Annotated in this window: 205 protein-coding genes, 21 tRNA genes and 4 pseudogenes (2 of these 230 cut by a window edge); 121 read left to right on the top strand and 109 right to left on the bottom strand. The window is 71.3% G+C overall.

Annotated features, from left to right (window positions below):
• Together Aiant_RS08125 and Aiant_RS08120 are read left to right on the top strand one after the other, a co-directional pair.
• Positions 1-201: the 3' portion of a S9 family peptidase gene (locus tag Aiant_RS08125; RefSeq protein ID WP_189332627.1), read on the top strand. It extends 1,818 nt beyond the left edge of the window; only the last 201 of its 2,019 coding nucleotides appear in the window; its start codon lies beyond the left edge, outside the window; its stop codon occupies positions 199-201.
• Positions 202-234: 33 nt separating this feature from the next.
• Positions 235-456, top strand: coding sequence for a hypothetical protein (locus Aiant_RS08120; RefSeq protein ID WP_189332628.1), 222 nt, complete (start codon positions 235-237; stop codon positions 454-456).
• On the opposite strand, the gene Aiant_RS08115 is transcribed toward Aiant_RS08120, so the two are convergent.
• From Aiant_RS08115 to Aiant_RS08105, 3 genes are read right to left on the bottom strand one after another with little or no spacing between them, the layout of a single operon-like run.
• Positions 457-1,176 (bottom strand): GGDEF domain-containing protein, encoded by a 720-nt coding sequence (locus tag Aiant_RS08115; RefSeq protein ID WP_189332629.1) that lies wholly within the window; start codon positions 1,174-1,176, stop codon positions 457-459.
• Between the two features lie 56 nt (positions 1,177-1,232).
• Entirely contained in the window at positions 1,233-1,892 is a 660-nt protein-coding gene (locus Aiant_RS08110; RefSeq protein ID WP_212847001.1) for a hypothetical protein, read from the bottom strand.
• Complete coding sequence (locus tag Aiant_RS08105) at positions 1,889-3,061, bottom strand: serine/threonine-protein kinase (protein ID WP_212846999.1); 1,173 nt, start codon at positions 3,059-3,061, stop codon at positions 1,889-1,891. The genes Aiant_RS08110 and Aiant_RS08105 overlap by 4 nt, the downstream gene beginning before the upstream one ends.
• A gap of 289 nt (positions 3,062-3,350) precedes the next feature.
• On the opposite strand from Aiant_RS08105, the gene Aiant_RS08100 reads away from it, so the two are divergent.
• Positions 3,351-3,806 (top strand): LGFP repeat-containing protein, encoded by a 456-nt coding sequence (locus Aiant_RS08100; protein WP_189332631.1) that lies wholly within the window; start codon positions 3,351-3,353, stop codon positions 3,804-3,806.
• A gap of 29 nt (positions 3,807-3,835) precedes the next feature.
• Here the strand turns inward: Aiant_RS08100 and Aiant_RS08095 are convergent, their stop codons facing one another.
• The gene (locus Aiant_RS08095; protein ID WP_189332632.1) at positions 3,836-4,273 is read right to left on the bottom strand and encodes a nitroreductase family deazaflavin-dependent oxidoreductase; all 438 of its coding nucleotides are present in this window, start codon (positions 4,271-4,273) and stop codon (positions 3,836-3,838) included.
• A 137-nt stretch (positions 4,274-4,410) separates the two neighbouring features.
• Here Aiant_RS08095 and Aiant_RS08090 point away from each other — a divergent pair, with 137 nt between their 5' ends.
• From Aiant_RS08090 to Aiant_RS08080, 3 genes are all read left to right on the top strand, one after another.
• Positions 4,411-5,010, top strand: coding sequence for a TetR/AcrR family transcriptional regulator (locus Aiant_RS08090; RefSeq protein ID WP_189332633.1), 600 nt, complete (start codon positions 4,411-4,413; stop codon positions 5,008-5,010).
• Positions 5,011-5,107: 97 nt separating this feature from the next.
• Positions 5,108-5,770 (top strand): VC0807 family protein, encoded by a 663-nt coding sequence (locus Aiant_RS08085; RefSeq protein WP_189332634.1) that lies wholly within the window; start codon positions 5,108-5,110, stop codon positions 5,768-5,770.
• Entirely contained in the window at positions 5,767-6,975 is a 1,209-nt protein-coding gene (locus tag Aiant_RS08080; RefSeq protein ID WP_212846997.1) for an FAD-dependent monooxygenase, read from the top strand. Before Aiant_RS08085 ends, Aiant_RS08080 begins: the two co-directional genes overlap by 4 nt.
• On the opposite strand, the gene Aiant_RS08075 is transcribed toward Aiant_RS08080, so the two are convergent.
• The 4 genes from Aiant_RS08075 to Aiant_RS08060 form a co-directional block, all read right to left on the bottom strand.
• The gene (locus Aiant_RS08075; protein ID WP_189332635.1) at positions 6,957-8,819 is read right to left on the bottom strand and encodes an ABC transporter ATP-binding protein; all 1,863 of its coding nucleotides are present in this window, start codon (positions 8,817-8,819) and stop codon (positions 6,957-6,959) included. The two genes, Aiant_RS08080 and Aiant_RS08075, sit on opposite strands and share 19 nt — an antisense overlap.
• A 43-nt stretch (positions 8,820-8,862) precedes the next feature.
• Positions 8,863-9,711: an esterase/lipase family protein gene (locus Aiant_RS08070; protein WP_229830505.1), complete on the bottom strand. Its 849-nt coding sequence runs from the start codon at positions 9,709-9,711 to the stop codon at positions 8,863-8,865.
• Between the two features lie 82 nt (positions 9,712-9,793).
• Positions 9,794-11,137, bottom strand: coding sequence for a DHA2 family efflux MFS transporter permease subunit (locus Aiant_RS08065; protein ID WP_189332637.1), 1,344 nt, complete (start codon positions 11,135-11,137; stop codon positions 9,794-9,796).
• Positions 11,138-11,394: 257 nt separating this feature from the next.
• Complete coding sequence (locus tag Aiant_RS08060) at positions 11,395-11,910, bottom strand: PadR family transcriptional regulator (RefSeq protein ID WP_189332638.1); 516 nt, start codon at positions 11,908-11,910, stop codon at positions 11,395-11,397.
• A gap of 151 nt (positions 11,911-12,061) precedes the next feature.
• Here Aiant_RS08060 and Aiant_RS08055 point away from each other — a divergent pair, with 151 nt between their 5' ends.
• Together Aiant_RS08055 and Aiant_RS08045 are read left to right on the top strand one after the other, a co-directional pair.
• Positions 12,062-13,468: a sensor histidine kinase gene (locus tag Aiant_RS08055; RefSeq protein WP_189332639.1), complete on the top strand. Its 1,407-nt coding sequence runs from the start codon at positions 12,062-12,064 to the stop codon at positions 13,466-13,468.
• On the top strand, positions 13,456-14,115 hold the full coding sequence (locus Aiant_RS08045) for a response regulator transcription factor (protein WP_189332640.1): 660 nt from the start codon (positions 13,456-13,458) through the stop codon (positions 14,113-14,115). Before Aiant_RS08055 ends, Aiant_RS08045 begins: the two co-directional genes overlap by 13 nt.
• Positions 14,116-14,290: 175 nt before the next feature.
• Here Aiant_RS08045 and Aiant_RS08040 read toward each other — a convergent pair whose 3' ends face one another.
• The 5 genes and pseudogenes from Aiant_RS08040 to Aiant_RS08020 form a co-directional block, all read right to left on the bottom strand.
• Positions 14,291-18,019, bottom strand: a complete 3,729-nt coding sequence (locus Aiant_RS08040) for a chemotaxis protein CheB (RefSeq protein ID WP_189332641.1) — start codon at positions 18,017-18,019, stop codon at positions 14,291-14,293.
• Between the two features lie 220 nt (positions 18,020-18,239).
• On the bottom strand, positions 18,240-19,238 hold the full coding sequence (locus Aiant_RS08035) for a hypothetical protein (RefSeq protein ID WP_189332642.1): 999 nt from the start codon (positions 19,236-19,238) through the stop codon (positions 18,240-18,242).
• A 158-nt stretch (positions 19,239-19,396) separates the two neighbouring features.
• Positions 19,397-19,726: pseudogene (locus tag Aiant_RS45520) on the bottom strand (PadR family transcriptional regulator); the annotation flags it as partial.
• Between the two features lie 286 nt (positions 19,727-20,012).
• Positions 20,013-21,251 (bottom strand): HAMP domain-containing sensor histidine kinase, encoded by a 1,239-nt coding sequence (locus Aiant_RS08025; protein ID WP_189332644.1) that lies wholly within the window; start codon positions 21,249-21,251, stop codon positions 20,013-20,015.
• On the bottom strand, positions 21,248-21,928 hold the full coding sequence (locus tag Aiant_RS08020) for a response regulator transcription factor (protein WP_189332645.1): 681 nt from the start codon (positions 21,926-21,928) through the stop codon (positions 21,248-21,250). The genes Aiant_RS08025 and Aiant_RS08020 overlap by 4 nt, the downstream gene beginning before the upstream one ends.
• A 102-nt stretch (positions 21,929-22,030) precedes the next feature.
• On the opposite strand from Aiant_RS08020, the gene Aiant_RS08015 reads away from it, so the two are divergent.
• The 6 genes from Aiant_RS08015 to Aiant_RS07990 all read left to right on the top strand — a co-directional run bounded on the left by Aiant_RS08015 (position 22,031) and on the right by Aiant_RS07990 (position 28,523).
• A complete protein-coding gene (locus Aiant_RS08015) occupies positions 22,031-22,480 on the top strand; it encodes a hypothetical protein (protein WP_229830507.1) in 450 nt (149 codons plus the stop codon).
• A gap of 59 nt (positions 22,481-22,539) precedes the next feature.
• Entirely contained in the window at positions 22,540-23,910 is a 1,371-nt protein-coding gene (locus Aiant_RS08010; protein ID WP_189332646.1) for a pyridoxal phosphate-dependent decarboxylase family protein, read from the top strand.
• A gap of 13 nt (positions 23,911-23,923) precedes the next feature.
• Positions 23,924-24,571, top strand: coding sequence for a DUF6882 domain-containing protein (locus Aiant_RS08005; RefSeq protein ID WP_189332647.1), 648 nt, complete (start codon positions 23,924-23,926; stop codon positions 24,569-24,571).
• A gap of 30 nt (positions 24,572-24,601) precedes the next feature.
• Positions 24,602-25,114: a GNAT family N-acetyltransferase gene (locus Aiant_RS08000; protein ID WP_189332648.1), complete on the top strand. Its 513-nt coding sequence runs from the start codon at positions 24,602-24,604 to the stop codon at positions 25,112-25,114.
• A 149-nt stretch (positions 25,115-25,263) separates the two neighbouring features.
• Positions 25,264-26,805: an ABC transporter transmembrane domain-containing protein gene (locus Aiant_RS07995; RefSeq protein ID WP_229830556.1), complete on the top strand. Its 1,542-nt coding sequence runs from the start codon at positions 25,264-25,266 to the stop codon at positions 26,803-26,805.
• A complete protein-coding gene (locus tag Aiant_RS07990) occupies positions 26,802-28,523 on the top strand; it encodes an ABC transporter ATP-binding protein (RefSeq protein WP_189332650.1) in 1,722 nt (573 codons plus the stop codon). The genes Aiant_RS07995 and Aiant_RS07990 overlap by 4 nt, the downstream gene beginning before the upstream one ends.
• Here the strand turns inward: Aiant_RS07990 and Aiant_RS07985 are convergent.
• Complete coding sequence (locus Aiant_RS07985; protein WP_189332651.1) at positions 28,511-28,936, bottom strand: PRC-barrel domain-containing protein; 426 nt, start codon at positions 28,934-28,936, stop codon at positions 28,511-28,513. The genes Aiant_RS07990 and Aiant_RS07985 overlap by 13 nt on opposite strands.
• Before the next feature lie 95 nt (positions 28,937-29,031).
• On the opposite strand from Aiant_RS07985, the gene Aiant_RS07980 reads away from it, so the two are divergent.
• Positions 29,032-29,367, top strand: coding sequence for a hypothetical protein (locus tag Aiant_RS07980; RefSeq protein ID WP_189332652.1), 336 nt, complete (start codon positions 29,032-29,034; stop codon positions 29,365-29,367).
• Between the two features lie 227 nt (positions 29,368-29,594).
• Complete coding sequence (locus Aiant_RS07975; RefSeq protein WP_189332653.1) at positions 29,595-30,989, top strand: hypothetical protein; 1,395 nt, start codon at positions 29,595-29,597, stop codon at positions 30,987-30,989.
• Here Aiant_RS07975 and Aiant_RS07970 read toward each other — a convergent pair.
• A complete protein-coding gene (locus Aiant_RS07970; RefSeq protein ID WP_229830509.1) occupies positions 30,986-32,938 on the bottom strand; it encodes a phosphocholine-specific phospholipase C in 1,953 nt (650 codons plus the stop codon). The two genes, Aiant_RS07975 and Aiant_RS07970, sit on opposite strands and share 4 nt — an antisense overlap.
• A 126-nt stretch (positions 32,939-33,064) precedes the next feature.
• Between Aiant_RS07970 and Aiant_RS07965 the strand changes: the two genes are divergently transcribed.
• Positions 33,065-33,799, top strand: coding sequence for a TrmH family RNA methyltransferase (locus Aiant_RS07965; protein WP_189332655.1), 735 nt, complete (start codon positions 33,065-33,067; stop codon positions 33,797-33,799).
• 1,187 nt (positions 33,800-34,986) lie between these two features.
• Positions 34,987-38,820 carry an AfsR/SARP family transcriptional regulator gene (locus Aiant_RS45515; RefSeq protein ID WP_229830511.1) on the top strand — a complete coding sequence of 1,278 codons (3,834 nt, stop codon included), beginning with the start codon at positions 34,987-34,989 and terminating at the stop codon, positions 38,818-38,820.
• Here Aiant_RS45515 and Aiant_RS07955 read toward each other — a convergent pair.
• The 3 genes from Aiant_RS07955 to Aiant_RS07945 form a co-directional block, all read right to left on the bottom strand.
• The gene (locus tag Aiant_RS07955) at positions 38,817-39,629 is read right to left on the bottom strand and encodes an ABC transporter permease (RefSeq protein ID WP_189332656.1); all 813 of its coding nucleotides are present in this window, start codon (positions 39,627-39,629) and stop codon (positions 38,817-38,819) included. The two genes, Aiant_RS45515 and Aiant_RS07955, sit on opposite strands and share 4 nt — an antisense overlap.
• A complete protein-coding gene (locus Aiant_RS07950; RefSeq protein WP_189332657.1) occupies positions 39,626-40,609 on the bottom strand; it encodes an ATP-binding cassette domain-containing protein in 984 nt (327 codons plus the stop codon). Before Aiant_RS07950 ends, Aiant_RS07955 begins: the two co-directional genes overlap by 4 nt.
• A 101-nt stretch (positions 40,610-40,710) precedes the next feature.
• On the bottom strand, positions 40,711-42,012 hold the full coding sequence (locus Aiant_RS07945) for a cation:dicarboxylate symporter family transporter (protein WP_189332658.1): 1,302 nt from the start codon (positions 42,010-42,012) through the stop codon (positions 40,711-40,713).
• 78 nt (positions 42,013-42,090) lie between these two features.
• On the opposite strand from Aiant_RS07945, the gene Aiant_RS07940 reads away from it, so the two are divergent.
• The 3 genes from Aiant_RS07940 to Aiant_RS07930 all read left to right on the top strand — a co-directional run bounded on the left by Aiant_RS07940 (position 42,091) and on the right by Aiant_RS07930 (position 46,572).
• On the top strand, positions 42,091-43,623 hold the full coding sequence (locus Aiant_RS07940; RefSeq protein ID WP_189332659.1) for a sensor histidine kinase: 1,533 nt from the start codon (positions 42,091-42,093) through the stop codon (positions 43,621-43,623).
• Entirely contained in the window at positions 43,620-44,288 is a 669-nt protein-coding gene (locus tag Aiant_RS07935; RefSeq protein WP_189332660.1) for a response regulator, read from the top strand. Before Aiant_RS07940 ends, Aiant_RS07935 begins: the two co-directional genes overlap by 4 nt.
• A gap of 70 nt (positions 44,289-44,358) precedes the next feature.
• The gene (locus Aiant_RS07930) at positions 44,359-46,572 is read left to right on the top strand and encodes a putative bifunctional diguanylate cyclase/phosphodiesterase (RefSeq protein WP_189332661.1); all 2,214 of its coding nucleotides are present in this window, start codon (positions 44,359-44,361) and stop codon (positions 46,570-46,572) included.
• Positions 46,573-46,593: 21 nt separating this feature from the next.
• Here Aiant_RS07930 and Aiant_RS07925 read toward each other — a convergent pair whose 3' ends face one another.
• Positions 46,594-47,604, bottom strand: coding sequence for a LacI family DNA-binding transcriptional regulator (locus Aiant_RS07925; protein WP_212846995.1), 1,011 nt, complete (start codon positions 47,602-47,604; stop codon positions 46,594-46,596).
• Between the two features lie 223 nt (positions 47,605-47,827).
• On the opposite strand from Aiant_RS07925, the gene Aiant_RS07920 reads away from it, so the two are divergent.
• The 4 genes from Aiant_RS07920 to Aiant_RS07905 all read left to right on the top strand — a co-directional run bounded on the left by Aiant_RS07920 (position 47,828) and on the right by Aiant_RS07905 (position 51,150).
• Positions 47,828-48,931, top strand: coding sequence for a hypothetical protein (locus Aiant_RS07920; protein ID WP_189332662.1), 1,104 nt, complete (start codon positions 47,828-47,830; stop codon positions 48,929-48,931).
• Between the two features lie 97 nt (positions 48,932-49,028).
• A complete protein-coding gene (locus Aiant_RS07915; RefSeq protein ID WP_189332663.1) occupies positions 49,029-49,724 on the top strand; it encodes a FadR/GntR family transcriptional regulator in 696 nt (231 codons plus the stop codon).
• The gene (locus tag Aiant_RS07910; RefSeq protein WP_189332664.1) at positions 49,721-50,548 is read left to right on the top strand and encodes a sterol desaturase family protein; all 828 of its coding nucleotides are present in this window, start codon (positions 49,721-49,723) and stop codon (positions 50,546-50,548) included. The genes Aiant_RS07915 and Aiant_RS07910 overlap by 4 nt, the downstream gene beginning before the upstream one ends.
• Positions 50,545-51,150 carry a lysoplasmalogenase gene (locus Aiant_RS07905; protein ID WP_189332665.1) on the top strand — a complete coding sequence of 202 codons (606 nt, stop codon included), beginning with the start codon at positions 50,545-50,547 and terminating at the stop codon, positions 51,148-51,150. The genes Aiant_RS07910 and Aiant_RS07905 overlap by 4 nt, the downstream gene beginning before the upstream one ends.
• Before the next feature lie 16 nt (positions 51,151-51,166).
• On the opposite strand, the gene Aiant_RS07900 is transcribed toward Aiant_RS07905, so the two are convergent.
• A complete protein-coding gene (locus Aiant_RS07900; RefSeq protein ID WP_189332666.1) occupies positions 51,167-51,727 on the bottom strand; it encodes a TetR/AcrR family transcriptional regulator in 561 nt (186 codons plus the stop codon).
• Between the two features lie 74 nt (positions 51,728-51,801).
• Here Aiant_RS07900 and Aiant_RS07895 point away from each other — a divergent pair, with 74 nt between their 5' ends.
• Positions 51,802-53,241 (top strand): MFS transporter, encoded by a 1,440-nt coding sequence (locus tag Aiant_RS07895; RefSeq protein ID WP_189332667.1) that lies wholly within the window; start codon positions 51,802-51,804, stop codon positions 53,239-53,241.
• 49 nt (positions 53,242-53,290) lie between these two features.
• Here Aiant_RS07895 and Aiant_RS07890 read toward each other — a convergent pair whose 3' ends face one another.
• From Aiant_RS07890 to Aiant_RS07880, 3 genes are read right to left on the bottom strand one after another with little or no spacing between them, the layout of a single operon-like run.
• Entirely contained in the window at positions 53,291-53,473 is a 183-nt protein-coding gene (locus Aiant_RS07890; RefSeq protein WP_189332668.1) for a hypothetical protein, read from the bottom strand.
• 47 nt (positions 53,474-53,520) lie between these two features.
• Entirely contained in the window at positions 53,521-55,089 is a 1,569-nt protein-coding gene (locus tag Aiant_RS07885; protein WP_189332669.1) for a serine/threonine protein kinase, read from the bottom strand.
• Positions 55,089-56,153 (bottom strand): FHA domain-containing protein, encoded by a 1,065-nt coding sequence (locus Aiant_RS07880; RefSeq protein ID WP_189332670.1) that lies wholly within the window; start codon positions 56,151-56,153, stop codon positions 55,089-55,091. The genes Aiant_RS07885 and Aiant_RS07880 overlap by 1 nt, the downstream gene beginning before the upstream one ends.
• 459 nt (positions 56,154-56,612) lie before the next feature.
• Between Aiant_RS07880 and Aiant_RS07875 the strand changes: the two genes are divergently transcribed.
• The 22 genes from Aiant_RS07875 (at position 56,613) to Aiant_RS07770 (ending at position 59,554) form a co-directional block, all read left to right on the top strand.
• A tRNA-Trp gene (locus Aiant_RS07875) sits at positions 56,613-56,684 on the top strand.
• 114 nt (positions 56,685-56,798) lie between these two features.
• A tRNA-Ala gene (locus tag Aiant_RS07870) sits at positions 56,799-56,871 on the top strand.
• Positions 56,872-56,874: 3 nt separating this feature from the next.
• Positions 56,875-56,947: transfer RNA gene (locus Aiant_RS07865), tRNA-Arg, on the top strand.
• Positions 56,948-56,960: 13 nt separating this feature from the next.
• Positions 56,961-57,035, top strand: a tRNA-Glu gene (locus Aiant_RS07860).
• 11 nt (positions 57,036-57,046) lie between these two features.
• A tRNA-Thr gene (locus Aiant_RS07855) sits at positions 57,047-57,121 on the top strand.
• A gap of 3 nt (positions 57,122-57,124) precedes the next feature.
• Positions 57,125-57,197: transfer RNA gene (locus tag Aiant_RS07850), tRNA-Gly, on the top strand.
• 531 nt (positions 57,198-57,728) lie between these two features.
• Positions 57,729-57,802 (top strand) — tRNA-Leu (locus Aiant_RS07845).
• A 14-nt stretch (positions 57,803-57,816) separates the two neighbouring features.
• Positions 57,817-57,891, top strand: a tRNA-Ala gene (locus tag Aiant_RS07840).
• A 4-nt stretch (positions 57,892-57,895) separates the two neighbouring features.
• Positions 57,896-57,967 (top strand) — tRNA-Asp (locus tag Aiant_RS07835).
• Positions 57,968-57,971: 4 nt separating this feature from the next.
• Positions 57,972-58,062, top strand: a tRNA-Ser gene (locus tag Aiant_RS07830).
• 6 nt (positions 58,063-58,068) lie between these two features.
• Positions 58,069-58,142, top strand: a tRNA-Ile gene (locus Aiant_RS07825).
• A gap of 1 nt (position 58,143) precedes the next feature.
• Positions 58,144-58,218: transfer RNA gene (locus Aiant_RS07820), tRNA-Pro, on the top strand.
• Positions 58,219-58,233: 15 nt separating this feature from the next.
• Positions 58,234-58,307: transfer RNA gene (locus Aiant_RS07815), tRNA-Pro, on the top strand.
• Positions 58,308-58,327: 20 nt separating this feature from the next.
• Positions 58,328-58,416 (top strand) — tRNA-Ser (locus Aiant_RS07810).
• A gap of 3 nt (positions 58,417-58,419) precedes the next feature.
• Positions 58,420-58,492 (top strand) — tRNA-Lys (locus Aiant_RS07805).
• Between the two features lie 2 nt (positions 58,493-58,494).
• Positions 58,495-58,574, top strand: a tRNA-Met gene (locus Aiant_RS07800).
• Positions 58,575-58,646: transfer RNA gene (locus tag Aiant_RS07795), tRNA-Val, on the top strand. It abuts the tRNA gene before it with no gap.
• A 5-nt stretch (positions 58,647-58,651) separates the two neighbouring features.
• Positions 58,652-58,725, top strand: a tRNA-Glu gene (locus tag Aiant_RS07790).
• A gap of 10 nt (positions 58,726-58,735) precedes the next feature.
• Positions 58,736-58,820 (top strand) — tRNA-Ser (locus tag Aiant_RS07785).
• 13 nt (positions 58,821-58,833) lie between these two features.
• Positions 58,834-58,908, top strand: a tRNA-Val gene (locus Aiant_RS07780).
• Position 58,909: 1 nt separating this feature from the next.
• Positions 58,910-58,982 (top strand) — tRNA-Arg (locus tag Aiant_RS07775).
• A 149-nt stretch (positions 58,983-59,131) separates the two neighbouring features.
• A complete protein-coding gene (locus Aiant_RS07770; RefSeq protein ID WP_189332671.1) occupies positions 59,132-59,554 on the top strand; it encodes a hypothetical protein in 423 nt (140 codons plus the stop codon).
• 35 nt (positions 59,555-59,589) lie between these two features.
• Here Aiant_RS07770 and fusA read toward each other — a convergent pair whose 3' ends face one another.
• Positions 59,590-61,491: an elongation factor G gene (fusA, locus tag Aiant_RS07765; RefSeq protein ID WP_189332672.1), complete on the bottom strand. Its 1,902-nt coding sequence runs from the start codon at positions 61,489-61,491 to the stop codon at positions 59,590-59,592.
• A 247-nt stretch (positions 61,492-61,738) separates the two neighbouring features.
• Here fusA and Aiant_RS07760 point away from each other — a divergent pair, with 247 nt between their 5' ends.
• The 4 genes from Aiant_RS07760 to Aiant_RS07745 all read left to right on the top strand — a co-directional run bounded on the left by Aiant_RS07760 (position 61,739) and on the right by Aiant_RS07745 (position 66,947).
• The gene (locus Aiant_RS07760; protein WP_189332673.1) at positions 61,739-62,356 is read left to right on the top strand and encodes a CPBP family intramembrane glutamic endopeptidase; all 618 of its coding nucleotides are present in this window, start codon (positions 61,739-61,741) and stop codon (positions 62,354-62,356) included.
• A 126-nt stretch (positions 62,357-62,482) separates the two neighbouring features.
• Positions 62,483-64,054, top strand: a complete 1,572-nt coding sequence (locus Aiant_RS07755; protein WP_189332674.1) for a DHA2 family efflux MFS transporter permease subunit — start codon at positions 62,483-62,485, stop codon at positions 64,052-64,054.
• A gap of 1,534 nt (positions 64,055-65,588) precedes the next feature.
• Positions 65,589-66,194: a helix-turn-helix transcriptional regulator gene (locus tag Aiant_RS07750; protein ID WP_189332675.1), complete on the top strand. Its 606-nt coding sequence runs from the start codon at positions 65,589-65,591 to the stop codon at positions 66,192-66,194.
• Positions 66,195-66,386: 192 nt separating this feature from the next.
• Entirely contained in the window at positions 66,387-66,947 is a 561-nt protein-coding gene (locus Aiant_RS07745; RefSeq protein WP_189332676.1) for a VanZ family protein, read from the top strand.
• Here the strand turns inward: Aiant_RS07745 and Aiant_RS07740 are convergent.
• Entirely contained in the window at positions 66,883-68,004 is a 1,122-nt protein-coding gene (locus Aiant_RS07740; RefSeq protein ID WP_229830513.1) for a glycosyltransferase, read from the bottom strand. The genes Aiant_RS07745 and Aiant_RS07740 overlap by 65 nt on opposite strands.
• Positions 68,005-68,488: 484 nt before the next feature.
• On the opposite strand from Aiant_RS07740, the gene Aiant_RS07735 reads away from it, so the two are divergent.
• The 5 genes from Aiant_RS07735 to Aiant_RS07715 all read left to right on the top strand — a co-directional run bounded on the left by Aiant_RS07735 (position 68,489) and on the right by Aiant_RS07715 (position 75,378).
• Positions 68,489-70,384 (top strand): nucleoside-diphosphate sugar epimerase/dehydratase, encoded by a 1,896-nt coding sequence (locus Aiant_RS07735; protein WP_229830514.1) that lies wholly within the window; start codon positions 68,489-68,491, stop codon positions 70,382-70,384.
• A gap of 53 nt (positions 70,385-70,437) precedes the next feature.
• Positions 70,438-71,694 carry a nucleotide sugar dehydrogenase gene (locus tag Aiant_RS07730; protein ID WP_189332679.1) on the top strand — a complete coding sequence of 419 codons (1,257 nt, stop codon included), beginning with the start codon at positions 70,438-70,440 and terminating at the stop codon, positions 71,692-71,694.
• Positions 71,695-71,706: 12 nt separating this feature from the next.
• A complete protein-coding gene (locus Aiant_RS07725) occupies positions 71,707-72,366 on the top strand; it encodes a sugar transferase (RefSeq protein WP_189332680.1) in 660 nt (219 codons plus the stop codon).
• A 139-nt stretch (positions 72,367-72,505) separates the two neighbouring features.
• Positions 72,506-73,750: a hypothetical protein gene (locus tag Aiant_RS07720; RefSeq protein WP_189332681.1), complete on the top strand. Its 1,245-nt coding sequence runs from the start codon at positions 72,506-72,508 to the stop codon at positions 73,748-73,750.
• 110 nt (positions 73,751-73,860) lie between these two features.
• Positions 73,861-75,378 (top strand): methyl-accepting chemotaxis protein, encoded by a 1,518-nt coding sequence (locus Aiant_RS07715; protein WP_189332682.1) that lies wholly within the window; start codon positions 73,861-73,863, stop codon positions 75,376-75,378.
• A 56-nt stretch (positions 75,379-75,434) separates the two neighbouring features.
• Here Aiant_RS07715 and Aiant_RS46840 read toward each other — a convergent pair.
• Together Aiant_RS46840 and Aiant_RS07705 are read right to left on the bottom strand one after the other, a co-directional pair.
• Positions 75,435-75,764 (bottom strand): annotated as a pseudogene (locus tag Aiant_RS46840) (AAA family ATPase); the annotation flags it as partial.
• Positions 75,765-75,785: 21 nt separating this feature from the next.
• The gene (locus Aiant_RS07705; protein WP_229830516.1) at positions 75,786-77,573 is read right to left on the bottom strand and encodes a peroxidase family protein; all 1,788 of its coding nucleotides are present in this window, start codon (positions 77,571-77,573) and stop codon (positions 75,786-75,788) included.
• 84 nt (positions 77,574-77,657) lie between these two features.
• On the opposite strand from Aiant_RS07705, the gene Aiant_RS07700 reads away from it, so the two are divergent.
• Positions 77,658-78,014: a hypothetical protein gene (locus Aiant_RS07700; protein WP_189332684.1), complete on the top strand. Its 357-nt coding sequence runs from the start codon at positions 77,658-77,660 to the stop codon at positions 78,012-78,014.
• Here the strand turns inward: Aiant_RS07700 and Aiant_RS07695 are convergent, their stop codons facing one another.
• On the bottom strand, positions 78,015-78,998 hold the full coding sequence (locus Aiant_RS07695; RefSeq protein ID WP_189332685.1) for a magnesium transporter CorA family protein: 984 nt from the start codon (positions 78,996-78,998) through the stop codon (positions 78,015-78,017).
• Positions 78,999-79,001: 3 nt separating this feature from the next.
• On the bottom strand, positions 79,002-79,877 hold the full coding sequence (locus Aiant_RS07690; RefSeq protein WP_189332686.1) for a WD40 repeat domain-containing protein: 876 nt from the start codon (positions 79,875-79,877) through the stop codon (positions 79,002-79,004).
• Between the two features lie 126 nt (positions 79,878-80,003).
• Here Aiant_RS07690 and fdhA point away from each other — a divergent pair, with 126 nt between their 5' ends.
• A complete protein-coding gene (gene fdhA, locus Aiant_RS07685) occupies positions 80,004-81,239 on the top strand; it encodes a formaldehyde dehydrogenase, glutathione-independent (protein WP_189332687.1) in 1,236 nt (411 codons plus the stop codon).
• Between the two features lie 53 nt (positions 81,240-81,292).
• Here the strand turns inward: fdhA and Aiant_RS07680 are convergent, their stop codons facing one another.
• The 12 genes from Aiant_RS07680 to Aiant_RS07625 form a co-directional block, all read right to left on the bottom strand.
• Positions 81,293-82,096: an intradiol ring-cleavage dioxygenase gene (locus Aiant_RS07680; protein ID WP_189332688.1), complete on the bottom strand. Its 804-nt coding sequence runs from the start codon at positions 82,094-82,096 to the stop codon at positions 81,293-81,295.
• Positions 82,097-82,313: 217 nt separating this feature from the next.
• The gene (locus Aiant_RS07675) at positions 82,314-85,562 is read right to left on the bottom strand and encodes a hypothetical protein (protein ID WP_229830517.1); all 3,249 of its coding nucleotides are present in this window, start codon (positions 85,560-85,562) and stop codon (positions 82,314-82,316) included.
• Positions 85,563-85,604: 42 nt separating this feature from the next.
• Positions 85,605-86,618: a GNAT family N-acetyltransferase gene (locus Aiant_RS07670; RefSeq protein WP_189332690.1), complete on the bottom strand. Its 1,014-nt coding sequence runs from the start codon at positions 86,616-86,618 to the stop codon at positions 85,605-85,607.
• A 22-nt stretch (positions 86,619-86,640) separates the two neighbouring features.
• Positions 86,641-87,843 carry an FAD-dependent monooxygenase gene (locus Aiant_RS07665; RefSeq protein ID WP_189332691.1) on the bottom strand — a complete coding sequence of 401 codons (1,203 nt, stop codon included), beginning with the start codon at positions 87,841-87,843 and terminating at the stop codon, positions 86,641-86,643.
• 9 nt (positions 87,844-87,852) lie between these two features.
• Positions 87,853-88,875, bottom strand: coding sequence for a GNAT family N-acetyltransferase (locus tag Aiant_RS07660; protein WP_189332692.1), 1,023 nt, complete (start codon positions 88,873-88,875; stop codon positions 87,853-87,855).
• Between the two features lie 10 nt (positions 88,876-88,885).
• Positions 88,886-90,037 carry a hypothetical protein gene (locus tag Aiant_RS07655; RefSeq protein ID WP_189332693.1) on the bottom strand — a complete coding sequence of 384 codons (1,152 nt, stop codon included), beginning with the start codon at positions 90,035-90,037 and terminating at the stop codon, positions 88,886-88,888.
• Complete coding sequence (locus tag Aiant_RS07650) at positions 90,034-91,254, bottom strand: O-antigen ligase family protein (protein WP_189332694.1); 1,221 nt, start codon at positions 91,252-91,254, stop codon at positions 90,034-90,036. Before Aiant_RS07650 ends, Aiant_RS07655 begins: the two co-directional genes overlap by 4 nt.
• Positions 91,247-92,548: a lipopolysaccharide biosynthesis protein gene (locus Aiant_RS07645; RefSeq protein WP_229830518.1), complete on the bottom strand. Its 1,302-nt coding sequence runs from the start codon at positions 92,546-92,548 to the stop codon at positions 91,247-91,249. The genes Aiant_RS07650 and Aiant_RS07645 overlap by 8 nt, the downstream gene beginning before the upstream one ends.
• Positions 92,541-94,094, bottom strand: coding sequence for a tyrosine-protein kinase domain-containing protein (locus tag Aiant_RS07640; protein WP_189332695.1), 1,554 nt, complete (start codon positions 94,092-94,094; stop codon positions 92,541-92,543). The genes Aiant_RS07645 and Aiant_RS07640 overlap by 8 nt, the downstream gene beginning before the upstream one ends.
• 19 nt (positions 94,095-94,113) lie before the next feature.
• Positions 94,114-95,349, bottom strand: coding sequence for a glycosyltransferase family 4 protein (locus Aiant_RS07635; protein ID WP_189332696.1), 1,236 nt, complete (start codon positions 95,347-95,349; stop codon positions 94,114-94,116).
• Positions 95,350-95,355: 6 nt separating this feature from the next.
• Positions 95,356-96,489 carry an aminotransferase class I/II-fold pyridoxal phosphate-dependent enzyme gene (locus Aiant_RS07630; RefSeq protein ID WP_189332697.1) on the bottom strand — a complete coding sequence of 378 codons (1,134 nt, stop codon included), beginning with the start codon at positions 96,487-96,489 and terminating at the stop codon, positions 95,356-95,358.
• Positions 96,482-97,252 (bottom strand): polysaccharide deacetylase family protein, encoded by a 771-nt coding sequence (locus Aiant_RS07625; protein WP_189332698.1) that lies wholly within the window; start codon positions 97,250-97,252, stop codon positions 96,482-96,484. Before Aiant_RS07625 ends, Aiant_RS07630 begins: the two co-directional genes overlap by 8 nt.
• Before the next feature lie 192 nt (positions 97,253-97,444).
• Here Aiant_RS07625 and Aiant_RS07620 point away from each other — a divergent pair, with 192 nt between their 5' ends.
• Both Aiant_RS07620 and Aiant_RS45500 read left to right on the top strand, forming a co-directional pair.
• Entirely contained in the window at positions 97,445-98,476 is a 1,032-nt protein-coding gene (locus tag Aiant_RS07620; RefSeq protein ID WP_189332699.1) for a lipid II:glycine glycyltransferase FemX, read from the top strand.
• A gap of 174 nt (positions 98,477-98,650) precedes the next feature.
• Complete coding sequence (locus tag Aiant_RS45500; protein WP_189332700.1) at positions 98,651-101,359, top strand: S8 family serine peptidase; 2,709 nt, start codon at positions 98,651-98,653, stop codon at positions 101,357-101,359.
• Between the two features lie 41 nt (positions 101,360-101,400).
• Here Aiant_RS45500 and Aiant_RS07610 read toward each other — a convergent pair whose 3' ends face one another.
• Complete coding sequence (locus tag Aiant_RS07610) at positions 101,401-101,988, bottom strand: lipoprotein (protein WP_189332701.1); 588 nt, start codon at positions 101,986-101,988, stop codon at positions 101,401-101,403.
• 93 nt (positions 101,989-102,081) lie between these two features.
• Here Aiant_RS07610 and Aiant_RS07605 point away from each other — a divergent pair, with 93 nt between their 5' ends.
• On the top strand, positions 102,082-102,618 hold the full coding sequence (locus tag Aiant_RS07605; protein ID WP_189332702.1) for a hypothetical protein: 537 nt from the start codon (positions 102,082-102,084) through the stop codon (positions 102,616-102,618).
• On the opposite strand, the gene Aiant_RS07600 is transcribed toward Aiant_RS07605, so the two are convergent.
• From Aiant_RS07600 to Aiant_RS07580, 5 genes are all read right to left on the bottom strand, one after another.
• Entirely contained in the window at positions 102,608-103,081 is a 474-nt protein-coding gene (locus Aiant_RS07600) for a hypothetical protein (protein ID WP_189332703.1), read from the bottom strand. The two genes, Aiant_RS07605 and Aiant_RS07600, sit on opposite strands and share 11 nt — an antisense overlap.
• Positions 103,082-103,215: 134 nt before the next feature.
• Positions 103,216-103,881: an NADPH-dependent F420 reductase gene (locus tag Aiant_RS07595; RefSeq protein WP_229830520.1), complete on the bottom strand. Its 666-nt coding sequence runs from the start codon at positions 103,879-103,881 to the stop codon at positions 103,216-103,218.
• 208 nt (positions 103,882-104,089) lie between these two features.
• A complete protein-coding gene (locus Aiant_RS07590; RefSeq protein ID WP_189332705.1) occupies positions 104,090-104,779 on the bottom strand; it encodes a nucleotidyltransferase family protein in 690 nt (229 codons plus the stop codon).
• 9 nt (positions 104,780-104,788) lie between these two features.
• Positions 104,789-106,288: a glycerol kinase GlpK gene (gene glpK / locus Aiant_RS07585; RefSeq protein ID WP_189332706.1), complete on the bottom strand. Its 1,500-nt coding sequence runs from the start codon at positions 106,286-106,288 to the stop codon at positions 104,789-104,791.
• Between the two features lie 13 nt (positions 106,289-106,301).
• Positions 106,302-107,057 (bottom strand): IclR family transcriptional regulator, encoded by a 756-nt coding sequence (locus tag Aiant_RS07580; protein WP_189332707.1) that lies wholly within the window; start codon positions 107,055-107,057, stop codon positions 106,302-106,304.
• A 290-nt stretch (positions 107,058-107,347) separates the two neighbouring features.
• Here Aiant_RS07580 and Aiant_RS07575 point away from each other — a divergent pair, with 290 nt between their 5' ends.
• The 4 genes from Aiant_RS07575 to Aiant_RS07560 all read left to right on the top strand — a co-directional run bounded on the left by Aiant_RS07575 (position 107,348) and on the right by Aiant_RS07560 (position 112,424).
• Positions 107,348-108,184 (top strand): MIP/aquaporin family protein, encoded by an 837-nt coding sequence (locus tag Aiant_RS07575; protein WP_189332708.1) that lies wholly within the window; start codon positions 107,348-107,350, stop codon positions 108,182-108,184.
• Complete coding sequence (gene glpK / locus Aiant_RS07570) at positions 108,177-109,694, top strand: glycerol kinase GlpK (RefSeq protein ID WP_189332709.1); 1,518 nt, start codon at positions 108,177-108,179, stop codon at positions 109,692-109,694. The genes Aiant_RS07575 and glpK (Aiant_RS07570) overlap by 8 nt, the downstream gene beginning before the upstream one ends.
• Entirely contained in the window at positions 109,694-111,391 is a 1,698-nt protein-coding gene (locus Aiant_RS07565) for a glycerol-3-phosphate dehydrogenase/oxidase (protein ID WP_189332710.1), read from the top strand. Before glpK (Aiant_RS07570) ends, Aiant_RS07565 begins: the two co-directional genes overlap by 1 nt.
• A 169-nt stretch (positions 111,392-111,560) precedes the next feature.
• Positions 111,561-112,424, top strand: coding sequence for a class I SAM-dependent methyltransferase (locus tag Aiant_RS07560; RefSeq protein ID WP_189332711.1), 864 nt, complete (start codon positions 111,561-111,563; stop codon positions 112,422-112,424).
• Positions 112,425-112,624: 200 nt separating this feature from the next.
• Here Aiant_RS07560 and Aiant_RS07555 read toward each other — a convergent pair whose 3' ends face one another.
• The 4 genes from Aiant_RS07555 to Aiant_RS07540 all read right to left on the bottom strand — a co-directional run bounded on the left by Aiant_RS07555 (position 112,625) and on the right by Aiant_RS07540 (position 116,113).
• Entirely contained in the window at positions 112,625-112,990 is a 366-nt protein-coding gene (locus Aiant_RS07555) for a peptidase inhibitor family I36 protein (protein ID WP_189332712.1), read from the bottom strand.
• Between the two features lie 864 nt (positions 112,991-113,854).
• A complete protein-coding gene (locus tag Aiant_RS07550) occupies positions 113,855-114,148 on the bottom strand; it encodes an Imm32 family immunity protein (RefSeq protein ID WP_189332713.1) in 294 nt (97 codons plus the stop codon).
• A gap of 156 nt (positions 114,149-114,304) precedes the next feature.
• The gene (locus tag Aiant_RS07545) at positions 114,305-114,904 is read right to left on the bottom strand and encodes a dihydrofolate reductase family protein (protein ID WP_189332714.1); all 600 of its coding nucleotides are present in this window, start codon (positions 114,902-114,904) and stop codon (positions 114,305-114,307) included.
• Positions 114,905-115,297: 393 nt separating this feature from the next.
• Complete coding sequence (locus Aiant_RS07540) at positions 115,298-116,113, bottom strand: DUF2510 domain-containing protein (protein ID WP_189332715.1); 816 nt, start codon at positions 116,111-116,113, stop codon at positions 115,298-115,300.
• A gap of 453 nt (positions 116,114-116,566) precedes the next feature.
• Here Aiant_RS07540 and Aiant_RS07535 point away from each other — a divergent pair, with 453 nt between their 5' ends.
• Complete coding sequence (locus Aiant_RS07535) at positions 116,567-117,025, top strand: Ltp family lipoprotein (protein ID WP_212846994.1); 459 nt, start codon at positions 116,567-116,569, stop codon at positions 117,023-117,025.
• A 198-nt stretch (positions 117,026-117,223) separates the two neighbouring features.
• On the opposite strand, the gene Aiant_RS07530 is transcribed toward Aiant_RS07535, so the two are convergent.
• The 8 genes from Aiant_RS07530 to Aiant_RS07495 all read right to left on the bottom strand — a co-directional run bounded on the left by Aiant_RS07530 (position 117,224) and on the right by Aiant_RS07495 (position 124,793).
• Positions 117,224-117,445 (bottom strand): VanZ family protein, encoded by a 222-nt coding sequence (locus Aiant_RS07530; RefSeq protein WP_189332716.1) that lies wholly within the window; start codon positions 117,443-117,445, stop codon positions 117,224-117,226.
• A 106-nt stretch (positions 117,446-117,551) separates the two neighbouring features.
• Positions 117,552-118,151 (bottom strand): TetR/AcrR family transcriptional regulator, encoded by a 600-nt coding sequence (locus Aiant_RS07525; RefSeq protein WP_189332717.1) that lies wholly within the window; start codon positions 118,149-118,151, stop codon positions 117,552-117,554.
• Positions 118,152-118,247: 96 nt separating this feature from the next.
• Positions 118,248-120,110, bottom strand: coding sequence for a carbohydrate-binding module family 20 domain-containing protein (locus Aiant_RS07520; protein WP_189332718.1), 1,863 nt, complete (start codon positions 120,108-120,110; stop codon positions 118,248-118,250).
• Between the two features lie 249 nt (positions 120,111-120,359).
• Complete coding sequence (locus tag Aiant_RS07515) at positions 120,360-121,184, bottom strand: CDP-alcohol phosphatidyltransferase family protein (RefSeq protein ID WP_189332719.1); 825 nt, start codon at positions 121,182-121,184, stop codon at positions 120,360-120,362.
• Positions 121,185-121,290: 106 nt separating this feature from the next.
• Positions 121,291-121,644, bottom strand: coding sequence for a 4Fe-4S dicluster domain-containing protein (locus Aiant_RS07510; RefSeq protein ID WP_189332720.1), 354 nt, complete (start codon positions 121,642-121,644; stop codon positions 121,291-121,293).
• Positions 121,641-123,227: an FAD-dependent oxidoreductase gene (locus Aiant_RS07505; protein WP_189332721.1), complete on the bottom strand. Its 1,587-nt coding sequence runs from the start codon at positions 123,225-123,227 to the stop codon at positions 121,641-121,643. The genes Aiant_RS07510 and Aiant_RS07505 overlap by 4 nt, the downstream gene beginning before the upstream one ends.
• 140 nt (positions 123,228-123,367) lie before the next feature.
• Positions 123,368-123,916: a hypothetical protein gene (locus tag Aiant_RS07500; RefSeq protein WP_189332722.1), complete on the bottom strand. Its 549-nt coding sequence runs from the start codon at positions 123,914-123,916 to the stop codon at positions 123,368-123,370.
• 31 nt (positions 123,917-123,947) lie between these two features.
• Positions 123,948-124,793, bottom strand: coding sequence for a DUF6209 family protein (locus Aiant_RS07495; RefSeq protein WP_189332723.1), 846 nt, complete (start codon positions 124,791-124,793; stop codon positions 123,948-123,950).
• Positions 124,794-125,085: 292 nt separating this feature from the next.
• Here Aiant_RS07495 and Aiant_RS07490 point away from each other — a divergent pair, with 292 nt between their 5' ends.
• From Aiant_RS07490 to Aiant_RS07480, 3 genes are all read left to right on the top strand, one after another.
• Positions 125,086-125,436, top strand: coding sequence for a PadR family transcriptional regulator (locus Aiant_RS07490; RefSeq protein ID WP_189332724.1), 351 nt, complete (start codon positions 125,086-125,088; stop codon positions 125,434-125,436).
• 95 nt (positions 125,437-125,531) lie between these two features.
• Positions 125,532-126,080, top strand: a complete 549-nt coding sequence (locus Aiant_RS07485; protein WP_189332725.1) for a hypothetical protein — start codon at positions 125,532-125,534, stop codon at positions 126,078-126,080.
• 149 nt (positions 126,081-126,229) lie between these two features.
• A complete protein-coding gene (locus tag Aiant_RS07480) occupies positions 126,230-127,282 on the top strand; it encodes a glycoside hydrolase family 26 protein (RefSeq protein ID WP_189332726.1) in 1,053 nt (350 codons plus the stop codon).
• A gap of 82 nt (positions 127,283-127,364) precedes the next feature.
• On the opposite strand, the gene Aiant_RS07475 is transcribed toward Aiant_RS07480, so the two are convergent.
• Complete coding sequence (locus Aiant_RS07475) at positions 127,365-127,988, bottom strand: hypothetical protein (RefSeq protein ID WP_189332727.1); 624 nt, start codon at positions 127,986-127,988, stop codon at positions 127,365-127,367.
• A 205-nt stretch (positions 127,989-128,193) separates the two neighbouring features.
• Between Aiant_RS07475 and Aiant_RS07470 the strand changes: the two genes are divergently transcribed.
• The 4 genes from Aiant_RS07470 to Aiant_RS07455 all read left to right on the top strand — a co-directional run bounded on the left by Aiant_RS07470 (position 128,194) and on the right by Aiant_RS07455 (position 131,703).
• Complete coding sequence (locus Aiant_RS07470; protein ID WP_189332728.1) at positions 128,194-128,778, top strand: copper resistance CopC family protein; 585 nt, start codon at positions 128,194-128,196, stop codon at positions 128,776-128,778.
• A 61-nt stretch (positions 128,779-128,839) separates the two neighbouring features.
• Complete coding sequence (locus Aiant_RS07465) at positions 128,840-129,577, top strand: GntR family transcriptional regulator (protein WP_189332729.1); 738 nt, start codon at positions 128,840-128,842, stop codon at positions 129,575-129,577.
• Positions 129,578-129,799: 222 nt separating this feature from the next.
• Positions 129,800-130,411 (top strand): ArsR/SmtB family transcription factor, encoded by a 612-nt coding sequence (locus tag Aiant_RS07460; RefSeq protein WP_189332730.1) that lies wholly within the window; start codon positions 129,800-129,802, stop codon positions 130,409-130,411.
• The gene (locus Aiant_RS07455; RefSeq protein WP_189332731.1) at positions 130,408-131,703 is read left to right on the top strand and encodes an MFS transporter; all 1,296 of its coding nucleotides are present in this window, start codon (positions 130,408-130,410) and stop codon (positions 131,701-131,703) included. The genes Aiant_RS07460 and Aiant_RS07455 overlap by 4 nt, the downstream gene beginning before the upstream one ends.
• 89 nt (positions 131,704-131,792) lie before the next feature.
• On the opposite strand, the gene Aiant_RS07450 is transcribed toward Aiant_RS07455, so the two are convergent.
• Positions 131,793-132,425 (bottom strand): DUF4360 domain-containing protein, encoded by a 633-nt coding sequence (locus tag Aiant_RS07450; protein WP_189332732.1) that lies wholly within the window; start codon positions 132,423-132,425, stop codon positions 131,793-131,795.
• A 275-nt stretch (positions 132,426-132,700) separates the two neighbouring features.
• Between Aiant_RS07450 and Aiant_RS07445 the strand changes: the two genes are divergently transcribed.
• The 6 genes from Aiant_RS07445 to Aiant_RS07420 all read left to right on the top strand — a co-directional run bounded on the left by Aiant_RS07445 (position 132,701) and on the right by Aiant_RS07420 (position 140,476).
• Positions 132,701-133,045, top strand: a complete 345-nt coding sequence (locus Aiant_RS07445) for a nuclear transport factor 2 family protein (RefSeq protein WP_189332733.1) — start codon at positions 132,701-132,703, stop codon at positions 133,043-133,045.
• Positions 133,046-133,103: 58 nt separating this feature from the next.
• Positions 133,104-135,314 carry a family 43 glycosylhydrolase gene (locus Aiant_RS07440; RefSeq protein WP_189332734.1) on the top strand — a complete coding sequence of 737 codons (2,211 nt, stop codon included), beginning with the start codon at positions 133,104-133,106 and terminating at the stop codon, positions 135,312-135,314.
• Between the two features lie 65 nt (positions 135,315-135,379).
• Positions 135,380-137,047, top strand: a complete 1,668-nt coding sequence (locus tag Aiant_RS07435) for an ABC transporter substrate-binding protein (RefSeq protein ID WP_229830523.1) — start codon at positions 135,380-135,382, stop codon at positions 137,045-137,047.
• Positions 137,044-137,928 carry an ABC transporter permease gene (locus Aiant_RS07430; RefSeq protein WP_189332736.1) on the top strand — a complete coding sequence of 295 codons (885 nt, stop codon included), beginning with the start codon at positions 137,044-137,046 and terminating at the stop codon, positions 137,926-137,928. Before Aiant_RS07435 ends, Aiant_RS07430 begins: the two co-directional genes overlap by 4 nt.
• Entirely contained in the window at positions 137,925-138,914 is a 990-nt protein-coding gene (locus Aiant_RS07425; RefSeq protein WP_189332737.1) for an ABC transporter permease, read from the top strand. Before Aiant_RS07430 ends, Aiant_RS07425 begins: the two co-directional genes overlap by 4 nt.
• Positions 138,911-140,476: a dipeptide ABC transporter ATP-binding protein gene (locus Aiant_RS07420; RefSeq protein ID WP_189332738.1), complete on the top strand. Its 1,566-nt coding sequence runs from the start codon at positions 138,911-138,913 to the stop codon at positions 140,474-140,476. Before Aiant_RS07425 ends, Aiant_RS07420 begins: the two co-directional genes overlap by 4 nt.
• Before the next feature lie 69 nt (positions 140,477-140,545).
• Here Aiant_RS07420 and Aiant_RS07415 read toward each other — a convergent pair whose 3' ends face one another.
• The gene (locus Aiant_RS07415) at positions 140,546-141,502 is read right to left on the bottom strand and encodes a DUF1152 domain-containing protein (protein WP_189332739.1); all 957 of its coding nucleotides are present in this window, start codon (positions 141,500-141,502) and stop codon (positions 140,546-140,548) included.
• A gap of 108 nt (positions 141,503-141,610) precedes the next feature.
• On the opposite strand from Aiant_RS07415, the gene Aiant_RS07410 reads away from it, so the two are divergent.
• A complete protein-coding gene (locus tag Aiant_RS07410) occupies positions 141,611-142,393 on the top strand; it encodes an SCO4651 family lipoprotein (protein ID WP_189332740.1) in 783 nt (260 codons plus the stop codon).
• Positions 142,394-142,699: 306 nt separating this feature from the next.
• Positions 142,700-143,890, top strand: coding sequence for an elongation factor Tu (gene tuf, locus Aiant_RS07405; protein WP_189332741.1), 1,191 nt, complete (start codon positions 142,700-142,702; stop codon positions 143,888-143,890).
• Between the two features lie 6 nt (positions 143,891-143,896).
• Here tuf and Aiant_RS07400 read toward each other — a convergent pair whose 3' ends face one another.
• The 7 genes from Aiant_RS07400 to sbnA are packed head-to-tail and all read right to left on the bottom strand — an operon-like array spanning position 143,897 to position 152,470.
• Positions 143,897-145,483: an MFS transporter gene (locus Aiant_RS07400; RefSeq protein ID WP_189332742.1), complete on the bottom strand. Its 1,587-nt coding sequence runs from the start codon at positions 145,481-145,483 to the stop codon at positions 143,897-143,899.
• A gap of 52 nt (positions 145,484-145,535) precedes the next feature.
• Positions 145,536-146,381 (bottom strand): hypothetical protein, encoded by an 846-nt coding sequence (locus Aiant_RS07395; protein WP_212846993.1) that lies wholly within the window; start codon positions 146,379-146,381, stop codon positions 145,536-145,538.
• 10 nt (positions 146,382-146,391) lie between these two features.
• Positions 146,392-147,633, bottom strand: coding sequence for a benzoate/H(+) symporter BenE family transporter (locus Aiant_RS07390; protein WP_189332743.1), 1,242 nt, complete (start codon positions 147,631-147,633; stop codon positions 146,392-146,394).
• Between the two features lie 2 nt (positions 147,634-147,635).
• Positions 147,636-148,808 (bottom strand): trans-sulfuration enzyme family protein, encoded by a 1,173-nt coding sequence (locus tag Aiant_RS07385; RefSeq protein ID WP_189332744.1) that lies wholly within the window; start codon positions 148,806-148,808, stop codon positions 147,636-147,638.
• Positions 148,805-150,508 (bottom strand): FAD/NAD(P)-binding protein, encoded by a 1,704-nt coding sequence (locus tag Aiant_RS07380; RefSeq protein WP_189332745.1) that lies wholly within the window; start codon positions 150,506-150,508, stop codon positions 148,805-148,807. Before Aiant_RS07380 ends, Aiant_RS07385 begins: the two co-directional genes overlap by 4 nt.
• A complete protein-coding gene (gene sbnB / locus Aiant_RS07375) occupies positions 150,502-151,500 on the bottom strand; it encodes a 2,3-diaminopropionate biosynthesis protein SbnB (RefSeq protein ID WP_189332746.1) in 999 nt (332 codons plus the stop codon). Before sbnB ends, Aiant_RS07380 begins: the two co-directional genes overlap by 7 nt.
• Positions 151,487-152,470 (bottom strand): 2,3-diaminopropionate biosynthesis protein SbnA, encoded by a 984-nt coding sequence (sbnA, locus tag Aiant_RS07370; RefSeq protein WP_212846992.1) that lies wholly within the window; start codon positions 152,468-152,470, stop codon positions 151,487-151,489. The genes sbnB and sbnA overlap by 14 nt, the downstream gene beginning before the upstream one ends.
• 353 nt (positions 152,471-152,823) lie before the next feature.
• Between sbnA and Aiant_RS07365 the strand changes: the two genes are divergently transcribed.
• Both Aiant_RS07365 and Aiant_RS07360 read left to right on the top strand, forming a co-directional pair.
• On the top strand, positions 152,824-153,588 hold the full coding sequence (locus Aiant_RS07365; protein WP_189332747.1) for an alpha/beta fold hydrolase: 765 nt from the start codon (positions 152,824-152,826) through the stop codon (positions 153,586-153,588).
• Between the two features lie 129 nt (positions 153,589-153,717).
• Positions 153,718-154,023, top strand: a complete 306-nt coding sequence (locus Aiant_RS07360) for a hypothetical protein (protein WP_189332748.1) — start codon at positions 153,718-153,720, stop codon at positions 154,021-154,023.
• On the opposite strand, the gene Aiant_RS07355 is transcribed toward Aiant_RS07360, so the two are convergent.
• Positions 154,017-154,610 carry a TetR family transcriptional regulator gene (locus Aiant_RS07355; RefSeq protein WP_189332749.1) on the bottom strand — a complete coding sequence of 198 codons (594 nt, stop codon included), beginning with the start codon at positions 154,608-154,610 and terminating at the stop codon, positions 154,017-154,019. The two genes, Aiant_RS07360 and Aiant_RS07355, sit on opposite strands and share 7 nt — an antisense overlap.
• A 64-nt stretch (positions 154,611-154,674) precedes the next feature.
• On the opposite strand from Aiant_RS07355, the gene Aiant_RS07350 reads away from it, so the two are divergent.
• On the top strand, positions 154,675-155,481 hold the full coding sequence (locus Aiant_RS07350; protein ID WP_189332750.1) for an SDR family NAD(P)-dependent oxidoreductase: 807 nt from the start codon (positions 154,675-154,677) through the stop codon (positions 155,479-155,481).
• A gap of 39 nt (positions 155,482-155,520) precedes the next feature.
• Here the strand turns inward: Aiant_RS07350 and Aiant_RS07345 are convergent, their stop codons facing one another.
• The 4 genes from Aiant_RS07345 to Aiant_RS07330 are packed head-to-tail and all read right to left on the bottom strand — an operon-like array spanning position 155,521 to position 158,942.
• Positions 155,521-156,486: a VOC family protein gene (locus Aiant_RS07345; RefSeq protein ID WP_189332751.1), complete on the bottom strand. Its 966-nt coding sequence runs from the start codon at positions 156,484-156,486 to the stop codon at positions 155,521-155,523.
• Complete coding sequence (locus Aiant_RS07340; protein WP_189332752.1) at positions 156,479-157,546, bottom strand: 4-oxalomesaconate tautomerase; 1,068 nt, start codon at positions 157,544-157,546, stop codon at positions 156,479-156,481. The genes Aiant_RS07345 and Aiant_RS07340 overlap by 8 nt, the downstream gene beginning before the upstream one ends.
• Complete coding sequence (locus Aiant_RS07335; RefSeq protein WP_189332753.1) at positions 157,543-158,220, bottom strand: 4-carboxy-4-hydroxy-2-oxoadipate aldolase/oxaloacetate decarboxylase; 678 nt, start codon at positions 158,218-158,220, stop codon at positions 157,543-157,545. Before Aiant_RS07335 ends, Aiant_RS07340 begins: the two co-directional genes overlap by 4 nt.
• The gene (locus Aiant_RS07330) at positions 158,217-158,942 is read right to left on the bottom strand and encodes a PIG-L deacetylase family protein (RefSeq protein ID WP_189332754.1); all 726 of its coding nucleotides are present in this window, start codon (positions 158,940-158,942) and stop codon (positions 158,217-158,219) included. Before Aiant_RS07330 ends, Aiant_RS07335 begins: the two co-directional genes overlap by 4 nt.
• A 146-nt stretch (positions 158,943-159,088) precedes the next feature.
• On the opposite strand from Aiant_RS07330, the gene Aiant_RS07325 reads away from it, so the two are divergent.
• Entirely contained in the window at positions 159,089-159,841 is a 753-nt protein-coding gene (locus Aiant_RS07325; protein WP_189332755.1) for a DUF1932 domain-containing protein, read from the top strand.
• 84 nt (positions 159,842-159,925) lie between these two features.
• Positions 159,926-160,909, top strand: a complete 984-nt coding sequence (locus Aiant_RS07320) for an arabinan endo-1,5-alpha-L-arabinosidase (RefSeq protein WP_189332756.1) — start codon at positions 159,926-159,928, stop codon at positions 160,907-160,909.
• Positions 160,910-160,913: 4 nt separating this feature from the next.
• On the opposite strand, the gene Aiant_RS07315 is transcribed toward Aiant_RS07320, so the two are convergent.
• From Aiant_RS07315 to Aiant_RS07300, 4 genes are all read right to left on the bottom strand, one after another.
• Positions 160,914-161,348 carry a hypothetical protein gene (locus Aiant_RS07315; RefSeq protein ID WP_189332757.1) on the bottom strand — a complete coding sequence of 145 codons (435 nt, stop codon included), beginning with the start codon at positions 161,346-161,348 and terminating at the stop codon, positions 160,914-160,916.
• Positions 161,349-161,506: 158 nt separating this feature from the next.
• Positions 161,507-162,553 (bottom strand): amidoligase family protein, encoded by a 1,047-nt coding sequence (locus Aiant_RS07310; protein WP_229830525.1) that lies wholly within the window; start codon positions 162,551-162,553, stop codon positions 161,507-161,509.
• Positions 162,550-163,365, bottom strand: coding sequence for a hypothetical protein (locus tag Aiant_RS07305; RefSeq protein ID WP_189332758.1), 816 nt, complete (start codon positions 163,363-163,365; stop codon positions 162,550-162,552). The genes Aiant_RS07310 and Aiant_RS07305 overlap by 4 nt, the downstream gene beginning before the upstream one ends.
• The gene (locus tag Aiant_RS07300; protein ID WP_185045062.1) at positions 163,362-163,880 is read right to left on the bottom strand and encodes a SigE family RNA polymerase sigma factor; all 519 of its coding nucleotides are present in this window, start codon (positions 163,878-163,880) and stop codon (positions 163,362-163,364) included. The genes Aiant_RS07305 and Aiant_RS07300 overlap by 4 nt, the downstream gene beginning before the upstream one ends.
• A gap of 101 nt (positions 163,881-163,981) precedes the next feature.
• Between Aiant_RS07300 and Aiant_RS45495 the strand changes: the two genes are divergently transcribed.
• Genes Aiant_RS45495 through Aiant_RS07285 form a run of 3 tightly spaced genes read left to right on the top strand, consistent with a single transcriptional unit; the run spans position 163,982 to position 166,004 of the window.
• A complete protein-coding gene (locus Aiant_RS45495; RefSeq protein ID WP_229830528.1) occupies positions 163,982-164,497 on the top strand; it encodes a PadR family transcriptional regulator in 516 nt (171 codons plus the stop codon).
• Positions 164,494-165,312: an ATP-binding cassette domain-containing protein gene (locus Aiant_RS07290; protein WP_229830531.1), complete on the top strand. Its 819-nt coding sequence runs from the start codon at positions 164,494-164,496 to the stop codon at positions 165,310-165,312. Before Aiant_RS45495 ends, Aiant_RS07290 begins: the two co-directional genes overlap by 4 nt.
• On the top strand, positions 165,309-166,004 hold the full coding sequence (locus Aiant_RS07285) for a hypothetical protein (protein WP_189332759.1): 696 nt from the start codon (positions 165,309-165,311) through the stop codon (positions 166,002-166,004). Before Aiant_RS07290 ends, Aiant_RS07285 begins: the two co-directional genes overlap by 4 nt.
• 77 nt (positions 166,005-166,081) lie before the next feature.
• Here Aiant_RS07285 and Aiant_RS07280 read toward each other — a convergent pair whose 3' ends face one another.
• Both Aiant_RS07280 and Aiant_RS07275 read right to left on the bottom strand, forming a co-directional pair.
• Positions 166,082-166,480: a GerW family sporulation protein gene (locus Aiant_RS07280; protein WP_189332760.1), complete on the bottom strand. Its 399-nt coding sequence runs from the start codon at positions 166,478-166,480 to the stop codon at positions 166,082-166,084.
• Between the two features lie 548 nt (positions 166,481-167,028).
• Positions 167,029-168,045, bottom strand: a complete 1,017-nt coding sequence (locus tag Aiant_RS07275; RefSeq protein WP_229830534.1) for a LacI family DNA-binding transcriptional regulator — start codon at positions 168,043-168,045, stop codon at positions 167,029-167,031.
• A 159-nt stretch (positions 168,046-168,204) separates the two neighbouring features.
• Between Aiant_RS07275 and Aiant_RS07270 the strand changes: the two genes are divergently transcribed.
• From Aiant_RS07270 to Aiant_RS07255, 4 genes are read left to right on the top strand one after another with little or no spacing between them, the layout of a single operon-like run.
• The gene (locus Aiant_RS07270; protein WP_189332761.1) at positions 168,205-169,074 is read left to right on the top strand and encodes a carbohydrate ABC transporter permease; all 870 of its coding nucleotides are present in this window, start codon (positions 168,205-168,207) and stop codon (positions 169,072-169,074) included.
• The gene (locus tag Aiant_RS07265) at positions 169,074-169,982 is read left to right on the top strand and encodes a carbohydrate ABC transporter permease (RefSeq protein WP_189332762.1); all 909 of its coding nucleotides are present in this window, start codon (positions 169,074-169,076) and stop codon (positions 169,980-169,982) included. Before Aiant_RS07270 ends, Aiant_RS07265 begins: the two co-directional genes overlap by 1 nt.
• A gap of 16 nt (positions 169,983-169,998) precedes the next feature.
• On the top strand, positions 169,999-171,339 hold the full coding sequence (locus tag Aiant_RS07260) for an ABC transporter substrate-binding protein (RefSeq protein WP_189332763.1): 1,341 nt from the start codon (positions 169,999-170,001) through the stop codon (positions 171,337-171,339).
• Entirely contained in the window at positions 171,336-173,300 is a 1,965-nt protein-coding gene (locus tag Aiant_RS07255; protein WP_189332764.1) for a beta-galactosidase, read from the top strand. The genes Aiant_RS07260 and Aiant_RS07255 overlap by 4 nt, the downstream gene beginning before the upstream one ends.
• A 64-nt stretch (positions 173,301-173,364) precedes the next feature.
• Here Aiant_RS07255 and Aiant_RS07250 read toward each other — a convergent pair whose 3' ends face one another.
• Entirely contained in the window at positions 173,365-174,237 is an 873-nt protein-coding gene (locus Aiant_RS07250) for an AbfB domain-containing protein (RefSeq protein ID WP_189332765.1), read from the bottom strand.
• 202 nt (positions 174,238-174,439) lie between these two features.
• Between Aiant_RS07250 and Aiant_RS07245 the strand changes: the two genes are divergently transcribed.
• Positions 174,440-175,492: a hypothetical protein gene (locus tag Aiant_RS07245; protein WP_189332766.1), complete on the top strand. Its 1,053-nt coding sequence runs from the start codon at positions 174,440-174,442 to the stop codon at positions 175,490-175,492.
• 19 nt (positions 175,493-175,511) lie between these two features.
• A complete protein-coding gene (locus tag Aiant_RS07240) occupies positions 175,512-176,117 on the top strand; it encodes a class I SAM-dependent methyltransferase (protein ID WP_189332767.1) in 606 nt (201 codons plus the stop codon).
• Between the two features lie 28 nt (positions 176,118-176,145).
• On the opposite strand, the gene Aiant_RS07235 is transcribed toward Aiant_RS07240, so the two are convergent.
• Together Aiant_RS07235 and Aiant_RS07230 are read right to left on the bottom strand one after the other, a co-directional pair.
• A complete protein-coding gene (locus Aiant_RS07235; RefSeq protein WP_189332768.1) occupies positions 176,146-177,666 on the bottom strand; it encodes a GGDEF domain-containing protein in 1,521 nt (506 codons plus the stop codon).
• 27 nt (positions 177,667-177,693) lie between these two features.
• A complete protein-coding gene (locus Aiant_RS07230) occupies positions 177,694-178,284 on the bottom strand; it encodes a hypothetical protein (RefSeq protein ID WP_189332769.1) in 591 nt (196 codons plus the stop codon).
• A 157-nt stretch (positions 178,285-178,441) separates the two neighbouring features.
• On the opposite strand from Aiant_RS07230, the gene Aiant_RS07225 reads away from it, so the two are divergent.
• Positions 178,442-179,044, top strand: coding sequence for a TetR/AcrR family transcriptional regulator (locus tag Aiant_RS07225; protein ID WP_189332770.1), 603 nt, complete (start codon positions 178,442-178,444; stop codon positions 179,042-179,044).
• A 465-nt stretch (positions 179,045-179,509) separates the two neighbouring features.
• Here Aiant_RS07225 and Aiant_RS07220 read toward each other — a convergent pair whose 3' ends face one another.
• The gene (locus Aiant_RS07220) at positions 179,510-180,709 is read right to left on the bottom strand and encodes a YncE family protein (RefSeq protein ID WP_189332771.1); all 1,200 of its coding nucleotides are present in this window, start codon (positions 180,707-180,709) and stop codon (positions 179,510-179,512) included.
• 50 nt (positions 180,710-180,759) lie between these two features.
• Between Aiant_RS07220 and Aiant_RS07215 the strand changes: the two genes are divergently transcribed.
• The 3 genes from Aiant_RS07215 to Aiant_RS07205 are packed head-to-tail and all read left to right on the top strand — an operon-like array spanning position 180,760 to position 183,046.
• Positions 180,760-181,323 (top strand): RNA polymerase sigma factor, encoded by a 564-nt coding sequence (locus tag Aiant_RS07215; protein WP_189332772.1) that lies wholly within the window; start codon positions 180,760-180,762, stop codon positions 181,321-181,323.
• Positions 181,316-182,047, top strand: coding sequence for a hypothetical protein (locus tag Aiant_RS07210; protein ID WP_229830537.1), 732 nt, complete (start codon positions 181,316-181,318; stop codon positions 182,045-182,047). Before Aiant_RS07215 ends, Aiant_RS07210 begins: the two co-directional genes overlap by 8 nt.
• A 15-nt stretch (positions 182,048-182,062) precedes the next feature.
• Entirely contained in the window at positions 182,063-183,046 is a 984-nt protein-coding gene (locus Aiant_RS07205; RefSeq protein ID WP_189332773.1) for a glycoside hydrolase family 6 protein, read from the top strand.
• A 13-nt stretch (positions 183,047-183,059) separates the two neighbouring features.
• Here Aiant_RS07205 and Aiant_RS07200 read toward each other — a convergent pair whose 3' ends face one another.
• Positions 183,060-183,392, bottom strand: a complete 333-nt coding sequence (locus tag Aiant_RS07200) for a winged helix-turn-helix transcriptional regulator (RefSeq protein WP_189332774.1) — start codon at positions 183,390-183,392, stop codon at positions 183,060-183,062.
• Between the two features lie 90 nt (positions 183,393-183,482).
• On the opposite strand from Aiant_RS07200, the gene Aiant_RS07195 reads away from it, so the two are divergent.
• On the top strand, positions 183,483-184,127 hold the full coding sequence (locus Aiant_RS07195) for an NADPH-dependent F420 reductase (protein WP_189332775.1): 645 nt from the start codon (positions 183,483-183,485) through the stop codon (positions 184,125-184,127).
• A gap of 484 nt (positions 184,128-184,611) precedes the next feature.
• Here Aiant_RS07195 and glxA read toward each other — a convergent pair whose 3' ends face one another.
• The gene (gene glxA, locus Aiant_RS07190) at positions 184,612-186,555 is read right to left on the bottom strand and encodes a radical copper oxidase GlxA (protein WP_189332776.1); all 1,944 of its coding nucleotides are present in this window, start codon (positions 186,553-186,555) and stop codon (positions 184,612-184,614) included.
• Positions 186,552-188,231, bottom strand: a complete 1,680-nt coding sequence (locus Aiant_RS07185) for a glycosyltransferase family 2 protein (RefSeq protein ID WP_189332777.1) — start codon at positions 188,229-188,231, stop codon at positions 186,552-186,554. The genes glxA and Aiant_RS07185 overlap by 4 nt, the downstream gene beginning before the upstream one ends.
• A gap of 263 nt (positions 188,232-188,494) precedes the next feature.
• On the opposite strand from Aiant_RS07185, the gene Aiant_RS07180 reads away from it, so the two are divergent.
• Positions 188,495-188,770 carry a hypothetical protein gene (locus tag Aiant_RS07180; protein WP_189332778.1) on the top strand — a complete coding sequence of 92 codons (276 nt, stop codon included), beginning with the start codon at positions 188,495-188,497 and terminating at the stop codon, positions 188,768-188,770.
• A gap of 16 nt (positions 188,771-188,786) precedes the next feature.
• Here the strand turns inward: Aiant_RS07180 and Aiant_RS07175 are convergent, their stop codons facing one another.
• On the bottom strand, positions 188,787-189,260 hold the full coding sequence (locus tag Aiant_RS07175; RefSeq protein WP_189332779.1) for an isochorismatase family protein: 474 nt from the start codon (positions 189,258-189,260) through the stop codon (positions 188,787-188,789).
• 38 nt (positions 189,261-189,298) lie between these two features.
• Between Aiant_RS07175 and Aiant_RS07170 the strand changes: the two genes are divergently transcribed.
• Positions 189,299-189,751, top strand: coding sequence for an AMP-binding enzyme (locus Aiant_RS07170; protein ID WP_229830538.1), 453 nt, complete (start codon positions 189,299-189,301; stop codon positions 189,749-189,751).
• Here the strand turns inward: Aiant_RS07170 and Aiant_RS07165 are convergent, their stop codons facing one another.
• Positions 189,752-190,426 carry a TMEM175 family protein gene (locus Aiant_RS07165; protein WP_189332780.1) on the bottom strand — a complete coding sequence of 225 codons (675 nt, stop codon included), beginning with the start codon at positions 190,424-190,426 and terminating at the stop codon, positions 189,752-189,754.
• 116 nt (positions 190,427-190,542) lie between these two features.
• Between Aiant_RS07165 and Aiant_RS07160 the strand changes: the two genes are divergently transcribed.
• A complete protein-coding gene (locus tag Aiant_RS07160) occupies positions 190,543-191,064 on the top strand; it encodes an RNA polymerase sigma factor (protein ID WP_189332781.1) in 522 nt (173 codons plus the stop codon).
• Positions 191,061-191,672: a hypothetical protein gene (locus Aiant_RS07155; protein ID WP_189332782.1), complete on the top strand. Its 612-nt coding sequence runs from the start codon at positions 191,061-191,063 to the stop codon at positions 191,670-191,672. The genes Aiant_RS07160 and Aiant_RS07155 overlap by 4 nt, the downstream gene beginning before the upstream one ends.
• A 19-nt stretch (positions 191,673-191,691) precedes the next feature.
• On the opposite strand, the gene Aiant_RS07150 is transcribed toward Aiant_RS07155, so the two are convergent.
• Both Aiant_RS07150 and Aiant_RS07145 read right to left on the bottom strand, forming a co-directional pair.
• The gene (locus Aiant_RS07150) at positions 191,692-191,979 is read right to left on the bottom strand and encodes a DUF1905 domain-containing protein (protein WP_189332783.1); all 288 of its coding nucleotides are present in this window, start codon (positions 191,977-191,979) and stop codon (positions 191,692-191,694) included.
• A gap of 10 nt (positions 191,980-191,989) precedes the next feature.
• Positions 191,990-192,385, bottom strand: a complete 396-nt coding sequence (locus Aiant_RS07145; protein WP_189332784.1) for a winged helix-turn-helix transcriptional regulator — start codon at positions 192,383-192,385, stop codon at positions 191,990-191,992.
• A gap of 67 nt (positions 192,386-192,452) precedes the next feature.
• Between Aiant_RS07145 and Aiant_RS07140 the strand changes: the two genes are divergently transcribed.
• The 4 genes from Aiant_RS07140 (at position 192,453) to Aiant_RS07125 (ending at position 196,850) form a co-directional block, all read left to right on the top strand.
• A complete protein-coding gene (locus Aiant_RS07140) occupies positions 192,453-193,391 on the top strand; it encodes an NADP-dependent oxidoreductase (protein WP_189332785.1) in 939 nt (312 codons plus the stop codon).
• Between the two features lie 119 nt (positions 193,392-193,510).
• The gene (locus tag Aiant_RS07135; protein WP_189332786.1) at positions 193,511-194,395 is read left to right on the top strand and encodes a hypothetical protein; all 885 of its coding nucleotides are present in this window, start codon (positions 193,511-193,513) and stop codon (positions 194,393-194,395) included.
• Positions 194,392-194,796: a type II toxin-antitoxin system VapC family toxin gene (locus Aiant_RS07130; RefSeq protein ID WP_189332787.1), complete on the top strand. Its 405-nt coding sequence runs from the start codon at positions 194,392-194,394 to the stop codon at positions 194,794-194,796. Before Aiant_RS07135 ends, Aiant_RS07130 begins: the two co-directional genes overlap by 4 nt.
• An 80-nt stretch (positions 194,797-194,876) precedes the next feature.
• Positions 194,877-196,850, top strand: coding sequence for an acyl-CoA dehydrogenase family protein (locus Aiant_RS07125; RefSeq protein ID WP_189332788.1), 1,974 nt, complete (start codon positions 194,877-194,879; stop codon positions 196,848-196,850).
• A gap of 277 nt (positions 196,851-197,127) precedes the next feature.
• Here Aiant_RS07125 and Aiant_RS07120 read toward each other — a convergent pair whose 3' ends face one another.
• Positions 197,128-198,117 carry an IS481 family transposase gene (locus Aiant_RS07120; protein ID WP_212847155.1) on the bottom strand — a complete coding sequence of 330 codons (990 nt, stop codon included), beginning with the start codon at positions 198,115-198,117 and terminating at the stop codon, positions 197,128-197,130.
• 1,053 nt (positions 198,118-199,170) lie between these two features.
• Here Aiant_RS07120 and Aiant_RS07115 point away from each other — a divergent pair.
• Positions 199,171-199,821: a neocarzinostatin apoprotein domain-containing protein gene (locus Aiant_RS07115; protein WP_189336874.1), complete on the top strand. Its 651-nt coding sequence runs from the start codon at positions 199,171-199,173 to the stop codon at positions 199,819-199,821.
• 74 nt (positions 199,822-199,895) lie between these two features.
• Here Aiant_RS07115 and Aiant_RS07110 read toward each other — a convergent pair whose 3' ends face one another.
• The gene (locus Aiant_RS07110) at positions 199,896-200,807 is read right to left on the bottom strand and encodes a DUF4190 domain-containing protein (protein WP_189336875.1); all 912 of its coding nucleotides are present in this window, start codon (positions 200,805-200,807) and stop codon (positions 199,896-199,898) included.
• Positions 200,808-200,898: 91 nt separating this feature from the next.
• Here Aiant_RS07110 and Aiant_RS07105 point away from each other — a divergent pair, with 91 nt between their 5' ends.
• Complete coding sequence (locus tag Aiant_RS07105; protein ID WP_189336876.1) at positions 200,899-201,420, top strand: macro domain-containing protein; 522 nt, start codon at positions 200,899-200,901, stop codon at positions 201,418-201,420.
• A 23-nt stretch (positions 201,421-201,443) separates the two neighbouring features.
• Here Aiant_RS07105 and Aiant_RS07100 read toward each other — a convergent pair whose 3' ends face one another.
• The 6 genes and pseudogenes from Aiant_RS07100 to Aiant_RS46980 all read right to left on the bottom strand — a co-directional run.
• Positions 201,444-202,187, bottom strand: coding sequence for a maleate cis-trans isomerase family protein (locus tag Aiant_RS07100; RefSeq protein ID WP_189336877.1), 744 nt, complete (start codon positions 202,185-202,187; stop codon positions 201,444-201,446).
• On the bottom strand, positions 202,184-202,858 hold the full coding sequence (locus Aiant_RS07095) for a hypothetical protein (protein ID WP_189336878.1): 675 nt from the start codon (positions 202,856-202,858) through the stop codon (positions 202,184-202,186). The genes Aiant_RS07100 and Aiant_RS07095 overlap by 4 nt, the downstream gene beginning before the upstream one ends.
• Before the next feature lie 76 nt (positions 202,859-202,934).
• Positions 202,935-203,204: an aldehyde dehydrogenase family protein gene (locus Aiant_RS07090; RefSeq protein ID WP_189336879.1), complete on the bottom strand. Its 270-nt coding sequence runs from the start codon at positions 203,202-203,204 to the stop codon at positions 202,935-202,937.
• Positions 203,201-204,484 carry an FAD-dependent oxidoreductase gene (locus Aiant_RS07085; RefSeq protein ID WP_189336880.1) on the bottom strand — a complete coding sequence of 428 codons (1,284 nt, stop codon included), beginning with the start codon at positions 204,482-204,484 and terminating at the stop codon, positions 203,201-203,203. Before Aiant_RS07085 ends, Aiant_RS07090 begins: the two co-directional genes overlap by 4 nt.
• Entirely contained in the window at positions 204,481-205,353 is an 873-nt protein-coding gene (locus Aiant_RS07080; protein ID WP_189336881.1) for an isocitrate lyase/PEP mutase family protein, read from the bottom strand. Before Aiant_RS07080 ends, Aiant_RS07085 begins: the two co-directional genes overlap by 4 nt.
• 115 nt (positions 205,354-205,468) lie before the next feature.
• Positions 205,469-206,491, bottom strand: a pseudogene (locus Aiant_RS46980) (aldehyde dehydrogenase family protein); the annotation flags it as partial.
• Positions 206,492-206,580: 89 nt separating this feature from the next.
• Between Aiant_RS46980 and Aiant_RS07070 the strand changes: the two are divergent.
• From Aiant_RS07070 to Aiant_RS07050, 6 genes are all read left to right on the top strand, one after another.
• Positions 206,581-207,405 carry an IclR family transcriptional regulator gene (locus Aiant_RS07070; protein WP_189336882.1) on the top strand — a complete coding sequence of 275 codons (825 nt, stop codon included), beginning with the start codon at positions 206,581-206,583 and terminating at the stop codon, positions 207,403-207,405.
• Positions 207,406-207,489: 84 nt separating this feature from the next.
• Positions 207,490-207,735, top strand: a complete 246-nt coding sequence (locus Aiant_RS07065) for an acyl-CoA dehydrogenase family protein (RefSeq protein ID WP_280528262.1) — start codon at positions 207,490-207,492, stop codon at positions 207,733-207,735.
• Positions 207,732-207,956 carry an aldolase/citrate lyase family protein gene (locus Aiant_RS46440; RefSeq protein WP_268248875.1) on the top strand — a complete coding sequence of 75 codons (225 nt, stop codon included), beginning with the start codon at positions 207,732-207,734 and terminating at the stop codon, positions 207,954-207,956. The genes Aiant_RS07065 and Aiant_RS46440 overlap by 4 nt, the downstream gene beginning before the upstream one ends.
• Before the next feature lie 50 nt (positions 207,957-208,006).
• Complete coding sequence (locus tag Aiant_RS45480) at positions 208,007-208,177, top strand: hypothetical protein (RefSeq protein WP_229831491.1); 171 nt, start codon at positions 208,007-208,009, stop codon at positions 208,175-208,177.
• 53 nt (positions 208,178-208,230) lie between these two features.
• Positions 208,231-209,298, top strand: a complete 1,068-nt coding sequence (locus Aiant_RS07055) for a DUF6348 family protein (protein ID WP_189336883.1) — start codon at positions 208,231-208,233, stop codon at positions 209,296-209,298.
• Positions 209,299-209,323: 25 nt separating this feature from the next.
• Complete coding sequence (locus Aiant_RS07050) at positions 209,324-210,226, top strand: serine hydrolase domain-containing protein (protein WP_189336884.1); 903 nt, start codon at positions 209,324-209,326, stop codon at positions 210,224-210,226.
• Here the strand turns inward: Aiant_RS07050 and Aiant_RS07045 are convergent.
• A complete protein-coding gene (locus Aiant_RS07045) occupies positions 210,189-211,109 on the bottom strand; it encodes a GbsR/MarR family transcriptional regulator (protein ID WP_189336885.1) in 921 nt (306 codons plus the stop codon). The two genes, Aiant_RS07050 and Aiant_RS07045, sit on opposite strands and share 38 nt — an antisense overlap.
• Positions 211,110-211,218: 109 nt before the next feature.
• On the opposite strand from Aiant_RS07045, the gene Aiant_RS07040 reads away from it, so the two are divergent.
• Together Aiant_RS07040 and Aiant_RS07035 are read left to right on the top strand one after the other, a co-directional pair.
• Positions 211,219-211,476: a hypothetical protein gene (locus Aiant_RS07040; RefSeq protein WP_189336886.1), complete on the top strand. Its 258-nt coding sequence runs from the start codon at positions 211,219-211,221 to the stop codon at positions 211,474-211,476.
• A gap of 5 nt (positions 211,477-211,481) precedes the next feature.
• Positions 211,482-212,792, top strand: coding sequence for a serine hydrolase domain-containing protein (locus tag Aiant_RS07035; RefSeq protein WP_189336887.1), 1,311 nt, complete (start codon positions 211,482-211,484; stop codon positions 212,790-212,792).
• On the opposite strand, the gene Aiant_RS07030 is transcribed toward Aiant_RS07035, so the two are convergent.
• From Aiant_RS07030 to Aiant_RS07010, 5 genes are all read right to left on the bottom strand, one after another.
• Positions 212,793-214,736: an ABC transporter ATP-binding protein gene (locus tag Aiant_RS07030; protein ID WP_189336888.1), complete on the bottom strand. Its 1,944-nt coding sequence runs from the start codon at positions 214,734-214,736 to the stop codon at positions 212,793-212,795.
• Positions 214,733-216,514: an ABC transporter ATP-binding protein gene (locus Aiant_RS07025; protein ID WP_189336889.1), complete on the bottom strand. Its 1,782-nt coding sequence runs from the start codon at positions 216,512-216,514 to the stop codon at positions 214,733-214,735. The genes Aiant_RS07030 and Aiant_RS07025 overlap by 4 nt, the downstream gene beginning before the upstream one ends.
• 84 nt (positions 216,515-216,598) lie before the next feature.
• The gene (locus tag Aiant_RS07020) at positions 216,599-217,327 is read right to left on the bottom strand and encodes an ABC transporter ATP-binding protein (RefSeq protein WP_189336890.1); all 729 of its coding nucleotides are present in this window, start codon (positions 217,325-217,327) and stop codon (positions 216,599-216,601) included.
• Positions 217,303-218,145 carry an ABC transporter permease gene (locus Aiant_RS07015; RefSeq protein ID WP_189336891.1) on the bottom strand — a complete coding sequence of 281 codons (843 nt, stop codon included), beginning with the start codon at positions 218,143-218,145 and terminating at the stop codon, positions 217,303-217,305. Before Aiant_RS07015 ends, Aiant_RS07020 begins: the two co-directional genes overlap by 25 nt.
• Before the next feature lie 2 nt (positions 218,146-218,147).
• On the bottom strand, positions 218,148-219,194 hold the full coding sequence (locus Aiant_RS07010) for an ABC transporter substrate-binding protein (RefSeq protein ID WP_189336892.1): 1,047 nt from the start codon (positions 219,192-219,194) through the stop codon (positions 218,148-218,150).
• A gap of 253 nt (positions 219,195-219,447) precedes the next feature.
• Between Aiant_RS07010 and Aiant_RS45475 the strand changes: the two genes are divergently transcribed.
• A complete protein-coding gene (locus tag Aiant_RS45475) occupies positions 219,448-220,698 on the top strand; it encodes a lamin tail domain-containing protein (protein ID WP_229831492.1) in 1,251 nt (416 codons plus the stop codon).
• A gap of 605 nt (positions 220,699-221,303) precedes the next feature.
• Here the strand turns inward: Aiant_RS45475 and Aiant_RS45470 are convergent.
• Positions 221,304-221,909 (bottom strand): annotated as a pseudogene (locus Aiant_RS45470) (EamA/RhaT family transporter); the annotation flags it as partial.
• 248 nt (positions 221,910-222,157) lie between these two features.
• Between Aiant_RS45470 and Aiant_RS07000 the strand changes: the two are divergent.
• Positions 222,158-222,619 carry an Lrp/AsnC family transcriptional regulator gene (locus Aiant_RS07000; protein WP_229831495.1) on the top strand — a complete coding sequence of 154 codons (462 nt, stop codon included), beginning with the start codon at positions 222,158-222,160 and terminating at the stop codon, positions 222,617-222,619.
• Between the two features lie 7 nt (positions 222,620-222,626).
• Here the strand turns inward: Aiant_RS07000 and Aiant_RS06995 are convergent, their stop codons facing one another.
• From Aiant_RS06995 to Aiant_RS06985, 3 genes are all read right to left on the bottom strand, one after another.
• A complete protein-coding gene (locus Aiant_RS06995; protein WP_189336895.1) occupies positions 222,627-223,274 on the bottom strand; it encodes a thymidine kinase in 648 nt (215 codons plus the stop codon).
• Between the two features lie 180 nt (positions 223,275-223,454).
• Positions 223,455-224,873: an NAD(P)/FAD-dependent oxidoreductase gene (locus tag Aiant_RS06990; RefSeq protein ID WP_189336896.1), complete on the bottom strand. Its 1,419-nt coding sequence runs from the start codon at positions 224,871-224,873 to the stop codon at positions 223,455-223,457.
• 276 nt (positions 224,874-225,149) lie between these two features.
• Positions 225,150-225,514: the end of an SDR family NAD(P)-dependent oxidoreductase gene (locus Aiant_RS06985; protein WP_189336897.1), read on the bottom strand. 475 nt of this gene lie beyond the right edge of the window; 365 of the gene's 840 nt are visible here — the last part of the coding sequence; its start codon lies off the right edge, out of view — the gene reads right to left on this strand; the stop codon is at positions 225,150-225,152.

Raw genomic sequence — 225,514 nt, 5'->3', positions numbered from 1 at the left:
TCGCTGCGCCTCTGGTGGGACCTGCTGTCCCGGTCGAAGGCGGCGGACGGCACGAGCCCGCACCGCTTCCTCTTCTTCCCGGACGAGAACCACTGGATCCTCACCCCGGGCCACGCCAAGGTCTGGTACGAGACGGTCTTCGCCTTCCTCGCCCACCACGTCCACGGCGAGCCGTGGCAACGCCCGGACCTGCTCGGCTGACCCGATCCGGCCTACTCGCCGAGGCTTTCCCGCATGAAGGCGCTGCGCCTGCTGGAGAACGCCTTGGCCCGCCTTGCCCCGTGGTATCGCTTCCGGGCCCGTCGCGAGATGTCGGTCGTGCTCGGCCCCCGGCAGCGAGTCGAACTCGATCCCGCGACTCGGCAGTATGCCCCACTGGGGATCTTCCACGACCGGGTCACGCTGAGTGTGCCGTTCGCGATCGACATCGACCTCACCGAGATCGACCGGATCTGATCAGCGGAACGGGAGGGCCGGGCGGTCGGCCGGTTTCGGGGGAGTGGGCTCCGGGCCGAACAGGGCGGTGGCGGAGCGGGACTGTTTCGCCGTGCGCATCGCGGATTCGGCCCGCTCGAACAGCTCGGTCGGGGTCGAGGCGTGCGCCGGGTAGACCGCGGCCCCGACGGTGGCGCTGATCCTTACCTGGAAACCGTCCAGGTCGGCCGGGCCCTGCACCGCGCTCAGCAGGCGCCGGGCGGTCTCCAGGCAGGCCGGCGCCGACCCGATGGTGGGCAGCAGCACCGCGAACTCGTCGTCGCCGACCCGGGCCACCGTGTCGGTGTCGCGGACCGCGGCGGAGAGCCGGGCCGCCACCTCGGTCAGCAGCAGGTCGCCGATCCGCTGGCCGAGTGAGTAGTTCACGTCGGCCAGGTCGTCCACGTCGAACATCAGCAGGCCGGCCGACTCCTGCTCGGCGGCGGCGACCGGCAGGGCCCGTTCCACGGTGGCGGTCATCATCGCCCGGTTCGGCAGGCCGGTCAGGCCGTCGTGCGACGGCTGCTGACGCTGCTCTGCCGGGCCGCCGGACAGCGCCCGGGCGCAGACCGCCAGCAACGCCAGGTCGGCGGCGAGGACTCCGCCGATCACCCAGCGGCCGGTGACGCCGCAGGCGGCCAGGGCGGCGAGCGCCACCACACCGACGACGAGGCCGATCAGCGCGGCCCGTGCGGCACGCACCCGTCCACCGGTCATGTCGCTCTGATCGGCCGCCGATCACCGGCCCTGAGCAAGAACTAGCCGCAGTGCTCGAATCCGCTGGTCCACGCCAGGGCGCCGACCGAGCCGCCCCACTTCACGCAGGTCGCCTTGGCCACCGCGGTGACCGGCCCGGCGTAGTACTGGAACGAGCCGCTGTCGGTCTTCGCGCCCTTGCCCTGCACCTCCAGGTACGCCGAGGCCGCGCCCTTCTTGCTCAGTCCGGCGGTTCGCATCGTCACCACGCAGTTCGACCCGTCCGAGGCGCGGTAAAGCAGGAAGATCTTGCCTTTCACCACGCCCGCGGCGGACTTGAGGTTGTGCTGGTCGGTCACCGAGAAGTCGTTGCCGCAGACCTCGGTGGGGGTGTACTTGTTCGGCTCCTCGGTCTCGTCCGGCTCGGCCGAGGCCGGGTCCTGCGACGGGACCTGCGACGTCTCCGGCGACGACGGGCCGACCGGCGAGGAACCGCCCGGTTTCGGATTCTGGCCCTTGTCGCGTTTGCCGCCCTTGCGGGTCTGGGTCGGTGCCGGCTGCACGTCGTCGGTCTGTCCGGGCAGCGCCTGCTGGTCGGTGCCGATCGGTGCCTGGTTCGCCCCGGTGTTCGGGCCCGGCAGGTCCGCCTGGCTCTTGTCCGGCCGGGTCGCCAGCATGATCCCGACCCCGAGGACGATCAGCGCCACCGCGCCACCGATCATCGCCAAATTTCGCGACTTGCCCGACTTGCCCCCGCCGGAGCCCGCCCCGGTCCCGCCGACGCCGGCCCCCGCCCCGGAATAGCCGGGTGTGACCGCCGCGGAATAGCCAGGTGTGGCCGCCCCGGAATAGCCAGCAGCAGGAGCCCCGGAATAGTCGGGTGTGCCGGTCCCTGAATAGCCGCCCGCGGGTGCACCCGCCCCGGGCTGACCCCCGACAGACGCCGTCCCAGGCCGAAAGCCCCCACCAGCCCCCGGCCCCGGCTGAATCGGAAATGTCGGAAAAGTGGGTGCCGAAACCTGCCGCTGAACAGTCTGCGTCCCCCACCCGCCAGGACCGGCCCCGGGCCGCCCCGCCCCCGAGCCGCATCCGCCAGCGCCGCCCCGCTGGCAAACCGCTGCGCCGGATTCTTGGCCAGCGCCCGCAACACCACCTGCGCCACCGCCGGCGGCACGTCGGGCGGAAGCACCGGCGGCTGCCCGTGCACCAGCTGCGCCAGCACCGCCAGCGGGTTGTCACCGACATAGGGCGGCCGCCCGGTCAGACACGCGAACGCCACCGCCCCCAGCGCATAGACATCGGTAGCCGCCGTGACCGGCAACCCCTCCGCCTGCTCCGGTGCCATGTAGTGCGCCGACCCCATCACCACGTTCGTGCTGGTGATCCCGCTGATCCCGACCGACCGCGCGATCCCGAAGTCGACCAGCACGATCGCCCCGCCGGGCCGGACCAGCAGATTGCTCGGCTTCACGTCCCGGTGGATGATCCCGGACTGGTGCGCCGCGTGCAGCGCGTCCGCCATCCCCGCCATGATCGACATGGTCTCGGCCGGGCTCAGCCGCCCGGCCTGCTGGATCTTCTTCGACAGCGACGTCCCGTCGATGTACTCCATCACCAGGTAGTCGAACCGCTCCCCGTCGACCACCGCGTTCTCGCCGTAGTCGTAGACCTGCACGATCCCCGGGTGCCGCAGCTGCGCCATCATCCGCGCCTCGGACCGGAACCGGGTGATGAACGCGTCGTCGTTCATCAGCGCCGGAAGCAGCACCTTCACCGCGACCTCGCGATGCAGCAGCAGGTCCCCGCCGCGCCACACCTCGCCCATCCCACCGGCCGCGATGCGTTGCGTCAGCTGATAGCGGTCGTTGAGCACAATCCCCGGGGCAAGCACCGGGCCATGCTAGTCGGCAAAACCAAGCCGACGCTCACGGTGATCACCCAGCAGGATCCTCCTTCGGTACGCCCTGGCCCGCCCCCAACCGCACCCACCCCGTCCCGTGGCCACCCGCGAGGTCCGCCGGCCACCGGGCCGCCCGGCGACCGCCGGGCTGAATCCGGTGGTTACGGAACATGTGCCCCACCCCGCGATGAGCTGGATGATCACGGGGCGAAACGTGCACTTGTGCAAGTCGCAAATGGTACGAAGGTCAAGTAACCACCCTCGAACGGTCTGGACTGCCATGAAACTCGGAGCACTGACAGCCGTCACGCTGGGCCTTACCGCCGCGCTGTGCGTGACCGCGGGAGCCGCGCACGCCGACGAGAGCAAGTCCTCGGACAAGAGCGCGACCTACTGCCGGCTCCGGGTGCACGGCGGCATCCTGGCGAAGTTCGTGAGTTTCGGCGCGGACAAGGGCCGCCTCGGCTGCCCGCTCGGCATCGAGCAGGCAGCGGCCGGCGGCGGCCGGATGCAGCAGTTCGACGGCGGCTCGATCTACTGGTCCCAGGCGACCGGCGCGCACGCCGTCTCCGGGCACATCCTCGACCTCTGGCAGGGCAACCGTGGCGAGACCGGCTGCATCGGATACCCCATCGACGACGAGTCGGCCACCCCGGATCGCCGGGGCCGTTACCAGCACTTCCAGCACGGCACCATCTGGCACTGGAACGACGGCAAGGTCAGCGCCGTCTGCTGAACCGGCGAGGCCGGTGTGCCCGCCGGCGCTCAGTTGGGCACGATCTTGAAGACCGGGAAGCCGGGCGCCGCCGCCGCGATGTCGGCCTCCGGCGAGTCCGCCTTCAGCCCGTCGAAGAACGCTCCGGTCTCCCAGGCCCACTTGCGCAGATAGAGCCGGATCAACTCGGGCTTCTCCGCGTCCGCCATCTCGATCGGCGTGAAGGCCTGCCGCCGCCGCCCGAGCCGCAGCTCGCCGGCCCCGGCCGCCCGCAGGTTCCGCACCCACTGGGTGTGCCCGCGCGGCGCCAGCAGATAGCGCTGCCCCTCGTGGTCGAACACGTTGACGACCGTCGTCCGCACCTCGCCGCTCTTGCGCCCGCGGACCGCCAGCACCCGGCTGCCCATCAGGCTCACGCCGTGCGCCGTCAGCCACTTGGCGAAGTCGTTGAACAGGTTCGACGCCCGCTTCGGTGCCAGGTATCGCATGTCGCCCTCCCGACGTTTCCGAGAGCAGTGCTCTCTGTTGTTAACAGTGAACCCGGATCGATGCTCCCTGTCAAGAGCAGTGCTCTCGCAAGCGGAGGGGGTTGACGGGGATTACTCATGCGAGTAAAAATTTACTCATGCGAGTAAACGAGTCGGTGGCGGCCGGTGCCCGGCGGGCCCAGATCGTCACCGCCGCGATCGAGACCATCGCCGAGCTGGGTTATGGCAACGCCTCCTTCGCCCGGATCGCCAAGCGGGCCGGGATCAGCAGCACCCGCCTGATCTCGTATCACTTCGACGACAAGGCCGACCTGGTCCGTGCCGTCGTCACCGCCGTCTTCGCCGAGGCCGCCGACTTCATGGGCAAGCGGCTCCGGGCGGTCACCGGCGACCGTTCCGAGCTCCTGGCGACGTACATCGAGTCGAACCTGGAGTTCTTCGCCGAGCGGCCGGCCGCCATCCGGGCCTACCTGGAGATCGCGACGAGCGCGCGCACCGACGACGGCGCCCCGCTGGTGCGCCCGGAGGAGGTCGACGACCCGGAGTCCCGGTTGGCCGCGATGTTCCGGGAGGGCCAGGAGGCGGGTGAGTTCCGCCAGTTCGACCCGGTCGTCATGGCGGCCACCGTGCGCGCCGCGATCGACGCCGCCGCCACCCGCCCCGACCTGGACCCGCACGCCTACGCGGCCGAACTGACCGCCCTCTTCACCCGAGCCACCCGGAGGGATCCCGCGTGACCGCGCCGATCACCGGCGAAAAGCCCGTCACCTGACGGGATTCCTGCGTAACCGCGCCGATCACCGGCGAGAAACCGTCACCCGAAGGGATTCCCGCATGACCGCGCCCGCCGCCCCGGCGAAGAAGCCCGTGAAGACGCCGAGCCGCAGCACACTCCTGCTGCCCCTGCTGATCGACTTCGGACTGCCCCTGGCCGTCTACTACGGCCTGCGCGCCGCCGGCGTCGACCAGTGGTGGTCGCTGCTGTTCTCCGCCGCGGTCCCCGCCGTGGTGGTGATCGTCCGCCTGGTCCGCTCCCGCCGGGTCGACTTCCTGGCCCTCTTCGTGCTCTCCGCCGTCGCCCTCAGCGTCGGCGTCTCGGCGATGACCGGCGACCCGCGCACCATGCTGATCCGCGACGCCTGGGCCGGCCTGATCGGTGGCCTGATCGGCGTCTGGCTGCTCGCCTCGGTCTGGTTCGGCCGCCCCGCGCTGATGGTCCTGATCCGCGCGTTCGTGCTCGCCAAGGTCGGCCCGGACGGTCTGCGCGCCTGGGAGGCCAGGTGGGACACGGACCACGACTTCCGGCGCGCGCTGCGGCTGCTCACCTTCGTCTGGGGCTGCGCCACCCTGCTCAACGTGGTCGTCACGATCCTCGCGGCCTACCTGCTGCCGCTCGACCTGGCCCCCGCCGTCCTCAACGCCGCCTGGCCGGTGATCCTCGTCCCCACCCTGGTCTTCCACCTGTATTACACGAAGAGGAAGGATCTGCGCGCGTGAGCCACTACGACGTGATCATTGCCGGGGCCGGGCCGACCGGGCTGATGCTCGCCGGCGAGCTGGCCCTCGGCGGAGCCCGGGTGGCCGTGCTGGAGAAGCTGACCGCCCGCACCGGCCAGTCCAAGGCGCTCAACCTCCAGCCCCGCTCGGCCGAGGTGCTCGCCTCGCGGGGCCTGCTCGACGACATCCTGGCGAAAGCGCCCGTGCTGCTGCCCCACGGCCATTTCGCCGGCATCCCGCTCGACTATGCGGAACTGGACACGCCGTTCCCCTACCAGGTCGGCATCCCGCAGGCTCGCGTCGAGGAGCGGCTGGCCGAGTGGGCGACCTCCCTCGGTGCCGAGATCCGCTACGACACCGCGGTGACCGCGTTCCACCAGGACGCGGAGGCGGTGACGGTCGACGGGGCGACCGCGTCCTTCCTGGTCGGTTGCGACGGCGCGCGGAGTGTCGTACGCAAGCAGTCGGGTGTTGCCTTTGAAGGCCGGGACGCACGGGTGTGTGCGCTGGTGGCGGACGTGACACTGGCCGACGGCGGCCCGACGGACTGGGAGTTGCCGGCGCCGAGGGGCGACGGCCTGCTGAGCGTGCTGCCGCTCGGCGACGGCGTCTTCCGGATGCTGGCGGCCGGTCCGGAGCAGACCGCGGCCGGGCGCGACGACCCGATCCCGGACCGTGAGCTGGCCGGCGCGCTGGCCCGGGACGGGCTGACGCTGGGCGAGGTGCGGTGGGCCAGCCGGTTCACCGACGCCACCCGGCAGGCTGCGCGGTATCGGTCAGGCCGGGTGTTCCTGGCCGGCGACGCGGCGCACATCCACTCGCCGGCCGGCGGCCAGGGGCTGAACCTCGGCCTGCAGGACGCGTTCAACCTGGGCTGGAAGCTGGCCGAGGTGATCCGCGGCGAGTCCGGTGACGAACTGCTCGACACCTACCACGCCGAGCGGCATCCGGTCGCGGTCCGGGTCCTGCAGGCGAGCCGGGCGCAGGGCGTGCTGTTCCTGCAGGACGAGGACGTGATCGCGATGCGGGAGATCTTCGCCGAGCTGGTCGACGCCCACGCCCTGGCCGCGCGGGTGGCCGGCCTCGACCACGGCGACCGCGTGCCCGGCCTGGATTTCAGCCTGCTGCACGACGGCCGCCGCAAGGTGATCGACGGGGTGCGGATCCGCCCCGACGGCTTCCGGGATCAGACCGCGGCGAACTGAGTGCGGTACAGCTCCTCGTAACGGCCGCCGGCGTCGAGCAGCTCCGGGTGGGTGCCGCGCTCGACGACCCGGCCGTCCTCGATCACCAGGATCTGGTCGGCGGCCCGGACCGTGGAGAGCCGGTGCGCGATGACCACCGCGGTACGCCCGGCCAGCGCCTCACCCAGCGCGGCCTGGACGGCCTGCTCGGAGGTCGAGTCCAGGTGCGCGGTGGCCTCGTCGAGGACCACCACCCGCGGGCGGGCCAGCAGCAGCCGGGCGATGGTGAGGCGCTGGCGCTCGCCGCCGGACAGCCGGTACCCGCGCTCGCCGATGACCGTGTCCAGTCCGTCCGGGAGCGAGGCGATCAGGTCGGCGACGTGCGCCCGGCGCAGCACCTCCCAGATTTCCTCCTCGGTCGCCTCCGGGCGGGCCAGCAGCAGGTTCGCCCGCACCGAGTCGTGGAACAGGTGCCCGTCCTGGGTGACCATGCCGAGCGTGGACCGCAGCGACCCGGCGGTCAGGTCGCGCACGTCCACCCCGGCCAGCCGGACCGCTCCGGACCCGGCGTCGTAGAGCCGGGGGAGCAGGCTCGCCATCGTCGACTTCCCCGCCCCGGACGAGCCGACCAGGGCCACCATCTGTCCCGGCTCGGCCTTGAACGACACCCCGTGCAGCACCTCCGCGCCGCCCCGGGTGTCCAGCGTGGCCACCTCCTCCAGCGACGCCAGCGACACCTGATCGGCCGACGGATAGGCGAACGTCACCGCGTCGAACTCGACCGACACCGGCCCGTCCGGCACCGCCCGGGCGTCCGGCTTCTCCTCGATCAGCGGCTTCAGGTCGAGCACCTCGAAGACCCGCTCGAAGCTGACCAGTGCGCTCATCACCTCGACCCGGGCGCTGGCCAGCGAGGTGAGCGGGGCGTACAGCCGGGTGAGCAGGATGGCGAGGGCGACCACGTTGCCGGGGTCGAGGGTGCCGCGCAGCGCGTAGTACCCGCCGAGGCCGTAGACCAGGGCCACCGCCAGCCCGGAGACCGACACCAGCGCGGTCAGGAACACCCACTGGGCCATCGCGGTGCGCACCCCGATGTCGCGGACCCGGCGGGCCCGGGCGGCGAACTCGGCCGACTCCGCCTCCGGGCGGCCGTAGAGCTTGACCAGGGTGGCGCCGGGCGCCGAGAAGCGCTCGGTCATCTGGGTGTTCATCGCCGCGTTGTGCTCGGCGGCCTCCCGCTCCAGCTTGGCCAGGCGGCCGCCCATCCGCCGCGCCGGCAGCACGAAGATCGGCAGCAGGGCCAGCGCCAGCAGGGTGATCTGCCAGGAGATGCCGACCATCACGATCAGCGTGAGGATCAGCGTGACCAGGTTGCCGACCACGCCGGAGAGGGTGTCGCTGAACGCCCGCTGCGCGCCGATCACGTCGTTGTTGAGCCGGCTGACCAGCGCGCCGGTGCGGGTCCGGGTGAAGAACGCGATCGGCATCCGTTGCACGTGGTCGAAGACGGCGGTACGCAGGTCGAGGATCAGCCCCTCACCGATCCGCGCGGAGAACCAGCGCTGCACCAGGCCGAGCCCGGACTCGCCGAGCGCGACCACCGCGATCGCCACCGCCAGCTTCACCACCAGCTCGGTGTCCCGGCCCTCGACGATCGCGTCGACCACCCGGCCGGCCAGCACCGGGCTCGCCACCGCGAGGAACGCGGTGACCACGCTGATCAGCAGGAACCCGGTGAGCGCCCGGCGGTGTGGCCGGGCGAACCGGGCTATCCGCCGTAACGTCGCCAGCGAGAACGGACGTTTGTCGTCCTGCTGGTTCATCGCGTGATACATCGAATTCCAGGCGGCCATCTCCATGCTCATGCGGGCCACCGTGGCATTTCACCCTTGGTTGAAGTCAAGGCGTTTACCGCCGCAGGGGTGGCTCCGCGCGCAGCTGTGGGGTGGTCAGCATCGAGCGGGCGCTCTGCACCAGGGCGGCGGACGCGTTCGACGGGAACTGGAACGGGTCGACGGCGGGCATCAGCGGCCGGCCACAGGTCGCCCGGCTCACCCGGGACAGCCGGGCCGGGCCGGGGTGCCGGATCGCGTCGATGCCGAGCAGCCAGGCCGCGTTGTCGTACGCCATCCCGAAGTGCTCCACCGTCTCGGCCGGGCAGAGCTCCTGGACCGCGACGTTGCTGACGTTGCGCGCGGGCGGCAGCGCCGACCGGCGGTAGGACAGGATGATCTCGTCGTACCGGGTGTACAGCTGGGTGTAATCGATGCCGGGCCAGGTCTGCGGGCCACGGTTGAGCGCGGACAGGAAAGCCGATCCGGCCCGCTGCTGCCAGTACGCCGCCGAGCACACCGTCTGCGCCGCGCACTGCACGTCGAACTCCCGCGTCCCGTGGTTCGACGCGGCCAGCGAGACGTAGTCGTCGACCATCCGGCGGGTGTCCGGGTGGTACTTCAGCGCCCAGCGGCCGATCATCCCGCCCTGGCTGTGCCCGACCAGGTCGATCTTCGCCCCGGCGGCGCGGTGCAGGTGCCGGATGGCGTGGGTGACCCGCTCGGCGGCGACCTGGATGTCGCCGTTGCCGCTGTCCGGCAGATCGATCTCGCAGTGCGCGCGGCCCTCCCGGTCGAAGGCCCGGGCCCAGTTCCAGGAGAAGTTGGCCCGGGAGTTCGAGGTGGTGCCGTGGATCAGCAGGACCGGGGTGCGGCCGGCCCGGGCACTGGCGGAGGGATCACCGGTGCAGTGCAGATCCGACATCTCCGATCGGTGGGGTGCAGGCGCTGCCAGCAGGATGGTGGATAGCAAGATCGCGAGGCTCACGTGTCCGGAAACGATCCGGTCAGGTGCTTGGTTGCCGGATCGGGGCGAGCAGCAGCGCCAGCAGCGCGGCGCCGAGCGCGACCCCGGTGAGGATCACTCCGATGTGATGAAATCCGGTCACCGGATCGGTGGCCGCGACCTGCGCCGCGTACAGCGTGGAGAGCAGGCTGACGCCGAGCGCCCCGCCGAGCCGCTGCGTGATGTTGAAGATGGTGTTGCCGTCGGCCAGCTGCGTGTCGCCGAGCGGGGCGAGCATCGCGAACAGCAGCGGGGTGATGCCGAACCCGATCGCCACGGCCCGCCCGGACAGGATGATCGCGGTCACCCAGAGCGGTGTGTCCGCCTGGAGCAGCAACAGCCCGGCACTGGTCGCGCCGAGGACCAGGAACCCGCCGGTGACCAGGGTGCGCACCGAGATCCGGGTGGCCAGCCGCTGCCCGATCGCGGTGCCGACCCCGGTGATCAGTCCTTGCGGGAGCAGCGCGAGGCCGGTGGCCAGGGTGGAGTGCCCCTGCACCGCCTGGGTGAAGACCGGGAGCAGGAAGACCGCGGCATAGGCGACCACCGACGACACCACGCTGAGCGTGAGCGCAAGCCGGGACTGGCGGTGCCGCAGCAGCGCCAGGTCGACGGCCGGTTGGGTGCGGCGGGACGCCCACCGCAGGTAGCCGGCGAGCAGCGCCAGGCCGCCGCCGATCGTGCTGATCACCAGCGGGCTGTGCCAGCCGGTGATCGGTGCGCGGCTGACCCCGTAGAGGGTGGCCGTCAGCCCGGCCGCGAGCAGCGTGAGCCCGAACGGGTCGAACCGCGCGGCCGGGTCGGCGGGCGGCGCCGCGCCGGCCGGGACGCGCCGCAGGCCGAGCAGCCCGACGATCCCGATCGGCACGTTGACCAGGAAGATCCACGGCCAGCCGCCCGCCGCGACGAGCACGCCGCCGAGGGTCGGGCCGAGCGCCGGAGCGAGGAAGAACAGCAGGCCGGCCGCGATCGGGATGCGCCGGGCCTTGCCCTGCCGGCCGAGCAGCAGGGTCATCGCGAGCGGGACGAGCGGGGCGCCGAGCAGACCCTGCGCGGCGCGGGCGGTGATCAGAATCGGCACGGTGGGTGCGGCGGCACAGGCGGCGGAGGCGGCGACGAAGCCGACGAGGGCGATCAGGTACGTCCGGAGGGTGCCGAAGCGGCGAGCCAGGAAGGCGCTGGCGGCGAGACCGGCCGCGAGCGCCAGCAGGTAGCCGCTGACGACCCACTGCACGCCGTCGAGGGTGGCGTGCAGCTCCCGTCCGATGTCCGCGACGGCGACGTTCACGATGCTGGAGTCGACCATCGTCAACACCGGGCCGATCATCAGGCCCAGTTGTGCCATCGGCCCGAGCCGCCCGGCCCGTCCGGTGCCGGCCTCGTCCGCGCCGATCCCGCCGGCGTCTCCTGTGCCGGGCTCGGCTCCGGCGCCGCTGGCCGCGCGTCCGGGGCCGTTGGCATCTCCCGCGCCGCCGATCGTGCCTTCCGCGCCGGCTGGGCGTCCGGGGCCGCTGGCATCTCTCGGGCCGCCGATCGTGCCTTCCGCGCGTTTCGCGCCGCTTGTGGTTTCGGGTGTCGCTGCACTGCGGGCGGTTCGGTCGGTCATGACGAGCGCCTTTTCAGGTCGTCGAGCCAAGCGCGTTCGCGTTCGGCGCGGGCTATCAGTTCGGCGGTGACCAGGCCGCCCCAGTCGCGGTTGTTGCGGCTGTCGCGGGCGCGGGCGGCCAGGCCGGTGAGGTGCTCCAACCGGCGGGCGAGCGCCTGGTCGCGGGCGGACAGCACGGCGCCGCGCTCGTCCGGGGTGAGCTCGTCGAACATGCCCAGCCGGGTGAGGAACTCGGCCTCGTCCCCGGCCAGCTCCGGCGGCAGCTCCGCGATCATGTCGTGCAGCAGCTCCCGCCCCACGTCGGTGATCTCGTAGACGTGCCGCGGCGGCCGCCCGGCCTGCTGCTCGGCGACCTTGGTCACCGCGCCGGCCGCCTCGAAGCGGCGCAGCGCCGGATAGAGCGTGTTGTTGTTCAGCGCGACCGCGATGGTGTCCGCGACCTTGCGCTTCAGCTCGTAACCGTGAATCGGCCCGCCCCGCAGGTGACTCAAGATCAGGATGTCGAGGAACATAGTCCACTCTAACCTAGGTTACGGTGGACGAAAATGCCCGGTGGGGACAGCCCCACCGAGTTCGGGGGTTGGCCGGGTGTCCGCGGTGGCCCGCCGGCCGTAACTTCTTCCATGTCGGCTGAGCATGTCGACACAGGACACGGAGGAAGTGATGGCGATCCGAGCGGTGCGGCGGTTCGGCGAGGGGCTGCGCCGGACGCTGGTGCTGGCCGCGCTCACCGCGCCGTTGCCGGTGGTCGGGGTGACGGTCGGGTGGTTCGGCGCGCTGTTCGCGTCGACGTGGACCGACGACATGCACGCGCCGCTGATCGTTCGCGGACTGGTCACCGCCGGCCAGGTGCTCGCGGTGCTGCTGTGGGTCGCCGGTGCGCTCTGGATGACACACGCGCTGACGAGCCGGCCGCTCGCGGAGGCGGCGCGCCGCCGGGCGCGCCGATGGCTCGGGTTGGAGCTCGAGGTTGCGTACGGTGGGATCGCCCCGGTCACCCGGATGGCGACCGGGTACTGGTGGGACGGCCGGGAGTACCACAAGTCGGAGCGGGAGGCCCGTCGGCGGGCGGTGATGAACGCCCGCTTCCACGACCCGCAGGTGAGGTGGGACGGGCTGTGGGCGCTCGTGGCGGGAGTGACCGTGTTCCCGGTGACGGCGCTGCCACCGGTCGCGGCGGGCGTGGGGGTGTGGCTGGCGGGCTCCGGGCGTACCGTAATCGGTGTCTTGATCTTGGTCTTGTCCCTCGTGGCCGGGGCGTCAGCGGGGCGGATCTTCCGGCCGGTCGCGGTCCGGTTCCTCGGGCCCAATGCCGGGACGCGGCTGCGGGAGCTGGAGACGTTGCAGGCGGATCTGACGCAGACGCAGGCGGCCGAGCTGGAGCGGATCGAGCGTGGGCTGCACGACGGGGCGCAGGCGCGGCTGGTGGCGATGGGGATGTCGATGCAGGCGGCCGAGCGCATGGTCGACGCGGATCCGGAGGCGGCCAAGGCGATCCTGGCGGAGGCGCGGGCGTCGTCGCGGGCGGCGCTGGAGGAGTTGCGGTCGCTGGTTCGCGGGATCAATCCACCGGTGCTGGTGGAGCGAGGGCTGGTGGACGCGGTGCGGGCGCTGGCGCTGGACGTGCCGGTCGAGGTGACGGTGCACGCCGCGGTCCCCGCGCGGCCGGAGCGCCCGGTGGAGTCGGCGATGTATTTCGCGGTCGCCGAGCTGCTGACGAATGTCGCCAAGCATGCGCACGCCACGTGTGTGCTGGTCGATCTCGGTTATGCGGACCGGACACTCACCGCCTCCGTGACCGATGACGGCGTCGGTGGCGTCGCCTCGCCTGCCGCGGTGCCGAGGTCGTCCGGCGCCGGCGGCTCGTCCCTTGCCGGCGGTTCGTCCTCGGCGGGCGGCTCGTCCCTTGCCGGCGGCTCCTCCTCGGCCGGCGGCTCTTCCCCGGCTGCGGCGGGGTCGGGGTTGCTGGGCATCGCGCGGCGGATGGCGGCCTTCGGCGGGCGGTTGGAGATCGACAGTCCGGTCGGCGGGCCGACGCGCGCTACGGTGTCGGTGCCATGCGTGTTGTGATCGCTGAAGACCTGTTTCTGTTGCGGGACGGCCTGGTGCGCCTGGTCCAGTCCTACGGGCACGAGGTGGTGGCCGCCGTCGACAGCGGCCCGGCCACCCTGGACGCGCTGCTCAAGGAGCGTCCCGACGTCGCCGTCGTGGACGTCCGCCTGCCCCCGACCTTCTCCGACGAGGGCTTGCAGGCGGCGCTCGCGGCCCGTCGGGAGATCCCCGGTCTGCCCGTGCTGATCCTCTCCCAGCACGTCGAGCAGCTCTACGCCGGCGAGTTGCTGGCCGACGCCCGCGGCGGCGTCGGATATCAGCTCAAGGACCGCGTCCTCGACGCCGACCAGTTCATGGACGCCCTCACCCGGGTCGCCGCCGGCGGCACCGCCCTGGACCCGGCCGTGGTCGCCAAGCTGCTGGGCCGCCCCCGCCGAGCCGACCCCCTGGCCACCCTGACCGACCGCGAACGATCAGTCCTCGCCCTGATGGCCGAGGGCATCTCCAACACGGCGATCGCCGCCCGGCTGTTCCTGAGCGAGGGCGCCATCAGCAAATACACCACGACCATCTTCGCCAAACTCAACCTCCACCCGGACGACGACACCAACCGCCGAGTCCGAGCCGTCCTCACCTACCTGAACGCGACCAATGCCGATGCCTGACGAGCGCTCATTCCGCCCCCGACCCTGGCGGTCCGGCGCCGCGCCGCGAGCGTGACCCGGACCGCCGAGGCCGGCCACATGACGTAGCCGACGAGGCGGAGCGCATCCGTGCGGAGCGCCGGGGCGATCAGCATGGTGCCGGCGGCGTGCCGGACTCGGTGCCGACGTGCATTTCCTACTCGGGGTGCTGGGGCGCGGTGATGTCGAGGGTGACCCCGATGACCCTTTCGACGGTTCCGTCCGGGCCGGTCTTGGCCTCGGCGCGCTCTTCGAGCCAGACGATCTGGTTGTTGTCGGGGCGTCGGATCCGGAATCGGGATCGGTAGGCGCCGCCCTCGGTGGCGATGGCGCGGACCTTGTCGAGGTGCCGGGTGGCGTCCTCGGGTAGCACGAGGGCGAAGCCCTGCTCGGCGCCGGCGAGGGCGGGCAGGCCGTAGACGTCGGCGAAACTGTCGCTGGTGATGATGCGGTCTTCGGCCGGGATCCATTCCCAGGTGACCATGCCGGTGGCGCGGATGGCCAAACGCATGCGTTCCTCGCTGTCGCGCAGGGCGGTCTCGGCGCGGGCGCGCTCGACCTCGGCCCAGGCGCGTCCGGCGGCCTCTTCGGCGATCGCGACCTCCTCGGGCGTCCAGGAACGGGCCGTGCGCTGGTGGACCGCGAGGGCGACGGTCGATCCCTGCCCGCGCACGAGTGGCAGGACGAGCTGCGCGCCGATCTGGGCTTCTGCCAGGGCCGGGCTGATGCCGGCGACGTACGGGTCGGTCTGGGTATCCTCGATCACCAGCCGCCGGCCGGCGAGGACCGCCTGAGCCAGCGGCCGGTAGTCCTCCAGCGGGTAACGGCCGAATCCGCCGGGCATCCCGTCGACCGCGTAGCCGCCCATGGTGATCAGCTCGCCGGCGGCCTGGTCGACCTCCACGAAGCGGGCCCGGTCGGCGCCGAGCTGCTCGACGAGCATCCGGCAGGCCGTCTGCTGGATCTCCAGCGGATCGCCGAGCGCCCGCAGCGCGTCGGACAGGCCGATCCGGAAGACGTTCAGCTCAGCCGCGCGCCGCCGCACACGGGCGAGATCGAGCTGTCCGGCGACGCGGGCGACCAGCTCGCGGGCGGAGAACGGCTTGACGATGTAGTCGTCCGCGCCGGCCAGCAGGCCCTCGATCGCGGACTCCTCGCCGGCGCGCGCGGTGACCAGCACGACCGGGACCGCGCGCAGCTCCGCGTCCTCGCGCAACGCGCGCAGCAGCGCGAAACCGTCCAGGCCGGGCATCATGACGTCGGCGAGCACGAGATCCGGCGGGTCGGCGCGGGCGAGCGCGAGGGCCTGCGCTCCGTCCGAGGCCATCTCGAGCTGCCAGTGTGGGGCGAGCAGGCGGGCCAGGTAGTCGCGCATGTCACTGCTGTCGTCGGCCACCAGGACACGGGCCGCCGGCGCATACCCGCCGAGCGGATGCCGGGCGCCACCGTCGTCGGCGAACAGCTCCGTCTCCGGTGCCTCACCCCAGCGCGTCGCCTCCTCGGCCATGGCCGCCGCCACCTCGGTCGAGGCCGGCACCTCGGGCGGCGCCTCCGACAGTTCGGGACGGCGTCCGGTTGGAATCCAAACGGTGAACGCGGTTCCCTCGCCCACCGTGCTGGTGACGCGGACGCGGCCGTGGTGGCGGCGCACGAGCTCGTCGACGAGGGCGAGCCCGATCCCCGCACCCTCATGGGTCCGGGCCCGGCTGTCGCGTACGCGGTGGAAGCGCTTGAAGACGTGCGGCAGCTCCTCCTCCGGAATGCCGACGCCGGTGTCCCGCACGACGAGCTCGGCGTGGTGGGGCCGGGCGCGCAACGACACCTCGATCTCGCCGAAGAACGTGAACTTCAGCGCGTTCGACAGCAGGTTCGAGACAATCTTCTCCCACATTTCGACGTCCACCCAGACCGGCGCCGGAAGCGCGCTGAGGTCGACGCGCAGCGCGAGCCCCGCCCGCTTCACCGCACTGTCGAACTGCGCCACGACCTCCCGCGTGCGCTCCGCGAGATCAACCGGCGCGAACGTCGCCCGCAGACGCCCGGCTTCGATCTGCGAGAAGTCGAGCATGGTCGCGACCAGGCGCAGCAGGCGCCGCGCGTTGCGGCGCACCAGGTCAACGTCGGCCCGCTGCTGGGGCGACAGCCCGCCGCCGGCGCTCCCCAACTCGTCCAGCGGGCCGAGCATCAGCGTCAGCGGTGTCCGGAACTCGTGCGAGACGTTGGAGAAGAACTCCGTCTTGGCCCGGTCGAGCTCCGCCAGCCGCTCCAGCCTCCGGCGCTCACGATGCCGCGCCTGCGCGTCCGCCATCCGCCCCTCGACCGAGTTCCCGACCAGCATCAGAAACTCCCGGTACCTGGCATCGAAGTTCAGGTACGGATCAACGCCGAGGATCAGCATCCCGACCACCTGCTCCTCCGCGTCGTCGCGCAGCGGGTGGACGACCGCCGCCCCGGGGGTCACCTGATCGGTCCCGACCCGGTGGCCGGGGAAACGCGACGGCAGGTCATCGACGACCACCGGTTCGCTCGCCTCGTGCAACGGCCACGCGGCGCCCGGCACCAGCCGCAGCTCCCGCGGCGCCAGCGCGCCGCCGGCCACCACGCCGGTCGCCGCCACCAGACCGGCCCGCGTCGCCGACGGGTCGAGCAGGTACGCGACGGCGAACACCACGTCAGCCGCGTCGCCCAGCACCTCGACCGCCTCGGAGAGCGCCTCCCGGCGGCTACCGGCGCGCGGTGCCTGCGCCAAGGCGTCGAGCGTGCTGAGCCGCCGCGCCGCCAGCACCTCGTCGGTGCGCTCGTGGATGACTCGATGGATGCCTCCCACGGTGCCGTCGGGCTCCCAGATCGGCATGTTCGTGCCGTACACCCAGACCCTCTGCATCCGCCCGTCACGCATGTACAGGTGGGAAACCCAGGGATTCTGCTGCGCTTCGCCGTCCAGCACGCGCTGGTACTCCGGGCGTGTCTCAGCCGAGACCTCGGGCACCACCTCCGCGTACGGCCGGCCGAGCAAGCTGCCCTCGCGCCCCGGCATGACCTGGAGGCTGGCGTCGTTGCTGAGCCACAGCATGTCGTCGCCCCAGAACACGAACGTGGGCTCCGGGCTCCCCATCATCAGCCGCACGACCGACCGCAGCGTCGGCGACCAACTCGACACCAAACCCAGCGGCGTCCGGCTCCAGTCCAACTGGGCCGCTTGCCCGGCCATCACACCCTTGTCACCGAAAGTGGCCCGGATGGCCTGCGCCTCGTCCGACGCCAACGGCAGCCGCCGGCCCAGCGCGGCGTCCACCAGCGCCGGCCCGATGTCGTACAGCGGCAGCACCAGGTCCACGGCGCCCGCCGCCACCGCCGCGGCCGGCATCGCCGGCCGCTCGGCCGTCTCCTCGCTCTGGGCGATCACCCGGCCGCCCGCGGCATGTACAGCGGCGGCCCCCGACGCGCCGTCGCTGCCCATCCCGGTCAGCACCACCGCCAGCGACGCCCCGGCGAAACTGTCTCCGATCGACGTCAGCAGCGCATCCAGCGGTCGATCCGTCTGCACGTTCTCGGCCGGGCGCAACGCGCACGTGCCGTCGGGCAGCACCTCGAGCACCGACCGCGGCGGGCACACCGTCACCGTCCCCGGCTCGATCCGGCCGCCCTCGCGCGCCCACCCCACCGGAAGCGTGATCCGCCGCGTGAGGATGTCGACGAGCACACTGCCCAGCCCACCGAGGTGCTGCGCCACGACGACCGCGGCCGGAAAGTCCCCCGGCAGGACACGAAGCACGCCCGACAGCGCCTCCAGGCCACCCGCCGACGCCACCAGCGCCACAACCTCGACGCCGCGCCCTTCCCTGCCCTGCGCGCCGCTGCCCGACGACGCCTCTGGCCGCGCCATAACCTTTTACGTTACTGGCGACCCGCGTGTGATGACACAGTGAGCGTTCCATCGTCGGCACGGGCGGATGACTCCTGCCTGTCGGCGTCTGCTCGCCGGTCGCCGAAGGTGACGGCCCCTGTGTACTCGGTGGCGTACACAGCTCTCCACTGCACGCCGGACGCCGAGAAGCCGCGGCCCATGCGCTGATCGGCGGTCCGGGCGCTTCGGCAGCTCACTGTCAGGGCCGGTGATCGGCCTCCGGGAGGTGGCCGCCGCACGTGGGGCAGGTCGGCCGTGGGGTGGCGGGGCGACGGCGGAAGGGGGCGGCCAGGGCGAGGAGCAGCAGGGGGAGCAGGGTCAGGGCGATGGCGACCGCGGCCATCGAGGACCACGTCGGGTTGGGCACGTTCGCGGCCGTGCTGGTGATGACGGCGGTCAAGGGGTGCAGGACCAGCAGGCCGATCGGGGTGATCAGGGCCAGCAGGGTCCAGCCGCCGCGGAGGTCGCCTCGGGTGGCCAGGGCGGTGGCGAGCAGCAGGGTGGTGAGGAGCAGGGTGATCGCTGTGAGCGGCAGGAACTCGTCGGCGGCCGAGATGTAGAACCAGACGGGATCCCAGGGGTCGCCGTGCCACAGCAGACTCCCCATGTAGGTGATGGTGGCCGCCGCGGCGAGGGCCGGCGCCGCGCGGATCAGCCGGGGCTGCCGGCCGGCGGCGAGGGCGACCAGGCCGAGGACGGCCTGGGGCACGAGCATGTAGAGCGGTGGCCGGTAGTCGGCGAGCGGGACGACGGCTGCGGTGACGGACAGGGCCGCGGCGAGGGCCAGACGGGTCCGGCGGCCCGGCGTGATCGCGTGCACGGCAACGGCGAGGAGCCAGGACACCCAGACCGCGATGTTGATCATGCTGTATGGGCCGATGGCTCGCGCGTGCCAGCCGGCGCGGGGGTCGGCGACCTCGGCGACCACGCCGGCGGCGGCGATGGCGGCCAGGGTGATCATGGCTAGGGCGCCTGCCAGCCGTAGGCCGGGGACGAGAGCGGTGGCACCTGCGGCGCGGACGTGCTCGCGGAATCCGCCGGCGGCGAGGTCCGCGATGTCCGCGACGGCCGGGCGGCGCTGATCCGGACCGGCCAGCTCCAGGTAGGTGCCGACGATCTCGGTGCCGCGCTCCCGGTGGTAGGCGGCCGGGTAGAACCAGCGGACCAGGCGGGAGTAGCGGCGCTCCAGGTCGGTCATGCCGTTCCTCCGGTGAGGCGGGCGGTGCGGGCGGCGAAAAGCGCTGCGGCGCGGGCGGTGAGAGGCGCTGCGGTGCGGGCGGCGGAAAGCGATGCGGTGCCTGCGGTGAGAAGCGCTGCGGTGCGGGCCGTGAGAGGCGAGGCGGTGCGGGCCATGCGAGGGTTCGGGGTGGGCCGGGTCCGGAGGCGGGCGGTGGCGGCTTCGACGTTGCGGCGCATGCGGTCGGTCTCGGCGGTGAGCAGGGTGGTGCCGTCCTCGGAGAGGCGGTAATAGCGGCGGAGGCGGCCGTCGACCGTTTCCTCGCGGTCGACGGTGACCAGGCCGGCGTCGGTGAGGCGGTCGAGGGCGCCGTAAAGAGTGCCGGGGCGCAGCGTGATGCGGCCGTCGGAGAGGCGGCCGACCTCGGCGATCAGGCCGTAGCCGTGCATGGGCTCGCCGGCCAGGGCGGTGAGGATCAGGAAGGTCGGTTCGCGCAGGGGCGTTTCCACGCGAGGCAATATATCGGCTGCGAAGGTATGCGGGGAAGTCCATCCAGGACGCGTGTCCGGCGGGGCGCGGCATGCGAGGGACGGGCAGGAGGTCACGGCCGCGGCGTGCGGGGCGGGCGGGGAGGCCAGGACCGGGGCGGGCGGGGTGGGCGGGGAGGCCAGGGGCTCGGCGTGCGGGGTGGGGTTCCTTGCACCGGGATTCAGCCCGGCGGTCGCCGGGCGGGCCGTGAGTGGTCGCGGCGTCGCGGTTGGCCACGGGACTTTGCCCAGGCGTACGAAATCGGGTTCAAAGGGTGGGCAGGGACAGCGAGACGACGGCGCCACCCGGGCCACCGGCGATCTCGAAGGTGGTTGCCACCTGGCGGGCGATGTCCAGGCCGAGGCCGGTGGAATCGCCGCCGGAGGCGCCCCGGGTGGCGGCCGACGGTGGGAAACCCGGGCCCTCGTCGGCGACCGTGAGGAGGGCGCCGCCTGACGGGCGGGCCGTGAGCGTGACCGAGAACGGTGTCTCGTCCGGGGTGTGCGCGAAAACGTTGCCGAGCAGGGCGTCCAGGGCGGCGGCCAGGTCGTCGGCGGCTACCGCGACCGGGAGGGGACTGTCCGGAAGTGATTCGGTGACCGGGCGGCCGGTGTCCTCCGCCAGGACGCGCCAGAAGGCGACGCGGTCGCTGACCACCGCGGTCGCGTCGCAGCCCGCCGGCTGGGTCGTGACCTCGCGGCGGGCCTGCTGGATCACCGCGGTGACCGCGCGGGCGACGCCGTCGGCGGCGGACGCCACCCGGGACGCCTCCTCCGGGTCGCGGAGCGACTCGGCCTCCAGGCGCAGGGCGGTGAGCGGCGTGCGGAGGCGGTGCGAGAGGTCGGCGACGCGTTCGCGTTCGGCGGCCAGCAGGTCCTGGATGCGGGTCGCGAGATGGTTGAGGGCGCCGGCGACCTCGCGCAGCTCGGGCGGGCCGGCCGGGACCGCGCGGGCGGTCAGCTCGGCGTTGGCCAGGCGGTGGGACACCTCGCTGAGCTGGGTGATCGGGGCGGTGATGGTGCGCGCCAGGCGGTCCGCGACGAGCAGCCCGAGCAGCAGCAGCGCCGCGCCGAGGCCGCCCAGGGTGAGCCAGGAGCGGGTGACGCCGCGGGAGAGTTCGGCGTCGGTGACGACGGTGCGGACCACGCTGGTGCCGTTCGCGCCGACGACCGGGACCACCAGCTCGCGCCCGGCGCCGGTGGCCACGGTCAGCGCCTGGTGGCCGGCTTTCGCCAGCAGGACCGCGGGGGTCGCGGTCGCCGGCACGCCCACGGTGGTCCCGTCCGGCAGAAAGACAGTTACCGGTACGGCCTGAGCCGTCACCACCACCTGCAAGGTGGCCGGATCGCCCCCGGCCAGCGGAACGATCGTCTGCACCACGTCGTCCGCCTGACCGAGCGCGCGATCCTGCGCGACCTGGCGCAGCAGCAGCCCGATCGGCACCAGGAAGGCCAGCAGCACGAGCACCATGGTCGCCGCGACCAGCAGCGTCAGCCGGGTCCTCACGCCGGCTCGCTCAGCTTGACCCCGACCCCGCGGACGGTGTGCAGGTAGCGCGGCTCCTGCGCGGTCTCGCCCAGCTTGCGCCGCAGCCAGGACAGGTGCACGTCGACGGTCTTGTCCGCCCCGCCGTACGGGACCTGCCACACCTCGCTGAGCAGCTCCCGCTTGGTGACCACCTGCCCGGCCCGGACCGCGAGGTGGTGCAGCAGGTCGAACTCGCGCGGGGTGAGCTCGACCGGCGTGCCGTCCACGGTGACCGTGCGGCCGGCCGGGTCGATCCGCAGGCCGCCGACCGTGAGCACCGGCGTCTCCTCGCCGGCGGAGCCGCGGCGCAGCACCGCCCGGATCCGCGCGTCCAGCTGGGCGGCGGTGAACGGCTTCACCACGTAGTCGTCGGCGCCCGCGTCGAGCAGCCGAACCATCTCGGCCTCCTCGTCCCGGGCGGTCGCGATGATCACCGGGGTCTTGCTGACCGCGCGCAGCATCCGGAGCAGCTCCCGGCCGTCCAGGTCGGGCAGGCCCAGGTCCAGGACGATCAGGTCGGGCTTCTCGGCGAGGGCGGTCTGCAGGCCCTCCATCGCGGCCGGCGACGCGGCCACCGCGTGTCCCCGCTCGCGCAGCGCGCGCAGCAGGGTGTTCCGGATCGCCGGGTCGTCCTCGATCAGCAGAAGTCTCGCCACGGCTGCACGGTAACGGCTGGAGCAGGCGGTTCGGGCGGTTCTTAACCCTCTCTTAGCGGTGTCCCGGGGGCGGCTTAGCGTCGGCGGGCGCATAGTGGCCCGGTGAGTCGGATCGGGCAGCGTGTGGTGATCGGGGCGGGGTGGGTCGTGGCGGCGGTTCTCGCCGTGCTGGTGGGGGTGGTGGGGATCCGGCTGGTCGGGGCGGATCTGACCACCCGGGCGGGGGATGCGGTGAGCGAGGCTCAGGTGGAGCGGGATCTGGCCGGCCTCGGTCCGTCGCCTGTCGTCTCCGCGTCGCCGACAGCTTCAGCTTCCCCCTCGGCTGCCGCGTCCTCGAGGTCGGAACGCTCCTTTCCGACTCGGGGCGGGACCGTGGTCGCCAACTGCGAGAAGATCATCTCCATGGCGCCGGCCCAGGGCTTCGCCGTGCACGAGCAGCGCGGCCGGGAGGGCGAGTTCCGCAACGTCCGCGACAACCACGTCCGCGTGAAGATCCAGCTGGTCTGTTCCGGTGGGGTGCCCGCGGTGGTCGCCCGGGGCGACGACGACTGAGGCCAGGCACGCCGAAGTGGACCGCGACGGGGTGGATCGTGGCTGCTTACGGTGCTGCGGTGGACAATCGCCTCGCCGCCGACCTGGACGGCTTTCCCGACCTGCTGACCGCTGCCCGTGACTATGCCGCCGGTGTGCTCGACGGTCTCGGCGAGCGCCCGGCCGCGGTGCCGCCGGCGGACGTCGCGGCGCAGCCGCTTCCGGTGGCCGGGGTGGGAGCGGCTCAGGCGCTGGAGATCTTCCGGGAGCGCTGGGCGCCCGGGTTCTCGGGTAGTGCCGGGCCGCGCTATCTCGGGTTCGTGACGGGCGGGGCCACGCCGGCGGCGCTGGTGGGGGACTGGCTGACCGGGACCTTCGACCAGAACGCGGTGACCCGGCAGGACTCGTCGGCCGTCGGCCTGGAGCTGGAGACGGTGGGGTGGCTTCGCTCGCTCTTCGGGCTCAGCGAGGCGCACAGCGGGACGTTCGTGACCGGGGCGACCATGTCGAACACGGTGGGGCTGGCGATCGGGCGGGAGTGGCTCGGCGCGCAGAAGGGCGTCAGTGTGGCCCGGCAGGGGGTCGCCGCGCTGGGCGACATTGCGGTTCTCTCGGGTTCGCCGCACTCCAGCATCTACAAGGCGATGTCGATGCTGGGTCTCGGGCGTGATCAACTTCGGACAGTCCCCCTGGCGCCCGATCGTGAAGCGGTCGATGTGGCGGCGCTGGAAGCCGCGCTGGCCTCGCTCGGTGGCCCGGCGATCGTGGTGGCCAACGCGGGCACGGTGAACACCGTCGACTTCGACGATTTAAACGCTATTTCGCGACTTAAGGCGAAATATCCGTTCTGGCTTCACGTCGACGCGGCCTTCGGCGGCTTCGCGGCACTCTCCGCCGCGCACAAGCACCTGGTGACCGCGCTCGACGCCGCCGACTCCATCTGCGTCGACCTGCACAAATGGCTGAACGTCCCGTACGACGCCGCCATCCAGTTCACCCGCCACCGCGACCTCCAAGTGAACGTCTTCCAGAACGCCGCCGCCTACCTCACCCCGCCCTCCGGCGACCCCGACCTGTTCCATCTCACCCCGGAGAACTCCCGCCGCCTGCGCGCCCTGACCGCCTGGTTCACCCTCGCCGCCTACGGCCTCGACGGCCACCGCGAGATCGTCGAACGCAACATCGCCGCCGCCCGCCGCTTCGGCGACCGGCTCGCCACGCTTCCCGGCGCCCGGCTGCTGGCCCCCGTACGCCTGAACGTCGTCTGTTTCACGGTCGACGACGTGCCCGCGACCCTGGCCGCCGTGGCCCGCTCCGGCGAAGCCTTCCTGACACCCACCGTCTACCAGGGCGTCCCCGCCCTGCGCGCCGCCTTCTCCAACTGGCGCACCACCGAGGACGACGCCGACCGGGTGATCACCGCCCTCGGCAAGGCGCTCGCCGCCGGGTGACAGACTGCCCGCCATGTTCTCCGATCTGTTCACCCAGCACGTCGCCACCGCACACGCGCGCCAGCTCGCGCTCGCCGACCTGATCGGCGAGCGTGACTGGGACCTCGACCTGACCGCCGGTCAGGTCGCCTTCGGCGACGACCTGAGATTCCCGATCCAACTGCTCGGCACCGAGAGCCACCTCGACGGCACCTGGCTCTGGGCCTGGGCGAACACCCAGAGCGGCCTGCCCCCGCAGCTGCTCGCCCTGAGCAACTGGATGCGCGAGTTCGGCACCCGGCAGGGGGTGGCCGAGCTGACCGACGCGACGTTCCCGCTGGAGCGTGCCGACGGGCACCGGCTCGCCCTGGTCGCCTCCGGGCTGACCGGCCGCTGCTACTACCGCGGCCCGTACGAGGGCGGCGCCGTCTTCTTCCACCTGGAAGGAGTCCCGGATCAGCCGGTCGCCCCGGAGCGCGCCTTCACCGTGGTGAACCAGGTGCTGATGGCCTACCCGGTCGACCACCGCGCGATGGTGACCGCCTTCCTGACCCAGCAGGGCTGGCGGGTGTCGAGCGAGAACGGCCTGGTCACCGGCGCGCACTCGAGCGGCAGCGAGATGCGGGTGGAGTTCGACCAGCTCGGCCGGATCAGCAACCTGACCGGGCAACTCCGGCGGTGATCTACCCTGGGCCGCGTGCCAGGACCATCGTTGACCGCCGTTGCCCGTCCCGCGATCAGCGCTGATGCGACCCGGGTCGCGGAGATCTGCACGTCCGCGTACCGAGCCGCCTACCAGGACTTGCTGCCGCCGGGCTACATCGACCGGACCGTCGCCGTCTACTTCGGTGCGGAGCGGGTCGCCCGGCAGGTGCCGGCCGATCCGCCGAGATGGTTCGGCTACCAGGTGGCCGAGGAGGACGGGCGCCTGCTCGGCGCGGCGGGCGGCGGCATGACCCGGGACGGCGTCGGCGAGCTGCACCTGATCTACCTGGACCCGCGGGAGCGCCGCCGCGGGCTCGGCACGCTGCTGCTGGACCGGGTGATCGAGCAGATCCGGGCCGCCGGCGGCACCGAGGTGTGGCTGTCGGTCTTCCTCGGCGACGCGGCCGGGATCGGTTTCTACCGCGCCCGTGGCTTCCAGCCGGTCGAGACGGTGCAGGCCGGCCTGTCCCGGGCCGACGACCACATCCGCAGCCTGCGGATGCGTCGAATGCTGGAATAATGCGGTTTCGACCGAGGGCCCGTGACGGCAGGATGTCGGTTGTGGAACGGGGACCCGGTCGTTACCTCTGGTGGTTGGCGCGACAGCTCAAGGGCCGGGTGGCGCTCGGCGCCCTGTGCGGGGCGCTCTGGTTCGTCAGCCTGGCCGCGATGCCGTGGCTGCTCAGCCAGGCGATCGACCGCGGGCTGGCCCCGCGCCGGGTCGGGCCGCTGCTCGGCTGGACCGCCGCGGTGCTGGTGACGGGTCTGGTCAGCGCGGTGCTCGGGATCCTGCGCCACCGGAACATGACCAAGCTGCGGCTGGCCGCCGCCTTGCGTACCGCCGACCTGGTGCTGACCCACGCCACCCGGCTGGGCGCGTCCCTGCCCCGCCGGATCACCGCGGGTGAGGTGGTCACCATCGGCATCTCCGACGTGTGGCTGATCGGCCGGGCGATGAACGTGGCCGGCATCGGCGTGGCCTGCCTCTGCTCCTGCACGGTCGTCGCGACCATGCTGCACCGCACCGCCCCGCTGCTCTCCCTGGTAGTGGTGGTGGGGATCCCCGCCTTCGGCCTGCTGATCACCCCGCTGCTGCTCGGCACCCAGCGGGCCGGCTCGCGATACCGGGAGCGGCAGGGCGCGCTCAACGCCCGGCTGGTCGACGTGGTCGACGGCCTGCGGGTGCTCAACGGTCTCGGCGGCGCCGACACGCACCTGGCCCGCTACGAGCGGGACTCCGCCCGGCTGCGGGACCAGGGTTACCGGGTGGGCCGGCCGGCCAGCTGGGTCGGCGCGCTCGGCGACGGCCTGCCGATGGTGTTCCTGGCCGCGGTGATCTGGGTGGCCGCGCGGCAGGCGGCGGCCGGCGAGATCACCGTCGGGGAGCTGGTCGGCGTCTACGGCTACACCGCCCTGCTGGTCATCCCGATCAGCATCCTGATCTTCTGCGGGTTCGACCTGACGTACGGCCTGGTCGCCGCCCGCCGCGTCACCGGCTTCCTCAGCCTGCCCCTGGAGGACCCGGCCGGTGCCGCCGCCCCACCCGGCCCGGCCCGCCTGCACGACCCGGAGTCCGGGGTGACCGCCGAGCCGGGCCTGCTCACCGCCCTGGCCGGCGCCCGCCCCGCCGACGCCGTCGAGGTGCTCGACCGTCTGGGGCGCTACCTGCCCGGCGACACCACCTGGGCCGGGCACCGCCTGGACACCCTGGCGCGGGACGCGATCCGGGACCGGATCCTGGTCGCCGAGAACGGCGCCGACCTGTTCGCCGGCTCGCTGCGGGAGGTGGTGGCCGGCCGGCACGACCCGGACGACGACCTGATCCGGGCGGCGATCGACACCGCGGTCGCCCACGACGTCGCCGACGACCTGGACCGGCCGGTCGAGTGGGGCGGTCGCAACCTCTCCGGCGGCCAGCGGCAGCGGGTCCGGCTGGCCCGCGCCGTGCACGCCGACCCGGAGATGCTGCTGCTCGCCGAGCCCACCTCGGCGGTCGACGCGCACACCGAGTCGGCCGTCGCGGAACGGCTCGCCCGCCACCGGACCGGGCGCGGCACGGTGGTCGCCACCACCTCGCCGGTGCTGCTGGACCGCGCCGACGTGGTGCATTACCTGGTCGACGGCCGGGTCGCCGCGACCGGCACGCACCGCGAGCTGCTCGCCACCGAGCCCGGTTACCGGGCCCTGGTGACCCGGGTGTTCGCCGAATGAGCGCCAAGCTGCCGGTCGCCGGCCAGCGTCTGGTCGTGCGCGCCACGATGCGCCTGATCGCCGCCGACAAACGCTCGGTGCTCGCCCTGATCGGGCTGAACTCGCTCGCCGCGCTCGCCGGGCTGGGCGCACCCTGGCTGCTCGGCAGGGTGATCGACACGGTGGCCGCCGGGGGCGGCGCGGCCGCCGTGGACCGGCTCGCCCTGGCCGTGCTGGGTTGCGCGGTCGCCCAGATCCTGATCTCCCGGCTGGCGCTCGCCCTGGGTTACCGGTTCGGCGAGCGCACCTCGGCCCGGATCCGCGAGACGTTCCTGCGCCGGGCGCTCGACCTGCCCGCGTCGGTGATCGAGCGGATCCCGGCCGGTGACGTGGCGGCCCGCGGCACCACCGACGTCGACGCGGTCGCCGGCACGCTGCGGGACCTGCTGCCGCGGATCCTGATCGGCCTGGTCGAGATGCTGTTCGTCCTGGCCGCCGTGCTGCTGCTGAGCCCGCTGCTCGGGCTGCTCGGGGTGCTCGGCCTGACCGGCATCTGGTTCGTCACGCGGTGGTATCTGAAGCGGGCCCGGGACGCGTACCTGCGCGAGGGCGACGCCAACTCGTGGCTGGCCGAGGAGCTGGCCGCGACCACCTCGGGCGCGCGCACGGTCGAGGCGTTCGGGCTGGCCGACCGGCGGCTCGCGGCCGGCAACGCGGCGATCGACGAGACCCGCCGGACCCGGCTGGTCACCCTCGCGCTGCGCAGTGTCTTCCTGCCCGGCGTCGAGGCCTCCTACGCGATCCCGCTGGTGCTGGTCCTGCTGGCCGGCGGGCTGCTCTACCTCGACGACCGGATCAGCCTCGGCACGCTCAGCGCGGCCCTGCTGTACCTCCGGCAGCTGGTGAACCCACTGGACACCCTGCTGCTCCGGATCGAGCAACTCCAGGCCGCGTCCGCGTCGTTCGCCCGGATCGAGGGCCTGGCCGCGGCGCCGGCGCCGGCCGCGTACGCGCCGGATCCGCCGCGCGACGACCGGATCGAGGTGCGCGGCGTCCGCTTCGCCTACGACCGCGGCCGCGACGTGCTGCACGACGTCGACTTGACGGTACGCCCGGGAGAGCGCCTCGCCGTCGTAGGCCTCTCCGGCGCCGGCAAGTCCACACTGGGTCGCCTGATCGCCGGCGTCGACCGTCCCACCGCCGGCAGCGTCACGGTCGGCGGCGTCCCGATCGCCGACCTGCCCCCGGAGCTGCTCCGCGAGCAGGTCGTCCTGGTCACCCAGGAGCTGCACGTGTTCCGGGAGACCGTCCGGGACAACCTGATGGTCCCCGCCCCGGACGACGAGTTGCGCCGCGCGCTCGCCACGGTCGGCGCCGACTGGGCCGACGACCTGGACCGTGACCTGGGCGAGCACCCGCTCGACGGCGCGCAGGCGCAGCAGCTGGCGCTGGCCCGGGTGCTGCTGGCCGGGCCGCACACGGTCATCCTCGACGAGGCGACCGCGCTGCTCGACCCGACGGCGGCCCGGGACGCGGAGCGGGCGCTCGCGGCGGTGCTGCACGGGCGTACCGTGATCGCCATCGCGCACCGCCTGCAAACCGCCCACGACGCCGACCGGGTCGCGGTCATGCACGACGGCCGGATCATCGAGCTCGGCACGCACGACGAGCTGCTCGACGCGGACGGCTCCTACGCCGCACTGTGGCGCTCCTGGCACCGGGCCGATCAGATGCGGTAATACGGATACCCGGGGTAGACGTACCCGGCGCTCCAGAACGGCGGATAGCCGTAATGCCGGTACAGGTCCTGGTAGTACTCGGTGGCGTCGACCAGCTCCGGGTCGTACCGCGGCGCCTCGGCCACCAGCTGCTTCGGCTCGGCCACGTGCACGATCTCGTCGTCGATCGCCCGGATCGCCTCCACCGGCACGAACGACGAGCTCGTCCCGAACCCGAGAATCCCCCCGTGCGCCACCCGCAGGAACCGAACCTTCCGCTCCTCCGGATCGATCAGCAGATCCTCGACCCGCCCGAGATCGTGCCCCTCCCGATCCCGCACCTTCCGCCCCCGGATGTCCTCCGCGGGATCCCCCACCACCTGATCGCTGTCCCCCAGCCCGATCAGCTCGATGCTGGCACTCGGCGTGGTCATGCCCGTCACCTCCGCCACTCGTCGAAGATCACCACGCCTCCGGATTACCCCGCCGGGAACTACCCCAATCCGGGTCCGGGGTGCAGGCTGGGAGGATGGGATGGACGGTGCGCAAGCAGCTGCTCTGCCCGGCCTGCGGCGACCTCGTCGCCGAGGCGATCCACCGGCGGTTCCCGGCCATGCTCACGGTCCGCGCCCCGGCCGGCTACGAGGTGATGCCCCGGCGCAGCGCCGCCCTGGAGCGCGAGTTGCTGGCCGGGGAGTTGCCGGGCGACCCGGACCAGGCCACCCTGCGGCAGATGCTGCTGCGTTACCACGCGGACCTGATCTATGAGCTGACCTGCCCGCGGGGGCACGTCACCTACCGCGCGGCGCCGGTCGTGGTGCAGGCGGTCCGCAACTCACCGGGTGCCTGGGTCCAGCTGGGCTGACAGGGCCCGGGCGCCACGGACCGCCAGCGCCACGCTGGTCAGCCCGGTGCCGCTGCCTCCGGCCACCCGCGGCCAGGCGATCGACGCCCCGACGCCGACCGCCCACACCGGACTCTCGCAGTCGCTTCTGGAGCGCTGGCTCGACTCCGGGACGCCGGGCGCTGGCGGCATCGCGTACACATCGGGTTAGATCCATGGCTGTCGGTGCCGGCGGCGATGGAGGATCGATGACCGAGCGTGGGATCAGGGCAGCGCAGCCGGAACCCGTACCGTCGCCGTCGGACCCGGAGAGAAGCGGCCCGGACCGGCGCTGGATCGTCTTCGTGGTGATCGCCGTGGTGGCGATCGCCGGCGTGATCGCCGTGGTGGCCGGCCGGAGCGGGGGCGCGGCGCCGGCAGCGGTCGCCACCACCGGCACCGCCACCACCGAAGCGGCGGCGGTGCGCACGCAGCCCACCGGCGACCCGGCGGACGCCGCCTTGCTGATGCTCCAGGACCAGGCCGCGGCCCTGCTCCGCGGCGACGAGGCCGGCTGGCTCGCCCCGGTCGACCCCGCCGCGGCCGACACCGTCGCCTATTTCCGTAAGCGTTTCCGGATGCTGCGCGGGCTGCACGTCAGCCAGTTCAGCTACGCCCGGGGAAGCAAACCCTACGTCCGCGACGGCGACCCGGAATTCACCGACACCATCTACTCCGGATTCTGCTTCAGCATGCCGAACTGCCCGGAGCTGATGCCGGCCGACGGCATTCCGCTGGGCGCGCCGCGGATCCGCGAGAAGTTCGTCTTCAAGCGCACCGGCGACCGCTACCTGATCGGCAGTGTCGTCGCCGACCCGGACGACCGCTCCCGGGAGCCGATGCCGTGGCAGTCCGGTGACCTGGTCCTCGCCGAGGGCAAGCGGGTCACCGTGGCTGCCGCCCCGGCCGTCGCCAAGCGGGCGAAGGAGGCGCTCGCCGTGGCGGACAAGGCCGCGTCGGTCGCCGACCGGTTCGCCGCGCAGTTCCACAATCCGCAGCAGCGCTACCGGATCTTCCTGGCCGACGACAAGTCGTGGAAGCGCTGGTTCAGCAGCTCCTCGGCGCGCGACAAGGCGGTCATCGGGGTGACCGTCGCGATCAACGGCGTGCAGAGCGAGATCATGGTGAAGACGAGCGGGAACGGCAGCCGCGCCGAGCTGGCCGACACCATCCAGCACGAGATGGGACACGTGGTCTCGCTCGGCCACGTCAACGACACCGGCAAGAAGGTCACCCTCGACCTCTCCGAGGAGTGGCTGACCGAGGGCATCGCCGAGTACATCGGCCGGTTCCCGCAGCGCGCCACCGCGTCGCCGCGGATGCCCGCCGTCCGGCAACTGGTCACCGGGTCCGGCGGGCCGCGCAGCATCGAGGTGAGCTCGCTCGACTGGGACGACCCGAAGAAGACCGCCGCCTACTACGGCTTCGGCCACCTGGCCGTCGACTGCCTGGCCCGCAAGTTCGGCGAACCGAAGATGATCGCCTTCGTCAGCGTGCTGGCCCGGCAGGGCCGCTCGGCCGACGAGGCGTCCGAGCGGGCCTTCGGCAAGCCGTTCGACCAGGTGGACAAGACCTGTATGAGCTGGATCCGGGCCCAGCTCTAGATCACACCACCCATGCCGGGGTCGGTGATGCTGTCCCGGCCGTTCTCCAGGTGGCCGGCGTACTGGGCGACGGTGTCGCCCGAGGTGACCGTGACGTCGTACCAGCCATGGGTGCGCGCCACGCTGATCTGCGAGGTGCGCGCCGTGCCCGGGCGCAGGGTGAGCGTCGACGTGTGGCCGGTGTAGCGGTCGGCGACGGTCACCTCGGCCCGCTCCCGGCCGGTGTTACGGATCTCCAGCAGGAGCGCGTGCTCGTCGTACCGGGCCCGGACCCGCACGGCCGCCGCCCCGCGCCGGAAGTGGCGGTAGAAGCCGTTCGGCCCGTGCACCTCCACCTCGCCGGTGGTGAGCGTCTCGGTCAGGTGCCTGCCGGGCCCGACCGTGCACGACAGCGGGTCGGCGCCGGCCGGGCGGACCTGGAGGACCGCCGTCGCCCGGCCGGTGTTGCGCAGCTCGACGACGTCACCGGTGACGTCCGCGTGCAGGGTGTAGGGCAGCGCCCGGGCCGGGCGTACCCCGGGCTCCTGCCGCGGCAGCCTCGGGTCGGCCGGCGGGACCGGGACCAGGTCCGGCTGCCGGGTGAGGTCGGCCGGCTTGAACCGGGCGGTGTCCGGCAGGTCGACCGGCCGGCGGTTCGGCGTCCGGAAGTCGAAGGCGCTGGTCAGGTCGCCGGCCACGGCACGCCGCCACGGGGTGATGTTCGGCTCGGTGACGCCGAAGCGGCGCTCCAGGAAGCGGATCAGCGAGGTGTGGTCGAAGGTCTGCGAGTTCACCCAGCCGCCCCGGGTCCACGGCGAGACGACGATCATCGGGACGCGGATGCCGAACCCGTACGGGCCGGCCGGGTGCCCGTCGCCGCCCGGGTAGATCTCGTTGACCGTGGACACCGTCGAGCGCGCCGGGTCAGGGGTCGGCGGGACCACGTGGTCGAAGAAGCCACCCTCCTCGTCGTAGGTGATGAACAGCGCCATCTTCGACCAGATCGCCGGGTTGGCCGCGAGGATGTCGATGACCTGCGAGACGTACCAGGCGCCGTAGTGCGGCTCCCAGTTCGGGTGCTCGGTGTACGCCTCCGGCGCGACCAGCCAGGTGACCTGGGGCAGCGTCCCGTTCTCCACGTCCCTTCGGAAATCGGTGAGCAACTGGTCGGGACTGCGGCCGAGTTTGTTCACCTCGGTGCCGGACTTCGCCCTGTCGGCGAACGGAGTTCCCGGCGCCGCGTTCTGGTACTGGTGGAAATAGAGCAGCGAATTGTCGCCGTAATTGCCGATGAACGGGTCCGAGGTCCAGCCCCAGTATCCGGCGGCGGTGAGGCCCAGCCCGACGTCCTGGTAGACCTTCCACGAGACGCCGGCCGCCTCCAGGCGCTCCGGGTAGGTCGTCCAGTCGTACCCGGCCTCGGCGTTGGTGATCACCGGGCCACCACCCTTGCCGTCGTTGCCGACCCAGCCGGTCCACATGTGATACCGGTTCGGATCGGTCGGCCCGAGCAGCGAGCAGTAGTAGCTGTCGCAGACCGTGAAAGCGTCCGCCAGCGCGAAATGAAAGGGCAGGTCGGCACGGGTGTGATGGGTCATGGTCTGCACGCCCTTGTGGGGCACCCACTGGTCGAACCGTCCGGCGTTCCAGGCGGCGTGCCCGTCGTTCCAGCCGTGCGGCGGGTCCGGCAGGAAGGCGCCGCCCAGGTCCTTGACCTCCGGCCGGAAGGGGAGCAGCTGCTCCTGATGCCAGACGGTCCGGCCGTCCGGCCGTTTCGCCGGGTGCGGGTCGGCGAACCCGCGGACCCCGCGCAACGTACCGAAATAATGGTCGAAGGAACGGTTCTCCTGCATCAGGAAGATGACGTGCTCGACGTCCTCGATCGACCCGGTGCGGTTGTTCGCCGGAATGGCGAGGGCTTTCTCCAGCCCCGCGGGCATGGCGGCGGCAACGGCCGGCACACCCAGCATCTGCAAGAATTTACGACGATCCACGCTGGCCACGGCCGCGCACGTTATGCAGCCAAGGTGGCCCGCAGATGAAAATCAAACCCCTATTTGCGTACGCTCTGGGCGCGCTCGTCATAATCATCCGCGATGACCCTCGCCGAGTTCGCCCGGGCTCGCGCCGACCGTGACCTGGCGGTGCTCGAAGGATTCCACGCCCTCAAGCACGCCCTCCGGTTCGGCGCCACCGTCCGGCACGTCGCCGCCGTCGACCCGGAGCAGCTCGAACGGCTCGCCGCCGACCTGGCGCCCGACCTGCTCGGCCGGTTCCGCGAGCTGGCCCGCCCGGTGCCCCGGGACGCGTTCCGGCAGCTCTCGAAGAACCCGGTCCGCACCGAGGTCATCGCCATCGCGGAACGCCCGTCCGTCGACGTCGCCGCCGTGCTGCGCGCCTCCTTGCCGGACCCGATCGTCTTCCTCGAAGACCCCCGCAACCTGGGCAACGTCGGCGCCGTGATCCGCGTGGCCGCAGCCGCCGGCGCGGCCGCCGTGCTCACCGACGGCGTCAGCGACCCGTGGGACCCGGCGGCGATCCGTGGCTCGGCCGGCCTGCACTACGCCCTCCCGGTCGCCCGCACCGACGTCGCCGCCCTGACCGGCCGCCCGCTGGTCGCCCTGGACCCGGACGGTGTCGAGATCTCCCCGGCCGCCATCCCCGACCGGGCCGTCCTCGCCTTCGGCACCGAGCGCGACGGGCTCTCGCCGGCGCTGCTGGAGCGCGCCGACGTCCGGGTTCGCATCCCGATGCGTCCCGACGTCTCCAGCCTGAACCTGGCCACCTCGGTCGCCATCACCCTGTACTCCCGCCGCTGGATGACCGCCTGACCCCGGCCCCGCACTGCCGGCCGCCCTCGGGGCCCCGTCCCCGCTTACGACAGTCACCGCCAGCCGGGCTTGTCGGGCTGGTTCCTACGGCCCCATCTCGTGTCTGGTTAGGGCTGTGGGGGCCAGCCGGGTTGGTCGGGCTGGTCTCTGTGGCCCTTTCTTGTGTCTGGTTAGGGCTGTGGGGGCCAGCCGGGTTGGTCGGGCTGGTCTCTGTGGCCCTTTCTTGTGTCTGGTTAGGGCTGTGGGGGCCAGCCGGGTTGGTCGGGCTGGTCTCTGTGGCCCTTTCTTGTGTCTGGTTAGGGCTGTGGGGGCCAGCCGGGTTGGTCGGGCTGGTCTCTGTGGCCCTTTCTTGTGTCTGGTTAGGGCTGTGGGGGCCAGCCGGGTCGGTCGGGCTGGTCTCTGTGGCCCTTTCTTGTGTCCGGTTAGGGCTATGAGGGCCAGCCGAGTTTGTGGGCTGGGTTCCATGGCCGCGTCCAGTACCCGGTTACGACATCGGGCCAGCCGGAAGCGCGACCCGGAGGTTGCGGATGTACCGGAAAAGTCGGACTTAGGTCGGCGAATGGATTGCGGACCGGAGGCGGGTGCGGACCGGATCTGACCGGATCTGACCGGATCATGGTCGGCCGTGGGTGGCGGCTGGGGCGGTGACCAGCGGGTGCGTGGCTTGGGGTGCGGCCGTGATTGGCGGGGCCGTGGGTGGCGGCTGGGGCGGTGACCAGCGGGTGCGTGGCTTGGGGTGCGGCCGTGATTGGCGGGGCCGTGGGTGGCGGCTGGGGCGGTGACCAGTGGCTGCGTGGCTTGGGGTGCGGTCGTGATTGGCGGGGCCGTGGGTGGCGGCTGGGGCGGTGACCAGTGGCTGCGTGGCTTGGGGTGCGGTCGTGACTGGCGGGGGCCGTGGGTGGCGGCTGGGGCGGTGACCAGTGGCTGCGTGGCTTGGGGTGCAGACCGCGATCAGGGGGCTGCGTGGGGTGGTGACCAGGTGCCTGCGTGGCTTGGGGCGCAGGCCGAGGCCGTGACCGGTTGTTCTGTGGGCTGGTGCGGCGAGCCTGCTCCGCCGCGAGCCCGGACGGGCGCCGGGCACGTCAGCTGGGTACGAACGGAGCACACCGACTCCTGTCTGTGGATGAGCTCAGCCATGCCCCGGTACCGGTTTGGTGTGGGTCGGCGGGGCGCGAGAGGATCGCGGTGTGAGCGAGCACGGGGAGCGTGCCGGCCGGTTGCGGGTCGAGCTGTTCGGGACGTTGCGGGTCCGGCGTGAGGGTGCCGATCTGGCGGTGCCCGGTGCCCGGCTGCGCGGGTTGCTCGCCCGGCTGGCGCTGGCCGCCGGGCGGCCGGTCGGGGCGGGGACGCTGGTCGACGCGTTGTGGCCGCAGGAGCGGCCCGCTGATCCGGCCAACGCGTTGCAGTCGCTGGTGTCGCGACTGCGGCGGGTGCTCGGCGACGCCGAGGCGGTCACCCAGGACGAGGGCGGTTACCGGCTCGCGGTGAGCGGCGACGACGTGGACGTGATCCGGTTCGAGAGGCTGGCGGCCGCTGGGCGGCAGCGGCTGCGGGACGGTGACGCGCCGGGCGCGGCCGAGCTGCTCGGTCAGGCGACCACGCTGGTGCGCCGCGGGGCGGTGGCGGCCGAGGTGGGCACGGTGGCGGAGGCGGTCGGGGTGCGGCTGCGGCGGGCGGTGGCGGCGGCGCTGGCCGACACCGCCGAGACCGATCTGCGGCTGGGCCGGCCCGAGGTGGCCGAGGCGCGGCTGAGCCGGCTGCACGAGGAGCATCCGCTGGACGAGCGGGTGGTGGGGCTGCTGATGGACGCGCTGGCCGCGCAGGGGCGGCAGGCGGAGGCCCTCGATCTGTACGAGCGGGTGCGCGAGGACGTGGCGGAGCGCCTCGGGGCCGATCCGGGGGCGGCGTTGCGGGAGCGGCACTTGCGGCTGCTCCGCGGTTCGGAGCCGACAACGGGCCGCGCCCGGGAGCAGCGGCCCGGCGGCCCGGGGCCGACGGCGGGCCGTGAGCGGGCGTCGAACCGTGGCGGAAGCGGCTCAGGGTCCGCGACAGGCCATTACGGAGGCGGCTCAGCGTCCGCGGCAGGCGATTACAGGGGCGGCGCGGGGTCTGCGGCAGGCGATTACAGGGGCGGCGCGGGGTCTGCGGCAGGCGATTACAGGGGCGGCGCGGGGTCTGCGGCAGGCGATTACAGGGGTGGAGCAGGGTCTGCGGCAGGCGGTCACAGAGGTGGAGCAGGGTCCGCGGCAGACGATTACAGGGGTGGAGCAGGGTCTGCGGCAGACGATTACAGCGGCGGACCAGGGTCCGCGGCGAGCCCTGGCAGCGGCGGACCTGAGTCTGCGCCGGGCCGCGAGAAAGGCGGTCCGGAGTTTGCGGCGGGCCGTGATGGAAGTCCGGGGCCGGCGGCGGGCCGTGACGGGAGCGGGTTCAGCGGTCTGGAGTCCGCGGCGGCGCGGGACCGAGGGCACTGGACGGGCGGGGACTCGCGCGAGTCCGGGACGCGGACGTCCGATGCGCTGGGCGGGGCGGACCAGGACGTACCGAAAAATGACGAGCACCTCCTTGCGGGAAGCAACCTGCCGGAACCACTGACCAGCTTCATCGGCCGGGAGGCCGACCTGGAGAGGGTCGACGATCTGCTCGGCGGCGGGCGGCTGATCACCGTGCTCGGGCCCGGCGGGGCCGGCAAGACGCGGCTGGCGACGCAGGCGGCGCGGCGGCGTCGGGGGGAGTACCGGGACGGGGTCTGGCTGATCGACCTGGCGTCGGTGACCGCGCCGGCCGAGTTGCCGGCTGCCGTGCTGACCGCGACCGGGTTGCGGGCGGCGGCGATCTTCGAGAATTCCGGGATCCGGTTCGAGGGGCGGGGCGAGGTCGACGTGCTGGTCGACCAGTTCGCCGGGCGTGAGTGCCTGTTCGTGGTGGACAACTGCGAGCATCTGATCGACGCGGTGGCGCACCTGGTCACGGCGTTGCTGGTGCGGTGCCCGGGGCTGCGGATCCTGGCCACCAGCCGGGAGCCGCTCGCGGTGGACGGGGAGGCGCTGGTGCCGCTCGGGCCGCTCGCGGTGCCGGAGGGCGACGAGCTGGACGAGGCGCGCGGGTCGGCGGCGGTCCGGCTGTTCGCCGAGCGTGCCGCGGCGGTGCTGCCCGGGTTCGCGGTGGACGCGACGACCGTGACGCCGGTGGTGCAGATCGTGCGCCGCCTCGACGGGTTGCCGCTGGCGCTGGAGCTGGCCGCCGCCCGGCTGCGCACGCTCGGGCTGACCGAGTTGGCGAACGGGCTGGACGACCGGTTCCGGCTGCTCACCACGGGCAGCCGCACGGCGCTGCCGCGGCACCGGACGCTGCGTGCGGTGATCGCGTGGAGCTGGGATCTGCTCGCCGACGACGAGCGGGCCCTGGCCGACCGGGTGTCGGTGCTGCCCGGCGGGGTGACCGTCGGTTCGGCGAGCGCGGTGTGCCCGGACACGCCGGAGATCCCCGAGCTGCTGGCCGCCCTGGTCGACAAGTCGCTGCTGCACCGGGCGGCGGACGGGCGGTACCGGATGCTGGAGACGCTGCGCGAGTTCGGCATCGACCGCCTGGCCGAGCAGGGCACGCTCACCGCCGTCCGGGACCTGGCCGCGCGCCACCTGGCCGCCCTGGTCGCCGAGCACGACCCGCTGCTGCGCACCGCCGAGCAGCTGGCCTCGCTCAAGGTGCTGCGCGCCGAGTACGACAACGCCCTCGCCGCCCTCCGCCACCTGTGCGACCAGCGCGAGGCCGATCGGGCGCTGCGCCTGGCGATGAGCCTGGTCTGGTACTGGCAGATGTTCGGCCGGCACGCCGACGCCGCGTTCTGGCTGCACGAGGCGCTGAGCGTGCCCGGCGAGCGGGACCGGTTGACGCTCGACTGCGCCGAGGCGGTGGTGACGCTGAACCGGGTCAGCTCGGAGGCCATGATGGCCCTGGAGTCCGCCGACCAGCGGCGGCAGCGGCTGCACGAGCTGGCCGACCGGTTGCTCGCCCACCCGCGGCTGCCCGGGCTGATCGGCGCGCTGGCGGCCGTGGTGCTCTACATGGCGGAGCGGACCGACGAGGCCCGGGTCCGGATGGACGAGCTGGTCGCCGGGCCGGACCGCTGGGTGACCGCGCTGGCCCAGCTGTTCCGGGCCCAGGTCGCGGAGAACGCCGGCGACATCCCGCAGGTGCGCAGCGACGTGACCGACGCGCTCTCCGGGTTCCGGCAGGCCGGCGACCGCTGGGGCCAGGCCACCGTGCTGCCGCTGCGTGCCCTGCTCCGGCAGTACGAGGGTGACCTGGACGGCGCGCTCGCCGACCTGACCAGGGCGAAGGAGCTGGCCGCCGAGTTCGGGTCGCTGGACCTGGGCGACGAGGTCTTCATCGACCTGCGCCGGTCCGACCTGCACCTGCGCCGCGGCGAGCCGGACGAGGCGCGGGCCGCGCTGCGCAGCGCCCGGGACCGCGCCGGCCGCTCGGCGACGCCGGAGATGATGCTGCTCATCGACGCGCTGGAGGCCGGGATGCTGGTCGCGCTGGGCGATCTGAACGAGGCCGAGGAACTGCTCGGCAAGGCCGAGGACGGGCTGCGGATCGACGCGCTGGAGTTCATGAACGGTGATCACGGCACCGCGATCATCGAGGGGGTGCGCGCGGCGCTGGCGTTGCGGCGCGGTGACGCGGGGCGGGCCGAGCGGGCGCTGGTGCGGGCGTACGCGGCGGCGCAGGCGACCCGCGACATGCCGATCCTGTCGCTGGTCGCGATCGGCGCGGCCGGGCTGGCCGACCTGCTCGGCCGGCATCGGGAGGCGGCGCAGCTGCTCGGCGCGGGCGCCCGGCTGCGGGGTGCGCACGACCCGACCGACCTGCAGGTGGCCGAGCTGACCCGGCGCAACCGGGCGGTGCTGGGGGAGGAGGCGTTCGCCGAGGCGTACGCCGCCGGGTTCAGCCTGGACCCGAACACGGCACTGGCCCGGATCGATCCGGGCCAGTTGAACCGCGCGTTGAACTCCTAGGTGCGCTTGTTGTAGGCGCGCAGGGCCAGCGGGACGAAGACCACCAGCAGCCCGGCCATCCAGGCCAGGGTGATCAGCAGGTGGTGGGCGACCGGGCCGCCGACCAGCAGGCCGCGTTCCGCGCTGACCAGATGAGTGATCGGGTTGACGTGGACGAAGCCCTGCAACCAGCCGGGCATCGTCTCGGTCGGGACGAACACGTTGCTGCCGAACGACAGCGGGAAGACCAGCAGGAACATCACGCCCTGCACCGCGCCGGAGGTGCGCACCAGCATGCCGACCCAGACCGAGACCCAGCCGAAGCAGAGGCCGAACCCGATGGCCAGGGCGATCGCGGCGAGGGTGGGCGTCACGCCGGTCTCGATCCGGAAGCCCATGACGGTGCCGACCCCGAGCGTCACCAGGCACACCGTGAGGTAGCGGACGATGTCCGCGCCGACCGCGCCGACCAGCGGCGCCGAGCGGGACACCGGCAGGGAGCGGAACCGGTCGAAGACGCCCTTCTCGATGTCGGCGTTCAGGTTCTGGCCGAGCGCGATGCCGCCCATCGCGAGCGACTGGGCGAGCATGCCGGGCAGCAGGAGTTGCAGGTAGCCGTGCCGGTCGCCGTCGGCGGCGATGGCGCCGCCGAACAGGTAGGTGAACATCAGCAGGAAGATGATCGGCTGGATGGTGACGTCGATCAGGGCTTCCGGGGTGCGGACGGTCTTGATCAGGCTGCGCTTGGCGAGCGCGGCGCTGTGCCGGATCAGCCCGCCGCGCCGCGGGGCGTCCAGGGTCGCCGGCTTGGCGAGAACTGCCGTGGTCATACCAGAGCCTCTGCTTTCTCGATGTCGCCCTTGTCGCCGGTCAGGGTGTGGAACACCTCGTCCAGGCTGGGCAGGTGCAGGCCGAACTCGTTGATCTCGATGCCGGCCCGGCGCAGTGCCGGGATCACGTCGTCGAGCGCGTGGTCCGAGGTGACCGGCACGGAAGCGGCGCCGGGCCGGGATCCGGCCGCGTCGTCCGGCGCGGCGTTGGTGCCGGGCGCGGCTACGGCATCAAGAATTTTCAGTACGTCGGGCAGCCGTGCGGCATCCGCCGGCCGGATCCGCAGGGTCTGCCCGCCGACCCGGCGCTTGAGGCCGTCCGGCGTGTCCTGGGCGATCACCCGGCCGTGGTTCACCACCACGATCTCGTCGGCCAGGGCGTCCGCCTCCTCCAGGTACTGCGTGGTCAGCAGCACGCTGGAACCCTGCGCGACCTGGGTACGCACGACGCCCCACATGTCCTCGCGCTTGGCCGGGTCGAGCCCGGTGGTCGGCTCGTCGAGGAAGATCACCTCGGGGTGGCCGACCAGGCTGGCGGCGAGGTCGAGGCGGCGGCGCATGCCACCGGAGTACGTCTTGGCCGGGCGCCCCGCCGCCGCGGTCAGGTCGAACCATTCGAGCAGCTCGACGGCCCGCTTCTTGGCGTCCCTACTGGTCAGATCGAGCAACCGGCCGATCAGCACCAGGTTCTGAGTGCCGGTCAGGTCCTCGTCGACCGAGGCGTACTGGCCGGTCAGGCCGATCCGGCGGCGTACCTTCTGCGGCTCGCGCAGCACGTCGATGCCGGCCACGTACGCGGTGCCCTCGTCCGGGCGCAGCAGCGTCGCCAGCACCCGCACCGCGGTCGTCTTGCCGGCCCCGTTGGGCCCCAGCACACCGAGCACCGTGCCCCGGCGCATGGCCAGGTCCACCCCGTCGAGCGCCTGCGTCTGACCGAAGCGTTTGCGCAACCCCTCGGCGCGCACTACGAGATCGTCCACGATCCCCCCTCATCCCGGTTACGACATCGAGAGTGCGGGGGCGGACTGGCATGATCCGCACAGGGCGCTGGCACGGCCGTGACAGCGCCCTGTGCGAGGGATCAGACCTTCTCCAGCGCCGGTTCCTCCTCGGCGGGCGCGACGGCGTCGAACGGGTCGCCGCCGCCGAGCACCAGGTTCGCCCGTTCCCGGTCGAACTCCCTGGTCCAGACGGCGATCAGCACGGTCGCGACGGCGTTGCCGGCGAAGTTGGTCAGCGCCCGCGCCTCGGACATGAACCGGTCGATCCCGACGATCAGCCCGACCCCGTCGACCAACTCCGGCCGGTGCGTCTGCAACCCGCCGGCCAGCGTGGCGAGCCCGGCGCCGGTCACCCCGGCCGCGCCCTTCGACGCGATGATCATGAAGAGGAGCAGCGAGACCTGCTCCGCGATCGACAGCGGGTGGCCGGTCGCCTGGGCGATGAACAGCGACGCCATGGTCAGGTAGATCGCCGTGCCGTCCAGGTTGAACGAGTACCCGGTCGGCACCGCGATGCCGACCACCGGCTTGCTCACCCCGACGTGCTCCATCTTCGCGATCAGCCGGGGCAGCGCCGACTCGGACGACGAGGTGGACAGGATCAGCAGGAACTCCCGGCCCAGGTATCGGAACAGCCGCAGGATGTTGATCCGGGCGACCAGCCAGAGCAGCGGGCCGAGCACGCCGAACACGAAGAGCACACAGGTCAGATAGAAGCCGAGCATGATCTGGCCGAGACTGATCAGCGCGTCCACGCCGGCCGAGCCGACCACCGCGGCGATCGCACCGAACGCGCCGATCGGGGCCAGCCACATCAGCATGGCCAGCACCCGGAAGACCAGGCGCTGGAAGACGCCGATCGCGGTGAGCACCGGCTGGGCGCGGTCGCCCATCGACTGGAGCGCGAAGCCGATCAGCAGCGCGACCAGCAGCGTCTGCAACACCTGGCTGCCGGCCAGGGGCGAGATCAGCGTGGTCGGGATGATGCCGAGCAGGAAGTCGGCGGTGGTCTCGCTCGCGGTCTCGCCGACCTGCTTCTGCCCGGCGGCCGCGACCGTGGCGTCCAGGTGCAGGCCGGAGCCCGGGTGGATGAGGTTGCCGACGACCAGGCCGATGGCCAGCGCCACGGTCGACATGGTGAGGAAGTAGCCGAGGGTGAGGCCGCCGACCTTGCCGACCTTGGCGGCCTGCCGGACCGAGCCGACGCCGAGCACGATGGTGCAGAAGATGACCGGGCTGATCATCATCTTGATCAGGTTGACGAATCCGGTGCCGATCGGCTTCAGCTCGACCGCGGTGTCCGGGGCGAGCAGGCCGACCGCGATGCCGAGCAGGACCGCCACGATGACGGCCGGGTACAGATAGCGGGTGCGATCCTTCATGGCCGAGACTGTGGTCTAGGTCTCAGCGCTGATCACCATTACGGTCATTCTGTTCACGAGCCCGAAACGTGAGGACCGATGGCCCGACGCTGGAGTATCGCCCGGCAGTTGTTCGCCCTGCAGGTGCTGGTCGTGACCCTGCTGGTCGCGGTCTGCACCACCGGCGCGGTGTTGCTCGCCCGGCGGGACGCGCGCAACGCGGCGATCGGTCAGGTCACCGCGGTCGCCGAGACGATCGCCTGGTCCCCGGCGGTGGTCGCCGCGCTGCGCGCCGACGACCCGAGCCGGATCCTCCAGCCGTACGCCGAGGCCACCCGGCTGGCCACGCACACCGACTTCGTCGTGGTGATGGCCCCCGACCGGACCCGCTACACGCATCCGAACCAGAAGCTGATCGGCCTGCCGTTCGCCGGTTCGGTCGACGGCGCGCTGGCCGGGGGAGTGGTCGTCGAGGAGTACCGGGGCAGCCTGGGCGACTCGTGGCGGACCGTGGTGCCGATCCGCGCCGAGTCCGGGCTGATCGTCGGCCTGGTCGCGGTCGGGATCACCACCGCCACGATCAACCGTGGCCTGTTCGCCCAGCTGCCCGCGGTCGCGGTCGCCACCGGGGCCGCGCTGGCCCTGGCCGCGGCCGGGTCCTGGCTGCTCAGCCGCCGGCTGCGCCGGCAGACCCACGGGCTCGGCCCGGCCGAGATGACCCGGATGTACGAGTACTACGACGCCGTCCTGCACGCCGTCCGCGAGGGTCTGGTGGTGACCGGCCGCACCGGCGAGGTCGAGCTGATCAACGACGAGGCCAGGCGCCTGCTGGGCATCCAGGACGAGATCCCGGAGGAGGTGGCCGCGCTGATCGCGGAGCGACATCCGATGGTGGACGAGCCGATTCTCGCGGGTGACCGGATCCTGGTCGGCAGCCGCCGGTTCGCGGGCGACTCGCAGGGCACCGTCCTGACCCTGCGCGACCACACCGAGCTGCGGCAACTCACCGGCGAGCTGGACTCGGCGCACGGCCTGACCGAGGCGCTGCGTGCACAGGCGCACGAGGCCGCGAACCGTCTGCACACCGTGCTCACCCTGGTCGAACTCGGACAGCCGGAGGAGGCGGTCCGGCTCGGCACCGAGGAGCTCGCGCTCGCCCAGCAGCTCACCGACCGGGTGGTCGGCGCGGTCCGCGAACCGGCCCTGGCCGCCCTGCTGCTCGGCAAGTCCGCGCAGGCCGGCGAACGCGGCGTGGAGCTGACCGTCGACCCGGAGTCGCAGCTGGACGGCTCCCCGCTGCCCGGCCGCGACCTGCTGACCGTGGTCGGCAACCTGGTCGACAACGCGCTGGAGGCGGTGGCCGGCGCGCCGGCGCCGCGCCGGGTGCGGGTGCTGGTCCGCCAGGACGACGGGCAGGTGGTGGTCGAGGTCCGCGACACCGGGCCCGGCCTGACGCCGGACCAGGCCGCCGCCGCCTTCCGGCGCGGCTGGACCACCAAGCCGGGCCCGGGCCGGGGCGTCGGGTTGGCGCTGGTCCGGCAGGTCGCGGAGCGGCACGGCGGTGGTTACGGCATCGCGCCCGCTCCCGGCGGCGGCGCGGTCCTCACGGTACGGCTGCCGGTCCCGTCATGATCAGAGTGCTGGTGGTGGACGACGAGCCGCTGATCGCCGAGGCGCACCGGGCCTACACCGAGCGGGTGGACGGGTTCACCGTGGTGGGGGTGGCGCACTCGGCCCGGGAGGCGACGGGCGTGTTGCGTACCGAAGAGGTCGATCTGATCCTGCTGGATCTCCACCTCCCGGACCGGCACGGTCTCGACCTGGCGAGAGCCCTGCGCGCGGCCGGCGGCAACGCCGACGTGCTGGCCGTGACGTCCAGTCGCGACCTCGCCGTGGTCCGCCAGGCGGTCGCCCTGGGAGTGACCCACTACCTGCTGAAACCGTTCACCTTCGCGGCCTTCCGCGACAAGCTGGACCGCTACGCCCGATACCGCAGCCAGCTGCGCGAGTCCACCGAGGTGTCCGCCCAGCACGAGATCGATCGGGTTTTCGCGACCCTGCGCGGCAGTCCGCCGGACAGCCTCCCGAAGGGTCTGGACGCGGCCACCTTCGACCTGATCCTGTCCGCGCTGCGCGCCACCCCGGGCCTGTCCGCGGCCGAGGTGGCGGCCCGCACCGGCACGTCCCGGGTGACGGCCCGCCGCTACCTGGAACACCTGGCCGAGTCCGGCCGCGCGATCCGCAGCCCCCGTTACGGCGGCCCGGGCCGCCCCGAGGTCGAATACCGCCCGGCCTGATCAGCGGGTGTGTCGAGCGGCTCACCCCGGGTGGCTCAACTCGGCCGGGGTAGTGCCGATCTGAGGGGGTGTGACGGGTCTCCGGCGGCCCCCGGGGTGGCTCGCCTGGCTGGTGGGTGGCACGGCCGTGGCGGCCGGGTACGCCCTGCTGCCCTACGGCTGGCCCTCGGTCGTCCTGTCCTCGCTGCTCGCGGTCGGAGCCGTTGCCATCATGATGGCCGGCGCCCGCCGCCGCCGGCTGTCCGCCTGGTACGCCTTCGCCGGCGGCATCGCCTCCTGGGCGGCCGGCGACCTGGTCTACGCCGTCCCGCTGCTGTCCGGGCAGCCACCCCCGTTCCCCTCCTGGGCGGACGCGTTCTACCTGGGCGCCTACCCGATGCTGCTGGTCGCGCTCTTCCGGCTGACCCGGCGGCGCGGCCCGATCTGGTCCGGCAACCTGATCGACTCGGCGATCGTGGCGATCAGCGTCGGGATCGTGTACTGGACGTTCGTGATCGCGCCGATCCTGGTCGACCCGGCCGTGCCGCCGCTGGCCCGGGCGGTGACCGCCGGCTATCCGACCATGGGGGTGCTGCTCTGCGCCCTGCTGGTGCCGATGCTGCTGCGCCGCGGGCCGCGCACCCCGAGCATGTGGCTTCTCACCGCGGGCGGCGTGGTCACCCTGGCCTGCAACGTGGTCTACACGCTCCTGCCCGATTTCATGCTCACCGGCAGCACCTACGTCTCGGCCGGTTATCTGGTCGCCTACGTCTGCTGGGCCGCCGCGGCCGCCCACCCGGCCCCGGCCACCGCGCCCGCCGAGGAGGGCGACAGCCTGGGCTGGAGCCGCCTGCTCGCGCTGACCGCCTCGATGCTGCTGGTCCCGGCGATCCTGCTGGTGCAGGGCGAGCACGGCGGCGGGCAGATGAGCTGGCTCGCCGTCGGGATCGGCTCGATGGCGCTGTTCCTGCTGATCATCACCCGGATGTCCGGGTACATCGCCCGGGTGCACAGCCAGGCCCGCCGGCTGCACGACCTGGCCATGCTCGACGACCTGACCGGCCTGCCGAACAGGCGCGCCTTCGAGGAGGAGGCGGCCAAGCGGGTGGACGCGGGCCCCTGCCGGCTGATCATGCTCGACCTGGCCGGGTTCAAGCACGTCAACGACCGGCTCGGCCGGGCGACCGGGGACCAGGCGCTGGCCGCCGTGGCCACCCTGCTGCGCGCCTCGCTGCGGGAGAGCGACGCGGTGGCCCGGATGGGCGCCGACGAGTTCGCCGTGCTGGTCGGGGACGCCCGGGACGACGAGGGCGACGCCGTGGTGGCCCGGCTGGTCGACCTGCTGCGCCGCCCGGTCGTCTCCGGCGAGCACGAGCTGCTGCTCAACGCCCGGCTCGGGGTGGCCGACAGCGAGGACTGCGGCGCGGTCCCGGTGCCCGAGCTGGTCCGCCGTGCGGACACCGCCCGCTACGCCGCCCGGGCGGCCGGCAGCCAGCTGATGATCTACACGCCGGAGCTGGACGAGCGCGCCGACGCGGCCGCCCGGCTCGGCGCCGACCTGCGGCACAGCCTGGACGACGGCGACTTCCGGGTGGTCTACCAGCCGATCGTGGACCTGCGCACCACCCGGATCCGGGCGGTCGAGGCGCTGGTCCGCTGGCATCACCCGGTGCGCGGGTTCGTCAGCCCGGTCGACTTCATCCCGATCGCCGAGGACAACGGCCTGATCGTCGAGCTGGGCGAGTTCGTCATGCGGACCGCCTGCCACAAGTTCGCCGGCTGGCGGGCGCTGGGCCCGGACGCGCCCGACTACGTCAGCGTCAACGTCTCCGCCCGCCAGCTGAGCGAACCCGGCTTCCCCGCGGTGGTGGCCGGCATCCTCGACGAGTGCGGGCTGGCCCCCGCCGAGCTGCTGGTCGAGGTGACCGAGACCGCGCTGTTCGGCGGCGGCACCGCGGTGCACGCGGTGGAGACCCTGCACGCGGCCGGAGTGCGGATCGCGCTGGACGACTTCGGCACCGGGCACTCGTCGCTGGGCCTGCTGCGCACCGTACCGGTGGACGTCCTCAAGGTCGACAAGTCGTTCGTCGACGAGATCACCGCGGGCGGCGAGCGGGCGGTGATCGCGGATGCCCTGATCCGGGTCAGCAACGGCCTGCGGCTGCGCGCCGTCGCAGAGGGCGTCGAAACCGCCGAGCAGGCCGCCTACCTGCGCGAACTCGGCTACGAATACGCGCAGGGCTACTACTTCGGCAAACCCGTCCCGGATCCGGATTTCAGCCCGCTCACGACCGCCAAGATCTAAAACCCGATTCGCGTACGCCGATCAGCGCGCCGCCGTGCTCTCCCGCACCACCAGCTCCGTCGCCAGCTCGATCCGCGTCGACTCCAGTCGCTCCCCGTTGATCAACCGCAGCAGCGTCCGCGCCGCCGCCACCCCCATCTCGTGCAGCGGCTGCCGCACCGTGGTCAGCGGCGGCGCCATCCACCGCGCGAAGGCCAGGTCGTCGAAGCCGACCACGCTCACCTGCGCCGGGATGCTCCGCCCGCCCCGGCGCAGCGCCTCGTACACCCCGGTCGCCTGCTGATCGCTGCCCGCGACGATCGCCGTCGGCGGGTCGGCCAGCTCCAGCAGCGCGGCGGTCGCCCGCAACCCGTCCTCGTGCTGGAAGCCGGTGTACCGCACCAGCTGCCGGTCCGCCGGCATCCCGGCCGTCTCCAGCGCGGCCCGGTACCCGGCGATCCGGGCCCGGGTGCTCGGCAACGGCTCCGGCCCGCCGATCACGGCGATGCGCCGGTGGCCGAGTCCGATCAGGTGCTCGGTGGCCGCGTACCCGCCGGCGAAGTTCGTCGCGCCGATCGACGGCACCTCCGGCGGCGGCTGGCCGGCCCCGTCCACCACGACGAACGGCAGGCCGCGGCGCTCCAGGTCGGCGCGTTGCGCCTCGGTCAGCCCGGAGAGCACCAGGATCGCCCCCTCCGAGCCGCGGGCCAGCAGCGAGTCGACCCAGCGGCGGGTCAGCGACTGCCGGTTGTGCACCGAGGAGACCACCAGGCTCAGCCCGGCCTCCTCGATCACCTCCTCCACCCCGGACAGCAGGGACAGGCTCCAGGCGCTGTCCAGCCGGTCCATCACCAGGTCGATCAGGTCGGTGCGGCGTCCGGTCCGGCGCGCGGCCCGGGGGCGCCGGTAGCCGTGCTCGACGATCAGTTTCTCGATGGTCCGCCGGGTGGCCGGCGCGACGTCGGTATGCCCGTTGAGGACTTTCGAAACCGTGGAGACAGCCACGTTCGCCTCGCGGGCGATCTCGGTCAGCGTCGGCCGGCGCGTCGACACGATGATTCCCCCGTCGAACGGCTACGTCATGTGATCGGCACGGTACACCCCCGCCGATCGACCCCGAAATCTCTCCGAAAGGTTTCGACGGGCAGGGTCCGGGAGCGGCGTGAGCGTGCTCAGGTCGTACCGTAAGCGGGGTGTTCCCGGGCCGGACCACCGGTTCGCCGACCGCGGCCGGATGGGGCGCGGATTCGCATTTGACCGATTAAGCTCTCCCGCCATGGTCAGCGAAGACGTGGATGCCAAGCTCAGGGAACTCGCCGCGGACGACGGCTTTCCGCACCGGGAGGCCGCGCGGCGGGCGCTGCGGTTCCGGACCTCCGGAGACGTGGCCGACCTGGTCGCGGTCGCCGACGATCCGCACGCCTGCGCGACCACCGACATGCTGTTCGCGATGGCCGGGCACCGGAAGACCTGGCTCAACTGGGTGCCGATGCCGCAGGAGTCGGTCGTCAGCATCACCCGGGACATCGTCCGGGAACGGGCGGCCGGCAAGGACCTCGCGGTCACCGAGCTGGGCATCTCCGGCCCGGAGCCGGCCAGCGCGATCGCCGCGTTCCTGCGGGTGGCCGGGCCGGTGCCGGTGGGCATCGCCGACTTCGGGCAGCCGGACCCGCGGGTCCCGCTGCGGCCCGGGACGTACGCCGTCTGGCGTTACCGCGGCGGTGACGCGGAGCCGGCGGTCGCCCCGCCCTCGGCCGAGGCGGCCGAGCTGCTCCAGCGGGTCGCCGCCGAGCCGTGGCCGTCGCCGCTCGCCGGGTACGCGCAGGCCGAGCCGCTCGGCAAGCTGGGCCTGGACGACCTGCTGGGGCTGTTGGTGCACCCGCCGCAGGCGCCGGACATCCCGCGCTACCAGGTCCTGGCCAAGTCCGACCCGGTGTACTGGTACCGGCTGCTCCAGCCCTGGGTGTGCCTCGGCATCCTGCACCACGCGAAGGATCAGCCGTGGGCCACCTCGACCCGCCGCCAGGTGCTGGTCGACCTGGCCTTCGGGGTCGAGGACTGGGTCTCCGACGCGGCGCTGTTCGCCCTGGTCACCGCCGCCTACCGGGAGCCGGAGCTGCGCGCCGAGGTACGTGACCTGGTCCGCGACCGGCTGATCGCGGCGACCGAGGCGCCGCGGCCGGTGATGATCTGGTCGTCGCTGGCGCACCTGATGCTGGTCACGCCGGGCGCGGTCGAGGGGGAGAAGGCGCTGGCCCACGCCGTCCTGCGGCAGAGCGAGGACGACGAGGAAGAGGAGGCGGAAGCGGACGAGGCGCCGGAGCCGGTTCCGCCCCGGCCACGGCCCAGCGGCTGGCGACGGTTGTTCGGACGGCGCTGACGATCGCAGCCGGGGCGGAGACGTCCCGGCTTTTTCCGGTGCGCTAACTGGTCCAACCAGTTGACGGGTTGATGTGTTGCCGGGCACACTGCCGTCCATGGATTTCGATCCCGCACCCCGCCAGTCCGTCTCCGACCACGTGTTCGGGCAGCTGCGCGACGCCGTCCTGAGCGGTCGTTACCCGGCCGGCGACGCGCTGCCCAGCGAGCGTGAGCTGGCCGCGACGTTCGAGGTCAACCGGCACGCGATCCGCGAGGCGCTGCGCCGGTTGCAGCAGCTCGGCCTGGTCAAGGTCAGTCAGGGCGGCGCCACCCGGGTCCTCGACTGGCGGGCCACCGCCGGGCTCGACCTGGCGATGGCGCTGACCGCCGCCGAGGACGTGCTGCCGGTCGAGACGCTGGCCCGGGACGTGCTGGAGATGCGCGCCTGCATCGGCGCCGACGCCGCCCGGCTCTGCGCCCTGCGGGCCACCCCCGAGGCGAAACGACGGGTGAGCGACGCCGTGGAGGCCTACGCCGCCGCGGTTCCCGACCTGGCCGCGATGCGGCTCGCCGACCTCGCCCTGTGGCGGCGGATCATCGAGGGCTCCGGCAACATCGCGTACCTGCTGGCCTTCAACAGCCTGACCGCCGGGACGCTGGCGGTCGGACAGGTGCCGCCCCACCTGCGTACCGAAGAGATCCTGAACGTGGCCGCCCATCGCAAGCTCGCCGCCCTGATCGAGGCAGGCGGCGCTGCCGAGGCCGAGGAGGCCGCGCGCGGCCTCCTGCAAGCGAAGGAGACCGTCCGTTGATTCCCGCCGTGCTCTACGCCGTCCCCGCCTTCCTGCTGCTGATCGTCATGGAGGTGTTGTCCTACCGCTTCCTGCCCGACGACGAGGAGCGTGGTTACGAGGCCCGGGACACCGCGACCAGCCTGACCATGGGCGCCGGCAGCCAGGTGATCGGTTTCCCGTGGAAGCTGTTCACCGCCGTCGTCTACGCCGGTCTCTACGTCCTCAGCCCGATCAGACTGGACCCGCATCACTGGTGGGTCTGGGTGCTGCTGTTCTTCGCCGACGACCTCGCCTATTACTGGTTCCACCGGCTGCACCACGAGGTCCGGGTGCTCTGGGCCAGCCACGTGGTGCACCACTCCAGCCAGTTCTACAACCTGTCCACCGCGCTGCGGCAGAGCTGGACCCCGATGACGTCGCTGCCGTTCTGGCTGCCCCTGGCGCTGCTCGGCTTCCCACCGTGGATGATCTTCTTGCAGCAGTCGATCAGCCTGGCGTACCAGTTCTTCCTGCACACCGAGCGGATCGACCGCCTGCCCCGGCCGATCGAGTGGTTCTTCAACACCCCGTCCCACCACCGGGTGCACCACGGCTCCAACGACCCGTACCTGGACCGCAACTACGGCGGCATCCTGATCGTCTGGGACCGGATGTTCCGCAGCTTCGAGCCGGAGGGCGAGCGGGTCACGTACGGCCTGACCACGAACATCACCACGTACAACCCGCTCAAGGTGGCCACTCACGAGTACGCCGCGATCTGGCGTGACCTGCGCGCCGCCACCGGCTGGCGGGCCCGTCTCGGCTACGTGTTCGGCCGGCCCGGCTGGCAGCCCGCCGGATGAAACTCAAGCTCTTCCTGGCCGTCGCGATCCTCGAGGTGATCGCGGTGGCGGCCGGCTGGACCGCCGTCCAGTGGGTGACGAAGCCGCTGCTGGCACCGCTCCTGCTCTGGTACGTCCGGGAGCGGAGCTGGCTCAGCGCCGGCCTGGTCTTCGCCTTCCTCGGCGACGTAGCCCTGCTGATCGACGGCCGGTCGGCCTTCCTCGCCGGGATGGCCTTCTTCCTCGGCGCCCAGCTCTGCTTCCTCACCGCGTTCCTGCGCCGTGCCCGCCCGCGCATCCCGGCCTTCATCGTTTACGGCATCCTCTGGGCCACGGTGAACGCCCTGCTCGGGAGCCGGCTGGGCGCCCTGCGCATCCCGATCCTGATCTACAGCCTGGCCCTCGCCGCCATGGCCGCCGCGGCCGTCGGCGTCTCCCGCCGCACCGCCGCAGGCGGCGCCCTCTTCCTGCTCTCCGACCTCATGATCGGCGCCGGCGCCGCCGACCTGCACGTCCCGGCCTCCGGCGTCCTGATCATGACCACCTACGCCGCGGCGCTCTACCTGATCGTCACAGGCTTCACGATCAAAAAACCCGATTCGGCGTACGCCCACAGCACGTGACCCGCGGCCGCCCTCGTCAGCCGCGGGCCCGGATCCCGTCGAGCGCGAAGGTCAGCACCCGGTCCCGCTGCGCCTCGTCGACGAACGTGCCGGACACCAGGCCCGAGATCATCCGCAGCACGTCGTCGAAGCTCGCGTCCGCCCGCACGTCGCCGGCCGCCCGGGCCCGCTCCATCAGGGGCTCGCCGGCCGTGTACATGGTGACCCGGCAGGCCTTGAACAGCTCCGAATCCCGGTTCAGCGCGTCCATCACCGCGCGCTTGGTCACCACGTAGCCCACGAACCGGTCCAGCCAGGCCCGCAGCGCCTCCCACGGCGGCAGGTCGGCGACCGCCTCGGCGGCCGCGCTGAGCTGGTTGATCTCCTCGACGTAGACCGCCTCGAACAGGTCCCGCCGGGTGGGGAAATTCCGGTACAGCGTGCCGATGCCGACGCCCGCGCGCCGGGCGATCTCCTCCAGCGACGCGTCGGTGCTCTGCTCCGCGAAGATCTCCCGGGCGGCGGCGAGCAGCGCGTCGAAGTTACGCCGCGCGTCGGCCCGCTGGGGGCGGCGCACCGCGACCGGCACGTCAGACATGGTGACCCTCCTCACGTCACCCCCGGGCGAAACCCGCTTGCAAACCGGAGGCACCCCTCCGCTAATCTGGAGGCATGCCTCGACTTTACCAGGCGACCCCGCGAGTCACCTTCTCGGTGCTGGCCGCGGCCGCTGCCGCGTTCGCCCTCATGCAGTCCCTGGTCACCCCGGTCCTGCCGACGATCCAGCAGGACCTGCACACCACCACCGGCACGGTCACGTGGGTGCTGACCGCCTGGCTGCTCGCCGCCTCGGTGGCCACCCCACTGATGGGCCGGATCGCCGACACCATCGGCAAGGACCGCACCCTGCTGGTCGCGCTCGGCGCCATCGCCCTGGGCTGCCTGCTCGCCGCCGTCGCCCCGAGCGTGACGGTGCTGATCGTCGCCCGCGTCGTGCAGGGCCTCGGCGCCGCCGTCTTCCCGATCTCCTTCGGCATCATCCGCGACGTCTACCCGCCGCACCGGGTGTCCTCCGCGATCGGCATCCTCGCCGCCGTCATCGCCAGCGGCAGCGGTCTCGGCATCGTGCTGGCCGGCCCGATCGTCGGCTGGCTCGACTGGCGCTGGCTGTTCTGGATCCCGATGGTCGCCGTCACCCTGGTCGCCCTCGCCGCCTGGCGGGTCGTGCCACCGTCGCCGGCGGGCGTTCGCGGGCGGATCAACTGGCTCTCCGCCGTGCTGCTGGCCGGCTGGCTCGTCGCCCTGCTGCTCCCGTTGAGCAAGGGCGCCACCTGGGGCTGGGCGTCCGGGCGTACGCTGATCGCCTTCGCTCTTGCCGTGGTCTTCTTCGCCGGCTGGATGCTCAGCGAGCTGCGGTCGGCCGAGCCCCTGATCGACATGCGGATGATGCGCCTGCCCGCGGTCTGGACCACCAACCTGGTCTCGCTGCTCTTCGGCGCCGCGATGTTCGGCGTCTTCGCCTTCCTGCCGCAGCTCATGCAGGTCCCGGCCAGCACCGGTTACGGATTCGGCGCCACGGTGACCGGCGCCGGCCTGCTGATGCTCCCGATGATGGTGGCCATGGCCGTGTTCGGCTCCTTGAGCGGCCCGCTCACCCGCTGGGTCAGCAACAAGGCGCAGCTGCTCATCGGTGCCGGCCTGGGCACGCTCGCCGCGCTCAGCCTGGCGCTCGCCCACGACAGCAGGGTCCTGGTCGCGGTCGCCGGCGCGGTCTTCGGCATCGGCCTCGGCCTGCTCTACTCCTCGATGATCAACCTGATCGTGCAGAGCGTCCCGATGCACCAGACCGGGGTCGCCAGCGGCATGAACACCAACATCCGCACCATCGGCGCCTCGATCGGCACCGCCGTCGTCAGCTCCGTGGTCACCGGCCACCCCGGCGCGCACGGCCTGCCCGCCGAGTCCGGCTACACCGAGGCGTTCCTGCTGCTCGCGGGCGCCAGCGCGGCCGCGTTCCTGGTCGCGCTGCTGGTCCCGGCCCGCCGCGCCGCCGCCTCCACGCCGGAGACGACGCCGGCGGCGCTGCCCGAGCTCACCCCGGTCGAGGTCTGAGCTCATCCGGTCGCCGAGGCCGGGCCCCGGGTGGGGGCCCGGCCTCGGCTCATCGGTACAACTCCTGCTCGTCCGCCTCCTCCGGCACGCGTTCCACGTCGTCGTCCCGCAGCGCGGACTCGGTCTCCCCGGTGTCCGCATCGTCCACCGGCGGCAGCTGGCTGACATCCGCCGAACCAGGCCCATCCGTGGTCACGAACTCGGCGAAGCTCTCCGGCTCAAGATCACTCATGGTGGGGCACATACCCGTTTTTGCCCTCCGCTAGCCGTGGCTGTCTCTCAGAACGAGGAATTGCCGGCCAGGATGAAGAAGGTGCAGCACAGCAAGACATACACGGCGGCGAGCGCGACGATCACGGATCGCCGGACGCGACGCAGCAGCCGCGCCAAGCGGCCGAGTGCCCTGCCGCTGCCGGGCACCTGAACCATGAAATACGCGATCATGGCGACGAGAGCGGCTGACACCGTCGTGACGAAACCCAGGCCGACCGGCTCCACCATGCTCTCTCCCGGCCGGAAACGCGCCAATTCGATGATCGGTGGAATGGCGGCACCGCCGCCGATCCCGACGGCCACCAGCCCCAACCAGGTCGGCAGGGTCTTCCACCGCGGTGGCGCCGAAACTCTGCGCAGGAAGAACCCGACCGGCACGGAAAGCAGGACGATCAAGAAGCTGAGGACAGCCGCCACGGCGTTGGCCTCCGCCGTCCACCACAAGCCCGACAAGGCCGCTCGCCCGAGCAGAAATCCGCCTCCGACCAGGACGGCCGCCGCGCCGAGCCGGACCGAGCGTGACGGATAGGCCGCCAGGGACATGCCGACCGCCACCAAGGGTGCCGCGACGGCCACCGGCAGCAGGATCTGCCCGGCGATGTGCATCAGCGTGGCGTTCGAGTACTCGTTCAGCGCCGACAACCAGATCAGGCTGACCACCAGCAGCGAGAGGATCACGAAACCCAGGGTGTTCGAACCCGCGGCCGGTACCGCCGTCGGCATCGGCGGGCGGGGCGCCACGGAGTCCGCGCCGATCGCGGTGGTCGCGCTGTTGCGGATGGAACGCAGCCACTCCGCGGCGCCCGGCCGGTCGTCCGGTTCTGCTGCGAAGATCGGGGCGACCACCTCCGGCGGCACACCCTGGTGGGCGGCCAGCTGCTTCGCCGGCTCGTCAGCCGGTGGAGCGCCGGTCAGCAGGAAGACGGCCAGGCAACCGAACGCGTACCGGTCGGAGGCCGGGCTGTACTCGCCGCCGGAGAACAACTCCGGGGCGATGTATCCGGGCGTTCCCATCGGAGCGTCCGCGGTAGTCCGCCGGAGCTGCGACAGCCCGAAGTCGATCAGGATCGCCTGGCCGTCCTGGTTGATCATCACGTTGGCCGGGGAGAGATCCCCGTGGCACACCACCCGCCCGGAGCCCGTCGCCGCCCCGCTGTGCAAGCGATCGAGAATGGAGGCGATCTGACCGAGCGTGCGAAACGCGTCCTTACGGCTGAACGGCTGCCGGTCGTAGAGATTGTCGCCGTCGACCCAGTTCATCACCAGGTACAGCGTGGTGTCGGGAGCTCCGGCGGCGCCGGGCGGATGTCGTTCGGCCCCGAGGAACGCGGAATGCACCGCCACGATCCCCGGCCCGCTGATGTGCCGGAGCAGGTCCGCCTGTTCCATCCACCGAGTACGCCACTCCGTGACATCCCGATCCGGGCGAAGCATCTTGATGGCGACCAGTTCAGAACCACCGTGGATCTCGTGTTCGGCCTGCCACAGGGCCCCCTCGCCACCCACACCGACCTCGTGTCGCAGCCGGTACTTGTCCGGATCGTCGGGCGGTCCGACGTGATAGTCGCCGGACATCAGAAGCGCTCGCGGATCTGGGCACCGAGCAGGCGCGCCCGATGTACGTCACCACCGTCCAGCGTGTCCCGGTGAGCCGCCCTGTTGGCCAAGTGGTTGAGTTGCCGGGCGTCGTTCCGGCACGACTGGACGGCCCAGCCCACGGTTGCCTGATCGAAAGCCAGCAACGCCAGACACTGCCGGAAATCTCGCAGGGAGGCCGGGCGGCCGCCCGGCCCGACCAGGGTGGACCATTGCGGCCCGTAGTGCGCCGCCAGTCTCTGTCGCAGGTGCGGGGCGATGTGCCGGGCTGTCTCCTCAGCGATCCGGATGACCTCGTCGTGGAGCGGGGAGGTGCCTGCGTCGTGGCTTCCATGGTCGGACGGTGCCCGGGTGGTCAGCCGCCGCGGCTGGCCCGCGCCGGGCGGCAGGGGCCGGAGGTCGGCCGCCGTGACCCAGCCGAGCGCGATCAACCACTCGACGACCGGACGGCGCGGGTCCGCGTCCGGCTGGTCGGGCAGCACCCGTGCGCGGGCCAGTATGCGGCGGAGCCGGCCGATCTCGTCGACCACCTTCGACTCCGGTAGGCCCAGCGAGCCGGCGGTGTCCCGGTAGCTGCGGGGCGCCGGATCGTACTCCGGCCAGGGCAGGAAGTAATTCGACCCCAGCGCCGCCGCGATCCGGCGCCGTTCCGGAGTGAGTCCGGATGCTCCGCCGGCCCGGGGGAGTGCCGGGCCGGCCGGGCCGGTCAGTCGCAGGCCGAGGGTGTACAGCCCGTCCTCGCCGAACAGGTGCAGGTCGCAGGAGGCGCCGGTCAGCGGCCAGGTGGCCGGCTCGGTCGGTGGCAGGGTCGGCGGCAGCGGAACCACGACGCCGTCGGTGGACAGGTGCAGGGTCCGCTTGCCGCTGACGTTCACCACGGACCAACCGCGTTCGTCGTACCGGAACTCGCCGGCGGTGCGGCTCACCCACAGGTCGTCCGGATCCAGGCAGATGTCGCAGCCCTGGTCGCGGCCGAAGGAGGCGGAGCGGCCCGGCGGCAGGACGACCTCGCGCCCGTTGTAGGAGACCGTCAGATCGCTCATCGGGGCCCTTTCTTGCGAGGCGTTCGCGGCCATGGGGACCAAGCCTGCGGAGTCCGCCTCGTGTCGTCAACGCCCGATCGGGTCGTGTGTGGAGGGTGTCAGGATTCAGTGTGGCGTTCGCCCTTCGACAATTAAATGTATTGCCGGCTCTGCGGGGTCCGCTTAACGTAGTCATCAACAGCGAGCCGGACGGGCCGAAAAGGGCCGGACGGCGGATCGAACAGGGAAGGGGTGAGACGATCATGCGGTGGCCGATCGCCAGCGAGTCGCAGCGACAGATGCTGCGCGGTGAGAGCGCCATGGCGCGATCCGGTCGTCCCCAGGCAGCCCTGATCAAGGATCTGCCGGTCCCCGGTGAATCGCAGCGTGATCCGGAGCGGTGGCGAGGCTAGCAATCCAGCTAGCGTCGGCCTGCCGCCCTCCCGATCCGGGACCGGGCGGCTTTTATTTTCGCTGCATGCGGGTGTAGCTCAACGGTAGAGCGACAGCCTCCAAATCTGTTGGATGCGGGTTCGAATCCTGCTGCCCGTGCGTCTGATCCCGGCATCGTCCCGGCGATCGTGATCCTTGACAACTCCACAGTGGATGACACACATCTTCATCCCGGTCGCCGGCGGTATCGTCGCCGGCGACCGGGGAAACGATGGGCTTGTAGCGCAGCTGGTAGCGCACCGGTTCGGCAGACCGGGGGTCGGCGGTTCGAATCCGCCCAGGTCCACATGTCTCCGTAGCTCAGCGGATAGAGCACCGGATTACGGATCCGGGTGTCGGGAGTTCGAATCTCTCCGGGGACGCGCCATCATTCATCGCCCGTGAGGTTGCGGAAGGTTAGACCACCGGACTCTCCATCCGGAAGACCGGGTTCGACCCCCGGACGGGCGACGCAGCAACGAGCCGTCGTAGCTCAGGCCGGTCAGAGCGCGGTTTTGGTACGACCGAGGTCACCGGTTCGAATCCGGTCGTCGGCTCACGTGGTTGTAGCTCAGTCGGTAGAGCGCCGTCTCGCCATGGCGGAGGTCCCGGGTTCGAACCCCGGTAACCACTCGGTGCCCCGAATCTCGCTGGGACCGGGGTAGGCGCCAGTGACGGCGCGATTGGGCTGGGCTTGTCTGGCCGCGGTGGTAACAGCTTCAAGTTGATTAAGGGCGAGGTTCAGCGGCTGGGACTGGGCACTGAGCACTTTGCCGCACGAGTGTCGAGGCGAGGAGCCGGTGCCGGGCGAGATCCGCTGAAGCAGCGTGAAGCCAAGCGCCGTTGGTATCAGAACAATCGTGAAGTCTACCGGGCCAGGAATGCTAGGCGCCGGGGTGAGCGTCTGGACCTGCTGAAGCGGTTGAAGGACCGGCCATGCCTCGACTGCGGAGTAAGGTATCCGTATTACGTTATGGATTTCGACCACCGTGAAGGTGAACAGAAGAATTACAACCTCTCCGCTGCGGCCAGCAGCACTATGGGGGAGAAGGCCTTCATGGCCGAGGTGGAAAAGTGTGATGTTGTCTGCGCCAACTGTCATCGGATACGGACAGCCAGGCGCGGCGGCTGGATCGTTAATTAAAGCCACAATATCGATTCAAGGCCCGGGTAGCCCAACGGCAGGAGGCACACCGCTCAGAACGGTGGCAGTGCGCGTTCGAATCGCGCTCCGGGTACGCAGTGTTTTCTCGGGCTCGTAGCTCATTTCTGGTAGAGCGCCGCTCTCGCACAGCGGAGGTGGCCGGTTCGAATCCGGCCGGGTCCACGTTGCCTTGTTAGCTCAGTGGTAGAGCAAGCGCCTGTCGAGCGCGAGGTCGCCGGTTCGATCCCGGTACAGGGCGCGGTGGAGAGTTGGCCGAGTGGCCTAAGGCGGCGGATTGCTAATCCGTAGTGGGGGCGACTGCCCTCACCGAGAGTTCGAATCTCTCACTCTCCGCGCCAGGTCGCCGTAGCTCAGCAGGTCGGAGCGCCGCCCTGATAAGGCGGAGGCCGGTGGTTCGAGCCCACCCGGCGACACCGGGATGTAGCGCAGTTTGGTCAGCGCACCGGCCTTGGGTGCCGGGGGTCGTGGGTTCGAATCCCGCCATCCCGACGTAGTGAGAGGAAACGGGTCGTGGCGCAGTTTGGTAGCGCGCTCGCTTCGGGAGCGAGAGGCCGCCGGTTCAAATCCGGTCGACCCGACGACGGGCTGAGAAAGCCTTGGAGACGCCAGCCGATGGGCGCCGGCCGCCGCCTCGAAAGCGGTCGGAGGCAGCGATGTCTCGTGCGGGTTCGACTCCCGCCGTCTCCTCATGCGCCGCTAGCTCAATGGGTAGAGCAGCTGACTCTTAATCAGCGGGTTCGGGGTTCGAGTCCCCGGCGGCGTACTTGCAGGGTGGAGGAGTTCGGTCGTCCTCGCCGGCCTCATAAGTCGGAGATTCGTGGGTTCGAATCCCACCCCTGCTCCCAGTCCCGGTAGCTCAGGGGGAGAGCGCCGCCATGACAGGGCGGAGGCCGCTGGTTCGATACCGGCTCGGGGCACGCGAGGCGCGGTGGACGAAGGGGAGAGTCACCTGGTTTTCACCCAGGGAATGTGCGGGTTCGAATCCCGTCCGCGCTACGAGATTTTGGAAGGAGCCGGCCTGGCTTCGGAATCGCCGCTGGAATCGGCGTGGGCCCGGAAGGGTCCCGTGGGTTCGAATCCCACCTCCTCCGCGTTTCGGGACTTGCCCGGATGGCTCAGTGGGAGAGCGCCCCGGTCACATCGGGGAAGTCCCAGGTTCGATCCCTGGTCCGGGTACCAAGCCTTCGTAGCTCAGTGGAGAGAGCACGGCGTTCCGAGCGCCGGGGTCGCTGGTTCGAGTCCAGCCGGGGGCGCGACGTGTGTCGTCCACTGTGGTTCACCGCAGGCGGGCCGGCTGCCCACCCGCCCCTCATAAGGGTGGTTCGCCCGGATCGACACCGGGGCCTGCGACCAGGATATTTTGGCGCGTTCCTCGATGCTTCCCGGTCGTACCCTGGATCGCATGGAGCTGCACTGGTGGTCGATCGAGGTCTTCGACGGGCCGCGGCTCTCCGCCGCCCGTTGGCAGGATTCGCATGGGAACGCGCTGGTCGAGGCCGCCGTGACACATGGCGCCTACGACTGGGCGTGGCATCGGCACTCCTGGGGAGTGCTCTTCGAGATCGCTTTCCGGACCGACGAGCGGTTCACGGATTTCCGGGCCCTGCCGGCTGTCCGTGCCGCGCTGGACGCGGTGCCCGATCCGATCAACGGCCTGCTGGTCTATCCGGGGCGGGGCGGCAGTTCGGGCCGGGTCCAGCCCCGCCGCCCGCTGCCCAAAGCGGGTGCCGGCGCCGCGCCGATCCCGGTCGAGCCGGAGCGCACCGAGCTGCGTCTCGGTCCCACCTTGCCGCCGGTCACCACCAGCGGCGTCATCGCGGCGTGAGGAAGGGCCCCGGCCGGGTGGCCGGGGCCCTCGCCTCATCGATGACCCGCCGGGCGGCTGGTGAACGTGCCCCGGCCGTGCGTGCGGCTGAGCAGTTGCGTGGCATAACCGAACAGCTCCGCCAGCGGCACGAGCGCCGTCACCGTGCGTACCCCGGAATCGACGACCTGGCCGCGCCGGGCCGCGAGGTCACCGAGGACCGCGCCCAGCGTCTCCGCGGGCGCGCTCACCGTGACCTCCGCGACCGGTTCGAGGATCCGCATCTCGCAGGCGCGCAGCGCCTCGCGCAGGCCGAAACGGCCGGCCGCGCGGAACGCCATCTCGGACGAGTCCTTCGGATGCGTCTGGCCGTCGGTCAGCGTGACCCGCAGGCCGGTCACCGGGTGCCCGGCGAGCGGGCCCTCGGCGAGCGCCTCCCGGCAGCCCGCCTCGACCGCGCGGATGTACTCGGCCGGCACGCGGCCGCCGGTCACGGTCGAGGCGAAGGTGAATCCCTCGCCCGGGGCGACGTCCAGCGTGACGTGGGCGTACTGGCCGGCGCCGCCGTCCTGCTTGACGTGGCGGTACAGCAGGCCGGTGACGCCGCGGACCACCGTCTCGCGGTAAGCGACCTGGGGACGGCCCATGGTGACGGCGAGACCGGTGCGCTGGCGGAGCTTCTCCACGGCCACCTCCAGATGCAGCTCGCCGAGTCCGGAGAGCAGGGTTTGTGCGGTTTCGGCGTCCACGCGTACCGAAAGGGAGGGGTCCTCCTCGGTCAGCGCGGCCAGCGCTGCCGGAAGGCGCAGCGCGTCCTGCCTGGTCCGGGCCTCGATCGCGACCGAGACCAGCGGCTCGGTGCTGCGGGGCGCTTCCAGCAGCACCGCACCTCGCCGGGTGGCCAGGGTGGCGCCGACCTGGGCGGCCTTGACCCCGGACACGGCGACGATGTCGCCGGCCGTGGCCCGGGCGATCTCGGTGTGCCGGTCCGCTTGGACCCGCAGGATGCGAGCGATTCTTTCGGTACGCCCGGCGCCCGCGTCCCACACGGTGTCTCCCTTCGTGATCGTGCCGTCGTAAAGGCGGAGGTAGGTGAGGCGCCCGGTCTTCGCGGTGTGCACCTTGAAGACGAGGGCGGCCAGGTCGTTGTCGCTGTCACCGGCTGGGCCGGGGAGGTAGTCGACGATGGCGTCGAGCAGTGGCTCCACGCCCCTGTTGCGGTATGCGGAGCCGCAGAGGACGACCAGGGCTTCGCCTTGGTGGGTGAGGTCCCGGAGGGCGTTCCGGAGGGTCGTGTCCGAAATATCGCCCCATTCCTCCAGGGCGTCGGGGTGTAGTGCGGCTACCTGGTCCTCCAGATGACGCCGAGCCGCCTCGGCCTCCGGCGACATCTCCGATTTTTCGGATATCTCGCCGTCGATCCAGGTCAGCGTCCGCCTGCCGACCAGGTCGACGACCCCACGGAAGTCACCCTCCTCGCCGATCGGCAGCTGCACCACCAGCGGAACGACGTCCAGCCGTTCCCGGATGGATGCGACGGCCCTCGCCAGCGAAGCGCCGGCCCGATCGAGCTTGTTGACGAAGGCGATCCGCGGCACCCGGTGCCGGTCCGCCGCCCGCCAGACCGCCTCGGACTGCGGCTCCACGCCGGCCACGCCGTCGAACACCGCGACCGCGCCGTCGAGCACCCGCAGCGACCGCTCGACCTCGTCGGAGAAGTCGACGTGCCCGGGCGTGTCGATCAGGTTCAGCCGGTGATCGGCCCAGTCGCAGCTGACCGCCGCGGCGAAGATGGTGATCCCACGATCGCGCTCCTGCTGGTCGAAGTCGGTGACGGTGGTCCCGTCGTGCACCTCACCGCGCTTGTGGGTGGCGCCGGTGACATAGAGGATCCGCTCGGTCAACGTGGTCTTGCCGGCGTCGACGTGCGCGAGAATGCCGAGGTTGCGGACACGCATGATGATTCGTTCTTTCGATTCCGATCGGTCGTGGACGTGCGCCCACCCGGCCGCCGGCGTCAGAACAGCCTGGCGGTCAGGGACGTCCAGCCCCGGTGGCGCGGCCGGGACCGGGCACACCGGAGACGAGGATCAGGTCGAATCGCGACACGGGGGTCCACATGATCGGACCCCCTCTCTCGGCTGAAGAAACTTGTCGCAACCTAGCCGGGCGGGGCGACGCGGGGCGAGCGATTTATCGTGGAGAGTGTCGTCCGCGCTGCTGGTCCTCTTGCTGATCATGGGTGCGGTCCGCGTCTGGACCCGGCTCGGGCCGGGCTGGGCCCAGCCCATCACCGGGCCGCTGGCCGCGGCCCTGCTCATCGCGGTCTCCGGCCTCACGTCCGGGCAGGCGGGCCTCACCACCGCCGGTTTTCGGTACGGCCTGGGCGCCGCCCTGCTGATCGCCGCCGGGTACGCGGTTGCCGTGCGTCTCCCGGCGGCCCGTCGTCTCTTCCGCCGGTCCTACGACCGTCCGTGGTACACGGCGCTGGTCGCGATCCCGCTGGCCACCGTGATCTTCGAGGAGGTGGCGTTCCGCGGGGTGCTGTGGGGGCTGATCGACCGCGACCACGGGCCGGTGTGGGCGACCGGGGTGACCGCGGTCCTCTTCGGCCTCTGGCACCTGGGCCCGGGGCGGCCGTGGACCGACGCGGTGGTGACCGGTGTGGCCGGTGTGGTGCTGGGTGCGTTGCGGTTTTTCGGTGGCGGAGTGCTGGCGCCGATCCTGGTGCACTGGGCGGCCGACGCGCTCGGTGTGCCGGCCGCGGTGCGGGTGTCCAAAACTGTCGAGCAGTGGGGAGGGACACAGTCCGGAGCCGGATAAAGGGGAGGTGACGCGCGCTGGGCGAGGGTTAGGCTCACGCCGTGACGTGGCGGGCCAGGGGGCTGAGCTCGCCGGATCTGTCCGGACAATTCGCCGCATGGGCCCATGCGGCCATGGGAGTTTCTTTTGAGTAGTCAAGCCTCGGCTGCGCCCGCCAAGCTCGACGCCGCCGTCTTCAAGATCGCCGGGGTTGTCGTCCTCGGCGCGATCATGTCGATCCTCGACATCACCGTGGTGAGCGTGGCGCTGCCCACGTTCCAGCGGGAGTTCGACGCGACCTATGCCGAGGTCGCGTGGACCATGACCGGCTACACACTGGCCCTGGCCACGGTCATCCCGCTGACCGGCTGGGCCGCCGACCGGTTCGGCACCAAGCGGCTCTACATGACCGCGCTGACGCTGTTCACCATCGGCTCGGTCCTCTGCTCCACCGCCGACAACATCGGCCAGCTCGTGGGTTACCGGGTGTTGCAGGGCCTGGGCGGCGGCATGCTGATGCCGCTCGGCATGACGATCATGACCCGGGCCGCCGGCCCGGAGCGGATCGGCCGGCTGATGGCCGTGCTCGGCATCCCGATGCTGCTCGGCCCGATCGGTGGCCCGATCCTCGGCGGCTGGCTGATCGAGGCCGCCAGCTGGCACTGGATCTTCCTGATCAACCTGCCGATCGGCGTCGTCGCGCTGGTCTACTCGTGGTTCGCGCTGGAGAAGGACAACCCGGAGCCGTCCGAGTCGTTCGACTTCCTCGGCATGCTGATGCTCTCGCCCGGTCTCGCCGCGTTCCTCTACGGCGTGTCCTCGCTGCCCGAGGCGGGCAAGTTCACCGCCACCAAGGTGTGGGTGCCGATGCTGATCGGCGCGCTGCTGGTGATCGGCTTCGTGCTCTACTCGTTCAAGCCGAAGCACCCGCTGCTCGACCTGCGCCTGCTGAAAAACCGGAACCTGAGCGTCTCGACGATCACCCTGGCCGTCTTCACCATCGCGTTCATGGGCGCCGGTCTGCTCTTCCCGAGCTACTTCCTGCAGATCCGCGGCGAGTCGACGCTCAGCGCCGGCCTGCTGATGGCCCCGCAGGGCATCGGCGCGATGGTCACCATGCCGATCGGTGGCATGCTCGCCGACAAGATCCCGGTGGGCCGCACGGTGCCGTTCGCACTGCTGCTGATCGCGGCCGGGTTCTTCACCTTCACCCAGGTGGGCACCGACACGTCGTATGTTCTGCTGTGCGGTTCGCTGTTCGTGATGGGTCTGGGCATGGGCGGCACCATGATGCCGATCATGACCTCGGCGCTGAAGACGCTCACCAACCACGAGGTGGCCCGCGGCTCCACCCTGCTGAACATCCTCCAGCAGATCGCCGGCTCGGTCGGTACCGCGATGATGTCGGTCATCCTCACCAACCAGCTCAACGAGTCCCCGGTCATCCCGGGCGTGACCAGTCCCACCGGTGACCCGGTCACCGAGGCCGGCGCCGCCATCGGCGCCCAGCACGACCCGCAGATCGCCGCGGCCCTCCCGCCCGACCTGCTGGAGCGAGGGCTGAACTTCGCCGCCGACTCGTTCGCGACGACGTTCTGGGTCGGTTTCATCCTCACCCTGCTGACCCTGATCCCGGCGTTCTTCCTGCCCCGCAAGCGCCAGGAGTCCCACCTGCTCGACGACCAGGGGGCCCCGGCCGCCCCGATCGTCCTGCACTGATCTGCCCTTTTCCGAAGGCGCCCCGGCTCCGGCCGCGGGCGCCTTCGCGCTTTCCGCCCGGCTCCGGCCGGTGATCGAAGGCCCGCTGTCGGGCCCTCTGTGAGAGCCGGTCGAGGGTTCCCGCCGCGGACCGGTCCCGGCTGGTTTCGTTGCCCCCGTCCGCCTCGATCAGGCTTGTCGGGCTGGTGGTGCTGGTGTCTCGGGCGCCGCGGGTTGTGGCATGGGGTGGCTGGTCGCTGTTGTGGCGGCTGCTTGCGGTGCGCGGGTGGTTGCGGTTTTGGGTGCCAGGCTGTGGGCGGCTGGTTGCTGTCGCGGCGGCCGGATGCGGCTTGTGGGTGGTTCTGATTGCCGGGCGGTGGGTGGCTGCTGGTTGCTGTTGTGGCTGCCGCGTGCGGTGCGCGGGTGGTTGCGGTTTTGGGTGCCAGGCTGTGGGCGGCTGGTTGCTGTCGCGGCGGCCGCATGCGGTCTGTGGGTGGTTCTGATTGCCGGGCGATGGGTGGCTGCTGGTTGCTGTTGTGGCTGCCGCGTGCGGTGCGCGGGTGGTTGCGGTTTTGGGCGCCAGGCTGTGGGCGGCTGGTTGCTGTCGCGGCGGCCGCATGCGGTCTGTGGGTGGTTCTGATTGCCGGGCGATGGGTGGCTGCTGGTTGCTGTTGTGGCTACCGCGTGCGGTGCGCGGGAGGTTGTGGTTCTAGTTGCCAGGCCATGGGGTGGCTGGTCGCTGTCGCGGCCGCCGCGTGCGGCTCGCGGTCGGACGGGCTTTCGGCCCGCTGGGCGGCAGGGGTTCGCTTGCAGCATGGCGTTCGGGGCTTGCGCGCACCCGAAGTGTTCGTGCGGGGGCGGTCCGGATCGGGGACATCGCCAGTTTCAGGTCGGTGGGCGAGCCATTGGTCGCGCCGAAAAGAGTGGCCGGCGCACGCTGACCCGGCCTTGCCGTCAGCGGGCGGGGCGGCGGCGGTGACTGCGGGCCGCGTGGCTCGGCTGCTGGGCGGTGATCGCCTGCGGGCCGGTGGCGGCCGGGTGGGTCGGGTAGGGGAAGGCGTGATCGGAAATGGGTGGCGGGGAATGATCAAGAGGGTAATCGAAAACGGTCGCGTGGAGGGGAATCTTTTGAGTGATCTTATTTGTGGAATGTGAGTCGGAGTTGCATTTTCGGCGGCAGTGACTCGAAGGACGATGTCCGGAAAAGCACGACTTGTCAAGACTGGTTCGCAATTTCGAGGGGGTATCTGGGGGGTGAACTGCCTGTTTCGGTCACCGGATTCGTTGATCCGGTGGACCTGACTCCGTCGAACGGCCGACAGAAGGTGCACGCAGCGTTTCAGGCAGTTACTTTATGTAGGTGGGCCGCGCTCGTCGGCGGTGGCACGAAACCCTTTTGACCTGCACCACGGCGTACCGTTAAAGATCTTTATCGGATCGACTTGTGCGGCACTCGCAGAATGAACCGCGAGTCGTCTAAAAATTGGTGCGTCGAGCGTTCCAGACGGTTCGGCGCCGGGCCGGTGGGCCGGCGCCCATCGACGAGGGTGGTGTGATGATCCGGGTCGTGGTGGTGAGAGACGAGGGGTACTTCGGGGTCCCGGTGCGCACGTTCTTGGAGACCGAACCGGACATGCATTACGTCACCACCCTGCCGATCAATTCTGATCTTGCCCCGCGTGCGGCGCAATTGTGGCCGGCGGTGATCGTGATCGACACGGAGTACATGGTGAGTCAGGTGCTGCCGCTCGCCGACGAGTTGCACACCGCCATCCCGTCCTGCGCGATGCTGCTGCTCTGCGACCCGTCCAAGCGCGGCATGCTGCCGCCCCGCCGGTGGAACGGCGGGCTGAACTTCCTCGTCAAGAGCGCGGCCTCGTCGTCGCTGGCGGACACGGTGCGCCGGCTGGCCGCGGGGGAGCGGGTGGTCTCGCCGATGTTGCAGGCCGCCTCGTTGAACACGGACCGCGGGTTGAGCACCCGCGAGCTCGAGGTGCTGGGGCTGGCCGCCGAGGGTGAGTCGGTGAAGGAGATCGCCGGGCGGCTTTACCTTTCCGGCGGCACGGTCCGCAATTACCTTTCCGCGGTGATCGCCAAGACGGGAGCGCGGAACCGCTTGGATGCCATCCGGATCGCCCGCAAAGAGGGCTGGCTCCGCTGACACCGAAATGGCGAGCCGCGCCCGTTCCGAAATGGCGCCGCCGAGGGCCGCCGCCGAGAACGGCCGGGGAGGCGCCGGGGAGGTGCCGGGGAGGTGCCGGGGAGGGAAGAGCGGCGGGAGGAAGCAGGCGCTGAGAGCCAGGATTTCGCGGGGGAGGGGACGCGCCACCGAGGTCGCGTAGCGTGGGTTTCGATGCGTGTTGAACAGTTCGACGTTCCGGCGCTGCCGGTGCTGCTGCCACTCGGCGGCATCCTGATGGTCCTGTCCTGGTGGTGGCTGCGCCGGCAGGATCGGCTCACCACCCGCCGGCTGCTCGCGGCCTGGGCCCTGTCGTGGTACGCGGTGGCCGTCCTCGGCGCCACCATGCTCCCCGCCCACCTGGCCTGGGGCCCGGACTCCGGCCCGCCGGACACCTACCGCATCCTGCTGATCCCGACGCTCGCCATGCGCCGCCGCGACTTCGTGCTGAACATGATGATGACCCTGCCGCTGGCCGCACTGCTGCACCTCAACTTCGGCATCGTGAACCGGCTGCGGGTGGTCCGGATCGGTTTCCTGCTCAGCCTGTCCATCGAGATCACCCAGCTGGTGATGATCCTGACCGTGCACGGCAACCGCTGGACCGACGTGAACGACCTGCTCTCCAACACCATCGGCACGATCTTCGGCTACGTGGCCTGGCACCGGCTCATGCGTTCCACGCGCCTCCGCCGCGCAGTGACGGACACCCGGGAAGTGGTGCGGTCAGGCTGAGCCGGTCGTACACCTGCCCGACCGCGGCGGCCAGGTGGTCCGCGTCGTACCGTAATCCGGCGGTGCGGGCCGGCAACCTCGCGCCGTGCCGCTCCTCGTGGCAGAGCACCTCGGCGCGCAGCGCCCGGGGCAGGGACTCCCGGTCGTGCGGGGAGAGCCGGTAGGTGCCGCGGACCGGCGCCCGGGCGGCGGCGCGTTCCTCCAGCGGCGGGCAGGCCGCGTAGACGGCGGGCAGCCCGGCGGCGATCGCCTCCAGCACCGCGAGCCCCCAGGCGCCGGGGTCCGGGGTGGCGAAGATGTCCATGGCGCAGAGCATCTCGCGCGGGTGCCGGACCGTGCCGGCGAACAGCACCCGTTCGGCGACCCCCTCGATGACGGCGAGCTGCTCCAGGGCGGGACGGGCGGGACCGTCGCCGACCAGCAGCAGGGTCGCGCCGGGCACCTCGGCCACCGCCCGGATCAGCAGGTCGAAGCGTTTGGCCGGGGTGAGCCGGCCGGTCACGCCGATCACCGGGACGTCACCGGGCACGCCGAGCCGGGCCCGGGCCGCCGCGCGCAACGCCGGGTCGAAGCGGTACTCGGCGGGGTCGATCGCGCGGGGGATGGTGGCGATCCGGTCGTCGGGCACGCCCCAGCCGCGCAGCCGTTCGGCGATCGCCGCGGTGGCCGCGATGGTCATCTGCCCGAGCCGTTCGCTGAACAGGTAGAGCGGGCCGAGCCGGGTGGCGCCGGCCCGGCCGAGGTGCTGCTCGGTGGCGACGATGTGCGGGACGCCGGCCAGCCGGGCCGCGATCCGGCCCTGCACGCAGGCGCGGTACAGGTGGGTGTGCACCAGGTCGAAGCGGCCACGGCGGATCAGGCGGCGCAGCCGTACGATCGCCGCCAGGTCCCGGTCGCAGACCGTGTTCAGTTCGTGCACCGGGATCCCGCCGGCCTGGATGGCGCGGGCCTCGGTGCCGGGCGGGGAGAGCGTGACCACCTCGCTGTCGTGGGGCAGCCGGCGCAGCAACAGCCGGAGCTGGTGCTCGGCGCCGCCCTCCGCCGCAGTGCTGATCACATGCAGCACCCTCATGTCGTTCCCCCAGTCGCATAGACGACAGAACGCTTGCGACGGCTCCTGTCAGAACGGTGCCGGAATGGCAGAGGAAGCGGAAGTCGCAGATGTCATGTCTAAGGTGAGGATCATTCACCGTCGATATGACATCCTCCGCCGAATGGCCGGTCCCGCGGATCCGAATGGCGTCGGAAAAATGGTGATCGAGGGCCTGTACTGGACAAATAGCGGAACATGAAAGATCCTCGCATAGGCCGTGACAATTGCTACTGTAATTGGCTCCCCGGGGACTGGAACGCTGATGTCACTAATAAAGCGATGCGAATCTTGAAACGCCATTCCGGCTCCCCGAAAAAATGCGTCGAAGCACGGATCCGTGGCCGGTTGCCACCGGCAGCGTACGAGGGGGAATCCCATGCAGACACGGCGAGCCGCTGCTGGCGACCCAGCAACGGACGCATCCCTTGGAGACTGGCCGGGCCGGGCGGTGCCGTGGTTCCGCGCGGTACTGCCCGGCCGGGCAGCCCGGGCCGGTGGCGACGCGCTCGCCCTGGCCACCGCCCTGCTCGTCGCCACCCTGCTCCGCTACGACGGGCACCTGGCTTATCTCAACGGCGCCGGCCTGGTGGAGCTGACCGCGGTGGCGGTCGCCGTGCAGACCGTCGCCGGCGTGCAGTTCGGCCTTTACACCGGCCGCTGGTCGTACGGCTGTTTCGAGGAGATCCTGGCCCTGGCCAAGACCGCCGCGGTCACCATACCGGTGGTGTTCGTGGCGGACACGCTGCTGGGCCGGCTCGCCCCGCGCTCGGCGATCATCGCGTCCGGGCTGATCGGTCTCGTCCTCGCCGCGGGCGTCCGGTACGCCGTCCGCCTGCTCCAGGACCAGCGCCTGCGCCCCCGCCCGGAGCCCGGCACCCGGATCGTCGTGATGGGCGCCGGGGAGGGCGCCACCCAGGTCATCCGGGCCATGCTGCGCGACCCGTCCAGCCCGTACGTGCCGGTCGCCCTGCTCGACGACGACCCGACCAAACGCACCCTGCAGATCATGGGCGTGCGGGTGGCCGGCAACCGGCACGCGATGGCCGAGGTGGTCCGCCGGTTCCGTGCCGACGCCGTGGTGATCGCCATCCCGAGCGCCGGCGCCGACCTGGTCCGCAACCTCACCGACCTGGCCGCCCCGCTCGACGTGGACGTCAAGGTGGTCCCGCCGGTGGTCGAGCTGTTCGGCCGGACCGTGCGGGTCGAGGACATCCGCCCGGTCAGCCACGCCGACCTGCTCGGCCGCCGCGAGATCAGCATCGACCTGGCCGCCGTCGCCGGTTACCTGGCCGGGCGCCGGGTGCTGGTCACCGGCGCCGGCGGCTCGATCGGCTCCGAGCTGTGCCGGCAGGTCGCCCAGTTCAACCCGGCCAAGCTGGTGATGCTCGATCGCGACGAGTCCGGCCTGCACGCGGTGCAGCTCTCGCTGGACGGCCGCGGCATGCTCGACGACCGCAACCTGGTCGTCGCCGACATCCGCGACCAGCAGCGCCTCGACGAGGTGTTCGCCGAACACCAGCCGCAGGTGGTCTTCCACGCCGCGGCGCTCAAGCACCTGCCGCTGCTGGAGATGCACCCGTCCGAGGCGCTCAAGACCAACATCCTGGGCACGTACCAGATCCTGCAGACCGCGATCCGGCACCACGTCGACCGCCTGGTCAACATCTCCACCGACAAGGCCGCCGACCCGTGCAGCGTGCTCGGCTACTCCAAGCGGATCACCGAACGGCTCACCGCCGCCGCCGACGCGGCCGCACCCGGCACGTACACCAGCGTCCGGTTCGGCAACGTGCTCGGCAGCCGCGGCTCGGTGCTCACCGCGTTCTCCGCCCAGGTGGCGAAGGGCGGGCCGATCACCGTGACCGACCCGGACGTGACCCGGTACTTCATGACGGTGCAGGAGGCGGTCCGGCTGGTCATCCAGGCCGGCGCGGTGGAGAGCCACGGCGAGGTGCTGGTCCTGGACATGGGCGAGCCGGTGCGGATCGCCGACGTGGCCAAGCGGATCGCGGAGAGCGCCGGCGGCCACATCCCGATCGTCTACACCGGACTGCGCCCCGGCGAGAAGCTGGCCGAGGTGCTGCTCGGCCCGGCCGAACCCGACCACCGCCCGAACCATCCGCTGATCTCGCAGGCCCCGGTGCCGCCGCTGGACGGCGCGGTGCTCTCGCTGATGGACCCGTCCGCGCCCCGGGCCGACCTGATCGCGGTGCTGCGCTGGCTCTCCGAGAGCCCCGCGCTGCCCGGCCGGATCGAGACTCCGGCCCCGCCCCCGCCGCGTACCGGTGGCCGCAACGGCAAGCGCCAGGCCGAGTTCACCATGCGCCTGGGCCGGCATCCATGACCAGAAGATCCCGATCAAAAGCCGATTTGCGTACGCGTGACAGGAGCGCACCGATGCGAGTGGTGATCGCCGGGCAGGGCTACGTGGGACTGCCCCTCGCCGTCCGGGCCGCCGAGGTCGGGCACACCGTGGTCGGCTTCGACGTCGACGACGAACGGATCAAACGGCTCGCCGCGGGCGAGTCCTACGTCGACGACATCAGCTCGGAGCAGTTGCAGGCGGTGCTGGCCGGCGGCAACTTCCTGCCCTCGTCCGACCCGCGCGCCTGCGCCGGCTTCGACATCGCGGTGATCGCGGTGCCCACCCCGCTCCGCGACGGCACCCCGGACCTGCGCTACATCGAGGACTCGGCCCGTACCCTGGCCCGGTACCTGCGCCCCGGCGCGACCGTCGCGCTGGAGTCGACGACGTATCCCGGCACCACCACCGAGCTGGTCGCGCCGCTGCTGGAGGAGGGCTCCGGCCTGATCGCCGGCGAGGACTTCTTCCTCGGCTTCAGCCCGGAGCGCATCGACCCGGGCAACGCGCGGTGGAACCTGATCACCACGCCGAAGGTGGTATCCGGGATCAACCCGGCCTCGCTGGCGAAGGTGCGGGCCTTCTACGCCTCGGTGGTCGAGACGACCGTGCCGGTCTCCGACCCCAAGGTGGCCGAGCTGGCCAAGCTGCTCGAGAACACGTTCCGGCACGTCAACATCGCGCTGGTCAACGAGCTCGCGGTGTACGCGCACGACCTCGGCATCGACGTCTGGGAGGCGATCGACGCCGCGTCCACGAAACCGTTCGGCTACATGCGGTTCGTGCCCGGTCCCGGCGTCGGCGGGCACTGCCTGCCGATCGATCCGTCCTACCTCTCCTGGCGGGTGCAGCGGACGCTCGGGCAGAGCTTCCGCTTCGTCGAGCTGGCCAACGACATCAACAACCACATGCCGGACTACGTGGTGCGCCGGCTGGTCGCCGCCCTGAACGAGCGGCGCAAGGCGGTGAACGGCTCGACGATCCTGCTGCTCGGCCTGGCCTACAAGAAGAACAGCGGCGACGCCCGCGAGTCGCCGGCCCGGCGGGTCGCCACGCTGCTGCTGGAGATGGGCGCCGACGTGCTCGCCGCCGACCCGCACGTGGTCGAGGACGCCCGCGTCGACCAGCGGGTCACCCGGGTGCGGCTGAGCCCGGAGCTGCTCGCCGCGGCCGACGCGGTGGTGCTGCTCGCCGACCACGACGCGTTCGACCTGGACCTGGTGGTCCAGCACGCCAGGTACGTGCTGGACACCCGCCACCGCCTCACCGGCGACACCGTGGAATCGATCTGACCTGGGGGAATCGTGGACCGCCTGCGCCCGATCTGGAACGTTCTCAACCAACTGGTCGCCGCCGTCGCGCTGATCGTGCTGTCCCCGGTGTTCCTGGGCGTCGCGCTCTGGGTCCGGATCGCCGACGGCAAGGGCATCTTCTTCGTGCAGGACCGGGCCGGCGAGCGCGGCCGGACGTTCCGGATCCTGAAGTTCCGCTCGATGATCCACGACAATCTGGCGGTCGGCGTCAAGCTCGGCATGGCGAACCCGAACGATCTGCTGGCGGACGACCCGCGGATCACCCGCTGCGGCAGGATCCTGCGGGCCACCAGCCTGGACGAGCTGCCCCAGCTGATCAACGTGGTCCGCGGGCAGATGAACCTGGTCGGCCCGCGCCCGGACGTGCTGCCCCAGGTCGCCGAGTACTCGGCGGAGGACGCCCGGCGGCTGGAGGTGCGGCCCGGGATCACCGGCTGGGCGCAGATCAACGGGCGGGACGCGATCCCGTGGTCGCAGCGGTTCGTCCTGGACCGCTGGTACATCGACAACTGGTCGCCGCTGCTCGACCTGAAGATCATTTGGCGGACGTTCCAGGGCTCGCACCGGGGCGAGCTGCCGGCGCTGGTGGAGACGCTCCCCGCGCAGCGGGTGCCGGGCGAGAGCACGCAGGACCTCAGTCGCGCGGCTTAGGGCGTACCCTAATCGGGGTCTGATTTTGATCATTGTTGCTGGTCAGTTGGCCTTTCCCGGGGCTCGCGCTTATCGAGGGGTGGCCATATGATCGGGGCGTGACAGCGGCCTGCACCCTCGGTGACGGCGGTCGATCGCGATGACCGCCGGTGGCTGGATCGCGCTGGGCATCGCCATCTTCGGCTCGCTCTGTTACGCGGCCGGCTCGATCCTGCAGGCCATCGGCGCCCGGCGCAGCACCAGCGCGGTCTCCACCCTGGGGCACCCGCTCTACCTGGTCGGCATCGCGCTGGACATGACCGCCTGGTTCGGCTCGATGATCGCGTTGCGCGAGCTGGCGGTCTACCTGGTCGAGTCGGTGCTGGCCGGCTCGCTCGCCATCACCGCGTTCGCGGCCTGGCTGTTCCTCGGCTCCCGGCTGCGCCGGCGCGACGTGGTGGCGATCGTGATCACGATCGGCGCGCTGGCCGGGCTGGCCCTGTCGGCCGGGCAGCAGCAGGTGGTGGCGGCGTCGCTCGGGCTGCGGATCGGGTTCTGCGTGGCGCTGGTCGTCGTGCTGGTGCTCGGCTGGGCGGCCACCAAGGTCGGCTCGCCGGGGCTGATCGCCTCGATCGGCGGCCTGTCGGTCGGCGCCGCGGCGCTCGGTGGGCGGGCCCTGCACCTGCCCGACGACCAGATGACCACGGTCGGCTCGGCGCTGCTCACCATCTTCAGCGAGCCGCTCACCTACGTGCTGCTGGTCTTCGCGGCCAACGGCATGGTGATGTATGCGAACGCGCTCCAGCGCGGCGAGGTCGGCCGGGTCACCGCGGTGCACTGGACCGGCGAGGTGATCGCCCCGTCGGTGATCGCGCTGACCATTCTCGGCGACACCGTGCGGCCCGGCTGGGAGCCGGTCGCGCTGGCCGCCGCGCTGATCACCGTGGCCTGCGCGGTCGTGCTGGCCAGCGCCCCGGCGACGACCGTGGCCGCGGCCGAGGGGGCCGACCCGCACGCGCTGCCGGCCGGTGCGGAGCCGCACGCGCTGCCGGCGCCGCCGCTGCCGGTGCTGCCCGGTGCGGCCGGGCACCCGGTCTCCGCGCTGGTGCCGGTGCAGGCCTGGCGGCTGGCGATCCCCCTCGAAGCGCGCTGGCCGGCGTTGCAGCCGCCGCTGGTCCGGGGGTACGGGACGATCGTCTGGTGGGGGCCGCCGAGTGCGCCGCTGCCGATCTGGGTGCCACCGGACCGTACGCTCATCCCCCGGGAGCGGCCGAAACTCGCCGACCGGCCGCAGCGGATCTGGCCGGCCCGGATCGGCCCGCAGTTGCCGGCCGCGCGCCGCCCGGTGCGGCACCGCGACATCATCATCCCGGGTCAGCGCCGCGACGAGCGCGACGCCGCCTGAGCACGTCCGTTCGCGCACCGGTCACTGTCCGGCGCCGCTATCGTGTGGCTGTGCGTCGGCCTTTTCGTGATTTGTCGCTTACAGCCAAGCTGTGGGCCGGTTTCGGCGCGATGACGTTGTTGCTGCTGCTCGTGGTGGTCAACGCGAGCCTGGTCCGGGCCGAGGTCAACAAGCAGGCACGGCAGATCGTCGAGACGATCGACCCCAAGACGCGGTCGATCGCCATGCTCCAGTTCCGGTTCTCGGACGCGTACGGGCTTCAGACCGCGTACACCGCGTCCGACCACGAGCTGAAGCACGGCTTCTTCATCGAGGCCAAGGAGAAGGTGTACGCCCTGCTCGGGGAGGTGGAGGCGGCGTCGACCAGCGCCGAGCAGCGGGAGCAGGCGGCCGCCTTCCGGGCCGGGCTCGACGAGTTCATGACCATCGACGAGCAGATCTGGCGGGCGGTCCAGCAGGGGCGGTACGAGCAGGCGGCGCACGCCAGCAACGTGACCGAGTCCGGCCCGTACCTCAAGGCGATGGACGCCGCCGCCAAGTTCGACGAGTCGGTCACCGCCGAGCGGAGCGCCGCCCTGAACCGGCTCAGCCGGACCCGGCACGACGCCACCGTCCGGGAGTGGGTGCTGGCCGCCGTCGCGATGGTGCTCGCCCTGCTGGCCGCGGCCCTGCTCAGTCGTTCCATCCGCAAGCCGGTGCAGCGGGTCGTCGCGGTGGTGGACCGGCTCGCCGAGGGCGACCTCAGCCAGCGGGTCGGGATCAGCCGGGGCGACGAGATCGGCCGGATGAGCTTCTCGATCGACCGGGCCATCGACCGGATCGGCGAGACGATCGGCGGCATCGCGAGCCACGCCGATCAGGTGGCGGCCGCGTCGGCCACGCTGACCAGCATGTCGCAGACCCTCCAGGAGGACGCCGACCAGGCGTCCCGGCGGATCGGGATCGTCGCGGACAGCGCGGCCGACGTCGCCCGCAACCTCGACACGGTCGCCGCGGGGTCGGAGCAGATGGGCGCCGCGATCGGCGAGATCAGCCGGAACACGACCGAGGCCGCCACCGTTGCCGGGTCCGCGGTGATCACGGTCGGGGAGGCGGACACGACGGTGTCGCGGCTCGGCGAGGCGTCCACCGAGATCGGTGAGGTGGTGCGGACCATCACGATGATCGCCGAGCAGACCAACCTGCTGGCGCTGAACGCGACCATCGAGTCGGCCCGGGCCGGCGAGATGGGCAAGGGCTTCGCGGTGGTCGCCGCGGAGGTCAAGGACCTGGCCCAGGAGACCGCCCGGGCCACCGGGGACATCATCAGCCGGGTGGCCGGCATCCAGGCGCAGACCGATGCGGCGGTGGCTTCTATCCGGCGGATCACCGAGGTGATCGCGCGGATCAGCGAGGCGCAGGACACCATCGCGGCCGCCGTCGAGGAGCAGACCGCCACCACCGGCGAGATGAATCGTGGCGTCTCGAACGCGGCGGTCGGCAGCAACGAGATCACCGAGAACATCGCCGGGGTGCGCGCGGTGGCCGACCGGACCCGCGACAGCGCGGAGCAGTCGCGGCGCGCGGCCGACGAACTGACCCAGCTCAGCCGCGACCTGAACGAGCTGACCCACCGGTTCCGCGTCTGACCGCCGCCGCCGGATCCGCTCCAGGCCCGCACAACGGCCCGAACGGAGCTCCGGGATCGTCCGCGGCGGCGCCCGTCGGTGCGGGCGACCGCTTCCGGCAGGCCACCGCGGACGATCCGGGCCGCGTAGTCGGCGCGGGTGACTGTCGAGTCATGTCGCAGGTCCGGGCCGAGCTCGAAGATCGCGTCGATGAACCCGTCGATCTCGCCCTGGGAGAACGGCCACAGCTCCACGGTCTCCATCCGGCCGGGCAGCGCATCGGGCGCGGCGACCATGCCGAACAGCCGCGATGAGCCGGTGAGCAGGTATCGGCCGGGGCGCGGGTCGTTGTCGACGGATGCCTTGATGGCCAGGAGCAGATCCGGAGCACGCTGAATCTCGCCAAGGCGAGCCGTGCCCAGCGTCGGTCATTGCGGGATGTCGCGGACCTTGGACCAGGGCTGGAAGGCGTTCTCCGCGTCGCGCATGGCGGCGCGCAACTCCGGGTGGTGGCGGAGCAGGACCGTGCTCATCGTGTTGTCGGCGATCCAGCGCAGGCCCTCCGGGGTGTACACCGCCGGCGTGAAGTCCTTGGTCAGGAAGCGGTCGCTGTTCAGGCGGCGGGACGCCATCACGATGAAGATGCGGAACGCGGTGTCGCTGAACGCGAAACCGGCCGGGCGCTTCTCGGCGTACAGACCGACCTGGAGGTCCACCCGCTCGATCTCGCCGTGATAGACCCGCGCGATCTCCCGGGCCCAGACCGGATTGTCGGTGAGCTCGGCGAACGTCGCCGGGGCCGGCAGGTGCAGCAGGCGGCGGAACTCGTTGTAGCGAGGCACGCCCAGCTCCCGGTCACGCATGATGTCGGTGGCCGCCAGGTCGGCGAGCCGGCCGTCCGGGCGCCGGAACTCCTGGAGCCAGCGCGGGAAGTTGTGCAGGGTGACCAGGCCGGGGTGCATGGTGCCGAACGAGTACAGCAGGTCGGTGTGGCCGATCTTGCCGATCAGGCCGATCGCGGCGGGACCGGACAGGTCTCGCAGCGTGTACGTCCCGTGCCCCCGGTCGTCGCGGATCGAGCGCATGTCGAAGTCGTCCGGCATCATCGGGTGCATCCGGTAGACCGCGGCGAACTCCTCGGTCAGCGAGTACGGCACCCCGAAGTGATCGGTGTGCCCGCCGGGGATCCCGCTGATCACCTCGCTGTCGCTGATCCGCCCGGCCACCCGGCTGATCTTCTCGCCGGCCAGGCCCCACCAGTTGGCGTGCATCGCGGTGACCGTGGTCGGGTTGTTGATCACCGCAGGCGTCCACTCGACCGTGTGGATCTTCGCGATCAACGCGGCCAGGATGAGACGAGCCCGCTGGAACAGCTCCTCGTCGGTCCAGTCCGGGTAGGACGCCACCAGCATGTCGCAGATCGCGTTGTGCTCCCGGGTGAACAGCGATTGCAGCATCAGCAGGCCCAGCCAGAACCCCGGCTCCCGGGCCGGGTCCTGGTCACCGGTCGGCATCGGCGGCGTGCCGTCCGCGTCGATCCGCAGCTTGCCGTGCTCGCCGCTGCGGACGAACTGCTGGTACTCCCGGGAGGTGCCGTAGATCTGCGACGCGTCCCACCAGTGGGTCAGCGTGTTGAGGTAGGCCGGCGGATGGGTGGACCCGGCCGGCTGCGGGTCGGGCGGGGTCCGCATGACCAGCATCGGCTTGTCCGGCCACGGGTCGTCGTCGGCCAGCGGGATCACCCACGGATCGGCCGAGGTGTGCGGACCGTGGCTGAACCAGTCCCGGATCATGAACTGGAGCCAGGCCGCCACCAGCGCGTTCACCGAGGTGGCCGGGATCAGCTCGGCGCGGGTCATCAGGGTGCGGCTGACCTCGCGCGGGCTCGGCGTCATGATCCGCGCGGCCGGTTCCGGGAAGGCCTTGGTCAGCGGCACGTTGCGGCCGAACCGGCTGCCGGCCATGCCCATCCGCGGTTTGCTCAGGTCGTTGTAGGTGCCGTCGACGGTGCGCGAGCTGAGCTGCTCGGGCGTCGGCGGGCCGGGCGGCGTGTCCGGGGTGCCGGAGGCCGGGCCGGTGTCGTACAGGTTCTCCCGGCGCAACGTGTTCCGGACCCCGACCAGGGTGGCCAGGCCCAGCACTCGGGGCAGCCGGTACCAGCGCCAGCGCCGGTCCACCAGTTCGGCGATGCGGTCATAGGTGCGCCAGAAAGCCATGACCACAAGACTTACCCCCATTTCGTACGGGCCTCTGTCGCCCGCCCGACTGACGTGCCCGCTGACGGCTGACATCGTCGCGGAATGTCCATCGCCGCAACCGCACTGGGCGTGATCCGGGTGGGTGTCGGATCCGCCGCGCTTGTCGTACCGGAATTGCTGGTGAAACGGCTCGGCGGTGATCCGGAGAAGAACGCCGCGGCTATCTACCCGTTGCGGATGTTCGGCGTGCGCACGGTCTTCCTGGGTGCGGAGCTGCTGGTCAACAGCGGCGCGGAGCAGCACCGGGTGGCCCAGCGGGGCATCGTGATCCACGGCAGCGACGTGCTCGCCGCGGTGCTCGCCGGACGTTCCGGGGCGCTGCCGCCGCGGGCCGCGAAAACCGCGATCGCCATTTCCTCGATCAATCTGGCGCTGGCCCTGCTGGCATCCCGCCGCTGATCACCACCAGCCCTGGCGTTTGGCCCAGGTGAGCAGCAGCGCCGACATCACCAGCATGACGATCAGGGTCGCGCCGAGCAGCGAGAAGTCCGAGTGCTGGTTCACGATCAGGTTCATGCCCAGCACCGAGGAGAGGGCGGTGATCGGCAGGGTGACCACGGCGATCACGGCGAGGCGCTCGGCCGCCACGGTCATCTTCGTGTCGCTGCGGGTGCGGTAGAACTCGATCACGCCCTGGAGGTACTCCTTCTGGCTGTCGGCCACGCCGTGGACGCGGGCGAACTGGTCGACGATGTCGTCGAGCAGCGGCGTCGCCTCCGGGGGGACGGCGCGGTGGATGGTGGCGAGCCGGCCGTAGATCTCCCGGCCCAGGGCGCCCATCGTCCGGACCGCGATCAGGCCGTGCCGGGTCCGGAACATCTCGTCCAGGAACTGTTCCGGGTTGCCCAGGTGCCCGCTGGTCACCCGCTGTTCGAGCTGCCAGACCGCCTCGGTCTGGTGCTCGATGAACCCCTCCAGGTGACGGGCGAGAGCGGCCACCACCGCGTACGAAAGCTCCCAGCCGCTCACCGGGAGCAACCGCCCCGCCCTGACCCGCCGCAGCACCTCGTGGGTCTCCCGCTGCGCGGCCCGCGGGTCGACCGCCGGGTTCAGCGGACCGTGCACGGTGACCAGGTAGTTCGGGCCGATGAACTGGTCCAGCTCGACGTAGTGCACGTGCCCGGCGGCACCCAGCTCCGGCGCGTGCAGCACGACGAAGGCGTGGTCACGGTAGACGTGCACCTTCGGCACGCGGTTGCGCTCCGCGCTGTCCCGGACGGCTTGCGGATGAAAACCGAAGACCTCTTTGAGTACGCCCATCGCCCGCTCGTCACAGGACGGGATGTCCACCCAGATCACGCCGTGGCCGCCGGAGAGCAGCGCGGGGAGCCGGTCGGGCTCCTGCTCGGCCAGCCCCTCGTCGGTGATCAGCCAGACGTCCATCCCTCACGATCTGGTCCACGTGCCCAACGGTCGCAGCTCCACTGTCCCCTGCGCGGTGCCGATCGCGAGAGTGAGTTCCCCGTATCGATAAAACACGGTGGCGCAGCGACCCGGCAGTGGGTCGCCGAGCCGCTCGCCGGTGGCCGCGTCCCACCGCTGCACGACCTCGTCGTGACCGCTGGTGATCAGCTCGGTCCGGCCATCGACCGCGACCGGGTCGATCCGGTGCACCGCGTAGCTGTCGACCACCATCGGCACGCCGATCGGCTCGCCGGTTGCGGCATCCCAGCGATGCAGGTCGGCGGTCGCCGCCGTGATCAGCTGCCGGCCGTCCGGCAGCCGGACCCCGGCGATCGCGGTGATCTGCTCGTCGCCGACCGTCAGCGGATCCCCGGCGCGGGCCCCGGTGCGCGGGTTCCAGCGGTGGATCGTGCCGCTCCGGTCACCGGCGCAGATCACCGGCCCGTCCGGCAGATCGAGCACGGCGAGCGCGCTGATCTGGTCGGCGTGCACCCCCAGCGGTTCGAGGCGGGCGCCGGTCCCGGCATCCCAGCGCAGCATCGGGAACGGCTCGGCCGGCGAGGCGGCGAGCAGCGTGCCGGCCCAGGTGGCGGTCGCGCCGATGAGTGGTGATTCGTCGGTCGCATCGGCTGTTGGCCCGGTCCGTGGATCCAGCCAGCGCAGGCCGTCATCCGTGGTCACCGCGACCAGCGGGTCGCGCCAGCCCGGCTCGCACACGGCGAGCCGGTTGATCCCGTGCGACCGATGGGAACTGATCAGCCGGTTGTTGCGGGGATCCCTGATCTCGACCAGGTCGTCGCTTCGGGAGATCAACATGTCGACGCCGTCGAGCCGGAGTGTCCGCAGATCGTTGATCATGCGCCGAATGATGCCATCGGATGGGTGCAATGTGTTTTTCGGCGCGCGTCGATATTACCGAGGGTTCATTTTCGGCTACCGCGCGAGAAACATCGGGATCGAGTTCACCCGACGATGGAGGCCACCATGGGCAACAGAGCCGTTGTCTACCAGGGTCCCGGGCGCGTTGCGGTCCAGGACATCGACTACCCGGCGTACGAGGTGAAGGACGGCCCCGGCGTCAACAAGATGAACGTCGGGCGGCGTACCCCGCACGGCGCCATCCTGAAGACGGTCACCACCAACATCTGCGGCAGCGACCAGCACATGGTCCGCGGGCGCACCACCGCCCCGGAGGGCCTGGTGCTGGGCCACGAGATCACCGGTGAGGTGGTCGACGTCGGCTCGGACGTCGAGTTCGTCCGGGTCGGCGACATCGTGTCGGTGCCGTTCAACATCGCCTGCGGCCGGTGCCGCAACTGCAAGGAGGGCAAGACCGGAGTCTGCCTCAACGTGAACCCGGACCGGCCCGGCTCGGCGTACGGATACGTCGACATGGGTGGCTGGGTCGGCGGCCAGGCGGAGTACGTGATGGTCCCCTACGCCGACTGGAACCTGCTCCGCTTCCCCGACCGCGACCAGGCGCTGGAGAAGATCCTCGACCTGACCATGCTCTCCGACATCTTCCCGACCGGATACCACGGCTGCGTCAGCGCCGGGGTCACCACCGGCTCCACCGTCTACATCGCCGGCGCCGGCCCGGTCGGCCTGGCCGCGGCCACCTCGGCGTTCCTGCTCGGCGCCGCCGTGGTGATCGTCGGCGACCTGAACGAGGAGCGGCTCGCCCAGGCCCGCAGCTTCGGCTGCGAGACGGTGAACGTGTCCCGGGGCGAACCGGTCGACCAGGTGCAGCAGATCCTCGGCCGGGCCGCCCCGGCGATCGGGCAGGCGCTGGTCGACTGCGCGGTCGACGCGGTCGGCTTCGAGGCGCGCGGGCACGGGCAGGACGCGCAGGTGGAGAAACCGGCCACGGTGCTCAACTCGCTGATGGACCTGACCCGGGCCGGCGGCGCGATCGGCGTGCCGGGCCTGTACGTGACCGGTGACCCGGGCGGGGTCGACGACGCCGCCAAGGTCGGGTCCCTGTCCCTGCGGCTGGGCCTGGGCTGGGCCAAGTCGCACTCGTTCGTCACCGGCCAGTGCCCGGTGATGAAGTACAACCACGGGCTGATGATGGCGATCCTGCACGACCGGGTGCAGATCGCGAAGAACGTGAACGCCACCCCGATCCCGCTCGACCAGGCCCCGCAGGGCTACCTCGAGTTCGACCAGGGCGCCGCCCGCAAGTACGTCATCGACCCGCACGGCATGGTCCGCCGCTGAGCCACCGCGCTGATCTCGTGGTGTCCCGCCCCTCGGGGCGGGACACCACGGATCTACAGGTTCACGGAGATCGTCAGGTTTGCCACGTAGCCGTTCGCGACCGAGCCGGTCACCGTGGCCATCTCCCGGGCCGCCAGGTCGTCCCGGAACACCATGTCGGTGGCCAGGCTGATCCGGCTCAGGTTGGTGACGCTCGCCGAGTACCCGGTGGCGCTCGCGTACACCGTCTGCGACACGTCCTTGGGCAGCGCGATCTGCGAGGTCTTGCGGATCGGCCCGGCGCCGCTGGTGGCGGCGGCCAGCGAGGAGTACACCTCGAAGTGGATGTGCGGCCAGCGCCCCGCGTAACAGCCCGGGAAGATGCTGGTGAAGGTCGCCACCCCGGACGAGTTGGTGACCTGGATCCCGCGCAGGTAGTTCTCGCCGGTCACCCCGGACGAGTACAACGAGTACCGTCCGGCCCGGTCGCAGTGCCAGGCGTAGATCGCCGCACCGGACACCAGGCCGCAGCTCAGGTTCTGCACGGTGAGCGAGAATTGCAGCGGCACGCCCGGCGCGGTGGTCGTCGAGGTGCCGAAACTCGACCGGATGTCACTGCGGACGATCCCGGATCTCACCCGCACGTCCGGCCCGTTCGAGCCGTCGGCGGGGTAGGGCCCGGCCGTCTCCGACTCGACCTCGGCCAGGCACGCCGCGAGCGCGGGATCGGTGCCACCGGCGGCCAGCGCGCCGCCGATCACCGCGGCCGCGCCGACCCCGCCGGCCACACCGAACATCCGCCGCCGCGACATCGCCGGCAGGTCGAACCGCAACCCCTTGTCGTGCACCTCGCGCACGTAGGCGTCGTTGTCTTGCACCGTTCCTCCTCGGGGGAAGGGGACTGAGGACGGCTCAGAGCAAAACATCGAAGCCTATGAATAGCCTGTGGTTGATCTCCGCTTTCCGCTCCCGGTTCAGATCAACCTCTTCCGGTACGACCCGCAGCCCCGTGCCGATCGGCCCGCGACGCCCGGCCCGCGCACGACCGCCACGCGGGTCATGCGGGCCCGCCGCGGCCCGCGGTCCGCCGCGCCGTCAGGTCATCGTGACCGTGACGGCGTCGTCGCGGACGTCCGGGTCGGGGTGCGAGCGCAGCGCCAGCAGCAGTTCGCGCCAGCGGCCCGCCCACCGGTAACCCGCTCCGAACCGGACCAGCTGCACCGCGAACAGCCCGCCGGCCAGATCACCCCGCCAGGCCAGGCGCTCGATCAGGTCGTGCAGGACGGCCGGCGACGGTGGGTTCCGGTCCTCGCGCAGGCGGGCGCCGACCCGCTCGGCGAGCCGGGCGGCGATCACCGGGCGGCCCGCGCACCGGTCCGCGATCTCCAGCAAGTTGTCCAGGTGACCGAGACTGACCAGCGCGGAGAGAGCGACCGTGAGGTAGCCGGGCCGGGCGGCCAGAGCGTGCATCCCGGCGATCAGGGCGCCCCGACCGGCGCCGGGCGGCAGCGAGCGGCCGAGGGTCGCCACGCCCTGGGCCAGCACCTCGACCCGGCGGCGGGCCGGCAGGTCGGCGCCCGGCTCCGGCTGCGGCTCGGGCGTCGCCGCCAGCCGGCTCAGCGCCGGCTCCAGCGCGGCGTCCCCGGCGGCCCGCAGCAGGGCCGCGGCCTCGATGTGCGTCAGTGGCTCGGCCAGTTCGGTGAGGCGGTCGACGACGAGGCCGGTGAGGTCGCCGGCCCAGCGGGACCAGTCCGGCAGCTTGGCGAACGCGGCCCGCCGCACCTCCCGGTCGTCGGCCCGGCAGGCGGCGGCGATCAGCGCGGCGTAGCGCGGGCGGTGCCGGGCCGGGATCGCGTACGGGTGAGAGTCCAGGACGGCCCGGCGCTCCTCCCGGCTCGCGGCGATCGCCCGCTCCAGGACGGTCCAGCTCGCCTCGGCGTCCAGGCGCTGCCGGGCGGCCCCGACGATCGCCGCCCGGACGTCGCGGTGCTGCTCCGGCGCGGTGTGGACGGCGAGCAGCCGGTCCATCGAGTCCGGCGGGCCGTAGCGGGCCAGGATCCGCACGGCCTCCTTCCGACTGGTGATCTTGACGGCGGCCGAGGTGTCGAGAAGCTCGGCGAAGGGGCCGGCCAGCGCGGCCGGTGGGAGATGCTTGGCGGCTCGCGCGGCGGCGTACATCGCCACCCGGGCCCGGTCGTCGCCGGCGTGCGGGAGCAGCACCGGCAGCGCCAGGTCGGGCCGCTCGGTCCAGACCAGAGCGCCGAGGGCAGCCTCGGCAAGGCGGACCTCCGGCGCGGCCAGGTGGCGGAGCACCAGTTCCCGGCCCGGCTCCCCGAGCGGGGCGGCGACCCGCAGCGAGGCGACCCGTTCCCCGACGTCGATGCCGGTGTCGCCGGCGATGCGGGCGTGCAGCGCGACGAACGCGGCCTGCTGCCGGGGCAGCCAGCGCCGAGCACCCGGCGCCCACCCCGGCACCGGCCGGGTGCGCTCGTCGGTGAACCGCCCGGCCGGCGGGCGGGCGAGCACCTCGTCGAGCAGGTCGGTCCGGCGGGTCGCGACGATCTCCCAGACCGGCGTGAGAAGCACCGCGGACGGGTCGGCGGCCAGCACCTCGGCCACCCGCGCGTCGCGCTGCCGCGGATCCTCCAGCCAGCGGGTGATGGCGATGGCCGCGATCCACGCCTTGGTCTCCGGCCCGGCGGCGTGACGCAGCAACTCCTGGAGCCCCGGCACCCGCCACGCGCGCTCGCCGAGCGCCTCGGTGACCGCGAAGAGCGGCGCGTACCGGCCACGCGCGAGGTTTCCGGTGATCCACGGGCGGAGCCGGTCGAAGACCATGGCCTCCTGGCCGCGGCGCAACACCCGGTCGAAGCGCCGCAACATCGGCACCGTCGCCTCGCTGCCGGCCAGATCGATCGTGTGCAGCGCCCACTCGCGCAGCTCCGGCACGTCGACATGGTGTTGCAGAGTGTCGGTGGCCAGCCGGGTCAGCGCCATCGTGGTGGTCCCGGAGGCGTCCCGGGCCTCGACCGCGTCGGTGGTGATCGTGGTCAGCGCGGCCGCCGAGCCGGCGGTGAGCAGGCGGGCCGCCCCGGCCAGGGCGGTGAGCGCGGCCGAGCGGACCGGGTCCTGTTCGTTGCGCAGCCGGGTCAGCCGGGTGACCACCTCGGCCACCGCCGCGGTGTCCCGGGACCGGCCGGCCGCCCGGACCAGCCGGGTCCAGGCAGCGGCCCGCTCTCCGGCGTCCCCGGAACGCACTGCGGTCTCCTGCGCCGCGGCCGCCTCCGGCCAGTCCAGGAACGCGCTCAGATCCAGAACCCGCTGCTCCCGCCGGGCCACCTCGTCGAGGGCCAGCAGCCGCCGCACCTCCCGGACCCGGATCGCGGCCGGCAGCAGCTCGAGCACCCCGTGATCCGGCACGAACCGGCTGGTGTCCTGCTCGGCCAGCCCGGCGTCGTAGATCACGCCGCGCCGGCCCGGCGGCAGCGCCCGCAGCAGCGGCGCCAGCCCGTTCAGACCGCGGGTCAGCGGCGCCAGCTCCTCGTCGGGCAGCACCGCGAGACGGCGCAGGATCACCTGCGGCAGCGTGCTGCGCCGCAGCCATCCCGCCCGGGAAGGCGCGGTCAGCAGCCGCAGCACCCGCCGGGGCGCGTGCCCGGCGAGCGGCCCGTACCGGCCGGTGTCGCCGGGCAGGGCGTCCTCCGGCGCATACGTCTCGATCAGGCCGAGAGCCTGCTCCGGGTCGAGGGTGAGCACCGCGGCGGCCAGCCGATTCCACGCCCAGCCGAGGTCTTCCGGCGCGGCGGCGGCCAGGGTCGCGGCGACGTAGTCGACGAACACCGCGGGGTGGTGGCGGACCAGGGCGGCCAGCCGGGTGGCGTGGGCCAGGTCGGGGAGCAGCTCGCGTACCGTCTCCGCGCCGCACGCGGGCAGCAGGGCGGCCGCCTCGTCGTCGCCGAAACGGGCCTGGACGTCGCGGATCAACGCGTCCGCGATGGCCGGGGTGGGGCGGGCGCGCAGCGTACGGTAGACGCGGCGGCGATCGGTGGCGGGCAGCTCCTCGATCCGCCGCGCCATCCGGCCGGTGCGCAGCGCGGCCTGCAGGGCGAACGACCGCAGGCCGGGCAGCGGATCGTGGGTGGCCGCGTCGATCGCCGCGGCATCCCCGGCGACCAGCGCGGCGACCAGGGCCAGGTGCCGCTGGTAACCGTCACCGGCGCGCAGATCGGCGCAGACCTCGGCCCGGTCCGGGGCGGTGGCCGCCCAGGCGGCGAGGTGGCGCATCCGCATCCGTGACGGCAGCGGATCGAGGGTGTCGAGCAGTTCCCGGGTGGCGGCCAGCATGTCGATCATTGTGGTCGGGTGGCCGCTCCGAGGCCGACCGATTTACCGGTATGTTGGGAATCGTCCCACCAGTGACTCGGGCGTCGGCGCTCCGGCCAGCCGCTCGTACGCCGCCGGATCGGTGATCAGCCGCCAGGTGTGGAAGTCCTGCCGCCCGTTGCCGAAGGCCGCCTTGTACTGGAACAGCGAGTCGTCCGACCCGCCCACCCCGCCGCCGAGGTGCACCACCCGGTTCCCCCGCTCGCGCCCCCACAGCCGCACCTCGTGGTACAGCAGCTTGTCGGCGTAGAAGATCTGCCCGTCCCGGGTGGCCTGGAGATGGGTGTGCATCATCCCGTCGTACTCGAAGAAGAGGTTCCCGCCGAGCACCTCGCCCCGCCGCACCGCGGTGGCCAGGTGCAGATGCCCGCCGAGCGCGGCCCGCAGCCGGTGCAGGTGCTCGTGGCTGAAGAAGTAGAACTCCCGGGCGCCGACCCGGTGCATCGTCGCGTGGTACGTGTCGACCCACGTGTCGAACGTGTCCCAGTCGTCGAAGACGATCTCCACCTCGGCGCGCTTGGCCCGGTTGATCTGTTTGCGGTGCGTGCGGTGGGTGTCGTGCCAGATCTGCTCGGCGGTGCCGGTCAGGTCGATCGACACGGTCTGCCCGTGGTTGACCAGGGTGCCGGCCTGCTCGAGGGAGATCCGCGGCGCCGGCAGCAGCGGGTGCAGCCGGACGAACGCGGTGACCACCCCGTGCGTGTTCAGCAGCTCGACCAGCGCCCGGGCGGCCCGCGCCCAGAACCCGCTGTTGACCGGCGCCACGTCGCTGACCGGGCCGGGATAGCCGTACGGCGAGATGGCGTCGCGCAGCCCGGTCTCCGGGATCGGGCGCAGGATCAGGGGCAGCAGCAGGACGTGGTCGGCCTCGTCGTAGCGGAACGCCGTCGCGGTGCCTCCGACGAGCTGGGCGTCCAGCCGTGCGTAGGCGGGCAGGTGGTAGATGTCGTGCCGGGTGCGGCTCAGCGCCTCGGCCCACGCGGTGTCGTCCGGTTCCAGGAGCGCACCTTCGGCCATCGGTACTCCTCGTCCTCGGGGGTCAGGGGACTGCTGCGGTGAGGCCGCCGGCCGGCCGCCGGCGGGCCCGGTTCCACCGTCGTGCGTTCAGCGTCCAGCGCAACATCGTGCGGGGGACCGTGCCCTGCGTCGAAATATGCAGCAGGTACCGCCACGCGGGGAAGTCCTCGCGGCGGTTGAACAGGGCGTAGGAGAACCGCTTCGCCGGCAGCTCCGCGTACTCCGGCATCCGCTCGAACCACTCGCTGCTGGCGAGCGCGGCGCGTTGCAGCGGGGCGAGTGCGACCTTGCGGCGGTGTTCGTACTGTTCCAGCGCCGCGGGCAGGGCGTCTTTGTCATGGACCGCGACAGCGTCCGCCAGCGCCATCGCGTCCTGCATCGCCAGCTTGGTGCCGGAGCCGATGGCGAAGTGGGTGGTGTGCGCGGCGTCGCCCATCAGCACCACGTTGCCGTGGTCCCAGCGCTCGGCGGTGACCCGCCGGAAGTTCAGCCAGCCCCGGCCGGCGTCGTCGAGCGGCCGGCCGTTCAGGTGCTTGGCGAAGATCTCCTGCAACCGGGCGTTGCCGGCCGCCGAGTCCAGCTCGTCCAGGCCCAGCCCGGACCACGTCTCCGGGGTGCACTCCACGATGAACGTGCTGGCCGTGTCGCTGAACGGGTAGGCGTGGAACCAGATCCAGCCGGCGTCGGTCCGCTCGAAGCCGAACCGGAAGGTGCGGAACACGTGCGGGGTGCCCAGCCAGATGTACTTGTTGCGGCCGGTCTCGACGGTCGCCCCGAAGTGCTCGGCGTGCAGCTCCCGGATCCGGCTGCCGGCGCCGTCGCAGGCCACCACCAGGTCGGCCGGCGGCAGCATGGCCGGGTCGGTCAGGTCGTCGGAGTACCGCACCTCGACACCCAGCTCGCGGGCCCGGTCGCCGAGGATCTCCAGGAGCTTGTGCCGGCCCATGCTGAAGCCGTATCCGCCCAGGTGGGAGTCGGGTTTGCCGGTGACCCGGACCTCGTACTCGTTCCACTTGTAGGCCGCCTCCCAGATCCGGGCGGCGCTGACCGGGTCGTAGCGGAACAGATCGTCGAGCAGGTCGTCCCAGAAGACCACACCCCAGCCGTAGGTGACGCCGGGCGGGTTGCGCTCCAGCACGGTGATCTCGCGGGCCGGGTCGGCCAGCTTGGCCAGCACCGCGAAGTACAGACCGGCGGGGCCGCCGCCGACGCAGGTGATCCGCATGGCGCGCTCCTAGCGATAGGACGGGAAGGTGGTGGACAGGTCCGCCGGATCGGCCCCGGGCCGCCGTTCGCGGACCAGATTCTCGTACGCCACGGGGTCGGTCACCACGCGCCAGGTGTGGAACGGGTGCCGGCTCGGCGAGAACCCGGCCTTGTAGGAGAAGAGCGAGTCGTTCGCCCCGCCCTTGCCGCCGCCCAGGTGGAACACCGCGGCGCCGCGCTCCTTGCACCACCGGCGCACCGAGTCGTAGAGCAACTCGTCGGCGTACCGGCCGCGGGCCCGCCGGGTGGACGAGACGTACCCGGTGGCGATCCCGTCGTACTCGAAGAAGGTGTTGCCGCCCACCACCTCGTCGCCTTCGAGGGCGACCGCGAGGTGCATGTGGTCACCGACCGCGTCGTGCAGGGCGGCCAGGTGGTCGTACGTGAAGAAGTAGTAGTCGGCCGCGCCCACCCGCCGCATGTTGTCGTGGTAGACCTCGACCCACTCGGCGAGCCGCCCCCAGTCGTCGAAGACGACCTCGGTGCCGGCGCGTCTCGCCCGGTTGATGTGGTTGCGGTGGTCGCTGCGGGTCTGGCTCCACATCTCCTCGACGCTGACCGTGAGGTCCATCGACACCGTCTCGCCGTGCCGGACCAGCGCGCCGGCCTCGCCGAGCACCGGCGACGGCGGCTTCAGCAGCGGATGCATCCGGACGAACACCGAGACGATCCCGGCCTGCCGCAGCGTCTCGATCAGGGCGGCGCAGGCCGCCCGCCAGAAGGCCGTCTCGTGCGGCGCGGCATCGCTGACCGGACCCGGATATCCGTACGGCGACAGCGCGTCCCGCAGCTCCGAGCCGGGTATCTCCCGGACGATCAGCGGAATCAGCAGCCGCCGCGCGCCCCGCTCGAAGTGGAACGCGGCCGGCGCGCCGCCGTACAGCCGGGCGTCCAGGACGACGTAGTCCGGCACGTGATACATGTCGTGCTCGACGTGCTGCAACGTCTCCTTCCACTCCCGGGCCGCCGGTTCCAGCAGCGATGCCGTCATAGGTGTCTCCTCACCCGCGCAGGATCTTTGCGTTGAGCGCCATGTTTCCGGCGAACTGGTCGTTGACCACCTGGTACGAGTCCAGGCGACGCTGGAGGTTCGCGTCGTAGCGGCCGAGCTTGACGAAGCCGTCGGCGATCCAGCCGTTGTCCGACCCGGTCCCGTCGACGAACTCCCGGTACGTGGTCCCGCCCGGCCAGATCACCTTGCCGAGCAGCGCCCCGAACGCGGTCATGTCCGCCGCCGTCCAGCCCTGCTTGTGGTCCTTGGCCTCGACCACGTACGCGATCACCCCGTTGCCGTGCCCCACGTCCTGCCCGGGCCGGCGGGCCGAGCCCCACACGTCGCTCCAGAAGTACGCGGTCGGCTCCACCGGATTGCGCATCATCTGGTTGCGCAGCTGGGCGCTGATCGTGTCGTGCACCTGCTTGTACCGGGCCCGCCGGTCCGGGTCGGTGGCGAGCTGCCCCAGGTTGAGCGCGATCAGCGCCCAGTGCGAGGCCATGTGGGTGCGGTCCCGGAAGATCGTCTCGCCGGCGCCCCGGGAGTACCACTTCTCGAAGACCTCCACCTCGGCGAAGGTGTGCAGTCGCTCGTAGACGGCGCGGTAGCTCGCGTTCGCGTACACCGCGGTGCTCTGCCGCATGGCGACCAGCAACTGGGTGGCGTACCGCCAGAAGTAGCTCTCGTAGAGCGGCACCTCGTCGCCGCCCTCGCCGGACTTGCTCGACGGCCAGCCGCGGTACCCGTCCCGGAAGCTGCTGCCGGGCAGCGAGGTGGACGGCACGGCCGAGGACGCCACGTTGTCGACGTAGGCGATCGCCCGGTCCAGGTAACGCAGCGCGCCGGTGGCCCGGAACATCGCCACGTTCGCGTCCAGCGTGTACGACAGGTCGTAGTGGTCCTGGCTGTCCCGGGACCGGCTCAGCGGCTGCGCGGTCCGCGCCTGGTAGTCCCAGCTGCGCTCGAACAAGCCGGTCCAGTAGCTGACCGGCTTCAGCTTGACCGTCGTCTCCGCCGGTGGCTCGGCCACCGGCTCGGCCGGGGGCAGCGGCTCGGCGTTGCACGGCCGGGCCGCGCTGTTCGCCGCGGTCACGGCCACCACCGAGCCGACGCCCAGCAGCAACACCGCCCGCCGCCCGAATCGTTGATGGGAAGTCATCGTGGTACTGCCTCTCGCTCGCGGGCAGGCGCGGCGGCGGACGCCGTCCGGTCCTGCGTGACCGCGGCCGCGGCGGCCATCGCGGCGAAGATCCAAGCGAGCCGGGCGTCGTAGTAGTCACCGGAGAACAGGCTGCTCAGCGCCACGAACACGGCCGCCGACACGGCGAGCCCGGTCACCTGTGGGCGGGCGCCGCCACCGCGTACGGTCCTTGTCCAGAGTATGACCGCGAGGGTGAGCAGCCCGAGGCCGATCAGTCCGCCTTCCGCCACGACGGCGAGCACGTAGTTGTGCGGGTACTCGATCATCTGGTTGATGCCGATCGTCCCGTAGAAGCCGTCCAGGCCGCTGCCACCGATCGGGTGGTCCCACCCCAGCTTCAGCGCGGCGGCCCAGATGTCGGTGCGGTTCGACGTGTACTGCTCCTCGACCGTCTGTTCGACGAACCGCTCCTGGAACAGCGCGGTGAAGGCCGGTGGCGCGGTGAACCAGATGACGATCCCGGCGGTCACCACGAACGCGGCGGCACCGGTCACCGGGCCGAGCCTGAGCCGGCCGCGGATCTTCCAGAGCGCGTAGCCGCCGACAACCCCGGCGGCGAGCAGGGCGCCCCGCGACCCGGAGAGGAACGCAGCCAGCAGCAGCAGCGGCGTGGCCAGCAGCCACAGCAACCGCCGATGGATCAGGGCGAGCGCGATCGCGCTGATCACGCCGAGCAGTTCGATGCGGACGAAGACGTTGGGCCCGCCGCCGAACGCCGAGTAACGACCCTGCTCGCCGGGGCCGTTGATGAAGATGGCGGCCAGCCCGAACACGATCCCGGTGACGTAGAACAGCAGGAAGGTGTACCGGACGGCGCGGTCCGGGTCGCCCAGCGTCCAGTAATAGAACATCAGCGTCAGCGTGGCGAGCAGGACCATGTCCAGGACCTGCGCGCCGATCCGGGCGGCCGGTGGCGCCCACAGCGCCGAGGCGATCTGGAACAGGAAGAACAGCAGGGTGACGACCAGCCAGGTCTCGTCCCGGCCGGTCCGCTGCCGCTCGACCCGGCGGCTGATGTCCAGGACCAGCAGGACCAGCGCCACCAGCAGGCCGACCACCCGCAGGTCGACCCAGCCCAGGCTGGTGAACCCGGCCCGGTCCAGGGTGAACCGGCCGCCGACCGCGATCAGCACGAGCAGCAGCCCGGGCGCCAGGAACACCCGCGGCTCAGACACGGCTCTTGTCTTTCACCAGACGGCTCGCCACCAGCGCGAACACCAGGCAGGCGCCATATCCGGCAAGTGAGCCGTAGGCCGCGCCGAGGATGCCCAGCCGGGGGATGAGCAGCAGGTACACCGCGAAACTCACGGCGAAACCGGTGATCTCGGCGGCCGACACCAGCGTGCCGTGGCCGCGGGCGATCAGCAGGCCCAGGGTGATCCGGGAGATCGCGTACAGGCCGGCGGCGACGACCAGCGGCAGCACGACCACCTTGGCCGGCGAGTACTGGTGGCCGAAGACCGGGACGATCAGCAGGTAGAGCCCGCCGGCCACGAACGGGACCACGACCAGCGTGTAGACGGCGGCGGCCAGGATGATCGGGGTGGCCCGCAGGGTGCCGTCGTTGTGCGCGGCCCGCCACCTGCCCAGCCGGGCGTCGGCGAAAGCGCGCAGCGGCCAGGCCAGCAGCTCGGTCATGGTGGCGACGCTGGTGTAAAGGCCGAGCGCCGCGGTGGAGGCGAGGGCCGGGATGACCAGGCGGTCCACCCGGAGCATCGCCATGTTGGAGATGGCCGCGGGGAACAGCGACAGACCCTCGCGGCGGACCATCCGGCCCTGCTCGTGGCGTACCGGGGCGGCGTTCGGGTCGGGCGGCAGGCGCAGCCAGATCGCCAGGTAGACGATGGTCGGCGCGGCGCCGGCGACCAGGTAGGCGAGGAACCAGACCTCCGGGTGCGAGGTGTGCGCGGCGTACAGGCCGACCAGCATGACCAGCAGCAGGCCGGACTCGATCACCCGGCACATCATGAAGTCGCGCACCCGGCCCACCGCGATCGCGATCGACCGGGTGGCCAGCGAGGACGCCTCGACCACGGTGTACCAGGCCAGCATCGCGACGATCACCGGGCCGGGGTTGCTCCGGTGCGGCGCGACCGCTGTGAAGATCACGGCTCCGGCCAGGCCGACCGCACACGGCACCAGAAGCAGTTTCGCGTACGCCCGGACCGCCGGTCCCGGGGCCACGTTGTGATAGGTGGCCACGAAGCTGCGCTCGGTGCCCAGCAGCAGCACCTGGGTCGCCAGGTAGGTGACCTGCAACAGCAGCGCGACCTCGCCCCGGTGGGTCGGGGTCAGCGAGCGGACCATCAGGATGTTCGCCGCGAAGGCCACCGCGCCGGTGAGCATCTGCGAGGCGATCAGCTGGACGTAGGGTTCCCGGAGGTGCCCGATCAGCCACGTGAGCCGGTTGACCCGGCGGGACGCCGGCTCCGCCGTGGTCGTCTGCTGGTCCACCCGCAGTTCACTCACCGTCTGGCCGCTTCTCTGGCTCCGGATCCGGCTCGGCCGCGGGCGCCGGCGCCGGGCTCGTCGGCTCTATCACGGGCGCCTTTCCGCGGGCTATCTCGTCCGGAGCCCCGTCCAGGGCCGCGTTGACCACCCGGGCCCGGCCGCGGACCACGCCGGCCGGGGGCCGGGGCGCCGGGATGCCGCCGGCCGGCGCCGCCTCGTCCGGCTCGTCCAGCGGGATGAGCAGTTCGGACGCGGGCACCTGGGAGGCGTCCGGCCAGGCCTGGCCGGTGGGCAGTTTGCGGGGCAGGGCGTTGAGGACCGCGCCGGCCAGCTTGGCGCCGACCTTCTCCAGCAGCTCCATCGACTTCTCGACGTCCGCCGTCCGGGTCCGGTTGGCGCGGACCACCAGCAGCGCGCTGTCGGTCACCTTGCCGAGCACCGCGGCGTCGGCGGGCCCGTTCAGCGGTGGCGCGTCGACCAGCACCACGTCGAACCGCTCGGTGAGGGTGCGGACGGTGGCCGGCAGCCGGGGCGAGGCGAGCAGCCCGCCCGGGTCGGGGCTCTGCTGGCCGGCCGGCAGCACGGTGAGCCGCCCGTTCAGCGACTCGCACAGCACGTCCGGGACCCGCGCGGCGCCGGAGAGCACCTCGGCCAGGCCGGGCGCCGGGTCGAGGGAGAGGTAGCGGCCGACTCCGGGGGTGCGCAGGTTGGCGTCCACCAGCACGACCCGCGCGCCGGTCTCGGCCATCGCGATGGCCAGCCCGCAGGTGACCGCGGTGGTGCCCTCCTTGCGGCTGGTGCCGGCCAGCAGCAGTGACCGGCCGCGGGGGCTGCCGCGGCGCCCGTCGGTAACGCCGGGCAGCAGGCTGCGCAGCCGCCGGAACGCCTCGGCCAGCGCCTGGTCCGGGTGCTCGTCGCGGCCACGTCCCTCCAGCGAGATGACGCCGACCGTGCCGAGGCCGAGCCGGCGCAGGTCCTCCTCCTCGGCCACGGTCTTGCCGGAGAACTCCCGGATCGCCACCGCGATCGCGCCGATCAGCAGGCCGAGCACCGCGGCGAAGCCGGCGTTGCGGGCGAGTCCGCTGGGCTGCTTGACGGTCTCCGCCTCCTGGAGGATCGAGATGGACGGGGCCGGGCCGCCGTCCGGGCTCGGCGTGGCGATCCCCTTGGCGACCGTGACCAGCACCGCCGCGGCGGTGGTGACGATCTCCCGGCTGCGCGCCGCGCTGGGGTCGACGGCGGCGATGGCGAGCAGGTCGGTGCCCTCGCTGACCTGGGCGGACAGGCTCTTGCGGACCTGCTCGGCGGTGATCTGAGGACCGAGCTCGGCGACCACGCCCTCGGCGACCCGGGGACCGGTGAGCAGGGCGATGTAGGAGTTGAGCCGGCGGGAGTTGGCGTCCGGGTCGCCGGTGCCGGCCGAGACGAACAGCAGCATCGACGACTTGTAGGCGGGTTTCGCGGTGAGGGTCAGGCCGGCCGCGACGGTGGTGGCCACCAGCACCGGGATCAGCAGCCAGAGCCATCGGCGGCGGCAGGCCCGGAGATATGCGCGTAGTTCCACTTTGTCAGATCCCCCCGTGTCAGGACTGCTGGGTCAGCACGGCTCGGCGGCCCGCCGCCCGGGTCAGTACCGCCTCGAAGCGTTCGTAGAGCTGGTCCCGGGAGAACTCGTCGACGGCCAGGCGATGGGCCGCGGCCCGGGCCTTGACCAGCCAGTCCTCGTCCCGCACCCGGTCGGCCATCAGCTCCCCGGCGGCGTCCGCGTCGTACGGGTCGAGGACCAGCCCGGCGCCGGTCTCGGTGATCAGGTCGGCCTGCCAGCCGCCGTAGTTGACGGCGATCGGCCGGGACGCGGCGAGCGCGTCGAAGAACTTGTTGGCCGAGTTGTCCCAGAGGCCGCGGATCGGCCGGACCATGCTGGTCGACATGGTCGCGGCGCCCAGGATCACCGGCAGCTCGGACTTGGGGACCTTCTCCCACATCCGGACTGTCGCGTCGAGCAGGCCGTGCTCGGCGGCGAGCCGTCCGGTGCTCTCCCACTCCTTGCCGTGCCCGACGATCAGCACCTGGATCTCCGGGTCCAGCTCGCGCATCCGCCGGGCCGCGCGGATCAGGTACTCCACCCCGTTCACCGCGCCCAGCGCGCCGGTGTAGACGATCAGCGGCCGGTCGCCGAGCCAGCGGTGTTCGCCGCGGAACCGCTTGACCTGCGCCGGGTCGACGTGGAAGAGGTCCAGGTCGGCGGCGTTCGGCACCACGGTGACCGGGGTGCCGGGGCGGCGCCTGGTCACCCCGGCGGCCATCCCGGGGGAGAGGGCGACCACCTCGGCGGCGTTGCGATAGGCGAAGGTCGCCAGCGCGCCGGCCAGGCCCCGGGTGACCGGGTTGCGCAGCGCGCCCATCTCGATCGGCACCTCCGGCCAGAGGTCACGGACCTCGAAGACGAACGGCACCCGGCGCAGCCGAGCGGCGAGTACACCGGGTACCGCGACGGTGAGCGGGGTGCTGGTGGCGAAGACCAGGTCCGCGCTCATCCGGGCCGCGCGGGTGGTGGCGAGCACCATGAACTCCGCGAACGCGCGCAGCCGGCGGGCGTACGACATGTGGTTGTTGTAGGGGATCCGGAACCAGTGGACGGTGATCCCGTCCTCATGGGTGATCTTCCACCCCAGCTCCCGGTCACCCGGGGTGATGTCGGTGGTGATCACGTCGACCGTGTGCCCGCGTGCCACCAGCCGCTTCGCCTGCTCGTAGGAGCGGATGCCGCCGGCCATCCCCGGGTTGCAGTAGTACTGGTGGATGTAGACGATGCGCATCCGCGGTCACCCTTCCTGCTCGTGGACGGCCGACCGGACGGCGGCCACCACCCGATCCCGGTCGTGCCCGGTGAGGGCGGAACCGCTGGGCAGGCAGAGCCCGCGGTGGAAAAGGTCGGCGCTGACCGCGCCGCCGCGCATCACGCAGTCCCGGTACACCGGTTGCAGATGCATCGGCTTCCAGGTGGGGCGCGCCTCGATGTCGGCTTTCGCGAGCTCGGCCACGATCAGATCGCGGGTCCGCTGCGAGTCGACCAGCAGACAGGTCAGCCACCAGTTCGGTACGCCATAGCCCGCCACCGGCAGGAAGTCGAACCCGCTCAGGTCGCCGAGCGCCGCCCGGTAATGCTCGAAGGTCACCCGGCGCGCCTCGATCATCGACGGCAGCCGCTGCAACTGTCCCCGCCCGACCGCGGCGAGCAGGTTGCTGAGCCGGTAGTTGTAGCCGACCGTGCGGTGCTCGTAGTGCGCCACCGGCTCGCGCGCCTGGGTGGACAGGTGCCGGACCTGACCGGCGACCGAGCCGTCGTCGGTGACCAGCACCCCGCCGCCGCCGGTGGTGACGATCTTGTTGCCGTTGAACGAGAGCACCCCGGCCAGCCCGAACGACCCGGCCGGGCGGTCCCGGTAGGTCGCGCCCAGGGCCTCGGCGGCGTCCTCGATCAGCGGGACGCCGTATCGGTCGCAGGCCTCCAGGATGGGCTGGTAGTCGGCGCACTGCCCGTACATGTCGACGGTGATCACGGCGCGCGGCAGCTGGCCGCGGACCGAGCGGCCGCGCAGCTCGTCGACGAGGATCTGCGGGTCGACGTTCCAGCTCTCCGGGGTGCTGTCCAGGAAGACCGGGCGGGCGCCGAGGTACATCACCGCGTTGGCGGTGGCCGCGAAGGTGAACGACGGGACCAGCACGGTGTCGCCGCGGCGCACCCCGGCCGCGATCAGCGCCAGGTGCAGGGCGGCGGTGCCGCTGCTGAGCGCCACCGCGTGCCGGACGCCGACGAGCTCGGCGCACTTGGCCTCGAAGGCGTCCAGGTCCGGCCCGACCGGCGCGACCCAGTTCGAGTCGAACGCCTCCAGCAGCAGTTTCCGCTCGACGTCGGTGACGTCGGGTGGGCTGAGATAGATCCGTGGCTCAGTCATGGACTCGGGTCCGCACTGCCATCAGCGGCCAGGCCGGGTGCAGCCCCTGCCGGTGGATCCCCATCGGTGAGTCGCCGGGGTGCATGGCCGGGCGCAGCGTCGAGGAGAAGCTGCGGTACCCGGCCCGTTCGGCCGCCCGCACCTCCCGCTCGGTGAAGTCCACCCGGGGATAGCCGTACGGCGCGGCGAAGTCCCGGATCTCGATCCCCAGCTCGTCCTCCAGCTCCGCCTTGGAGTCGGCGATCTCGTGCCACACCTCGTCGTCGTCCTGGTCGGCCAGCCGGTGATGGGTCACCGTGTGCGAGCCGATCGCGAACCCGGCCCGCTGGATGTCCCGGACGTCGTCCCAGCTCAGGTTCCCGGGCCGGCCGATCAGTCCGGTGGTGACGAAGAAGGTGGCCGGCAGCTTCAGCTCCAGCAGCATCGGCACGACCACGTCACGCCAGCTCAGGTGACCGTCGTCGAAGTTGAGGCAGAACGTCGGCTCGGTCAGCGGCCGCTCGTCGGCCAGCACCGCGAGGGCCTCCTCCCAGCTCACCATGGTCCCGATCCGGCTCATCCGGCGCAGGTGGCGGCGCAGGTCGCCGGCGTACTCCGCGAGCACGTCGTGGTAGAAGGGGAAGAACAACCCGGGCGCGCTGGGCAGGCGGCGGAACAACCCGGCCGGCGCGAGCACCCGGCCCTGCGTCCGTGGCCTGGCCCGGAGGCGGGTCCGCAGGCCTAGTTCGTTCAGACGTCGTTTGATCGCCGTCGGCGCCTCCATGCGACCGGCACCCTCCCGCTCGTCGGTTCCCATCACCCTGACAAATGGATACCGGTGAGCGGCAGTAGCAATTGTCACCCCGAACGCGAGGATCATTCACGTCAATTCAGGAATGGTCCTTCCGGGCCTTGCGGAATGGCCGTCCGGCCGGGCATCATCCGGCTTCTACGCCTATTCGAGCGAGGCGAACGGATGCTTCGACTGCAACGGGTGGAGCCGAGTGCCGCCCTCACCGCCGACCGAGCCACCTACCAGGACCGCCTCATCTTCCACACTCCGGAGTGGCTCGCGTTCGTGGCCGAGTGTCAGCGCGCCGAGCCGGTGCTGGCCACGGTCAGCGACGACGGCGCCACGGTGGGCCACTTCACCGGTCTGCTCACCCGCCGCTGGGGCCTGCGCATCCTGGGCAGTCCGATGGCCGGCTGGACCACCTCCTACCAGGGATTCAACCTCCAGCCAGGGGTGTCCCGGCGGGCTGCCCTGCGGGCGTTGCCGGGGTTCGCCTTCGACCAGCTGGGCTGTGCGCACCTGGAGGTGCGGGACCGGGCCGCGACCGAGGCCGACTGGACCGGCCTGGACCTGCGCTGGGACGCGGCGCCCACCGCGGTGATCGACCTGAGCCCGGACGAGGACGCCCTGTTCGGCGCGATGGCCAGTGCCTGCCGGCGCAATATCCGGAAGGCCGCCAAGTCCGGCGTGATCATTGAGGAGGCGGAGCCGGATCCGGCATTCGCCGACGAATTCTACGATCAATTGCGGGACGTTTTCGCGAAGCAGAATCTGGTTCCCACCTATTCGGTGGAACGGGTGAAGTCGTTGATCCGACATCTCGCTCCGGCGGGCCGGATCACTCTGCTGAGGGCTCGCGACGGCGACGGCCGGTGCATCGCCACCGCGGTGCTGCCCTGGTACCACCGGACCATGTACTTCTGGGGCGGCGCGAGTTACCGCGAGCACCAGCACCTGCGTCCGAACGAGGCGCTGATCTGGCACGCGCTGCGGTGGGCCAGGGCGCGCGGGGTGACCGAGTTCGACTTCGTCGGCTCGAACTCCTACAAGGAGAAGTACGGCACCGTCGAGGTTCCGGTCCCGTGGGGGCGGCAGTCGCGGTCGCCGCTGATCGCCACGCTCCGGGACACCGCGAAGCAGGCGTTCGCGCTCAAGCAGCGGACGGCGGCGCGGCTGACTCGTTTCAAGGAGCCCGAGGCTGTTACGCGCCCGTGAAAGACTTTGAAAGAAACGTGCGACTTTCATGCGTACGCTAATCGCTCTTTGCATCTGATCTTGTGCTGAAATCCGTCTTGAACTGGCCTTTTACTGAGTCGTCACGCGGCTGAAACGCAATGCAAGAACAGCAAGAGCTTGCGTTGAATGGTTGCCGTCAATAGCGTTCCGTCAATGACACACGAGGGAATCCGGCGCTGGATCGCCGGAGTCGGCGTGGCCGTCATGGCGGCCCTGGCGCTGACCGCGCCCGCCGCCGCGGCGGACGCCGGCACCAGCACCTTCTGGGTGCTGTTGCGGGAGAAGACCGACTTCAGCGCCGCGAGCGGCGCGAAGACCAAGGCCGCGCGGGGGCAGGCCGTGGTCCGGGCCGCGCAGACCGGCGCGCGGCTCCACCAGGCCGGGCTGCGGGAGCTGCTCGGCAAGCGCAAGGTGCCGTTCGAGAGCTTCTGGATCGCCGACACCATCAAGGTCACCGGAACCGCCGCGCTGCGCAAGGAGATCGCCGCCCGCCCCGACGTGAAGGGGATCGTCGCGGACACCCCGATCGTGCTGCCGAAGCCGGCCGCCGGGAGCGCGCAGGCCGAGGTGCAGGGCAACGAGTGGAACATCGACCGGATCGGCGCGCCCCGGGTCTGGGCGGAGAAGGGCGACACCGGGCAGGGCATCGTGATCGCCAACGTGGACACCGGCGTCCAGTTCGATCACCCGGCGCTGGCCGCGTCCTACCGCGGGCGGCAGGCCGACGGTTCCTACCGGCACGACTACAACTGGTACGACCCGTCGCACGTCTGCTCCGGCGCCGCGCCGTGCGACAACGCCGGGCACGGCACGCACACCATGGGCACGATGGTCGGCGCGGACGGCATCGGCGTCGCCCCGGGCGCGAAGTGGATCGCCGCGAAGGGCTGCGAGTCGCAGTCCTGTTCCGCGTCCGCGCTGCTCGCGGCCGGTCAGTGGATCGTCGCGCCGACCGATCTCAGCGGCGCGAACCCCCGGCCCGACCTGGCCCCGGACATCGTCAACAACTCCTGGGGCGGCGCGGCCGGCTTCGACCCGTGGTACTCCGACGTGGTCCGCGCCTGGACCGCGGCCGGCATCTTCCCGGCGTTCTCCAACGGCAACTCCGGACCGGGCTGCGCCACCGCGACCACGCCCGGCTCCTACACCGACGTGTACTCGTCCGGCGCGTTCGACGTGACCGGCGCGATCGCCTCGTTCTCCAGCCGGGGCACCGGGCAGGACGGCGGGATCAAGCCGGACCTGGCCGCGCCCGGCGTCGACGTCCGCTCCAGCGTGCCGGGCGACGCCTACGCCTCGTACAGCGGGACGTCGATGGCCTCCCCGCACACCGCGGCGACCGTCGCGCTGATCTGGGCGGCGGTGCCCGCGCTGCGCCGGGACCTGACGGCCACCCGGGAGATCCTCGACGTCACCGCCACCGACGCCGACGACACCTCGTGCGGCGGGACGGCCGCCGACAACAACGTCTTCGGGCAGGGGCGGCTCGACGCGTACGCGGCGGTCAGCCTGGCGCTCAGCCCGGCCGGGACGCTCACCGGCACGGTCACCGGGGCCGGTGGCGCGCTCGCCGGCGCGACGGTCACCGTCACCGGTCCGGCCACCCGGACCACCTCCAGCGCGGCCGACGGCGGCTACCGGTTCGGCCGCCTCCCGGCGGGCCGGTATCAGCTGAGCGTGACCGCTTTCGGCTATGACAGCTTCCAGCTCGCGGTGACGGTCGGCGAGGGCGACTCGGTGCGGGCCGACGCGGCGCTCACGGCGAGTGCGTCCGGCATCGTGAGCGGGGTGGTCAGCGTCGGCGGCGACCCGGCGGCGGGCGCGACGGTCGCGCTCGCGGGCACGCCGGTCTCGGTCACCACGGGCGCCGACGGCGCCTATCGGCTCGCTGCCCCGCACGGGGATTACCAGCTCAAGGTGGATCCGCTGGGTGGCTGCGCCACCGGAGCGACCCGATCACTCACGGTCCGCGGGGACGTCACGGTCGATGTCGCGCTGAGCCAGGTCAGGGACGCTTTCGGGTACGCCTGCACCCCGGCCGAGGAGGCGTACCGGCCGGGAACCACCCGGGTGGATCTGACCGGTGACGACGCGGCGGCCGAGGTGACGCTGCCGTTCGCGGTGCCGTTCTACGGGACCGGGTACCGGCACGCCTGGGTGAGCACGAACGGCGTGATCGCTTTTGATCAGGCGGTGCACTCCTACGCCAACACGGATCTGCCGGACACGGCCGTGCCGAACAACGCGCTCTACCCGTTCTGGGACGACCTCTACGTGGACGACGCGGCGGGCGTCTACACCGCCGCGGACGCGGACACGTTCGTGGTCGAGTGGCGCAACGTGCGGTTCTTCGGGGACGAGACGCAGCGGCTGTCGATCAGCGCGATCCTGCACTCGGACGGGCGGGTGACATATCGCTATCGGGATCTGTCCGGGGCTCGCACGGGTGGGAACAGTGCCACGATCGGGGTGGAGAACGCGGACGGGACGGTGGGGCTGGCTTTCGCGTACGGGAAATCGGTGGTCAGCGAAAGCGTCGGGGTGACCTTCGCCCCGGGAGCCGTGAATCGGATCGCGGCCACCTTCAACGTGCATCGCGAAACCGTCTGGGGACAGAACGTCTTCGTCGCCGGCAACATCGCTGAGCTGGGTGGCTGGGACCCGAATCGGGCGGTGCCGCTCGGTGCGGACGGCTATCCGACCTGGTCCGGGGCGGTGAACCTGCCGCCGAACACGGCGGTCGAGTTCAAATACCTGGTCAAGAATCCGGACGGTTCGGTGATCTGGGAATCGGGTGCGAATCGCAGCACGGTGACGCCGCCGACCGGGCAGTACATCACGCACGACGACTTCCGTTCCTGAATGGGTTCTCCCGGCCCATCCGGAGGGCCGGGAGAACGTCCTCAATTCAGGACCAGCGTCTTCTGCGCCAGCTCGTAGGCGGGCAGCATTTCGGTGTGCTCGCCGCTGTCGAAGCTGTCCAGCGAGACCAGCACCAGGCCCTTGCCCGAGTCGACGACGAACGCCGACTCCTTTTCCAGGGTGCCGTCGAGCTGGCTCTTCTGCTGGTAGTCGACGGTCAGGCCGGGCTTGCCGCCGATCGGCGTCTCGGTGAACGCCGGCTCCTGCGCCTTGTCGCCGATGAACGCGGTCAGGGCCGGCTTCAGCTCGGCCCGCTCGCCGGTCCAGACGCGGAGGAAGCCGAGGTTGCCGGCCGGCTTGGCGTCGATCTCGCAGGCCATCGTGAACGGGCCCTTCCTGGCCAGGGCGGCCAGCGGGTCGTCGGCCGTGACGGTGACCTGCTTGGGCTTCCAGCCGTCGGCGATGCCGAAGCTGACCGGCAGCTCGCAGCCGCTGCCGGCGGCGCCGACCTTGGCCGTCGCCGGCTCTTTGCTCGCCGTGGCCGGTGTCTTCTTCTCCTCGCTGTCGCAGCCGGTCAGGGCCAGGGTGGCGAGGGCGGTGAGCAGGGCGGTGCGGCACAGGGTCTTCACAGGAAGGGAAGTATAGAGTTGCCGCTCAGGCCGGACGGGTGAGGGAAAGATGAGTTGATCTCACTTTTCGCATCGGCTAGCGTACCCGCCGTGATGCGTACCCGGATTACCGCCGCAGTCCTGTTCACCGCCGCCGCGCTCAGCCTCAGCGCCTGCTCCGACGACGACAAGACCGAGGCGGGCAGCACGCCCACCACCGCCCCCGCCGCCAGCAGCGTCGCCTCGGCCCCGTCCGACGCGCCCCGGCCGGACAACACCCCGTCGCAGAACGGGGCCATCCCCGCACCGGCCGGCGGCGGGAACGCCGACAAGGTGATCTGCGAGGCCACCAACACGGCCGGCGAGTCGATGAAGACCGCGATGCTCACGATCATGAAGGCGAACAACGGCGACATCAAGCCGGCCGACGCCAAGAAGATCCTCGACGACTTCACCAAGGCGGTGAACCAGGCGCTCGACCAGGCGCCGGAGAGCACCGTCGCGACGGCGGCCCGGAAGATCTCGGACGAGGCGGCCAAGGCCGCGGCGGCGTCCGACCCGGTCGATGCGGCCGCGGCGCCCGAGTTCGAGAAGGCGGGCACGGCGTTCACCACCGCCTGCAAGACCGTGGGTGTTCCGGTCAACTTCTGACGTACGCCGTGTGCTCCGAGCGCCCGTGGCCGTGGTGGTCGCGGGCGTTCGCCGTCTCCGCACCCCCGTGATCCGTGGTCTCGTCGTCCTCGACGCCGCCCGTCGGGGGCGGGGGCGGGCTGATCGGCGCCGTCGGGTGCAGCGGCCTGCCGGTCGTCGGCGGACGGGCCGGTGGCAGGTCGGTCGGTGGCGCGACGACCGGGCCGGTGGTCCGGGTGGCGGTGACCCGCGGCCGGGCGGACGGGGCCGTCGTGTGCGGCCGGGCGCCGGGCGTGCTCGGTGCCGGGGTGATCGAGGCGGACAGGGCGGGACGGGTCACCGCGCCGGTGGTGGCGTCGCTGACCGGGACGGGCGTGATCATCGGGGCCGGTGGCCGGGGCTGTGGCCCGCCGCCGCGTGAGGCGGCGACCGCCGTGCCGATCCCGGCCACGGCCGCGGCGGCGATGACCAGGCTTTTTCGCATCTCGGGCCTCCGCGCGGGCGATTCGGCGGCCCAGTGTCGCACGGCGTCGGGGCTGGTCGCCATGGGTGACGACCAGCCCCGCCGGGGTCAGCCTCTGGCCTCCGCCACGTGGATGGCCGCGGCGCTTGCCGGGGTCAGCGTTTCGCTGCCGCGACCGCGTCGCGGACGGTCGCCGCGCTTGCCGGGGTCCCCGGCTCGCCGTACGGCCCGTACGGCGTCACGTAGACCGGGGTGTCCCGCTGGGTCCGCCAGTTCTCGGCGAGCGGCCCGACGTCCACCGCGTCGTAGCCGATCCGGTCGAGGAACTCGGTGACCACGAGTTTCGCCGCCGCGTCGTCACCGGCGATCGGCAGTGCGGACCGCTCCGCCGAACCCGCCGGACGGGCCAGGGTGGCCAGGTGCCCGAACCAGATGTTGTTGAAGCCCTTCACCACCTTGCTGTCCGCGAGGTGCTGCTGGAGCAGCTCACCGGTGGTGCTCGTGTCCTCGTCCAGGGCGGCGATCTGCCCGTCCCGCTCCGGGTAGTAGTTGTTCGTGTCGATCACGACCTTGCCCGCGAGCGGCTCGACCGGCACGTCCGCATAGGCCTTCAGCGGCACGGTCACCACCACGATGTCCCCGGCCGCGGCAGCGTCGGCCGCCGTCCCGGCCCGCGCCCGCGGCCCCAGCTCCGCGACGAGGCCCGCCAGGGTCTCCGGCCCGCGGGAGTTGCTCAGCACCACGTCATACCCGGCGGCCACGGCGAGCTGCGCCACGGTGCTCCCGATGTTTCCACTGCCGATGAGTCCGATCGTCGTCATACCAGCGCGAACCCCGCTCGTCCCGCCCCGATTCCGGCCGGGCCCCAGACGTGACAGGTGGCACATCCGGGATCGGTTCGACGGGGTGGATCTTGGGTGACAGGGCGCCCTCCAGCGGCTCCATCCGGTGACGGAGCGGCTCGGGGCGAGCGCGCCGAGCCGCTGCCCGCCCCGCTCCTGTCCATCGTGCTCTGTGCGGGCCCGCCGGCTACTGCGCGCGGGCGGCGGCGACGGTACGCCGGGCGTCGCGCCAGGCCACCCAGCCCGTCCGCAGGCGCGGGGAGGACACGGGCTCACCCCGGCGGCGGGCCCGGAGCTGGGCGATCAGCCACGGTGGCGCGGCCGCCTCCGCCACGGCCCGCGACTTCGTCAGCAGCGTGCCGTGCCGCAGGGCGTGCCGGCCACGAGCCATCGAGGTGAGGCTCAGGTCGGCGAGCACCGGGTCCCGGAAGATCCACGGGCGGCGGGCGGCCCACGCCCAGTAACCGGTGAGCTCGGCCCGGGCCGCGGCGCGGATGTCGTCGTCGCTCATCGGGGGCAGCAGCTCGCCCGGCGCCCGGCCGAAGATCGGATAGCCGTGCCGGACCAGCTCGGCCCGGGTGACGCCGGAGAGGATCCGCCGCACCAGCATCCCGTGCGTCCAGGTCGGATGCTCGGCGGCCAGGTCGCCGAGGCGGTCCGCGCACACGTAGACGCAGCCCAGGTTGAGCGCCGGGTCGACGCCGGCGTGCATCGCGGCGATCCGGGCCGGATCGGGGACCGCCGGCACGATCGCGACCAGGTCGAGGTCGCTGACGCCGGGTATGTAGTCGCCGGTCGCGAGGGACCCGGCGACCAGCAGGTCGGTCGCCCAGCCGGCGGCCGCCAGCCGGTCGCCGAACTCGTCGACCGCTTTCATGCCGCCACGCTAGTCGGCCGCGGGCTGGATCCAGTCGAAGGTGCGTTCCACGGCGCGCTGCCAGTTGGCGTACTCGGTCTTGCGCAGATCCGGGTCCATGGCCGGCATCCACTGGCCGGCGATGTGCCAGTTGCGGCGCAGGCCGTCCAAATCCGGCCAGTATCCGACGGCCAGCCCGGCCGCGTAGGCCGCGCCGAGCGAGACCGTCTCCACCGCCAGCGGCCGGACCACCGGCACGTCCAGGACGTCCGCGATCATCTGCATCAGCAGGTTGTCCGCGGTCATCCCGCCGTCGACCTTGAGGGTTTTCAGGGCCAGGCCGGAGTTCGCGTTCATCGCGTCGACCACCTCGCGGGTCTGCCAGGCGGTCGCCTCCAGGACCGCGCGGGCCAGATGCCCCTTGGTGATGTACGAGGTCAGCCCCACGATCACCCCGCGCGCCTCGGATCGCCAGTGCGGCGCGTACAGCCCGGAGAACGCCGGCACGATGTAGCACCCGCCGTTGTCCGCGACCGTCCGGGCCAGCGTCTCGATCTCCGGGGCACTGGAGATCAGCTCCAGCTGGTCGCGGAACCACTGGACCAGCGAGCCGGTGATCGCGATCGAGCCCTCCAGGGCGTAACTGGCCGGGGAGCCGGCGACCTGGTACGCGACCGTGCTGAGCAGCCCGTGCCCCGGCCGGATCAGCTCGTGACCGGTGTTGAGCAGCAGGAAGCTCCCGGTGCCGTACGTGCACTTGGCCTCGCCGGAGGTGAAGCAGGTCTGGCCGAACAGGGCGGCCTGCTGATCACCGAGGGCGGCGCCGATGCGTACCCCGGGAAATGCCTCCGAAGCGGTGCCGAAGGCGCCGATCGAAGCCCTGACCTCCGGCAACATCGCGCGGGGGATCCCGAAGAAGTCGAGCGCCTCCGGTGACCAGTCGAGGGTGTGCACGTCGAGCAGCATGGTGCGGCTGGCGTTGGTCACGTCGGTGACGTGCGCGCCGCGGGTCATGTTCCAGATCAGCCAGGTCTCCATGGTCCCGCAGAGCACCTCACCGCGCTCCGCCCGCTGCTGGAGGCCGGGCGTGTGATCGAGCATCCAGCGCAGTCGCGGCCCGGAAAAATACGTCGCCAGCGGCAAACCGGAGATATCAGAAATACGAGCTGCCAGTGACCGCGACGCGAGGTCGTGAACGAGCGCGTCGGTCCTGGTGTCCTGCCAGATGATCGCGCGCCCGATCGGGACGCCGGTCAGCCGGTCCCAGATCACCGTGGTCTCCCGCTGATTGGCGATGCCGACCGCGGCCACCTGGTCGAGGGTGATTCCGGCCCGGCGCAGCGCCCGCGGCGCCAGGCGCTCCACGTTGCGCCAGATCTCCATGGCGTCGTGCTCCACCCAGCCCGGTTTCGGGAAGTGCTGCTTGTGCTCCTGCTGGGCCAGGGAGACCAGCCGCCCGTGCCGGTCGAACACGATGCACCGGGTCGAGGTGGTGCCCTGGTCGATCGCGACCACGTAGCGCTCGGACATGTCCGTGTCCCTCCTATGGCCGGGCCGCTCCCAAATCCCTGGAGATCGCCCGGGCCGCGTCCCGCACGCCGGTGACCAGGTGCGGGCGTGGTTTGTAGTGGCTGTCGCAGATCCGTTCGACTTGTCCGGAGACGCCGATGGCGCCGATCACCAGCCCGCCGTAACCGCGGATCGGTGCGGCGACCGCGGCCTCGCCGAGGATGTGCTCCTCGACGTCGGCGCCCCAGCCGCACGCCCGGATCTGCTCCAGGGCCGCACCGAGCTCGCGTGACGTGACCAATGTCTTCCGGGTGTAGGCCGGCAGGTCCGGATCGAGGACGCCCGCCCGGTACGCCAGCAGCACCTTCCCGAGCGCCGTGGCGTGCAACGGCAGCAAGGCCCCCACGTCCAGGGTCTGGAAGGTGTCGTCCGGCCGGAACACGTGGTGCACGACGAGCACCTGCCCCTCGTACACGGTCCCGATCCGGACCGCCTCCCCGCTGCGCGCGGCCAGCGGATCCGCCCAGTTGATCGAGCGGGACCGCAGCTCGTTGATGTCCAGATAGCTGGTCCCCAGGTGCAGCAGGGCGGCACCGAGCTGGTACTGCCCGGACACCCGGTCCTGCTCGACGAAGCCGACCCCCTGAAGCGTGCGCAGGATCCCGTGCGTGGTGCCTTTGGCCAGGTCGAGGGAGCGGGCGATCTCGCTGAGCCCGAGCCGGCCCGGCCCGCCGGCGAGCATCCGCAGGATCGCGGCCGCTCGCTCGATGGACTGCACGGTTCCCGGCATGTTTCGCACTCTATGCGACCGTGCTACGACCCGCCGTAATTGATGTTCGACAATGCCGACCGCTGTTCGTTGCTCCCGGCCACCGGCGTTCCTAGCGTCGGTCTGGCGGGGGACGTGGGTGCGAGGCGAGGTCCAGGTGGTGGCTGGCGTCGGCCGCGGAAAGGTCGCATACCGGTGTTGTATGTGGCCTTTCCGCGGACGCCGTCAGGCGCCACCTGGGCCACGCCGCAGCCCCGCGTCCCCCGCCAGACCGACGCGAGCGTCGGTTGGCATCGGACGAAGGAGGGAGCATGGCCGCACGATTCAAAGTTGGTGGACTGTTCGGCGAGCTGATGGGTGAGTTCGCCGGCACGATGATCCTGATCCTGTTCGGATGCGGGGTGGTGGCGCAGGTCGTGGCCGGAGGCATCGGCGACCACGACAGCATCTCCTGGGCCTGGGGCCTGGGCGTCACCCTCGGCGTATACGTGGCGGCGCGACTCAGCGGCGCCCACCTCAACCCGGCGGTGACCCTCGCGCTCGCCGTCTGGAAGGGCTTCGAGTGGCGGAAGGTGCTGCCGTTCATCGGCGCGCAGTTCCTCGGAGCGTTCGTCGCCGCGCTGCTGGTGCGGTGGAACTACACCGAGGTCCTCAACGCCAAGGACCCCGGGCTCACCATCAAGACCCAGGGCGTCTTCTCCACGCTGCCGGGCAACGGCAGCCTGCCGGTCGGTGAGTGGGGCGCGTTCCGCGACCAGATCATCGGTACGGCGATCCTGCTCTTCGTGATCATGGCGCTGACTGACCTGGCCAGCACCCCGCCGCAGGCCAACATGGCCCCGTTCGTCATCGGCCTGCTCGTGGTCGCGATCGGCATGGCCTGGGGCACCAACGCCGGATACGCGATCAACCCGGCCCGTGACTTCGGTCCGCGCCTGGCCAGTTTCCTGACCGGGTACGAGACCGCGTTCCGAGATCAAACCGGCTATCTCTACTTCTGGATCCCGATCGTGGGGCCGATCATCGGTGGAATTGTCGGGGCCGGCCTGTACAAGTATCTGGTCGGAATATTCATTTCCGCGGCGGGTCCGCAGGAGGTCGGCAGGATCCCGTCCGAGGACGAGAGCGTGGAGGCGAACCGTGGCTGACTTCGTCGGTGCCGTTGACCAGGGCACGACCAGCACCCGTTTCATGATCTTCGACCATGGCGGCAACGAGGTGGCCCGGCACCAGCTCGAGCACGAGCAGATCCTGCCGCAGGCCGGCTGGGTCGAGCACAACCCGATCGAGATCTGGGAGCGCACCGTGGCGGTGGTGCGCACCGCGCTGCAGAGGGCGAATCTGACCGCCGCCGACCTGGCCGCGGTCGGCATCACCAACCAGCGGGAGACCTCGGTGGTCTGGGACCGGCGCACCGGCCGGCCCTATTACAACGCGATCGTCTGGCAGGACACCCGCACCGACCGGATCGCCGCGGCGCTCGACCGCGACGGGCGGGGCGACGTGATCCGGCGCAAGGCCGGCTTGCCGCCGGCCACCTACTTCTCCGCCGGCAAGATCCAGTGGATTCTGGAGAATGTCGACGGCGTCCGGGAGGCGGCCGAGCGCGGCGACGCCATCTTCGGCAACACGGACAGCTGGCTGTTGTGGAACATCACCGGTGGCGCCAACGGCGGTAACCACGTGACCGACGTGACCAACGCCAGCCGGACCATGCTGATGAATCTGGAGACCCTCGACTGGGACGACGAGCTGCTGTCGTTCTTCAACATCCCGCGTCAGATGCTGCCGCAGATCCGGCCCTCGTCGGATCCGACCGGTTACGGCGAGGCGCGGGTCGAGGGCCCGCTCGGCGGCGTGGTGCCGCTCACCGGCGACCTCGGTGACCAGCAGGCCGCCACGGTCGGGCAGGTCTGCTTCGCGCCCGGCGAGGCCAAGAACACGTACGGCACCGGCAACTTCATGCTGCTCAACACCGGGACCAACCTGGTCCGCTCGGAGAACGGTCTGCTCACCACGGTCTGCTACAAGCTCGGCGACGCCGCCCCGGTCTATGCCCTGGAGGGCTCGATCGCGGTCACCGGCTCCGCCGTGCAGTGGCTGCGCGACCAGCTGAAAATCATCAGGTCGGCCGACCAGAGCGAGTCGCTGGCCGCGCAGGTGCAGGACAGCGGCGGGGTCTACTTCGTGCCCGCGTTCTCCGGGCTCTTCGCGCCCTACTGGCGGTCCGACGCGCGCGGCGCGATCGTCGGGCTGTCCCGGTTCAACACCGACGCGCACATCGCCCGGGCCACCCTCGAGGCGATCTGCTACCAGACCCGGGACGTGGTCGACGCGATGGCGCAGGACTCCGGCGTGCACCTGGACGTGCTCAAGGTGGACGGCGGGATCACCGGCAACAACCTGTGCATGCAGATCCAGGCCGACGTGCTCGGCGTGCCGGTCAGCCGGCCGGTGGTCGCCGAGACCACGGCACTCGGCGCGGCGTACGCGGCCGGGCTCGCGGTCGGTTTCTGGAAGTCCACCGACGAGCTCCGGGACAACTGGAACGAGTCGCAGCGCTGGCAGCCCAGCTGGTCGTCCGACCAGCGGGAACAGGGGTACGGCCGCTGGAAGAAGGCGGTGCAGCGGACCCTCGACTGGGTGGATGTGGACTGATGTCGAAACTCTCACCTGAGACACGGGACGCCGCGCTGGCCGCCCTCGAGGTGGCCGAGGTGGACGTGCTGGTCATCGGTGGGGGAGTGGTGGGGGCGGGTTGCGCGCTCGACGCGGTCACGCGGGGTCTCTCCGTGGGGCTGCTCGAGGCGCGTGACTTCGCCTCCGGCACCTCCAGCCGGTCCAGCAAGCTGATCCACGGCGGCCTGCGCTACCTGGAGATGCTCGACTTCGGGCTGGTCCGGGAGGCGCTGCGGGAGCGGGGCCTGATCCTCTCCCGCCTGGCCCCGCACCTGGCCCGCCCGGTGCGTTTCCTCTACCCGCTCAAACACCACGTGTGGGAGCGGGCGTACGCCGGGGCGGGCGTCACCCTCTACGACACGATGGCCTGGTCCAGTTCGCTGCCGAACCATCGGCATCTGACCCGGCGCGGCGCGCTGCGGGCCTGCCCGGCGCTGCGCAAGGACGCGCTGAAAGGCGCGCTGACCTATTACGACGCGCAGGTCGACGACGCCCGGCACACCATGTTCCTGGCCCGGACCGCGGCCGCCTACGGCGCGCACGTGGCCAACCGGGTCGAGGTCACCGGCTTCCTCCGGGAGGGCGAGCGGGTCACCGGCGTCACCGCCCGCGACCTGGAGTACGACCGGACCTTCGAGATCCGCGCCCAGCAGGTGATCAACGCGACCGGGGTGTGGACCGACGAGACCCAGTCCCTCGCGGGCGAGCGCGGCCAGTTCCACGTCCGCGCCTCCAAAGGCATCCACCTGGTCGTCCCGCGCGACCGGATCCAGTCGACCACCGGGCTGATCCTGCGGACCGCGAGCAGCGTGCTGTTCGTGATCCCGTGGGGCCGGCACTGGATCGTCGGCACCACCGACACCGATTGGAACCTGGACAAGGCACACCCGGCGGCCTCCGCCAAGGACATCGACTACCTGCTAACCGAGGTCAACAAGGTGTTGTCCACGCCGCTGGAGCGCTCCGACGTGCAGGGCGTCTATGCCGGCCTGCGGCCGCTGCTCTCCGGCGAGTCGGAGTCCACCTCGAAACTGTCCCGCGAGCACATGGTGGGCAGTCCGGTGCCAGGCTTGGTGGTGGTGGCCGGCGGCAAGTACACCACCTACCGGGTGATGGCCAAGGACGCGGTCGACGCCTGCGCCTTCAACCTGAACCGGCCGATCGCCAAGTGCTGCACCGACAGGATCCCGCTGGTCGGCGCGGAGGGCTTCCCGGCACTCTGGAACAGGCGTGGCCTGATCGCCGGCGAGTCGGGTCTGCACGTGGCCCGGGTCGAGCACCTGCTGGGCCGATACGGATCACTGATCAAGGACCTGCTGCAGATGATCGAGGAGGATCCGTCCCTGGGCCGCCCGCTGGAGGGGGCCGACGACTACCTGCGGGCCGAGGTGGTCTATGCCGCTGCGGCCGAGGGCGCCCGGCACCTGGTCGACGTGCTGACCCGCCGCACCCGGATCTCGATCGAGACGTTCGACCGGGGCACGGCGTCAGCCTCGGAGGCGGCCGAACTGATGGGCCGCGTTCTGGGCTGGACCAAGGAACAGCGCGACCGCGAGGTGGAAAATTATCGCCTCCGGGTCGAGGCGGAGCGGGCCTCCCAGGAGCAGCAGGACGACGAGACTGCCGACGCTGCGCGGCTCGGCGCTCCGGAGGTGGTGCCGGTCAAGGTTTCCTGACCGCTTTCCCACCACTGTCTTGGCGAGGTTGATCAGGTAGCCGAGGGCACGCCGGCGTGGGCCCGCGACCATGCCGGCCACACCCGCGACGATGGCGGCGAAACTGCCGTTCTGCCGAGAGCAGTGCGCGCGTGATCCAGCGCACCGACGCGGCGGATACGGTGGTCGGATGGGCGACGTGTGGGCAAAGTGGTTGCTGACTCGGCGAGACGGCGACAGCGCGACCATCCGTGCCCGGCACGCCTCGAGCCTGGATGCCTTCCGGGACGGAGTCCTGGATCGCGCCGATCTCCGGGCAGACGATGTACTCCTCGACGTCGGTTGCGGCACCGGCCTCATCGGCTTCGGCGCGCTGGATCGCCTCGGCCCGGACGGCCGCGTCATCTTCAGCGACATCTCGGCGGACCTGCTTGACCAGTGCCGGCGGACTGCCGCTCACGACCGGCGATGCAGTTTCGTGCAGGCGGCGGCCAGCGACCTGGCCATCATCCCGGACGCTTCGGTCGACGTGGTCACGACCCGGTCGGTCCTCATCTACTGCGCCCGGAAACAGGCCGCGTTCGCCGAGTTCCATCGGGTGTTGCGCCCCGGCGGACGCTTGTCGATCTTCGAGCCGATCAATCGGTTCCCTATGCTGCACCGCCCCGGCGACCTGTTCGGCCTGGGCCGCACACCGGTCGACGACCTGTTGGCGAAGGTGGCCCGTCAGGTCGGCGACGAGGCAACGCTGGTCGACTTCGACGAGCGCGACCTGCTGTCCTGGGCCGTCGACGCCGGCTTCGAGGCGGTCGAACTCGACTACCGCGCGCAACTGGACGTTCCGGCCGAGCCGTTCGCCGACTGGCAAGCAGTGAAGCGGACGGCCCCGAACCCGCTGGCTCCTACCTACGGCGAGGCGATCGCGGCCGCCCTGACCCGAGACGAGCGCGAGCGCCTGGAGTCGTACCTGACGACCACCGAGGCCCGCTCCCGTCGCACCATGGCAACGGCTTACCTGCGTGCGCAGAAAGCTGACACGCCGCAACAGGGCTGACCTGACCAGCAACGCCAACGGTGCCTACAGGTCTCTGCAGTGGATTCGCCCTCAGTCATCCCGGCCGTCATCACGTGCGTGTGTCGTGCCGGGAACTCGAACCGGCCAATCTTGGGATCGAGGCCGGCGACCGGCCCGGACAGATACTGCCGGGCCCGCCGCCGTGGTTATGTATCGCCTGACGAGTGCCGTTGCAGTATTCAGCCGCAGGAGCTGCCGAGCTTTGCGGAGGACCCCCAGCGACCGACGGAGAAGAAAGTCAGGTCTGCGATCGACTCGTGCGGCTGAATGCAGGTATGGGAACCTCCGTAGTTACTGCCGCGATAGATCCGCAGGCCGCGCGACGTGTTGTTGATAGCAGAGAACGTGTCGTCGTTCCAGGGCTCAGGCAACTGGCTTGTGCTTGCGGTGTAGTGCACCGGCGTTCCGCCGAAGTTCAGCTGCGGGTAGATGCAGTACTGCCCCGACGGGCAGCTGACGGCGTACGCGGGACTCACCGTGAGAAACGTCGTTCCCAGAGTAGCGATCGCGGCTCCGGCGACCATGACCTTTATGCGCTGACTCATCTCTATACCTTTCCATTCGTTTCGATCTGGCAACGCTTCGCTGGCACCTATGAAGCAGTACCGCTCGCGTCTCCGTCCGTGGACAAGAACTGGACGTCTGGATAGGCGCCGGGGCGGCGCAGCACCCTGGCGGACCGACGGAAATTTGTCCCCGTGGTCACACGCCGGGATGGTGAAATCTCTGTCTGATTAGTGGCACGAAGGTTGTTTGGCCCCTGCCCGGGGCGGCGTGACCGCGGACTCGGGCAACGCCGCGGCCGCGACCGTCGCAAGCACGGTCAGGGCCGGCGTCGCAACGACGCCGAGCGTGACACGGATTGCCGTGTGATTCGGGATCACTTTTCCCGCGTTGTCGGTCCCAACGCCCAGCGAGGCCGCAGCAAAACGATAAGGCCAGCAGCCTGGCGGATTATCCTCATCATTTCCCCGTTCGACGCAAACCTGAGAAGAACTTTCCGAGGCGCAGCCGCAGGACCGCACGCTACCTGCCCGACAAGATCGATGAACGTGCATGAGATGCCATTTGCGCGGTGCGTGAAATCGGACCTTCACGCCGCTCGGCGTCACCACCTTCCTCCGGTCTAGATCAAACTTATCTTTAATCGAGGATGGGCTGTCCCTGCGATCTTCTCACCGAGCGGCTGTTCACGATCGCTGCAGCGCTTGCGCTGCAGGCGAGGCGGCGTCGACACGACAATCTAGATCAGTGTCGGAGAGTCTTTTAGATATGGATGACCGAATAATTAGTTCATGTGCACCTTGGCGTGGAAGCCGGCCACATTCCCGAAAAGCCAGGAGGGTGGAAATCCGTAGAACTGCAAGTGACTCATCATAAATTCTCTTTTGTGCCGCTGATCGCGCCTGTCAGGCGGGGCGGCGCGGATCACGCGCGAGCATCAGCGAAGCGGATCCAGAGTCCAGCGGGTTGATACCTGCGTCGAGGTGAATGTGCGCCCCTTCCGAGGCCTGGGCGTCCGAGAGCGCGAGGCACATCCGGGCGAGATCGCGAAGCCCAGCAGGATCTCCGAAGATTTCCACCGAACCGTTCACCACTTCCACGCTGACGGTGCCGCCTCGGCGGCAGCCACGACCCCAACCGACGCGTCGTAAGCCGGCACGGATAGCGAGTGTCCAGCCACGGGCATCATCGTCGCTCACAGCAGGCCTTTAACCCCGCTTCCCGGCACCTGAACGGGGTAGGCGGCGGCCATCGCGGGCGGCTCTGAACTGTCAGGGCCGGCCCCGGCCGGTCGAAGCGAGCGGTATGCCTGCCATGCGACCAGCGCGACGGCGGCGGCTGTACGTCGACCGATATCAGCCGGCGTCGGTCACCGGTTTGCCGACGGCGTACGTCAAGATGATCGCGCCGGTGCTGGTGACGTCGCTGTGCAGCAGCTGCAGCGCACGATGCGCAGCGTCGTGCGGGAACAGGCGTTTGCCGCCGCCGAGCACCAGCGGATCGAGCATGATCCGCAGTTCGTCGAGCAAATCGAGGCTCAGCAGGCTCCGGACCAGGCCGGGGCTACCGATGACGTGCAGGTCTGCACCGGCTTGCGCCTTCAACGTGCGCACAGCAGGACCGAGGTCCCCGGGCAGCAGGACCGAGTTCGACCAGCCGAGCGGCTCGTGCAACGTCGTCGAAGCGACGTACTTGGGCAGATTGTTCAGGGGCTCGGCCAGGGCCGATTGCTCCTGCGGTGCGGTCGGCCAGTGCGACGCGAAGATCTCGTATGTACCCCGGCCCAGTACGAACCCGCCCGCGCCGCGCACGTTGTCGACCACCCAGCTCATGGACAGCTCGTCCAAGTAGCGGGCATGCCAGCCGCCGTGCCGGAACGTGCCGCTGGTGTCCTCGCCCGGATAGCTCGGCGCTTGCACCACCCCGTCCAGCGTCATCCACTCGTCCGCGATCAACTTCCGCATCCTGCATCTCCCATCGGTAACGCGTGGCCCCATGCCGAGCAGGGCGACGCTGACATCCGGGAGACGGAGCGAGCACGACGTCTTCGACATCCAGCAACGATCGCAGCATCCACTCACGCCGCCGGGCGTGTCAGAGGCCGACGGAAACCGTCACACAATGTGACGCAGGCCAACACGTCTACCTGGTCCTGGTGCTCGATGTGCCTGGTCGCTCGGTTGTCGGCCATCAGCTCTTGGACCTCAACCGGATTTACGGCTTGACGTGAGCAAGGTGCGAATCACTCAGGGATCGGCACCAGGGCGACCCGATAGTGGTCCGGACATCCTGTCGTGCCGAATTGAGTGCGTGATACGTCGTTAGATCGACGTGGCCGCCGGAAAGCGTCAGAGGTCGTCGATGTCGATGCCTTTGGCCGTGGCGTTCCAGCGATATCCAAAGGTGGCGTTGCAGACCACCTGCATCGCACCATCCTGACCGAACGAAACGGCGCCGTTGCCTACGGTCGACGAAAAAATCAAGGACGCCCGCATCGATGCCTCAGTCAGTCGGTCTTTCTGAGCTGGCAAAAACTGAATTTCCTTGAGAACCATCGAAAGCGCGATGCCATCGGCGGCAGCCTCGGCCGACATCTTGGTCATCCTGATCGTTTGATTGTTTGCGTAGATCCTGATGGCGTCCTGGCAGCTATCTTCAAGGCCCGTGTAGTTGTAGGTGATGTAGGAACCTGGGCCGCCGACGAGCACCGCCACGACGGCACCGGCAATCGCCATGGCCCTACCCCGGCGCTTGCGCGAAACTTCCGGCAGCGTTAAGCCTGCAACATCAATGCGCTCGTGTGATACGCCCGCCATCGTCCCGCTGAGAGCCAATGGTGGGCTCGGTTCCTCCTGCCGCTCAAAGGACCGCACATATTGTGATGGGCCTGCCAGCTGTAGTGCGGGTTCAACGGGTACCTGTTGGAAATTTTGCCCTACAGGGCTGGTCGCCGCCGATTGGTGGGGATGTACTCCTACCGTTTCCGGCACAGGCCAAACGGATTCGGTCCACTGTTGTCCATCCCACCACCGCTGCGCGAAAACCCCACTTGGATCGGCGTACCAACCGGCCGGCGCAGTCTCTTCAGCAGCCTGCGCAGTCACTACAGCAGCACCGCCCGTAGGTCGTTGGGCATCCACATCCCACGGCGAGATGTTGCTCATAACGGACCTCCCGGTTGTCGAGTCGATGCTCTCGCCATCGGGCCCATGCCGGCCCTCTTTAGGACTCCAGATGAACGACTTCGGCTTCGAGGCCGCCACCACAGACCCGCCAGTCCGCGCCTGCGGCCGCCAGGTGTTCTCGCCGCCGCAGTGTGCTCGTTTCCGCGGTAGGGCTGGCGAGCTGACGCCGCCGCTACCGTTACGTTGTAGCCAAGCGGCGCCAAGTCAGTCTCCGCCCAGCAGGTGCCGATGAGTGAGTTCGCGCCGCCATCGGCCTTCTTCCGGGCACACTCCTGCCAGAAGCATCGGTGTTCCGCACCTCCGGCCGCACCCTCGTAGATGCGATCGTCGCCTATTCCCGTGACATCCCTGCAGCGAACCTCAACTCAGTCCAAGGGCCTCCGATTAAGGCGGAGCAGCGCACACCACACCAAGTCATTTTAGGAGCTGGTTTTGAAGAAGGTTTTTGTCTCCGTGTCGACAGCATTTCTTGCAGTGGGGCTCATCGGCGCCGCGGCGCCGGCGCAGGCCCAGCCCATCGCCGCTCATGCGGTCGTTACCAGCGCTGTCACCACAGTCTCAAAATCCGTGGTCGCTCCTGTTTCGTATTCTGCGGCCAGTGAGTCAGTCGTACAGCAGAACGCTCGGCGCATGGCGGCGTCCTACCTCAAGACTATGCCGTTCTCGCGCAAAGGCCTTATTCACCAGCTGGTGTACGAGGGTTTTAGCACCAAGATCGCGACCTATGGTGTCGACAAGCAGCATGCGAACTGGAACACCCAGGCCGCCAGGATGGCGGCGTCCTACCTCAAGACTATGCCGTTCTCGCGCCAGGGCCTCATCGAACAGTTGGAATTCGAGGGGTTCACCCCGGCGCAGGCCAGGTACGGCGTAAAGAAGGTCGGTCTCTGAGGTTTGCGTCCAGCACCGGAACTGGTTTCAACCCCGCTGCGGGGTCTGCCGGAATACCCGCTCCCGGCAGGCCCCGAGCGCAATAAATATCAAGCAATGCAGGACTCGGTCAGGACTGGTTGACCATCGTCGTCAAGCCAGGCCTCGTATCGCGGATTTACTCATTTGCCGCAGATAAGGCGCGCTCACGGGCTCTCGTCACGGCTTTCGTTCGGCATCGTGCTGGCTGCGGGCGGCGCTCCGGCGAATGGTGAGGGACCATCCGAGCGCGGCTCCGAGTAGCGCGCCGGCCGTGTTGTGGATGACGTCTACCGGGTCACCGCCGCTGCCGATGAAACCCTGCCACGCCTCGTCGCCGAAGCTCACCGCGAAGGACGCGGCGACGACCGCGATCGGCCGCCGCCACAGCAAGGTCGCCACCACACCGAGCGGCAGGAACAGGCCGTTCGCGGCGACGTTCAGCTGGTGCCGGAGGTTGAAGCGCGAGCTCGGATACGCCCGCCGGTGGCTGCCGGATGCGGGGGGATCAGGGCGTGCCGGGGGTGGGGTGCCGGGTCAGGGCTGTGACGACGTCTCGCAACGGGGCGGTCAGGTCGGCGGCGGAGGTGGAGGCCAAGGGCTCCAGGTGCGTGGCGCGGAGCAGGGTTACGCCGATGGCGGTGGCCAGGACGATCTGGGCTCGCAGGATGTCGGGGGAGCCGCCCTGGAGTTGGGCGCCCTTGGCCAGTTTCTCGGCGAACATCTGGAGGAAGCGGAGGCGGATCTGGTCGGCTTTCTCGTCGCCGGAGGAGCGCAGGATCAGCAGCAGGGCGTGGCTCGGGCCGGCGTCGCCGGATTGGCCGATGATCTGTTCGGCGATGGTTTCCGGGATGGCTGCGGGGTCCACGTCTCCGGCGGCGGCGCGTAGCTCGGTGAAGCTCGCGGTCAGGGCCGCTTCGAAGAGGCCCTCCTTCGAGGCGAAGTAGCGGCTGATCAGCGCGACGTTGACGCCCGCGTCGTCGGCGATGTGGCGGACCGTGGTCTCCGCGTAGCCGGCCGTGGCGAAGCGGCGGCGGGCGGCGTCGAGCAGCAGTTGCCGGGTGCGGGCCGCGTCCCGGCGGCGCGGCGGGGTGGCGCTGGAGGTCACGATCGCAAGTGTGCCCTGACCGTTTCCGTTCATGCCGGAGGGCCCGCAGCAGATGGCTGCGGGCCCTCGTTTCGTGCTTGCGGACGCTCGTGCGGGTTACTTCCAGGTGTCGTTGAGGGTGTAGGCGGAGCCGGTGCCGGTGGTGTACGCGCGGTTGCTGCCGGACTCCCAGGTCACGTTGCCGCCGGCGTCCTTCTTGATGTACTTGTACTCGAAGGCGGTGCTGGTCGGGATGGCTACCGTCGCCGACCAGGTCGGGTATCCGCTGGAGCTCAGGGCGATCGCCTTCGAGGTGTCCCAGGTGCCCAGGGCGGCGATCGAGCCGACCACGAAGACGTTGGTGCCCCAGGTGGTGGTCGCGTACTCGTTGAAGGTCACCTGCGAGACCTTGTTGGTGGCCGACGGGCTGGGCGACGGCGACGAGGTCGGGCTGGTGCCGGCGCCGGACTTCGCGTTCACGTCGATGGCGACCGCGCCGTTGGCCGGGATGGTCACCGAGGCGGTGCCGCCGGAGACGGTGATCGCGGTGCCCGCGCAGCCGTTGGCGCTGGCCCCGCCGGTGATCCGGTCGCAGTACGTGCCGTTGGCCAGGCCGGTGGTGTACGTCGCGGTGGACGCGCTGCCGGACCGGTTCACGCCGAACCAGCCGAGCGAGCCGCGGCTGAAACCGATCACGTTGCTGGCGGTGTTGGTCCAGTTCGACACGGTGGTCGCGGACTGGGTGGTGTTGCGCCAGGCGACCATGCCCTTGATCCCGGTGCTCTGGGTGAGGCACTGCCAGGCGCCGTTGGTGCAGCTGGTGTTGGTGACGTAACCATTCGCGTCGGCCGGCGGGCTGGCGCCGGTCGCCGAGGTGGAGAAGCTGAAGCCGTCGTACAGGAACGGCTGGCCGTACGGGTAGGCGAGCAGGAAGTAGTTCGCCAGCGTGTACGTCGAGCCGTCCTGGTAGCGAAGGGTGCTGCCGTTGCGCTCCAGGTCGTGGTTGGTGACCATGGCCGCGGTCAGGTCGCTGGACGCGTCCAGGTTCCACGACGGGATGCCGGACAGGTTGTTCAGCGTGCCGTTGGCGAACTGCGTCTTCAGGCCGTAGGCGTACGAGAAGCCGAGCAGGTCACCGATGCCGGTGTACGCCGACGGGGCGGTGTCGCCGCTGCCGCCCGGGATGACCTCCTGGGCGAAGTACGGGGCCTTGCCCTCGGTGGTGTTGCGCAGCAGCGCCTTGATCTGGGAGAGGTCGCCGGCGTTCATGTGCTTGGCGGCGTCCACCCGGAACCCGTCGACTCCCCAGTCGACCAGCTTGTTCAGGTAACCGGCGATCTTCGCCCGGACCGAGCTGTCCTGCGTCTTCAGGTCGGAGAGCGAGTCCAGCTCGCAGTTCTGCACCTCCGACGAGTTGCCGTAGTCGTCGATCACACCGTCGTCGTCGTTGCAGTAGCCGTCGTTGGCGTGGTGGAAGTCGCTGTAGGCGTACGGCACGGCGGGGTAGGAGTAGCCGCTCGGGCTGAACGTGGAGCCGCCGTATCCGCTGGTCACCGTGTTGTTCTTGCCGGCCATGTGGTTGATCACCGCGTCCACGTAGACCCGGACCCCGGCGTTGTGGCAGGCGGTGACCATGCTGGTGAACTGCGCCTGGGAGCCCAGCCGCCCGGAGATGTTGTAGGAGACCGGCTGGTAGACCTCCCACCAGGGGTGCGCGCCGCTGCCGCTGGAGGCCAGCGTGACCGACTCCTGCGGCGGGGCGACCTGGACCGCGCCGTAACCGGCCGGGCCGAGCTGGTTGGTGCAGGCGGCCGCGACGGAGTTGAAGTTCCACTCCCAGAGGTTCGCGGTCACGTCACTGTTGTTGAGGGTCACGGCGGCGCTGGCGGTGGTGGCCAGGGTGACGCCGACCAGGCTCGCGGCGGCCAGTGCGACGCTGGTCGCCGACCCCAGGACCAGGTTGCGGGTTCTCTTTCGCATGGCGGGGACACTTTCTGCTGAGGACGGGGATGAAAGTTCTTTCACCTGAAATACCGGGGCGAATTCAGGGAGTTCTGCCCGATTTGGCGCGGCGTCAAGGAGGCGGTGGGTCGATGGCGCTCTGCAAGTCCTTGCAAGTTGTTTCAGGAAGTTACCAAGCCGTGTCACGCACGTAAAGGGATCGCCGGCGGTCGTTACAAAAAACAAAGGCGCCCCCAAGGTTGGGGCGCCTTTGCGTACCGAAAGTGATCAGGCGGCGACGGCCTCCAGTTTGGCCAGCCGGCGGCTGAAGCTCTTGGTGTTGGCCCAGAGCTTGTAGATCAGCAGCAACTCGAAGGCGAGCAGCAGCAGGGCACTACCGATCGTGACGAGCGCGAGCTGGTCCGAGACGGGGCCGATGATGAACACGAACATCATGAACTCGATGCCGCTGAACAGGTGCACCCGGATCCGGTTCTCCACCAGGAAGCGGCGGATCGCGGCGAACCGCCCGAACTGCTGCCGGAAGTCGTCCTGGAGGTCGTCACCGTCGTCGTCGGCGCTCGCCGCGGGGACCGTCCCGATGGCCGCGCTCAGACGCCGGCGCATCTCGCCCTTGACCCTGGCCATCTGGAGATTGTTCAGGTACCGGAACATGTCCAGGAAGATCACCAGCAGGCCGAGCCAGAGGTAGGCCAGGTCCTGGGTGCGGTGGAACTCGCCGCCGAACAGCCCGATGGCGCAGGCCAGCACGCGCAGCCGGTCGAACACGTAGTCGAGCCAGGTGCCGAACAACGACCCGGTCCCGTTCAGCCGGGCGATCTTGCCGTCCATGCAGTCCAGCACGAAGCTGAGGTGGAACAGCAGGGCACCGAGCAGCACCCACGGATACCCCTGGTGCCAGAACGCGGCCGCCGAGCCCAGGCCCACCACGAACGCAGCCGCCGTCAGCCTGTTCGGCGTCACCCACCGCCACGGCGCCACCACCCAGACCAGGCGGGACGCGAGGGGATCGACCAGCCAGACGGTCCACCACGCGTCCCGGGCCTTGTAGGTGCGCTCGCGGATCTCCGCAAGAGTCGGACGCTGCGCCATTACCGTTCTCCACCCGCACGAAAATGAACCGCGGTGGAACGATGGGTTTACACTCGCCGTCCGCCACGCCTGTGGACGACATCCAACACCACTGGAGCAAAGACGGCTACGCCCGCGGGGTGGTCCGGGCGAAACCCAGCTCCGGGCCGACCGCCAGGCGCGCGCCCGGCTTGCGTCCGCGGCCCCAGCCGATCTCCTTCCGATAGCTGCCGAGCAGCCCGTTCTCGGTCAGGTGCGCCTCGTCGCGCAAAGGCGAACCGGCCTCGGCCGGCTGCCGCAGCGGCGCCACGAACAGGGCGTCCGCCGGGCAGTGCGCCTCGCACATGAAGCAGGTCTGGCAGTCGTCCTGCCGGGCGATCACCGGCACCCCGTCCGGCCCGCGGTCGAAGACGTTGGTCGGGCAGACCGCGATGCACACGTCACAGGTCACGCAGCGTTCCGTGGAGACGATCTCGATCACGATGCCACCGCCTGCCGGGCGCCGGCCTCCGGGCGCACCCAGATCCGGTCCAGGCCACCGACCGTGAGCCGGTGGTGCTGCGCCGGATCCAGCTCGGGGAACTCCTCGCGCCGGGCCATCCCGCGGCTCTCCGTGCGGGCCAGCGCGCTGGTGTACATCCAGCGGGCGTGCGCCACCATCGCGGCGGCCTGCCGGCTGCGGATCGCCGCCGCTCCGCGGACGGCCGCGCCGCCGCGCAGGCCCGACCAGGCGCCGTCGAGCTCGGCGAGGGCGGGACGCAGACGGTCGCCGTGCCGCAGATAGTTCTTTTCGTACGGGTGGACCTGCTCGCGTACCGAAAGAATCGCCTCCTCCGCGACCTCCGCGCCGGACCGCAACCCGGCCTCGCCGGTCGCGACCAGGCGCCGCCGCGCCGACCCGCCGCCGAGCGTGGCCGCGAAGCGGGCCGCCCCGCGCCCCGCCCAGGTGCCGGAGGACATCGCCCACGCCGCGTTGTGGCTGCCCCCGCCGGTGAACCCGCCGCAGATCAGCTCCCGGGTCGCCGCGTCACCGGCCGCGTAGAGGCCGGGCACCGTGGTCGCGCACTCGTCGTCGGTGATCCGGATCCCGCCGGTGCCCCGGACCGTGCCCTCCAGCAGCAGCGTCACCGGGAACCGGTCGGTGAACGGGTCGATGCCGAGCCGGTCGAAGGGCAGGAAGAAGTTCGGCTGGCCGAGCCGCATGCCGGCCTGCTGCTCCGGGGTCGCCTGGTCGAGCGAGCAGAGCACGGTCCCGGTCCGCATCAGCTCGGCGGCGATCACCGCGCGGCCGCCCTGGCTGCTGGCCCCGGCGAGCAGGCTGCCGTCGGCCCGGAAGAAGGTGGCGAAGTTGTAGTACGCCGTCTTGGTCACCGAGGCGAACGCGGGCGCGATCCCGTACGCGTTGGAGAACTCCATCCCGGACAGCTCGGCGCCCACCTCGGCCGCGTAGAGCGCCCCGTCGCCGGTGTCCACGTCACAGCCGAGCGCCTTGCTGAGGAACGCGCACCCGCCGGTGGCGAGCACCACCGCGCCGGCCCGCACCCGGTACGCCATGTCGTGCTGCCGCCGATGCCCGCGCACTCCGGCGACCGCCCCGCTCGGGTCGGTCAGCAGCTCCAGGACCGGACTGTGGTCGAGGATCCGCACCCCGGCCCGGCGGATCCAGGACCGCATCCGCCGCATGTACTCCGGCCCCTGCACCCCGCGCCGGTACGGCTCCCCGTCCACCACCGGGAACGGATACCGTGCCTCGGTGCCGAGCCGGTGCATGTTCTCGTAGGTCTGATCGAGCACCCGGGCGGCCCAGCGCCGGTCGGCGAGGTGGCCGCCGAGCGCCTCCCGGCTGGCCATCGCCTTCTCCCGGTCCTCCGGGTCGGGCCGCACGTACCAGACGCCGGTGCCGCCGGAGGCGGTCGGCCCGCTGGTGCCGCAGTAGCCCTTGTCCAGCAGCAGCACGTCGGCGCCGGACTGGGCGGCGGCCAGCGCGGCCCAGGCGCCGGCCGGCCCGCCGCCGGCGACGACGACGTCGGCGGTCAGGTCGAGCGGTGTCGGTTCGGTAGGCATGGGCTCAGCATTGAACCCACAAAGCCTATGTGTCAACTAGGAGATCGCCGAGTGGGATTCCGGGGCGGGCGGGCGGCCACCGGAAAGGCGGCCGGACCCCGTCGGGATCCGGCCGCGCTTCACCGGTCATCGCCGGCGCGTCATACCCGGCACTGCCAGCTGCGGGCGTCGTAGAAGTCGATGAACCGGTCGACCGTGGCGTAGCCGAAGGTGGTCTCCCGGCACGCCGCCAGCACGTCGATGTCCGAGCGTGCGCCGCCGGCCACGCAATGCCAGTCGTACGCCGTGCCACCGGTCAGCACGGCGCCGTCCGCGCCGATGCCGTGGCAGTAGCGGTCGAAGTCGGGGGCCACCACGTCGTCGCGGACCCGCCAGCAGTCCACGCTGTCCGGGTGGTGGAAGTCGCCGATCCGGTCCACCGCCAGGTCGGTGTGATAGGTCCACCGGCAGGCCGCGTCCAGGGCCAGCCCGGCGTGCCGGTCGTCCGGGGTGCGGCACTGCCAGTCGTACGCGGTGCCGCCCAGCAACACCACGTCGGCGTAGCCCTGGGCGCGGCAGTAGCCGCCCAGGTCCGGCGCGCCCAGGTCACGGGGCGGCGGGGGCGATGCCGCGGCCGGTGAGGCGAGCACGGCGAGCAGTCCGCCGGCGCCGAGCAGCACGGTGGCCAGCAGGCGGATGAGGGTGCGCATGGAATCCTCTCGGTAGGTGTGGCGCGGTGGGTCAGGCGACGGCGAAGGCGTAGTTCGCGCCGTAGTCGGAGTCGTAGGCGACGCAGCCGCTGAGCTGGCCGATGACCCGGAACCAGAACTCCACCCGGTGGGTGCCGGACGGCAGCGCGACCGTGGCCGGCACGGATCGGCCGATGGCGTCGGTCACCGCGGCGGACTGCGCCGGGCCACCGTCGAAGCGGTAGAAGGCGTCGATCCGCCAGGCCGGCGAGCTGTTGTAGGTCTCCCGGCACTGCGGCAGGCGGGCGGCGTCGTACCGGATGACCAGGTCACGGCCGGCGCGGAGCTCGCCGGTGACCGTTTCCGACCAGTCGGCGGCGAAGGTGGCGACCGCCGGCTGCCCGACGGCGTAGTGATAGTTCGCGCCGTTGCGGGAGTCGTACTCACTGCAGCCGGCCCGATCGCCGGAGTGGAACCACAGCTCCAGGTCACGGCCGCCGGCCGGCAGGTCGACGCTGACCACGGCCTTGACGTTGTGCCGGTTCTCGTCCAGCCGGACGACCGGCTGGCTCTGCACCGGGCCGCCGTCGACCCGGTAGTAGACGCTGATGCTCCAGGCGTCGCCGCCGGCGTACTGGTTGCGGCACAGCGGCAGCCGGGCCGCGTCGTAGTCGACCAGCACCGGCCGGCCGGCCTCCAGCGTCCCGTCCACCTGCTCGCCGCCGTCGGCCAGGTAGCGCAGCACGGGTGGGGTGGTGGCCGGGGCGGTGCCGGCGGCCGCGGCCGGGGAGCCCATGGCCAGCAGGGCGGCGGCCGCGGTCAGGACCAGGACGCCGGCGTGCCGGGCGAGGCCGGGCAGGGTGGGTCGGTTCGGGCTGATCCGGGTGAGGCGATGCATCGCTGTCCTTCTCGGCTGAGGGTTGGTGTCTTTCACCGATGACCCTGCAAGTTCTTGCAAAGACAGTCAACAAACATCATTACCTTAAGTAATGGCCTTGAGTCTTCTTTGCGATATAGCCGCAGGCCACGTCGGGGAATCGCGAGTCACATGACGCTTTGTGGTTCGCATCACTACGACGCGTGAGACACAAAGGAAATGAAATGTGCAAGAACTTGCAATGATCCCGGCCGAGGCTACCTGCCCATGGCTGGTACTTGACATTGGCAGGTACCGGGTTGAGTATAGGAGTGTGACCGAGAGCCATGACCCGCAACTGCTCAAGGGTGTGTTGTCGCTGCTGCTGCTGCATTTGATCGCGGAGCAGGAGTCGTATGGCTACGAGGTGGTGCAGCGTCTCCAGGCCGCCGGGTTCGCCGACGTTCTGGAGGGCAGCGTCTATCCGGCGCTGAACAGGTTGCAGCGCGACGGTCTGCTCGGCACGCGGCTGGTGCCGTCGCCGAGCGGGCCGGCGCGGAAGTATTACCGGCTCTCCGAGCAGGGCCGGCGGGCGCTCGCCGAGTCCACCGCGGCCTGGGCCCGGCACGTCGCCGGGGTCGACGCGGTGCTCTCCCGGCCGCTGACGGCCGCGGACGACCGCTGATCGACCGGGACAAGGACGAGGCCGCCGGCGCGCGGCAGACGACGAGACCGCTGACCGGCTGCGACGAGGGCAGACCGCTGAGGGAGGACACTGACGTGACGATCGGATGGTGGGACCGGCTGCGTATCGAGCGCCTGGTCTGGATGCTCGACCAGCAGCTCTACGACCTGCCGCGCGAGGCGCGGATCGCCACCCGGCGCGAGGTCCGGGCCAACCTCGTGGCGGCCTCCGCGGACGTCGGCACGTCGGAGGCGCTGCGCCGGATCGGCGGCAGCCGCGGGCTGGCCGAGCAGTATCTGCGGGCCGAGTTCGGCGACCGCCCCCGGCACTCGTGGATCGCCGCGGGCTACGCGGCCGGACTGTTCCCCCTGCTGCTGAACTTCTTTCTCAGCGAGGCCGCGAACGCGTTCCAGGCCGGGGTGACCGCGGCGCACGGCCTCGGCGCGTTCACCTGGCCCGGCGTGGCGTGGGTGCAGACGACGGTCACCGTCACGGTCACCGGTGACGGGCAGGCGAGCCGGACCGGTGGCGCCTGGACCCCGCTCGCCTTCGTCCTGTGGGCCCTCGCCGTGATCGCTTTCGGACGGCTCTGGCGACTGCGGCGCCGTTCTTCTCAGGTGGCCCGGTCGGCGACCGACAACTAACCCCGAGCGATTCCCCGGGCCGCGGCGGCGGTCCGGGGAACAGCAACCGGCGGGCACCTGGACGGGCACCGCCGTGACAACTCCATCCCCGGAATCTCTTACCCATGCCCGGCGGGCAACGCCGCCGGACAACTCGGGGGAGATTCATCGTGAAGCGCTCGACGCTGCGCAAGACCGTACTGACGCTGGCCAGTCTCGTTGCCGGTCTCGGCATCGCGACGGCCGCGCCGGCCACGGCTCAGGCCGCGCCGACCAGCACCACCAAGACCTGCGTCACCGGCGCCAAGCTGGTCCCGACCTGCGGCGTGCTGTGGGGCGCCGCGGCCGGCGGGTTCACCGGCAAGCCGCGGGACACCGAGCACAAGGCCTGGGAGAAGCTCTCCGGCCGGACCGCGACGATCTTCCACACGTACCACAAGGGTGACGAGAAGTTCCCGACCGACGCCGAGATCGCGATGGCCCGGGACAAGGCGCGCCCGCGGGTGCTGCTCCTGAACTGGCGCGTCGAGTACGGCTCGACCTGGGCGAACGTCGCCGCCGGCAAGATGGACAAGCGGATCGACGCGTTCGCCGAGCGGCTCAAGACCAAGTTCAACGACAAGTTCTTCCTGGTGCTCAACCACGAGCCGGAGGACGACGTCCGCACCGACGCCAAGCTGGGCATGACCGCCAAGGACTTCGCGGCGTCGTACCGGCACGTGATCCAGCGGCTGCGCGCCAAGGGCGTGACCAACGCGGTCAGCGTCATCGCCTACATGGGCAACGAGAAGTGGATGGCGCAGTCCTGGTGGAAGGACCTGTACCCGGGCAACGACGTGGTCGACTGGATCGGCCTGGACTCCTACGTCAGCGCCGAGAAGAATTACTACCACGCCGGGAAGTTCGCCGACCTGCTGGACCGTAAGGCCAAGGGCGGCGTCGGCTTCTACGACTGGGCCGTCAAGAATCACCCGGGCAAGCCGGTCATGGTCGCCGAGTGGGGCGCCTACCACCGGGTCGGCAAGGTCGTCGACAAGGCCGCGCAGTTCAACAGCGTCCTGCCCGAGCTGGCCAAGCGCCCGGCGATCAAGGCGATCGTCTACTTCGACACCAAGAAGGACCTGTTCGGCGACCGCGACATCAGCATCGACAGCGCGCCGACCAGCCTCGCCGCGTTCCGCAAGCTGGCCGCGAACCCGCTGTTCAACGTCACGGTCCGCTGATCTCCCGAGCCGCCCGGCATCCGCCGGGCGGCTCGTCGGCTTTCGACCGCCTGTCCGCTGTCGGGCGGCTGTTCGCTTTCGGTCAGTTCGACGCGGAGGGCGCCGGGGTCGCGGTGGACGGCGCGGTGGACGGGAGGCCTCCGGGTGCGGTTCCACCATTGCGGGTACGCCCGTCGCCCCGCCGGTCGTCCTTGCGCCCGAACCCGCCGTGGCCGTCGCCGAACCGGTTCCCGCCCGGCCCGGCCTGATCCCGATGCCCGCCGCCGTGGTGACCGCCGCCGTGATGGCCGATCACCGCCGCGCCGAGCGCCGTCACGCCCGCGCCGAGCACACAGCCCAGCAACAGCGCCGCGATCGTGGCCAGCAGGGGAACCCGGCGGCCGCGCCAGGAACCGCCCGGACGGCCGGGACCGCGTGGCGGGCCGACCGGGACGTAGGCCAGGCCGGGCGGGGGCGGCGGCAGGGCGCTGCCCGCGTTCCCTGCCGCGACGTAGGCCCAGCCGGGCGGGGGCGGCGGCACGGTCGCGGCGTCACCGGCTGCCGGGGCGGTCGCGGCGTCCGCGGCTGCTGGGGCGGGCGCGGCCGGGGTCTCGCCGGCGACCGACGAGACATGCTCGGTTCCGGTCGCGGGCGGCGCCGCGGCGGCCGCCGGTGTCACCGGGGTGGCGGCCGTGGGCTCTTCCGAGGGTGAAGGGGTGTCGCTCATTGGGGGACTCCGTCGCTCAGCACACTTTTGGGGGGCCTGACCAGGGTGCGCCTGATAGCTGAGACTTGGCGCCACCGGCGCGTAAGAAACGGTTAAGAGTGCTCCGGGCGTACCCGAATCCGGTTTTGATCTTGAATGTCGCCGGAACCAATCGGCGGTCCGGGCCGACTAACTGGCAACCTGGAGAGAGAGATCTACTGACGCCATGACGAAACGCCTCCTGCTCGCCCTCGCCGCCGTGCTGACCCTGCTGATCCCGGCCGCGCCCGCGTGGGCGCACAATGCGCTGGTCGAGGCGGCGCCGGCCAAGAACGCGACCCTGAAGAAGGCGCCGGCGGGGGTGAAACTCAAGTTCCTGGAGAAGCTGCCGGACTCCACCAAACTGTCGGTGACCGGCGCGGACGGGTCGGTCCCGGCGCAGTCACCGGCGACGATCAACGGCGCGACCATCTCGCTGACGTTCACCGAGCCGCTTGCCAACGGCGTGTACACGGTCGCCTATCAGGTGGCCGCGGAGGACGGGCACGTGACCAAGAGCTCCTACAAGTTCACCGTGGCGGATCCCGTGGCGGCCGCCACCTCGGCGCCGGCCAGCGCCGATCCGACCACCGCGCCGGCCAGCGCCGATCCGACCACCGCACCGGCCGCGACCAGCGCGGCGGCCACCGTCGCGGCCGAGCCGGTCAGCGACGACGGCAACGGGCCGTGGCTGGGGCTCGCCGCCGGGATCGGCATCCTGGCGCTCGCCGGAGCGGCCGGATTCGTCGTCCTCCGGCGCCGCCGGTCGTAGATTGGTCCGGACCGATGGCGACCTGGGGATCGGCTGATCCGATCGCCCTATCATCGGGGCGGTGACGGTCGAAGCGGTTCGTGGGGGCATCCCCGAGCACGGTCGGGTCCCCAAGTACTACGTGGTCAAGAGCCAGCTGCTCAACCTGCTGGCGGAGCTCGGCGAGGGGGCGCTGCTCCCCGCTGAGCGGAACCTGGCGGTGGCGTACGGGGTGGCCCGCTCCACCCTGCGGCAGGCGATCAGCGAGCTGACGATGGAGGGGCGGCTGCGGGCGTACCGGGGTCGTGGCACCTTCGTGGCCCCGCCCAAGCTGGTGCAGCCGCTCGCGCTGCGCAGCTACACGGAGGCGCTGCGGGAGATGGGCCGCAGCCCCGGCCGCCGGGTGGTCACTGTGGAGACCGTGCCGGCCGCCGCTCTCGGCGCCGACTTGGGCATCGCCGCCACCGACGAGGTCCTGCACCTGGAGCGGGTCCTGCTCGCCGACGACGAGCCGCTGGGGCTGGAGAGCACGTACCTCCCGGTCGCCCGGTTCCCGGGCCTGATGGACGGCTACGACGGCACCGGCTCGCTCTACCAGCACATGATCGACCGGTACGCCGTGACCTACGCCTCGGCGGTCGAACGCATCGAGACGGTCCTGGCCAGCCCGCGCGAGGCCATGCTGCTGGACACCAACCCGGCCCAGCCGATGCTGCTCATGCAGCGCGTCTCGTCGGACGGGGAGGGCCGCCCGATCGAACGGGTCCGCTCGCTGTACCGGGGCGACCGGATCGGCTTCGAGACCCACCTCCGCCCCTAGCGACGGACGGAATTCTCGCCGCTCGGCCGTGACCTGCTCGTGCATCCACGCCGGCGTGACCGTCTCGGCAGTCACGCGCGCCTCCGGGCGGTGATCGGTCACCGACTCGACGTATCCGCGCCGCTGCCCGGACGGGACCCAGGTCGAACGTTCGAACCTGCGACCGTCGGCAGTGGAGGAAAGGGGTTGCGCAATGGTCAAGGATCGTTGACCATTTGGAGCGTGCCTGAGGATGACCTTCCCGAGACGTTTCATGTCACTACTGACGAGCAGTTGCGAGCGGTCTCCAACCTGACCCGTCACCGGATCATGGCGGTGCTGCGGTTCGAGCCGGCGACGATCACGCAGATCGCCGGCCGGGTGGGGCTGGCGAAAGGGAGTTCCAGCTATCACGTCCGGCTGCTGGAGCGGGCCGGCCTGGTGCGGGTGGTGCGGACGCGGAAGGTCCGGGGGGTCGTCGAGCGGTACTACGCGATGGCCGCGCGGTCGATCGCGCTGCCGGATCCGGCGCCGGGGCAGCCGGATGTGCTGCTGCGCAACGCGGTCGCGGACCTGGAGACCGCGCCGGACGGTGCGCGGCAGGTCAAGATGTCGCACCTGCGGCTGACCGACGAGCAGTTCGCGGAGCTGGGGGCGCGGCTGGCGGCGCTGGCGGACGAGTACCGGGCGCTGTCCGATCCGTCGCTGCCGGACGTGTCGCTCGTCTTCGCACTGTTCCGACCGTCGTTCGGCGGGTCGGCCGAGGGTGAGCAGGCGGAGGGTGAGCCGGCGGAGAACGAGCAGGCGCAGGGCGAGCAGACGACGGGCGAGCAGACGGCGGGGGATGGGCAGTGAGTCGAGACGTGAAGGTGCTGGCGGTGGGGTTCGGGCGGCTGTGGACCGCGCAGACGGTGTCGTCGTTCGGTGACGGGGTGATGGCCGCGGCGCTGCCGCTGCTCGCGTTGACGCTGACGCGGGATCCGATGGCGCTGGCCGTCGTCACGGCAGCCGGGACGCTGCCCTGGCTGCTGTTCGGGGTGCTCGGTGGCGCGCTCGTGGACCGCTGGGACCGCCGGCGCACGATGTGGGTCGCGGACGCGGCACGGGCGCTGCTGCTCGCGGTCCCGGCCGTCGCGGCCGCGGCCGACATGTTGAGCATTCCGCTGCTGGCGGCCGTCGCGTTCCTGCTCGGGCTCGGCGGCCTCTTCTTCGATACGGCCGCCACGGCCTACCTGCCGGATCTGCTCGGCCGGGACCCGGCGCGCCTGCAGCGCGCCAACTCCCGTCTGCGCGGCGCCCAGACCGCCATGGCCGGCTTCGCGGGTCCGCCGGCCGGTAGTGCGTTGCTCGCGCTCGGCCGGTCGGTCCCGCTGCTGGCCGACGCGGTGTCGTTCGTGGTCTCCGCGCTGCTCGTGCGGTCGCTGCCGGCCATGCCGCGGCCGGTGCCGGAGGCCCGCGAGTCGCTTCTCCGGCAGGCCCGGGCCGGCGCCTCGTATGTCTTCCGGGACCGCTTGCTGCTCGGCCTCGCGCTGCGTCCCGCGGTCGGGAACGTCGCCTTCATGGCCGTGGAGACCGTCCTGGCCCTGTTCGTGCACGAGCGGCTCGGCCTCGGCACGTTCGGCTTCGGCCTGCTGCTCACCGCGGAGGCCACCGGCGGCCTGATCGGCGCGGGCATCGCCTCCTTCCTCGGCCGGAAGCTGGGCACCGGCACCGCGCTGACCTGCACAGCCGCGGTCGAGGGCCTGGCCATCCTGGTGCTGGCCGCCGCGCCGAACCCGTACGTCGCCGGGCTCGCGCTGGCCGTCTGCGGCGCCGGGATGGGTGCCACCATGGTGCTCGGCCCCTCGCTGCGGCAGACGATCGTCCCGGCACACCTGATGGGCCGGGTCGCCTCCACCTCCCGGATGCTCGCCATGTGCGCCGCCCCGTTCGGCGCCTTCCTCGGCGGCTGGCTGGCCGCCAGTTTCGACGTGCGGACCCCGCTGTTCGCCGCTGCCTTCCTGCTGCTCACCATGACCGCGGTGACGGCGACCATGACCAGCAACCGCCGGGTCGAGGCGGCGCTGCGCGGCGTCGCCCCGACCGGAGATCCGGCTCGCCCGGGCCCCGAGGAGCCGGTTCGGGAGAGCGTGCCCGAGCTGTTGTGACGGTCACCCGGGGGCGGGACGCTCCGGGCGTACCGAAAACCGGTCTGCCGGACGCCGAAGCGCGGGCCCGCGGACCTGTGCCGAATCGGTCAGCACTTGAGCCAGGAGACGTGGTAGACGGTCTCCAGGCTGGCGTCGGAGGAGTCCATGGTGAGGAAGCTGGTGGTCTTGCGGGACGAGGTGCCGGCGTTGACCCGCAGTTCGGTGTTGACGTTGAGGTAACGCTGCTCGCCGCAGGGCAGGAAGGAGAGCGAGCCGACCTCGACCCGGTCGGTGTGCTGCCAGTCGGTGTCCATCCAGCCCCTGAAGTCGTGCTTGATGCGGGTGGTGTGCGACTCGCCCTGGAAGTAGTAGAACGCGGTCTCGGAGCCGGTCGCGCCGGATTCCAGGTGCCCGAAGCCCCGATAGTCGGCGCCGGCGACCGCGTAGGTGTACCCCTGCGGTACGTGCACGTTGAGGGCCATCTGGCAGTTCTTCCGGAAGTCGGTGGGCCCGGCGTCCGGGCCGACCTGGGCGATGAAGTCGCTGTAGGTGACGGTGAACGCGGTGTTGTCCGGCGAGACCGTCACCTTCGCGGTCTTGTCCGGACAGCCGGAGCCGTTCGTCGTGACGACGTCGATGACCATCTTGTCCAACGGTGGCGGGGCGCCGTGCCACGCCGTGGCCGGGGTGCCGGCCAGGGTGGAGACCAGCAGGGCGCCCGCGGTGATGGTGCTCAGCATCGATGTCCTCCAGCAGTGAAAAGTGAATGGGAAATGCGCCCGGAAATGACCGGTGCGCCGAGAGGAAACGTACGTTTCGGCAGGTCCGGATTCCGTGATATCGCCACTCGACCCGCTCACGGGTACCCGCCATTTGTCCGATTGGCGCATCACCCGCCCGGCTTTCCGGGCAGAAATGTCCGATTCTGCCGCGCGCGACCCGGACCTGGTGCTATAGGTCGTGGTTACCGCGGGGGTAATCGACGGGCCGGGCGGATCGGTGCCATGGTGCGGGCATGACCATCAAGGACATCTTCCTGGACGCGTTCGGCCGGTTCGCCGCCGGTGACCTCGACGTGCAGGACGAGGTGATCGGCGCGGACTTCGTCAACCACGACCCGGGCAGCCCGCGGGACAGGGACGCCTGGATCGAGTTCACCAAGAACGGCCCGCTGGTGAACTCGACCATCGATCTCAAGCGGGTGATCGCCGACGACGTCTTCGTGGTGGCCCACTACCAATTGATCCCGCCCGAGGGCGGGCTCGGCGAGGCCGTCGTCGACGTCTGGCGCTTCGCCGGCGACCTGATCGTCGAACACTGGGACGTGTCCCAGCCGGTGACCGCCCCGGATCAGGTGTAACGGATGTGAATATGCCGGGTCATTGCTGGAAGAATTGACCCAGTCCTAGCTTCCCGGCATGAAATTACGCGCTTGCCTGGCGGTCGCGGCGACGCTGCTGGCCGGCCTGACGACGCCTGCCGCAGCGCAGGCCGCCACCGTCACGTACACCAATCCGGTCAGCGCCGGAACGGTCGACACCTTCCCGGATCCGGCGGTGATCCGCGGCAAGGACGGCGTCTGGTACGCCTACGGCACCACCAACCCGATCTTCAACAGCAAGGGGGAGACCGGCGAGCACATCCTGCCGATCCTCTCCTCGCCCGACCTGGTCCACTGGACCTACCGGAAAGACGCGATCACCGTCAAGCCGTCCTACTGGGCGGCGGGCACCCGTGCCTGGGCGCCGGACATCCGCTATCTCGACGGCAGCTACCACCTGACCTACGCGCTCTCCAACGGCGGGATCGCGCTGCTCACCGGCGCGACCCCGACCGGCCCGTGGACCGACCACGGGCTGCTGGTCACGCCGTCCGGCAGCGGCTGCCCGACCGGCACCATCGACCAGGCGCTGTTCACCGACGCGGACGGCACGAACTATCTGTACTGGGGCAGCTACGACACGCTCTGCGTGCAGCAGCTGACCGCGGACGCCACCGGCCGGGTCGGCGCGGTCACCCAGGTCGGCCGGGGCCGGCGGGCCGAGGGCTCGTTCGTGGTGCGCCGCGACGGCTACTACTACCTGTTCTTCTCCGACGCGGGCTGCTGCGACGGCGCCTTCAGCGGATACACCGTCAAGGTGGGCCGCTCGACCAGCCCGCGGGGGCCGTTCCTGACCCCGAGCGGCCTCGACCTGATGTCCCTGACCAGCAAGGACGGCATCGTCCTCGCCGCGAACGGCAACCGCTGGATCGGGCCGGGCCACAACGCTCTCGCGACCGATCTGGCCGGGCAGGACTGGCTGGTCTACCACGCGATCCCGGCGGGCGATCCGGACTTCCCGCCGGTCACCGGCGCGAACGGGGCCACCCTGAACCTCACCCGGCGGCCGCTGATGATCGACCGGCTGGACTGGATCGGCGGCTGGCCGGTGGTCCGGGCCGGCGCCGGCGCGTCCGAGACCGCGCAGACCGCGCCGGTCAGCACGTGGACGGTGGACCGGAGCACCGGCTGGGACACGACCTGGCCGACGGCCACCGACCCGGACTCCGGCGAGTACCTGACCGCGGCGAAGGCGTCCTTCTCGCTGAGCACCCGGGCCGCGTCCGGCGACGTACGCGTGGAGGGCGACCTGCGCTCCGGAGCCGGTCTGGTCATCTCCTACACCGACCCGCAGAACCATGTCGTCGCCTGGCTCGACCAGGCCACCCGGCGGCTGGACGTGGCGGTGACCGTACAGGGCATCCGTTCTGATCGGACAGCGGTCCTGCCGTCCGGATTCTCCTTCGCCACCTGGCACACCGTGGCCGCGGAGCGGCGCGGCCGGAACCTGACCGTGGAGGTCTCCGCGGACCGGCTGCGGGACGCGGTCGCGACCGTGGCGCTGACGCTGCCCGGCACGGTACCGACCACCGGGAGGATCGGCGCGGCGGCCACCGCGGCCGGCGCCGCCGCGGACAACCTCGGCGCCGCGCCGCTCCATCGCCCGGTCACCCAGCGGGTCGCCGACCCGCAACCGGGCGCGCCCCTGCCGGAGTACTCGGACGACTTCTCCGGGACCGACCCGGCGTGGAGCTGGATCCGCGGCCGCAACGACACCACGCCGACCGGGAACGCGCTGGTCTGGCCGACCCAGGCGGCCGAGCTGTACACCGGCACCAACACCGCGTCGGTGCTGGTCCGTGACGCGCCGGCGGGTGACTTCACGGTGGAGACCAAGCTGACCTTCGACGGGACCCGCGGCAACCAGCAGGCCGGGCTGCTGCTGTACCAGAACGACGACAAGTACTTCAAGCTCGCGCACTCGGTGCTGCCGCTGGCCGGGACGAGCGAGGTGACGCATCAGGTGGAGTTCGGCAAGGAGGGGCCGCGGGGGACCGGGGTGGCGAACGCGCCGATGTTCGGCGGGCCGGCGGCCGGGACCACCTGGCTGCGGCTGCGGTACCACTACGACGCGGCGAACGACGAGGACGAGGTGCGCGCGGCGTCCAGTGTGGACGGCGTCACGTGGACCTGGGGCGGGGTGTGGACGCAGCCGCACACCGGGGCGTACCGGATCGGGTTGGTCTCGATGAACGCGACCGGCGCCACGGCGTCGTTCGACTACGTCACAACGTTCGCGGCCGCATAGTGCTTAAAGCCTATCGGTAAGATAGGTTAACGGCCATGCGTAAGTTGGTTCCTGCCGTCTTGTCCGTGACCGTGCTTCTCGCCGGCTGCCAGGGAGGTGGTGGTGACGGATCCACCACCACCTCCGGCGCGGCCTTCGACCCGGCGACCTGCCAGGGCGGCACGCTCACGGTGCTCAACCAGGGTGGCATCAACCACCTCGACCCCGCTCGGCTCTACACCTCCGGCGGCGGCAACCTGCCGTCGCTGCTGTTCCGCACGCTGACCACCCGCAACCGGCAGCCCGGCGAGGCCGGCGCCAAGGCGGCGCCGGACCTGGCGACCGACCTCGGCACCCCGTCCGACGGCGCCAAGACCTGGACGTACCACCTGCGGGACGGCATCCAGTTCGAGGACGGCACGCCGATCACCTCGAAGGACGTCAAGTACGGCATCGAGCGCTCGTTCGCCCCGGAGCTGCCCGGCGGCGCGCCGTACCTGCGTGACTGGCTGGAGGGCGCGGCCGATTACCAGGGGCCGTACAAGCAGCCGGACGGCATCAAGTCGATCGAGACGCCGGACGACAAGACGATCGTGTTCAAGCTGCGCAAGCCGGAGGGCGACTTCCCCTACCTGGCGACCGCCACCCAGTTCGCCCCGGTCCCGAAGGCCAAGGACTCCGGCGTCGACTACGAGAAGCACCCGATCTCCTCCGGGCCGTACCAGGTGGAGTCCTACGAGCCGAAGAAGTCCCTGGTCCTGGTCCGCAACAAGAACTGGTCGACCAAGATCGACGAGCTCCGGTACGCCTGCCCGGACCGGATCGAGGTGACCTCCGGGCTGGACGCCGCGGTGATCAACCAGCGGCTGGTCACCGGCGCCGGCCAGGACGCCAACGCGGTCACCACCGACGCGGTCGTCGGCCCGGAACAGCTCGCTCAGCTGGGCACCGGCTCCGAGCTCGACAAGCGGGTCACCCGCGGCGAGTTCCCGTCGACGCTCTACCTCGCCTTCAACACCAAGAAGGCGCCGTTCGACAACCCCAAGGTCCGAGAGGCCCTTTCGTACGCCATCAACCGCACCTCCGTGGTCAACGCCCTCGGTGGCTCCGCCGTGCAGGGCGCCTCGACCACCTTCCTGCCCCCGCAGAAGGCGCTCGGCCAGCAGCCCTACGACTACTTCCCGGCCGGCGCGAGCGGCGACCCGGCCAAGGCCAAGCAGGTCCTCGCCGAGGCCGGTCTCACCGACCTGACCGTCGAGGTCACCCACGAGAACGACGACAGCGAGGGCGTCGGGCCCAAGGTGGCGGCCGCCGTGCAGGAGGCGTTCAAGCAGGCCGGCGTCACGGTCAAGCTGAACGCGATCGACGCCGCGACCTACCGTGACGTGATCGGCAAGCCGGCCACCCAGCCCGGCCTGGTCCTCACCACCTGGGGTGCCGACTGGCCGTCCGGCGGCCCGTTCCTGATCCCGATCTTCGACGGCCGGCAGATCATCACGGCGGGCGGCAACTTCAACCTGGCGCAGTACAACGACCCGGCGGTGAACGCCGAGATCGACGCGATCAACGCGCTCACCGACCCGGCCGCCGCCGCGCAGCGCTGGGGCGCCCTGGACGCCAAGATCGGCAAGCTGGCGCTGGTCATCCCGCTGACCTACGAGAAGGACGTCTACCTGTACGGCAAGAACGTGAAGAACGCGTACGCCGACGGCTGGCGCGGGCAGCTCGACATCGCCCGGATCTCGGTCAAGTGATCCGTGCGCTCCTGAGGGATCGCGGCTTCGTCGCGGGGGCGGTGATCGCGGCCGGCATGGTGCTGGTCGCGGTCACCGCGCCGCTGCTCGCCTCGCTGGCCGGGCAGGACTACACGACGTATCACGACACCCTGCTCGACTCGGCGCGCGGCGGCGTGCCGATCGGGGCGTTCGGCGGGGTCAGCGGCGAGCACTGGCTCGGCGTGGAACCCGGGACCGGGCGGGACCTGTTCGCCCGGCTGGTCTACGGCGCGCAGGTGTCGGTCGGCGTCGCGGTCGCCGCCACCTTTCTCGAGGTGCTGCTCGGCGTGACCGTCGGGGTCGCGGCCGGGCTCGGCGGCCGCTGGGCGGACGCCGGCCTGAGCCGGATCATCGACCTGGTGCTGTCGGTGCCGGTGCTGGTCATGGCGATCTCGCTGCTGGCCATCGTGCCGCAGGACTGGCCCCGCCCGCTGCTGCTGGCCGTGGTGATCGCGGTGCTCGGCTGGGGCGGCACCGCCCGGATCAGCCGCGGCGAGACGCTCACCCTGCGCACCCGCGACTACGTGGCGGCCGCCCAGGTGGCCGGCATGCCCTGGTGGCGGGTCGCCCGGCGGGAGATCCTGCCCGGCCTGACCGCCCCGATCCTCACCTACGCCGCCCTGCTGCTGCCCACCAACATGGTGGTCGAGGCCGGGCTCTCCTTCCTCGGCGTCGGCGTGCGCCCGCCCACCCCGTCCTGGGGCCAGATGCTGTCCAGCGCGACCACCTGGTTCCGGGCCGACCCGATGTACGTCTTCCTCCCGGGACTGCTGTTGTTCCTCACCCTGCTCTCGTTCGTGCTGGTCGCCAACGGTCTGCGCCGTGCCTTCGACCCCCGGCAGCGGGAGGTGCTGCGATGATCGGATACCTCGGGCGGCGGATCGTCGGCGGCGCGGTCGTGCTGCTGGCCCTCTCCGCCCTCATCTACGCGCTGTTCTACCTCGCGCCGTCCGACCCGGCAGTGCTGGCCTGCGGCAAGGGCTGCACCCCGGAACGGCTCGCCGCCGTCCGCGAGGCGATGGGTGTCGCCGACCCGATCTGGCAGCAGTACTGGCACTACCTGCAGGGCATCTTCGTGGGCCGGGACTACTCGATCGGCCCCGAGGTGCGCCACTGCCCGGCACCCTGCCTCGGCTACTCCTTCGAGACGTCGCAGCCGGTCACCACCCTGCTGCTGGACCGGCTCCCGGTCTCGTTCTCGCTGGCCCTCGGCGCCGAGATCCTGTCGCTGGCGATCGGCATCGGCGCCGGCCTGCTCGCCGGCGCGCGCCGGTTCCGCTGGCTGGACCGGATCGTCAACGGCCTGGTGCTCGCCGGTTACGCCGTCCCGGTCTTCCTGGTCGGCCTGCTGCTGCTCCTGCTCTTCTGCGTGCACCTGCAGTGGCTTCCGTTCCCGCAGTACGTCCCGTTCACCACCGATCCCCTGCTCTGGGCGCAGAACCTGCTCCTGCCGTGGATCGCGCTCGCGGTGATCCAGTCCGCGGCCTACGCCCGGCTGACCCGGGCCGGGTTGCAGGAGACCCTGGCCGAGGACCACATCCGGACCGCCCGGGCGTACGGGATCCCGGAACGCCGGATCCTCTGGCGCCGGGCCCTGCGCGGGGCGCTGCTGCCGCTGGTCACGCTGACCGCGGTGGACGTCGCCTCGATCGTGACCAGCGCGGTGCTCACCGAGACCATGTTCGGCCTGCCCGGCATCGGGCAGCTGCTGGTCGGCGCGGTGAACCAGATCGACCTGCCGGTGGTCGTCGGGGTCACCCTGCTCACCGGCCTGATCATCGTGGTCGCCAACGCGGCCGCCGACCTGCTCTACGCCGCCGTCGATCCCCGGGTGCAGCTGCGATGACTCTGTTGACAGTGGAGGATCTGCGGATCTCCTTCGGTGACCAGCAAGCCGTCGACGGGCTGTCGTTCGAGCTGCCCGCCGGTGGGTCGCTCGGCATCGTCGGCGAGTCCGGATCCGGCAAGAGCACGACGGCGCTGGCGCTGCTCGGCCTCACCCCGGGGCAGGTGTCCGGCCGGGTCGACTTCGACGGGATCGACCTGCTGACCGGGGCGACGGCCCTGCGGGGCGCGCAGATCACCATGGTGTTCCAGGAGCCGCTCACCGCGCTCAGCCCGTTCCACACCGTCGGTGACCAGATCGCCGAGGTGTACCGGCTGCACACCGGCGCGTCCCGGAAGGCGGCTCGGGACCGGGCGGTCGAGGTGCTCGGGCAGGTGCACATCCCGGACCCGGCGCGGCGGGCCGGCGCGTACCCGCACCAGTTCTCCGGCGGGATGCGGCAGCGGGCGCTGATCGCCATGGCGATCGCCTGCCGGCCCCGGCTGATCGTCGCCGACGAGCCGACCACGGCGCTCGACGTGACCGTGCAGGCGCAGATCCTCGACCTGCTCGAGGAGGTGCGGGAGAGCACCGGCGCGGCGCTGCTGCTGATCAGCCACGACCTCGGGGTGGTGGCCGGGTCGACCGAACAGGTCGTGGTGATGCGGCACGGGAAGGCGGTCGAGGCGGGCGCCACCGACCGGGTGCTGGTGTCACCCACCGCCGACTACACGAAAGCGCTGCTCGACGCGGTGCCCAAGCCGCGGGAGGCGCGCCCGCTGGAGCTGGGCGAGCCGTTGTTGCGCATTCAGGACGTACGTAAGCATTTTCCGCAGCCGCGACGTGGTGCCCTCCGCAAGCCGCCGCCGATCCGTGCGGTCGACGGGGTGACCCTGGACGTGCACGCCGGCGAGACGCTCGGCATCGTGGGGGAGTCCGGCACCGGCAAGACCACCCTGGCCCGGATGATGGTCGGCCTGGTCGCGCCGAGTTCCGGGCGGATCACCTTCGACGGGGTGGACATCTCGCGGCGGCGCGGGCGGTCGGTGCAGATGGTCTTCCAGGACCCGCTGTCGTCGCTCAACCCGCGACGCACGATCGGCGAGAGCATCGCCGATCCGTTACGGCTTGCCGGGGTACGCGATCCGCGCGCACGCGTCTGCGCGCTGCTGGAACGGGTCGGGCTCGCCGCGTCCGAATACGATCGGTATCCGCACCAGCTCTCCGGCGGGATGCGGCAGCGAGTCGGGATCGCGCGCGCCATCGCGCCGTCGCCACGCCTGATCGTCTGCGACGAGCCGGTGTCGTCGCTGGACGTGACCACGCAGGCGCAGGTCCTCGCGCTGCTGGAGGAGCTGCGCGAGGAGCTGGGGTTGTCGCTGGTCTTCGTCTCGCACGACCTGGCCGTGCTGCGGCAGATCGCCGACCGGGTGGCCGTGCTCAAGGACGGCACGGTGGTGGAGATCGGGCCGACCGCCCAGGTGTACGACCAGCCGCAGCACGCCTACACGAAGGAGCTGCTCGCGGCGGTGCCGGTGACCGATCCGGTGGAGGCGCGGCGGCTGCGAGCGTTGCGCTCCTGAGCCGGGCTGTTCCCGCGCTTTCCCTGCGGGGTGGGGAGGGTGCTCTGGGCGTACCCAAAAGGGTCTTTCTCAATGGGGGTAAGCGCGCGGGATGCGGGTCGGGATCTCCGCGCGGAACGCCTCGATGCGGGAGATCACCTGGCGGCGGCCGACGGTGTTCTCCAGGCGGTCCAGATAGAGGCAGCGGGCCGCGAGTTTGTCCAGGTCGACGGTGAAGTACATGGCCATCAGCGGGTTGACGAACAGGGCGCTCCCGCTGGTGCGCCGGGTGAACTGCACGTCGCCGAACAACCCGCTGGTGGCCGCCGCGATCTGCCCGTTCACGATGCTCGGCCGGTCCGGCGTGGCGGCCTGCGCGTCGGCCACCGCGTCGCGGTAGAGCACCGCCTCCCGGCTGTCGCCGGGGATCGACAGCGCGCCCAGGTAGCCGCCCTCCCGGTCGAGGGCGGCGAGGTTCTCCAGGATCTGCACGTGGTTCACCCCGTGGTACGCGTCGATGCCCCAGCCGAGGCAGGTGACCAGCTTGACCGGCAGGTCGATGCCGGCCACCGCGCCCAGGCTGGTCACGTCCTCGACCGGGGTGCCGAGCGCGTTCTCGTCGCCGCGGCACAGGATGTCGGTGCCGCCGTCGACCAGCACCACCGCGTCGATGTCGTGCCGCTCGATCACGTGCCGGTACGCCTCCCGCAGCGTCTGCACGCCCAGCGGCGGGAACGCGTACACCGTCGCCGGCATGTCGTGGGCGGCCAGCCACTTGGCCAGCGTGCCCTCCGGGAAGTACCAGTCCGGGCTGGTCGACGCGGGGGTGACCGCCACGACGTGGTCGGCGATCCAGGACTCGCGGTCGACCAGTTCCAGCTCGGAGAAGGAGAGGCTGGCCAGGTGCACCTCGGCGCCGCGGGCCCGCAGCGACAGGGCCAGCGGCAGGCCGGCGTAGACGTCGAAACCGCCGCCCGCGCCGGCGATCAGGATCCGCCGGGCCGGGGCCAGGGCGGCGAACAGGGGTGGTACGGCAAGCTCGTGCACCGGTCAATGATCGACCATCCGGGCCAACGGGTCCCCGTCCCGGGGATGACCCGATTGACGCGAGCGTCTAGGGTGGGCGGCCGAGCCTAGGGACGGGGAGACACCACGATGAAGATGCGACGTCTGGCCGTCACCGGTGTGGCCGTGATGGCCCTCGCCGGGATGGGCGCCTGCGGCGACAAGAAGCCGGCGCCGGCCACCGATGCCGGAGCGACCGGTGCCCCGGCTGCCGCCACCACGGCCGCCGCCGCGGGATCCTCCGAGGCCAAGAGCGAGCTGCTCGCCGGCGTCACCAAGCTGACCAGCTCCAGCGCCAAGATCCACATGACGTCGTTCGGCGGCATCGTCGGCGACGGCGCCTTCGACGGGCCGAAAAAGCTGGTCGACATGAAGCTGGACATGGGCAGCCTGGGCAGCGTCAGCATGCGCCAGCTCGGCACCGACCTCTACATGCGCTACGGCGGCCCCGCCGCGAAGAACTTCGCGAACGGCAAGTGGATGCACATCGACGCCAGCAAGATGCCGGCCGGCAGCGCGCTGAGCATGGAGAAGAACGACCCGCGCAACTCGGCCAAGATGCTGGAGTCCGCCACCGAGGTCAAGGCGGCCGGCAAGGGGAAGTACTCCGGGACGCTCGACATCGCCAAGTCGCCGTCGGCCACCCCGCAGCTGCTCAAGCTCCTGGACGGCAAGGACACCCAGGTCCCGTTCACCGCGGAGATCAACTCGGATGGCTACCTGAGCAAGATGTCGGTGGACCTGAGCGGGATCGGCGCGGGCGAGAGCGTCGCGACGTACGCGGACATGGGCACGCCGGTCACGGTCACCAAGCCCCCGGCGCAGCAGACCGTCGAGATGCCGAAGTCGGCCCTGCAGGCGATGGGCGGCTGAGTTCGTCGCCGACGGGGTGGCGCTAGTGCGCCACCCCGTCGATCGCGCGACCGGCGGAAATTCGATCGCGCCGGCCGGGCCGGCGCACTAGCGTGCTTCTCATGTTCACGCCCGGTTCGCAGCTGCCCCTCGCGGTGGCTCCCGGGCGCGTGTTTCCCGGCGCTGATACCCGAGTCTGACCCTTCCCCACCGGCAGCAGAACCCCGGGGAAGGGTGGCTGCTCCCTGCCCGGGTTCTGACGCGTCCCGCCTGGCGACGGGTCGTGTACCACCACACCGCCTCGCATCCAGTGAGGACAGAGACATCATGGCCAAGAGCCAGTTCATCCGTACGAAGCCGCACGTCAACATCGGCACGATGGGCCACGTCGACCACGGGAAGACGACCCTGACCGCCGCGATCACCAAGGTTCTCGCCGACCGCGACCCGGTGGCCAACCGGTATGTCGCGTTCGAGGGGATCGACCGGGCGCCGGAGGAGGCCGCCCGCGGGATCACCATCACCATCGCGCACGTCGAGTACGAGACGGCGACGCGGCACTACGCGCACGTCGACATGCCGGGGCACGCCGACTACGTGAAGAACATGATCACCGGGGCGGCTCAGGTGGACGGGGCGATCCTCGTGGTGTCGGCGCAGGACGGGTCGATGCCGCAGACCCGGGAGCACGTGCTGCTCGCGCAGCGGGTCGGGGTGCCGCACCTCGTGGTCGCGCTGAACAAGAGCGACATGGTCGACGACCCGGAGCTGCTCGACCTGGTCGAGCTGGAGGTCCGGGAGCTGCTGTCGCAGTACGGCTTCCCGGGCGACACCCTCCCCGTCGTGCGGGTGTCCGCACTGCGGGCGCTGGAGGGCGACCCGCGCTGGGTGGCGTCGATCGCCGAGTTGCTCGACGCGGTCGACGACTACGTGCCGGTCCCGCCGCGCGAGCTGGGCGAGCCGTTCCTGATGCCGATCGAGAACGTGCTGTCGATCAGCGGCCGGGGCACCGTGGTGACCGGGAAGGTGGAGCGTGGCGAGCTGCGCGCCGGTGAGCCGGTCGAGATCGTCGGCCTCGGCCCGACGGTTGCCAGCGTCGCGACCGGGCTGGAGATGTTCGGCAAGGTGCTGGAGTCGGCGCAGGCCGGGGACAACGCGGCGGTGCTGCTACGCGGGGTCAAGCGCGAGCAGGTACAGCGGGGGCAGGTCCTCGCCGCGCCGGCGAGCGTGCGACCGCACCGGGTCTTCGTCGCCCGGATGTACGCGCTGACCGCCGCCGAGGGTGGCCGGCACACCCCGTTCGAGGCGCACTACCGGCCGCAGTTCTACTTCCACACCACCGACGTGTCGGGCGGGATGGACCTGGGCGGCCGGGACCTGGTGATGCCGGGCGACACCCTGGAGGCGGTGACGGTGCACCTGGGCAAGCCGGTGGCGCTGGAGCCGGGCCTGGGCTTCGCGGTCCGGGAGGGTAACCGTACGGTCGCCGCCGGCACGGTCGTCGAGGTGGTCGACTGACGGGCGTCAGCCGAGGATGGCGCCGTCTGCATTGGATCTTTCGGGATCCGGCAGGCGGCGCATCCGGATCGAGTTCAGCAGCCCGAGCAGCGCCGCGAGCAGCGGGATGAGCAGGGCGACCTGGAGCGCGATCGGCCGGGCCTCGGTGTTGATCCGGATGATCTCGGCCTTCGTCGCCGGGGGCTGACCGGCGAGCAGCTCGTCGAGGTGCGTGTTGGTCATCACCTCGGCGTTCTCGTTCAGCACCTCGGCCACCCGGGTCTGCTCGGCGGGGGAGAGGACCGTGCTCGCGTCGGCCTTCGCGGTGAACGAGGCGGCGAGCGTGGCCAGCATGACCGCGCCGGCGAAGGCCAGTCCGAACGACAGGCCGAACGAGCCGCCCGCCGAGTTCACCGCGGCGGCCTCGCTGACCCGCTCCTCGGAGATCGGGGCGAGCGTGTAGTCGTTGAGCTGCGACACCAGCAGGCCCAGCCCGCCGCCGGCGATCGCCAGCGGGATCAGCAGGGCCCAGCCGAAGTGTGCCCGCGGCACCAGCGGGATCAGGATCAGGACCCCGACGGTGAGCAGCAGGAATCCGGTGCCGACGATGTTCGCCGGACGCCGCCGCCCGGCCCGCTTGCCGGCCAGCAGGGCCACCACGAACATGCTCAGCGACAGCGGCGCGAGCGACAGGCCCGCCTCCATGGCGGTGTACTCCAGCACCATCTGGAGGTAGATCGGCAGCGCGATCATCAGGCCGCCCAGCGCGATCTGCTGCAACAGCTGCTGGGAGATGCCCACCTTGAACAGCGCGGACTTGAACAGCGCCGGGTCCAGCAGGTGCGCCTTGCCCAGCCGCTTGCGCCGCACCAGCCAGAACGCCAGCCCGGCCAGCGCCGCCACGCCGAGCACCAGCAACGCGAGCACCCGGTCGCCGCCCTCCTGCCACACCAGGATGCCGAGCACGATGCCGCCCATGCCGACCACCGAGAGGGCCGAGCCGACCACGTCGACGGTGCGCGGCCCGGTGTACTCGACGTTGCGAACCAGGCCGATGCCGGACAGCGCGATGGCGATGATGACCACCTCCAGCGCGAAGCCGACCCGCCAGGACAGGTACGTGGTGATGAACCCGCCGAGCAGCGGCCCGACCGCGGCGGCGATCGCGGCGGCCGCGCCGACCAGGGCGTACACCCGGCGCTGGGTGGCGCCCTGGAAGTTGCCGTGGATGAGCGACTGCATGGCCGGCAGCAGCAGCGAGGCGCCGATGCCGCCGATCAGGGCCCAGAAGATGATGACCACGGTGAGGCTCTGCGCCAGCGTCATCGCCAGCGCGCCGACGGCGTAGCCGAGCAGGCCGAGGACGTACGCCCGCTTGCGCCCGATGAGGTCGCCGACCTTGCCGCCGATCAGGATGAACGCGGCGGACACCAGCGCCTCCAGGGCGATCGCGCTCTGCACGCCGCTGGTGGTGGTGTCCAGGTCGCGTACCACCGCGGCGATCGAGACGTTCATCAGGGAGGTGTCCACGACCAGCACGAACATCGCGGCGGCGAGGAGGATCCCCAGGCGCCGTTCACGACCGCTCAACCCGGCGTTCTCGTGCTGTTCCATCCCCACAGCATCGGCGCCACCGAGCGACCGGACATCATCCCGACGAGGTGACCTAGTTGTGGGCGTGCGTGCTCGAGGTGGTGGCGGTGAACTCGGCGAGGTGCACCCTGCCGGCGTGCTGGAACTCCAGGAAGAGCCGGTAGACCCCGCCGGACGGGACGCGCGCGTCGAACGTGACGTCCGGACCGGCGACGGTGCCCTCCTGCGGATGCATGTGCTGGTAGGCGAGGTCGCCCTGGCGCAGGGCGATCAGGTGGGCGTAGGACCCGAGGTAGGGCTCCAGGGTGACCGGCTGCCCACCCTTGCTGACCGAGACGGTCATCCAGGACGCGGTGCCGGCCTGCGGCTCGCCGGCGCGGGTCACGGTGTAGCCGTCCACTGTCGTCTCCCAGGTGGGTTTCGGCAGGTCGACGGGCTGGTAATCACCGGCGGCCGGCAGGTCCGCCCCGAGCACGTAGGTGTCGCTGCGGGCGCGCGGGACGAAGTCGGCGACCATCCGGTACTGCCCCGGTGGGCCCGGCGTGAGGCTCGCCGACCACGTCCCGTCGGCGGCCATGGTGGGGCGCGGGTGCTGGAAGCCGGTGAGGTCGCGGCGCACCACGACCAGGTGCAGGTCACCGGTGAACTGGGTGACCGGTTTGCTGTCCGGCCCGACGATCCGGAACACCAGGGTCTGCGGCCGTCCCGGGGTGAGCCTGCCGGTCACCGGGCTCAGCGTGTAACCACCCTGGGTGATCTGCAGCCCGCCGGGGACCTGACCGGCCTCGTGCCCGGCGTGAGCGTCCGCCGACGGACGCGCCTCGGGCGCCGGCTTCCTCTGCGACCCGAAGAGGTAGCCGACGCCCAAGAAGACGATCAACCCCAATGCGTACGCCGTCAGCCGCATCGAAGTCCTCATGGCCCGATTGTCACCGCCCGGGCGCGCTCCCCACCAGGACGGGTTCCGTCCGCTCCACTTCGGAGGAGGTCTCCGGGGCGGCCGCCGGCTTGCGGCGCCGGGTCGCGGTCAGGATCAGGTGCACGGCGACGCCGCTGACCAGGCCCCAGAACGCCGCGCCGACGTGCGCCACGGTCAGCCCGGACGCGGTCGCCGCCAGCGTGATCAGCGCACCCTCCCGGGCCGGCACGTCCTCCATCGCCCCGGCCAGGCCGCCGAGCAGCGCGCCCAGCAGGGCAACCCCGGCCACCGCGGCGACCAGCGGCTTGGGCAGCGCGGTGAAGACCTGCACCAGCCCGGTGCCGAGGAACCCGCAGATCAGGTAGAACACGCCGCAGGCGGCGCCGGCGACGTAGCGGCGGCGCGGGTTCGGGTGGGCCTCCTCGCCGGTGCAGATGGCCGCGGTGATCGCCGCCAGGTTGATGGCGTGGCTGCCGAACGGCGCGAGCAGCACCGAGGTCAGGCCGGTGCCGGTGAGCAGCAGCCGGTCGTTCGGGACGTACCCGCTGCCGCGCAGCACGGCCAGGCCGGGCGCGTTCTGCGAGGCCATCGTCACCACGAGCAGCGGCAGGCCGATGCTGAACAGCGCCGAGACGTTGAAGGTCGGCATGGTCGCCTGGGGCAGCCCGATCCCCAGGTGCAGGCCACCGAGGTGCAGGTCGCCCTGGACAGCGGCGACCGCGGCACCGGACGCGAGGGCGATCAGCACGGCGTAGCGGGGGAACTTGCGGCGGCCGACGAAGTAGCCGGCCAGCACGGTCACCACGACTGCCGGGGCGTGCGGCAACTCCTGGAACGCGGCGAGCGCGAACGGCAGCAGGATGCCGGCCAGCATGGCCGAGACGATCCCCTTCGGCACCCGGGCCAGGATCTTGCCGAACAGGCCGGAGAAGCCGAGGATCGTCATCCCGACGGCGGCGAACAGGAACGCGCCGATCGCGTCGGAGTACTTGTAGGCGCCGAGCGAGCCGACCAGCAGCGCCGCGCCCGGCGTGGACCACGCGGTGATCACCGGCTGCTTGCTGATCAGGCTGAGCACCAGGCAGGTGAGCCCGCTGCCGATCGAGATCGCCCACACCCAGGACGTGGTCTGCGCCTCGGTCAGCCCGGACGCGCGGGCCGCGGCGAGCACCACCACGAACGGCCCGGAATAGGAGACCAGCACCGCGATCAGCCCGGCCACCACCGCCGAGATCGAGAAGTCCTTGCGCATTTTCAGACCGCCTTGCTTCCGTACGCGATTGCCTGCTCCAGATCGGCGATCAACTCGCCGGTGTCCTCCAGCCCGACGGAGAGCCGGACCATGTTCTCCGGCGACCGGCTGCCCGGCCCCTCGAAGGTGAACCGGTGCTCGATCAGGCTGGCCGTGCCGCCCAGCGAGGTGGCCGGCAGGAACAGCTCGGTGGCCTTCGCCGTCTCCAGCGCGGCGCCGCCCTTGGCCCTCAGGAAGACCGACATCATCCCGCTGAACCCGCCGGACATCTGCTTGGCCGCCACCCGGTGCCCGGGGTCGGAGGCCAGTCCGGGGTAGGCGACCCGCTCCACCAGCGGGTGCTCGCTGAAGTAGGTGGCGATTTCCATGGCCGAGCGGGACACGGCCGGCATCCGTACGGTCAGCGTCCGCATCCCGCGCTGCAACAGGTACGCCTCCAGGGTGCCCGGGATCTGCCCGGCGAGCCGGCGCTGCTCCTTGAGCCGCTCCCACAGCTCCGGCACCGAGCCGTCGGTGACCAGCCCGCCGGCCATCACGTCGTCGTGCCCGTTGAGGTACTTGGTGGCCGAGTGCATGACGATCGAGGCGCCCAGCAGCAGCGGGTTGGTGTGTACCGGGGTGGCCACGGTGTTGTCCACCGCGAGCAACGCCCCGGCCTGCCTGGCCAGCTGCGCGACGGCGGCCACGTCGGTGACCTTCCAGGTGGGATTGGCCGGCGTCTCCACCCAGACCAGCGCGGTCGGCGCGGCCCGCAGCGCGGCCCGGACCGCGTCCAGGTCGTCCATCGGCACCTCGACCACGGTCAGGCCCTGGTCGGCGCCGAAGGTGCGCAGCCACTTGGTCAGCCCGAAGTACTTGACCTCGGGGACCACCACCCGGGAGCCGGACGGCAGGGCCTGGAACACCGCCGTGATGGCGGCCATCCCGGACGACATCAGCAGCGCCTCGGTGCCGTGCTCCAGGTGCGTGAGCAGCTCCTCCACCTGCTCGAACGCGGGACTGCCCTGGTCCCGCTGGTACGCCATCGGCGTCGGCAGCGCATAGTCGCGGTCCCGCACGTAGGTGACGCCGACCGAGACCGCCGGTGGGTACGCGCCGGTGTCGCGGGCGCGCCGCCCCAGCGCCTGGGCCACCGCGGTGGCGGCGGAGACGGGTGCGGCTGTGGCCGTGCTCATGCTGTCTGCTCCTCGAAGTCGGCGAAGTCGATGTCTGGGAAGTCGATGTCTGGGAGGTCGAGGTCGAACCGCGGCGCCAGGGCCCGGTCCAGGTCGGTGAGGGCCCGGGACCACGCCCCGGGCGACGGGACGTAGTGGTTGTAGTAGCTGGCGCCCTCGGCGGGCGGGCCGAAGACGGCGATCGGGGTGACCTGCCCGCCGGCCGTACGCACCCGGCCGTCCCGGTCCAGCGGCAGCTCCCCGGGCAGCCGGCCGGGCGCCGCCCAGGACCGGATCGAGGCGGTGACCGGATCCCGGTCCTCGCCGGCCGACGGCCAGGACAGGTGTGCCGCGACGACGGCGTCGACGGACCGGGTGACCGGCTCCTTCAGGGCGGTCGAGCGCAGCTCCCAGCCGGCGCCGGCGGGCGCCAGGTCCGGGGCCGGTCCGAGCCCGACGTCCAGGACGCCGGCGTCGACCAGGGCGAGCAGCTCGGCGATGCGCTGGAGGGGCGGGCCGATCACCGTACGGTTGACCGTCGCGCTGAGCGCACCGAAGAAGTCCCGGTGCCCCTGCTCGGTCAGCCCGCCGTCGGCGATCCGGCGCAGCGTCTCCCGGTGGTCGCGGAGCACCTCCAGCCGGTCCTTGAGCGTGCTCGCGCCCAGCCCGCGCTCCGCCTCGGCGAGGTCGTACCGGGTCTGGGCCAGCACCTGCTCGCGCCACTCGGCGACGGTCTTCCAGGTCTCCGACGCGCCGAACAGCCGGTTGACCAGCAGCCGGCCCGGCTCGTCCAGCCCGGCCTCCAGGTCGGCGCGCAGCAGCGGCTCGACGTCGTCCCAGTAGCTGAGCCGGCCGTCCGCGGCGCGCTCCCGCAGCCGGTCGATCGCCTCCGCGGTGAACGCGCTGACCGTGCTCGGCGCCCGGTCACGGGTCAGCCGGGGCCGGGCCGCGGGCAGCCAGCCGCTGCGGTTGACCAGGACGATCGCCGGCTCGTCGCCGGACGGCAGGTAGCGGTGGCCGTCCGCGGTCACCTCGTGGCGCCCGCCGCGGCCGACGGTCAGCGTGGCGATCACGTCCATCGCGGTCAGCCCGGTGCCGATGACCGCGACCGTCTTCCCGGCCGCGATCCCGGCGACACCGGCCGGCAGCGGGTACGCCCGAGCCACCGGCGACCCGGCCCCGCCCGACGCGGGCAGCCCGTGCCCGGTGGTGACCACGGCCAGGTCGGCGTGGAGCGTGCCGCCGCCGGCCAGCTCGACGACGGCGTGGCCGCCGGCCGGCCGGACCGCTGCCGCGACCTCCCGCCGGACGTCGATCCGCAGGTTGCCGGGCGCCCGGCCGAGCAGCTCACCGGCCGCCCAGGCCAGGTAGTCGCCAAGCAGGCGGCGGGGCAGGAAGTCGTCGTACCGGACGCCGCGGCGGCCGGCGTGGCTGGGCACGGTCACCCCGCGCTCGCGGCACCAGCGGAACAGGTCCGGGCCGGTGGTGACCGGGGCGCCGGGCACCATGGTCGCGTCGGAGAAGATGGTCAGCTGCCCGGCCACGGTGTTCAGCAGCAGGTATTCCGGCTGGTCCCGGTCGTGCAGGCCGACGCCGAGCTCGCCCGGCTCCACGACGGTCAGCGCGACGGGCCGGTCCGGGTGCGCGGTGGCGTACGAGATGACCCGTTCCACCGCGGACAGGCCACGCGGCCCGCAGCCGATCACCGCGATCCTCACCATCGGCTCGTCTCCCCGAAGAACTCCGGGACCGCCACGGTGGCGTTCTGGCGCTGGGCCTGGTCGAGGACGTACCGGCCGACCGCGAGGTCGAGGACGCCGAGCCCGAACGGGGACACCAGCACGCCGCGGTCCGGGTCCGGGCGGTGCACGCCGCGGACGAACTCGGCGATCGTGCCGGTGACGAAGTCCCGGTTCCCGGTGCGCTGCTCGGCCAGGTGCGGCGAGGTGTTCGCCTTCATGCAGTGCTCCACGTCGTCGAGCACGTTGGTCGCGCCGAGCACCACCTCGGGGGTGAAGTCGCGCAGCGAGACGTTGAGGGCCAGCTGACCGGGGCGCAGCGGCCGATCGATGTACGGCTCCAGCGCGGTCGTCGCGGTCACCACGGTCTGGCAGTCGAGCACCGCGGCCAGGTCGCCGTGCCGGGCCCGCAGACCCAGCTCGTCGGCGAACTCGACGAGCCGCGCGGCCGAGGCGGTGTCCAGGTCGTGCACCACCACGTCCCCGCAGGGATAGCCGGTCAGGTGCAGGAAGCGCAGGATGGTCCGGGCGATGACGCCGGCCCCGACGATGCCCACCTGCCCGGACGGCGGCAGGTGCCGGGCCACCGCGCGGGCCGCGACGGCGGCCGAGGCGGCGGTCCGGGCAGCGCTGATCCCGGCCGCCTCCAGGCAGGCGATCGGATAGCCGGTGGCCAGGTCGTTGAGGATCAGCACGGCCGAGGCGCGGGGGAGGCCGGCGGACACGTTGCCGGGGAAGCTGGCGATCCACTTGATCCCGGCCAGCTCGCCGCCGGGCAGGTCACCGGCGGCCGGCAGGGCGATGATCCGCGAGTCGGGGCGGTCCGGAAAGCGCAGGAAGTAGCTGTCCGGGTTGACCGTGCGGCCGGCGTCGTGCCGTAGGTAGACGTCCTCGACCAGGTCGACCAGGGCGGGCGCCGAACTGTCCAGGATGTCCTTCACCACCTTGCCGGGCACCACGTCAAACGAGAACATCCGCTGCCTCCTTCGGGGCGCCGGCCAGGCCTCGGGCGGCTACCCATGCGTCGTCGTAGATGGTGGACAGGTACCGCTCCCCGAGATCGGGCGAGATGGCGACGACGGTGGCGCGAGCGGGAATGATCGGGGCGAGTCGGCGGACGGCGGCCAGCACGGTCCCGGTCGACCCGCCGGCCAGCAGACCGGTGGTGCGGGCCAGGAGCCGGCACTCGGCCACCGTCGCCTCCTCCGGGATGTGGATGACGTCGTCCGGGGCGCAGACGTCGACCAGCTCGGGGCGGCGGCTGGCGCCGAGTCCCGGCACGTGCCGCGGCGCCGGGGTGGCGCCGAAGGTGACCGAGCCGGCCGCGTCCACCGCGACGATCCGGGTGTGCGGGCTGTACCGGCGGAACGCGTCGACGCAGCCCATCAGGGTGCCGCCGGTTCCGGTGCCGGCGAACAGGTAGTCCACCCGGCGGAACGTGCCGAGGATCTCCGGTGCGGTGTACGTGGCGTGCGCGGCCGGGTTGGCCGGGTTGGCGTACTGGTTGAGCCAGAGCGTGCCCTGCTCGGCGGCCACCCGGGCCTGGATGTAGGCGATCCGCGAGCCCAGGAAGCCGCCGTTGGCGTCCCGCTCCCGGATCACCACCACCTCGGCGCCGAGCGACCGCATCGTGGTGATCGCCGGCTGGTTGGTGTTCGGGTCGACCACCAGCGTGAGCGGGTAACCCTTGGCGGCGCAGACCATGGCCAGCGCGACCCCGAGGTTGCCGGAGGTCGACTCGATGAGCCGGGTGGTGACCTGCCCCGGCCGCAGGTATCCGTCCCGCTCGGCGGCGGCCACCATGCTGCGCGCGGCCTTGAACTTGATGCTGCCCGCCGGGTTGAGCCCCTCCAGTTTCAGGTAGAGCCGGTGGAGCCCCTCGAACTCGTGAATGTGCAGGAATTGCGGGGCGGAAAGAAGGTCGGAAATGTGCTCGGCAATCAAGAGTCGGCCCCCCGGATTGACGCTCTGGAATGTGATCTGCTGCTAAGAATGCAAGCAGCCGCCGTGTCGTCCGGACAAGGACGATCGGCTATGAGCACAGCCACTGGGGTCAGGCAGGGGTTTCGTTCAGGGGGTCGGGGTCATGGTGTCCGCCCAGTTCACGGGATCATCCGTGATTATCGAGCGAAGATTGCGTTGTCGGCGGTCCCATTAATTGCCGATGCCAACACTCTAAAACGGTGTTCCAGCGCGCGCCAGGGGTAGCCGGATCGGTTACGGGTCCCGAGCCGCCGGTACGGGTCGCTCGGGGGATGCCCTCCAAAAATCAGCACTCCTAGTGCATGATCTTTGGCATGACGACGTTCCGGTCCGGTGACGGTGTGGAGATCTACTACGAACGGTGGGAGCGCGAGTCCGCGCTGCCGCCGGTGCTGCTGCACCACGGCTTCATCGCGGACGGGCGCACCAACTGGGTGCTGCCCGGCGTGGTCGCCGCCCTCACCGACGCCGGCCGCCGGGTGGTGACGATCGACGCGCGCGGCCACGGCCGCTCCGGCAAACCGCACGACCCCGCGCTGTACGGGGAGTCCCGGATGGCCGGCGACGTGATCGAGCTGCTCGACCTGCTCGGCATCACCAAGGTCGACCTGGTCGGCTACTCGATGGGCGCGATCGTCGCGCTGCTCACCGCGACCCGCGACACCCGGGTCCGTCGGCTCGTGGTCGGCGGGGTGGGCGCCGGCGTGGTCGAGGTGGGCGGCCTGGACACCCGGGTGATCGGCGGCGAGCCGCTGCTGCACGCGCTGCGGGCCGAGGATCCGGCCACCGTCACCGACCCGGCCGCGGCCGGCTTCCGGGCGTTCGTCGAGGCGGTCGGCGGCGACCGCCTGGCCCTGGCCGCGCAGGCCACCGCGGTGCACGCGGCGCCGATCCCGCTGGACACGATCACGGTGCCGACCCTGGTCATCGCCGGGGACGCGGATCCGCTGGCGACCCGCCCGGCGGTGCTGGCCGACGCGATCCCGGGTGCGGTGCTGCGGACCGTGCCCGGCGACCACATGACCGCGCTGCGGGACCCGGGCTTCATCCCGGCGCTGACCGGGTTCCTGGCCGGCTGATCCCGGCTCGCACCATTCCTCAAGCTATAACGCGATTTAGCCTGCTGAACCAGGGTCAAAGACCTATATCTTTCGCTGCCCGGGGCGCGCATGCTGCTGGCAGGGCAAGAGTTGGATGAAGGAGGCGACGTGATGTTGCTGAAGAAGGGTCCTTCCCCGCAGACCGCGACCAACAAGTCCGCCGGAGCCACCTCCGGACGGCTCCGGGAGACCGCGCCCCCGCCCGCCTTCGCGCCGAGCCGCGCCTATCCGCCGCTCACCTGGAGCAGGCCGAGCGTGGCCCGGTCCTTCGCGGACGGCCTCGGCGTGATCAGCCGGGCCATGGGCGCGGCGGTTCTGCTGGTCGCGACGCTGGTCGGGATCGGGCTGGTCATCGCGCTGCTGATGACGACGGTCGTGCGCGCCCTCGGCGTCGACGCCTCGTCGGGCTACTGAGGACCGGCGCGGAGCGCGGCGGCCGCCGAGTCGAACAGATCCTCCAGGGGCACGGACCCGTTCGCCCGGGTCCAGGCCTCGCCCGCCACGTCCAGGCAGGTGATCGCGCAGGCGACGAGCGCCTCCGCGCGTACGTCCAAGGGGTTTTCCGGATCGGCCTTGAGCCGGCGCCGCAGCTCCGGAACCAGCGACGCCTGCCACCGGAGGTGTTTCTCGATGTGCCGGGCGCGCAGCGACGGCGTCTCATACATCATCCGGGACACCTTGAGCATGGTGTCCGCGTCGTACGTCACGTCCTTGATCGCGTGGAACGCGTTCCGCAGCGCGGTCCAGGCGTCCTCGCCCTCCGGGCGCTCCGCGAGGGCGCGGGCCGCCAGCTCGCCCTGAGCGGCCAGATCGCCCAGCACGATGTCCTCCTTCGTCCCGAAATAGCGGAAGAAGGACCGCCGCGAGATGCCGGCCGCCTTGGCGATGTCGTCGATCGTGGTCGCCTCGAACCCGCGCGTCAGGAACAGCTCCATGGCGGTGCGCGCGATCTCGTCGTAGACCGCCTGGCGGGTGCGGTTCCAGAGGGTCTGCTCGGGCATGCCGCCACTTTAACAGGCGATGACTGCTTGGCACTCGGTGCCAGATAGGCATAGCATGCACGGCATGAGTGCAGTCGATTACCGAAGCCAGACCGTCCTGATCACCGGTGCGAGCGCCGGGCTGGGCGCCGAGTTCGCCCGCAAGCTCGCCGCCCGCGGGGCGAACCTGGTGCTGGTCGCCCGCCGTGCCGACCGTCTGGCGGACCTGAAGGCCGAGCTGGCCGGGACCGGCGTCACGGTCACCACCATCGCCATGGACCTCGCCGTCCCGGACGCGGGCCCGCGTCTGCGCGCGGCCGTCGCCGGGGAGAGGGTCACCAGTCTGATCAACAACGCCGGCTTCGGCACCAACCGGCCGTTCCACGAGGAGGACCCGGACCGGGTGCTCGACGAGATCACCCTCAACGTGACCAGCCTGGTCGGCATCACCCGGGCGTTCATCGACGAGCTGCGCGCCGGCGACGGCTTCCTGATCAACCTGGCCAGCGTGGCCGCCTATCAGCCCAATCCGCGGATGGCCGTCTACGGCGCGACCAAGGCGTTCGTGCTCAGCTTCACCGAGGCGCTCTGGTTCGAGTCCCGGAACACCGGCTTGCGCGTCCTCGCCGTCTCGCCGGGCGCCACCGAGACCGAGTTCTTCGAGGTCGCCGGCCAGGGCGCGGACGGCGGCACCCGGCGGATGCGGGCCGATCAGGTGGTCGACGCCGCGCTGCGCTCCCTCGACCGGCGCAACCCGCCGCCCAGCGTGGTCACCGGCGGGCTGAACCGGGTGATGACCGGCGCGGGCCGCCTGGTCACCCGCCGGTTCCTGGCCCGGGTGGTCGGCACCCTGATGGACCGGTCTGCGGCATCGCTCAGCTCCCCGGTGTGACGTGCGCCCGGCCCCGCCGGGCCGGGCCGCCCCGGTGGGTCAGGCCCACTCGGACTCTGCCACCGGCGGCGTCCCGTGGGTGTGGAAGGTCTCGATGGTCCGCAGACCCCAGGCCTGGCCCTTGGCGCGTTCCGCCTCGGTCCAGGTGACCACCTCGTGGTCCGGTGCGAGCAGCAGCCGGGCGCCGGCGTTGCACAGCTCGATCCGGTTGCCGCCGGGCTCGTAGACGTAGAGGAAGAACGTCTGCTGGATGGCGTGCTTGTGCGGGCCGGTCTCGATGTGGACGCCGGCTTCCAGGAACACGTCGGCGGCCCGCAGGATGTCCTCGCGCGTGTCGGTGGCGAACGCGATGTGGTGCAATCGCCCCGTCGAGCCGGTCCAGTCCCGGGTGTAGACCACGTCGTACGACTTGTCGCCGAAGGTGTACCAGACCGCGGCCTTGGTGCCGTCGTCCAGGACGATCTGCTCGCTGGGCCGGGCGCTCAGCGTCTCGCCGGCGAACGTCTCGTTCTCCGGCACGTCCCGCGCCAGGAAGTTGACGTGGTCGAGGCGGCGCACGTTCGCACCCCGGCCGGGGAAGCGCGCGGCCTGGTTCTTCAGTGACGGCCGCGTCTCGTCCGAGGCGACGTATCGCCGGGTCTCCCAGTAGACCCCGAACCGGTGCCCGTCCGGATCGGTGAAGTGGTAGACCGGCCCGTACGCCGGCTCGTCCCCGCTCCAGCCCTCGCCGCACCCGGACCTCTCGATCTCGGCGACCCGGCGCTCCAGGGCCTCCGGACTGCGGGCCCGCAGCCAGCTCCGGCCGATCCCGGACGTCGGGGCGGCGGTCACCTTGACCGAGAACCTCTCGTAGTCGTCCCAGGTGTGCAGGTAGACGCTGTCGCCGCGGCGGTCCACCACCTCCATCGCCATCTGGTCGGTGAAGAACCGCACGGTGTCGTCCAGGACCGGGGTGTAGAGCTCGACCGCCGAGACGTGGGCGATGTCGCGGGCGCGTTCAGCCATTTCTGTCCTCGCGGGGGTGGACCTGCCCCTCCAGGAGCAGGCGAGCGGTGCTCACGACGGCGGCGCGGCCGACCGTGATCTCGTCGCCGGCCGTGCCGACGTCGACGACCACGTCGGAGAAGCCGGTGGGGTGTTCCAGGCGGATCGTCTCCGGGGTGCCGGCCAGCGCGGCGACGCTGCCCGGGATGGCCGCGGCCGTCCCGACGCTCACCGCGGCGAGCACCCCGATCGAGGCGTGCACCCGGTGCGGGATGAACATCCGGGTGCTCAGCGTGCCGCCGTGCGCCGGCGGGGCGAGCAGGCACATCTTCGGCACCGTGGTGGCGGAGACGTCACCGAGGCCCATCAGCCTGCCGGCGATCAGCCGCAGCTCCTCGACCCGGTGGCGCAGGCGGGCGTTCGCCTCCAGCTGGGCCGGGCTCTCGTAGCCGGAGACGCCCAGATCGCCGGCGTTCATCAGGACGACCGGCATGCCGTTGTCGATCAGGGTGGCCGGGACGCCGCCGAGGTCGTCGCGGACCCGGCCGGTCGGCAGCAGGCCGGCGGCGACCGACCCCGCGGTGTCCCGGAACTCCACCTCGATCCGGGCGGCGGTGCCCGGGACGCCGCTGAGCGCGGTGTCCCCGGTGTACTCGACGCGGCCGCCGGGGGTGGGCACGGTGACGACCGCCAGGGCGCCGGTGTTGACCATGTGGACGCGCACGCTGGTCCGCGGGCCCGTGGCCGCGACCAGGCCGCGCTCGATTGCGAACGGTCCGACGCCGGCCAGGATGTTGCCGCAGGGCTGCTCGGCGCTGACCACAGGCTTGTCCACCTGCACCTGGAGGAACAGGTAGTCGACGTCGGCGTCCGGGTGCCCGGAGCGGCTGACCACGGCGACCTTGCTGGTCAGCGGATGGCCGCCGCCGATCCCGTCGATCTGCCGCGGGTCCGGCGAACCCATGATCGCCAGCAGCAGCCGGTCCCGCCCGGCCGGGTCGGCCGGCAGGTCCTCGGCGCGGAAGTACGCCCCCTTGGACGTCCCGCCGCGCATCAGCAGCACCGGAACCGGGGCGGTCATCGGTACTCCACGCCGAGCTGTTCGAGCAGCGGCCGCAGGTGGTACATGTCGACACCCAGCTCGCCGGCGGCCAGCCTGTCCCGTTTCGCCGCCTCGTTCGCGGTCCGCTTCCGCGCCGCTTCGAGGGTCGCGCCCACCCGGTCGCGGGGAACGACGACGATCCCGTCGTCGTCGGCCACCACCGCGTCGCCCGGGTTGATCGGCTGTCCGCCGGCCACCACCGGGACGTTCACCGAGCCGGGGCTGGCCTTCACGGTGCCCTGCGGGCTGATCGCCCGCGCCCAGACCGGGAAGCCCATCTCCCGCAGCTCGGCCACGTCCCGCACGCCGGCGTCGAGGATCACCCCGACCGCACCGTGAGCGGCCAGTGAGGTGGCGAGCAACTCGCCGAGCATGCCGTCGGTGGACGGTGAGGTGGTCGTGACGACCACGATGTCGCCGGGCCGGACGGTCTCCACCGCGGCGTGGATCATCAGGTTGTCGCCGGGGTGGCAGGAGACGGTCACCGCCGAGCCGGCGATCCGGGCGCCGCTCTGGATCGGCCGCACGAGCGGGTCGAGCGCGCCGCGCCGCCCGTCCGCCTCGTGCACCGTGGAGACGCCCTGCTCGGCGAGCCCCTGGAGGATCTCCGCGGGGACCCGGTCGACATGCTGGACGACGACGTGGCGACTCACGACAGCTCCCGGGTGACCTGCGGAAAGACGCGCATGTACGCCTCGGCCCGGCTCTCGTTCGGCAGGCCGAGGTTGGGCCCGGAGTTGCGGGCCGCCTGCAGGCCGCGCCGCGCGCCGAGCTCGGTGTAATACGCGTGCAGGTGCTGCTGCGCGGCGAGCACCCGCATCGCCTCGCGCTTGCGCTCCCACACCTCGGTGACGTCGAGCAGCACGTCCGGCACGAAGCCGCACTGCTCGGGCTGGTGCGGCTCGAAGCAGAAGACCGGCGGCGCGCCGATCACCTCGCCCGGCCCCTCGACGCCGGGCGCTTGGGCGAGCACCCGCGCCTTGAGCGCGATCTGGTGGGCGACGGCGTGGTCGCCGTTGTACGGGTCGGCCGGCGCGTGCGTGAGCACCACCGATGGCTGCACCTCGCGGTACAGGTCGATCAGGCCCTGCGCTAGCGCCGGGGTCTCGACCAAGGGGTAGTCACCGGCGTCGAAGAACCGGATCTCGGCGCCGAGCACCTCGGCGGCCTCCTCGGCCTCCTGCCGGCGGGCGGCCTTGACCTGGTCGAGGGTGTACCCCTTGCGCCACAGCGAGGCCGACTCGCCGCGCTCGCCGAAGCTCATGCAGCCGATCACCACGCGCCGGCCACGGGAGTTCGCCAGCGCGATCGCGCCCGCGGCACGCCACACGAAGTCGCCGGGGTGAGCGGTGAGTACCAGGGTGGCATCGGTCATTACAGCTCCCATCGCCTGCCGATAAAATCGTCAACAATCGTCATCCGCCCGACCTGTAAGGGGTCAGACTAGGCGTGACGACCGGGCGAAACAATTGTTGACAATCCTGTCGCCAAGCTGAAAACTCGCCCGCAGGAGGCGCTCTCATGATCTTCGCGGTACTGGGGCTGGGCGAGGCCGGCAGTCTGATCGCCGCCGACCTGGCGGCGGCCGGGGCAACGGTCCGGGGTTTCGACCCCCGGGTGGCGCCGCCGCCCGGCGTGATCGCGACCGGCGGTGACGCCGAGGCCTGCGCCGGGGCGGACATCGTGCTCAGCGTGAACAGCGCAACCGACGCCGCCGACGCGCTGCGCGCCTCGCTGCCGGCCTGCGGTCCGGACACCATCTGGGCGGACCTCAACACGGCCACCCCGGGGCTCAAAGAACTTTTGCGTACGCAAGCGGCCGGTGCCGTGGAGGTCGTCGACGTCGCGCTCATGTCCCCGGTGCCCGGCAACGGGCTCCGCACGCCGATGGCGATGTCCGGCCCCGCCGCCGGACGGCTCGCCACCGCCCTCGGCGCCCTGGGCGCCGACGTGGTGGTGCTGGACGGCCCGGTCGGCGCCGCCGCCACCCGCAAGCTGCTGCGCAGCGTCTTCTACAAGGGCATGGCCGCCGCCGTGGTCGAGGCCCTGACCGCGGCGAGGGCGGCCGGCCTGGAGGAGTGGCTGCGGGGCACCATCGCCGCCGAGCTGATCAGGGCGGACGCGGCCACCCTGGACCGGCTGGTCGACGGATCCCGCAAACACGCGCTGCGCCGCCGTGCGGAGATGGCCGCGGCCGCCGAACTACTCGGCGACCTGGGCGTCCCGCCACGGATCGCGACCGCGAGCCGGGACTGGCTCGCCGACCTGATCTGATCTTTTCCGGCCCGGCGAGCAACCTTTCCGGGCCGGCGGCACACCTCCCGGGCACATCCCCATCCCCGGAAGGTGAGCCACCTGATGAAACCCCGCGCGCGCAAGCTGCTGCTCGCCGGTGTCACCGGCGTCGTGGCCGTAGCGGCCAGTGTTTACGGCCTGACCACGGCGAACGCCGCCACATACCCCAACCCCGGCGTGGTCACCGGCTCGACGGCGGCGCACGACCCGACGATCGTCAAGAAGCCCGGTGGCGGATACATCCTGGCGACCACCGGCGACGGCATCACGCTGAAGACCTCGCCGGACCGGACGGCGTTCGCCGACGCGGGCAAGGCGTTCCCCACCGGGACGCCGTGGGCCGACGATTACACGGGTGGCAGCGCCACCCTGTGGGCGCCGGACATCTCGTACCGCGGCGGGAGGTACGTCATGTATTACGCCGCCTCCACGTTCGGCTCCAGCAAGTCGGCGATCTTCATGGCGGCCAGCGCCACCGGCGCGGCCGGCACCTGGACCAATTACGGCAAGGTCATCGAGTCGACCGCCACCAGTGGCTGGAACGCCATCGACCCGAACCTGACCGTCACGCCGTCGGGGGAGTGGTACCTGACCTTCGGCTCGTTCTGGTCCGGCATCAAGATGGTCAAGCTCAACCCGTCGACCGGCAAGCGCGCGGACAGCACGGTGCACACCATCGCCGAGCGGTTCGTGAACAGCAAGTCGGTCGAGGCGCCCTACATCTTCTACCGCAGCGGTTACTACTACCTCTTCATGGCCTTCGACCTCTGCTGCAAGGGCGCGTCCAGCACCTATCGCACGATGGTGGCCCGGTCGACGTCGATCACCGGCCCCTACCGGGACCGGGCCGGCACCGCGACCACGGCCGGCGGCGGCACCGAGATCCTGGCGTCGCACGACAAGATCTACGGCCCCGGTCACCCGGCCGTTTTCCCGGACTCCGACGCCGACGTGCTGGTCTACCACTACTACACCTCCTCGGGCGACGCCAGGCTCGGCATCAACCTGCTGTCCTGGAGCTCCTCGGGCTGGCCGACCGTCTACTGAGGGGTCACTCGATGAACTGGTAGTCGCGGGTGATGCGGCCGTCCGGGGCCAGGAGCAGGATCTCCAGGCCGGTGCCGGCCGCGTCACCACCGGCTCGCGGAACCATCTCCCAGCGGAACTTGACCACGTCGGCCAGCCGGTCGGCGTCGCCGAGGGCGCGGAACTCGAAGGTCCCCGGGGCGACGAACTCCTGATAGGCCCGGGTCACCCGGACCTCCAGCGCGGCGTGCCCGCGAGCCTCCAGGACCTGATCGTCGAAGCCCAGCGCGGCGGCGGCCGTGCGCATCTCCTCCGGCGGCTTGAGCACGTGGACGGCGTCGGCGGTCCAGAGATCACGGATGGCGGCCCGGCGGTGCTCGGGGTCGGGCTCACCCCACAGCGCGACATAGCGGTCGACGAGCTCCCGCAGGTCATCCGCGGCTTGCTTGGTGTCGGTCATGGCGACGACTGTCGCGCCGGTCGGGGAGGCGCGGCAATTCCCGGCAGGGAATCGCCGGGCCGCGCCGGAACCGGTACACCGGAACGATGCCGACCGCCGCCCTGCGCACCGAGCTCCATGACCGCCGCGGCTCTCCGGTGCGAGCGAACGGTGCCCGGTCAGGCGCGGCCGGCGAGGACCTCCGCGGCCAGCTCCAGCAGCATCTCCACGTCACCGCCGGGTGGGATCGGCGCCGGGTCGAGGCAGCGCTCCAGCAGCAGCTCGACCAGGGCCGCCCGGTCCACGATCGGGCCGGCCTCGATGGCGCCGGGGAGGATGCGGATCTCCACGGTGTCCCGGATCGGGGTGTCGGTGAGCAGCTGGGTCAGGTTCACGTCGAAGAACTTCGTCAGCTCGCCCTCGGCCGCGGCGGCGCGCAGATCGTCGTACGTCGGATTCTTGGCCACCGCGTCCACCAGCGGCCCGGGCAGGGGCGCCAACCTGCGGCAGGCGGGGTTGGTGCGCAGCACCGCCCGCAGCGGCTCGCGCCAGTGGGCGAACAGCCGGACCAGATTGGCCAGCGCGTGCGGCGCCCGGAAGGGCGCGCCGTCCAGATGGAGGTGCACCGCTGCCTCGTAGGGGATGGTGAAGCCCAGCTCCCGCGCCGGCGCGAGCAGCTCCTCAAGGGACTCCTCGATGTCAGTGGTCAGCGGCGGCGTGATGATCTCGCACGGCCGCTCGCGTTCCCCGCCGAGCGGCGAGGCCAGCGCGATCGTCACGTCGCCGGCGTCGTTCAGCCGGTACACCCCGCCGAACTGCTGGACCCGGCTGCCCCAGAGCGCGGCGACCTCGTCCAGCGCGGTGCCGATCGTGCCCGCCGGGTCGCTGTGCCGGGCCAGCAGGCGCAGCAGCCGCGCATCGTCGGTGAGCACCCGGAACCAGCCGGGCAGCGGCGGAGCTTTCGGGTCCAGCCCGGCGAGCAGGGTGATGTCGTCGACCAGCGTGCAGAGCAGCGCGCCGTCCGGGCGCAGCACCTCGAAGCCCTGGGTGAGGTGCAGGAACCGCCCCAGCCCGGGGACCAGGGACGGTTCACTGTCGGAGTGCCACACCGGCCGGACGCTGCCCCCGCAGCGCCCGGCCAGGTCCATGGCGAGGGTGCGCCGGCTGGCCCCGGGGGGAGCCATCAGCTCGATCTCGAAGCCGGTGCGCCGGCGCAACCTGCTCACGGCTTGATCGGCAGCGTCTGTCCGGCCAGCAGCTTCTTGCCGCCCAGCACCTTCGCGTCCCAGGCGGTCTTCAGCTTCCAGATCTTGGCCAGTTTGATCGCGTCGTCGACGTCGTAACCGGCGGCGAAGAACGCCTCGGCCTGCATCGACTCCCGGTACTCCTTGGCCGCGGCCGGGTCCGGCTTGACGCCCGGCAGGGTCTGGCCGGCGAGCAGCCGCTTGCCGCCCTCGACCTTCGCGTCGTACGGCGTCTTCAGCTTCCACAGCTTGGCCAGCTTGACCGCGTCGTCGTAGTCGTAGCCGGCGCTGAAGAACTTCGTCACCGAGGCCGGGATCGGGTCCACGTCGTCCGGTGCCGGCTCCGCGGAACCGGGCGCGATCGGCAGCGTCTGCCCGGCCAGCAGCAGGCGCCCGGCCTCGGCCTTGACCGACGCGATGTCGTTGGTCGACCGCTTCCACAGCTTGGCCAGCGCGACCGCGTCGTCGTAGTCGTAGCCGGCGCCGAAGTAGGCGTCGAACTCCTTCTGGTCGGGCTCGGCGAACACGCTCGGGGCCGGGCTGGCCGGCCCGGCCGCCACGATCGGCGCGGTCCCCGACGAGGAACCCTGGCCGGGCAGGACGGCCGGCAGGTTCACCACCGCGGCGATCAGGCCGGCGCCCAGCGCGGTGCCACCGGCCACCGAGGCGCCCAGGCGGCGGCGCTTGTGCTTACGGGACAGTTCGACGACCCGGGCGTACACCTCGGCCGGGTCTGCGTTGTGTGACTCGTGGCTCTCGAAGGTTTCCCTGAGCCGGTCACCGTGGTCGGTCACGACTTCTCCTCGACGGGGATCAGGATCTCTCGCTCCGACTCGAGCCGGAGCGTTTTCAGTGCCTTCGAGGCCTGGCTGCGCACCGTCGCCGGGGAGCAGTTGAGCAGGTCCGCGATGGATTCGTCGTCGAGTTGCTCGTAGTAGCGGAGTACGAGCACGGCTCGTTGCTTGCGCCCGAGTGTCGCCAGGCGGTGCCAGAGCGCGTCGGTCTCGGCGATCCGGTCGGCGTGGTCGTGCACCCCGCCGCGGGCATCGTCGATCTCGACCAGGCGCTCGCCGGCGAGATGCAGGTTGCGGACCGACCAGGAGCGTCGCCAGGAGAGGTACTCGTTGAGCACCATCCGCCGGACGTACGCCTCGGGTGAGTCCGCCTCACTGATCCGCCGCCACCGGACATGGGCCCGGGCCAGCACTTCCTGCACGACATCCTGCGCCAAGTGCCGGTCGCCGGTGAGGACGACCGCGTAGCGCAGCAGGCTGGGCAGTCGGGCCATCGCGAATTGCTCGAAGGTCACACCCACTTCGACGCCGCCCGGGCGCTTCCTGTGCACCGCCCCTCCGATCTTTTTCCTCACCGTACTAGGTAGGCCGCCTGCTAAGCAGATAGTCTGACTACATGATGCCCAAGCCGTGGCTGCACGGCTTCCTCGACCTGTGCCTGCTCGCCATGCTCCGCGAGCGCGCCGACTACGGTTACGGCCTGGCTCAGCGCCTCGCCGCGGCCGGGGTCGCCGACGTGCCCGGGGGCACCCTCTATCCTGCGCTGCTCCGGCTCGAGGAGCAGGGCTTCGCGGTGCCGAGGTGGGCGCCGTCCGAGTCCGGCCCCCGGCGGAAGTATTACGAGATCACGCCGGCGGGCGCCGACGTCCTGGCCACTCAGACACGGCAGTGGACCCGATTCCGCGACGGCGTCGACATCCTGCTCGGGGCGCCGCTGCCCGCTCCGCCCACGGTCGCCGGTCCGGCGCCGGATCCGCTGCCCGCTCCGGTCACGGTCGTCGCCCCGGCGCCGGATTCGTTGCCGGCTTCGGTCGCGGTCGTCGGCCCGGCGCCGGATTCGTTGCCGGCTTCGGTCGCGGTCGTCGGCCCGGCGCCGGATTCGTTGCCGGCTTCGCCGGAGGGGGCCCGTTGAGTACGCAGGAGAGCTGGCCCACCCGTTTCGAGGCCGAGCTGATGCGCCTCGGCGTGCCGGGACCGCGTGCCCGCCGCCTCACCGAGGACACCGCCGCCCAGGCCGCCGAGCACGCCGCCGACCCGGCCGGACTGTTCGGCCCGGCCCACCTTTATGCCCGGCACCTGGTCGCCGAGCTGTCCGCCCCGGTCGACCCGCCGCCGCGCTTCGCGACGGCCGGCCCGGTCCTGCTGCATCTCTCCGGCGTCGGCAAGCGCTTCCGCCGCCGGACCGTTTTCCAAGACGTCGATCTGACGGTACGCGGTGGGCAGGTCGCCGCCATCGTCGGCGCCAACGGTTGCGGCAAGTCCACGCTGCTCCGCATCTGCGCCGGCCTGACCCGTCCCGACACGGGCACGGTCCACCGCACGCGCCGGGTCGGATACGTCCCGCAGGACGGCGGCACCGCCGGCTGGCTCACCGCCGACGAGCACTTCGCCCTGTTCGGCGCGGCCGCCGGCGTGGTCCCCCGCCGCGCCCGCTCGACCGGCGCCCACCTGGCCGCCCGGCTGGCCTGGCGCCCGGACCCGGGACAGCGCGCCCAGCAGCTCTCCGGCGGCACCCGGCAGAAGCTCAACCTGGTGCTCGGCGAGCTGCACAGCCCCGACCTGCTGCTGCTCGACGAGCCGTACCAGGGCTTCGACCAGGGCACCTACCTCGACTTCTGGCGACAGGTGCACGCGTGGCGCGACGCCGGCCGCGCGGTCGTGGTGGTCACCCACCTGCTGCACGACCTGGGAAACGTCGACCACGTCCTGGACCTGGGGGAGAGATGACCGCGTTGGTGGTGGCCGAGCTGTCGGCCCGTGAGGTGGGCCGGCGGCGGGCCGCGGTGCTGCTGGTGATCGCACTGCCGCTCTGGTTCTACCTGGTCCGGCGGGACCTGGCCGGCCAGTCGATCCGGATGCTGGCGCTCGGCATCGCCTGGTCGATCTCCACGCTCACGCTGTTCGTGGTGAACGCGTCCCGCGGCGTCGACCCCCGGCTGCGGCTCTCCGGCGCCTCGGTGTTCGGCCTGGTCGGCGGCCGGTTGCTGGCGATGAGTGGTGCCGGGACCCTGCTCGGCCTCGGGTACTGGGCGCTGGTCAGCCTGGACCAGACCGTGCCGCACCCGTACGCGACCGGCCTGATCATGTTGCTCGCCGCCCTGGTCGCGGCCCCGTTCGGCAGCCTGGTCGGCGCGCTGCTGCCGCGCGAGCTGGAGGGCGCGCTGGCCCTGCTCAGCGTCTGCGCCGTACAGATGCTCGCCGACCCGGACGGCCTGGCGGCGAAACTGATGCCGTTCTGGTCGGTCCGCCAGATCGGCACCTACGCCGTCGACGACGCCGGCGTCAGCTACCTGTGGCAGGGCCTCACCCACTTCGCGCTGTACTGGCTGCTCTGCACCGCCGGCACCCTGGCCGTCTTCGCCTACCGCCTCCGGATCGTCCGCTACCCCGAGCCCGCGGACCCCGAGAACCGGGCCTGAAAGCCCACCGGGCGCTCCCGGTCAGCTGCTCGAGGTGTCGGGAGGTGCCGAGCGACTATGAAGCCACCCGGCAGCGGTCAGCGGCGGCCCTTGAGCCGGCGGCGCAGCACCGAGCGGGCGACGAGCAGCGCCACGATCGCGACCGCCTGACCACCGAGGATGATTTTGTTGACGTCGAGGGCGGGCTTCCAGGAGACGTCACCGTTCTTGATGATGAAGACGCCGGCCGGCTTGGCGCTCAACCCGTAACCGGCGCCGGATCCCTCACCCTGCGGCGCGCTGACCGCCTCGTCGCCGGCCTGGGTGACGCCGCTGCCGCCACCGCCACCGCCGCCCGCGGCCACCTTGGCGACCGGCAGCAGAATGATCCCGTCCCGCTCCACCGGCTCGCCGAACACCCGGCTCACCACGGCGTTGTCGGTCGCCGCGCGGGCCTTGTCGAGCAACGTGGCACTGTCAGTGGTAGTGATGGTCATCGCTCCTCCTTCGTCGACGCCCAGCCTGGCAAACCCGGAGCCGCCAAAGAGTCGCTCAGCCGACACCCACCCAGTCCCACCCTTCCCATCTCGCGCCTGTCCAGGGCCCTGAAGACCAGCCGAGAAGTGTCCAGCTGGTCCTGGTGGCCCTTCCCGAGCAGGGGATAGGGCGCTGAAGACCAGCCAAGAAGTGTCCGGCTGGTCCTGGTGGCCCTTCCCGAGCAGGGGATAGGGCGCTGAAGACCAGCCGGCGAGTGTCGGGCTGGTCTTGGTGGCCCTTCCCGGGCATGGGGTAGGGCGCTGGGGGCCAGCCGGGGGTGTCGGGCTGGTCTTGGTGGCCCTTTCTGGGGGTGGGGTAGGGCGCTGGGGGCCAGCCGGGGGTGTCGGGCTGGTCTTGGTGGCCCTTTCTGGGGGTCGGATAGGGCGCTGGGGGCCAGCCGGGGGCCAGCTGGGGGTTGATCTCCGGGACCAGCCGCGGACAGTGAGGTGGACCTTGTCGTGCGGCCTGGGGACAGACGGCGAGTGGGGGATGAGTGTCGACAGTGGGCCTATCTGGACTGATGAGGTGCGGTGCTGCTCCGCACCACCAGATGTGTCGGCACCAGGTCGGTGCCGGGACCGGCCGGCCCGGACCCGATCTGCGCCAGCAGCGCCTGCACGCACCGCCGCCCCACCTCGGCGAAATCCTGATGCACCGTGGTCAGCGGCGGCAGATACGACGACGCGTCCGCGATGTCGTCGAACCCGACCACGCTCACCTCCTCCGGCACCCGGCGGCCGCGTTCGGTCAGCGCCCGGAGCACGCCGAGCGCCATCTGATCGTTGGCCACGAAGACCGCGCTGCACTCGGCCGGCAAGGCGAGCCCGGCCTGATAGCCGCTCTCGGCCGACCAGTCGCCCCGTCCGATCGGCGGCACCGGGCGCCCGGCCTCCTCCAGCACCGTCCGCCAGGCCTGGGCCCGGCGTTCCGCCGCATAGGACTCGGCCGGTCCGGCGATGTGCCAGACCGTGGGATGTCCCAGGTCGAGCAGGTGCCGGACGGCCTGGCGGGCGCCGTCGGCCTGGTCGGTGTCGACCACGGGATAACGCTCTCCCGCATCCGAATCGACGACCACCACGTGTACGCCGGGCGGCAGCGCGACGGTGGCCGCGTCCAGCAGGTGCACCTCGAGGATCACGATGACGCCGTCGACGGCCAGCTCGCCCATCCTGGTGAAGGCGCCCAGCACGTTGTCCTGGGTGGGCACCCCGACCGGGATCAGCGTGATCGCGTAACCCTCGGCGGCCGCCTCTGTCGCGATCGCCTCGACGGTACGGCTGTTGCCGGTCGACGAGAGTCCGAACAGGATCACGCCGAGGGTGTTGAAGCGCCCGTACCGCAGGGAGCGCGCCGCGCTGTTCGGCCGGTATCCCAGCTCGCGCATCGCGGCGAGGACCTGTTCGCGGGTGGTCTCGACGACGCCGGACTGGCCGTTGGCGACCCGCGACACGGTCTGTGAGGAGACGCCGGCCAGTTTGGCCACGTCGGCCATCGACACCCGCTGTTTGCGGCGTCCGCCTGGCACGTCGGATCCACCGCGGAGACGCTGCGTTTCGATGGTGTGACTCCTTGACCCTGCTGGTGACGCGTGCCACTATACGGCACACATGTTTACGCAAACATTTCCGATCGCGGTCCAACATGTTTACGTAAACATGCACATCGAGCATCAACACAAGGAGGCATGGTGACCCGGCGGTCCTGGATCGGCTGGCAGTTCGTTGCCCCGTTCCTGGCGGTGTTCGCGCTGGTCTTCCTCGCGCCGATCGCCTACTCGATCTACCTGAGCCTCTACCGCACCAAGCTGATCGGCGGCACCTCCTTCGTCGGCCTGGAGAACTACGCGAAGGCCTTCGCGGACCCGCAGTTCTGGTCGGCGGTCGGCCGGGTGAGCCTGTTCCTCGTCGTCCAGGTGCCGATCATGCTGTTCCTGGCACTGCTGGTGGCGCTCGCGATCGACAGCGGTCGGCTCTACGGCGCGTCCTTCTTCCGCATCTCGATCTTCCTGCCCTACGCAGTGCCGGCCGTGGTGGCCACGCTGATGTGGGGCTTCATGTACGGCAACCAGTTCGGCCTGATCCGTTACTTCAACGACTGGTTCGGCGTCTCGCTGCCCGACCCGCTCGCCCCGAACCTGGTCCTGGCCGCCATCGGCAACATCACGACCTGGGAATTCGTCGGCTACAACATGATCATTCTGTATGCGGCGCTGCGCGTCGTCGACCCCTCGCTCTACGAGGCCGCGGCGATCGACGGCGCCGGCCAGTTCCGGATCATCCGGGCGATCAAGCTGCCCGCCCTGCGCGGCCCGCTGCTGATCACCACGATGTTCTCGATCATCGGCACCTTCCAGCTCTTCACCGAGCCGGTGGTGCTGCGCACGATCGCCCCGAACGCGATCCTCACCTACTTCACCCCGAACTACTACGCCTGGCAGCTCTCCGTCGGCGGTCAGCAGTTCAACTACTCGGCCACGGTCGCCGTGGTGATGGGGTTGCTCACGATGCTCGTCGCCTACCTCGTGCAGGCTCGTGCCGTACGGAAGGCGGGTTGATGGTCTCCGCGCCCACGATCCGCCCGGCGGCACGCCGGCAACCGCGACCGGCAGCGGTCCGGATCAGGAAGACCAGGAGCTGGTCGCTGACCGCGATCACCACGCTGATGCTGATCTACACGCTGCTGCCGCTGGCCTGGCTGGTGATCAGCGCGAGCAAGACGCAGGACGGCCTGCTCAGCACGTTCGGGCTGTGGTTCGGCGGGGACTTCGCGCTGATCGACAACATCGGCGAGGTCTTCACCTACCAGGACGGCATCTACCTGCGGTGGCTCGGCAACACGGTGTTCTACGTGCTGATCGGTGCGGGCGGCGCCACCCTGCTCTCCGCGCTCGCCGGGTACGGCCTGGCCAAGTTCGCCTTCCGCGGCCGCAAGGCGGTCTTCGCCGTGATCCTCGGGGCGGTCGCCGTGCCGCCCACCGCGCTCGCCGTGCCCACCTTCCTGCTGTTCGCCAAGATGGGCATCACCGACACGGTGTGGGCGGTGATCATCCCGTCGCTGATGATCCCGTTCAGCCTCTACCTGATGTGGGTGTTCAGCACCGACGCGGTGCCGGACGAGATCCTCGAGTCGGCCCGGGTGGACGGCGCCGGCGAGTTCCGGATCTTCTTCAGCCTGGCCGTGCCGCTGCTCTCCCCGGGCCTGGTCACCGCGCTGCTGTTCAACGTGGTGGTGACCTGGAACAACCTCTTCCTTCCGCTGATCATGCTGAAGGACCGCCATCTCTACCCGATCACGCTGGGCATCTACACCTGGAACCAGCAGTCCCAGACGGTCGGCGGCGACGTCGTCTTCAACCTGGTGATCACCGGGTCGCTGCTCGCCATCATCCCGCTCATCGCCGCGTTCCTGCTGCTCCAGCGCTACTGGCAGTCCGGTCTGGCGGTCGGCAGCGTCAAACAATGATTGAGAAGGGAAACGCATGAGAATCACCCGCCGGCGTGCGCTCCTCGGCGCCGCCATGTCGATAACCCTCCTGGCCGCGGGCTGCGGCTCGTCCGGCGACAGCACCGGGAACGCCCCGGCGTCGACCACCGTGACCGATGCCGACATCGAGGCGGCGCTCCAGGCCGGCGGCAACCTGACCGTCTGGGCCTGGGAGCCCACGCTGAAGAAGGTGGTCGCGGACTTCCAGGTCAAGTACCCCAAGGTCAAGGTCAACCTGGTCAACGCCGGCAGCGGCAACGACCAGTACACCGCGCTCCAGAACGCGGTCAAGGCCGGGACCGGAGTGCCGGACGTGGCGCAGATCGAGTACTACGCGCTGCCGCAGTTCTCGCTCTCCAAGGCGGTCACCGACCTGAACACGTTCGGCGCGAAGTCGCTGGACGGCACGTTCACCCCGGGGCCGTGGAGCTCGGTGCACGCGGGCGACAAGATCTTCGGCCTGCCGATGGACTCCGGCCCGATGGCGCTGTTCTACAACAAGGAGGTCTTCGACAAGTACGGCATCGCGGTCCCGGCCACCTGGGAGCAGTACGCCGCGGCGGCCGAGAAGCTGCACAAGGCGAACCCGAAGGCGTGGATCACCAGCGACAGCGGCGACGCCGGCTTCACCACCAGCATGATCTGGCAGGCGGGCGGGCGGCCGTATCAGGTGGACGGCACGAACGTCACGATCAACTTCGACGACGCGGGCACCAAGAAGTGGACCGGCCTGTGGCAGGGGCTGATCGACAAGAAGCTGCTCGCGCCGATCCCGGGCTGGTCCGACGCCTGGTACAAGGGTCTCGGTGACGGCACCATCGCCAGCCTGGTGATCGGCGCCTGGATGCCGCCCAACCTGGAGTCCGGCGTGAAGGCCGCGGCCGGCAAGTGGCGGGTCGCGCCGATGCCGCAGTGGACCGCCGGCGAGAAGGTCACCGCGGAGAACGGCGGCAGCTCGCTCGCCGTGACCGAGGCGAGCCAGAGCAAGAACCTGGCCTACGGCTTCATGAAGTACGCCACGGTCGGTGACGGCGCGCAGAGCCGGACCGACGAGGGTGCGTTCCCGGCGACCACCGCGCAGCTCACCGCGGACGCCTTCAAGAACAAGCAGTTCCCGTACCTGGGCGGGCAGAAGGCCAACGAGGTGCTCTCCGCGGCGGCCACCGAGGTGGCGAGCGGCTGGTCGTACCTGCCGTTCCAGGTCTATGCGAACAGTGTCTACAACGACTCCGTCGGTAAGGCGTACACCGGCGGATCCACCCTGCAGGACGGCCTGAAGGCCTGGCAGGACTCCTCCACCAAGTACGGCCAGGAACAGGGCTTCACGATTAAATGACAACCGACAACACGACGCCCCGGCGCTGGCTGCGCCGCGCCGGGGCGCCCCGGCTGGAGTACGGCGCCGACTACAACCCCGAGCAGTGGCCCCGCGAGGTCTGGGACGACGACGTCCGGGCGATGCGCGAGGCCGGCGTCACCATCGTCTCCCTGGCGATCTTCTCCTGGGCCCGGATCCAGCCGCGGCCCGAGGTGTACGACTTCGCCTGGCTCGACGAGATCATGGACCTGCTGCACGCCGGTGGCATCGCGGTCGACCTCGCCACCGCCACCGCCTCCCCGCCGCCGTGGCTGATCGCCCGGCACCCGGAGATCCTGCCGGTCGACAAGCACGGCAACACCGTGTGGCCGGGCGGCCGCCAGCACTGGCGGCCCACCTCGCCGGTCTTCCGGGCGCACGCCCTGCGGCTGGTCCGCGCCCTGGCCACCCGGTACGGCAAACACCCGGCCCTGGTCGCCTGGCACGTCAACAACGAGCTGGGCTGCCACAACGTCTACGACTACTCGGACGACGCGGCCGTGGCGTTCCGCGCCTGGCTGCGCGACCGGTACCGCACGCTGGACGGGCTGAACGCCGCGTGGGGCACCGACTTCTGGTCGCAGCGTTACTCCGACTGGGACCAGATCATCCCGCCCCGGCAGGCCACCACCCATCCGAACCCGACCCAGCGGCTGGACTTCAAGCGGTTCTCCTCGGACGCGCTCAAGGACCACCTGATCGCCGAGCGGGACCTGCTCCGCGAGCTCACCCCGGACGTGCCGGTCACCACGAATTTCATGGTGATGGGCGAGATGAGCCCGATGAACTACGCGGACTGGGCGGGCGAGGTGGACTTCGTCGCCAACGACCACTACGTGCTGCCCGGCCCGCAGGCCCGCGACGAGTTGTCCTTCTCGGCGAACCTGACGGGGAACCTCGCCGGTGGGCGGCCCTGGTTCCTGATGGAGCACTCCACCAGCGCGGTCAACTGGCAGCCGGTGAACGTGGCGAAGAAGCCGGGGGAGATGCACCGGGACTCGCTCACCCACGTGGCGCACGGGGCGGACGCGGTCTGCTTCTTCCAGTGGCGGCAGTCGAAGGCCGGGGCGGAGAAATACCACTCGGCGATGGTGCCGCACGCGGGGGAGGACAGCGCGGTCTTCCGTACGGTGGTCGATCTCGGACAACGGCTCGCGGCGCTGAGTGATGTCGCCGGGTCCCGCAAGACACCGGCGGACGTGGCGATCCTGTTCGACTGGGAGTCGTGGTGGGTGGCCGAGCACGACTCGCACCCGACCGATCGGCTGCGCTACAAGCAGGAGGCGCTCGACTGGTACACCGCGCTGCTCAACCTGGGCATCCGCGTGGATGTGGTGCCGGAACTGGGGGACCATCGTCTGGTCATCGCGCCGATCCTGCACGTGGTGCCCGCCGCGCTGTCGAGCCGGATAAGCGGATATGTCCGGAGCGGTGGACACCTGATCACCACCTACTTCTCCGGGATCGTCGACGAGAACGACCAGATCTGGCTCGGCGGCTACCCCGGAGCGTTGCGCGACCTGCTCGGGATCAGGATCGAGGAGTTCGCCCCGCTCCTGGACGGCGAGACCGCCGACCTGGACAACGGGACGACCGGCACCCTGTGGGCCGACCGGATCGGCGTCACCGACCCGGCCGTCGAGATCCTGGCCCGTTACAAGACCGGTGACCAGGCGGAACGTCCCGCGATCACCCGGCGCGCGGTGGGCGCCGGTTCCGCGGCGTACGTCTCCACCCGGCTCGGCGCCGACGGCCTCACCACGGTGCTGCCGGCGCTGCTGGACGCCGCGGGGGTGACCAGCGAACTGCCGCGGGAGCTGCGCGGGCGGGTGGAGCTGGCCCGGCGCGGCGAGCACCGGTTCCTGATCAACCGTACGTCCGAGCCGGTCGACCTGGGCCCGGACGGCATGCTGGAACCTCGGGGCGTGCGGGTTCTCTGAGGAATGCGGTGTGCTGCCTCGGGGGCCTTGAAGCAGCACACCGCACCCGGGCGGACCCTCGCGTTCAGCCCAGGGTCTGCGGGACCAGGGCCAGCGCCCCGTCCTTTCTGAGGAACAGGCGGTCGCCGTCCTCGACCACGAACATGTCCGGATAATTGATGGACCGTAACGTGAGTGCGGCACCGGAACGAATCACGATAGGGCAGAAAGTGGCGTCCTGATCGAACAGATCAGAACCGTCGCGGCGGTGCAGCTTGATTTCGAAGTTCTGATGTCGCAGGAAATAGCCTGGGAAGTTTACAGATTCAAGGGATACGCATCCGGAATTCGCCGGCCCACCACGGACGGTGAAGCTGGAGTCCGGCCGATCGGGGGCGTCGGGGCCTGACCCGATGGGGTCGATTCGCCCGAGAAAGTTGCTATGCCGGACCCGGTATCCGGGACGGTCCGCCACCGTCAGGGCGACGGTCGATCCGACGCGGAGCGTGACGTCCGGCGACGGCGACGGGGTGGGCGAGTGGCTGACCGGCTTCGATGTCCGGGACCGCGTGGGGGTGGGAGCGCTCCCGGGCCGGAAGGTGGACGGTATCGGGTTTGAGCTGCTGATCGGCGCGATCACCACGGTCTGCGCGGGTGGCGGCGCCGGCGGCACCGTGCCGGTCAGGAACTCCGGCTCGGCGGTGGGATCGCCACCGCGCAGAGCCAGCGCGGAGACCACGGCCGCGCCGACCGTGGCCGCCGCCACGGCGGCCAGGGCCGCCCGCCGCCGGGTCGTGCCGTAGTGCCGGGGCCAGGCCGGAAAGCCGGGAATCGGGGGAGGGGGGAATGACGGGGGAGTGGTGGGCCGGATCGGTGTTTTCCGGGGTCGCCCATCGGGGGAATAGGGCGGAACCCAGCGGCCGACCCGCAACCCCGAGCGGGTGTCGTCTTCCGGCATGTATTTCGCTTCCTGCTGAACTTGGACAAACGAATCTTTCCCGGGCGGCTGACGGATATCAAGAGGTTGATCAATCAATTTGCCCGAACCGGGGACAAATCTTTGTCCGGCGGCCGAACCGAAGCGCGGATCGATGCGTATACCTCCAGGGACCACCCGGCGAGGACATGGGGTGCCGGGTGGCCGCAGCGAGGAGAGCCGCGTGGACAGTCCAGTAGTGCCCGAGACCGGCGACGACCCGTCCAGACTTCCACCGGGCCTGCCCCGGATCTCCGACTACTGGCCCGACGCGCCGCACCGGCTCGGGCCGCCGGCCGACCACTACGAGCTGCCCGGCACGGATCCGCGCCGGCTGAGCGCTCCGCCGCCCGTACGCGTCGATCCGGGCATCGAGCCGGACCTCGCGATCAAGCGGGACTACAAGCCGGTGATCCTGCTGCTCGCCGTGCTCCTCCTGGTCGGCGGCGGGGTCTTCGCGGTCGTCTCCCGCCTGCGGGTCCCGGCCAGTGACGACTCGATCGACAGCCTGCCCGCCCCGCCGCTGCCGGTGCCGTCCGCCGCCGTCCCGCCGACCAGCCCTCCGGTGTCGATCGGCACCTCGCCGCCGCCCAGCCCGACCGCCGCGCCCACCTCGGCGGCCGCACCGGGTGGCGCCGAGAAGACGACCCCGCCGCCGGCGGTCCCCGCGGCCGCCACGCTCGAACTCGCCGACGGCGTCGCCCAGTTGCAGGTCCTGGTCGGCGACATCGGTGACGACGTCGTCCGGGTCAGCGTCGGCGAGGACAGCACGATCAGGGCGCGTGCCGCGGTGGACGACGACAGGGTCACCGTCTCGGTCGAGCCGAACGGCCGCAGGAACGGCTCGGCCAGTCTGGAGATCCGGCTCAGCGAGAAGGTCCGCTGGTCGTTCACGATGCGCGGCGGGGTCAGCACGGCCCGGGTCGACCTCTCCGGCGGCCAGGCCGGCCACATCGTGCTGATCGGCGGCGCCGCCACCATGGACCTGGTGCTGCCCACCCAGCGCGACGCGATCGGGATCGTCGAACGCGGCGGCCTCGGCACCTGGCGGATCGTCACCGACCGCGAGGTCCCGGTCCGCGCCTTCTTCCGCAGGGGCGCCGGATCGGTCACCGTCTACGGCGACACCGACGACGGCGTGGCCCCGGCCGCGGTGATCAGAAGCGGTCGCGGCGACGACGGCATCCGGCTCGCCTCGGAGCACGGGGTGGGAGCCCTCACCGTCCAGTCCCGGTGAGGTCAGGCAGAATCGCGGGGTGACACGTACCCACGGTGACGCCACGCCGCCGGAGGCGTCCTACTCCCTCGACCACTTCATCGGTCTCTACGAGGCCAAGGACGACCCCTGGGACAATGCCACCAAATGGAGCGACCAGCGCAAATACGCGGTCGCGATGGCCAGCCTGCCGCGCGAGCGGTACCGCCGCTGCTACGAGCCGGGCTGCGCGGTGGGCGTGCTCAGCGTGATGCTCGCGGCGCGCTGCGACGAGGTCGTGGCGGTCGACTGCGTGGCCGAGGCGGTGGTCCAGGCCCGCGCCGCCACCGCCGCCCTGCCGAACGTCGAGGTCTCCCGCGCCCTGCTCCCCGCCGAGCTGCCGGACGGCACCTTCGACCTGATCGTCGTCGGCGACCTGCTCTACTACCTCTCCGCCGCCGATCTCCAGCTGATGCTCGACGGCCTGCTCGACCGCCTGGAACCGGGCGGCGACCTGCTCGCCGCGCACTTCCGCGACCGCGACAACCCGGGCAACTACGACGGCTTCCAGGTCCACGCCGAGCTGGCCGCCCGCCCATCCCTCGACCGGGTCATCCACCACGAGGACGAATGGTTCCTCTTGGACGTTTTCCGCAAAACTGATTAGCGTACGCCCCGAGCACCGTCCCGCCCCGTCAGGCCGCCAGGACCAGACTGAGGGTGCCGACCGACTTGGACTTCTTGGCCTCGTACATCGCCAGGTCGGCGCGGCGGACCAGGTCGTCGACGGTGTCACCGGCACGTGCCCCGGCGGCGCCGACGCTGACCCCGATCCGGACCTGCTCCCCACCGGCGACGAACGGCTCGGTGGTCATCGCGGCGATCCGGTCGCTCACCGCCGTGACCGCGCCCGGACCGTGGCAGACCAGCACGAACTCGTCCCCGCCGAAACGGCTCACCAGATCGCCCTCGCGGACGCAGCCGCGCAGCCGGTCCGCCACCGCGACCAGCAGCTCGTCCCCGGCCGCGTGCCCGAGCCGGTCGTTCACCGGCTTGAAGCCGTCGAGGTCGCAGAAGAGCACCGCCAGTTGATCGCCGGAGGCGGCGGTGGCCGGTGAAGCGCCCACGGCGGGGGATCCGTCCGAGGGCCGCGTGGTGCGGGGGGATGTAGGGGATGCCGTGACGACCACGGGCAGGGTGGTGGCCAGCAGGTCCAGGCAGGCGGCCCGGTTGGGCAGGCCGGTCAGGGCGTCGCGGGTGGCCAGGCGGTGCAGGGCCTGCTCGGCGGCCCGGCGCTGGGCCGCGAGCCGGGCGATCCGGACCATCACCAGGGGGACCAGCGCCGCCGACGACAGGGCGATGAGTTCGCCGTCCACCGGCAGCCCCAGGATCGCCCGGCCGCCACCGACCAGCGGCGTGAGCGCCAGCATCGCCCCGAGGAAGGACAGCCGCCCGCGGCTCAGGTCGTCGTCCGGCGCCTGCCTGACGGTGACCACGGTGGCGACCGACGGGTGCAGCGCCGCGCAGCCCAGCGCCGCGTACGCGGCGAGGTACCACATGTTCGTCCAGTCCGCCCGGACCCCGTCGGCGTCCACGGCCAGCGGCGCGACGATCTTGCCGGCCAGGGTTATCGCGATCCCGGCGGCGAACAGCCGGACCGACGCCGACCGCCCGGCCGGCAACCAGGAGATGCGCAGCATCGCGCCCAGCGTGCCACTGAGCACCAGCAGGTCCAGGAACGCCGCGACCTCCCGCAGCGGTGACAGGTGCTGCGCCAGGTACGCGGGCAGCAGCACCGCGTCCCAGAGCACGCCGCCGAGCGCGACCGCGGTGATCACCGCGTCGATCACCCCGCCGATGTCGCCCCGGCCGCGCCGCCGGACCAGCACGAGCGCCCCGGCCAGCAGCAACGCCCCGCCCACGGAGAACAGCACGTCGGCGACGCTGCCGTCACCGGTGGCGCGCCCGCCGACCGTGGCCAGCCAGATCCAGATCAGGTTGCCGATGTTGTAGAGCACCATCGCGGCCAGCATCAGCCACCACGGTGCCCGGCTCCCGGCCGGCGCCCGGCGCAGCGCGGCGACCACCGCGGGCAGGGCCGCCAGGCTGACCGCGAGGAAGGGCCACTGCCGCAGCTCGAAGGGCCACGCCAGATAGGTCACCACCAGCAGGGTGGTGATCGCGGCGTAGGCACGGAACAGCACGAGCGCATCCATCGGCCGGGATCGGGCCCGCCTGAGGTTTCACGCCGGGTGCGGCACATCGTTGCCGGCCAAAAACCACCGCGCCGTCACCCAGACCACGTCGAGGTCCAGCCGCGCGTCGAGGTCCAGCCTCGCGTCGAGGCCCCGCCTTGCGTCGAGGCCCCGCCTTGCGTCGAGGCCCCGCCTTGCGTCGAGATCCAGCCCCGCCTCGGGGTCCGGCCGCGCGTCGAGGCCCCGCCTTGCGTCGAGATCCAGCCCCGCCTCGGGGTCCGGCCGCGCGTCGAGGCCCCGCCTTGCGTCGAGATCCAGCCTCGCGTCGAGGCTCGGCCGCGGGTCGGGGTCCGGCCGCGCGGTCCAGACGGCCGACCTGGTCTGCCCGCGATCCCGGTAGCGCCGCATGATCCGGACGTGGTCCGGCCGCCCGACGAACCCGTGCAGAGCCGCTTCGTCCCGCCACACCGACACCGCGCCGCACCGGCCCTGCCACGGCATGGTCCACAACCACAGACCCACGGCGCCCGGCAGCCGCGGCCACTCCCGGCGCAGCCCCAGTCCGGCCCGGTAGATGCCGCCCAGCTCCCGGCGCCGCCCCGCCCGGAAGTCGGTGACGCTGACCAGCACCGGTCCCACGGCGTCAGCGTCCGGCCCCGCGATCCATCGTGTCCGTAACAAGATCAACCCCCCATTTAATGTACGAACGATCGTGCTGAAAATTGCTTCGCAACGTAACACGCCGGGGGAGTCGCCGCTATAGTGCGACCGAACGTTCGTGCGGGAAAGGGTGGCGATGGCGGGGCGGCCACGGGACGAGGAGGCGCGGCGGGTGATCCTGCGCCAGGCGGCGGACATCGCCTCGCGGGACGGCCTGGAGGGCTTGTCGATCGGCCGCCTGGCGGGCGTTGCCGGGGTGAGCAAGAGCGGCCTGTTCGGCTTCTTCGGTTCGAAGGAGGAGCTCCAACTGGCCACCGTCGCGGTCGCGGCGGACGTCTACCTCGCCGAGGTCGTCCGGCCCGCGCTGACCGTGCCGCCCGGAGTGACGCGGTTGCGCCGGCTCTGCGACAGCTGGCTGAGTTACTCGCAGCGCCGGGTCTTCCCGGGCGGCTGCTTCTTCTTCGCGGTCACCGCCGAGTTCGACGCCCGCCCCGGCCGGGTCCGTGACGCGATCGCCGCCGCCGCCCGCCAGTGGCGCGACCTCGTCGAGCAAACCGTCACGGAAGCCCGCGACCTAGGCGACCTCGTCCCCGCCACCGATCCCGGCCAGCTCGCGTTCGAGCTGATCGCGTTCCTGGAGACCGCGAACGCCATGTCGCTCCTGCACGACGACCCCTGGCCCTACGAACGGGCCCGCATCGCGATCGACAGCCGCCTGACCGCCGCCGCGGTGCGCTGAAACCCCGCCCCCGACGGGCGTGCTGCCGGTCGCTGAGGCCGCCTGTCCGCCGGGCGCGGTGCGCTGAGACCCCGCGCCCGACGGGCGTGCTGCCGGTCGCTGAGGCCGCCTGTCCGCCGGGCGCGGTGCGCTGGGACCCCGCGCCCGACGGGCGTGTTGCCGGTCTCTGAGCGCGCCTGCCCGGCGGGCGCGGTGCGCTGGGACCCCGCGCCCGGCTGGCTGGCTGCGGGTCGCTGAGGCCGCCTGCTCGGCGGGCGCGGTGCGCTGAGATCCCGCGTCCGACGGGCGTGTTGCCGGTCTCTGAGCGCGCCTGCCCGCAGGCGCGGTGCGCTGAAACCCCGCGCCGCCTGCCCGCCGGTCGCTGAGGCCGCCTGCCCGGCGGGCTGGCTGCGGGTCGCTGGGCCGCGCGCCGGCGGGCGGGCCGCGGCCTTGAGGGGCGCGCCTCGCCGCTGCGGCCCTGAGCCGTCAGGCCACGTGGCGGAGGGTGGTCAGCCCCTGCACCTCGACCTGGCCGAGCGGGGTGCCGGTCGTCGCGTCCAGCCAGTGGACCGCTCCGGTGGTGCCGGCGTAGACGCGGGCGCCGTCCCGGCTCAGGCCCAGCCCGAGCAGCGGGGCCGGGACGTGCCAGCCGCCGGTGACCGCGCCCGAGGTCCGGTCCAGCACGCTGACCCGGTCCCCGGCCCCGGCCAGGGCACGCCGATCGCCGGTGAAGGCGAGCGCCGCCGCCGTCCCGGCCGGGATCTGCGCCGGTCCGGTCCGGTCGATCGTCAGCGTCTCCAGGTTCGCGTAGGCGATCTGCCCGCTGGTGCCGTCCACCACGGCGAGGCCCTCGGCGTCCGCCGCGATCGCGTGCCCGGCCGCCGGCCCCTCGCCGAACGGGTGCGGCAGGTCCAGGCAGTAGGCCCACCGGTCGGCCAGGTGCAGGACGTGCACGAACGCGTGCGCGTTGCCCGGCCGCCCGGAGAGCAGGTCCCGGGTGTGCCGGTGCCCGGGCTGGTGCGTATAGAGCGTGAGCAGCAGGTTCCCGGCCGCCACCGCCTGCCGCCCCTCGCCGCGCATCTGCTCCTCGGCCCCGTTCGGCACCGGCACCTTGGCCCGGGTGTTCAGCGGCGCCACCTTCCCGCTGCCCAGGTCGAGCACCCGTACCCGATAGTGGTCCGGCGCTCCGGACGGCTGCCACTCCAGCACGAACAGGGCATTCGCGTCGCCGCTGAACGCGTCCGGCTCGACCACCCCGGGCAGGTCGTACTCCCGCGTGCGCCCGTCCACCACGACCAGCAGCGAGGTCCGCTCCCGGCCCTGCGGCACCACGCTCTCCGCGGTCCGGCTCAGCGCACAGGCGCGCCCGTCCGGCGACGCCACCCGCGGCAGCCAGCCCGCCGGCACGCCGGTGGTCCCGATCGTCTCCCCGGTCCCGGTCGCGATCAGCGACAAGACCCCTTCCCGTACGACCGCGAGCCGCGCCCCGTCACTGCTCAGCACCGCCGCGGGCCCGTAGTCGACGGTCCCCTGCGGGGTCAGCCGCACCAGCCCCCGGCCGGTCTCGGCGAGCAACACGTCCGGCGCGGTCGCCGTGGCGGGCGGGGTGGCGGTGTCCCGGCAGCCGGCCGCGCCCAGCGCGAGCCCGGTCCCGGCGAGCAGGAGGAAGTTCCGGCGAGTCGTCATGTACCGGTGACACCACCGGCCGGGAACCGGTTCCCGATCGGTGGTGTCCTATGTACGTGGTGGTGGATGAGGCGGCCGTGGTGGCCCGGGCGCGCGCGGGGGACCTGGACGCGTACGAGATCCTGGTCGGGCACTGCACCGCGCCCGCGCACCGGGCGGCCGTGCTGCTCGGGGCCGGCGCCGACGCGGACGACGTGGTGCAGGAGGCGTTCGTGAAGGCGTACCGGCAGCTGGGGCGATATCGGGGCGAGGCCGGGTTCAAGGCGTGGCTGCTGGCGATCGTGGCGAACGAGACCCGGAACCTGGTGCGGTCCCGGCGGCGGCGGGACGGACTCCTGCAACGCTTCGGGGTGCGGGCCGGGCCCGATCCGGTGGAGCCCGACCCGGCCGAGACGGCGGTGGCCGGGGAACGGCGGCGGCTGCTGCTCGACCACTTGCGCGCCCTCGACGCCCGGGACCGGGACGTGCTGGTCTGCCGATACCTGCTGGAGCTGTCCGAGGCGGAGACCGCGATGACCCTCGGGTTGCCGCGCGGGACCGTCAAGTCGCGGACCGCCCGGGCGCTCGGGAAGCTGCGCGACCGGATGCCGGTGGGGGAGGTGCCCGGTGTCTGAGCGGGACTACGAGGAGCTGGTCGCGGAGCTCCGGGACCTCGGGCGGGCTTACGTCGTACCGGAAGCCCTTGATCAGCGGCAAGCGGTCCGGGCGCGCCTGGCTCGCCCCGCGCCGCGCCGGCATCGCGCCCGGTTCTATCTGTCCGCGGTCGTCGCGGCCCTGGTCCTCGCGGTGGCGGCGATCTCGCCGGCCCGTGCCGCGGTCCTGGACGCGGTCGGCGGGCTGCTCCGGGTGGCCGGCATCGAACTGCGCGACGAGCCGCACGGCGCGCTGCCCGCGACGCCGAGCCCGCTGCCGTCGCAGGAGGCCGCCGGGCTGGCGCAGGCCCGGGCGAGGGCGGCGTTCCCGGTCGTGGTGCCGGAGAAGCTCGGGTCGCCCGACCGGGTGCTTCTCGCCGATCCGGACAAAAACGGCGCGCCGCGTGTGGTCACCCTCCTCTACCGGGGCGGTACCGTGCGTTTTGACCAGTTCGACGGGATGGTGGACCCGGTGTTCCTGAAGACGGCGCCGGACGGGCAGTGGGTGGAGGGCGTCGGTGACGTCGCGGTGTGGCTGGCCGCGCCGCATCCGGTCAGGTACGTCGACCGGGACGGCGTGACCCGGACCGAGACCGCCCGCCTCGCCGGTCCGTCGCTGATCTGGACGACCGGATCCGTCACCTACCGGCTGGAGGGACTTGCCACCCTCGAGGAGGCGAGCGAGGTGGCCCGGTCGGTGCGCTGAGATGAATTAGGAGCCATGAGAGTTCGTTCCGCGGTCCTGGCCGTTGTCGTGTGCGGGGGCCTCGCGGCCTGCACGGTCGAGGCCGGGTCCCGGCCCGATCCGGTGCCCGCGCCACCGGTCGAGCAGTTCTATGTGGACCCGGCCGGGGCGGCCGCGGCGCAGGTGCGGACCTGGGAGTCGGCGGGCCGGCCCGGGGACGCGGCGGCGCTGCGGCGGATCGCCGACGAGCCGGCCGCGGTGTGGTTCGCCGACGCCGATCCCGGGTTCGCCGACCGGGCCCGGAATCTGGTGACCGCGGCCGCGGCGGCCGGGCGGACGCCGGTGCTGGTCGCGTACTGGGTGCCGCAGCGGGACTGCGGCGGGCACTCCGGGGGCGGCGCGCCGGACGCGGCGGCGTACCGGGACTGGATCGGGCAGCTGGCCGGTGCGGTGCACGGGTCGCCGGCGCTGGTCGTGCTGGAGCCGGACGCGGTGACGCACGTGCTGCAAGGGTGCCTGTCCGAGGCGGCCGCGGGGGAGCGGTACGGCCTGCTCGGGGAGGCGATCCGGGCGTTCAAGGCGGATCCGGGGGTGCGGGTCTATCTGGACGGCGGCAACCCCGGCTGGGTCAAGGACGTGGATCGGGTGGTGGACGCGCTGCGCCGGGCCGGGGTGGCCGACGCCGACGGGTTCAGCCTGAACGTGGCGAACTTCGAGACCACCGAGGCGAACATCGGGTACGGCACGGCGATCTCCGACGAGCTGGGCGGCAAGCACTTCGTGATCGACACCAGCCGGAACGGGAACGGCCCGGCGACCGCGGACTCCGGGGACGGGCACTGGTGCAACCCGCCGGGGCGGGCGCTGGGCCCGGCCCCGACCACGCAGACCGGTCACGACCGGGTCGACGCGTACCTGTGGGTGAAACGGCCCGGCGAGTCGGACGGCGAATGCGGCGCCGGCGCCCCACCGGCCGGCCGGTGGTGGCCGGAGTACGCCCTGTCGCTGGCCACCAACTGACCCGTCCGGGCTTTCAGACCAGGTCGGACTGGTGGTCGGCGGCCCACTGGGCGAGCGCGGCGAGCGGCCCCTCCGCCAGGGACTCACCCAGTGGGGACAGGCGGTAGGAAGCGCCACCGCCCGGCTCGGCCGCCCGGGTGATCAGGGCTCGGCTCCGGAGCCGGCGCAGGGACTCGGTGAGGACCTTGTCGCTGATGCCGCCGATGCCGGTGAGCAGGTCGTGCCGGCGCAGCGGGCCGCGGCGCAGCGCGGACAGCACGATCGGGTCCCAGGAGTGGCTGAGCAGTGCGGCCGCGGCTCGCACGTGGCAGTCGGACACGAACGTCTGGCATTCGCCGTTGAGCATGCGGCCATTCTCGCCCGTCCCGTCCTACCGATCGGTAGGAGAAGCCTTCCTAGCGTTCTCGGCGTCATCACTCCGACGAAGGAGATCGCTGTGAACGTGGGGATTCTCGGGACCGGCAACCTGGCCCGGGCGCTGGGCCGGCTCTGGGTGGACGCGGGGCACTCGGTGCTGGTGACCGGGCGCGACCCGGCGCACGTCGCCGAGGCGGCGGAGAAGATCGGGGCGGTTCCGGCCGAGTCCGCCGATCTCGGGTCGCGGGTCGACGTGGTGGTGGTCGCCGTCGCCTGGTCCGGGCTGGTGGAGGCGCTGACGCTGGTGGGCGCGGACCGGGGTGCGCTGGCCGGCACGACCGTGGTCGACTGCACCAACCCGGTCGACTACGCGACCGGGGAGGTGCTCGGGCCGGCGGCGGAGCTGGTGGCGCGGACCGCGACCGGCGCCCGGGTGGTGAAGGCGTTGCACCTGTTCGCGGGGGCGTCGTGGCCTTGGACCGGGCCGGCGGAGCAGGCGCCGGTGGTGGCGATCTGCGGTGATGATCCCGAGGCTCTCGACCGGACGAGCACGCTCGTCGAGGACCTCGGTGGCCGGGCCGGTGTGGTCGGTGGGCTGGGGGCCGCGCGGCAGTTGGAGGAGGCGGCCGGGTTCGTGATGCGGGTCGTCGGGTCCGGGCACAACCCCCGGTTCGCGGTGCCGGACGTGGATCCGGCGCTGCTGCGCGTCCCGGCCGCCGGCTAACGCGGACAACTTCTCGGGCTGGTCCTGGCGGCCCTATCGGGAGTCTGGATAGGGCCGTGGGAGCCAGCTCGGGTTGTCGGGCTGGTCCTGGTGGCCCTGTCGGGTGTCCGGATGGGGCCGTGGGAGCCAGCTCGGGTTGTCGGGCTGGTCCTGGTGGCCCTGTCGGGTGTGCGGGTGGGGCGGTGGGAGCCAGCTGGGGTTGTCGGGCTGGTCTTCATGGCCCTGTCGGGTGTGCGGGTGGGGCGGTGGGAGCCAGCTGGGGTTGTCGGGCTGGTCCTCATGGCCCCTTCGGGAGTCTGGATGGGGCGGTGGGAGCCAGCTGGGGTTGTCGGGCTGGTCCTCATGGCCCTTTCGGGAGTCCGGATGGGGCCGTGAGGACCAGCCCGGGGGCCGGGGGCGCGTGGCGGTCGTGGGGGGAGCGGGCATCGCGGGAGGGCGAGGCACGGGACGGTGCTCGGGGCGTACCGGAAACGGGTCTGGAAAGTCAGGAGACTTGGAGCCAGGTGGCGGGGGACGGGATGCCCTCGGTGTCGGTGAGGAAGAGCATGTACCAGCCCGGGGGGACCAGGCCGCGCTGCTTCGGGATCTGGATCATGAGGCCGCCGGGGGCGCGGCGGATCGGGAGGGCGATCGAGCGCTGGTCGACGTCGGTGCCGTGGGTGACGGCGCTGGGGCGCAGCAGGCGGGCGGTGCGGATCCGGTCGGCGTCCCAGGTGCCGAAGGAGACGGTGCGGCCCCGGGCGACCTCGTCCGGGCCGCCGACGATCGTCGGGCGGGCGCCGCGGAAGAGGTAGGGCGGGCTGTAGATCTCGATGCGCTGTTCGAAGACGCCGGGGTTCTTGCCGGAGCTGTCGTAGATCGGGTCGCTGCCCAGCGTGACCACCCGGCCGTCCGGCAGCAGCAGTGCCTCGGAGTGGTAGTCGCGGCCGACGGTCGGTGCCGCCGCGGTCCGGAAGGCGTTTCGGTACGGGTCGTAGATCTGTGCGGTGAGCAGGTCACTCCGGGTCCTGCCGCGGTACGGGCCGCCGCGGTAACCGGACGAGCCGCCACTGGTGAAGACGGTGTCGTCGGGCAGCACGACGGTGCTGAGGTACCGCGTCGGATGCGGCAGGTCCGGCCCCGGCAGGTAGACCGGGTCGGGCCGGCCGAGGTCGGCGATCGCGGTGCGCGCGGTGGACTTCGGTGAGTCGCCGACGGCGCCGCCACCCATGATCATCACGCGTTGGCGCTGGGCCGGGGGGAGCAGCACCGAGGCGCTGGTCTCGGTCATGGCGGCGTCGCGCAGGCCGGGGACCGGGCGGAAGTCGTTGGTCCGGACGTTCCACAGGCCGGGGGTGCGGCCCACCGTGGCGGAGCCGTATCCGGCGTTCGATCCGGAGAAGAAGAGCCGCTCGTCCTGGGTCAGGAACAGCGCCGGGTAGGTGGGGAAGGGCCGGGTCAGCCTGGGTGCGGCGGCCCAGCGGTGCTCCCGGGCGAGGTAGACCTCGTTGCGACCGGGCAGCATCCGGCCGAACTGGTCGAGGCCGGAGACGGCGAGGACGTTGCCGCCGGCCAGGGGCGCCAGGGTGGGGTACCAGCGGTGGTCGGTGAGGTCGCCGGTGCGGACGTAGCGTTCGGTGTGCGGGTCGAACTCGTAGGAGGTGTTGTCGCCGCCGTACTCCTGCTTCTCGCGAGTGATCTTGTCGGCCACGCCGTAGAGGTTGCGAGCCTTTATGCCTTTAAATCCGACAAACCGATATTGAGCGGGCTGGTTGATCACCCCGGCGTCCCCGGGTTGCAACGCGTCCGCCCAGACCTCTACCTCTCCGGCGTGCACCATGGTCTCCCCGTTGTGCAGCATCTTCGCGGCGGCGGGGACGGTGACGTCGGCACGGGTCGCATATCGCCGCCCATCGGGGCTTTGGAGGAGCGTCCCTTTTCCTATTCTTTGCGGACCGTCGTCAGGCGACTCGTTCTTGATCTTCATGACGCCGGCCGCGTACCTGATGTTCTCCGGCAGCACCTCGTAGGACTTCGTCCCCCCGGCGACCAGCAGCTTCCCGTCCGGCAGGAAGGTGTGCCCCGAGCAGAACATGTCCGTCGGCGTCGGCACCAGCGAGAACCTGTCCCCGGCCGGGTCCCACAGAATCGTCCGGAACGAGCCGGCCTCAAAGTTCTTCCGGTTGTTCCCCGACCCCGCGATGATCAGCACCTTGCCGGTGCTGAGCAGCGCCGCGTGGATCGCGTTGATCCGGAACCCGTCCGGGACCGGCAGCGTCGACCAGTGCCCGTATTCGGCCTTGTAGCCGGGCCGGTTGATGTGGAACTCGTGGTAGCGGTCGGCCGCGAAGACCACGATCGGCCGGTTCGCGGCGAGGACCGCCGCGACGGCGGGGAGGACCGCGAGGCCGCGCAGGAGGCGGCGGGTCAGGGTGGGCTCAGGGCTCATGCGTACGTCCTAACGGGCTGTTCCGTCCGTTGCTTCGGAATTTTTACCGATTTTTCGGGCGGCTTGTTGATCGCCCACAGGGCCGGCGGGGTCAGGCAGAGCGCCATGTTCAGCGCCGGCCACAGCCACATCAGCCCGTGCGTACGCCCGGTCACCACCGCCGTCACGAGCAGCCCCGCGAAGAAGGCCGCCCAGCTCAGATGGCTCCGGAAGGTGCCGACCCGGTCGGGGCTGGCCGAGTCGCCCTTCGGCGTGACCACGAACCCGGCCCGCCGGCGCAGCAGCGTCTGCCGGAACGACGCCACGTAGATCGGCGCGCACAGCGTGGAGAGCAGCATCCCGGTCAGCCCGGACGAGCCGGCCTCCTCGTGCGGGCTCACGTTGTGCCGCCGGTTCCACAGGTAGAGGCCGACCTGGAACATCGCCGCGTCCACGTAGAGCATCGACCACACCTGCTGCGGGACCTGCACGCCGCGTACCCCGAGCACGATGTGCGCGACCGCGGTGCCGGTGCCGAGCAGCCACGCCACCGCGGTCATCGGGTAGTACGCCATCAGCAGCGCGTAGTGCAGCGTCCGCCGTACCCCGAGCCGGCGGATCCGGGGCAGGAACCCGGCGACGCAGACCTCGTCGGTGCCGCGCGACCACCGGTGCTGCTGACTGAAGTAGTCGGTCCACGCCGACGGGCCCTCGCCGACCGCGAGCACGTCCGGGGTGTACACCGAGCGCCAGCGCTTCCCGGTCACCGGATTGCGGGCGGCGTGCAGGGCGAGACTGGTCGCCATGTCCTCGGTGATCGAGTCCTGGAGCCCGCCGATGCTCCGCAGCGCCGCGATCCGGACCGCGTTGTTCGTCCCCACCAGCATCGGCGCGCCCAGCTTGTTGCCGGCCCGCTGGAGCAGCGAGTGGAACAGGTACTGCTGCGACTCGGCCCAGCGGGTCACCAGGTTGTCGTAGTTGCCGTAGATCTGCGGGCCGACCACGAACGCCACGTCCGGGTCCCGGAAGTAGCCGAGCAGGCGCTCGCCGAACGACGGCAGCGGCACGTGGTCCGGGTCGACCGAGACGAACACGTCGTAGTCGTCGCCGTGCGCGTCCACCCAGGCGTTGTAGTTGCCGTGCTTGGTCCTCGCCTTGAACCCGCCGCTCGGGGTGTTCCACCGGGGTACGCCGCGCCGGCTGAAGTGGCGGACGCCGGCGCTCGCGCACATCTTCTTGACCTCGTCGTCGTCGCCCTCGTCGAGCAGCCAGACGTCATGATCGCCGCGGATCCGGGTCGCCGCCCGCAGGGTCTCCTCGACCATCTCGATCGGCTCCTTGCCCGGGACGATCGTGGTGAGGAAGGCGACCCGCAGGCCCGGCTCCGGCGGCACCGGCACCGGGTCCCGGGCGCGCAGCGTGGCCAGGCACAGGGTGACCACGTTGACCAGGCGGAACAACTCGATGAGGGCGATCGCGGCGACCATCACGGTGGAGACGAACCCACCGGACAGGTCGGCCGAGGTGAGCAGCCAGCCGAAGAAGGTGGCCTCCAGGGTGAACGCGAAGATCGTGATCAGGAGGCTGCGGATCGGGCGGTTCCGGGTCAGTGGTCGCAGGCGGACCCGGTAGTCGCCCGTCGGGGCCGGATCGGCAGGACCGGCCAGGCGGCTGAAGCTGTCATAGTCGTAGGGCATCTTGCTCCCTGAGCAATGTGGACAGATGGCCCGGTCGATCCAGCACGCAAGTCAGCATTTTTCATAGGTGAACCGGATTTTTCCGGGCACAACTGGACAGTAGTCAGCGAGAGCCCGGACTGGACATCCCCCGCACCCGATCGTGGGACCGACCATCCGCGACGAGTTGGTCAGTAAACCTTCGAACCGATACGCCCTGTGATCCGTTTGCTTTGTCGAGGCGGGCGAACGTCACCCGTCCGGGAATCGACAAGGCGGTGGCGATGCTAGTTCTCTTCCTGCTCATCCTGGTGCTGGCCGCCGCCTGCGTGCTCGCGGTGCGCGGCGTCCGCGCCGAGGCGCGGGCCGCGGCGGAACCCCTGCTGGTGCCGGAATCGTTCTTCGCTCCACAGAGTCTGGAGGGCGTCCTCTGCGGCCAGCTGCTGGACGGCGACATCACCCGCCGTCAGTATCTGCGATCGATGGAGGGCCTCGCCGCCCGCGACGAGGAGCGACACCCGCTGGTCGTCCCGTGGCATCTCGGCGCCGGCGAGGAGTGACGCAGCGCTACGGTCGTCAGGCCGTCGTCATCCGGGCGACGGCTTCCGTCAGCGAGATGACGTCGGCATACTTCGCGTCGAGGTCGAAGAGGCCGGCCTCGTGCGGGCCGGCCGAGCGGTCGGCGCAGGCCTCCCGGACGACCATCGGGCGCAAGCCGTGCTGGAGGGCGTCCAGGGCGGAGGCGCGCACGCAGCCACTGGTCGAGAAGCCGCCGATCACCAGGGTGTCGATCCGGTGCGAGACGAGCCAGGCGGCCAGTGAGGTGCCGGCGAACGCGCTCGCGTAGTGCTTGACCACGACGAGCTCGCCGGGCGCCGGGCCGAGCGGCGGCGCGAACCCGGCGAGAGCCGACCCGGCCGCGAACGCCTTCAGCGCTGGGACCTTCGCCGCGAAGAGCGGGGCCTCGGCACAGGACTCGTCGGCGAAGTGGACCCGGGTCCAGACCACCGGAAGGCCCGCGGTGCGGGCCGCCGCGGCCAGCGCGGACATCGCTTCGGCAGCGGCATTTCCGGTACGCAGGTAGAGCGGTGACTCCGGATGCGTGTAGGGCGGTCGGCCCGGACGGCCGGCTCGTCGAGCCGGGCGAGTTGTACAGCCGCTCGCCCTACCTGATGAACGGTTACCACGAGAATCCGGCGGCGACCGCGGCCTGCACCACCGCGGACGGCTTCCTCACCTCCGGCGACATCGTGATCCGCGACGAGGAGGGCTTCATCTCGATCGTGGACCGGGTCAAGGACGTGATCATCACGGGCGGAGTGAACGTATACCCGCGGGACGTCGAGGAAGTGCTGCTCACGCACCCGTCGGTGACCGAGTGCGCGGTGGTCGGCGAGCCCGACGACCGCTGGGGTGAGCGCGACGAGTACGTGAAGTGGGGCGGCCACGCCGAGAACTACGAGCACGAGCACGCCCCGGTGATCTCCTCCCTGCCGGTCCGCTCCCGCTCCCGCGGCGAGTGGTCCGGCGACGGCATGTGATCAGAACCGGTCGAACGGCGTGATCCGGGGAGCGAACGCCGAGTTCAGCTGCAACACCACGATCAGGCCGATCCCGACGTAGGTGTTCCAGCACGCCAGCACCACCCCGACCAGGTAGAGGGCCTGCGCCACCACGATCCGGCGGCGCAGGCTCCCGGCGAAGCCCGGCTCCCGGTCCTCGCGCAGCAGCCCGGCACGATCCGAATACCGCAGGCAGGCGAGCAGCAGCAGGCCCAGGACCAGGATGTTCACCCAGTAGACCAGCAGCGCCAGGCGCACCGTCATGTACTCGGCGAGCAGCGCCGTCGAGAACGGCATGAACGAGACGCCCAGCAGGAACGACAGGTGCAGCCAGCTGAGCTGCCGGTCCCCGCGCGTGCAGTAGTTGAGCTGCGTCTGCTGCCCCATCCAGAACATCCCGAGCGTCAGGAAGCTCAGCGCGAACGCCAGCGCGCTCGGCCCGACGTGCGTCAGTGCGCTCCACAGCGCCCGCTCCGGCTCGGTCGCTCCGTCCGCCCACATCGGCCGCTGCCGGCGTACCTCCTCGACCACCGGCACGTGCAGGTCGAGCACGAGCAGCGTCATGGTGACCGCGAAGATCCCGTCGCTGAGCGCGGACAGCCGGTCGACGCTGCCGCCGGCGATCCGGTGATAGAGAGTGCGCCGTTGCTCCATCCGCCGACCCTGTCAAAGATCCGCGCTTCCGCGCGACCCCGGCCACCTTCCGGAGATTCTTTCGGTACGCCGTGAAAGGCGTTCCCGGGTGCCGGACATGAAGCAGGGTGGACCTCGTGAACGTGGACGCCCGGCGGGTGCGGTTCGAGACGATCGCCCCGGCGGTCATCGACGCCGTGCGCCGTTACCTGGCGCGGCGGACCGACCCGGCGACCGCGGACGACGTGCTCTCCGAGACGCTGCTGATCTGCTGGCGGCGGCTCGACGAGATGCCGGCGGAGCACCTGCCCTGGGCGTACGGCGTAGCCCGCTGGTGCCTGGCCAACGCGGACCGTGGGCGGCGCCGCCAAGCCCGCCTGACCGCCCGCATCGCCGTCCTTGATCCGCCGCCGGAGGCGGTGGCCGGTCCCGGGCCGGACGACGACGACCTGCGCGCCGCGCTGGCCGCGATGCGCCCCGAGGACGCCGAGCTGCTGCGCCTGTGGGCCTGGGAGGACCTGTCGCCGGCCCAGATCGCGGTGGTCCTCGGCATCTCGGCGAACGCCGCGACGATCCGCCTGCACCGCGCCCGGCAGCGGCTGCGAAAGCTGATCGAGGGTGCCGGACATGAGGAGTCGACCGAAGGGAGCCGGCCGTGACCGACGACGACCTGCGTGACCGTGTGCGGCGCGCCGACCCGGCGGCGTCACTGGCGCCGCTGCCTCCCGCCCGCCTCGCTCGCCTCGTGGAGGACACCATGACAAACACCGTCGTCAGCACCCCGGTCACCCGGCGGCGGCGCACTGCCCTGCTCGCCGCGGCGGTGGTCGTGCTGCTCGCCGCCGCCGGCGGCTGGTTCCTGCTGCGGCCCGCCGTGGACGGCTCCTCGAAGCAGGTCGCCGTCGAGCCGTTGCCCGCCATCTCGGTCGGTGTGATCAAACTTGGTCTGGCCGGGGTGGCGGCCAAGTGCGTCGAGCCGTCCGCGCCGGTCCTGAAGTCGCGCGCCGATCTCGCCTTCGCTGCCACGGTCCGCGACGTCGAGGGCGAGCGGGTGACCCTGCAGGTCACGCGCGTCTACCTGGGGAACGCCGGAGACCTGGTCGAGGTCGACCAGCCGGGCGGCTCGGAGGGCCTGGTCGGCCGGGGCGCCTTCGTCCCCGGCGAGAAGTACCTGGTCGCGGCCGTCGACGGTGACGTCATGATCTGTGGCTACAGCGGCTCGGCCGACGCGCCCGGCTTGCAGGAGATGTTCGACGAGGCGTTCTGACCGCGGCCGGGCCGGGGGATCAGGCGTTGAGGGAGAGCCGGACCGTGACGGTGTCCCCGACGTCGATCCCCTCGGCCTGCCGCACCTTCGCCTTGACCGGCACGATGTAGCGCCCGTCCTTCGGCCACAGCGACGTGGTCCAGTCGGTGCGCCCGATCCGGGCCGCCACCGGGATCATCCCCCACCCGTAGCTGACCAGCGACGACGCCGCCTCCAGCTCGTCGCATTGCGGGTCCGGGACGGTCACGAAGTGCCAGGGGGCGGGGCCCCGCCAGAACCACAGTTCACCCTGGAACTCGAGATCCATGGCGCCGATCTTAGGTGTACGTTCCCTCCGCATCGGACCGCGCTCGGGCGGCGAGCACCCGCGGCAGGTTGGTCTCGGACCAGAGGCGGAGCTGTTCGAGCAGGTCACAGGCGCTGCGGCCGAGCTCGGTCAGTGCGTAGTCGACCTGCGGCGGGCTGGTCGGGTGCACGGTGCGGGTGATCAGGCCGTCGCGTTCCAGGTTGCGCAGCGTCTGGGTGAGGGTTTTCTGGGTGATGCCGTCGAGGCGGCGGCGCAGCGCCCCGAAGCGCACCGGACCGCCGCGCAGGGTCGGCACGATCAGCGCGACCCACTTGCTGGCGAGCACGTCGAGGACGGTGCGGGACGGGCAATCGCGCAGGTAGGCGTCGGCGCCGTCGCATCCGGGCACGTCAACGGTGGTATCCATGAGGTACCTATATACCTTCAAGGTGCCTGGTGTACAGAAGCTACCGACCTCGACGACGATGAATGGCATGCGATATGTGACTCAGCATCGTTTCGGCGGCCCCGAGGTTCTGACGCTCGCCGAGGGGCCGGCGCCGGAGCCGTTGCCGACCGAGGTCCTGGTCCGGGTGCACGCGACCGGCGTCAACCCGGTCGAGGCGTTCATCCGCTCCGGCGCGTTCCCGCTGCTCGGCGAGCCGCCGTTCGTGCTCGGCTGGGAGATCTCCGGCGTGGTGGAGCACGTGGTGCCCGGCACCGGCCGCTTCCGCGTCGGCGACGAGGTCTACGGCCTGCCGTTCTTCCCGCGCGCGGCGGGCGGTTACGCGGAGTACGTCGCCGCGCCGTCCCGGATGCTCGCCCGCAAGCCGGCCGGTCTCGATCACGTGCACGCCGCGGCGCTGCCGCTGGTCGGGCTGACCGCGTGGCAGGGCCTGGTCGAGTACGCGGGCGTCGACAAGGGTCAGCGGGTGCTGATCCACGGTGCCGGCGGCGGCCTCGGGCACGTCGCGGTGCAGATCGCCAAGGCCCGGGGCGCGTACGTGATCGGCACCGCGAGCGCCGGCAAGCACGCGTTCGTCCGCGGGCTCGGCGCCGACGAGGTGATCGACCATCGGCGGGTGGACTTCACCACGGCGGTCCAGGACGTCGACGTGGTGTTCGACGTGATCGGCGGCGACAACGGTCCCCGATCGCTGACCGTGCTGCGTCCGGGCGGCACCTTCGTCACCGCCGTCGACCGGACCAACGCCCCGCTGGCCGCTCTGACCGAGGCGGCCGGCCTGCACTTCATCGGCGTCGGCGTGGAACCGGACGGTGGTGGCCTGGAACACCTGACCACCCTGGTCGACGAGGGGCTGCTCGTCCCGCACGTCTCCCACGTGCTGCCACCCACCGAGATCCGCCGAGCTCACGAACTTATCGAGTCGGGCCACACCCAGGCCAAAATAGTCATCGACTTCCGGAGCTGATCCCCGAGAGGGAGGCGGATTTCGGACAGATTCTGTGGGAGGAAAGAAGCATCTGTGGCCGGTTTGCTGGCGCGGGGCTCATGCATGATGGATCGACGGGCAGGCGGGAGGCGGGTTCGATGACCGGATCGGGAGGCGAGGACCTCGTCATCCGTGCGGTGGGGCCGGCGACGGAGGGCGGGCGCTTGCCGCTCTCGGAGCTCGCCCGCCTGGCAGGCGGGCTGCAAGCGTCGCTCGAGCGGATCGCACTGAGCCTCAGCGGCAACACCAGTCGTCCTGGCCGCCGGCCACGGGAGATCGTGGATGCCGTGCGGCTGGACTTTGTGGGTTTCCAGCAGGGTTCGGCCGTGCTCCATATCTCCCGCACCGGTCGAGTCGGGTCCGACGACCTGCTCGGCAGCACCCTCGATGCCTTGGAGGAGGGCGTCAAGAGTCTCCACCAGGACCCGTCAGCGCTCCCTCCGCACTTCACTCCGCAGGTCATCAACGGCATCCGGGAGCTGACCGGTGGGGTAAGCGCCGGCGGCGTGACACGCATCGACTTCTTCCGCGGCGGAAGAGTCCGGTTCACCCTCGACGAGGCATTACAAAAGGCGGTTCGGTCAGTGCAGACGGAGTCGATTCATCAGGCGATAACCGTGGTCGGTCGGTTGCACATGGGCGACTTCTCGCCCGCGGGGCTTCGCTGTCGCATCGATACCTACGCCGGGAGCGTCCTGTGCGACTTCGCGCCCGATCTGCGCGACGCCGTGCTGGACGCGATGGACCAGATGGTGATGGCCGACGGCACCGGTGAGCTCGACCCGAATGGTGTCTCCGTTCATCTGTTGCACCTGACCAGGCTGGGCATGCTGGAGACCGCTCGGCCGCGATCTCTGGGTGAACTGGCTCGGGAGCAGGGGATCCGCCCGGTGGCCTCGCCGGACGACTTCGACGGATCCACCGTCGAGGACTTCGACGCCTTCCTGGCCGCCGTTCGTTCTGCGCGTCTGGGCGACGAATGAAGTTCGTCGTCGTCGACACCGACGCCTTCTCGCACCTTTCGTTCAACAGCGCCAACGCTGACACACTGGTTTCCCACCTGACCGAAGCGGTTCCGGTCATCAGCTTTACCACGGTTGCTGAGGTGCACTTCGGCGCGGCGAAGGCCGGTTGGGGGCCGCGCCGAGTCGACCGGTTGGAAGAGGCGATCCGCAGGTATGTCGTCGCGCCGTTCGATCAGGACCTCGCACGGCTCTGGGGCAGGCTGAAACATCAGGCACAGCAGGCCGGACACGCGCTCGGGCACAACAGTCAGACCAACGACCTGTGGATCTGTGCGACGGCCATCTATCACAACGCACCGCTGCTGACGGTCAACCGGCGACACTTCGAGAACTTCCCGGGTCTGGTCCTGCTCGTTTGAGGAACGCGACGGCGGGCGGTATTCGCCACAACGGGGGCTGGGCGCGAGCGGAGTGGCTTAACGCGTGCTTAGCTTTTCGCATGATCGGTGACTCCCTCGACCCGGCCCGCCTGCAGGACGTTCTGGACGGGCGGTGGGCGCACATCCGGCAAGCGGTGCGGGACGAGCTCGGCAAGGCCGGGTTCGCCGCCGTCCACGGGGAGACCGGGGACGAGGCCCGGGCCCGCATCTCCAGGCTGATCCGGCAGATTCCGACCGATGTCGGGGTGGCCTCGGCGTTTCCGCGGGCCTACGGCGGGTCGGACGATCCGGGTGGTTCCGTGGTGGCGGCCGAGATGCTGGCGTACGCCGATCTGTCCCTGATGGTCAAGGCCGGCGTGCAGTGGGGCCTGTTCGGCGGCGCCGTGGTGGCGCTGGGCACCGAGCGGCACCACGAGGCCTACCTGCGCGGGATCATCGCCACCGAGATCATGGGTTGTTTCGCGATGACCGAGACCGGACACGGCTCGGACGTGCAGAAACTGCGGACCACCTGCACCTACGACCCGGCGACCGAGACCTTCGACCTGCACACCCCGCATCAGGCGGCCCGCAAGGACTACATCGGCAACGCCGCGCGGGACGGCCGGATGGCGGTGGTCTTCGCCCAGCTGATCACCGAGGGGCGCAGCCGGGGCGTGCACGCCTGGCTGGTGCCGATCCGGGACGCCGACGGCAACCCGATGCCGGGCGTCACCCTGAGCGACGCCGGGCACAAGGCGGGTCTGCTCGGCGTCGACAACGGCCGGATCAGCTTCGATCACGTGACCGTGCCGCGTGACATGCTGCTCGACCGGTACGGGCAGGTCGCGGCGGACGGCACCTACAGCAGCCCGATCGAGAACGACACCCGTCGCTTCTTCACCATGCTCGGCACGCTGGTCCGTGGCCGGGTCACGGTCGGCGGCGCGGCGTCGGCGGCGACCCGCGCGGCGCTGACCATCGCGGTCCGGTACGGCGACAGCCGCCGGCAGTTCGAGGTGCCCGGCGACGAGCGCGAGGTGCTGCTCAACGACTACCTCGCCCACCAGCGCAAACTCCTGCCGGCGCTGGCCACGTCCTACGCCTACGCCTTCGCCCAGGAGGAACTGGTCGGCACCCTGGCCGACGTGCAGGCCGGCTCCGGCCCGGTCGACGAGCACCGGCAGCGCGAGCTGGAGTCCCGCGCCGCCGGCCTGAAGGCGATGCAGACCTGGCACGCCACGCACACCATCCAGATGTGCCGGGAGGCCTGCGGTGGCGCCGGGTACCTCTCGGAGAACCGGCTGCCGGCGCTGAAGGCCGACACCGACGTGTTCACCACCTTCGAGGGCGACAACACGGTGCTCCTCCAGCTGGTGGCGAAAGGTCTGCTCACCGGTTATCGGGACGCGTTCGGCTCGCTCGACGGCTGGGGCCGGACCACGTTCGTCGCCGAGCAGGTCCGGGAGATGGTGCTGGAGCGCACCGCGGCCCGCGGCCTGATCCAGCGGCTGGTCAGCGCGGTCCCGGGCCGCGACGAGGAGGTCGCGGTCACCGACCGCGGCTGGCACCTGACCATGTTCGAGGACCGGGAGAAACACGTCCTGGAGGGCGCCATCCGCCGCCTGCGCAACGGCGCCGCGACCAAGAAGGACCGCCCCTTCGCGATCTTCAACGACGTGCAGGACCACGTGCTGAAGACCGCGACCGCCCACATCGACCGGATTACCCTGGAAGCCTTCGTCGCCGGCATCGAACGAGCCACCGACCCGGCCACGAAAGCCCTGCTCAACCGCGTCTGCGACCTCTACGCGCTGACCACCATCGAGGCCGACCGGGGCTGGTTCCTGGAGCACGGCCGCCTCACCCCGGCCCGCTCCAAGGCGGTCACCGCGGTCATCAACGACCTGCTCGCCGAACTCCGCCCGCACATGCGGACCCTGGTCGACGCGTTCGCGATCCCGGACGAGTGGCTCAACGCCGCGATCCTCCGCGAGGAGCCGGGCCGCCAGGAAGCGATGGCCGAGGAGGACACGCGCGTTTCGGCCGTCTGATTCCTTTTCGGTACGACTCGTAGTCCCGTGGCATCGGCTCGCGACGCTGCGGCCCACCCCGGACCGCCACGCGTGTCGTGCGGATCCGCTCGCCGCACGCAAGACTCCGGCCCACTCCCGACCGCCCCGCGCCCCACCCCGCGGCTGGCTCCCACGGCCCTATCCAAGCGCGCAAAAGGCCCATGAGTGCCAGCCCGAGTTCTCAGGCTGGTTCCCACGGCCCATTCCGGGCGTGCGAAAGGGCCGCGACGGCCAGCTCGACAACCCGGGCTGGTTCCTAGGTGTTCTGCCCAGAGAGGTTAGGAACGCGGCTGGCGGGTGAGCCGCCGATGGCGGAGTGGTAGCGGTGGTGATTGTAGGTGTGCAGGAAACGGGGTAGGGCTTTGCGGCGGGCGTTTTCGCTGGTGTATGGCTTGGAGTAGGCCCATTCATCGGCCAGTGTGCGGTGGAAGCGTTCAACTTTGCCGTTGGTCTGCGGCCGGTAAGGACGCGTCTTTTTCACGGTGACGCCCAGTTCGGCGCAGGTCTCGCGCCAGAGGCGGGAGATGTAGCAGGAGCCGTTGTCGGTCAGTACCCGGGCGATGCTGATGCCGTGGCCGGCGAACCAGGCGTGGGCGCGTCGCCAGAAGGCGGTGGCGGTCTCTTTCGTTTCGTCGGCCAGGATTTCGGTGTAGGCCAGGCGGGAATGGTCGTCGAGGGCGGTGTGCAGGTAGGCGTAGCCGAGCCGGGCGCCGCCGAACCTGTCGGTGCGGTGCCCGGTCGTGGCGGTGCGGTTGAGTTTGCCCTGGGCGCGGCCTTGGGTGCGCCAGCCGCCGCCGTCGGGGATGTTGCCGAGTTTCTTGACGTCGACGTGGATCAGATCGCCGGGCGCTTCGTGTTCGTAGCGGCGGACCGGTTCGGCGGTGGCCCGGTCCAGATGCGTCAGGGGTACAGCACCGGCCCGGCGCAGGATCGCGTGGCAGGTCGAGGCGGGCAAGCCGAGTCGCCAACCGATCCGGACCGGGCCCAGGCGCTGGCTGCGACGTAGATGCAACACTCGTCGTTCGATCGGCCGGGGTGTGCGGCGGGGACTGTGACGCGGCCGGCTGGGCCGATCGCGCATGCCGGCGGCGCCCTCGCTCTGGTAGCGGTCGGCCCAGCGTTTCGCTGTCGTCGGGCTGACCTGGAACCGATCCGCGGCCCGCCGTAGCGACCAGCCGTCATCGACGACGCACCGGGCCAGCCTCAATCGGCCGCGTTCGGTCAACGGAGCGTTAGCGTGGGGCACGAGGACCTCCCGGGTGTGGTGTGGAACCTTCGACAAGCTCCACCTCACCCGGAGGTCCTCACCTATTTCAGCAAGTCAGCCCCGTTACCAACGTCCGTGAGCAGAACACCTAGGGCCCTATCCGGGCGTGCGAAAGGGCCGCGAGCGCCAGCCCGAGTCCCCCCCGGCTGGTTCCCATGGCCCTTTCCGGGCGTGCGAAAGGGCCGTGACGGCCAGCTCGACAACCCAGGAGCTCGGGCTGGTTTCTAGGGCCCTATTCGGGCGTGGGATAGGGCTGTGAGGGCCAGCTCGACAACCCGGGCTGGTTCCCATGGCCCTATCCGGGCGTGGGGAAGGGCCGTGAGGGCCAGCTCGACAACCCGGGAGCTCGGGCTGGTTTCTAGGGCCCTATCCGAGCGTGGGGAAGGGCCGCGAGCGCCAGCCCGACAACCTGGGCTGGTTCCTAGGGCCCCTGTCCGGGCGTGGGGAAGGGCTGTGAGGGCCAGCTCGACAACTCGGGCTGGTTTCTAGGGCCCCTGTCCGGGCGTGGGGAAGGGCTGTGAGGGCCAGCTCGACAACTCGGGCTGGTTTCTAGGGCCCTATCTGGGCGTGGGGAAGGGCCGTGAGGACCAGCTTGACAAGCTGGGCTGGACGTCACGGCCCTTTCGGGACGCTGGATAGGGCCGTGAGGGCCAGCCGGTGAGGGGGAGCGGACCCGCACGACACGCGTGTCGGTCCGGACGGGACGCGGTCTTGCGAGCCGGTTGCCACGGGGCTGCGAGTCGTACGGGAAATGGGGTTGCGGGGGAGGAAGCGGTCTTGGGGTGAGCCGCGGAGTTGAAGTGGAAAGGGTCTGCGGGGGAGGAAGCGGTCTTGAGGTTAGCCGCGGAGTTGAAGTGGAAAGGGTCTGCGGGAGAGGAAGCGGTCTTGGGGTGAGCCGCGGAGTCGGAGTTGGAGACGGTTTGCGGGGGAGGACGCGGCCTTGGGTGAGCCGCGGAGTTGAGGTGGAAACGGTCAGCGGGGGAGGAAGCGGCCTCTCGGGGTGCCGCGGACCTGGCCGTCGGCGTAGGCGAGGTGGCCGCCGACGATGGTGGCGACCGGCCAGCCGCGGACCTTGCGGCCCTCGAACGGGCCGTGCTCCTGCTCGACGTGTCGCCGGCGGCCGCCAAGCCCACGCTGCACGTCTCCAAGACCAGCGGTCTGAAGAACGGCGACTCGATCACCGTGTACGGCACCGGGTTCACCAAGAACCTGGAGAACATCGCGCTCGGCCAGTGCGTGAAGAACCCGGCCTCGTCGACCGACTGCAACCTGTCCGGCGGCGCGGAGTTCGTCTCGTCCGACGCCGCCGGCAAGACCAAGACGGTGACGTTGAAGCTGGCCACCACGTTCAGCGGGCACAGCTGCGGGACGAACGGCTGCGTGATCGCCGCCCAGCTGCTGCCGTCGAGCAACCCGGCGGACGTGGTGGCGGCCAACAAGGTGCAGGTGGCGATCACGTTCGGCAGCGGATCGGGCTCCGGCGGCTCGACGACCGCGATGCCGGCGTCCTCGTCCACGGCCGCCACCGGCTCGACGACGACCGACTCCGGCGCGCTGCCCAAGACCGGGCCCGGACTGGAGTGGGCGACCATGGGCCTGATCGGGACGGCGCTGCTGCTGCCCGGGTTCGGCCTGCTGGCGATGCTCCCGGCCCGGCGCCGGAGGATGGCCGGCGTCCGGTGAGGTGACGGGGCGGTTCAGGGTCGTGGGGGCGGCTTTGCGCGGGGCGGTCCCCACGACCCCGATCCGGCCCTCGTTCAGAAGCCGGTCGTGTCCCGCAGCCCCGGGTCCCCGTCGAACCCGAACCAGACGGCGGCCAGGATGTAGGCGACGTACATCCACGCGCCGGACGCGAGGATGCCGGCGATCGCCTGGCCGCGGCCCGGCTGACGGGTCTTGTTGATCTGCGTGACCGCCATGAAACCGAAGATCAGGCCGAGCGGGAACAGGCCGATGATGCCGGTCACCAGGGAGAGGGTGGCGTACCGGTTGGTCTCGCCGACCGGCGCGGGCGGGAAGGCGTGCGGCGGGAAGTAGGGGGACGGGTAGTTCGGCGCGGCTCCGTAGGGGACCGGCGGGTAGGCGGCGCCCTGGTCGTAGCCGGGCGGGGCGTAAGCGGGCGGCGGGTAGCCCGGCGCCGGGTAGCCGGGCGCTGGATAGGCCGGAGACTGGGCGGGCGCTGGGTAGTTCGGCGCGGGGTAGGCCGGAGGCTGGGCCGGCGCCGAGTAGTCCGGTGCGGGGAAAGCGGGCCGGGGCTGGTCCGGCGCCGGGTGGGCGGGTGGCGGATAGGCCGTCGCCGGGAATCCCGGGGCCGGGAACGGTGTGGTGGGCGCCGGCGGCTGATAGGCGGCGGGCGGCTGATAGGCGGTCGGCGGGGTCGACGGGTACGGCGTCGTCGGCTCGCCGGGCGGCAGGTAGGCCGTGGGCGGCATCCCGGGCGCGGCCTGTTCTCCGGCCGAGTAGGGCGTCGTGGGCGATTCGCCCGCCGGATAGGCCGTGGTGGCCTGATGTCCCGCCGGGTTCACCGTCGTCGCCTCGCTCGGGCCCGGCGTGGCCGGCAGCGTCGGGTCGGCCGAGGGCAGCACGGCCCGGCCGGGCGTGTAAGACGGCTGGGTCGGATCGCTCGGTGGCGTCCCCGGACCCGGCGTGGATGACTGCTGATCGCTCACTCCCGGACGTTAACAACAAGCAAGATCAACAGTTACCCCTGCCGAATCTCGACTTGGCAACGGCACACCCGTTCGTGGTTAGCATCGCGGCATGCAACCGGTGAGTTATGTCGAGGGCGACGCGACCGCGCCCCTCGGCGACGGGCCACGGATCATCGCGCACGTCTGCAACGACATCGGCGCCTGGGGCCGGGGCATCGTGCGGACCATCTCCCGCCGCTGGCCGGAGCCGGAGCGGGAGTTCCGCCGCTGGCACGCCGCCGGGCAGGCCGACCGCCCGTTCCGGCTGGGCGCCGTTCAGCTGGTGCCGGTCGCCCCCGATCTCTGGGTGGCGAACATGGTGGGGCAGCACGGCATCGTGACCGAGCGCGGCCTGCGCACCGCGACCGGCTACGACCCTGCCGCCGGCCCGCCGGTCCGCTACGAGGCGATCCGCGAGTGCCTCACCACCCTGGTGACCCACGCCACGACCCACGACGCGTCGGTGCACATGCCCCGCATCGGCTGCGGCCTGGCCGGCGGCGACTGGGCCGAGGTCGAGCCCCTGATCCGGACCACCCTGTCCGAGGCCGGCATCCCCACGACCGTCTACGACCTGCCCGCGTCGCGCTGATCATGAACAGCACCGTGCCGCGGTCAGTGGTCGCGGAGGAGGGAGCCGGCGTTGTAGACCTTGTCGTGGATCCCGTTGTCGCGCAGCGCCATCCACCACGTCGCGGCGTTGATGGCGATCACCGGTTTGCCCAGCCAGCGTTCGGCCTCGTCGGCCAGCCGGACCATGGACAGGTTGGTGCCGCACTGGACGATGGCGTCCACGTCCGGGCCGTCGACCGCCAGGATCGCGGCGCGCAGCTCGTCCTCGGTGACGTGGGCGATGGAGACCGCGGTCGGGCACTTCAGGCCCTCGATCGCGGTGACCTCGAAGCCGATCTCGCCGAAGAACCGCACCACGTTGGCGTCACCCACCGGCTGATAGGGAGTGACCACCCCGATCCTGCGGGCGCCGTGCAGCGTGAGGGCCCGCTCGCAGGCCTCGGCGCCGGTGGCCACCTCCAGCCCGGTGATCGCCTTGATCTGGGCGACGAACTCGCGGTTGCCCTCGACCCCGCCCCAGAACGTCTCGGCGGACATGCCCATGACCATGTAGCCGGGCTCGCAGGTCAGGACCCGCTCGCAGGCGAAACCGATCTCGGCGCGGATCTGGGCCAGCAGGTTCTCGAAGTGGGCGTCGTCGGAGAGATCCTGGTCGCGGATGTGGATGCGGGAGAAGTGCGCGGTCACGCCGGGCACCGTCATCGCGGCGAAGTCCGGCTCGACGATGGTGTTGGTCGACGGGGCGATCACGCCGAACTTGCGGCGCCACCCGAGGGTGTCGGTCATACGGATTCTCTTTCGTCATCGGCCGCGAGCGCGGGAGAGGCGGGTGAGCCGGCACGAGCCGCGGCCCGCGTGGTCAGCCACGCGGCCACCAGCAGCAACGCTTGCGCCGAGGTGTTCAGGGACTGCTCCAGCCACTGATAAGCCAGCGTCTCGTGCGACGGTGACTGCCGCAGCGGGACCAGCGACGTCACCAGGACCAGCCCGAGGACGAAGAACGACACCGCCCACCACTGCCGATACCGCGCCGCCACGATCGCGCCGAGCACGCTGACCGCCGTCACCGCGAAGGTCGCCACCACGAACATCGGATGCAGGCTGCCGGCCGCGGCGGACCCGCCGACGCCTATCAGGAAGGCAACGGCAAAAGGCCAGATCTGCGTACGCCCACCGCGCCGAATCGTCACCGCGAGCGACCACGAGAGCAGGCACGCCCCCGCCGCCATCAGCGGAAACAGCGACTGCTCCAGCACCGCGAGATCGCCCCCGCCGCTCGCGTAGACCAGCTTCCACGCGCACTTGGCGGTCCCGCCGAGCCCGATCAGCACCGCTCCGGCGACCCCGGCCCGCCGCGCCGCCTTCGCGGGACCCATGCGTCCCAGCAGCGCGAATCCCAAAAATCCCACGATCACCGGCACGAAGTCTTCGAGCGCCAGGACTACCGGATACTCCATCGGTCTCACGTCCCCGCGAACAGATCGCGCTTGCGGAACGCCGCCGTGGCGAACCGGAACGCTGCCTTACGGTTCGTCAGCGGACGGCGAACCCCAATTCGCCGAGGCAGTCGGGCCGCACCTTGCCGGACTCCCGGGCCAGCAGCGTGGCCAGATCCTGGATCGCGATGTCGATCGCGTCGGCGACGCGGGTCAGCGCGGTCAGGCGGTCCGGCAGCGGCGTCGTGGCCCAGCGGCGCTGGTCCGCGTCGGCCCGGCGGACGATCTCGTCGACCGCCTCGGGGGAGGTCACCGGGACCTCGCCGACGATCTCTGCGAAGCGGGCCGGGTTCTCCCGCTCGATCACGCCGCCGCCGGCCTGGGTCGCTTGTCCGATCGCGCCGCCGGGCGGGCTCGTTTGCCGGGTCGTGTCGCCGCCGGGCGGGCTCGCTTGCCGGGTCGTGTCGTCGCTGGGCGGGCTCGCTTGCCGGGTCGTGTCGTCGCCGGGCGGAGGGGGCTGAGCATGGAGCTGCGGATCAGTGCGGCGCGGGCCCGGACCGGGTCGGCGGCGGTGGCGCGCAGCGAGTCCAGGTGGGCGGCGCGGGCGACCGGATCGGTGGCGCGCATCCGCTCGTAGTTCTGGTGCGAGACGGTCTGCACATACTCCAGCGCGATCCGGCGGCGAGCGCCGGCGGCCGCCTCGACCGCGGACTCGTCACCCGCGGCCAGGGCCGCGGCGTAGGCGATCGCGTCGTGGATCCCGGAGTTCATCCCGAGGCCGCCGAGCGGGTTGTTGACGTGCGCGGCGTCGCCGGCCAGCAGCACCCGGCCGACCCGGAAGGCGGCGGCGACGCGCTGGTGGACCCGGTACATCGAGGCGTGCGCGATCCGCCACGGACGACCCGGATCGTGCACGCCGCGCAGCCGGGCGTCCAGGCGGGCGTACTCCGCGGCGTCCGGCGTCTCGGACGGGGTGGGCAGCAGCACCCGCCAGTGGTCCGGCGTGCGGAGCAGCACGCACCACTCGACCGGGTCGAAGACGTAGTTGACCGAGACCAGGTCCGGCAGCCAGGCGCTCAGCTCCTCGTCGGCCGAGGCGACCAGGAAGCGTTCCGGATAGGTGATGCCGTCGAACTCCACGCCGATCGCGCGGCGGGTGGCCGAGTGGGCGCCGTCCGCGCCGATCAGCCAGGCCCCGGCGACGCTCCGGCCGTCGGCGGACCGCGCGGTGACCCCGTCACCGGTCTGCTCGACACCGGACAGGTGCCAGCCGTAGCGGATCTCGGCACCGTCCTCGCGGAGCAGGTGGTCGCGCAGGATCGGGGTGAGTTTGGACTGTTCGCACTGGAGGCGGTAGGGATAGCGGGTGTCACCGGCCAGGACTGCCAGGTCGAGCAGGGCGATCAAGCCGGCGCGCCGATCGCGGTAGGCGAAGGTCGGCGCGAGCAGGCCCCGCTCGTGCAGCTCGGCGCCGACGCCGAGATCGTCGAGCATCTCCAGGGTCGGCGGGTGGAAGGTCGACGCGCGAGACTCGGCGGCCAGGCCGGCGCCGGACTCCAGCACGGTCACCGGGAAACCGCGCCGGGCCAGCGCCAGGGCCGCGGTCAGGCCGACCGGCCCGGCGCCGGCGATCAGGATGCGGTTCACGTCTGCAATCTCCCGGGGACGTAACGGGCGTCCAGGTCGAGGGCGTCGTCCTGGCCGACCAGGGCGGTGAAGGCGGCCCACGGCATCCGCTCGACCGCGTCGGCGTTGCCGCTCTCGCCGATCGCGCGGTAGGTGATCGACGCCGCCCGCATCGCGGCGAGCAGGGCGGCGACCGGGTGCAGGACCAGGCGCACGCCGACGGCGAGCAGGTCCGCGTCGGTCCAGGCGGGCTGGTTCGGTGCGGCTTCGCTGAGATTGACCACTATGGGTACGCCCGGAAGCGCCGCGTGGATGGCGGCGAGCTCGTCGATCTCCGACACGCCCTCCGGGAACACCGCGTCGGCGCCCGCCTCGGCGTACGCGCCGCACCGCACGATGGTCTCGGCGAGTCCCTTCACGGCGTACGCATCGGTCCGGGCGATCACCGCGAGCTCCGGGACCTGCTCGGTCAACGCCTTGATCTTGGCAGCCGCCAGGCCGATGTCGATCACCTCCTTGCCGGCCAGGTGCCCGCAGCGTTTCGGGCTCACCTGGTCCTCCAGGTGCAGCCCGGAGATCCCGGCCCGGCTGTAGGCCAGACCGGTCCACACCGCGTGCACCGGATTGCCGTAACCGGTGTCCGCGTCCGCCAGCAGCGGGACGCCCTGCAACGCCGGGACCAGCGTGGTGGCCCGGTCGGCGATCTGCGTGGCGTGCACGAAACCCAGGTCGGGACGGCCCAGCATGGTGGCCGAGACGGCGGCGCCGGACAGGTGCACGGCCCGGTGCCCGGCGGCCACGGCGAGCGCGGCGGTCACCGGATCCCAGACGCCGGGCACGTGGGTGACCCGGTCGATGGCGAGAAGCGTGCGAAGCGCGGAAGCGGTCATGAGCGATTGTGCAATGCGAATCCGTTTTCCACACCCACCACCCGGGGGTTGGTGAAGAACCGGCCCGGATCCGCTTCGCCGTCTCCAGCGCGGCGGCCTCGTCGGTGCCGATCACGTAGCCCTCCAGGCCGTACCGCGTGCCGTTGGCCAGGGCGACGGCTTCGTCGATCGTGGTGTACCCGTGCACCGCGGCGACCGGGCCGAAGATCTCCTCGGTGGTCCGGGCCGGATCCGCGCCGGTGACCAGGGCCGGTGCGAGGAAGTTGCCATCGCTTTTCATCGCGGCCTCGTGTGTGGTCCCCCCGAGCCTCTGCATCGCTTGTACTACGGCCGCCTTGTGACCGGAATGGATCAGCGGGCCGTAGTCGGTGCCCGGATCGGCCGGGTCGCCGGCGCGCAGGGTGGCGATGCGGTCCAGGATCGCGCCGACGACGGCCTGCTCGCGCCCGGCCGGGACGATCAGGCGGCCCAGGGCGCGGCACCACTGCCCGTTCAGGGTGGTGAGCAGGTCGGCGGCGGCGCGGGCGGCGACCTGCTCGTCGGCGTCCGGGAGGACGATCAGCGGGTTGTTGCCGCCGAGTTCGAGCTGCACCGGCTTGATGTCGTAGGCGCAGGCCGAGGCGACCGCGCGCCCGCCGGACAGGCCGCCGGCGAACGAGACGGCCCGGATCCGGGCGTCGCCGACCAGGTGGGCGCCGGTCGCGGCGCCGCCGTGCACCAGCTGGAACAGGGCGGGCGGGGCGCCGGCGGCGCGCAGGGCGGTGTCGATCGCGACGGCCAGGCGTTCGGTGCCGAACGGGGCGTACTCGGAGGGTTTGAGGATGGTGGGACAGCCGGCCGCGAGGGCGTTGGCGACCTTGTGGGCGGCCATCGGGGCGGGGGCGTTCCACGGGACCAGGCAGGCGGCGGGGCCCCAGGGGAGGCGTTCGACCAGGACTTCGCGGCCGTCGTCGCGGGTGGCGGTGCTGGTCAGCAGGCCGGTGCGGAGTTGGGCGGCGGCCAGGGCGAAGGCGCCGGAGAGGATCGTGCCGAGCGGGGTGGTCTGGCGGATCGGGACACCGGTGGATCTGGCCTCCCACCGGACGATCTTGGAAACAGCGTTACGCCCAAGGTAACGAGGTCGGCGCGGGGCTATCAATGCCCGATCGGTACAGCGTTTCGCGGTGCGAAATGGCAGGCTAGAGTTCGGCAAGGTTTGTTCCGTTCCCGTTCCGGGGGAGTTTCGACATGCCAGGCCGAGCCGCTTCGACGCCCGCCGCCGCGTCCGCCGCGTCCAAGGACGAGGGTCAGTCGCGGTCCATCGCCGCGGTCGAGCGCGCCATGGACGTCCTGCTCTACTTCGGTCGCGCCGAGCAGCCCGACCTCGGGGTGACCGAGATCGCCACCGCGCTCGGCCTGACCAAGGCCGCCGTGCACCGCATCCTCACCGCGCTGCGCAGCCGCGACCTGATCACCGTCGACCCGGCCACCCGGCGTTACGCCCTGGGGCACGCCGCCGTCGCCCTGGGCCGGGCGTACCTGGCCCGCACCGACGTGCGCGCGATGGCGGCCCCGGAGCTCAAGCACCTCTCCGAGCGCACCCACGAGACCGCGACGCTCTCGCTGCGCCGCGGCGACACCCGGCTTTACGTCGACCAGGTGGTGCCCGACCAGGAGCTGCGCCTGGAGGTCAGCCTCGGCATCCCGTTCCCGCTGAACGCGGGGGCGTCGTCCAAGGCGTTCCTGGCGTTCCTGCCCGACTTCGAGCTGGAGGCGTACCTCACCCGGCACCCGTTGGCGGCGGTCACCGACAGGACGATCACCGACCCGGCGAAGCTGCGGAAGGACCTGGCCGGCGTACGCAAGAAGGGTTTCTCGACCTCTCTCGGTGAGCGGCAGGCCGGCGCCGCGTCGATCGCGGCCCCGATCTTCGACCACGACGGCCGGGTGGTCGCGGTGATCAGCGTGGCCGGGCCGGCGCTGCGCTTCAAGCCGGACGCCGACGCGGACGTGGTCGCCGACCTGCTCCGGTGCGCCGGCCGGATCAGCGCCCAGCTGGGCTACTCGGGCTAGAGGTTCGCCATCGGTTTGGCCACGCCGAGCAGGCCGGCGAGCAGAACCGAGATCCAGATCGCCCAGACGTACGGCAAGCAGCCGTTGACACTGCTTTTCAGTGTCGTCTCGGCCGGGTCGCCGGACCCCAAGGCGTTCGCGTCCGAGGCCGCGGTGAGCTGCGCGCTGAACGCCATGCAGGTGCACGGCGGCTACGGCTACTCCCAGGAGTTCGTGGTCGAGCGCCTCTATCGGGACGCGCCGCTGATGATGATCGGCGAGGGCACCAACGACATCCAGCGGGTGGTCATCGCCCGGTCGCTGCTGTCCGGCAAGGCCGCGATCGGATGAGATCTTTCCTGTACGTGCCGGGCAACCGCCCGTCGATGCTGGCGTCCGCACTGACCCGGGGCGCGGACGCGTTGATCGTCGACCTGGAGGACGCGGTACCGCCCGCCGAGAAGCTGTCCACCCGCGCCGCCGTCGCCGACTGGCTCGCCACCCTGCCCGCCGGCGCCCCGGTCTGGATCCGCGTCAACGCCGGCCCCTGCGCCGCTCCACCCGGGCCCTGAAACGCCTCGGCTTCCACGGCCGAGCCTGCATCCACCCGGCTCAGCTCCCGGTGGTCCACGAGGTCTTCACACCCACCCCGGCCGAGCTCGCCGCGGCCCGGGACCTGATCACCCGTTTCGACGCCGCCGGCGGTGGCGTCTGCCTCGACGCCACCGGCCGCATGGTCGACCTGGCCGTCATCCGCAACGCCCGCCGTATCCTGTCGAGCGCCGCATCATGATCTTGAAGGATGGGCGGGGTTGCGATCGAGCTACCGGGCGGTACGCTCACGCGATGTTCGACGAGGCGGTACTGGTCGGGGTTACGGCGTTCTGTGCGGGCGCGGAGGCTCCGGCCGGCGAGGAGATCCGGGAAAGCCTGCTCAGCGGTGGTGTGGAGCCGTGGCTGGCGGAGCGGCTCATGGTCTTCCTGCCGCTCGCGTTCGGCCGCCGGGTGCTCGGCGGCGTCACCGTCGACGCGACCTTCGTCGACGGCGGCACCCCCCGGCCGCTCGCCGGGGATCCGGTCTTCGCGTCCGCCGCACGGATCGCGCAGCTGGCCGGGCAGGCCGAGACCGCGCGGATCGCCGGTTACAGCCACGAGGTCGCCGCGGTCAGCCAGGCACTCCAGGGCGGCGCCAAGGTCGAGGAGATGACGCTCGGGCCGATCACGCTCGACGAGGCCCTGCCCCCGCTGGGTTCCGGCAGCGGTGGCGTGCCCGCGCCGTCCTCGGTGTTCGCGCACTGGATGGCCGCTTACGGGGTGCCGGTCGGCGACGACCTGCGGGTGGGTGACGCCCAGTTCCGGGCCACCCTGACCCCGCACCCGCGCCCGGCGCCCGGGCTGGTCGTGGCGCAGGTGAACTTCGCGGTCGACCACCCGGCGCTGGCCCGCCCGTGGATGGTGGAGAGCTGCGTCGGCGTGGCCGGCACCTGGAAAGACGCGATCTTCCAGAGTCTGGCCATGTTCGAGCGGGCCGTGGCCTATCCGATGATCGCCGCCCTGCTCGATCGCCGGGCCGCCGCCGACCACGTGCTGGTCGAGCGTTACTCCCACCCCGGTGGCGAGTTCGAGCTGCTCCTGGGCCCGCAGGTGGACCTGTTCGCGACCGAGCCGGTGCCGTCCGCCGAGCCGCTGCTCGACCAACTGCTGGCCGCGCTCAAGGATGTCCCGCTGAGCCGCGCGGTGCACGCGCTGCGCTTCTTCACCGCGTATCAGGACGGCCGGTTGCTGACCAACGAGGTGTTCCTGGACGGCGAGCCCTGGGAGACCGGCATGAAGGTCACCGCCTCGGCCGCCGCGCCGCTGCCCACCGGCCCGGTCGGGGTCCGAGTCTTCGCCTTCCTCACCCCGGCCGGTTGAGGCCGGCGAGGGCTATCGTCCGACCGTGACCGCTGATCTCCTCGCCGACTTCGTGCGCGCCGACCGGGACCGCGACCTCGGCCTGTACGGCATCCACGTGCACCGGGACGGCCACGAGCCGCTGACCCACCGGTTCCGTTCCGACGACCGGGTCAACCTGTACTCGGTGGCGAAGACCTTCACCTCGGTCGCCGCCGGCCTGGCCGAGGCCGAGGGCCGCCTCAGCCTGGACGACCTGCTCCTCGACCACTTCCCGGAGCTGCGCCCGATCGCCGCCGACGGTTTCGACCGGGTCACCCTCCGGCACCTCATCACGATGACCAGCGGCAGCACCCACAGGTGGTTCGCGGACATCCGGATCGACGCCGCGGACCTGCTGCACGAGTTCCTCGCCGCGCCCCTCGACGCCGAGCCCGGCAAGCGCTTCTCCTACACCGGCTCCGGCCCGTACGCGATCGGCCGAGTCCTGGCCCGAGCCACCGGCGCGAATGTCCGCGACTACCTCATGCCCCGCCTGTTCCGCCCGCTCGATCTGCACAACCCGGCCTGGCACACCTGCCCCCTCGGCTTCCCCTTCGCCGAGAGCGACCTCTTCCTGCGCACCGAGGAACTGGCCCGGTTCGCCCGGCTGCTGCTGCACCACGGCGAGTGGGACGGACGTCAGGTGATCCCGGCCGAGTACGTCCGCCGGATGCCGGTCGAGACCGTGGACACGACCAGCTCGGCCGAGCACGGCGAGCAGTTCACCCACGGGTACGGCCTGGGTGTCTGGCTCAGCGGCAACGGCACGTACCGGATGGACGGCGCCTACGGCCAGTACGCGGTGATCGCCCCGGAGAAACGCGCCGTGATCACCGTGACCGCGCACTGCGACCACGACACCGACGTGCTCACCGCGATCCACGAGCTGGTCCTGGACCGGCTGTGAGCGCCGCCCGCTGGGCCGGGTCCAGCCGATCCGCCCGGACCTCGACGCGGTAGCCGGCCTCGGTGCGCCGGAGCGCGAGCGGATCGGCGATCCCCGGCTCGCTTTCCAGCGCCGCCAGAGCGCTGGCGACCCGCGGAGCGGACCAGCCGAGCGCAACGGCCAGGTCGCCCGCCGTGCGCGGCGTCCCGGCGTGGACCAGGGCGGCCAGCACGGTCAGCGCGTCGTCGTCCGGCACCCGGCTGTCCCGCATCTGCTCATTCAGCCACCCGAAGAAGCGGCTCATCCCGGCCAGCCGCGCACCGGCCGCCGTCCCGGGCCCGACGATCTCGGCGCCCCGCAGCGCCGCCGCCGCGAGATCGGCATGCGCCGTGGTGTCGGTCCGCCAGGCCCGGGTCCACACGTCGTCGACCACCAGGTATCGCTGCCGGCGGCTGCCCCGCTCCACGTGCCGGGCGATCAGGTCCATCACCTCCAGGTAGCCGATCGCCTTGGACACCGAGGCCGGGCTGACCGCCAGTTCACGGGCCAGCTCGGCGGAGGTCATGCTGCCGGACTCGTGGAGCAGCAGGCAGACGAAGACCCGTGCACACATCCGCGGCATCCCGGTCCCGGCCAGCAGCGCCGCGAACTCCTCCCGGAACGGCGGTGGCTCCGGCACCGCGCGCCGGGCCGCGCCCGGCCGGCGGCGCGGCGCACGGCGCGCCGCCGACTCGTGCGCCTGCCCGGCCAGGTAGTCGCCGGGGATGCCGTTGCGGGCGACCTCCCGGCTGATCGTGGACGTCGGCCGTCCCAGCAGCCGGGCGATCTCCGCATATCCCAGCCCGTCGGTCAGCCACGCCGCGATCCGCTCCCGATCGTCGAGGGTGAGTCTGGTCCTCGGCACGCCCGCTCCTTTGCATTAACCGGCATTCCTGTTGCAACGATTGAGTTTTAGCAGCTCAGAATGCTTGCATCTTATTGACGAAATTCTGAATGCAACATAGTTTCCGGGCATGTACGTCATGGCGATTTCCACGATCACCGACGACCGGGGCTTCTGGGACGGTCTCAAACGGGCGCACGGCCAGCTGCCGCACGGCAGTCGATGGACGCTGGCGGTGGCCAGCACCGACGGGGCCAAGGCGGTGAACATCATCAGCCACGAGTCGATCGACGCGGTCCGGGCCGTCGTCGAGGAGCACGCCGGCCGATTCGCCACCACGGAGTACTACGAGGCCGACGCCGCCAACGCGGTCGGCCTGGCGGGATAGCGGCCGTGCCGATCGACCTGACCGGCATCCCGGAGCGGGTGGGCGAGCTGCTCGCCGAGTACCGGATCCCGAGCGCCGTGCTCGGCGTCCACCACGACGGCGAGACCGCCGAGTTCGCGGTCGGCGTCACCGACGTGACCACCGGGTCGCCGGCCACCACCGGCACGGTCTACCAGGTCGGCTCGATGACCAAGACCTGGACGGCGCTGGCGTTCCTGCGCTTCGCCGACGAGGGGCGGGTGTCGCTGGACGAGCCGGTGCGGACCTGTCTGCCCGGCTTCCGGGTCGCCGATCCCGAGGTCACCGCCCGGGTCACGCCGCGCCACCTGCTCCAGCACACCAGCGGGATCGAGGAGGAGTTCGGCGATCCCGGCGAGGACGACGACGTCTACGAGCGCATGGTGGCCGGCATCGCCGGTGCACCCCAGGTGCATCCGCTGGGCCACACCCACGGGTACAGCGCCGCGCTCGGCTACGCGATCCTCGCCCGGATCATGGAGGTGCTCGACGGCCGGCGCTGGGACGACATCCTGGCGGACCGGGTACTCCACCCGCTCGGACTGACGGACACCACCAGCCGTCCCGCCGACGTGGACCCGAGCCGGGCCGCGAAAGGACACCTGCCCGGTCCGATCCGCACGCCGGTGGACCATCTGCCGCGCTGCTACGGCCCCGGTGGTGGCATCAGCTCGACGATCGGCGACGTGCTGACGACCGCTCGGTACCTCCTCGACGGACCGGTCCACCGGCTGGGGCGGTCACGCGTGCCGGTGCCGGATCCCTACATGTTCGGCCCGGCCTGGGCCCTCGGCCTGATCGTGTGCGACTGGCACGGCGAGACGGTCTACGCCAGCGACGGCAGCACCATCGGCCAGAACGCCCGCCTGCGCCTCCTCCCGCAGCGGAACCTCGCGATCGCGATGCTCACCAACGGCGGACCCCGTGAGCCGTTCTACAAAGAGGTCTTCACCGAGATCCTGGCCCGCCTCGGCGCACCCACCATTCCCGCCCTGCCCGGACCCGACCTCACGCTCGACCTGAACGTCGCCGACTACGTCGGCGTCTACCGGCGTCCCGGAATCAGTTACGAGGTGACCGCAGCCGGCGGCCGGCTCCAGCTCACCGAGGCCGTCGACCCCGTGCGGGCACGGCTGCTCGGCCGCCCCGAGCGGATCACCCACGACCTGTTGCCGATCAGCGACACCCACTTCCTCGTGCCGGCCACCGACCCGCAGCTGGACCCGCAGACCGTCGCGATCTACGACCAGGGCCGCTACCTGCACACCAACTGCCGCGTCCATCCGAGAGCCGGCTAGTCACGCGGCGTGGGATTCCCACGTGGCGTACATGCCGGCGTAACGGCCGCCGGCCGCGATCAAGGCGTCGTGCGTGCCGGACTCCAGGATCCCGCCGCTGTCGACCACGATCACCCGGTCGGCGCGGCGGGCGGTGGAGAGGCGGTGCGCGACCAGGATCGCGGTCCGGCCCTCGAGCAGTCGCTGGACGGCGGCCTCCACCCGCAGCTCCGACCGCAGGTCGAGGCTCGACGTGGCCTCGTCGAGGACGACCACGCGCGGCGCCGCGACGAACACCCGGGCCAGCGCGATCAGCTGCCGCTCGCCGGAGGAGACCGACTGGCCGCGCTCGTGCAGGACGGTGTCGAGGCCGTCCGGGGAGCGGTCGACCAGGTCGCGCAGGCCGACCGCGTCGACGGCGGCGTCGATCTCGGCGAGCGAGGCGTCCGGGCGGGCGAAGGCGATGTTGTCGCGCAGCGTCCCGGCGAACAGGAACGGCTCCTGCGGCACCACGCCGACCTGCCGGTGCAGCGACTCCAGCGTCACGTCGCGCAGGTCGTAACCGTCGATCAGCACCGTGCCCCGGTCCGGGTCGTAGAGGCGGGCGACCAGCTTGGCCAGCGTCGACTTGCCGGCGCCGGTCGGGCCGACGCACGCGACCGTCTCGCCGGGCGCGATGCGCAGAGTGACGTCACGCAGCACGGGACGGTCCACGTCGTACCCGAAGGAAACCTCGCGCAACTCGATGCCGCCGCTCGCCGGCGGCAGGATCGTGGCATCAACCCTTTCCGGTACGCCCGGAGCCGTCCCGAGCAGCCCCCGCAGCTTGCCGAGCGCCGCCCGCGCCTGCTGATAGTTCGTGTAGAGCTGCACCAGCTGCTGCACCGGCTGGAAGAACGCGTTCAGATAGAGCACGAACGCGGTCAGCTCCCCGATGGTCAGCTCCCCGCGCAGCACCATCCGCCCGCCGATGAGCAGCAGAGCCGCCAGCCCGAGCAGCCCGATCACCGAGCTCCCGGGGCCGTAGATCGCGTTGATCTTCCCGGTGTGGTCGTTGGCGTCGCGGTACTTCCCGACCACCTCGCGATGGTCGGCGACGCTGCGCCGCTGCTGGTTGTGCGCGGTGATCACCCGGACGCCGTACAGGCTCTCGGACAGGTGGGAGAAGAGCGCCGCGATGGCGTCCCGCTGCCGGTTGTAGCCGTGGTCGGCGGCCCGCCGGAACCAGATCGACAACGCCGCCAGCGGCGGGATGACCAGCAGCAACGTGATCGCGGCCAGTTCCGGGTCGTAGTGCACCAGCACCGCGGTGACCACGACCATGGTCAGCCCCTGGATCAGGAACTGGGCGAAACCCTCCTGGAGCAGCTGCTGCAACGCCTCCACGTCGGAGGTCATCCGGGTCATCGTGACCCCGGCCTTCTCCCGGGTGTAGAAGTCCAGGCTGAGCCGCTGGAGGTGGCTGAAGACGCGGACCCGCAGGTCCCGGGTGACGTACGCGGCGAGCCGGCCGCTCTGCCGGATCCGCACGCCGGAGGCGACGGCGGTGAGGCCGACCGCGGCCAGGAACGCGACCGCGGCCATCACCAGCACCGGGACGTCGCGGGCGACGATGCCGTGGTCGATGCCGATCTGGACGAGCAAGGGACCGGCCTGGAGCAGCAGCGCCTCGGCGAGGACCGCGACGGCGGCGGCGGCCAGGACGGCGGGCCGGTTGATCAGCATCGACCAGAGGGTGAGCCGGCGGTCGTCCGGCTGCTGGTGGAACGGCTCGTGCGGTGCCTCCGTCGTTGGCTCGGCGGCCTCCAGGCGAGCCACGCCGACGGCGAGTTCGGCCGGGATGCCGGCGAACGGGGTGCCGCTCTGACGGTCGCGGCGGCCGGCGCCGACGCCGCCCATGCCGCCGATCGCGCCGGTGCCGGGACCGCCGCCCGGCCCGCCGAAGCCACCCCCGAACATGCTCATGCAGGCACCTCCTCGTCGGACTTCGTCGCGGCCAGCACCTGGGCGTATCGGGGTTCGGAGGCGAGCAGCCCGGCATGCGTCCCGTCAGCGACGACCCGCCCGTCGGCGATCAGCACCACCCGGTCGGCCAGCCCGATGGTCGCCAGCCGATGCGCCACCATGATCGTGGTCCGCCCGCTCATCAGCGCCCGCAACGACTCGTGGATCTCGTGTTCCACCCGCACGTCGACCGCGCTGGTCGCGTCGTCCAGGATCAGCACCGGCGGGTTGACCAGCAGCGCCCGGGCGATCGCGACCCGCTGCCGCTGCCCGCCGGACAGTGTGTAGCCCCGCTCGCCGACCACCGTGTCGTACCCGTCCGGCAGCTCGCGGATGAACTCGTCCGCCCCGGCCGCCACCGCCGCCGCGACGACCTGGTCGCGGTCGGCCGCCGGTCGGCCGAAGGCGATGTTGTCGTGCAACGAGACGGAGAACAGGAACGGCTCGTCCGGCACGATGCCGACCCGGTCCCGCAGCGTCGCCAGCGGATAGTCGCGCACGTCGACGCCGTCCAGCAGCACCTGCCCGCCGGTCACGTCGTAGAAGCGGGCGGCCAGCCGTCCGATCGTGGACTTGCCGGAGCCGGTGGCCCCGACCAGGGCAACGGTCTCTCCGGGCCGGATGTGCAGGTCGAGCCCGTCGAGCCCGACGGTGCCGTCGGGGTAGGTGAAGCGGACGTCGCGCAAGCGCACCTCGCCGCGCGCGGGCGGCGCGGCGGCGTCCACCCGGTCGGTGATATCCGGTGCGGTGTCCAAGATGTCGTAGATGCGCTGCGCGGACGCCGCCGCCCGCTGCCCCATCATGATGATCATCCCGAGCATCCGGAACGGCGGCTGCAACATCAGCACGTACGAGTTGAAGGCCACCACCGTCCCCACCGTTGCGTGCCCCTCCAGCACCATCAACCCGCCCACCAGCAGCACCAGCGCCAGCCCCAGCCGGGGCAGGTTGTCCATCACCGGAATCCACCGGCTGCGCAGCTTCGCGTCCGTGGTGTACGCCCACCGCACCCGATCCGCCGCCCCCGCCAGCGTGTCGATCTGCCGCTGCTCGCCCGCGAACGCCTTGACGATCCGGACGCCCTGGATGTTCTCGTCGACCACCGTCGCCACCCCGGCCAGCCGCGCCTGGATCAGCCAGGAGACCGGGAAGATCGCCTTGCGCATCCGCACGCCGAGCACCGCGATGGCCGGCATGGTCAGCATCGCCACCACGGCCAGGAGCGGGTTGATCGAGACCATCAGGGCGAACGCGATCCCGGCGATCGTGCACTGCACCAGGATCGACGGGCCGAACGTCAGGTACATCTGCACGGCCCGGATGTCGGAGGTGGCCCGGGACATCAGCTCGCCGGACTGCACCCGGTCGTAGAAGCCGTACGACATCCGCATGAGGTGGCCGAAGACGACGTTGCGCAGGTCGTACTCCAACTCGTACGCGGTGCGCAGCAGGTAGAGCCGGGCCAGATAGTTGATGACGCCCTGGACCACGGCCAGGACGGCGATCAGCCCGGCGTACGTCGCCAGGCTGCCGGTGCGCTCGACCAGGGCGTCGTCGATGCCGACCCGGACCAGGTCGGGGATCTGCACCTGCACGATCAGCCCGGCGAAGGAGAGCACGAGCGAGGTGATCAGCAGGGCCCGGTGTGCCCGGAGCAGCGGCCAGGCGCGTCGCAGCCAAGTCTTCGCGGGGTCGGGGTCGATGCCGGCTTTCGGGGCGCGGCGGGGAACGGCTGGCAAGCGGCGCTCCTTACAGCGGGGGTGCTTAGCTTAGCTAACGATATGGCCGAAGAAAAACCCCGGCGACGCCGCCGGGGTCGTTCCTCAGGCCTCCTCGACCACGCCGAGTGAGCGCAGCAGCAGTTCCCGGACCTCCTGGAAGCCGGGGTCGCCGGCCTTGCGGGACTCCGGCAGGCCGGGGCGCACGTCCACCGAGATCCGGCCCTGGTCCAGCACCACGATCCGGTCGGCGAGCTGTACGGCCTCGTCCACGTCGTGGGTGACCAGCAGCACCGCCGGCTGGTGACGCTTGCAGAGCGCCCGCAGCAGTCCGTGCATCTTGATCCGGGTGAGCGCGTCGAGCGCGCCGAACGGCTCGTCGGCGAGCAGCAGCTCCGGCTCGCTGACCAGCGACCGGGCCAGTGCCACTCGCTGCTGCTCACCGCCGGAGAGCTGGTTCGGCCAGGCCCTCTCCCGGCCGGCCAGGCCCACCTCGGCGAGCGCGTCGAGGCCCTTCTGCCGGGGGTCCGGCACCCGCAGCGCCAGGATCACGTTGTCCAGCACCCGGCGCCAGGGCAGCAGCCGGGAGTCCTGGAAGACGACCGACACCCGGTCCGGGATCGCCAGGTCGCCGGAGCCGGCCACGTCGTGGTCCAGCCCGGCGAGCGCCCGCAACAGGGTGCTCTTGCCCGAGCCGCTGCGCCCGAGCAGCGCGACGAACTCGCCCGGTTCGATGTCCAGGTCGATCCCGTCGAGGACGGTCTTCTCGCCGAACCGGCGGGTCAGTCCGGAGATCCGGACGCTCCGGGTCAGTTGGTCAACGTGCGGCGCCATCCCAGCACCCTCCGTTCAGCGATGCGGACCAGGGCGTCCGAGAGGAAGCCGAAGACGCCATAGATCACCAGGCCGACGATGATGATGTCGGTCTGCGCGTACTCCTGCGCCTGGGTCATCATGTAGCCGACGCCGGAGAGCGCGTTGATCTGCTCGACGGTGATCAGGATCAGCCACGAGGCCGTGACCGACAGGCGCAGGCCGACGAAGACACCGGGCAGCGCGCCGGGGAAGACCACGTGTCGCACGAACTCCCAGCGGGAGTAGTTCTGCACCTGGGCGAGCTCGACGTACCGCTGGTCGATGCCGGTGAGTCCGGCATGGACCTGCACGTACATGTAGACCGCGACGGCCACCGCGATGATCGTGATCTTGAAGCCCTCGTTGATGCCCAGCCAGAGGATGAGCAGCGGGATCAGGCCGATCGTGGGGATCGCCAGCTTGATCCGCATCGGGCCGTCGATCAGCGCCTCACCGATCCGGCTGGTCCCGGCCAGCAGGGCCAGCGCCAGGCCGGCGACCGCGCCGATCAGGAAGCCGAAGACCGCGCGTTCCAGCGAGGCGAGGACGTGCTCCTGCAACGTGCCGGCCTCGATCAGGTCGGCGAAGGTGCCGGCCACGGTCCACGGCGCGGACAGCTTGCGGGGATCCAGCACGCCGGTCGCCGAGGCGAGCGCCCAGATCGCGAGCAGCAGGATCGGGCCGAGCGCGCGGCCGTACGGAATCGGCTTGCCCGGCCCGACCCGGCGCCGCTTGCGACGTGGCTGCGTCGCGGCGGTGCGGGGCCGGGTGGCGACGGAGACGGTCTCGGTAGCCATGGTCACTCCTGGTACTTGGCGGGAACGGCGGCGGAGGCGATCCCCTCGAAACGCCGGTCGAACAGCTTCTCCGGGTCGATCTGCTTGATGAAGCCGCCCTCGACGAGCAGGTCGGCGGACTCCTTCTCCCAGGCCACCGCCTTGTCCCAGCTCTTCGGGAAGAAGGGCTGCTGGAGCGTGGTGCCGATCCGCTTGGCGTCCGCCTCGGACACCTGCTGGTCCTTGACGTAGTAGGCGTCCAGCCACTTGTCCGGGTTCTCCCAGCGCCAGACCTGGTCGTTGGCCCAGATCGGGATGAACGAGCGGATCGCGGCGACCTTGGCGGAGTCGGCCAGCACCTCGCCCGGCGCCCACAGCACGCCCAGGTAGTCGACCGCGGTCATCGGGAACTGGATGGCGCCGTCCTTGCCGTACTCGGCGAGGTACTTGGTGATGGCGGGCTCGTAGAGCGGCGCCATGTCCACCTGCTTGCTCTGCAGAGCGACCAGGAACTTGGTGCTCGGCAGGGCGATCAGTTGCACGTCCTTGGGGGTCAGACCCTGCTCCTTGAGGGTGCGCAGGACGACCAGGCCCTGCGCCTGACCCTGCGAGAAGGCGATCTTCTTGCCCCGCAGGTCGGTGATGTCCTTCACCGGGTTGCCCGGCGCCGTGACGAACGTGTACTGCGGCTTGTGCACGGTCTGCACCGCGACGATCTTCGCGTCCACGTTGATCGCGGCGGCCTGGATCGGCGGGATGCCGGCGTTGTTCGCCAGGTCGATCGCCTTGGCGCGGAAGCCCTGGATCACGTCCGGGCCGGCCGAGATGTTGGGCCAGTCCTTGACCTTGAACGGGATCTTGCCGATCTCGCCGGACGCGGTCAGGCCGACCTGCGACGTGTGGATCGAGATGATCAGCTCGGTGGCCGGGTCGACGGTGGTGGGCAGCGGGTCGGCGGCGGACAGGCTCGCGGACGCGGCATCGTCGCCGGCACATCCGGTCAGGCCGAGCGCGGTCACTCCGAGGAGCCCCCCGAGCAGCGTGCGGCGGTTGAGGATGGGACTTGTCATGTGCGTTTCCCCTTGAAGAGCCACGGAGGTGGTGACGATGCGTGCCCGCGGTATGACAGCCGCATCAATATACATTACCTATCGGGTTTATAGGTTTTAACGACTTGTGACAGAGTACCAAGATCAAGATCAAGGGCCGATTCGGGTACGCCGTGAGCGCTCATCGCGTACCGGAAGCGGGTTTTGATCTCCGCAACCGTGCCGCAGCCCGGAGTGACTCGAACCGCAACCGGGATGGTCCGATCTTGATGGCATGCTGCGCCGCCTCGCCTCGCTCGCGACCTCCGTCACCGCTGCCGCCGCCCTGACCGTGGCCGGCCTGCCCGCCCCGGCCGTGGCCGCCTCCGTCGCCTGCCGTCCGGTCGCCGGAAGTCCGCGCTGCGGCGTCTGGACCGGCACGGTGGCCTGGGTGGCCGACGGGGACACGCTGCTGGTCGACCTGAACGGGGACAAGACCCACACGCCGCGCTCGATCCGGCTGATCGGGGTGCAGGCCATGGAGCAGCACGTCTACTCGCCGAAGCCGGCGAAGCGGCGCGGCGACTGCCACGCCCTGGAGGCGACCGCGCGGGTCGAGTCACTGATCCGGGCCGGCAAGGGCGTGGTGCGGTTGACCGCGCAGAAGTCGGGCAGCCAGAGCCGTGACCGGCCGCTCCGATCGATCTCGGTCAAGATCAACGGTAAGTGGCGGGACATCGGCGAGGATCTGGTCCGGCACGGGTACGCGCTGTGGCTGCCGTTCGCCGGGGAGTGGGCGTGGGACTCGGCCTACGAGCTGGCCGAGGCGGAGGCGTCCGCCGAGAAGAACCTGATGTGGGACGACGACTACTGCGGGGTGGGCCCGGCGGCCGGCGCCGACCTGACGGTCTGGGCGAACAGCGACGCGGACGGCGACGACGGCAGCAACCTGAACGGCGAGTGGATCCGGGTCGGCAACCGGGGATCGTCACCGGTGGACGTCGGCGGCTGGTGGGTGCGGGACTCGGGGCTGCGGCGGTACACGTTCGCGGCGGGGACCGTGGTGCCCGCGGGCGGGGCGGTGTATGTGCACGTGGGCAAGGGTGTGGACACCGCTACGGACAAGTACTGGGGGCTGACCGGGCCGATCTTCACCAACGTCGACCCGGTGCATCATTCGGTGGGTGAGGGGGCCTATCTGTTCGATCCGCAGGGTGACCTGCGGCAGTCGTTCGTGTACCCGTGCCGGGTGCGGTGCGGGAGCCCGCTGACCGGCAAGGTGGCGTTGAAGGTGAAGTACGGCGGGGTGGAGAAGATCGAGGTGGTCAACGTCAGCGACCAGCCGATCGACTTGCAGGGGCACGTGGTGGTGAGCCGGTATCAGTACCGGTTCGAGGAGAGCACGGTGCTCGGTCCCGGGGAGTCGACGGTGGTGCCGCTCGCCGGGGGGCGGGCCGTGCTCGACGATCGGGGTGGCGAGGTGCGGTTGCAGACCTCGGACATGTGGACGGTTGCGTGCCGTTGGTGGGGCACCGGCAAGTGCTGATCGGAGCCTGCCGCTGAGTGCGGCCGGTCGCCTGCCGTTGCGTGCGGCCGGTCGGCTGCCGCTTTGTGCGCTCGGTTGTCTGATTCCGCGTGCGGCCGGTGGCTTGCCGCTTTGTGCGGCCGGTCGTCTGCCGTTGCGTGCGCCCGGTCGGCTGCCGCTTTGTGCGCTCGGTTGTCTGATTCCGCGTGCGGCCGGTGGCTTGCCGCTTTGTGCGGCCGGTCGTCTGCCGTTGCGTGCGCCCGGTCGGCTGCCGCTTTGCGCGCTCGGTTGTCTGACTCCCCGTGCGCCCGGCGGCCTGCCGCTTTGTGCGGCCGGTCGTCTGCCGTTGCGTGCGCCCGGTCGGCTGCCGCTTTGCGCGCTCGGTTGTCTGACTCCCCGTGCGCCCGGTGGCCTGCCGTTACGTGCGGCCGGTCGGCTGCCGCTTTGTGCGGCCGGTCGTCTGCCGTTGCGTGCGGCCGGTCGCCTGCCGCTGCTTGCGCCCGCGCGCCGGTATGTTCGCTGGCGTCGCGCCTCTTCCGCGCCGGATTTTTCGTGATTTGATGGGTTATAACGCCAGTGATCACCAGGGCTAGCGCGACGAGGATGCCGGGAGTGATGCGCTCGCCGAACAGCGGGACGGCGAGGAGCGTGGCCAGGACCGGGCTGAGCGCGCCCGTCACCGACGGAATGCCGCTCCCCAGGCGCCGCACGGCATAGGCGTAGCTCAGCGTGGACAGGATGCCGGTGCCGACGCCCTGCAAGGCGACGTAAAGGGCGATCCGCCCCGGCGGGACGGCGGCCAGGTGGGTGGCGGCCGGCACGGCGGCGATCAGGGCAGACGGGGTGCAGATCAGCAGGACGACGCTGATCAGGTCCAGGCGGGTCCGGGGGAGGACGATCGTGTAGATCGCCCAGACGACGCCCGCGGCCAGCAGGATCCCGATGCCGGTGACGCTCGCGGCGGTGCCGGTCTGTGCGGCGGTGGCGGCGATGCCGAGGGTGATCGAGGCCAGCGGCAGGAGAGCCGTTCTGGTGCGGCGGATGATCGCGACGAACAGCGGGACCGAGCCGGGGAGCAGGAGGCCGACGAGGGCGGCCGACGTGAGATGCCCGCCGAGCGCCGACAGCAGGAAGTGCGGCAGGCCGGCGAGGCTCAGGCCCAGGACGACGGCCGGACGTTCCCGCCGGACGGCCCGGAAGGCGCGCGGGAGCCACGGTGCCAGGATGAGCACCGGGGTGGCGAACCGGAGGAACGCGGCGTCGATCGGGGTCAGGCCGGAGGCGCCGATGCCTCGGATGGTCAGCGCGAACGATGCCCAGAGCAGGACGGCTCCGGCGAGGGCGGCGAATGCCTTCTGGCGCTGCACGAGGTGTTCCTTCTTGTCGAGGCAGGTTCCTCGCAAGGCTAGGAAGGATCGCCTGGCACGCGATTGCTAGTTCTGCTTCAGGGTGCCCGTCGAGTGGCAGAATCTGCTACGTGATGACCTTGGACTCGATCGACCGGCGGATCCTGCTGGAGTTGCAGAAGGACGGCCGGCTCACCAACCAGGAGCTGGCCGACCGGGTCGGCCTGTCGCCGTCACCGTGCCTGCGGCGGGTCCGGCTGCTCCAGGAGGCGGGCGTGATCGAGCGCTACGCCGCGGTCCTCTCCCAGGACGCGCTCGGCCTGTCGATCACCGCGTTCGCCCGGCTGACCCTGCTCTCGCACACCTCTGCCGTGGTCGACGAGGTGGAACGGAGGCTCCGCTCGATCCCCGAGGTGGTCGAGGCCTACCTGCTGGCCGGTGACGACGACTACCTGGTCAAGATCGTGATCGAGTCCTTCGCCGCGTACGAAGACCTGCTGCGCCGCGAGATCCGCGCGATCCCGTCGCTCGCCTCGATCAAAACGACCTTCGCCTTCGCGGTGACCAAGCCGCAGTCCCCGCTGCCGATCCCGTAGGCCGGGGTCAGGCCGGGCCGGGCTCGCCGTTGCGCCAGTGGCGGCGGCACAGGACCCGGTAGGAGACCGCCGAGGTCTGGGTGGTGTCGCCGACCGCGACCTGCTCGCCGATCCGGGCCACCTGGCCGTCGACGATCCGGGCGTTCTGCCGGCCCGGCCGACCGCACCAGCAGGTCACCTCGACCTGCAACGGCACGATCACGTCGGCCAGCTCGACCAGCCGCTGCGCGCCCGGGAACAGCCGGGACAGGAAGTCCGTGGTGATCGCGTAACAGTCGATGTCCACGCCCAGCTCGTCGGCGGCCCAGGCCAGCTGCTCCACCTGGGCCGGGGTGAGGAACTGCGCCTCGTCCACGATCACGAACCCGCCGGCCGGCACCGTCTCGGTCACCAGCACCGCCAGGTCCATCTCCGAGTGCACCTCGATGGCGTCCGCGGCGACACCGAGCCGGGACGACATGATCCCCTCACCGGCCCGGTCCTGGCTGGTCAGCAGCACGCCGGGACGCCCGGCCTGCCGGCGGTTGAACGCGTTCTGCAGAGCCAGGGTGCTCTTGCCGGAGCCCATCCGGCCGGTGAACAGGGTGAGGGTCCCGAAGACCGGGGCCAGTGCCGGTTGCCGAGAAGCAAGGACGGTCGCGGCGGTGACCGGCATCAATCGGGGGCCTCTTCTCGGTCGGTCTCGTCGGGCGTGCGGCCGCCGCTGAATCGGGGCGGGGCCGGTACACGCTACCTGGTGATCGATTGCCTGGTTACCGCCGGTCGACGGTCAGGTTCAGGACACCCGACGAAAGATCACCACCGCAACGGCCATCCGCCCCGCCCGACCGGCCGTCTATTCGCGCACGCTCAGCGGCTCCCGCTCCGGCGCCGCGGCCTGCGTGGGGGCGGGCAGGTCGCCGGACTCGGCGCGCTCCCGGGCGAACGGGTCGCCGTACTCTCTTATCGCCCGCCGGGCGAACGCCTGCTGCTGGGTCGCCACCCGCTCCGAGCGGCCGCGCCCGATGAAGCTGACCGCCCAGTGCAGCACCGCGGTCACCCTGTTCTTGAAGCCGACCAGGTAGAACAGGTGCACCGCGACCCACACCACCCAGGCCGGGAAGCCGGACAGGTGCACCTTGCCGATGCTCGCCACCGCGGAGAACCGGGAGATCGTCGCCAGGCTGCCCTTGTCGAAGTACTTGAACGGCTGCCCGGTCTCCTTGCCGCCGAGCCGCCGCTTGATCTGGTCGGCCGCGTGCCGCCCGCTCTGGATGGCCACCTGCGCCACCCCGGGCAGCGGCTTCCCGTCGTCGCCGGCCAGATTCATCATGTCGCCGAGCACGAAGATCTCCGGGTGCCCGGGCAGCGTGGTGTCCTTCTCCACGAACACCCGGCCGGCCCGGTCGGTCTTGGCCCCGGTCGCCTCGGCCAGCTTGGCCGCCAGCGGCGGCGCGGCCACCCCGGCCGCCCACACCTTGGTCACCGACGGGATGCGGTGCCGGCCGTCGGCGTCCTCGACCTCGATGCCGGTCGAGTCCACGCCGACCACCTTGGTGTTCAGCTTCACCTCGACGCCGAGTTTCTCCAGCTCGCGCTGGGCGCCGGCGGAGAGCTGGTCGCCGAACGTGTTCAGCACCGCCCCGATCGCGTCGACCAGGATGATCCGGGCCTTGCGCGGGTCGATGTGCCGATACTGTCCCGGCAGGTTGCGGTGGGCCAGCTCGGCGATCTGCCCGGCCAGCTCGGTGCCGGTCGGTCCGGCGCCGACCACCACGAAGGTGAGCCAGCGCTGCGCCGCCTCCGGATCGGTCTGGAGGTCGGCCACCTCGAACGCACCGAAGATCCGGGCGCGCAGCTCGAGGGCGTCGTCGATGCTCTTCATGCCGGGTGCGTGGTCGGCGAACTTGTCGTTGCCGAAGTACGACTGCGAGGCGCCGGCCGCCACGATCAGCGTGTCGTACTCCACCGTGTACTCGATGCCCGGCCCGGCCACCGAGACGACCTTGTTCTCGACGTCGACGTCCTGCACCCAGCCGAGGCGGACGTCCACATTCTGCTGGCGGCGGAGGACCTCCCGGATCGGCGGAGCGACCTCACCCTCGGACAGGATCCCGGTCGCCACCTGGTAGAGCAGCGGCTGGAAGAGGTGGTAGGCCGTACCGTTGATGAGGGTGATGTCCACCGGAGCCTTGCGCAGCGCCTTGATCGCGAAGAGCCCACCGAAACCGGCTCCCACCACGACCACGCGTTGGCGGTGACTTGCCTGCGTCATTGCCTGCTCCCGTCCCAGTCGATCCGTTCAGTACAGCGCATCTCCGCATACCCGTGTGCCGTGAAAATGACCACTCACGTGCGCTTTCTCACCGAACGCATGGTCCAGGACAGATCGCGGCGGCCTCCTCACCTGGGCTTCCCGGCTGAGATCGGGCATTCGTCCCGACGCTGATGCTCGCCGTGATGTAGCCGTACTGTTCGCCATCTTGCATGCGCTGAGCTGGATCGCGGCGTTCCACAGCGCGGTGGGCGGGCGTGAAGCGGGAGGCTGTGGTCAAGCGGCTGGGCGCCACGGGAGGACAGCGCCGTCGCGGACCAGCTCGCCGTAGTGGTCCGGCTTGACCGGATCCAGAGCCAGGGAGAGCAGGGGGCCGGCGGCCTGGGCGGGGCTGGGTGCGCCACTGACGTCCCACCAGAGGGCTGATGTCGGGGTGTTCATCATCCCGGGGCAGACCGCGGCCAGGAGGATGCCACGGCCGGCGTCGGACTGCCGCCGCTGGCCGGCGAGCGCACGGACGGCGGCGACCTGGGCGATCTTGGATGGGATGTTGATGAATCCGGGCCACGCACCGGCTCGAGCGCGCCCGTCGCGGACCTCGGCGGACCAGGCGGCAGTGGCGGCGTCCACCGCGTCCAGAG

It is taken from the genome of Actinoplanes ianthinogenes, from assembly GCF_018324205.1.
Lineage (GTDB): Bacteria > Actinomycetota > Actinomycetes > Mycobacteriales > Micromonosporaceae > Actinoplanes > Actinoplanes ianthinogenes.
The sequence above is the reverse complement of the archived record's forward strand: the minus strand, read 5'-3'. Positions and strand labels throughout refer to the sequence as shown.

What these genes read in the sequence shown, in the direction of transcription:
- Aiant_RS08120 (WP_189332628.1), top strand. Translation starts at nt 235, where the DNA reads ATGAAGGCGCTGCGCCTGCTGGAGAACGCCTTGGCCCGCCTTGCCCCG.
- Aiant_RS08110 (WP_212847001.1), bottom strand. Translation starts at nt 1,892, where the DNA reads ATGATCGGTGGCGCGGTGGCGCTGATCGTCCTCGGGGTCGGGATCATG.
- Aiant_RS08100 (WP_189332631.1), top strand. Translation starts at nt 3,351, where the DNA reads ATGAAACTCGGAGCACTGACAGCCGTCACGCTGGGCCTTACCGCCGCG.
- Aiant_RS08095 (WP_189332632.1), bottom strand. Translation starts at nt 4,273, where the DNA reads ATGCGATACCTGGCACCGAAGCGGGCGTCGAACCTGTTCAACGACTTC.
- Aiant_RS08090 (WP_189332633.1), top strand. Translation starts at nt 4,411, where the DNA reads ATGCGAGTAAACGAGTCGGTGGCGGCCGGTGCCCGGCGGGCCCAGATC.
- Aiant_RS08085 (WP_189332634.1), top strand. Translation starts at nt 5,108, where the DNA reads ATGACCGCGCCCGCCGCCCCGGCGAAGAAGCCCGTGAAGACGCCGAGC.
- Aiant_RS08075 (WP_189332635.1), bottom strand. Translation starts at nt 8,819, where the DNA reads ATGAGCATGGAGATGGCCGCCTGGAATTCGATGTATCACGCGATGAAC.
- Aiant_RS08070 (WP_229830505.1), bottom strand. Translation starts at nt 9,711, where the DNA reads ATGTCGGATCTGCACTGCACCGGTGATCCCTCCGCCAGTGCCCGGGCC.
- Aiant_RS08065 (WP_189332637.1), bottom strand. Translation starts at nt 11,137, where the DNA reads ATGGCACAACTGGGCCTGATGATCGGCCCGGTGTTGACGATGGTCGAC.
- Aiant_RS08060 (WP_189332638.1), bottom strand. Translation starts at nt 11,910, where the DNA reads ATGTTCCTCGACATCCTGATCTTGAGTCACCTGCGGGGCGGGCCGATT.
- Aiant_RS08055 (WP_189332639.1), top strand. Translation starts at nt 12,062, where the DNA reads ATGGCGATCCGAGCGGTGCGGCGGTTCGGCGAGGGGCTGCGCCGGACG.
- Aiant_RS08045 (WP_189332640.1), top strand. Translation starts at nt 13,456, where the DNA reads ATGCGTGTTGTGATCGCTGAAGACCTGTTTCTGTTGCGGGACGGCCTG.
- Aiant_RS08040 (WP_189332641.1), bottom strand. Translation starts at nt 18,019, where the DNA reads ATGGCGCGGCCAGAGGCGTCGTCGGGCAGCGGCGCGCAGGGCAGGGAA.
- Aiant_RS08035 (WP_189332642.1), bottom strand. Translation starts at nt 19,238, where the DNA reads ATGACCGACCTGGAGCGCCGCTACTCCCGCCTGGTCCGCTGGTTCTAC.
- Aiant_RS08005 (WP_189332647.1), top strand. Translation starts at nt 23,924, where the DNA reads ATGTTCTCCGATCTGTTCACCCAGCACGTCGCCACCGCACACGCGCGC.
- Aiant_RS07995 (WP_229830556.1), top strand. Translation starts at nt 25,264, where the DNA reads ATGCCGTGGCTGCTCAGCCAGGCGATCGACCGCGGGCTGGCCCCGCGC.
- Aiant_RS07990 (WP_189332650.1), top strand. Translation starts at nt 26,802, where the DNA reads ATGAGCGCCAAGCTGCCGGTCGCCGGCCAGCGTCTGGTCGTGCGCGCC.
- Aiant_RS07985 (WP_189332651.1), bottom strand. Translation starts at nt 28,936, where the DNA reads ATGACCACGCCGAGTGCCAGCATCGAGCTGATCGGGCTGGGGGACAGC.
- Aiant_RS07980 (WP_189332652.1), top strand. Translation starts at nt 29,032, where the DNA reads ATGGGATGGACGGTGCGCAAGCAGCTGCTCTGCCCGGCCTGCGGCGAC.
- Aiant_RS07975 (WP_189332653.1), top strand. Translation starts at nt 29,595, where the DNA reads ATGACCGAGCGTGGGATCAGGGCAGCGCAGCCGGAACCCGTACCGTCG.
- Aiant_RS07970 (WP_229830509.1), bottom strand. Translation starts at nt 32,938, where the DNA reads ATGCTGGGTGTGCCGGCCGTTGCCGCCGCCATGCCCGCGGGGCTGGAG.
- Aiant_RS07965 (WP_189332655.1), top strand. Translation starts at nt 33,065, where the DNA reads ATGACCCTCGCCGAGTTCGCCCGGGCTCGCGCCGACCGTGACCTGGCG.
- Aiant_RS07955 (WP_189332656.1), bottom strand. Translation starts at nt 39,629, where the DNA reads ATGACCACGGCAGTTCTCGCCAAGCCGGCGACCCTGGACGCCCCGCGG.
- Aiant_RS07945 (WP_189332658.1), bottom strand. Translation starts at nt 42,012, where the DNA reads ATGAAGGATCGCACCCGCTATCTGTACCCGGCCGTCATCGTGGCGGTC.
- Aiant_RS07940 (WP_189332659.1), top strand. Translation starts at nt 42,091, where the DNA reads ATGGCCCGACGCTGGAGTATCGCCCGGCAGTTGTTCGCCCTGCAGGTG.
- Aiant_RS07935 (WP_189332660.1), top strand. Translation starts at nt 43,620, where the DNA reads ATGATCAGAGTGCTGGTGGTGGACGACGAGCCGCTGATCGCCGAGGCG.
- Aiant_RS07920 (WP_189332662.1), top strand. Translation starts at nt 47,828, where the DNA reads ATGGTCAGCGAAGACGTGGATGCCAAGCTCAGGGAACTCGCCGCGGAC.
- Aiant_RS07915 (WP_189332663.1), top strand. Translation starts at nt 49,029, where the DNA reads ATGGATTTCGATCCCGCACCCCGCCAGTCCGTCTCCGACCACGTGTTC.
- Aiant_RS07905 (WP_189332665.1), top strand. Translation starts at nt 50,545, where the DNA reads ATGAAACTCAAGCTCTTCCTGGCCGTCGCGATCCTCGAGGTGATCGCG.
- Aiant_RS07900 (WP_189332666.1), bottom strand. Translation starts at nt 51,727, where the DNA reads ATGTCTGACGTGCCGGTCGCGGTGCGCCGCCCCCAGCGGGCCGACGCG.
- Aiant_RS07895 (WP_189332667.1), top strand. Translation starts at nt 51,802, where the DNA reads ATGCCTCGACTTTACCAGGCGACCCCGCGAGTCACCTTCTCGGTGCTG.
- Aiant_RS07890 (WP_189332668.1), bottom strand. Translation starts at nt 53,473, where the DNA reads ATGAGTGATCTTGAGCCGGAGAGCTTCGCCGAGTTCGTGACCACGGAT.
- Aiant_RS07885 (WP_189332669.1), bottom strand. Translation starts at nt 55,089, where the DNA reads ATGTCCGGCGACTATCACGTCGGACCGCCCGACGATCCGGACAAGTAC.
- Aiant_RS07880 (WP_189332670.1), bottom strand. Translation starts at nt 56,153, where the DNA reads ATGAGCGATCTGACGGTCTCCTACAACGGGCGCGAGGTCGTCCTGCCG.
- Aiant_RS07770 (WP_189332671.1), top strand. Translation starts at nt 59,132, where the DNA reads ATGGAGCTGCACTGGTGGTCGATCGAGGTCTTCGACGGGCCGCGGCTC.
- fusA (WP_189332672.1), bottom strand. Translation starts at nt 61,491, where the DNA reads ATGCGTGTCCGCAACCTCGGCATTCTCGCGCACGTCGACGCCGGCAAG.
- Aiant_RS07750 (WP_189332675.1), top strand. Translation starts at nt 65,589, where the DNA reads ATGATCCGGGTCGTGGTGGTGAGAGACGAGGGGTACTTCGGGGTCCCG.
- Aiant_RS07745 (WP_189332676.1), top strand. Translation starts at nt 66,387, where the DNA reads ATGCGTGTTGAACAGTTCGACGTTCCGGCGCTGCCGGTGCTGCTGCCA.
- Aiant_RS07730 (WP_189332679.1), top strand. Translation starts at nt 70,438, where the DNA reads ATGCGAGTGGTGATCGCCGGGCAGGGCTACGTGGGACTGCCCCTCGCC.
- Aiant_RS07720 (WP_189332681.1), top strand. Translation starts at nt 72,506, where the DNA reads ATGACCGCCGGTGGCTGGATCGCGCTGGGCATCGCCATCTTCGGCTCG.
- Aiant_RS07715 (WP_189332682.1), top strand. Translation starts at nt 73,861, where the DNA reads ATGACGTTGTTGCTGCTGCTCGTGGTGGTCAACGCGAGCCTGGTCCGG.
- Aiant_RS07705 (WP_229830516.1), bottom strand. Translation starts at nt 77,573, where the DNA reads ATGGCTTTCTGGCGCACCTATGACCGCATCGCCGAACTGGTGGACCGG.
- Aiant_RS07700 (WP_189332684.1), top strand. Translation starts at nt 77,658, where the DNA reads ATGTCCATCGCCGCAACCGCACTGGGCGTGATCCGGGTGGGTGTCGGA.
- Aiant_RS07695 (WP_189332685.1), bottom strand. Translation starts at nt 78,998, where the DNA reads ATGGACGTCTGGCTGATCACCGACGAGGGGCTGGCCGAGCAGGAGCCC.
- Aiant_RS07690 (WP_189332686.1), bottom strand. Translation starts at nt 79,877, where the DNA reads ATGATCAACGATCTGCGGACACTCCGGCTCGACGGCGTCGACATGTTG.
- fdhA (WP_189332687.1), top strand. Translation starts at nt 80,004, where the DNA reads ATGGGCAACAGAGCCGTTGTCTACCAGGGTCCCGGGCGCGTTGCGGTC.
- Aiant_RS07675 (WP_229830517.1), bottom strand. Translation starts at nt 85,562, where the DNA reads ATGCTGGCCGCCACCCGGGAACTGCTCGACACCCTCGATCCGCTGCCG.
- Aiant_RS07670 (WP_189332690.1), bottom strand. Translation starts at nt 86,618, where the DNA reads ATGGCCGAAGGTGCGCTCCTGGAACCGGACGACACCGCGTGGGCCGAG.
- Aiant_RS07665 (WP_189332691.1), bottom strand. Translation starts at nt 87,843, where the DNA reads ATGCGGATCACCTGCGTCGGCGGCGGCCCCGCCGGTCTGTACTTCGCG.
- Aiant_RS07660 (WP_189332692.1), bottom strand. Translation starts at nt 88,875, where the DNA reads ATGACGGCATCGCTGCTGGAACCGGCGGCCCGGGAGTGGAAGGAGACG.
- Aiant_RS07655 (WP_189332693.1), bottom strand. Translation starts at nt 90,037, where the DNA reads ATGACTTCCCATCAACGATTCGGGCGGCGGGCGGTGTTGCTGCTGGGC.
- Aiant_RS07635 (WP_189332696.1), bottom strand. Translation starts at nt 95,349, where the DNA reads ATGCGCATCGTCTACATCCACCAGTACTACTGCAACCCGGGGATGGCC.
- Aiant_RS07630 (WP_189332697.1), bottom strand. Translation starts at nt 96,489, where the DNA reads ATGACTGAGCCACGGATCTATCTCAGCCCACCCGACGTCACCGACGTC.
- Aiant_RS07625 (WP_189332698.1), bottom strand. Translation starts at nt 97,252, where the DNA reads ATGGAGGCGCCGACGGCGATCAAACGACGTCTGAACGAACTAGGCCTG.
- Aiant_RS07620 (WP_189332699.1), top strand. Translation starts at nt 97,445, where the DNA reads ATGCTTCGACTGCAACGGGTGGAGCCGAGTGCCGCCCTCACCGCCGAC.
- Aiant_RS45500 (WP_189332700.1), top strand. Translation starts at nt 98,651, where the DNA reads ATGACACACGAGGGAATCCGGCGCTGGATCGCCGGAGTCGGCGTGGCC.
- Aiant_RS07605 (WP_189332702.1), top strand. Translation starts at nt 102,082, where the DNA reads ATGCGTACCCGGATTACCGCCGCAGTCCTGTTCACCGCCGCCGCGCTC.
- Aiant_RS07600 (WP_189332703.1), bottom strand. Translation starts at nt 103,081, where the DNA reads ATGCGAAAAAGCCTGGTCATCGCCGCCGCGGCCGTGGCCGGGATCGGC.
- Aiant_RS07595 (WP_229830520.1), bottom strand. Translation starts at nt 103,881, where the DNA reads ATGACGACGATCGGACTCATCGGCAGTGGAAACATCGGGAGCACCGTG.
- Aiant_RS07590 (WP_189332705.1), bottom strand. Translation starts at nt 104,779, where the DNA reads ATGAAAGCGGTCGACGAGTTCGGCGACCGGCTGGCGGCCGCCGGCTGG.
- glpK (WP_189332706.1), bottom strand. Translation starts at nt 106,288, where the DNA reads ATGTCCGAGCGCTACGTGGTCGCGATCGACCAGGGCACCACCTCGACC.
- Aiant_RS07580 (WP_189332707.1), bottom strand. Translation starts at nt 107,057, where the DNA reads ATGCCGGGAACCGTGCAGTCCATCGAGCGAGCGGCCGCGATCCTGCGG.
- Aiant_RS07575 (WP_189332708.1), top strand. Translation starts at nt 107,348, where the DNA reads ATGGCCGCACGATTCAAAGTTGGTGGACTGTTCGGCGAGCTGATGGGT.
- Aiant_RS07565 (WP_189332710.1), top strand. Translation starts at nt 109,694, where the DNA reads ATGTCGAAACTCTCACCTGAGACACGGGACGCCGCGCTGGCCGCCCTC.
- Aiant_RS07560 (WP_189332711.1), top strand. Translation starts at nt 111,561, where the DNA reads ATGGGCGACGTGTGGGCAAAGTGGTTGCTGACTCGGCGAGACGGCGAC.
- Aiant_RS07555 (WP_189332712.1), bottom strand. Translation starts at nt 112,990, where the DNA reads ATGAGTCAGCGCATAAAGGTCATGGTCGCCGGAGCCGCGATCGCTACT.
- Aiant_RS07540 (WP_189332715.1), bottom strand. Translation starts at nt 116,113, where the DNA reads ATGAGCAACATCTCGCCGTGGGATGTGGATGCCCAACGACCTACGGGC.
- Aiant_RS07520 (WP_189332718.1), bottom strand. Translation starts at nt 120,110, where the DNA reads ATGCGAAAGAGAACCCGCAACCTGGTCCTGGGGTCGGCGACCAGCGTC.
- Aiant_RS07515 (WP_189332719.1), bottom strand. Translation starts at nt 121,184, where the DNA reads ATGGCGCAGCGTCCGACTCTTGCGGAGATCCGCGAGCGCACCTACAAG.
- Aiant_RS07505 (WP_189332721.1), bottom strand. Translation starts at nt 123,227, where the DNA reads ATGCCTACCGAACCGACACCGCTCGACCTGACCGCCGACGTCGTCGTC.
- Aiant_RS07500 (WP_189332722.1), bottom strand. Translation starts at nt 123,916, where the DNA reads ATGCGCACCCTCATCCGCCTGCTGGCCACCGTGCTGCTCGGCGCCGGC.
- Aiant_RS07495 (WP_189332723.1), bottom strand. Translation starts at nt 124,793, where the DNA reads ATGCATCGCCTCACCCGGATCAGCCCGAACCGACCCACCCTGCCCGGC.
- Aiant_RS07475 (WP_189332727.1), bottom strand. Translation starts at nt 127,988, where the DNA reads ATGAGCGACACCCCTTCACCCTCGGAAGAGCCCACGGCCGCCACCCCG.
- Aiant_RS07470 (WP_189332728.1), top strand. Translation starts at nt 128,194, where the DNA reads ATGACGAAACGCCTCCTGCTCGCCCTCGCCGCCGTGCTGACCCTGCTG.
- Aiant_RS07450 (WP_189332732.1), bottom strand. Translation starts at nt 132,425, where the DNA reads ATGCTGAGCACCATCACCGCGGGCGCCCTGCTGGTCTCCACCCTGGCC.
- Aiant_RS07445 (WP_189332733.1), top strand. Translation starts at nt 132,701, where the DNA reads ATGACCATCAAGGACATCTTCCTGGACGCGTTCGGCCGGTTCGCCGCC.
- Aiant_RS07440 (WP_189332734.1), top strand. Translation starts at nt 133,104, where the DNA reads ATGAAATTACGCGCTTGCCTGGCGGTCGCGGCGACGCTGCTGGCCGGC.
- Aiant_RS07425 (WP_189332737.1), top strand. Translation starts at nt 137,925, where the DNA reads ATGATCGGATACCTCGGGCGGCGGATCGTCGGCGGCGCGGTCGTGCTG.
- Aiant_RS07420 (WP_189332738.1), top strand. Translation starts at nt 138,911, where the DNA reads ATGACTCTGTTGACAGTGGAGGATCTGCGGATCTCCTTCGGTGACCAG.
- Aiant_RS07410 (WP_189332740.1), top strand. Translation starts at nt 141,611, where the DNA reads ATGAAGATGCGACGTCTGGCCGTCACCGGTGTGGCCGTGATGGCCCTC.
- tuf (WP_189332741.1), top strand. Translation starts at nt 142,700, where the DNA reads ATGGCCAAGAGCCAGTTCATCCGTACGAAGCCGCACGTCAACATCGGC.
- Aiant_RS07400 (WP_189332742.1), bottom strand. Translation starts at nt 145,483, where the DNA reads ATGGAACAGCACGAGAACGCCGGGTTGAGCGGTCGTGAACGGCGCCTG.
- Aiant_RS07395 (WP_212846993.1), bottom strand. Translation starts at nt 146,381, where the DNA reads ATGAGGACTTCGATGCGGCTGACGGCGTACGCATTGGGGTTGATCGTC.
- Aiant_RS07390 (WP_189332743.1), bottom strand. Translation starts at nt 147,633, where the DNA reads ATGCGCAAGGACTTCTCGATCTCGGCGGTGGTGGCCGGGCTGATCGCG.
- Aiant_RS07385 (WP_189332744.1), bottom strand. Translation starts at nt 148,808, where the DNA reads ATGAGCACGGCCACAGCCGCACCCGTCTCCGCCGCCACCGCGGTGGCC.
- Aiant_RS07380 (WP_189332745.1), bottom strand. Translation starts at nt 150,508, where the DNA reads ATGGTGAGGATCGCGGTGATCGGCTGCGGGCCGCGTGGCCTGTCCGCG.
- sbnB (WP_189332746.1), bottom strand. Translation starts at nt 151,500, where the DNA reads ATGTTCTCGTTTGACGTGGTGCCCGGCAAGGTGGTGAAGGACATCCTG.
- Aiant_RS07365 (WP_189332747.1), top strand. Translation starts at nt 152,824, where the DNA reads ATGACGACGTTCCGGTCCGGTGACGGTGTGGAGATCTACTACGAACGG.
- Aiant_RS07355 (WP_189332749.1), bottom strand. Translation starts at nt 154,610, where the DNA reads ATGCCCGAGCAGACCCTCTGGAACCGCACCCGCCAGGCGGTCTACGAC.
- Aiant_RS07350 (WP_189332750.1), top strand. Translation starts at nt 154,675, where the DNA reads ATGAGTGCAGTCGATTACCGAAGCCAGACCGTCCTGATCACCGGTGCG.
- Aiant_RS07345 (WP_189332751.1), bottom strand. Translation starts at nt 156,486, where the DNA reads ATGGCTGAACGCGCCCGCGACATCGCCCACGTCTCGGCGGTCGAGCTC.
- Aiant_RS07340 (WP_189332752.1), bottom strand. Translation starts at nt 157,546, where the DNA reads ATGACCGCCCCGGTTCCGGTGCTGCTGATGCGCGGCGGGACGTCCAAG.
- Aiant_RS07330 (WP_189332754.1), bottom strand. Translation starts at nt 158,942, where the DNA reads ATGACCGATGCCACCCTGGTACTCACCGCTCACCCCGGCGACTTCGTG.
- Aiant_RS07325 (WP_189332755.1), top strand. Translation starts at nt 159,089, where the DNA reads ATGATCTTCGCGGTACTGGGGCTGGGCGAGGCCGGCAGTCTGATCGCC.
- Aiant_RS07320 (WP_189332756.1), top strand. Translation starts at nt 159,926, where the DNA reads ATGAAACCCCGCGCGCGCAAGCTGCTGCTCGCCGGTGTCACCGGCGTC.
- Aiant_RS07315 (WP_189332757.1), bottom strand. Translation starts at nt 161,348, where the DNA reads ATGACCGACACCAAGCAAGCCGCGGATGACCTGCGGGAGCTCGTCGAC.
- Aiant_RS45495 (WP_229830528.1), top strand. Translation starts at nt 163,982, where the DNA reads ATGATGCCCAAGCCGTGGCTGCACGGCTTCCTCGACCTGTGCCTGCTC.
- Aiant_RS07285 (WP_189332759.1), top strand. Translation starts at nt 165,309, where the DNA reads ATGACCGCGTTGGTGGTGGCCGAGCTGTCGGCCCGTGAGGTGGGCCGG.
- Aiant_RS07280 (WP_189332760.1), bottom strand. Translation starts at nt 166,480, where the DNA reads ATGACCATCACTACCACTGACAGTGCCACGTTGCTCGACAAGGCCCGC.
- Aiant_RS07270 (WP_189332761.1), top strand. Translation starts at nt 168,205, where the DNA reads ATGGTGACCCGGCGGTCCTGGATCGGCTGGCAGTTCGTTGCCCCGTTC.
- Aiant_RS07265 (WP_189332762.1), top strand. Translation starts at nt 169,074, where the DNA reads ATGGTCTCCGCGCCCACGATCCGCCCGGCGGCACGCCGGCAACCGCGA.
- Aiant_RS07260 (WP_189332763.1), top strand. Translation starts at nt 169,999, where the DNA reads ATGAGAATCACCCGCCGGCGTGCGCTCCTCGGCGCCGCCATGTCGATA.
- Aiant_RS07255 (WP_189332764.1), top strand. Translation starts at nt 171,336, where the DNA reads ATGACAACCGACAACACGACGCCCCGGCGCTGGCTGCGCCGCGCCGGG.
- Aiant_RS07250 (WP_189332765.1), bottom strand. Translation starts at nt 174,237, where the DNA reads ATGCCGGAAGACGACACCCGCTCGGGGTTGCGGGTCGGCCGCTGGGTT.
- Aiant_RS07235 (WP_189332768.1), bottom strand. Translation starts at nt 177,666, where the DNA reads ATGGATGCGCTCGTGCTGTTCCGTGCCTACGCCGCGATCACCACCCTG.
- Aiant_RS07225 (WP_189332770.1), top strand. Translation starts at nt 178,442, where the DNA reads ATGGCGGGGCGGCCACGGGACGAGGAGGCGCGGCGGGTGATCCTGCGC.
- Aiant_RS07220 (WP_189332771.1), bottom strand. Translation starts at nt 180,709, where the DNA reads ATGACGACTCGCCGGAACTTCCTCCTGCTCGCCGGGACCGGGCTCGCG.
- Aiant_RS07215 (WP_189332772.1), top strand. Translation starts at nt 180,760, where the DNA reads ATGTACGTGGTGGTGGATGAGGCGGCCGTGGTGGCCCGGGCGCGCGCG.
- Aiant_RS07205 (WP_189332773.1), top strand. Translation starts at nt 182,063, where the DNA reads ATGAGAGTTCGTTCCGCGGTCCTGGCCGTTGTCGTGTGCGGGGGCCTC.
- Aiant_RS07200 (WP_189332774.1), bottom strand. Translation starts at nt 183,392, where the DNA reads ATGCTCAACGGCGAATGCCAGACGTTCGTGTCCGACTGCCACGTGCGA.
- glxA (WP_189332776.1), bottom strand. Translation starts at nt 186,555, where the DNA reads ATGAGCCCTGAGCCCACCCTGACCCGCCGCCTCCTGCGCGGCCTCGCG.
- Aiant_RS07185 (WP_189332777.1), bottom strand. Translation starts at nt 188,231, where the DNA reads ATGCCCTACGACTATGACAGCTTCAGCCGCCTGGCCGGTCCTGCCGAT.
- Aiant_RS07180 (WP_189332778.1), top strand. Translation starts at nt 188,495, where the DNA reads ATGCTAGTTCTCTTCCTGCTCATCCTGGTGCTGGCCGCCGCCTGCGTG.
- Aiant_RS07175 (WP_189332779.1), bottom strand. Translation starts at nt 189,260, where the DNA reads ATGTCCGCGCTGGCCGCGGCGGCCCGCACCGCGGGCCTTCCGGTGGTC.
- Aiant_RS07165 (WP_189332780.1), bottom strand. Translation starts at nt 190,426, where the DNA reads ATGGAGCAACGGCGCACTCTCTATCACCGGATCGCCGGCGGCAGCGTC.
- Aiant_RS07150 (WP_189332783.1), bottom strand. Translation starts at nt 191,979, where the DNA reads ATGGATCTCGAGTTCCAGGGTGAACTGTGGTTCTGGCGGGGCCCCGCC.
- Aiant_RS07145 (WP_189332784.1), bottom strand. Translation starts at nt 192,385, where the DNA reads ATGGATACCACCGTTGACGTGCCCGGATGCGACGGCGCCGACGCCTAC.
- Aiant_RS07140 (WP_189332785.1), top strand. Translation starts at nt 192,453, where the DNA reads ATGCGATATGTGACTCAGCATCGTTTCGGCGGCCCCGAGGTTCTGACG.
- Aiant_RS07135 (WP_189332786.1), top strand. Translation starts at nt 193,511, where the DNA reads ATGACCGGATCGGGAGGCGAGGACCTCGTCATCCGTGCGGTGGGGCCG.
- Aiant_RS07130 (WP_189332787.1), top strand. Translation starts at nt 194,392, where the DNA reads ATGAAGTTCGTCGTCGTCGACACCGACGCCTTCTCGCACCTTTCGTTC.
- Aiant_RS07125 (WP_189332788.1), top strand. Translation starts at nt 194,877, where the DNA reads ATGATCGGTGACTCCCTCGACCCGGCCCGCCTGCAGGACGTTCTGGAC.
- Aiant_RS07105 (WP_189336876.1), top strand. Translation starts at nt 200,899, where the DNA reads ATGCAACCGGTGAGTTATGTCGAGGGCGACGCGACCGCGCCCCTCGGC.
- Aiant_RS07100 (WP_189336877.1), bottom strand. Translation starts at nt 202,187, where the DNA reads ATGACCGACACCCTCGGGTGGCGCCGCAAGTTCGGCGTGATCGCCCCG.
- Aiant_RS07095 (WP_189336878.1), bottom strand. Translation starts at nt 202,858, where the DNA reads ATGGAGTATCCGGTAGTCCTGGCGCTCGAAGACTTCGTGCCGGTGATC.
- Aiant_RS07080 (WP_189336881.1), bottom strand. Translation starts at nt 205,353, where the DNA reads ATGACCGCTTCCGCGCTTCGCACGCTTCTCGCCATCGACCGGGTCACC.
- Aiant_RS07070 (WP_189336882.1), top strand. Translation starts at nt 206,581, where the DNA reads ATGCCAGGCCGAGCCGCTTCGACGCCCGCCGCCGCGTCCGCCGCGTCC.
- Aiant_RS46440 (WP_268248875.1), top strand. Translation starts at nt 207,732, where the DNA reads ATGAGATCTTTCCTGTACGTGCCGGGCAACCGCCCGTCGATGCTGGCG.
- Aiant_RS07055 (WP_189336883.1), top strand. Translation starts at nt 208,231, where the DNA reads ATGTTCGACGAGGCGGTACTGGTCGGGGTTACGGCGTTCTGTGCGGGC.
- Aiant_RS07040 (WP_189336886.1), top strand. Translation starts at nt 211,219, where the DNA reads ATGTACGTCATGGCGATTTCCACGATCACCGACGACCGGGGCTTCTGG.
- Aiant_RS07030 (WP_189336888.1), bottom strand. Translation starts at nt 214,736, where the DNA reads ATGAGCATGTTCGGGGGTGGCTTCGGCGGGCCGGGCGGCGGTCCCGGC.
- Aiant_RS07020 (WP_189336890.1), bottom strand. Translation starts at nt 217,327, where the DNA reads ATGGCGCCGCACGTTGACCAACTGACCCGGAGCGTCCGGATCTCCGGA.
- Aiant_RS07015 (WP_189336891.1), bottom strand. Translation starts at nt 218,145, where the DNA reads ATGGCTACCGAGACCGTCTCCGTCGCCACCCGGCCCCGCACCGCCGCG.
- Aiant_RS07010 (WP_189336892.1), bottom strand. Translation starts at nt 219,194, where the DNA reads ATGACAAGTCCCATCCTCAACCGCCGCACGCTGCTCGGGGGGCTCCTC.
- Aiant_RS45475 (WP_229831492.1), top strand. Translation starts at nt 219,448, where the DNA reads ATGCTGCGCCGCCTCGCCTCGCTCGCGACCTCCGTCACCGCTGCCGCC.
- Aiant_RS07000 (WP_229831495.1), top strand. Translation starts at nt 222,158, where the DNA reads ATGACCTTGGACTCGATCGACCGGCGGATCCTGCTGGAGTTGCAGAAG.
- Aiant_RS06995 (WP_189336895.1), bottom strand. Translation starts at nt 223,274, where the DNA reads ATGCCGGTCACCGCCGCGACCGTCCTTGCTTCTCGGCAACCGGCACTG.
- Aiant_RS06990 (WP_189336896.1), bottom strand. Translation starts at nt 224,873, where the DNA reads ATGACGCAGGCAAGTCACCGCCAACGCGTGGTCGTGGTGGGAGCCGGT.